The organism is Dickeya lacustris (genome assembly GCF_029635795.1).
Lineage (GTDB): Bacteria > Pseudomonadota > Gammaproteobacteria > Enterobacterales > Enterobacteriaceae > Dickeya > Dickeya lacustris.
The window spans coordinates 459,580-690,265 of record NZ_CP114280.1 but is presented as its reverse complement, the minus strand read 5'-3'; the positions used below and the strand labels follow the sequence as shown (position 1 = coordinate 690,265).

189 protein-coding genes, 2 tRNA genes, 15 pseudogenes, 2 riboswitches and 1 other annotated feature (1 of these 209 cut by a window edge) are annotated in these 230,686 nt (G+C 54.3%); of the genes and pseudogenes, 121 read left to right on the top strand and 85 right to left on the bottom strand.

What is annotated here, in order from left to right:
• The 3 genes from icd to htpX all read left to right on the top strand — a co-directional run.
• Positions 1 to 585: the 3' end of an NADP-dependent isocitrate dehydrogenase gene (icd, locus tag O1Q98_RS03110; RefSeq protein WP_125259267.1), read on the top strand. The gene continues 669 nt to the left of window position 1, outside the view; the window shows 585 of its 1,254 coding nt (coding positions 670-1,254); the start codon falls outside the window, past its left edge; its stop codon occupies positions 583 to 585.
• A gap of 777 nt (positions 586 to 1,362) precedes the next feature.
• The gene (locus O1Q98_RS03105; RefSeq protein WP_125259268.1) at positions 1,363 to 3,516 is read left to right on the top strand and encodes a sensor domain-containing phosphodiesterase; all 2,154 of its coding nucleotides are present in this window, start codon (positions 1,363 to 1,365) and stop codon (positions 3,514 to 3,516) included.
• 433 nt (positions 3,517 to 3,949) lie between these two features.
• Positions 3,950 to 4,834 carry a protease HtpX gene (gene htpX, locus O1Q98_RS03100; protein ID WP_125259275.1) on the top strand — a complete coding sequence of 295 codons (885 nt, stop codon included), beginning with the start codon at positions 3,950 to 3,952 and terminating at the stop codon, positions 4,832 to 4,834.
• Positions 4,835 to 4,891: 57 nt separating this feature from the next.
• On the opposite strand, the gene O1Q98_RS03095 is transcribed toward htpX, so the two are convergent.
• The gene (locus tag O1Q98_RS03095) at positions 4,892 to 6,067 is read right to left on the bottom strand and encodes an IS4 family transposase (RefSeq protein WP_278142860.1); all 1,176 of its coding nucleotides are present in this window, start codon (positions 6,065 to 6,067) and stop codon (positions 4,892 to 4,894) included.
• Between the two features lie 352 nt (positions 6,068 to 6,419).
• On the opposite strand from O1Q98_RS03095, the gene ogl reads away from it, so the two are divergent.
• The 11 genes from ogl to ihfA all read left to right on the top strand — a co-directional run bounded on the left by ogl (position 6,420) and on the right by ihfA (position 16,476).
• Positions 6,420 to 7,586: an oligogalacturonate lyase gene (gene ogl / locus O1Q98_RS03090; protein WP_125259277.1), complete on the top strand. Its 1,167-nt coding sequence runs from the start codon at positions 6,420 to 6,422 to the stop codon at positions 7,584 to 7,586.
• 210 nt (positions 7,587 to 7,796) lie between these two features.
• Complete coding sequence (gene kdgR, locus O1Q98_RS03085; protein WP_125259278.1) at positions 7,797 to 8,588, top strand: DNA-binding transcriptional regulator KdgR; 792 nt, start codon at positions 7,797 to 7,799, stop codon at positions 8,586 to 8,588.
• Between the two features lie 172 nt (positions 8,589 to 8,760).
• Positions 8,761 to 9,030: a YebO family protein gene (locus O1Q98_RS03080; protein ID WP_416232415.1), complete on the top strand. Its 270-nt coding sequence runs from the start codon at positions 8,761 to 8,763 to the stop codon at positions 9,028 to 9,030.
• A gap of 216 nt (positions 9,031 to 9,246) precedes the next feature.
• Positions 9,247 to 11,175: a threonine--tRNA ligase gene (gene thrS / locus O1Q98_RS03075; protein WP_125259280.1), complete on the top strand. Its 1,929-nt coding sequence runs from the start codon at positions 9,247 to 9,249 to the stop codon at positions 11,173 to 11,175.
• A 3-nt stretch (positions 11,176 to 11,178) separates the two neighbouring features.
• Positions 11,179 to 11,721, top strand: coding sequence for a translation initiation factor IF-3 (gene infC / locus O1Q98_RS03070; RefSeq protein ID WP_071604303.1), 543 nt, complete (start codon positions 11,179 to 11,181; stop codon positions 11,719 to 11,721).
• Between the two features lie 94 nt (positions 11,722 to 11,815).
• Positions 11,816 to 12,013, top strand: coding sequence for a 50S ribosomal protein L35 (gene rpmI / locus O1Q98_RS03065; RefSeq protein WP_013318081.1), 198 nt, complete (start codon positions 11,816 to 11,818; stop codon positions 12,011 to 12,013).
• Positions 12,014 to 12,056: 43 nt separating this feature from the next.
• Entirely contained in the window at positions 12,057 to 12,413 is a 357-nt protein-coding gene (gene rplT / locus O1Q98_RS03060) for a 50S ribosomal protein L20 (protein WP_012769671.1), read from the top strand.
• Between the two features lie 156 nt (positions 12,414 to 12,569).
• Positions 12,570 to 12,693: a sequence feature (Phe leader region), on the top strand.
• Positions 12,576 to 12,620 carry a pheST operon leader peptide PheM gene (pheM, locus tag O1Q98_RS03055; RefSeq protein WP_152562850.1) on the top strand — a complete coding sequence of 15 codons (45 nt, stop codon included), beginning with the start codon at positions 12,576 to 12,578 and terminating at the stop codon, positions 12,618 to 12,620. (Overlaps the previous feature by 45 nt.)
• Positions 12,694 to 12,786: 93 nt before the next feature.
• Complete coding sequence (gene pheS / locus O1Q98_RS03050) at positions 12,787 to 13,770, top strand: phenylalanine--tRNA ligase subunit alpha (RefSeq protein ID WP_125259281.1); 984 nt, start codon at positions 12,787 to 12,789, stop codon at positions 13,768 to 13,770.
• 15 nt (positions 13,771 to 13,785) lie between these two features.
• The gene (gene pheT / locus O1Q98_RS03045; protein WP_125259282.1) at positions 13,786 to 16,173 is read left to right on the top strand and encodes a phenylalanine--tRNA ligase subunit beta; all 2,388 of its coding nucleotides are present in this window, start codon (positions 13,786 to 13,788) and stop codon (positions 16,171 to 16,173) included.
• 3 nt (positions 16,174 to 16,176) lie between these two features.
• Positions 16,177 to 16,476, top strand: coding sequence for an integration host factor subunit alpha (gene ihfA / locus O1Q98_RS03040; RefSeq protein WP_035341598.1), 300 nt, complete (start codon positions 16,177 to 16,179; stop codon positions 16,474 to 16,476).
• A gap of 192 nt (positions 16,477 to 16,668) precedes the next feature.
• Here ihfA and O1Q98_RS03035 read toward each other — a convergent pair whose 3' ends face one another.
• From O1Q98_RS03035 to kduI, 14 genes are all read right to left on the bottom strand, one after another.
• On the bottom strand, positions 16,669 to 17,031 hold the full coding sequence (locus O1Q98_RS03035) for a nitrous oxide-stimulated promoter family protein (protein WP_125259283.1): 363 nt from the start codon (positions 17,029 to 17,031) through the stop codon (positions 16,669 to 16,671).
• A gap of 74 nt (positions 17,032 to 17,105) precedes the next feature.
• On the bottom strand, positions 17,106 to 17,990 hold the full coding sequence (yddG, locus tag O1Q98_RS03030; RefSeq protein ID WP_125259284.1) for an aromatic amino acid DMT transporter YddG: 885 nt from the start codon (positions 17,988 to 17,990) through the stop codon (positions 17,106 to 17,108).
• 143 nt (positions 17,991 to 18,133) lie between these two features.
• On the bottom strand, positions 18,134 to 18,958 hold the full coding sequence (nadE, locus tag O1Q98_RS03025; protein ID WP_125259285.1) for an ammonia-dependent NAD(+) synthetase: 825 nt from the start codon (positions 18,956 to 18,958) through the stop codon (positions 18,134 to 18,136).
• A 228-nt stretch (positions 18,959 to 19,186) separates the two neighbouring features.
• The gene (locus tag O1Q98_RS03020) at positions 19,187 to 20,578 is read right to left on the bottom strand and encodes an L-cystine transporter (protein WP_125259286.1); all 1,392 of its coding nucleotides are present in this window, start codon (positions 20,576 to 20,578) and stop codon (positions 19,187 to 19,189) included.
• 131 nt (positions 20,579 to 20,709) lie between these two features.
• On the bottom strand, positions 20,710 to 21,288 hold the full coding sequence (locus O1Q98_RS03015) for a metal-dependent hydrolase (RefSeq protein ID WP_125259287.1): 579 nt from the start codon (positions 21,286 to 21,288) through the stop codon (positions 20,710 to 20,712).
• A gap of 80 nt (positions 21,289 to 21,368) precedes the next feature.
• Positions 21,369 to 22,319: a pectin acetylesterase PaeX gene (gene paeX / locus O1Q98_RS03010; RefSeq protein ID WP_416232414.1), complete on the bottom strand. Its 951-nt coding sequence runs from the start codon at positions 22,317 to 22,319 to the stop codon at positions 21,369 to 21,371.
• 515 nt (positions 22,320 to 22,834) lie between these two features.
• Entirely contained in the window at positions 22,835 to 23,569 is a 735-nt protein-coding gene (locus tag O1Q98_RS03005; RefSeq protein WP_125259289.1) for an oligogalacturonate-specific porin KdgM family protein, read from the bottom strand.
• Positions 23,570 to 23,822: 253 nt separating this feature from the next.
• Positions 23,823 to 25,115, bottom strand: coding sequence for an ABC transporter substrate-binding protein (locus tag O1Q98_RS03000; RefSeq protein ID WP_125259290.1), 1,293 nt, complete (start codon positions 25,113 to 25,115; stop codon positions 23,823 to 23,825).
• A gap of 13 nt (positions 25,116 to 25,128) precedes the next feature.
• Positions 25,129 to 26,256: an ABC transporter ATP-binding protein gene (locus O1Q98_RS02995; RefSeq protein ID WP_125259291.1), complete on the bottom strand. Its 1,128-nt coding sequence runs from the start codon at positions 26,254 to 26,256 to the stop codon at positions 25,129 to 25,131.
• A gap of 13 nt (positions 26,257 to 26,269) precedes the next feature.
• Complete coding sequence (locus tag O1Q98_RS02990; protein WP_125259292.1) at positions 26,270 to 27,172, bottom strand: carbohydrate ABC transporter permease; 903 nt, start codon at positions 27,170 to 27,172, stop codon at positions 26,270 to 26,272.
• Positions 27,165 to 28,055 (bottom strand): carbohydrate ABC transporter permease, encoded by an 891-nt coding sequence (locus O1Q98_RS02985; protein ID WP_125259293.1) that lies wholly within the window; start codon positions 28,053 to 28,055, stop codon positions 27,165 to 27,167. The genes O1Q98_RS02990 and O1Q98_RS02985 overlap by 8 nt, the downstream gene beginning before the upstream one ends.
• Positions 28,056 to 28,101: 46 nt before the next feature.
• Positions 28,102 to 29,733 carry a pectate disaccharide-lyase PelW gene (gene pelW / locus O1Q98_RS02980; RefSeq protein WP_125259294.1) on the bottom strand — a complete coding sequence of 544 codons (1,632 nt, stop codon included), beginning with the start codon at positions 29,731 to 29,733 and terminating at the stop codon, positions 28,102 to 28,104.
• 273 nt (positions 29,734 to 30,006) lie between these two features.
• Positions 30,007 to 30,768, bottom strand: coding sequence for a 2-dehydro-3-deoxy-D-gluconate 5-dehydrogenase KduD (kduD, locus tag O1Q98_RS02975; RefSeq protein WP_125259295.1), 762 nt, complete (start codon positions 30,766 to 30,768; stop codon positions 30,007 to 30,009).
• A gap of 191 nt (positions 30,769 to 30,959) precedes the next feature.
• A complete protein-coding gene (kduI, locus tag O1Q98_RS02970) occupies positions 30,960 to 31,796 on the bottom strand; it encodes a 5-dehydro-4-deoxy-D-glucuronate isomerase (RefSeq protein ID WP_125259296.1) in 837 nt (278 codons plus the stop codon).
• 320 nt (positions 31,797 to 32,116) lie between these two features.
• On the opposite strand from kduI, the gene O1Q98_RS02965 reads away from it, so the two are divergent.
• Positions 32,117 to 32,449, top strand: coding sequence for a cupin domain-containing protein (locus O1Q98_RS02965; protein ID WP_035341626.1), 333 nt, complete (start codon positions 32,117 to 32,119; stop codon positions 32,447 to 32,449).
• Positions 32,450 to 32,663: 214 nt separating this feature from the next.
• The gene (locus O1Q98_RS02960) at positions 32,664 to 33,212 is read left to right on the top strand and encodes a YniB family protein (RefSeq protein WP_125259297.1); all 549 of its coding nucleotides are present in this window, start codon (positions 32,664 to 32,666) and stop codon (positions 33,210 to 33,212) included.
• 38 nt (positions 33,213 to 33,250) lie between these two features.
• On the opposite strand, the gene O1Q98_RS02955 is transcribed toward O1Q98_RS02960, so the two are convergent.
• Positions 33,251 to 34,108 (bottom strand): fructosamine kinase family protein, encoded by an 858-nt coding sequence (locus O1Q98_RS02955; protein WP_125259298.1) that lies wholly within the window; start codon positions 34,106 to 34,108, stop codon positions 33,251 to 33,253.
• A 1,013-nt stretch (positions 34,109 to 35,121) separates the two neighbouring features.
• Here O1Q98_RS02955 and O1Q98_RS02950 point away from each other — a divergent pair.
• The 3 genes from O1Q98_RS02950 (at position 35,122) to rlmA (ending at position 36,400) form a co-directional block, all read left to right on the top strand.
• Positions 35,122 to 35,238 carry a DUF2627 domain-containing protein gene (locus O1Q98_RS02950; RefSeq protein WP_071604074.1) on the top strand — a complete coding sequence of 39 codons (117 nt, stop codon included), beginning with the start codon at positions 35,122 to 35,124 and terminating at the stop codon, positions 35,236 to 35,238.
• 39 nt (positions 35,239 to 35,277) lie between these two features.
• Positions 35,278 to 35,487 carry a transcription antiterminator/RNA stability regulator CspE gene (cspE, locus tag O1Q98_RS02945; protein ID WP_012769694.1) on the top strand — a complete coding sequence of 70 codons (210 nt, stop codon included), beginning with the start codon at positions 35,278 to 35,280 and terminating at the stop codon, positions 35,485 to 35,487.
• Between the two features lie 79 nt (positions 35,488 to 35,566).
• Entirely contained in the window at positions 35,567 to 36,400 is an 834-nt protein-coding gene (gene rlmA / locus O1Q98_RS02940) for a 23S rRNA (guanine(745)-N(1))-methyltransferase (RefSeq protein WP_125259299.1), read from the top strand.
• Positions 36,401 to 36,428: 28 nt separating this feature from the next.
• On the opposite strand, the gene mntP is transcribed toward rlmA, so the two are convergent.
• The 4 genes from mntP to manX form a co-directional block, all read right to left on the bottom strand.
• Positions 36,429 to 37,001 (bottom strand): manganese efflux pump MntP, encoded by a 573-nt coding sequence (mntP, locus tag O1Q98_RS02935; RefSeq protein WP_125259300.1) that lies wholly within the window; start codon positions 36,999 to 37,001, stop codon positions 36,429 to 36,431.
• Positions 37,002 to 37,008: 7 nt separating this feature from the next.
• Positions 37,009 to 37,192, bottom strand: a riboswitch (yybP-ykoY riboswitch).
• Positions 37,193 to 37,517: 325 nt separating this feature from the next.
• A complete protein-coding gene (locus O1Q98_RS02930; RefSeq protein WP_125259301.1) occupies positions 37,518 to 38,372 on the bottom strand; it encodes a PTS mannose transporter subunit IID in 855 nt (284 codons plus the stop codon).
• A gap of 14 nt (positions 38,373 to 38,386) precedes the next feature.
• The gene (locus tag O1Q98_RS02925) at positions 38,387 to 39,181 is read right to left on the bottom strand and encodes a PTS mannose/fructose/sorbose transporter subunit IIC (RefSeq protein ID WP_125259302.1); all 795 of its coding nucleotides are present in this window, start codon (positions 39,179 to 39,181) and stop codon (positions 38,387 to 38,389) included.
• An 87-nt stretch (positions 39,182 to 39,268) separates the two neighbouring features.
• Complete coding sequence (manX, locus tag O1Q98_RS02920; protein WP_125259303.1) at positions 39,269 to 40,285, bottom strand: PTS mannose transporter subunit IIAB; 1,017 nt, start codon at positions 40,283 to 40,285, stop codon at positions 39,269 to 39,271.
• Positions 40,286 to 40,899: 614 nt separating this feature from the next.
• Between manX and O1Q98_RS02915 the strand changes: the two genes are divergently transcribed.
• Entirely contained in the window at positions 40,900 to 42,459 is a 1,560-nt protein-coding gene (locus O1Q98_RS02915) for a TerC family protein (RefSeq protein WP_125259304.1), read from the top strand.
• Between the two features lie 172 nt (positions 42,460 to 42,631).
• Here the strand turns inward: O1Q98_RS02915 and O1Q98_RS02910 are convergent, their stop codons facing one another.
• The 3 genes from O1Q98_RS02910 to pabB form a co-directional block, all read right to left on the bottom strand.
• Entirely contained in the window at positions 42,632 to 43,993 is a 1,362-nt protein-coding gene (locus O1Q98_RS02910) for an L-serine ammonia-lyase (RefSeq protein WP_125259305.1), read from the bottom strand.
• Between the two features lie 293 nt (positions 43,994 to 44,286).
• Positions 44,287 to 44,922, bottom strand: a complete 636-nt coding sequence (locus O1Q98_RS02905) for a CoA pyrophosphatase (RefSeq protein ID WP_125259306.1) — start codon at positions 44,920 to 44,922, stop codon at positions 44,287 to 44,289.
• A gap of 14 nt (positions 44,923 to 44,936) precedes the next feature.
• A complete protein-coding gene (gene pabB, locus O1Q98_RS02900) occupies positions 44,937 to 46,313 on the bottom strand; it encodes an aminodeoxychorismate synthase component 1 (protein WP_125259351.1) in 1,377 nt (458 codons plus the stop codon).
• A 137-nt stretch (positions 46,314 to 46,450) separates the two neighbouring features.
• Here pabB and O1Q98_RS02895 point away from each other — a divergent pair, with 137 nt between their 5' ends.
• Entirely contained in the window at positions 46,451 to 46,645 is a 195-nt protein-coding gene (locus O1Q98_RS02895) for a YoaH family protein (RefSeq protein WP_125259307.1), read from the top strand.
• A 126-nt stretch (positions 46,646 to 46,771) separates the two neighbouring features.
• Here the strand turns inward: O1Q98_RS02895 and O1Q98_RS02890 are convergent, their stop codons facing one another.
• On the bottom strand, positions 46,772 to 47,119 hold the full coding sequence (locus O1Q98_RS02890; protein ID WP_125259308.1) for a RidA family protein: 348 nt from the start codon (positions 47,117 to 47,119) through the stop codon (positions 46,772 to 46,774).
• 191 nt (positions 47,120 to 47,310) lie between these two features.
• Between O1Q98_RS02890 and yoaA the strand changes: the two genes are divergently transcribed.
• The 5 genes from yoaA to rnd all read left to right on the top strand — a co-directional run bounded on the left by yoaA (position 47,311) and on the right by rnd (position 54,068).
• Positions 47,311 to 49,230, top strand: a complete 1,920-nt coding sequence (gene yoaA / locus O1Q98_RS02885) for a DNA repair helicase YoaA (protein ID WP_125259309.1) — start codon at positions 47,311 to 47,313, stop codon at positions 49,228 to 49,230.
• 61 nt (positions 49,231 to 49,291) lie between these two features.
• Positions 49,292 to 49,993, top strand: a complete 702-nt coding sequence (gene tsaB / locus O1Q98_RS02880) for a tRNA (adenosine(37)-N6)-threonylcarbamoyltransferase complex dimerization subunit type 1 TsaB (protein WP_125259310.1) — start codon at positions 49,292 to 49,294, stop codon at positions 49,991 to 49,993.
• Positions 49,994 to 50,198: 205 nt separating this feature from the next.
• On the top strand, positions 50,199 to 50,804 hold the full coding sequence (locus O1Q98_RS02875) for a Slp family lipoprotein (protein WP_125259352.1): 606 nt from the start codon (positions 50,199 to 50,201) through the stop codon (positions 50,802 to 50,804).
• A gap of 234 nt (positions 50,805 to 51,038) precedes the next feature.
• Positions 51,039 to 52,733: a long-chain-fatty-acid--CoA ligase FadD gene (gene fadD / locus O1Q98_RS02870; protein ID WP_125259311.1), complete on the top strand. Its 1,695-nt coding sequence runs from the start codon at positions 51,039 to 51,041 to the stop codon at positions 52,731 to 52,733.
• Positions 52,734 to 52,931: 198 nt separating this feature from the next.
• Complete coding sequence (gene rnd / locus O1Q98_RS02865) at positions 52,932 to 54,068, top strand: ribonuclease D (protein ID WP_125259312.1); 1,137 nt, start codon at positions 52,932 to 52,934, stop codon at positions 54,066 to 54,068.
• Positions 54,069 to 54,215: 147 nt separating this feature from the next.
• Here rnd and minE read toward each other — a convergent pair whose 3' ends face one another.
• The 3 genes from minE to minC are packed head-to-tail and all read right to left on the bottom strand — an operon-like array spanning position 54,216 to position 56,026.
• Positions 54,216 to 54,506: a cell division topological specificity factor MinE gene (minE, locus tag O1Q98_RS02860; RefSeq protein ID WP_125259313.1), complete on the bottom strand. Its 291-nt coding sequence runs from the start codon at positions 54,504 to 54,506 to the stop codon at positions 54,216 to 54,218.
• Positions 54,507 to 54,509: 3 nt separating this feature from the next.
• Positions 54,510 to 55,322, bottom strand: a complete 813-nt coding sequence (gene minD, locus O1Q98_RS02855; RefSeq protein WP_125259314.1) for a septum site-determining protein MinD — start codon at positions 55,320 to 55,322, stop codon at positions 54,510 to 54,512.
• A gap of 20 nt (positions 55,323 to 55,342) precedes the next feature.
• A complete protein-coding gene (gene minC, locus O1Q98_RS02850) occupies positions 55,343 to 56,026 on the bottom strand; it encodes a septum site-determining protein MinC (protein WP_125259315.1) in 684 nt (227 codons plus the stop codon).
• A gap of 136 nt (positions 56,027 to 56,162) precedes the next feature.
• Here minC and O1Q98_RS02845 point away from each other — a divergent pair, with 136 nt between their 5' ends.
• From O1Q98_RS02845 to O1Q98_RS02835, 3 genes are all read left to right on the top strand, one after another.
• Complete coding sequence (locus tag O1Q98_RS02845) at positions 56,163 to 56,435, top strand: YcgL domain-containing protein (protein ID WP_125259316.1); 273 nt, start codon at positions 56,163 to 56,165, stop codon at positions 56,433 to 56,435.
• Between the two features lie 368 nt (positions 56,436 to 56,803).
• Entirely contained in the window at positions 56,804 to 57,460 is a 657-nt protein-coding gene (locus tag O1Q98_RS02840; RefSeq protein WP_125259317.1) for a fumarylacetoacetate hydrolase family protein, read from the top strand.
• Between the two features lie 119 nt (positions 57,461 to 57,579).
• On the top strand, positions 57,580 to 58,026 hold the full coding sequence (locus tag O1Q98_RS02835; protein ID WP_125259318.1) for a YcgN family cysteine cluster protein: 447 nt from the start codon (positions 57,580 to 57,582) through the stop codon (positions 58,024 to 58,026).
• Positions 58,027 to 58,182: 156 nt separating this feature from the next.
• On the opposite strand, the gene O1Q98_RS02830 is transcribed toward O1Q98_RS02835, so the two are convergent.
• Complete coding sequence (locus O1Q98_RS02830) at positions 58,183 to 58,971, bottom strand: DeoR/GlpR family DNA-binding transcription regulator (RefSeq protein WP_125259319.1); 789 nt, start codon at positions 58,969 to 58,971, stop codon at positions 58,183 to 58,185.
• 113 nt (positions 58,972 to 59,084) lie between these two features.
• On the opposite strand from O1Q98_RS02830, the gene hisN reads away from it, so the two are divergent.
• The gene (gene hisN / locus O1Q98_RS02825; RefSeq protein WP_125259320.1) at positions 59,085 to 59,876 is read left to right on the top strand and encodes a histidinol-phosphatase; all 792 of its coding nucleotides are present in this window, start codon (positions 59,085 to 59,087) and stop codon (positions 59,874 to 59,876) included.
• A gap of 95 nt (positions 59,877 to 59,971) precedes the next feature.
• Positions 59,972 to 61,150, top strand: a complete 1,179-nt coding sequence (locus O1Q98_RS02820) for an MFS transporter (protein WP_125259321.1) — start codon at positions 59,972 to 59,974, stop codon at positions 61,148 to 61,150.
• A gap of 52 nt (positions 61,151 to 61,202) precedes the next feature.
• Here O1Q98_RS02820 and O1Q98_RS02815 read toward each other — a convergent pair whose 3' ends face one another.
• The 15 genes and pseudogenes from O1Q98_RS02815 to sctW all read right to left on the bottom strand — a co-directional run bounded on the left by O1Q98_RS02815 (position 61,203) and on the right by sctW (position 78,764).
• Positions 61,203 to 61,361, bottom strand: a complete 159-nt coding sequence (locus O1Q98_RS02815; protein ID WP_240632748.1) for a hypothetical protein — start codon at positions 61,359 to 61,361, stop codon at positions 61,203 to 61,205.
• Positions 61,362 to 61,495: 134 nt separating this feature from the next.
• On the bottom strand, positions 61,496 to 63,436 hold the full coding sequence (locus O1Q98_RS02810; protein WP_125259322.1) for a methyl-accepting chemotaxis protein: 1,941 nt from the start codon (positions 63,434 to 63,436) through the stop codon (positions 61,496 to 61,498).
• Positions 63,437 to 64,139: 703 nt separating this feature from the next.
• Positions 64,140 to 66,116, bottom strand: coding sequence for a methyl-accepting chemotaxis protein (locus O1Q98_RS02805; protein WP_125259323.1), 1,977 nt, complete (start codon positions 66,114 to 66,116; stop codon positions 64,140 to 64,142).
• Between the two features lie 490 nt (positions 66,117 to 66,606).
• Positions 66,607 to 67,839 (bottom strand): peptide antibiotic transporter SbmA, encoded by a 1,233-nt coding sequence (sbmA, locus tag O1Q98_RS02800; RefSeq protein WP_125259324.1) that lies wholly within the window; start codon positions 67,837 to 67,839, stop codon positions 66,607 to 66,609.
• A gap of 238 nt (positions 67,840 to 68,077) precedes the next feature.
• Positions 68,078 to 69,163 carry a type III secretion system export apparatus subunit SctU gene (gene sctU, locus O1Q98_RS02795; RefSeq protein WP_125259325.1) on the bottom strand — a complete coding sequence of 362 codons (1,086 nt, stop codon included), beginning with the start codon at positions 69,161 to 69,163 and terminating at the stop codon, positions 68,078 to 68,080.
• Positions 69,164 to 69,187: 24 nt separating this feature from the next.
• Positions 69,188 to 69,997: a type III secretion system export apparatus subunit SctT gene (gene sctT / locus O1Q98_RS02790; protein ID WP_125259326.1), complete on the bottom strand. Its 810-nt coding sequence runs from the start codon at positions 69,995 to 69,997 to the stop codon at positions 69,188 to 69,190.
• 6 nt (positions 69,998 to 70,003) lie between these two features.
• A complete protein-coding gene (gene sctS, locus O1Q98_RS02785) occupies positions 70,004 to 70,264 on the bottom strand; it encodes a type III secretion system export apparatus subunit SctS (protein WP_125259327.1) in 261 nt (86 codons plus the stop codon).
• 7 nt (positions 70,265 to 70,271) lie between these two features.
• Positions 70,272 to 70,925 carry a type III secretion system export apparatus subunit SctR gene (gene sctR / locus O1Q98_RS02780; RefSeq protein ID WP_125259328.1) on the bottom strand — a complete coding sequence of 218 codons (654 nt, stop codon included), beginning with the start codon at positions 70,923 to 70,925 and terminating at the stop codon, positions 70,272 to 70,274.
• Entirely contained in the window at positions 70,922 to 72,049 is a 1,128-nt protein-coding gene (gene sctQ / locus O1Q98_RS02775; RefSeq protein WP_240632749.1) for a type III secretion system cytoplasmic ring protein SctQ, read from the bottom strand. The genes sctR and sctQ overlap by 4 nt, the downstream gene beginning before the upstream one ends.
• Positions 72,046 to 72,564 carry a type III secretion system HrpP C-terminal domain-containing protein gene (locus O1Q98_RS02770; RefSeq protein WP_125259329.1) on the bottom strand — a complete coding sequence of 173 codons (519 nt, stop codon included), beginning with the start codon at positions 72,562 to 72,564 and terminating at the stop codon, positions 72,046 to 72,048. Before O1Q98_RS02770 ends, sctQ begins: the two co-directional genes overlap by 4 nt.
• Positions 72,561 to 73,040: a type III secretion protein gene (locus O1Q98_RS02765; protein WP_125259330.1), complete on the bottom strand. Its 480-nt coding sequence runs from the start codon at positions 73,038 to 73,040 to the stop codon at positions 72,561 to 72,563. Before O1Q98_RS02765 ends, O1Q98_RS02770 begins: the two co-directional genes overlap by 4 nt.
• Positions 73,027 to 74,407: pseudogene (gene sctN, locus O1Q98_RS02760) on the bottom strand (type III secretion system ATPase SctN). Before sctN ends, O1Q98_RS02765 begins: the two are co-directional and overlap by 14 nt.
• Complete coding sequence (locus O1Q98_RS02755; protein ID WP_125259331.1) at positions 74,407 to 75,351, bottom strand: FHA domain-containing protein; 945 nt, start codon at positions 75,349 to 75,351, stop codon at positions 74,407 to 74,409. Before O1Q98_RS02755 ends, sctN begins: the two are co-directional and overlap by 1 nt.
• A 149-nt stretch (positions 75,352 to 75,500) precedes the next feature.
• Positions 75,501 to 77,594, bottom strand: a complete 2,094-nt coding sequence (gene sctV, locus O1Q98_RS02750; protein ID WP_125259332.1) for a type III secretion system export apparatus subunit SctV — start codon at positions 77,592 to 77,594, stop codon at positions 75,501 to 75,503.
• A 3-nt stretch (positions 77,595 to 77,597) separates the two neighbouring features.
• Positions 77,598 to 78,764, bottom strand: a complete 1,167-nt coding sequence (gene sctW / locus O1Q98_RS02745; protein WP_125259333.1) for a type III secretion system gatekeeper subunit SctW — start codon at positions 78,762 to 78,764, stop codon at positions 77,598 to 77,600.
• A gap of 340 nt (positions 78,765 to 79,104) precedes the next feature.
• On the opposite strand from sctW, the gene O1Q98_RS02740 reads away from it, so the two are divergent.
• The 22 genes and pseudogenes from O1Q98_RS02740 to O1Q98_RS02625 all read left to right on the top strand — a co-directional run bounded on the left by O1Q98_RS02740 (position 79,105) and on the right by O1Q98_RS02625 (position 113,134).
• On the top strand, positions 79,105 to 79,659 hold the full coding sequence (locus O1Q98_RS02740) for an RNA polymerase sigma factor (RefSeq protein WP_125259334.1): 555 nt from the start codon (positions 79,105 to 79,107) through the stop codon (positions 79,657 to 79,659).
• 290 nt (positions 79,660 to 79,949) lie between these two features.
• The gene (locus O1Q98_RS02735; protein ID WP_125259335.1) at positions 79,950 to 81,410 is read left to right on the top strand and encodes a PAS domain-containing sensor histidine kinase; all 1,461 of its coding nucleotides are present in this window, start codon (positions 79,950 to 79,952) and stop codon (positions 81,408 to 81,410) included.
• Between the two features lie 33 nt (positions 81,411 to 81,443).
• On the top strand, positions 81,444 to 82,085 hold the full coding sequence (locus O1Q98_RS02730) for a response regulator (RefSeq protein WP_125259336.1): 642 nt from the start codon (positions 81,444 to 81,446) through the stop codon (positions 82,083 to 82,085).
• A gap of 382 nt (positions 82,086 to 82,467) precedes the next feature.
• The gene (locus O1Q98_RS02725; protein WP_125259337.1) at positions 82,468 to 83,508 is read left to right on the top strand and encodes a sigma 54-interacting transcriptional regulator; all 1,041 of its coding nucleotides are present in this window, start codon (positions 82,468 to 82,470) and stop codon (positions 83,506 to 83,508) included.
• A 184-nt stretch (positions 83,509 to 83,692) separates the two neighbouring features.
• The gene (locus O1Q98_RS02720; RefSeq protein WP_205744253.1) at positions 83,693 to 83,899 is read left to right on the top strand and encodes a type III secretion system major pilin HrpA; all 207 of its coding nucleotides are present in this window, start codon (positions 83,693 to 83,695) and stop codon (positions 83,897 to 83,899) included.
• 82 nt (positions 83,900 to 83,981) lie between these two features.
• A complete protein-coding gene (locus tag O1Q98_RS02715; protein ID WP_125259339.1) occupies positions 83,982 to 84,383 on the top strand; it encodes an EscI/YscI/HrpB family type III secretion system inner rod protein in 402 nt (133 codons plus the stop codon).
• Positions 84,384 to 84,526: 143 nt separating this feature from the next.
• The gene (sctJ, locus tag O1Q98_RS02710; protein WP_125259340.1) at positions 84,527 to 85,309 is read left to right on the top strand and encodes a type III secretion system inner membrane ring lipoprotein SctJ; all 783 of its coding nucleotides are present in this window, start codon (positions 84,527 to 84,529) and stop codon (positions 85,307 to 85,309) included.
• A 3-nt stretch (positions 85,310 to 85,312) separates the two neighbouring features.
• Positions 85,313 to 86,074: a serine kinase gene (locus O1Q98_RS02705; protein ID WP_205744250.1), complete on the top strand. Its 762-nt coding sequence runs from the start codon at positions 85,313 to 85,315 to the stop codon at positions 86,072 to 86,074.
• A gap of 238 nt (positions 86,075 to 86,312) precedes the next feature.
• Positions 86,313 to 86,918 (top strand): type III secretion system stator protein SctL, encoded by a 606-nt coding sequence (gene sctL, locus O1Q98_RS02700; protein WP_125259341.1) that lies wholly within the window; start codon positions 86,313 to 86,315, stop codon positions 86,916 to 86,918.
• 35 nt (positions 86,919 to 86,953) lie between these two features.
• Entirely contained in the window at positions 86,954 to 87,079 is a 126-nt protein-coding gene (locus O1Q98_RS02695) for a hypothetical protein (protein ID WP_269975672.1), read from the top strand.
• 261 nt (positions 87,080 to 87,340) lie between these two features.
• Positions 87,341 to 88,390, top strand: a complete 1,050-nt coding sequence (locus O1Q98_RS02690; RefSeq protein WP_125259342.1) for a phospholipase — start codon at positions 87,341 to 87,343, stop codon at positions 88,388 to 88,390.
• Positions 88,391 to 88,647: 257 nt separating this feature from the next.
• Positions 88,648 to 88,875, top strand: coding sequence for a type III secretion protein HrpF (locus O1Q98_RS02685; RefSeq protein ID WP_125259343.1), 228 nt, complete (start codon positions 88,648 to 88,650; stop codon positions 88,873 to 88,875).
• A complete protein-coding gene (locus tag O1Q98_RS02680) occupies positions 88,862 to 89,293 on the top strand; it encodes a type III secretion system chaperone (protein ID WP_125259344.1) in 432 nt (143 codons plus the stop codon). The genes O1Q98_RS02685 and O1Q98_RS02680 overlap by 14 nt, the downstream gene beginning before the upstream one ends.
• Positions 89,286 to 91,349, top strand: a complete 2,064-nt coding sequence (sctC, locus tag O1Q98_RS02675) for a type III secretion system outer membrane ring subunit SctC (RefSeq protein ID WP_125259345.1) — start codon at positions 89,286 to 89,288, stop codon at positions 91,347 to 91,349. The genes O1Q98_RS02680 and sctC overlap by 8 nt, the downstream gene beginning before the upstream one ends.
• Before the next feature lie 90 nt (positions 91,350 to 91,439).
• Positions 91,440 to 91,631, top strand: coding sequence for an HrpT family type III secretion system protein (hrpT, locus tag O1Q98_RS02670; RefSeq protein ID WP_125259346.1), 192 nt, complete (start codon positions 91,440 to 91,442; stop codon positions 91,629 to 91,631).
• Entirely contained in the window at positions 91,628 to 92,026 is a 399-nt protein-coding gene (locus tag O1Q98_RS02665) for a hypothetical protein (protein ID WP_125259347.1), read from the top strand. Before hrpT ends, O1Q98_RS02665 begins: the two co-directional genes overlap by 4 nt.
• A 236-nt stretch (positions 92,027 to 92,262) precedes the next feature.
• Positions 92,263 to 93,267, top strand: coding sequence for a harpin HrpN (hrpN, locus tag O1Q98_RS02660; protein WP_125259348.1), 1,005 nt, complete (start codon positions 92,263 to 92,265; stop codon positions 93,265 to 93,267).
• A gap of 344 nt (positions 93,268 to 93,611) precedes the next feature.
• Positions 93,612 to 95,261 (top strand): ShlB/FhaC/HecB family hemolysin secretion/activation protein, encoded by a 1,650-nt coding sequence (locus tag O1Q98_RS02655; RefSeq protein WP_125259355.1) that lies wholly within the window; start codon positions 93,612 to 93,614, stop codon positions 95,259 to 95,261.
• Between the two features lie 86 nt (positions 95,262 to 95,347).
• Positions 95,348 to 98,659, top strand: a complete 3,312-nt coding sequence (locus O1Q98_RS02645) for a two-partner secretion domain-containing protein (RefSeq protein WP_341275982.1) — start codon at positions 95,348 to 95,350, stop codon at positions 98,657 to 98,659.
• Positions 98,660 to 98,784: 125 nt separating this feature from the next.
• On the top strand, positions 98,785 to 105,351 hold the full coding sequence (locus tag O1Q98_RS02640) for a beta strand repeat-containing protein (RefSeq protein WP_278142796.1): 6,567 nt from the start codon (positions 98,785 to 98,787) through the stop codon (positions 105,349 to 105,351).
• Positions 105,290 to 112,052: pseudogene (locus O1Q98_RS19840) on the top strand (hemagglutinin repeat-containing protein); the annotation flags it as partial. The gene O1Q98_RS02640 and the pseudogene O1Q98_RS19840, both read left to right, overlap by 62 nt.
• Before the next feature lie 728 nt (positions 112,053 to 112,780).
• Positions 112,781 to 113,134: an immunity 8 family protein gene (locus tag O1Q98_RS02625; RefSeq protein WP_125259357.1), complete on the top strand. Its 354-nt coding sequence runs from the start codon at positions 112,781 to 112,783 to the stop codon at positions 113,132 to 113,134.
• Between the two features lie 242 nt (positions 113,135 to 113,376).
• Here O1Q98_RS02625 and O1Q98_RS02620 read toward each other — a convergent pair whose 3' ends face one another.
• Together O1Q98_RS02620 and O1Q98_RS02615 are read right to left on the bottom strand one after the other, a co-directional pair.
• A complete protein-coding gene (locus tag O1Q98_RS02620) occupies positions 113,377 to 113,664 on the bottom strand; it encodes a SymE family type I addiction module toxin (protein WP_125259358.1) in 288 nt (95 codons plus the stop codon).
• Between the two features lie 101 nt (positions 113,665 to 113,765).
• Positions 113,766 to 114,152, bottom strand: coding sequence for a helix-turn-helix transcriptional regulator (locus tag O1Q98_RS02615; RefSeq protein WP_125259359.1), 387 nt, complete (start codon positions 114,150 to 114,152; stop codon positions 113,766 to 113,768).
• A gap of 102 nt (positions 114,153 to 114,254) precedes the next feature.
• Here O1Q98_RS02615 and O1Q98_RS02610 point away from each other — a divergent pair, with 102 nt between their 5' ends.
• From O1Q98_RS02610 to O1Q98_RS02590, 5 genes and pseudogenes are all read left to right on the top strand, one after another.
• Positions 114,255 to 117,293 carry a CHC2 zinc finger domain-containing protein gene (locus O1Q98_RS02610; RefSeq protein ID WP_278142793.1) on the top strand — a complete coding sequence of 1,013 codons (3,039 nt, stop codon included), beginning with the start codon at positions 114,255 to 114,257 and terminating at the stop codon, positions 117,291 to 117,293.
• Positions 117,280 to 118,390 (top strand): annotated as a pseudogene (xerC, locus tag O1Q98_RS02605) (site-specific tyrosine recombinase XerC). Before O1Q98_RS02610 ends, xerC (O1Q98_RS02605) begins: the two are co-directional and overlap by 14 nt.
• Positions 118,391 to 119,335: 945 nt before the next feature.
• Positions 119,336 to 119,692, top strand: a complete 357-nt coding sequence (locus O1Q98_RS02600; protein ID WP_278142792.1) for a DUF6862 domain-containing protein — start codon at positions 119,336 to 119,338, stop codon at positions 119,690 to 119,692.
• Positions 119,693 to 119,735: 43 nt separating this feature from the next.
• Entirely contained in the window at positions 119,736 to 120,011 is a 276-nt protein-coding gene (locus O1Q98_RS02595) for a hypothetical protein (RefSeq protein ID WP_278142790.1), read from the top strand.
• 363 nt (positions 120,012 to 120,374) lie between these two features.
• Positions 120,375 to 120,809: an Imm8 family immunity protein gene (locus O1Q98_RS02590; protein ID WP_278142788.1), complete on the top strand. Its 435-nt coding sequence runs from the start codon at positions 120,375 to 120,377 to the stop codon at positions 120,807 to 120,809.
• Positions 120,810 to 120,845: 36 nt separating this feature from the next.
• Here the strand turns inward: O1Q98_RS02590 and O1Q98_RS02585 are convergent, their stop codons facing one another.
• Together O1Q98_RS02585 and O1Q98_RS02580 are read right to left on the bottom strand one after the other, a co-directional pair.
• Positions 120,846 to 121,133 (bottom strand): SymE family type I addiction module toxin, encoded by a 288-nt coding sequence (locus tag O1Q98_RS02585; protein ID WP_278142786.1) that lies wholly within the window; start codon positions 121,131 to 121,133, stop codon positions 120,846 to 120,848.
• Positions 121,134 to 121,234: 101 nt separating this feature from the next.
• A complete protein-coding gene (locus tag O1Q98_RS02580; RefSeq protein WP_278142784.1) occupies positions 121,235 to 121,621 on the bottom strand; it encodes a helix-turn-helix transcriptional regulator in 387 nt (128 codons plus the stop codon).
• Between the two features lie 109 nt (positions 121,622 to 121,730).
• On the opposite strand from O1Q98_RS02580, the pseudogene O1Q98_RS02575 reads away from it, so the two are divergent.
• From O1Q98_RS02575 to cdiI, 4 genes and pseudogenes are all read left to right on the top strand, one after another.
• A pseudogene (locus O1Q98_RS02575) lies at positions 121,731 to 124,762 on the top strand (CHC2 zinc finger domain-containing protein).
• Positions 124,749 to 125,858, top strand: coding sequence for a site-specific tyrosine recombinase XerC (xerC, locus tag O1Q98_RS02570; protein WP_278142782.1), 1,110 nt, complete (start codon positions 124,749 to 124,751; stop codon positions 125,856 to 125,858). The pseudogene O1Q98_RS02575 and the gene xerC (O1Q98_RS02570) overlap by 14 nt, the downstream one beginning before the upstream one ends.
• Before the next feature lie 944 nt (positions 125,859 to 126,802).
• On the top strand, positions 126,803 to 127,795 hold the full coding sequence (locus tag O1Q98_RS02565) for a CdiA family toxin C-terminal domain-containing protein (protein WP_269975692.1): 993 nt from the start codon (positions 126,803 to 126,805) through the stop codon (positions 127,793 to 127,795).
• Between the two features lie 18 nt (positions 127,796 to 127,813).
• Positions 127,814 to 128,179, top strand: a complete 366-nt coding sequence (gene cdiI, locus O1Q98_RS02560; protein ID WP_125259659.1) for a ribonuclease toxin immunity protein CdiI — start codon at positions 127,814 to 127,816, stop codon at positions 128,177 to 128,179.
• 42 nt (positions 128,180 to 128,221) lie between these two features.
• On the opposite strand, the gene O1Q98_RS02555 is transcribed toward cdiI, so the two are convergent.
• Together O1Q98_RS02555 and O1Q98_RS02550 are read right to left on the bottom strand one after the other, a co-directional pair.
• On the bottom strand, positions 128,222 to 128,446 hold the full coding sequence (locus tag O1Q98_RS02555) for a SymE family type I addiction module toxin (protein ID WP_040001166.1): 225 nt from the start codon (positions 128,444 to 128,446) through the stop codon (positions 128,222 to 128,224).
• A 57-nt stretch (positions 128,447 to 128,503) separates the two neighbouring features.
• Complete coding sequence (locus tag O1Q98_RS02550) at positions 128,504 to 128,842, bottom strand: helix-turn-helix domain-containing protein (protein ID WP_050569864.1); 339 nt, start codon at positions 128,840 to 128,842, stop codon at positions 128,504 to 128,506.
• A 133-nt stretch (positions 128,843 to 128,975) separates the two neighbouring features.
• Between O1Q98_RS02550 and O1Q98_RS02545 the strand changes: the two are divergent.
• From O1Q98_RS02545 to O1Q98_RS02530, 4 genes and pseudogenes are all read left to right on the top strand, one after another.
• Positions 128,976 to 132,219, top strand: a pseudogene (locus O1Q98_RS02545) (CHC2 zinc finger domain-containing protein).
• Positions 132,206 to 133,314, top strand: a pseudogene (xerC, locus tag O1Q98_RS02540) (site-specific tyrosine recombinase XerC). The pseudogenes O1Q98_RS02545 and xerC (O1Q98_RS02540) overlap by 14 nt, the downstream one beginning before the upstream one ends.
• 916 nt (positions 133,315 to 134,230) lie before the next feature.
• Positions 134,231 to 134,740, top strand: a pseudogene (locus O1Q98_RS19755) (VENN motif pre-toxin domain-containing protein); the annotation flags it as partial.
• A gap of 404 nt (positions 134,741 to 135,144) precedes the next feature.
• On the top strand, positions 135,145 to 135,441 hold the full coding sequence (locus tag O1Q98_RS02530) for a barstar family protein (protein WP_226053315.1): 297 nt from the start codon (positions 135,145 to 135,147) through the stop codon (positions 135,439 to 135,441).
• A 41-nt stretch (positions 135,442 to 135,482) separates the two neighbouring features.
• On the opposite strand, the gene O1Q98_RS02525 is transcribed toward O1Q98_RS02530, so the two are convergent.
• On the bottom strand, positions 135,483 to 135,707 hold the full coding sequence (locus tag O1Q98_RS02525; protein WP_024106086.1) for a SymE family type I addiction module toxin: 225 nt from the start codon (positions 135,705 to 135,707) through the stop codon (positions 135,483 to 135,485).
• Positions 135,708 to 135,764: 57 nt separating this feature from the next.
• The gene (locus O1Q98_RS02520; protein ID WP_050569864.1) at positions 135,765 to 136,103 is read right to left on the bottom strand and encodes a helix-turn-helix domain-containing protein; all 339 of its coding nucleotides are present in this window, start codon (positions 136,101 to 136,103) and stop codon (positions 135,765 to 135,767) included.
• A 132-nt stretch (positions 136,104 to 136,235) separates the two neighbouring features.
• Between O1Q98_RS02520 and O1Q98_RS02515 the strand changes: the two genes are divergently transcribed.
• From O1Q98_RS02515 to O1Q98_RS02505, 3 genes and pseudogenes are all read left to right on the top strand, one after another.
• The gene (locus O1Q98_RS02515; protein WP_125261325.1) at positions 136,236 to 139,451 is read left to right on the top strand and encodes a CHC2 zinc finger domain-containing protein; all 3,216 of its coding nucleotides are present in this window, start codon (positions 136,236 to 136,238) and stop codon (positions 139,449 to 139,451) included.
• Positions 139,451 to 140,559: pseudogene (gene xerC, locus O1Q98_RS02510) on the top strand (site-specific tyrosine recombinase XerC). Before O1Q98_RS02515 ends, xerC (O1Q98_RS02510) begins: the two are co-directional and overlap by 1 nt.
• A gap of 927 nt (positions 140,560 to 141,486) precedes the next feature.
• Entirely contained in the window at positions 141,487 to 142,185 is a 699-nt protein-coding gene (locus O1Q98_RS02505; protein WP_240632853.1) for a DUF6862 domain-containing protein, read from the top strand.
• A 9-nt stretch (positions 142,186 to 142,194) separates the two neighbouring features.
• Here the strand turns inward: O1Q98_RS02505 and O1Q98_RS02500 are convergent.
• Positions 142,195 to 143,314, bottom strand: a protein-coding gene (locus tag O1Q98_RS02500; RefSeq protein WP_278142765.1) for an IS3 family transposase whose coding sequence is annotated in 2 segments (ribosomal slippage) — positions 142,195 to 143,056 and positions 143,055 to 143,314 — 1,122 coding nt in all. Because the reading frame shifts where the segments join, the coding sequence is not laid out codon by codon here.
• 409 nt (positions 143,315 to 143,723) lie between these two features.
• Between O1Q98_RS02500 and O1Q98_RS02495 the strand changes: the two genes are divergently transcribed.
• Positions 143,724 to 144,221 carry a hypothetical protein gene (locus O1Q98_RS02495; protein ID WP_125261330.1) on the top strand — a complete coding sequence of 166 codons (498 nt, stop codon included), beginning with the start codon at positions 143,724 to 143,726 and terminating at the stop codon, positions 144,219 to 144,221.
• Positions 144,222 to 144,262: 41 nt separating this feature from the next.
• On the opposite strand, the pseudogene O1Q98_RS02490 reads toward O1Q98_RS02495, so the two are convergent.
• Positions 144,263 to 144,388 (bottom strand): annotated as a pseudogene (locus tag O1Q98_RS02490) (SymE family type I addiction module toxin); the annotation flags it as partial.
• Positions 144,389 to 144,512: 124 nt separating this feature from the next.
• Between O1Q98_RS02490 and O1Q98_RS02485 the strand changes: the two are divergent.
• Both O1Q98_RS02485 and O1Q98_RS02480 read left to right on the top strand, forming a co-directional pair.
• A complete protein-coding gene (locus O1Q98_RS02485; RefSeq protein ID WP_278142763.1) occupies positions 144,513 to 146,429 on the top strand; it encodes a VENN motif pre-toxin domain-containing protein in 1,917 nt (638 codons plus the stop codon).
• Positions 146,430 to 146,434: 5 nt separating this feature from the next.
• Positions 146,435 to 146,815, top strand: coding sequence for a CDI toxin immunity protein (locus tag O1Q98_RS02480; RefSeq protein WP_125259654.1), 381 nt, complete (start codon positions 146,435 to 146,437; stop codon positions 146,813 to 146,815).
• Between the two features lie 135 nt (positions 146,816 to 146,950).
• On the opposite strand, the gene dapF is transcribed toward O1Q98_RS02480, so the two are convergent.
• Positions 146,951 to 147,808, bottom strand: a complete 858-nt coding sequence (dapF, locus tag O1Q98_RS02475; RefSeq protein WP_125259657.1) for a diaminopimelate epimerase — start codon at positions 147,806 to 147,808, stop codon at positions 146,951 to 146,953.
• A 552-nt stretch (positions 147,809 to 148,360) separates the two neighbouring features.
• On the opposite strand from dapF, the gene O1Q98_RS02470 reads away from it, so the two are divergent.
• Positions 148,361 to 149,212 (top strand): amidohydrolase family protein, encoded by an 852-nt coding sequence (locus O1Q98_RS02470; protein ID WP_205744262.1) that lies wholly within the window; start codon positions 148,361 to 148,363, stop codon positions 149,210 to 149,212.
• A complete protein-coding gene (locus tag O1Q98_RS02465; protein ID WP_205744261.1) occupies positions 149,206 to 149,391 on the top strand; it encodes an amidohydrolase family protein in 186 nt (61 codons plus the stop codon). Before O1Q98_RS02470 ends, O1Q98_RS02465 begins: the two co-directional genes overlap by 7 nt.
• A 557-nt stretch (positions 149,392 to 149,948) precedes the next feature.
• On the opposite strand, the gene O1Q98_RS02460 is transcribed toward O1Q98_RS02465, so the two are convergent.
• Positions 149,949 to 150,038, bottom strand: a tRNA-Ser gene (locus O1Q98_RS02460).
• A 274-nt stretch (positions 150,039 to 150,312) separates the two neighbouring features.
• On the opposite strand from O1Q98_RS02460, the gene O1Q98_RS02455 reads away from it, so the two are divergent.
• The gene (locus O1Q98_RS02455) at positions 150,313 to 151,050 is read left to right on the top strand and encodes a phosphatase (protein ID WP_125259653.1); all 738 of its coding nucleotides are present in this window, start codon (positions 150,313 to 150,315) and stop codon (positions 151,048 to 151,050) included.
• A gap of 69 nt (positions 151,051 to 151,119) precedes the next feature.
• Positions 151,120 to 151,692 (top strand): TorD/DmsD family molecular chaperone, encoded by a 573-nt coding sequence (locus O1Q98_RS02450; RefSeq protein ID WP_125259652.1) that lies wholly within the window; start codon positions 151,120 to 151,122, stop codon positions 151,690 to 151,692.
• A 52-nt stretch (positions 151,693 to 151,744) separates the two neighbouring features.
• Here O1Q98_RS02450 and O1Q98_RS02445 read toward each other — a convergent pair whose 3' ends face one another.
• From O1Q98_RS02445 to mdtH, 3 genes are all read right to left on the bottom strand, one after another.
• Positions 151,745 to 152,308 carry a lipoprotein gene (locus tag O1Q98_RS02445; RefSeq protein WP_125259651.1) on the bottom strand — a complete coding sequence of 188 codons (564 nt, stop codon included), beginning with the start codon at positions 152,306 to 152,308 and terminating at the stop codon, positions 151,745 to 151,747.
• 121 nt (positions 152,309 to 152,429) lie between these two features.
• Positions 152,430 to 153,077 carry a glutaredoxin 2 gene (gene grxB / locus O1Q98_RS02440; protein WP_125259650.1) on the bottom strand — a complete coding sequence of 216 codons (648 nt, stop codon included), beginning with the start codon at positions 153,075 to 153,077 and terminating at the stop codon, positions 152,430 to 152,432.
• 164 nt (positions 153,078 to 153,241) lie between these two features.
• Positions 153,242 to 154,450 carry a multidrug efflux MFS transporter MdtH gene (gene mdtH / locus O1Q98_RS02435; RefSeq protein ID WP_125259649.1) on the bottom strand — a complete coding sequence of 403 codons (1,209 nt, stop codon included), beginning with the start codon at positions 154,448 to 154,450 and terminating at the stop codon, positions 153,242 to 153,244.
• A 313-nt stretch (positions 154,451 to 154,763) separates the two neighbouring features.
• Here mdtH and rimJ point away from each other — a divergent pair, with 313 nt between their 5' ends.
• The 4 genes from rimJ to murJ all read left to right on the top strand — a co-directional run bounded on the left by rimJ (position 154,764) and on the right by murJ (position 158,801).
• Complete coding sequence (rimJ, locus tag O1Q98_RS02430; RefSeq protein ID WP_125259648.1) at positions 154,764 to 155,348, top strand: ribosomal protein S5-alanine N-acetyltransferase; 585 nt, start codon at positions 154,764 to 154,766, stop codon at positions 155,346 to 155,348.
• Positions 155,349 to 155,367: 19 nt separating this feature from the next.
• Positions 155,368 to 156,045, top strand: a complete 678-nt coding sequence (locus O1Q98_RS02425; protein WP_125259647.1) for a YceH family protein — start codon at positions 155,368 to 155,370, stop codon at positions 156,043 to 156,045.
• A gap of 17 nt (positions 156,046 to 156,062) precedes the next feature.
• The gene (locus tag O1Q98_RS02420; protein WP_125259646.1) at positions 156,063 to 156,983 is read left to right on the top strand and encodes a Gfo/Idh/MocA family protein; all 921 of its coding nucleotides are present in this window, start codon (positions 156,063 to 156,065) and stop codon (positions 156,981 to 156,983) included.
• Between the two features lie 282 nt (positions 156,984 to 157,265).
• A complete protein-coding gene (gene murJ, locus O1Q98_RS02415; RefSeq protein WP_125259645.1) occupies positions 157,266 to 158,801 on the top strand; it encodes a murein biosynthesis integral membrane protein MurJ in 1,536 nt (511 codons plus the stop codon).
• A gap of 159 nt (positions 158,802 to 158,960) precedes the next feature.
• Here the strand turns inward: murJ and argS are convergent, their stop codons facing one another.
• Positions 158,961 to 160,691, bottom strand: a complete 1,731-nt coding sequence (gene argS, locus O1Q98_RS02410) for an arginine--tRNA ligase (RefSeq protein ID WP_125259644.1) — start codon at positions 160,689 to 160,691, stop codon at positions 158,961 to 158,963.
• Between the two features lie 541 nt (positions 160,692 to 161,232).
• Here argS and O1Q98_RS02405 point away from each other — a divergent pair.
• From O1Q98_RS02405 to O1Q98_RS02395, 3 genes are all read left to right on the top strand, one after another.
• Positions 161,233 to 161,805: a VOC family protein gene (locus O1Q98_RS02405; protein ID WP_125259643.1), complete on the top strand. Its 573-nt coding sequence runs from the start codon at positions 161,233 to 161,235 to the stop codon at positions 161,803 to 161,805.
• Positions 161,806 to 162,105: 300 nt separating this feature from the next.
• Positions 162,106 to 162,891, top strand: a complete 786-nt coding sequence (gene cutC, locus O1Q98_RS02400; RefSeq protein WP_125259642.1) for a copper homeostasis protein CutC — start codon at positions 162,106 to 162,108, stop codon at positions 162,889 to 162,891.
• 240 nt (positions 162,892 to 163,131) lie between these two features.
• On the top strand, positions 163,132 to 163,389 hold the full coding sequence (locus O1Q98_RS02395; RefSeq protein ID WP_125259641.1) for a hypothetical protein: 258 nt from the start codon (positions 163,132 to 163,134) through the stop codon (positions 163,387 to 163,389).
• Between the two features lie 82 nt (positions 163,390 to 163,471).
• Here O1Q98_RS02395 and cmoB read toward each other — a convergent pair whose 3' ends face one another.
• From cmoB to O1Q98_RS02375, 4 genes are all read right to left on the bottom strand, one after another.
• Entirely contained in the window at positions 163,472 to 164,443 is a 972-nt protein-coding gene (cmoB, locus tag O1Q98_RS02390) for a tRNA 5-methoxyuridine(34)/uridine 5-oxyacetic acid(34) synthase CmoB (RefSeq protein ID WP_125259640.1), read from the bottom strand.
• Positions 164,440 to 165,183, bottom strand: coding sequence for a carboxy-S-adenosyl-L-methionine synthase CmoA (gene cmoA, locus O1Q98_RS02385; RefSeq protein WP_125259639.1), 744 nt, complete (start codon positions 165,181 to 165,183; stop codon positions 164,440 to 164,442). The genes cmoB and cmoA overlap by 4 nt, the downstream gene beginning before the upstream one ends.
• A gap of 122 nt (positions 165,184 to 165,305) precedes the next feature.
• Positions 165,306 to 165,701 (bottom strand): MAPEG family protein, encoded by a 396-nt coding sequence (locus tag O1Q98_RS02380; protein ID WP_125259638.1) that lies wholly within the window; start codon positions 165,699 to 165,701, stop codon positions 165,306 to 165,308.
• Between the two features lie 147 nt (positions 165,702 to 165,848).
• Complete coding sequence (locus tag O1Q98_RS02375) at positions 165,849 to 166,661, bottom strand: DUF72 domain-containing protein (protein ID WP_125259637.1); 813 nt, start codon at positions 166,659 to 166,661, stop codon at positions 165,849 to 165,851.
• A 361-nt stretch (positions 166,662 to 167,022) separates the two neighbouring features.
• Between O1Q98_RS02375 and aspS the strand changes: the two are divergent.
• The 7 genes and pseudogenes from aspS to ruvB all read left to right on the top strand — a co-directional run bounded on the left by aspS (position 167,023) and on the right by ruvB (position 173,794).
• Positions 167,023 to 168,814: pseudogene (gene aspS, locus O1Q98_RS02370) on the top strand (aspartate--tRNA ligase).
• Between the two features lies 1 nt (position 168,815).
• Positions 168,816 to 169,250 (top strand): dihydroneopterin triphosphate diphosphatase, encoded by a 435-nt coding sequence (nudB, locus tag O1Q98_RS02365; protein ID WP_125259635.1) that lies wholly within the window; start codon positions 168,816 to 168,818, stop codon positions 169,248 to 169,250.
• Between the two features lie 90 nt (positions 169,251 to 169,340).
• Positions 169,341 to 170,084, top strand: a complete 744-nt coding sequence (locus tag O1Q98_RS02360) for a YebC/PmpR family DNA-binding transcriptional regulator (RefSeq protein ID WP_125259634.1) — start codon at positions 169,341 to 169,343, stop codon at positions 170,082 to 170,084.
• Positions 170,085 to 170,124: 40 nt separating this feature from the next.
• Positions 170,125 to 170,646, top strand: a complete 522-nt coding sequence (ruvC, locus tag O1Q98_RS02355; protein WP_125259633.1) for a crossover junction endodeoxyribonuclease RuvC — start codon at positions 170,125 to 170,127, stop codon at positions 170,644 to 170,646.
• Positions 170,647 to 170,896: 250 nt separating this feature from the next.
• Positions 170,897 to 171,925 carry a HoxN/HupN/NixA family nickel/cobalt transporter gene (locus tag O1Q98_RS02350; RefSeq protein ID WP_125259632.1) on the top strand — a complete coding sequence of 343 codons (1,029 nt, stop codon included), beginning with the start codon at positions 170,897 to 170,899 and terminating at the stop codon, positions 171,923 to 171,925.
• A gap of 238 nt (positions 171,926 to 172,163) precedes the next feature.
• A pseudogene (ruvA, locus tag O1Q98_RS02345) lies at positions 172,164 to 172,782 on the top strand (Holliday junction branch migration protein RuvA).
• Between the two features lie 7 nt (positions 172,783 to 172,789).
• Positions 172,790 to 173,794, top strand: coding sequence for a Holliday junction branch migration DNA helicase RuvB (gene ruvB / locus O1Q98_RS02340; protein WP_125259630.1), 1,005 nt, complete (start codon positions 172,790 to 172,792; stop codon positions 173,792 to 173,794).
• Positions 173,795 to 173,850: 56 nt separating this feature from the next.
• Here the strand turns inward: ruvB and znuB are convergent.
• Together znuB and znuC are read right to left on the bottom strand one after the other, a co-directional pair.
• Positions 173,851 to 174,637, bottom strand: a pseudogene (gene znuB, locus O1Q98_RS02335) (zinc ABC transporter permease subunit ZnuB).
• Positions 174,634 to 175,392: a zinc ABC transporter ATP-binding protein ZnuC gene (gene znuC, locus O1Q98_RS02330; RefSeq protein WP_125259628.1), complete on the bottom strand. Its 759-nt coding sequence runs from the start codon at positions 175,390 to 175,392 to the stop codon at positions 174,634 to 174,636. Before znuC ends, znuB begins: the two are co-directional and overlap by 4 nt.
• A gap of 75 nt (positions 175,393 to 175,467) precedes the next feature.
• Here znuC and znuA point away from each other — a divergent pair, with 75 nt between their 5' ends.
• The 4 genes from znuA (at position 175,468) to O1Q98_RS02310 (ending at position 179,744) form a co-directional block, all read left to right on the top strand.
• Positions 175,468 to 176,481 carry a zinc ABC transporter substrate-binding protein ZnuA gene (gene znuA / locus O1Q98_RS02325; protein WP_125259627.1) on the top strand — a complete coding sequence of 338 codons (1,014 nt, stop codon included), beginning with the start codon at positions 175,468 to 175,470 and terminating at the stop codon, positions 176,479 to 176,481.
• Between the two features lie 12 nt (positions 176,482 to 176,493).
• The gene (mepM, locus tag O1Q98_RS02320; protein WP_125259626.1) at positions 176,494 to 177,918 is read left to right on the top strand and encodes a murein DD-endopeptidase MepM; all 1,425 of its coding nucleotides are present in this window, start codon (positions 176,494 to 176,496) and stop codon (positions 177,916 to 177,918) included.
• A 161-nt stretch (positions 177,919 to 178,079) separates the two neighbouring features.
• On the top strand, positions 178,080 to 179,060 hold the full coding sequence (gene lpxM / locus O1Q98_RS02315; protein WP_125259625.1) for a lauroyl-Kdo(2)-lipid IV(A) myristoyltransferase: 981 nt from the start codon (positions 178,080 to 178,082) through the stop codon (positions 179,058 to 179,060).
• Between the two features lie 270 nt (positions 179,061 to 179,330).
• Positions 179,331 to 179,744 carry a hypothetical protein gene (locus O1Q98_RS02310; RefSeq protein ID WP_125259624.1) on the top strand — a complete coding sequence of 138 codons (414 nt, stop codon included), beginning with the start codon at positions 179,331 to 179,333 and terminating at the stop codon, positions 179,742 to 179,744.
• A gap of 122 nt (positions 179,745 to 179,866) precedes the next feature.
• Here the strand turns inward: O1Q98_RS02310 and pyk are convergent, their stop codons facing one another.
• The gene (gene pyk / locus O1Q98_RS02305; protein ID WP_125259623.1) at positions 179,867 to 181,309 is read right to left on the bottom strand and encodes a pyruvate kinase; all 1,443 of its coding nucleotides are present in this window, start codon (positions 181,307 to 181,309) and stop codon (positions 179,867 to 179,869) included.
• A 178-nt stretch (positions 181,310 to 181,487) separates the two neighbouring features.
• A complete protein-coding gene (locus O1Q98_RS02300; protein ID WP_125259622.1) occupies positions 181,488 to 182,357 on the bottom strand; it encodes a MurR/RpiR family transcriptional regulator in 870 nt (289 codons plus the stop codon).
• A gap of 365 nt (positions 182,358 to 182,722) precedes the next feature.
• On the opposite strand from O1Q98_RS02300, the gene zwf reads away from it, so the two are divergent.
• On the top strand, positions 182,723 to 184,198 hold the full coding sequence (zwf, locus tag O1Q98_RS02295; protein WP_125259621.1) for a glucose-6-phosphate dehydrogenase: 1,476 nt from the start codon (positions 182,723 to 182,725) through the stop codon (positions 184,196 to 184,198).
• A gap of 154 nt (positions 184,199 to 184,352) precedes the next feature.
• On the top strand, positions 184,353 to 184,994 hold the full coding sequence (locus O1Q98_RS02290) for a bifunctional 4-hydroxy-2-oxoglutarate aldolase/2-dehydro-3-deoxy-phosphogluconate aldolase (RefSeq protein WP_125259620.1): 642 nt from the start codon (positions 184,353 to 184,355) through the stop codon (positions 184,992 to 184,994).
• A gap of 174 nt (positions 184,995 to 185,168) precedes the next feature.
• Here O1Q98_RS02290 and O1Q98_RS02285 read toward each other — a convergent pair whose 3' ends face one another.
• The gene (locus tag O1Q98_RS02285) at positions 185,169 to 185,465 is read right to left on the bottom strand and encodes a TM2 domain-containing protein (protein WP_125259619.1); all 297 of its coding nucleotides are present in this window, start codon (positions 185,463 to 185,465) and stop codon (positions 185,169 to 185,171) included.
• Positions 185,466 to 185,721: 256 nt separating this feature from the next.
• Positions 185,722 to 186,901: pseudogene (purT, locus tag O1Q98_RS02280) on the bottom strand (formate-dependent phosphoribosylglycinamide formyltransferase).
• A 301-nt stretch (positions 186,902 to 187,202) separates the two neighbouring features.
• Here purT and O1Q98_RS02275 point away from each other — a divergent pair.
• Complete coding sequence (locus tag O1Q98_RS02275; protein ID WP_125259617.1) at positions 187,203 to 189,230, top strand: S9 family peptidase; 2,028 nt, start codon at positions 187,203 to 187,205, stop codon at positions 189,228 to 189,230.
• A gap of 408 nt (positions 189,231 to 189,638) precedes the next feature.
• On the opposite strand, the gene O1Q98_RS02270 is transcribed toward O1Q98_RS02275, so the two are convergent.
• Positions 189,639 to 189,872, bottom strand: a complete 234-nt coding sequence (locus O1Q98_RS02270; protein WP_125259616.1) for a DNA polymerase III subunit theta — start codon at positions 189,870 to 189,872, stop codon at positions 189,639 to 189,641.
• A gap of 164 nt (positions 189,873 to 190,036) precedes the next feature.
• On the opposite strand from O1Q98_RS02270, the gene copC reads away from it, so the two are divergent.
• The 5 genes from copC to O1Q98_RS02245 all read left to right on the top strand — a co-directional run bounded on the left by copC (position 190,037) and on the right by O1Q98_RS02245 (position 193,448).
• On the top strand, positions 190,037 to 190,399 hold the full coding sequence (gene copC, locus O1Q98_RS02265) for a copper homeostasis periplasmic binding protein CopC (protein ID WP_125259615.1): 363 nt from the start codon (positions 190,037 to 190,039) through the stop codon (positions 190,397 to 190,399).
• A complete protein-coding gene (gene copD, locus O1Q98_RS02260; RefSeq protein WP_125259614.1) occupies positions 190,400 to 191,281 on the top strand; it encodes a copper homeostasis membrane protein CopD in 882 nt (293 codons plus the stop codon). It abuts the gene before it with no gap.
• 242 nt (positions 191,282 to 191,523) lie between these two features.
• On the top strand, positions 191,524 to 192,033 hold the full coding sequence (gene ftnA, locus O1Q98_RS02255; RefSeq protein ID WP_125259613.1) for a non-heme ferritin: 510 nt from the start codon (positions 191,524 to 191,526) through the stop codon (positions 192,031 to 192,033).
• A gap of 345 nt (positions 192,034 to 192,378) precedes the next feature.
• Entirely contained in the window at positions 192,379 to 192,759 is a 381-nt protein-coding gene (locus tag O1Q98_RS02250) for a DUF7940 domain-containing protein (RefSeq protein ID WP_205744260.1), read from the top strand.
• 5 nt (positions 192,760 to 192,764) lie between these two features.
• Positions 192,765 to 193,448, top strand: a complete 684-nt coding sequence (locus tag O1Q98_RS02245; RefSeq protein ID WP_125259612.1) for a DNA/RNA non-specific endonuclease — start codon at positions 192,765 to 192,767, stop codon at positions 193,446 to 193,448.
• Between the two features lie 41 nt (positions 193,449 to 193,489).
• Here the strand turns inward: O1Q98_RS02245 and O1Q98_RS02240 are convergent, their stop codons facing one another.
• Positions 193,490 to 193,900 carry a hemerythrin domain-containing protein gene (locus O1Q98_RS02240; RefSeq protein WP_125259611.1) on the bottom strand — a complete coding sequence of 137 codons (411 nt, stop codon included), beginning with the start codon at positions 193,898 to 193,900 and terminating at the stop codon, positions 193,490 to 193,492.
• A gap of 446 nt (positions 193,901 to 194,346) precedes the next feature.
• On the opposite strand from O1Q98_RS02240, the gene O1Q98_RS02235 reads away from it, so the two are divergent.
• Both O1Q98_RS02235 and tnpA read left to right on the top strand, forming a co-directional pair.
• Positions 194,347 to 195,435 (top strand): acyltransferase family protein, encoded by a 1,089-nt coding sequence (locus O1Q98_RS02235; protein WP_125259610.1) that lies wholly within the window; start codon positions 194,347 to 194,349, stop codon positions 195,433 to 195,435.
• Positions 195,436 to 195,690: 255 nt separating this feature from the next.
• Positions 195,691 to 196,043: pseudogene (gene tnpA / locus O1Q98_RS02230) on the top strand (IS200/IS605 family transposase); the annotation flags it as partial.
• A gap of 105 nt (positions 196,044 to 196,148) precedes the next feature.
• On the opposite strand, the gene O1Q98_RS02225 reads toward tnpA, so the two are convergent.
• Complete coding sequence (locus O1Q98_RS02225; protein WP_205744259.1) at positions 196,149 to 197,444, bottom strand: YeaH/YhbH family protein; 1,296 nt, start codon at positions 197,442 to 197,444, stop codon at positions 196,149 to 196,151.
• A gap of 19 nt (positions 197,445 to 197,463) precedes the next feature.
• On the bottom strand, positions 197,464 to 199,398 hold the full coding sequence (locus O1Q98_RS02220; protein WP_125259608.1) for a PrkA family serine protein kinase: 1,935 nt from the start codon (positions 199,396 to 199,398) through the stop codon (positions 197,464 to 197,466).
• Between the two features lie 642 nt (positions 199,399 to 200,040).
• On the opposite strand from O1Q98_RS02220, the gene O1Q98_RS02215 reads away from it, so the two are divergent.
• Positions 200,041 to 200,892: an aldo/keto reductase gene (locus O1Q98_RS02215; protein ID WP_125259656.1), complete on the top strand. Its 852-nt coding sequence runs from the start codon at positions 200,041 to 200,043 to the stop codon at positions 200,890 to 200,892.
• A gap of 76 nt (positions 200,893 to 200,968) precedes the next feature.
• Here O1Q98_RS02215 and O1Q98_RS02210 read toward each other — a convergent pair whose 3' ends face one another.
• The 3 genes from O1Q98_RS02210 to O1Q98_RS02200 all read right to left on the bottom strand — a co-directional run bounded on the left by O1Q98_RS02210 (position 200,969) and on the right by O1Q98_RS02200 (position 203,242).
• Positions 200,969 to 201,841 carry a D-hexose-6-phosphate mutarotase gene (locus O1Q98_RS02210; protein ID WP_125259607.1) on the bottom strand — a complete coding sequence of 291 codons (873 nt, stop codon included), beginning with the start codon at positions 201,839 to 201,841 and terminating at the stop codon, positions 200,969 to 200,971.
• A 91-nt stretch (positions 201,842 to 201,932) separates the two neighbouring features.
• Entirely contained in the window at positions 201,933 to 202,928 is a 996-nt protein-coding gene (gene gapA / locus O1Q98_RS02205) for a glyceraldehyde-3-phosphate dehydrogenase (protein WP_164512994.1), read from the bottom strand.
• Positions 202,925 to 203,242 carry a hypothetical protein gene (locus O1Q98_RS02200; RefSeq protein ID WP_125259605.1) on the bottom strand — a complete coding sequence of 106 codons (318 nt, stop codon included), beginning with the start codon at positions 203,240 to 203,242 and terminating at the stop codon, positions 202,925 to 202,927. The genes gapA and O1Q98_RS02200 overlap by 4 nt, the downstream gene beginning before the upstream one ends.
• Before the next feature lie 33 nt (positions 203,243 to 203,275).
• Between O1Q98_RS02200 and msrB the strand changes: the two genes are divergently transcribed.
• Positions 203,276 to 203,692, top strand: a complete 417-nt coding sequence (msrB, locus tag O1Q98_RS02195) for a peptide-methionine (R)-S-oxide reductase MsrB (protein ID WP_125259604.1) — start codon at positions 203,276 to 203,278, stop codon at positions 203,690 to 203,692.
• A gap of 65 nt (positions 203,693 to 203,757) precedes the next feature.
• Positions 203,758 to 204,039 carry a YeaC family protein gene (locus tag O1Q98_RS02190; protein ID WP_125259603.1) on the top strand — a complete coding sequence of 94 codons (282 nt, stop codon included), beginning with the start codon at positions 203,758 to 203,760 and terminating at the stop codon, positions 204,037 to 204,039.
• 106 nt (positions 204,040 to 204,145) lie between these two features.
• Here O1Q98_RS02190 and pncA read toward each other — a convergent pair whose 3' ends face one another.
• The 3 genes from pncA to sppA form a co-directional block, all read right to left on the bottom strand.
• The gene (pncA, locus tag O1Q98_RS02185) at positions 204,146 to 204,808 is read right to left on the bottom strand and encodes a bifunctional nicotinamidase/pyrazinamidase (protein ID WP_125259602.1); all 663 of its coding nucleotides are present in this window, start codon (positions 204,806 to 204,808) and stop codon (positions 204,146 to 204,148) included.
• A gap of 71 nt (positions 204,809 to 204,879) precedes the next feature.
• Positions 204,880 to 205,899 carry an asparaginase gene (ansA, locus tag O1Q98_RS02180; protein WP_125259601.1) on the bottom strand — a complete coding sequence of 340 codons (1,020 nt, stop codon included), beginning with the start codon at positions 205,897 to 205,899 and terminating at the stop codon, positions 204,880 to 204,882.
• A gap of 141 nt (positions 205,900 to 206,040) precedes the next feature.
• Positions 206,041 to 207,891, bottom strand: a complete 1,851-nt coding sequence (gene sppA, locus O1Q98_RS02175) for a signal peptide peptidase SppA (RefSeq protein WP_125259600.1) — start codon at positions 207,889 to 207,891, stop codon at positions 206,041 to 206,043.
• Between the two features lie 241 nt (positions 207,892 to 208,132).
• Between sppA and O1Q98_RS02170 the strand changes: the two genes are divergently transcribed.
• The 3 genes from O1Q98_RS02170 (at position 208,133) to O1Q98_RS02160 (ending at position 211,121) form a co-directional block, all read left to right on the top strand.
• Positions 208,133 to 208,684 carry an NAD(P)H nitroreductase gene (locus tag O1Q98_RS02170; protein WP_125259599.1) on the top strand — a complete coding sequence of 184 codons (552 nt, stop codon included), beginning with the start codon at positions 208,133 to 208,135 and terminating at the stop codon, positions 208,682 to 208,684.
• Positions 208,685 to 208,758: 74 nt separating this feature from the next.
• A complete protein-coding gene (locus O1Q98_RS02165) occupies positions 208,759 to 210,705 on the top strand; it encodes a DNA topoisomerase III (protein WP_125259598.1) in 1,947 nt (648 codons plus the stop codon).
• Positions 210,706 to 210,746: 41 nt separating this feature from the next.
• Positions 210,747 to 211,121 (top strand): DUF1496 domain-containing protein, encoded by a 375-nt coding sequence (locus tag O1Q98_RS02160; protein WP_416232418.1) that lies wholly within the window; start codon positions 210,747 to 210,749, stop codon positions 211,119 to 211,121.
• Positions 211,122 to 211,205: 84 nt separating this feature from the next.
• On the opposite strand, the gene xthA is transcribed toward O1Q98_RS02160, so the two are convergent.
• On the bottom strand, positions 211,206 to 212,012 hold the full coding sequence (xthA, locus tag O1Q98_RS02155) for an exodeoxyribonuclease III (protein ID WP_125259596.1): 807 nt from the start codon (positions 212,010 to 212,012) through the stop codon (positions 211,206 to 211,208).
• Between the two features lie 231 nt (positions 212,013 to 212,243).
• A riboswitch (glycine riboswitch) is annotated at positions 212,244 to 212,338 on the top strand.
• A gap of 21 nt (positions 212,339 to 212,359) precedes the next feature.
• Between xthA and O1Q98_RS02150 the strand changes: the two genes are divergently transcribed.
• Positions 212,360 to 212,980: a trimeric intracellular cation channel family protein gene (locus tag O1Q98_RS02150; RefSeq protein WP_125259595.1), complete on the top strand. Its 621-nt coding sequence runs from the start codon at positions 212,360 to 212,362 to the stop codon at positions 212,978 to 212,980.
• Positions 212,981 to 213,230: 250 nt separating this feature from the next.
• On the opposite strand, the gene O1Q98_RS02145 is transcribed toward O1Q98_RS02150, so the two are convergent.
• The 3 genes and pseudogenes from O1Q98_RS02145 to O1Q98_RS02135 all read right to left on the bottom strand — a co-directional run bounded on the left by O1Q98_RS02145 (position 213,231) and on the right by O1Q98_RS02135 (position 214,876).
• Positions 213,231 to 213,315, bottom strand: a tRNA-Tyr gene (locus O1Q98_RS02145).
• Positions 213,316 to 213,474: 159 nt separating this feature from the next.
• Positions 213,475 to 214,327, bottom strand: a pseudogene (gene purU / locus O1Q98_RS02140) (formyltetrahydrofolate deformylase).
• An 81-nt stretch (positions 214,328 to 214,408) separates the two neighbouring features.
• Positions 214,409 to 214,876: a YchJ family protein gene (locus O1Q98_RS02135; protein WP_125259593.1), complete on the bottom strand. Its 468-nt coding sequence runs from the start codon at positions 214,874 to 214,876 to the stop codon at positions 214,409 to 214,411.
• 161 nt (positions 214,877 to 215,037) lie between these two features.
• On the opposite strand from O1Q98_RS02135, the gene rssA reads away from it, so the two are divergent.
• The 3 genes from rssA (at position 215,038) to galU (ending at position 218,127) form a co-directional block, all read left to right on the top strand.
• Entirely contained in the window at positions 215,038 to 215,940 is a 903-nt protein-coding gene (rssA, locus tag O1Q98_RS02130) for a patatin-like phospholipase RssA (protein ID WP_125259592.1), read from the top strand.
• A 59-nt stretch (positions 215,941 to 215,999) separates the two neighbouring features.
• A complete protein-coding gene (rssB, locus tag O1Q98_RS02125) occupies positions 216,000 to 217,016 on the top strand; it encodes a two-component system response regulator RssB (protein ID WP_125259591.1) in 1,017 nt (338 codons plus the stop codon).
• Between the two features lie 199 nt (positions 217,017 to 217,215).
• Positions 217,216 to 218,127 (top strand): UTP--glucose-1-phosphate uridylyltransferase GalU, encoded by a 912-nt coding sequence (gene galU / locus O1Q98_RS02120; RefSeq protein WP_125259590.1) that lies wholly within the window; start codon positions 217,216 to 217,218, stop codon positions 218,125 to 218,127.
• A gap of 133 nt (positions 218,128 to 218,260) precedes the next feature.
• Here galU and hns read toward each other — a convergent pair whose 3' ends face one another.
• Positions 218,261 to 218,668, bottom strand: coding sequence for a histone-like nucleoid-structuring protein H-NS (gene hns / locus O1Q98_RS02115; protein WP_125259655.1), 408 nt, complete (start codon positions 218,666 to 218,668; stop codon positions 218,261 to 218,263).
• Between the two features lie 381 nt (positions 218,669 to 219,049).
• On the opposite strand from hns, the gene O1Q98_RS02110 reads away from it, so the two are divergent.
• Positions 219,050 to 219,649, top strand: coding sequence for a thymidine kinase (locus O1Q98_RS02110; protein WP_125259589.1), 600 nt, complete (start codon positions 219,050 to 219,052; stop codon positions 219,647 to 219,649).
• Positions 219,650 to 220,180: 531 nt separating this feature from the next.
• On the opposite strand, the gene adhE is transcribed toward O1Q98_RS02110, so the two are convergent.
• Positions 220,181 to 222,874 (bottom strand): bifunctional acetaldehyde-CoA/alcohol dehydrogenase, encoded by a 2,694-nt coding sequence (gene adhE / locus O1Q98_RS02105; protein WP_125259588.1) that lies wholly within the window; start codon positions 222,872 to 222,874, stop codon positions 220,181 to 220,183.
• 619 nt (positions 222,875 to 223,493) lie between these two features.
• On the opposite strand from adhE, the gene O1Q98_RS02100 reads away from it, so the two are divergent.
• From O1Q98_RS02100 to oppF, 6 genes are all read left to right on the top strand, one after another.
• Positions 223,494 to 224,138, top strand: a complete 645-nt coding sequence (locus tag O1Q98_RS02100; protein WP_125259587.1) for a YchE family NAAT transporter — start codon at positions 223,494 to 223,496, stop codon at positions 224,136 to 224,138.
• A gap of 908 nt (positions 224,139 to 225,046) precedes the next feature.
• A complete protein-coding gene (gene oppA / locus O1Q98_RS02095) occupies positions 225,047 to 226,690 on the top strand; it encodes an oligopeptide ABC transporter substrate-binding protein OppA (protein ID WP_125259586.1) in 1,644 nt (547 codons plus the stop codon).
• A 135-nt stretch (positions 226,691 to 226,825) separates the two neighbouring features.
• Entirely contained in the window at positions 226,826 to 227,746 is a 921-nt protein-coding gene (gene oppB, locus O1Q98_RS02090) for an oligopeptide ABC transporter permease OppB (RefSeq protein ID WP_125259585.1), read from the top strand.
• A gap of 12 nt (positions 227,747 to 227,758) precedes the next feature.
• Positions 227,759 to 228,667 (top strand): oligopeptide ABC transporter permease OppC, encoded by a 909-nt coding sequence (gene oppC / locus O1Q98_RS02085; protein WP_125259584.1) that lies wholly within the window; start codon positions 227,759 to 227,761, stop codon positions 228,665 to 228,667.
• A gap of 16 nt (positions 228,668 to 228,683) precedes the next feature.
• Complete coding sequence (oppD, locus tag O1Q98_RS02080; protein WP_125259583.1) at positions 228,684 to 229,673, top strand: ABC transporter ATP-binding protein; 990 nt, start codon at positions 228,684 to 228,686, stop codon at positions 229,671 to 229,673.
• Entirely contained in the window at positions 229,670 to 230,674 is a 1,005-nt protein-coding gene (gene oppF / locus O1Q98_RS02075; RefSeq protein ID WP_125259582.1) for a murein tripeptide/oligopeptide ABC transporter ATP binding protein OppF, read from the top strand. The genes oppD and oppF overlap by 4 nt, the downstream gene beginning before the upstream one ends.
• Positions 230,675 to 230,686 lie beyond the last annotated feature (12 nt).

Sequence of the window (230,686 nt, the reverse complement as noted above, 5' to 3'; positions counted from 1 at the left end):
GATTCTGTCACGCTGGTGCATAAAGGCAACATCATGAAGTTCACCGAAGGCGCATTTAAAGATTGGGGATACCAGTTGGCGCGCGAAGAATTTGGTGGCGAGCTGATTGATGGCGGGCCGTGGGTGAAAATCAAGAACCCGAAAACCGGTAAAGAGATCGTTGTGAAGGATGTGATTGCTGACGCCTTCTTACAGCAGATTTTACTGCGCCCGGCTGAATACGATGTTATCGCTTGTATGAACCTGAACGGCGACTACATTTCTGATGCGCTGGCAGCACAAGTTGGTGGTATCGGCATTGCTCCGGGAGCCAATATCGGTGATGAGTGTGCATTGTTCGAAGCCACGCATGGTACAGCGCCGAAATATGCAGGCCAGGATAAAGTGAACCCCGGTTCGGTTATCCTTTCTGCCGAAATGATGCTGCGCCACCTGCAATGGTTCGAAGCCGCTGATTTGATTGTCAAAGGTATGGAAGGTGCGATTAAAAACAAAACCGTAACTTATGACTTCGAACGTCTGATGGACGGTGCAACGCTGCGTAAATGTAGTGAGTTTGCCCAGGACATCATCAGCAACATGTAACAATCGTTCCCCCTCAAACCTCATGGCACCGCTTCACGCCGTGAGGTTTACTGCCTCTTCTTCGCTGCTTTGCCCCAGATAACCAATACCTGCCAGCCTTGTGGTTTTACTTTTTTATACTATTTTTACTCTTCGCATCGCTAATATATTGTTTAAGCTCGAATGTTGAGTGTTGCAACACGGAACAATAACGTTGAGCTCTGGCACACATTTACTGTGCTGATAAATTCAGCGTTTGTTTTGCCTTGATTAACGATCGATATAATACAAATAAGTTAACTGTTATTTGGTTTTAAACAGTTTTTCTGCATTAAAAGAAAGTTTTTTAACTGTTATTAAAAAATCTTACTGAACTATTGGTTATAAAATAGCGAGCATAAGAACAATTTTATAGTAATAGGTTATCAACTTTGCCTTGATGATTGGGAATAACGATCTATTAAGATAATTAACCACTTATCAGTGATGGTATTTCTGATAAAAATTAGGGAAACGTGGAAAATCTTGGTTTCGGGTCTTCCTCCTCGCTCGCATTTTGCTATTCTGTTGATGCTACCCGATAATTTGCATGATAAAAGATGTGGTCCCTGATGTGGGGAAGAGACTGAGCAAAGAGGGATAGTAGCCCGTTATCGTTTTAAATTTAATCGAAAGAGATCGATGGATTTTATTCGTCGATGATTTTTTTTGCGTGAAAAGTTACGGTAAGTGTGTCACGACAACCGGCTACAATTTTTTCTGACAGAAAAAACAATGGATAATGTGAGGGGAATCCCCATGAGTCAAGCCCCAGCCAATAAAGATGAGAAAAGCCGACTGGCCGCATTGAGCGAGTATGGCATCAGCAAACCCCTGTCTGATCCCGGCTTCGACAGTCTGATCAATCTGGCGGCTAACGTTTTTAACGTTCCTATTGTGCTGATCTCTCTGGTTGAAGCAGAACGGCAGTTGTTTGCAGCCAGTTTAGGTTTGTCAATCTGTGAAACGTCACGGGATGAATCGTTCTGCTCGCATGCCATTCTTAAAAAACGCATCATGGTCATCCCCGATGCGCGTAAAGATCTGCGCTTTAAAGACAACCCACTTGTCACCGGTGAGCCCAATATCCGTTTTTACGCTGGCATCCCGCTGCGCACGCCGAGCGGTTTTCCGATAGGTGCGCTTTGCATTATCGATAATAAGCCGCGAGCATCACTGAGTGCGCGAGACGCGCACAATTTGCAGGATTTTGCGGCGCTGGTTATGGATAAGCTGGAAATGCGTCGTCTGGAATTAGCGCGTCGTGCGAGTCAATCGCGCTTTGAGAGTATCGCTGAGTCCTCGCCTGATGCCATTTTATGTGTCAATGACAAAGGGACTATTACCTTTTGGAATGAGTCCGCAGAGAAAATGCTCGAATATACCCGCGAACAGATTCTGGGGGAGCATATCAGTATTATTGTACCCGATATGTTTGTGGTGCAGCTGCATCATCTGGCAACCGATAAAACGGCAATGTTCAAAGGGAGTTCTATCGAACTGGAAACCAGAACGATGCTTGGCACGCTCATTTCCACTGAGTTGACGGTATCGATGTGGCAGGATAATAACCAGACCCGTTATGGGATTATTCTTCGTGATATCACCGAAAGGCAACGCTACGAAGAGCGGTTATTCTTACAAGCGCATCGAGATCCGCTAACGGGTCTTGCTAATCGAACTTTGCTGACGTCCACTCTGGAGCAATTCCTGAAAAATGGCGAACCTACGGCCATCATGGCAATTGATTTGGATGGCTTTAAGGATATTAACGACAGTCTTGGCCATTCCAGCGGCGATGAGATTTTGGCAAGCGTAGCAAAGCGTTTACAGGACAATGTTGGCGTTGGCGATATGGTTGCCCGAATGGGGGGCGATGAGTTTGCCATACTGTTACCCAGACAAGACAATGAAGAACAGGTGGCGAGGCTTGCGGAAAAAATCATTCATGATATTTCGCAAGCCGTGCTGGTTGATGGCAAGCAAATTAATACCAGCGCCAGCATCGGTTTAGTGATGTATCCGGCACATGGGTTAACGGTGCAGGATTTACTGACCAGTGCCGATTTGGCCTTGTATCAAGCCAAAGCCGATGGCCGTAATTGCTACCGCTTTTTTACCCGTGAACTCAGGGAAGTCTTTCAGGCACGTCATGCATTCCAGCTTGAGTTTATTCGTGCCTATGAGCAAGAAGAGTTTGAGGTGTTTTATCAACCGCAAGTTAGCCTGATTAATAATAAGGTGGTCGGGGCGGAAGCGCTGTTACGCTGGCGTCATCCTTATAAAGGCTTATTGGGACCAGCGGCGTTTATGTTCGCGCTTGAGCGAGGCCCGTGGGCGGAACGGATTGGCGATTGGGTTGTGCGGACGGCTTGTCTACAAGCGGCAAAATGGTGTAAAGCAGGCGCGGGTGATTTTCGCATCAGTATCAATTTGTTTGCTGCTCAATTCCGCTCAGGCATGTTAGCGCAAAAGATTCAGGATGTGCTGTCCCTGACAGGGTTGTCACCCAGCGCGCTTGAGCTTGAAATTACTGAAAATATTATTTTGCGGCATGATGAAAATATGATGAAGCCGCTTAATGAATTGCGGTCAAATGGGATCGGCATAGCATTTGATGACTATGGTACCGGTTATGCTTCACTCAGTATGCTGAAACATTACCCTGTGACCCGGTTAAAAATCGACCAGACCTTTGTGCGAGCCATGTGCGAGTCAGCACCTGATGCGGCGATTGTCCGGGCGATATTGTATTTGGGTAAGAGTTTTGATCTGGATGTGATTGCTGAAGGGGTTGAGACCCAAGAACAGTGTGAAAGATTGCTGAATAAGGGCTGTGAACAGGCTCAAGGCTATCTGTTTGGCCGTCCGATGCCTGCAAGCGAATTTGAGCAGCTATTGGGGCTAAATTAATCCGCCCGCATTGATGTTTTTAGGTGGGTGATAGCTCGCAAAGCGAGTCTCTTCGCCGAGGCCAGTCAGCGTAGAATGTGGCGCAGATGTGATGCGGATATCCAGGAGACTGCGTTGTCTCTGCTTAGTCTCTGACAGAAAACAGTCGTTACATTAATTACAGCCCCTTACATTAAGGGGCAAGCGGTATGCAATAATTTTTCTCCGTCCTGCCTTGAGTTTCTCTTTCTACTATCATTTCTATTGGCATGTGCCGTCTGTGTTTCATGTTAAGGTTCTTTTTATTCGGTCTTTTACAATAAAAAATGTAAAGTTATGTTAATTTGGTAACATAAAGGTTACTAGGGCTTGAAAATAGGCATGCAACCCATACGATGTGATTGTTGCAATGACGTCGATTGCTTTTGCTAAAAAAAGAGGAAATCTTAATCATATGATGCGTATAGCGCTTTTTCTGCTCACCAATCTGGCCGTTATGTTGGTATTCGGGCTGGTGCTCAGTCTGACGGGCGTTCAGCACAACAGCATGATGGGATTAATTATCATGGCTGGTTTGTTCGGTTTTGGTGGTTCGATTGTTTCATTGTTGATGTCGAAGTGGATGGCGTTGCGTTCTGTCGGCGGAGAAGTTATTGAACAACCACGCAATGAAACGGAGCATTGGCTGTTAGAGACTGTGCGTGTGCAATCACAGCAAGTGGGGATTGCTATGCCGCAGGTCGCAATTTATCACGCTCCTGATATCAATGCGTTTGCCACCGGCGCACGTCGCGATAGCTCACTTGTCGCAGTCAGCACCGGATTGCTGCAAAGTATGAGTCGTGATGAAGCCGAGGCGGTTATCGCCCATGAAATCAGTCATATTGCTAATGGCGATATGGTAACGATGACCTTGGTTCAAGGTGTGGTGAATACTTTTGTTATCTTTATCTCCCGCGTGATCGCGCAAGTTGCCACCAGTTTCCTTTCTGGAAACCGCGATGATAGTGAAGAGAGTAGTAACGGTAATCCGCTAGTTTATATGGCAATTTCAATGGTGCTGGAACTGGTGTTCGGTATTCTTGCCAGCATCATTACGATGTGGTTCTCGCGTTACCGTGAGTTTCACGCGGATGCAGGTTCTGCCAAATTGGTTGGCCGTGAAAAAATGATTGCCGCGCTTCAGCGCTTGAAAACCAGCTATGAACCGCAGGAAGCCGGTAGCATGATGGCATTCTGTATCAACGGGAAATCGAAATCACTCAGTGAAATGTTCATGTCACATCCTCCGCTGGATAAGCGTATAGAAGCGCTGCGCACCGGAGAGTATCTCAAGTAATCATACCGTTTAATCTTACAAAGGCCCGTCAGGGCTGAGGGATCCCCAGAAACATCATTAATACACCATTATGATGTTTCGATAGGCCCTCGCCATATCGGCATATACCCTGTCGGGGTTCATCCCCGACAGGAGTCCCGGCGACTGCCGGATGACATTTTCACTCAAAGTCAGATACGACAGCACCCTGCGTGATTTCTCACTGCTCGCCTGAAACCATCTGTTTATTCCTTTACTTTCAAGGTAATAACCAGTCATCCACATAATGATGCTGTAGAGCGTGGCGATCAGGCAAAGCACCGATATCCGCTTTTCTCCCCGGCTTTTGCTTGCCCGTAGTCCCAGACCATAACGTTCACTTTTCTCATCCCTGAAGTTCTGCTCTATTTGCATACGGCGACTGTAAATTTTAACTATCCCGCGTGGCTTATATCCCATTAGGCTGGTAAAAAGCAGCCACGGTTCACGCGCGTTTTTACGGTACATCCTGTCTGTTTTGGGGTAATGCTGGCTGCTTTTCCTGCCCGTCGCCCGCTTATGCACGGTGTAGAAATGTCCCGGACAGTCACGACTGGCGTTGCGTGCCAGACGCCCGAACCCCAGATAGCGCGCCGTTGTTGATGACACAATATCCCGCGCCATCTGCCACTCTTCATCCCCTACGACCTGAAAATAGAGGCTGCCCCTGACTCGCCCGACAAAGTCCCAGCCCAGAGAGCGGATGTGGTGAAACCAGCCGCTGCGAAAGCCTGCATCGGTCACGATAATGACCTGCTTATCTTTGCCGATGGCGGCAGCCATCTGATCGAGAAAGGCATTTTGTACGGCAGAGTTGTGCTGGTAGCGGGAGGAAATGACTTTACTCATCAGAGGGATAGCTCTGCCATCACACAATAAGCTTGCCCTCAAAACACTGAGCTCTGATGAAGGATAGCCACTCCAGTCCACGGCAATGACACAAACTGAAAGGCTGTGTGTGAGGCGGGATACAAGCTGTTGGTAGACGGCGGGAATATCACTGAACATCAGGTCACTGTTGAGGTGCCGGTCAACACGCTTAATCTTGTGCTTAACACGTGCGGGGCCTGGCAGGTATCTGCCGATGCTGGTAAGAGAAAGCGAGGCACCACGCGTCAGGGCCACGGTCATATCGAGCAGGGCGTTTTTACGGTACTGATGAATGGAGTTCAGGGACTGGCTGAAAAATTTATGGCAAACTTGTGAAACAGGCATAGAGGAGTGACCTTACTTTTTGGTGGAACACTAAGTAGATCACAACCTTCTATGCCTGTCTTTATTTATGGGGAACCGTCAGCCCGTCAGGGCCTTTGTTTTTTCTCTCTTTTAACTATGCCCTCTGAGTATGTGCGAAATCAATTTCAGACAAAATAATCTTGCGCCAGAGCAAACAGACAGTGAAAAACGGCGGAATGTTTTATAAAATAAAACCACGATCACGGAAAAATGAAACATTGTTTCTACAATGCCGATATAACAATGGCGTTTCGCCGGGATGAAAAGATGAAAGGTTATCTTTACATCTGGCTGCGTCTGATTTTTCACGATAAGCGCTAAGGATTTACAGATGGCCAAAGGTAAAAAGCTTTCTTTCACGTTCCATTCCTACCAGGATTCCGTTACCGGCACCGAAGTCGTGCGCCTTACTCCTCCTGATGTCATCTGCCACCGTACCTATTTCTATCAGAAATGTTTTTCTAATGATGGTAGTAAGCTATTGTTTGGCGGTGCGTTTGATGGCCCATGGAACTATTACCTGTTAGATTTGAAAACTCAGCAGGCAACGCAGTTAACTGAAGGAACAGGTGACAATACGTTTGGCGGCTTCCTCTCTCCTGATGATGATGCGCTTTACTATGTGAAAAACGTGCGTAACTTAATGCGTGTTGATCTGAATACTCTGGAAGAGACGAACATTTATCAGGTACCTGATGAGTGGGTTGGCTACGGCACATGGGTTGCTAACTCTGATTGCACCAAAATGGTTGGCATCGAAATCAAAAAAGAGGACTGGCAACCGCTGACGGATTGGAAAAAATTCCAAGACTTTTACTTTACCAATCCTTGCTGCCGCCTGATTCGGATTGATCTGAAAACAGGTGAGGCCACGACTATTCTGCAAGAAAAACAGTGGTTGGGGCACCCGATTTATCGTCCTGGTGATGACAACACGGTAGCGTTCTGCCATGAAGGCCCACACGACCTGGTAGATGCGCGTATGTGGTTCATCAACGAAGATGGCACGAACATGCGTAAAGTGAAAGAGCATGCGCCGGGTGAAAGCTGTACTCACGAATTCTGGGTTCCGAATGGTTCCGCTCTGGCTTACGTTTCCTACCTAAAAGGCAGTACCAATCGTTTCATTTGTAGTGTTGACCCTGTCACGCTGGAAAATCGTCAGTTGACGGAAATGCCGCCTTGCTCACATTTGATGAGTAACTATGACGGTTCACTGATGGTCGGTGATGGGTGTAATGCACCGGTCGATGTTAAAGACGATGGTGGATATAAGATTGAAAATGATCCGTTCCTGTATGTCTTTAATATGAAAAGCGGTAAGCACTTCCAGGTCGCCCAACACAATACATCCTGGGCCGTGCTGGAAGGCGATCGTCAGGTGACGCATCCACATCCATCCTTTACACCTGATGATAAACAAATTCTGTTTACATCGGATGTTGATGGTAAACCCGCCTTGTATCTGGCTAAAGTGCCGGATTCCGTTTGGCAGTAACTCGTGTTGTAGCCGTCCCCATAAGGGGCGGCTTTTTTACTTTTATCATCAAATGATTAATTGGTCGGGCAGCGTTACAGGGAGCCGCGCATAGCCAGTTTAGTTGCGTGTAACAATGCCTGATTGCCATATTCAAAGCGTTCCCTTTATACTAAAACAACAGTTCTATTTTTTTTAAAACAAAAAAAACTTCGTAGGGTAACCACAAAAATGGCTATTGCAGATTTAGATAAGCAACCCGATTCCGTGTCATCTGTCTTAAAGGTCTTTGGCATTCTACAGGCATTAGGCGAAGAGCGTGAAATTGGTATTACGGAGCTTTCACAGCGCGTAATGATGTCTAAAAGTACCGTTTATCGTTTCCTTCAAACGATGAAGTCTCTGGGGTATGTGGCTCAGGAAGGCGAGTCAGAGAAGTATTCACTCACGCTGAAACTGTTCGAGCTTGGCGCTAAAGCGCTACAGAATGTTGACCTGATTCGCAGTGCAGACATTCAGATGCGTGAATTGTCAGCATTGACTCGTGAAACTATCCATCTTGGTGCGCTGGATGAGGATAGTATCGTCTATATTCACAAAATTGACTCTATGTATAACCTGCGCATGTATTCGCGCATCGGGCGGCGTAATCCGCTGCATAGTACCGCCATCGGGAAAGTGTTATTAGCGTGGCGCGATCGGGAGGAAGTCAAAGAGATTCTTGCTGAAGTCGATTTTAAGCGTAGTACACCGAAGACGATTGGCGGGACGGAGGAGCTATTACCTCAGCTCGATTTAGTTCGCCAGCAAGGATATGGTGAAGATAACGAAGAGCAGGAAGAGGGACTTCGCTGTATTGCCGTTCCGGTATTCGATCGCTTCGGTGTCGTCATTGCCGGATTGAGCATCTCGTTTCCGACAATCCGCTTCTCGGAAGACAATAAGCATGAGTATGTCGCCACGCTGCATACTGCGGCAAGAAACATATCCGATCAAATGGGATACCATGATTACCCATTTTAACGGGATCCGTTGCTCTGAAAAGCCTGTCTTCATGACGGGCTTTTTTACGAAAAGAGCACAATGCTTGCCGGATACATGCCTTGGTATCGAATTATCCCGTTAGTCAGTGCTAGAATGCGCGCCTCAGTGAAGTTAAGTACGGATTTTGGACATGAGTAGTTTTGCTTCAAACATGCTGGAAGTGGTTTTTGTCGCACTGATTGTGCTGCTGGTCATTCTGGTCTGGTTTTTCATCAATCGGGCCAGTGTGAGAGCGAATGAGCAGATTCGTTTATTGCATGACATTGTCGAACAGCAGAAACAGCAAATTGCTCTGCTGCAAGCTTTGTTGCCTCCAGCAGAAACACAACAACCAGAGGCACAGCCTGTTGCTGAACCCGAGCCTGAGCCTGTCGATACTGAAGTGAATGCATTATTTAAAGATATGATTCCAGAGCGTTGATTGGCATCATGACAAGCATGGTGCTACTCTACGCCGTCAGCTGAAAAAGAGGGTGCTAACCAATTAATGGCTATCTCTCATTTTTGCCTGAGCACAGGGGGAATTGATTTAACAATTGTGGGTTAAATCCTTTTCCACCGACCATTCAAATTAAACAAGATTATCTTTTGCACGTGATCTTTCGTGTGGGTCACCACTGCAAATAAGGGAATTAACATGCCTGTTATTACGCTTCCAGATGGCAGTCAACGTCATTATGACCACGCTGTCTCTCCGCTTGACGTCGCACTTGATATTGGCCCCGGTCTGGCGAAAGCCTGCATTGCTGGTCGAGTGAATGGTGAGTTGGTTGATGCTGTCGATGTTATTGAGACCGATGCGCAACTTTCTATCATTACCGCCAAAGATGACGAGGGAATGGAGATTATTCGTCATTCCTGTGCTCACTTGTTGGGTCACGCTATCAAGCAACTGTGGCCGGATACCAAGATGGCGATTGGCCCGGTAATCGACAACGGTTTCTATTATGACGTAGATCTGGATCAGACCTTAACTCAGGACGATCTGGATGCGTTAGAAAAGCGGATGCATGAGCTGGCCGATAAAGACTACGATGTAATTAAGAAAAAAGTCAGCTGGCAGGAAGCGCGAGACACGTTTGTCGCGCGAGGCGAGAGCTATAAAGTTGCTATTCTGGATGAAAATATCAGCCGCGATGATAAACCCGGGCTATATCATCATGAAGAGTATATTGACATGTGCCGTGGGCCGCATGTGCCGAACATGCGTTTCTGCCACCATTTTAAGCTGCAAAAAACCTCGGGTGCTTACTGGCGTGGCGACAGTAAAAACAAAATGTTGCAGCGTATATATGGCACAGCATGGGCAGATAAAAAGCAGCTTGGTGCATATTTGCAGCGTCTTGAAGAAGCAGCCAAGCGCGATCACCGTAAAATAGGTAAACAACTCGACCTGTACCATATGCAGGAAGAAGCGCCTGGTATGGTGTTCTGGCACAATGATGGTTGGACGATTTTCCGCGAACTGGAAGCCTTTGTGCGTATGAAGCTCAAAGAGTACCAGTATCAGGAAGTTAAAGGGCCATTCATGATGGACCGTGTGCTGTGGGAAAGAACAGGGCACTGGGAAAACTATAAAGAAGCGATGTTCACTACATCGTCTGAAAACCGTGAATACTGCATTAAGCCGATGAACTGCCCAGGTCATGTGCAGATTTTCAACCAAGGGTTGAAATCCTACCGTGATTTGCCGCTGCGTATGGCGGAGTTTGGTAGTTGCCACCGAAATGAGCCGTCTGGCTCACTGCATGGCTTGATGCGTGTGCGTGGCTTTACGCAGGATGACGCCCATATCTTCTGTACCGAAGAGCAGGTTCGCAATGAAGTGAACAGCTGTATTCGCATGGTGTACGACATGTACAGCACCTTCGGTTTTGAGAAAATCGTCGTGAAACTGTCCACACGGCCTGAAAAACGTATCGGCAGTGACGATCTGTGGGATCGGGCAGAAGAAGATTTGGCGGCAGCGTTGACAGAAAACGGTATTCCGTTTGAGTATCAACCGGGGGAAGGGGCATTTTATGGCCCTAAAATCGAGTTTACCCTGCATGATTGTTTGGATCGTGCGTGGCAATGTGGTACGGTGCAGCTCGATTTCTCTCTACCAGGCCGTTTGAGTGCGTCCTATGTAGGCGAGAATAACGAACGCCAGGTTCCGGTTATGATCCATCGCGCTATTTTAGGGTCGATGGAGCGTTTCATTGGTATCCTGACCGAAGAGTTTGCCGGTTTCTTCCCAACATGGCTGGCTCCGGTACAGGCGGTGGTGATGAATATTACTGATGGTCAGTCAGAATATGTCACCGAATTGACAAGAAAATTGCAAGATGCGGGTATTCGTGTCAAAGCGGACTTGAGAAATGAGAAGATAGGCTTTAAAATCCGCGAGCACACTTTACGGCGTGTTCCCTATATGCTTGTTTGTGGTGATAAAGAGGTTGAGGCAGGTAAAGTCGCTGTCCGCACTCGCCGAGGCAAGGATTTGGGAAGCTTAGACGTCAGTGAAGTAATCACGAAGCTGCAAGAAGAGATTCGCAGCCGTAGTCTTCATCAGTTGGAGGAATAAGGTATTAAAGGCGGAAAACGAGTTCAACCGGCGCGTCCTAATCGCATCAACAGAGAAATTCGCGCACAAGAGGTACGTCTGACGGGTGTTGATGGCGAACAGATTGGTATTGTGAGCCTGAATGAAGCGTTAGAAAAAGCTGAGGAAGCAGGTGTTGATTTAGTTGAAATCAGCCCGAACGCCGAGCCGCCGGTTTGCCGAATCATGGATTACGGCAAGTTCCTCTATGAGAAGAGTAAGGCCACCAAAGAACAGAAGAAGAAGCAAAAAGTTATTCAGGTTAAGGAAATCAAATTCCGTCCTGGTACCGATGATGGCGACTATCAGGTCAAACTACGCAACCTGATTCGCTTTCTGGAAGATGGTGATAAAGCCAAGATCACGCTGCGTTTCCGTGGCCGTGAAATGGCGCACCAACAGATTGGTATCGAAATGCTTAACCGCATTCGTGACGATCTGAATGAATTGTCTGTCGTCGAGTCGTTCCCTACCAAGATCGAAGGGCGTCAGATGATTATGGTGCTGGCACCGAAGAAGAAACAGTAAGGCATCCAAGTAATTCTCTCTGCACGGTCTTATACCGTGCAGTGGAATTCGCCTTGTCTGATTCATTGTTTAACAATGCGAAGTGGAAATAATAATGCCAAAGATTAAAACAGTACGTGGCGCCGCTAAACGCTTCAAAAAAACTGCCAGCGGCGGTTTTAAGCGTAAGCATGCTAACCTGCGTCATATTCTGACCAAAAAAGCGACTAAGCGTAAACGTCATCTGCGTCCGAAAGGCATGGTCTCCAAAGGAGATCTGGGCCTGGTAGCAGCATGTCTGCCTTACGCATAAGTAACCTTTTTTTAACTCAGAATAAGACTTTAGGAGAGAGCATATGGCTCGCGTAAAACGTGGTGTGGTTGCTCGTGCACGTCACAAAAAGATCCTGAAACAAGCGAAAGGTTACTACGGTGCCCGTTCGCGCGTTTATCGTGTTGCCTTCCAGGCAGTAATCAAAGCTGGTCAATACGCTTACCGTGACCGTCGTCAGCGTAAGCGTCAGTTCCGCCAGCTGTGGATTGCACGTATCAATGCAGCAGCCCGCCAGAATGGCTTGTCTTACAGCAAATTCATCAATGGCCTGAAAAAAGCCTCCGTTGAAATCGACCGTAAGATTCTGGCTGACATCGCCGTATTCGACAAAGTGGCCTTCAGCGCACTAGTTGAGAAAGCGAAATCAGCTCTGGCGTAAGTCAGATGAAAGAGGGAGCTTGCTCCCTCTTTTCGTCTCAACTGACTGTCGAATATGGATTATGCCCCATAATTGTTGATGAAAAGCTTTTAGAGCGGGCAAGATTGGTATATTGTCAGCACGTTAGCATAATTACTCTGGCAACGATAAGGTAACGCAAGTATGTACGCTGCTATTTTCCGTTTCTTTTTTTACTTTAGCGCCTGAATCTCGGGGCTTTGCGCGTAAGAAAAGAAACGAAAAGTAGCGCCTAAGCCTCCCTCGTGGAGGCTTTTTTATTGGATTAACGCCTGTTTTAGGCGTTTGGCGTGACTGAGAACCGTATCTTTCCAATCATGATTGTCGGCCGCACAGGCAGAAGAAGAGGAATGCAATGCAACATCTCGCAGAACTGGTTGCACAAGCCAGAACAGCCATAGAACAAGCCGGGGACGTTAGCGCGCTGGAAACGGTGCGCGTTGAGTTTCTGGGCAAGAAAGGTCATTTAACCCTACAGATGACCTCGCTGCGTGACCTGCCTGCTGAAGAGCGTCCTGCCGCAGGGGCCGTCATCAATCAGGCAAAGCAGGAAGTACAGGATGCGCTGAATACGCGTAAGCAGGTGCTGGAGAGTGCCGAGTTGAATGCGCGTCTGTCCGCCGAAACCATTGATGTTTCTTTACCAGGAAGAACGATTGAAAATGGTGGTTTGCATCCAATTACCCGCACCATTGATCGCATAGAAACCTTCTTTGGCGAGCTGGGCTTTTCTGTGGCGTCAGGCCCGGAAATCGAAGATGACTACCATAATTTCGATGCACTGAATATTCCAGGCCATCACCCGGCTCGCGCCGATCATGATACGTTTTGGTTCGACGCAACACGTTTGCTGCGTACTCAGACTTCCGGTGTGCAGATTCGCACCATGAAGCAACAGCAACCGCCAATCCGTATTATCGCGCCAGGGCGTGTCTACCGTAATGATTACGATCAGACGCATACTCCAATGTTCCACCAGATGGAAGGGCTGATCGTTGATAAGAATGTCAGCTTCACCAACCTGAAAGGAACGTTGCACGATTTCCTGCGTAATTTCTTTGAGGAAGATTTGCAAGTTCGTTTCCGTCCGTCTTATTTCCCGTTTACTGAGCCTTCGGCAGAAGTGGATGTGATGGGGAAAAACGGTAAATGGCTTGAGGTGTTGGGCTGCGGCATGGTGCATCCAAACGTGTTGCGTAATGTCGGTATCGACCCGGAAGTCTATTCTGGTTTTGCATTCGGTATGGGGATGGAACGTCTGACCATGCTGCGCTACGGCGTGACCGATTTGCGCGCCTTCTTCGAAAACGATTTACGCTTCCTCAAACAGTTTAAATAAGGCAGGAATATCAAGATGAAATTCAGTGAACTCTGGTTACGGGAATGGGTTAACCCAGCTATCAGCAGCGAAGCCTTATCTGAACAAATCACGATGGCTGGTTTGGAAGTGGATGGCGTTGAGCCCGTTGCTGGCGCATTTCACGGCGTTGTGGTGGGCGAAGTGGTGCAGTGCGCTCAACACCCTAATGCAGACAAATTGCGTGTTACCAAGATTGATGTCGGCGGCGAGCGCTTGCTGGACATCGTATGCGGCGCGCCAAACTGCCGTCAGGGCCTGAAAGTCGCGGTAGCGACGGTGGGTGCGGTGCTGCCGGGTGATTTTAAAATCAAGGCGGCGAAACTGCGTGGCGAGCCGTCTGAAGGGATGTTGTGTTCATTTTCTGAACTGGGCATTACCGACGATCACAGCGGCATTATCGAGTTACCGGCGGACGCGCCGCTGGGGACAGATATTCGTGAATACCTGAAACTTGATGATAATACTATTGAAATCAGTGTGACGCCGAATCGTGCCGATTGCTTAGGGATTGCCGGCGTGGCGCGAGATGTGGCGGTATTAAACAGCCTGCCGCTGAATGTGCCGGTAATAGAGCCGGTTATTGCAACCATCGATGAGCGTTTTCCGATTCGCATTGAGGCGCCGCAGGCGTGCCCGCGTTATTTGGGCCGGGTGGTAAAAGGTATTAATGTCAACGCGGCTACACCGCTCTGGATGCGTGAGAAACTGCGTCGTTGTGGTATCCGTTCTATCGATCCGGTTGTGGATGTGACTAACTATGTGTTGCTGGAGCTGGGTCAGCCAATGCATGCGTTTGACCTTGAGCGGTTGGACGGCGGGATTGTGGTACGCATGGCGCAGGAGGGTGAAACGTTGCGCCTGCTCGATGGTAATGACGCGACCCTAAGTGCCGATACGCTGGTGATAGCCGATCACCAAAAAGCGCTGGCAATGGGGGGCATTTTTGGTGGTGAGCACTCGGGTGTGAATGGCGAAACACAGAATGTACTACTGGAATGCGCCTATTTTAATCCATTGTCTATCACTGGGCGTGCGCGTCGTTATGGTCTGCATACCGATGCATCACATCGCTATGAGCGCGGTGTTGACCCGACATTACAGTTCCAGGCGATGGAACGTGCGACGCGCCTGTTGCTGGATATTTGCGGTGGTGAGGCAGGCCCGGTGGTGGATGTCACTCATGATGCGCATTTACCGGTTCGCCCGACAATCGCCCTGCGTCGTAGCAAACTTGATAGTTTGATTGGTCATGTCGTTGCGGATGATAAGGTTAGCGACATTCTGCATCGCCTTGGTTGTCAGGTGGAAAAAACCGCTGAAGGCTGGCAGGCAATAGCGCCAGGCTGGCGTTTTGATATGGCAATTGAGGAAGATTTGGTTGAAGAAGTCGCCCGTATTTACGGTTATGACAATATTCCGAACATTCCGACTCAAGCTCCGCTTAAAATGACACAGCATCGCGAGGCAAGTTTGTCACTTAAGCGTGTGAAAACGTTACTGGTTGACCACGGTTTTCAGGAGGCCATCACATACAGTTTCGTTGATCCGAAAGTACAATCGTTGATTCATCCGGGAGAAGAAGCGCTGATTCTGCCAAGTCCGATATCGGTAGAAATGTCAGCCATGCGCTTGTCGCTTTGGAGTGGGTTATTGTCTGCGGTGGTATACAACCAAAATCGTCAACAAAGTCGCCTGCGTTTGTTCGAAAGCGGCCTGCGTTTCGTGCCAGATTCACAGGCGGATTTAGGCGTTCGGCAGGAGACAATGCTGGCAGGTGTCATTACCGGTACGCGTTATGAAGAGCACTGGGACCTGGCCCGTCAGGCTGTTGACTTCTTTGATTTAAAAGGCGATTTAGAAGCTGTTTTAGCGTTAACCGGGAAGTTGTCTGCGGTAGAGTTTCGTGCCGAGGTTCATCCGGCGTTACACCCGGGGCAGAGTGCCGCAATTTATCTGGCGGGTGAGTGTATTGGTTTCATCGGTGTTATCCACCCTGAACTCGAACGCAAACTCGATTTAAATGGCCGTACGGTGGTGTTTGAAGTTCGGTGGGATGCCCTTGCAGAGCGTGAATTGCCTGAGGCTGAAGAGGTGTCGCGTTTCCCGGCTAACCGCCGTGATATTGCCGTTGTTGTGGCTGAAAATGTTCCTGCCGGAGATGTTTTGGCCGAATGCAAGAAAGTTGGCGCAAATCAGTTAGTTGGCGTAAACTTATTTGACGTGTACCGAGGTAAGGGCGTAGCTGAAGGGTATAAGAGTCTGGCTATCAGTCTGGTATTGCAGGATACCGCTCGTACACTGGCAGAAGAGGAAATTGCCGCTACCGTTGCACAATGCGTAGCAGCACTAAAACAGCGATTCCAAGCATCCTTGAGGGATTAACCTATGGCGCTTACTAAAGCTGAAATGTCTGAATACCTGTTTGAAAAGCTTGGGCTCAGCAAACGGGATGCCAAAGAGCTCGTCGAGTTGTTTTTTGAGGAAGTTCGTCGAGCTTTGGAAAACGGTGAGCAGGTCAAATTGTCGGGGTTTGGCAATTTTGATTTGCGAGACAAGAACCAGCGCCCGGGGCGTAACCCGAAAACCGGTGAAGATATTCCGATTACGGCGCGCCGTGTAGTGACGTTTCGACCAGGGCAGAAGTTGAAAAGTAGGGTAGAAAACGCGTCACCCAAAGTGTCTTGATTTACCAAAAAGGCCGCTAACGCGGCCTTTTTCTTGCCTGTATTAAGCCCCTCTCATCTCACCCTGCATAGCGTTAACACCGCCCTTATCGGTAAGGACACCAGCGATACAGGTTCAGACGCGTGATAAGGCGCGATAAGGTAAGTGCTGTGCTGAACGATAGGCGGTTTATCTGAAAAGGCATGGGGCGTGTTAATCATTACGCCTTGTCACACGCTGTCGCATCGGTCTGGCTGGCACAGGTTTTCTATCGTCTAACAGATGCCGAATTGCCAATATGGGGTGATGGAGTAGCATTCTGGGGCCGGCCCAGCGCATGATGACCTTGATAGCATCGCGTTTTGCCGGCTGGTAACAATGGATGGGGCACTGTTTACACGCCGGCTTTTCTTCGCCGTAGGGACATTTTGAGAGCCGATTAAAGGCGTAGTCACGCAGCGTGGTGTAATAGTTAACCTCATCAGCAGGTGCTGGAAATGCCCGCTCATAGAGAATGAGCATTGCCTGCACCGTGCGCATTTCCCGTTGAATGCGTTTGCCAGCAGAAAGAGTCATGATAGCGCTCCCATTGCAGGGTAAAAGAAATATTTTACACGCATCTTTTGGCTGAAACCTTGCGCTGGCGCGGATTAACGTGTCGTGCGTATTGCCAGCCAGCAGATAAGCGACCCTCCTGTTACCATCATCACTCCCTGCCAGAATGACGGGCCCGGCAGCGTGTGTAGCCATAACGCGGCGATGAGTGTCGTGAGTATCGGGGTGAAATAGGAGGCGGTTGCCAGTAAAGCCAAATTACCTTGCTGGATGCCCAAGTCCCAGGCCGCATAAGCCAGCGCGGTAGAACCGCCGATAAACAGCAATTCCAGTCCGGTTTGTAATGAGAAAACCAGCGGCATCGGTGAGCTAAACAGGTATTGCAACCAAAGAATGAGCGCAATAATGGTGAAGAAAACCGCGATTGCGCTTTTTCCTGCGCCAAAGCGACGGGAGATATTGCAATAGAGCGCCCAGACTAACGCGGCTATGAATGCCATGGCATAGGCTGGTGGGTTAGCGCTAATGTTCTGCCACATTAACGCGGGAGACCAGTCGCCATCGCCTTTGAGTATCCACAGAATACCCAGTACCGAGAGTACCAGGCCAGGCCATAACCCGAGACGGCTTTTTTGCTGATTAATAAACAGTGAAAATAAGATGGTTAGGCAAGGCCACAGGTAATTCACCATACCAAGCTCCATGGCCTGCATTCTGTTTTGTGCCAAACCAATCGATAGCGAGAAACAGATTTCGTAGCTGATGAAGCATACACCGCCGAGTAGCAGGTAAACCTTATCATGTGAGCGTAAGGACAGGCGGTGGCCAAATAGCATCAGGCTCAGGGCGCTGATGGTATAAATCATGGCGGAGCCGCCAAGCGGGCCGAGCGATTCGGTGAGGCTGCGTATAAGGCCGACAGAGGTGCTCCACAGTACAATGGCTAATAGTCCCGCCAGTGTGGCGCGGTGAGCGGTCATGATGTGCCTGCTAAATAACATGAATGTAAAGCAATCAATGTAAAAGAATAAATGTAAAGCAATAAATCTAAAGCAATAAATCTAAAACAATAAGGGAGCGTGTGCGGTAGGACTGGCCTTAAGCCGCACACAGACTGGCATGGTTAGCGCCAGAAATCATCAAAGACAGTAATCGGGGGGCGGCGTTTGTGTTCGGTTTTACGATACCAGCCTTCGATGACGGCGACGTCTAACAAGTCAAGCGACTTGCCTTCCAGATAGTCATCAATTTTTTCGTAGGTAACGCCTAACGCCATTTCATCAGGCAGCGACGGGCGGTTATCTTCCAGGTCGGCGGTCGGGGCTTTGGTGTAAAGATGAGAAGGGCAACCCAACAGCGCCAGCAACGCCTTGCCTTGACGTTTGTTCAGCCGAAAAATGGGATTGATATCCGTACCGCCATCACCGTATTTGGTGAAAAAACCCGTTACCGCTTCGGCGGCATGGTCGGTGCCAACCACCAGACCGGCATTCATACCGGCAATGCTGTACTGGGCTTTCATGCGCTCGCGGGCTTTTTCGTTACCTTTGATGAAATCCGACAATTCGATACCGATATCGCGCAGCGTCGCTTCGCTGGCATCGACGGCTGGCTTGATATTCACCGTTAAAACACGATCAGGCTGGATAAATGCGATGGCGTCCTGGCAGTCCTGCTCATCAGCTTGTACGCCGTATGGCAGCCTGACGGCAATGAATTGATAGTCTGTTTTTCCGGTTTCAGCGCGCAGCTCGTTGATGGCGGTCTGGCACAATTTTCCGGTCAGCGTCGAGTCTTGCCCACCGCTAATGCCCAACACCAGGCTTTTTATGAACGGGTGTGCTTTTAGATAATGCTTTAAAAAATCCACACTCACCCGAATTTCGTGTGCCGGGTCAATGGTGCTTTTCACACCGAGTGCCGCAATAATTTCTCTCTGTAGTGACATGTCGCCCTCTCCTGAAATGGTTGATGTAATAGCATAATTCTTCACATCGCCAGCGACTAAAGTTAATTCCGGCAGGGCAAAAGAACAAGCGAAAGCAGGGGATTTACAGCGAAACGGGGGCTTTTTCGCCAGCCGTGCATTCTATGACCTCTTCCGAGGCGAAATGCGCGGGGGATATTTCCCTGCCACAGCGGGAACTGCGGCAGGGGGATAGCATCATCGCGGCAATTATCGCGCGGTTAATGCGCTCTGATCGTCCTGATTGAAGATGTTCTTGTCCGTTTGCTTCAGCAATTGGCTGGTTATGGTGCCCGCTGTCATCGAGCCACTGACGTTAAGCGCTGTGCGCCCCATATCAATCAGCGGTTCAATGGAGATCAGCAGCGCGACCAGCGTAACCGGCAATCCCATGGCCGGTAGCACGATAAGCGCCGCAAAGGTCGCTCCGCCGCCCACACCGGCAACACCGGCAGAACTGATCGTGACAATACCGGCGAGCGTGGCTATCCACAGTGGGTCCCACGGGTTAATGCCGACTGTCGGTGCCACCATGACAGCCAGCATAGCGGGGTAGAGGCCGGCGCATCCATTCTGCCCGATAGTTGTACCAAACGAGGCAGCGAAGCTGGCTATCGACTCGGGTACGCCAATACGGCGCGTCTGCGCTTCGATATTGAGCGGAATGGTGGCAGCGCTGGAACGGCTGGTAAAAGCAAAACTTAATACCGGCCAGACCTTACGATAAAAACGCAGCGGATTAATGCCGGTAAGGGCCAGTAACACGCCATGGACGCCGAACATGAGTGCCAGTCCAATGTAAGAGGCGACGACAAACCCGCCGAGTTTGAGGATGTCTTGCAGGTTGGAACTTGCCACCATTTTAGTCATCAACGCCATCACGCCATAAGGTGTGAGACGCATCACCAGACGAACCAGTTTCATCACCCAGGATTGTAACGTTTCAATGGCAGTAATGACGCGCAAACCCTTTTCGGCATCGTCTTTTTGGAGCTGTAACGCCGCAACACCAAGAAAAGCGGCGAAAATCACGACGCTAATAATAGACGTCGGGTTTGCGCCGGTCAGGTCGGCAAAGGGATTTTTAGGAATAAATGACAGCAATAATTGCGGAACATTTAAATCGGCAACTTTGCCAATATAGCTGCTCTGGAGAGTAGACAGACGTGCATTCTCCTGCGCGCCTTGTACTAGCCCGGACGCGGTAAGCCCAAACAGATTTGTCACGATAATACCAATCAACGCCGCAATTAAGGTTGTCAGCAGTAAGGTTCCCAGTGACAGCAGGCTGATTTTCCCCAGCGAAGAGGCATTATGTAACCGGGCAACCGAGTTAAGAATGGAGACGAACACCAGGGGCATGACGATCATCTGCAACAGCTGGACATAACCATTACCGACAATGTTGAACCAGGCTATCGATTGTTTGATAACCGGATGATCGCCACCATAAATTAGATGTAAGACCAGACCGAACAGCACACCGACGACAAGCCCAAGCAACACCTTGCGTGAGAGGCTACTGTTCTGGCGACCGCTGTAGCCAAGAGCTATCAGCAGTACAGCAAAAATAATCACGTTGATTATCAGCGGAAAGTTCATCCCACTTCTCCTGTTTTAACAATAACGGCCACCACAGCATGACCGGCGCGTAGGATAGCAGGTCTTTTATGCCGATGTTATAGGGATGGAGAACATCAACCTGTGAAAATGGAATAAAAACCCTGGTTATGTCAGGGTAATAACACGTGCCGCAATTGCCATCCCCATTGCTGCGCACGTTTTATCGGATCGCTATGAGACCAGCTTTCCAGCAGTTGCTGGGGCTGCCATGCCATAAACAGAATCAAACTGATACATAACAAGCGCTCAAGTTGATTTCCTCTGGCGCTATTAAGTAACGGCAACCGGAAACGCCAGCGGCACGGCCATAACAGCGGGACTCCAGCCGGTGTCAGCATGTCTGCCATAATGTGGCTGAGATAGCCGATAACCATGGCGTGAGAGACATCAGCAGGTAATGGCCAGTGAACAGGGAGCTGGGTGCGAATAACATACACACCAGCCAGAATAGCCAGCAGGCTATGGGTAAAACCACGATGGCCACAGAGCCTGGATATTGGCCCCGAAATCCATTTCAGCCGCTGGCCCAGTACCGATCTTGGGTGATCAATGTCCGGTAACAGTGATGTTAGCAGGGCGGCGGGAATGATGTGCCACCAATCTCCCATCGCCAGCGCGGGGGATAATTCAGCCTTTTTAGCGAAGATGGCACTGGCAACGGCAAACAGGAGATGGCCTTCCGCAGTCATGAATTTTCTCAAAATGAACTGTTATTTTATACAGTTTAAAAGATTGCCATGAACTGCGAAAGAGATGACAGTGTAACGTATTATTTTTTATCTGATTGATTAGCTGAGTGTTTGTCTAATTGCAGAGATTTTATCCAGCTATCGACGAGTTGCGGCCAATGGGCTGCGGGTAATCCGGTCGTCCCTCGGATGCCAAAACCGTGTTTTCCCTGTGCAAATAAGTGAATCTCAGCGGGAATGCGGTTGGCTCTTAAGGCCGCGAGCATGGCCAGGCTGTTATCCACGGCAACGGAAGGATCGTCGATTGCATGGGTGAGAAACGTGGGCGGCGTGTCTCTCGTGACCTGCTTTTCTGCCGAATAGCGCTCGATTTGCGCCTCACTAGGCTGGGAGCCTATTAACGCCGTGCGTGAACCTGCGTGTGCGATAGCGCCCTGCATAGAAATGACCGGATACATGAGCACCATAAAATCAGGGCGAGCGTTAACTTTGTCGATATCATCCTGCGCCGGGTATACCGTGCGATTAAAGCCGGTACCCAGGCTGGCGGCGACATGTCCACCGGCAGAAAATCCCATAATTCCGATACGCTGCGGGTCAATATGCCACTGTTCGGCTTGGCTGCGCAGCGTGCGTATTGCGCGTTGCGCATCGGCCAATGGCGCATCGGCCCCTTCCTGGTGGCCATCAGCAGGCATGCGATACGTCATCACAAATAAGGTATAGCCCTGCTGATTGAAGAAGGGGGCGAGATCGCTGCCTTCCTTATCCAGCACCACGCGTTGATAGGAGCCCCCTGGTGTGACCAGCACGGCTGTACCGTTCGGTTTTTCCGGCAGGTAAGCGGTGATTTCCGGGCGGCGTATACCGGTGACGGCGCGATCGGGCAGAGAAGGGTCTTTGCTGCGCTCGGTGGTCACTTGCTGGACTGACGATGTTATGGCCCCGGGCGCTTCGCCCTGTGGCCATATCGGAAAGATGATTTCGGCATGGGCAGCCTGATTAACCGATAATGCGAATAGAGCAGCCAATATCCTTTTTTGATGTATATTTCCACGCATAATATTCCACTCACTGATTTATAATCGAAGTCATCAACTCAGAACGAGATAGACCTAAAATAATTCGTATTCCGCGATGCATGTGCATGTTGTAGCCATCATACTCCTAGGGTGGGGATATTTAAAAAGCACACAATGACTAAATTGAGATGTCGATCAATGTTCAATTTCTCTATTTGTGAAAATTCATTTTTTACTTTCGCTGATCTCTGATGTTACATCTGCAATGTAGCAGCGTGTATGCCAGTGCTGAAAAGATGGGAATAAAAAAAGGGTAAACATTTCATCGAAGAGAATAAAATGTTTACCCAACATTGCGAATCATATCAATCCCGGCAAGGGATATGGACACAGAAATTAAAAAGACGAATTGATGGATTGGTTAATCTCCGTCAGGTATTAACCCAGATGTTCATATTATCATATTGCCGACAACATGTTCACCTATTTTGGCACCTTATTCAGGTGCCACGGACAGTGCAAGATTAGAAGCTGTATTGCACACCTACACGATAGCGGGTTTGACGCTCGTCGGTGTTTTTATCACCGGGGACGTTACCAATTGCCATATATGGCTTCCAGTTTTTATCAATTTTATATGCAAGTTTGACATCGTGTTCAAACTTGTAGTTTTCTTTATCGGACTGGAAGTAATTAGAACCAGCCTTGGTTGAGTGTTTATAATCCAGTTCATACTCGACAGAGTAATCTTTCAAGAAATTATAGGCAATGTTTGCCGTCAGGTTATAACCGCTTTCACTGGTATCTTTGGCTACACCATTAGTGACAGCTTTAATATTGCCACTCATGCGTTTAAAATAAGGGCGATAACGTAATGAAGCAGAGAGATCTTCGGTAATGTTTATTTTTCCACGCAGATATGGGCGATAGTTGTTTGCATTACTATCTGATTCTAAAGATAAACCTGGTTCGATGGAGAACATGTCATTAATTTTATACACGTAGCTGGCAACGACTTCGGTTCCATTACTGACTTGTTCATGAAATGGCTTGTTTGGGTTGTTATCACTGCCGGATTGAGCCCATTTGACTTCAGAAGATAATCCAAAGCCATTGGCAAAACGGTGAGAAATTAATAAACGGTCTTTATGCCCGACTTTAGCGTTATCTGTCATTTCGTGGCGGTAATCAACCGTCACCGCCATAGCATTGACGCTAACCAGAGAGGCAATAGCCAGAGATAATAATTTAATCTTCATTATGCTTTCCCTACATACCTAGATAAATAAAAGAATAAAAACAAATCGATGTGTTCTTATTGAACAAGTTCTATTTTATGGATTATTTAAATTTGTTTTGTGATCTTGATCGGCTGAAATCACAATAAATTCAAAATGATTTCAAATTGTGACGGTGATCGACAGAGTAATTCAATATGTTTCAATTTTAATAAAAAAGCCCCGCTGGGTAGCGGGGCTTAAAATAAACAACAAGCAAAAATTTATATTTTGATTACTCTTTCATCGCACGCTTCAGAATACGATCAGCCTGACGCTGGAAGTATTTTGCCGTTTCTTCAACGGATTTCTGGCCATAATCGATGTACTGAATAGAGTCACCGAACAGGGCAACAATCTGCGGATCATCAAAATAAGGTGATGTTTTGGCTTCATGCGGTAAAGACAGCGCCAGATTCAGGCCGGCAACAGAAGGATCGCTATCTTTAATGACACCGTCTGCACGCAATTGCGCCACCGCTGATTTACTAAGCGGTACGCCACGCTCCAGACCTAGCGCTTCAACGCCTTCCTTACTGTTCAGCAGGTAGTTGATCAACATAGCCGCTTCTTTCGGATGTTTACTGGATTTACCGATAGAAAGCATCTGTGCAGGTTTAAAGAACAAGCCTGCTTCTTTCGCACCTTGCAGCATTGGATAAGAACCTAACTCCAATTTTGCCGGCGGTTGCAAGTTGTCTGAGTATTTGGTGATCGTTGAGTTCCACATGTAAGTGCCGCCCCAGTCACCGGTGATCCAGGGTTTCATTTCATACATGTTGCTCTTGCCGAACGAGGCATAATATTTCGCAGACGGCATGACATGAGCATCAACCAGTTTTTTATAAGTCTGGAAGAATTCGACCCATTGCTCGTCCGTATAAGAGAATTTCTTATTCTTCTCGTCTACGGCCGGAATGTTATATTTCTGCACCATGTAGGAATTCAGCAGAGCCAGTGAATCCTGGTGTTCTAACACCAGCGGATAGAATTGGTCTCCCAATTTTTCCTTAAACACTTTACCGGCGTTCTGTAATTCATCCCAGTTTTTCGGGTAGCTTAAACCGGCTTTTTTCCAGGTCTCAGTGTTGAAATAAAACACACGAGCGGTAACAGAAATCGGAATGCCGTTCAGTTTGCCATCAACAGTCGTGCCTTGCAGTTCTTTGGCGTCAAACTGGCTCAGATCCAACACATCTTTCACTTTGTTGAGATCATAAAAACCGTCGCCTGTTCTGGAGAATATCGGCAACCAGTTCCAGTTTGTCTGCATCACGTCAGGTTCGGTGTTACCGGCAATCTGCGTTGTCAAACGAGAAAGGTGGCCATCCCAGCCGGTGTATTCCGCTTTTACCTTGATGTTTGGATATTTTTTCTGGAACTCTTCAATGGCTTTCAGCGTAACCTGGTGGCGGCCATTACCGCCCCACCATGACATACGCAGATCAACCTGCTCTTCGGCAAAAGCTGAATGAGCCATTACAGCCAGAGATGAAGCAATTAACGCGCGTAGGATTACTTTTTTCATCGGTTTACTCCTGTTAAAGAGAAATATTTTGTTCTGTTTTTGCATCAAAGATATGGCATTTATCCATATCAAACTGGAAATACACTTGGCGGTTAAGTCCATTATTAATAATAGCCCGTGCCTCATCCGAAGGCATACGGCTGGTTAATTCAAAGTTGTTGACTTTGATGTACATAAAGAACTCATGGCCCATGTTCTCAGCACGAACCAGCTCGCCCTGGAAGTGGTCGCCTTCAAACGGTGTTTCCGACACAGTGACATATTCCGGTCTAACGCCAAAACAGATCTCTTTGCCAACGTAATCACGGACTTTGTCCTGTTTGCTTTGGTTGAGGCTCATCGCATATTCGCCAACCTGCAGATGTATTTGCCCATTCTCTTGCAGTAATTTACCTGCTTTGATGTTCATTTCCGGTGCGCCGATAAAGCCTGCGACGAACATATTTTTCGGGAAGTGATAGAGATTATCCGGCGTATCGACCTGCATGATGTGGCCGAGCTTCATCACACAGATACGGTCGCCCATGGTCATGGCTTCAGTCTGGTCATGTGTGACGTAAACGCTGGTTGCCGGATGGCCGCTTTTCTTCAACTGTTTATGCAGATCGGAAATACGGATACGCATTGAGGCACGCAGTTTGGCATCCAGGTTAGACAGCGGTTCGTCGAACAGGAAGACATCCGGTTTTTTCACAATCGCGCGGCCTACTGCCACACGTTGTGCCTGGCCCCCTGACAACTGGCGCGGCAGACGATCCATCAATTCTTCCAGTTCCAGAATCTTAGCCGCTTCGTTAACCTGAGCGTCGATTTTTTCTTTTGGCATCTTGCTGAGTTTCAGGCCAAATGCCAGGTTTTCACGCACGGTCATGTGTGGGTAGAGCGCATAGTTTTGGAACACCATGGCAATACCGCGATCCTTCGGCGCGAGGTTGTTTACAATTTTCTCGCCGATACGGACTTCACCACCACTGATGGTTTCCAGACCTGCCAACATACGCAGGGTGGTGGATTTGGCACAGCCGGACGGGCCGACAATGACCATAAACTCACCATCTTTGATCGTCAGGTTGATACCGTGTACGGCTTTGAAACCGTTGGAGTAGACTTTTTCCAGTTTGTTGAAAATAACTTCAGCCATGATAAATCCTCAATTAACCTTTAATTCCGCTGCTGGTAACGCCCTGAACGAAGTAGCGCTGCGCCATGAAGAAGATGATGATGGACGGCAGAATGGAGATACTCGCCATTGCCAGAATTTCGTTCCACGGTGCGCCTTCTGTTACGTCGATAGACATTTTCAGAGCCAGCGCAATCGGGTATTTATCCACGCTGTAAACATAAATCAGCGGGCCGATAAAGTCGTTCATAGACCACATGAACTGGAACAGAGCGACCGAAATGATGGCCGGTTTCAAGATAGGTACAACGACGTACCACAGCACCTGCCAGGAATTACAGCCGTCAATCTGTGCGGCTTCTTCCATATCACGCGGTACGCCACGCAGGAACTGGATCAACATGAAGACGAAGAATCCCTGCGTTGCAAACGCGACCGGCACATACAAGGGCAGGTAGCTGTTCAGCATGCCCATTTCACGGAACATGATGTACTGAGGAATCAATAACACAGTGCTTGGCAACAGCATGGTGGCGATAAGCGTGGCGAACCAGAAGTTCTTCCACGGAATCTCAAACCGCGCAAAACCATAGGCAACGATAGTCGATGAAATCACCGTTAACAGCACTTTCGGGATCACATACTTGAAGGTGTTAATCATGTAGTGACCGAAGTTGTACTCCGTACCGGTTTTCCAGCCGTTAATAAACCCATCCCAGGTGATATGTGTTGGCCACAGGCTCAACGTCGTAAAAATCTCGTGGTTCGGCTTAAACGATGCTGAGAACATCCAGGCCAGCGGGTAGAGCATCAGGATGCCTACAGCCAGCAGAATGGTGTAACGGATGCCTGCGTTAATTCTTTCACGACGTAACGTGCGGCGAACTTCTGCCGCAGCGATATCCTGCGCAGACAATGGGGAATGAATATCAGCCATTTTTTCCTCCTTTATCGGCGGAATAGAACACCCAGTATTTAGATGACTTGAAGGAGATAGCCGCGAAAATAGACACGACCAGGAACAGCACCCAAGCCAGTGCAGCACCATAACCCATATCGAAATACTTAAACGCCGTATCGTAAATGTAGAGTGAGAACAGATAGGTGTAGTGGGTTGGGCCACCACCGGTAATCACATAGGGCGCGGTAAATTCCTGGAACGCCTGCGTGGTTTGCATGATGAAGTTAAAGAAAATAACCGGCGTAATCAGCGGAACGGTAACTTTCACAAACATCTGCCACTTAGATGCACCATCAATCATCGCAGCTTCGTACTGTGACTGCGGTACGTTTTGCAGCGCGGCCAGGAAAATAACCATCGCCGAGCCAAACTGCCAGACACGCAGCAAGGTAACAGACATCAGCGCCAGCGCGGGTTCACCTAACCAGTTCACCGGGTCTAGTCCGAAGACACCAATGAAGCTATTCAGCAGGCCGTCGATAGCAAACAGCGCACGCCACAGCACGGCAATCGCTACGCTACTACCGAGAATGGATGGCACATAATAAGCAGTACGGAAAAAACCGATGCCGCGTAATTTGAAATTCAGCACGAAGGCAATAAGCAGTGCAAAAATCAATTTTAGCGGAATGGTTAAAAAGACATAAGCAAACGTCACTCCCATGGATTTCCAGAAAAGGTCGTCCTCCATAAACATCCGGTGATAGTTCTCTAAACCGGTGAATGTGGGCGGACTCATTAAATCATACTCAGTAAAACTGAGTACAAACGATGAAAGAAAGGGGAAAGCCGTAAAAACTATCAACCCTATTATATAGGGAGAGATATAAGCGAGCCCCAGCATTCTGTTTTCATTCATAATGCCTACCTACCTACTTTTGTAATGGTGAATCTTTAAAATAAAATCAGCCGATTGATTTTTCCGGGTAAATAAATTCGGTATCGTAAATCACGCGATTTTCCCCATTTATTCGATAGTCTCCATGAATATATCCTCCCTGAGTTAATACGGGGGGCACCTCCGCCCATTTATTTCTACACGCCGCGACCAGCGTCAGTAGAATCACCGGGAATGGATCATCAAGGCGGACATAACGATGATGTTCAGAGCGTACAAATAAACCGTGATGGAAATAACGTTTAAACAGGATTTCCGCCATCTGCCAGGCATATTCTGCCCATTGAGCCGACTGTTTCGCTTCTGCCAGTTCGATAATGGCTAACAGCAGGAAAGGCGATGCAGACTGATTAATCCCTTGTTTTTCAAGCCGGGTTAGCATGGTGGTGATAAGCGTATAAAGTTCATTATCACCACTCAACACCCAGGCGCGTACCAGCGGTAACAGATAGTCGCCTTCTAATGGGAATGGTTTCAGCTCCGTGCCCGCTTTGCCGTAATAACCATCGCGAACAAACCGGTAGCCTGTCATATCTTGGCCATCGTTCCACATTGGGCGCAGGCTGTTACTGTCAGCGTCATAAGCGAACTGATAGTAGTTTTTCAGGCCGCTAATTACCCACGTTAAGATGTCCGCATCCGGTTGGTGGCGTAAAATATCCAGCATAGCCAGCGGGCTGTCTATCAATAACGGGCGCATGTCGCGGAATAACACATTGGCTTCTCGGGCAATCGCGCCAAACTCGGCGCCAAACTGACGTGCTGCGCGGTCGCCAAACCAGGATTGCGTCTGGTTATCATCAGCCGGAACGGGCTGGCGCTGTAACGGTGAGCTGAATTGGTATACCGGCATTCCGGTTTCCGGGTTACGAGCCAGAACATATTGACGATATAGATGCTTACCCCATGCGGCAGCGTTTTCATCGCCGGTATGACGAGCGTAAACGAAAGCCGCGTAAATCAGGTCAGTCCCTGCATTGACGAAAGTCAGCCCTTTGGTCAGCGGTAGTTCCGGCCATTTAGCCGGGTCAACAACGTCATGGCGAGGGTGTAAAAAGACGTTAGGATCGCGCGGCTTGGCATAATCTCCGTGACGGCCTAAATCCAGGCAGTTCCAGTCCTCAACATGTGCATTCCAGAATCCCTGAATGAAATGCGCCGTTTTTTCTGCATCAACCTGATACAAGAAATCGTAATAGGGCAGGTGATGTTTTAATTCGTGAACCAGCGATTTAGATTCCGGCCCTTCGCTAGCCAGCGTATCTAAATTAATAAAACGATGTCCCCCCCAGAAGAAAAGCCCGCTATTATCATCAACGAAGCGGTTGAGAAAATATTCGCTATGCGCTGTGGCATATTGGCGGTATTTTTCTGTTTCTGTGACAGCGCTCATAGACGTCAATAAACGAAACCAATTTTGCTGGCTGGCAAAATTAGATATCGGTGCGTCATGGCCATCAGGAAATTTCCACACTACCGGCGACAGCGTTTTGATTTCAAAACCATCGGCTAATAGCGGTGTCGGGTTGACGACGCTGTGACCATACTGCTGTATCTTTTCAATATGGCTGTTCACGGCGGATAGCCACTGGTCAATTTGCGATTTTCTGCTGGTGTTCAAATCAGTAAAAATACTCATGGAGTACCTTCTTACAGAACTGGACGAAACAGTTCCTTATAAATAGAAACATTGTTTTGATTGATTATATTGCGCAGTTTCCGTATTCGTCATGCGATGATTATCGAAAGTGTGATCAGAGTCGGAACGTTGTTTTGAAAATTTTTTATGGACGTTTGGGAAACGATGTGAGTGATAGAAAGACGAGTAACGTACTGATAGATAAAAGAAAGGCACAATTGATAATTGTGCCTTTGATCACAAAAGTTTTTATAACAATGCTTTTGTAAAAACTTAGCGAGCCAGCCAGCCGCCATCAACAGCAATGGTGTAACCATTGATATAATCAGACGCGCTGGAAGCCAGGAACACGGCCGGCCCCTGCAAATCCTGCGGTAAACCCCAACGGCCTGCCGGGATACGGTCAAGGATCTCTTTGCTACGATCCTGGTCAGCACGTAACTGCTGAGTGTTGTTCGTCGCCATGTAGCCGGGAGCGATGGCGTTAACATTGATATTGTGTTTTGCCCACTCGTTAGCCAGCAGACGGGTAATCCCCATCACTGCGCTCTTAGACGCGGTGTAAGACGGTACGCGGATGCCACCCTGGTAAGAAAGCATGGACGCGATGTTAATGATTTTACCGCCGTGGCCTTGCTTGATGAACTGACGGGCAACCGTCTGAGACATGAAGAAAACGCTCTTGATGTTCAGGTTCATCACGTCGTCCCAGTTCTTTTCGCTGAACTCGATGGCATCTTCACGACGAATAATACCAGCGTTGTTAACCAGGATATCCACTTTACCGAATTCTGCGACGGCTTTTTCTACCAGTGAGGCATGGATGGAGATGTCACTCATGTCAGCGGTCAGGCTGAGGAAGCGACGGCCCAGGGCAGTGACTTTTTCAATGGTTTCTTTCGGCTCGACGATGTTAACACCGACGATATCACAGCCTGCTTCTGCCAGGCCTACCGCCATCCCCTGACCCAGACCGGTGTCGCAACCGGTGATCAGTGCCACTTTGCCCTGTAAATCGAATGTTTCTAAAATCATAGCTTCATCTCTCTGTAAACGACGTGTTTTGTCGTGCGCTTGTTACTGTAGGGAAATACCGGTTTATACCCGTCACATTTCAAGTTGTCGGCGTGTTGGTCACGCTCTGTCATTTCATTCACTGAGTCGAGCCAGCGATTGAGATGGTTGGCATGCCGTCTTCCCGCAACCCGGAATCTATCAGGTAGCTGTTAGCGCAGTTCGCTAACTTTGACGTGATCCATGTCTGAAAAAACCTGGTTCTCGCCAACCATACCCCAGATAAAGGTGTAGCGTTTTGTGCCTACACCGGAATGAATCGACCAGCTCGGTGAAATCACCGCCTGCTCGTTATGCACCACAATATGGCGGGTTTCCTGTGGTTGTCCCATCATGTGAAACACCGCCGTTTCAGCATCCATGTCAAAATAGAAATACACTTCCATGCGGCGCTCATGGGTATGGCACGGCATGGTGTTCCAAAGGTTGCCTGGCGCCAACTTGGTCAACCCCATCGAGAGCTGACACGTAGGCAATACATCTGGAACCAAATATTTGTTGATTGTCCGGCGATTGCTGGTTTCGTCGTCACCCAGCGTTTGAGGCGAAGCTTGAGCGGCGGTGATTTTGCGAGTCGGATATGTGGTGTGCGCGGGAGCACTATTATAGTAGAACTTCGCGGGATGCTGCGGGTCTACGCTGGTAAAGCGGATATCACGCGCGCCTTTACCGATATAGAGTGCTTCTTCATTATCGATATCATAACGCTCGCCATCTACGCTTATCACACCAGCGCCGCCGATGTTGATAGCACCGAGCTCACGGCGTTCAAGAAAGTAGTCAACGCCGAGCTGTCGCCCCACATCCTCACCGAGAGTGAGCTCTCGATGAACAGGCATCACGCCACCCACAATGATTCTGTCAATGTGGCTGTAGGTCATGGTGCTGGTGTCCGCAGCAAAAATCTGCTCGATCAGAAACTCGCGCCGCAGGCCAGCGGTATCAAGCTGGCGGGCGTGGTCACTGTGAATACTCTGACGGACTTGCATGATAGCTCCTCGCTTTCAGATGAACGTCAGGCAGCAGGCCTGACAGGAAAGCGCCGGGCGGAACAGATAACGTTGTGTGGCAGTGACAATGTTGCCTGAACCTTTTTGCCCGGCTCTTTCATGTTATGGCGCGATAATAGTGTGGTTGAGATGTGAATTCAATAAAAATGAAATAATGTTTTATTTATTTCTTGAGAGGCGTCATGGTTTTGCTTATTTTATGTTTCATCTATTGCTGATGTTACTAGAATATCGGCATTTACCCTTTGTGTTACCTTGTTCACAAAAAGGCGGCACGCTGAACTATCTGAGGAGAGAGCATGAGAAGGTACTTTATTGATGACGAGACACCGTGGGAAGAACTGGGCGGTGGTATTAAACGTAAAATCATCACCTGGAGTGATGAGTTGATGATGGTCTGCGTCCATTTCGCCAAAGGGGCGATTGGTACGCCGCACACCCATGACATTCACGATCAAATCGCGTATGTCGCAGCCGGTAGCTTCGAAGTGGTTATTGAAGGCGAAAAACGCATTCTGAAAACCGGCGATGCCTATATGGCGGTGAAAAACGAAATGCATGGCGTTGTTTCGTTGGAAGAGGGCAGTGTCCTGATTGATACGTTCTCACCAAAACGTGCTGATTTCCTGTAAGTGATACACAGTACCGGTTAAATAACCGGTACTTTTCTCCGCTTGTTGTGATTTCGTTCACATGCCGTATCGCTATTGCGCCACCGTGCGCTTCCACCCTCGGCAGTAAAGAAAACGTTGACTCTGTTAAAACCTGAAGTACCCTGCTAACGGGTTTTATGTGTCCGGCCGTTTTTTGCATTATACGGTGGAACGTCACCAACGAGGGGAACTCATGACGTATCAGCAGGCAGGCCTTTTCGCCGTGGTTAAACGGATCACGGGATGGGTCGTCTTTCTTCCAGCTTTATTATCCACGGTGATTTCGCTTGCCAATCTGGTGCATGTTTTTACCGAGAAAAAACAAGGGATTAATGGCGTCATTCAAGATTTCCTGCACTTGGTTGTGGAAGTGTTACGGTTCAACACGCCCTTTCTCGATATCTTTTGGTACAACTCTCCCGTGCCTGATTTTAGCCGGTTGTCCGCTGCCGCGACGGTGATGTTTTGGTTTATCTATTTCCTGATGTTTGTTGGGCTAGCGTTACAGGTTTCTGGCGCACGTTTATCCCGTCAGGTCAGGCATATTCGCGAAGGGCTTGAAGACCAACTTATCCTGGAGAAGATGAAGGGAGAGGAGGGGTATTCGCGTGAAGAGCTGGAGTCTCGGGTCGAGTTACCCCGACATACGATTTTGTTGCAATTTTTCCCACTCTATATTCTGCCGGTTCTGGTGGCCATCGTCGGGTATATGGTGCTGAAAGTATTGGGAATTGTAACCTGAATGGGGCGGTGAAGCCCCGGCAGTTTCAGGTCACGTGATTACAGTAACTGACGTTCTATGGCGTGTTGGGCGGCTACCACATGTTTACCGCCAAATAGATTGGCGCGATTAAGCAGAACGTAAATCTGATACAGTGGCTGGCGTTCAGGGAAATCGCTCTCCAATGGCCAGACGCTTTGATAGCCGTCGTAAATCTGTGCAGGCAGATGAGGATGCAATGGCAACATAGCCAGGTCACACTCTCTGTCGCCCCAGTAGCAGGCCGGATCAAACAGATAGCACCCCTGTGGGGTATTAAGATAATTTTCTGACCATAGATCGCCATGCAATAGAGAGGGCTGTGGTTGATGGCCCGCGAGCCGTTGTTCTACACGGGTGATGAGCTTATCAATGTCGCCGAAATGTAGCCCTTTTTCTGCGGCTAACTGTAATTGCCAGCCAATACGTTGTTCTGCAAAAAAAACCGGCCAATGACGCTGCCAGGTATTAGGCTGGTGGGTAGTTGAAAGATCGTTATCAAAATCAAGGCCAAACTGAGGTTGCTCGCTCCATTGATGCAAATAAGCCAGACGTTGACCTAATTGCCAGGCATCATGTGCTGTCATCGGTTTTGCTGCAAGATATTCCAGTAATAAGAAACTGGCGTCACGATGGCTGCCCACGCCGTATAAAGCAGGCACTTGCACGGTTTTGCTGCGAGCCAGTAATTCTAGCTGCTCTGCCTCTGCCCGGAACTTGTCTAACCATTCGCGGCCATCGCATTTGACAAACACATCGTGTTGCCCATAACGCAAGTACCAGGCGCTATGGACTTCGCCGCCGGGTAATTCCCGACGTTCCAGAATGTCACCGGGGCCAAGATGTTCTTCCAACAGTTGGCTGATAGTCTGCCACATAACTCACCTCCCGTTGATGTTGTCGAACGATCATTAGGTTAGCGATTTGTACAGTAAAAAAACTGAACCTGGCGCACAGCAAACGGTGTTGCCTGATGTTAGACGCAAAAGACTGACCTGACGTGATGCTATCTGACTTTGGGCCATCCTTATCTGTTCCGATGTGCGTGACTGCATTCGTGATAACAACAAAACAATCGAAATAGCAATCTATCTTCCAGACCAGCGCCAGATCCGAGAGATTATTTCGAGCGGCACCGCATTTTTTATTCTCTGTTATTCGTCTTGGCCTGATTAAGATTAATTTATGTTTATTATGGAATGTGATCAACATAACGGCAAAGTGCAAGAGGTGGAAGTAAGGAAAAATATGGCTCACTATCGTTTTTGATAAATTAATCACGCGTTATTGGCGGCTTGATGATCAAGGAAATGGGTATTTTATTCATGCAGTAAAAAAAGAGAAACGAAAGTGAAACAAAGAAGGTGAGATGCAATGTGTTAATCATTTTTTGTAAAAATGATTTCATCAGGACGATAAACGCGGCTGAATTTTAGGCACAAACATTCATCATGGTGCTATTTCAAGATAGTTTCCGTCAGTGATTGATAGTTGCATGGCTTTGTTATAAAAGGATTTTTCTTTCTCTTTTCACGAAAAGAAAAGTCATGTCACAAAATGCGATTTGGTGACTTGAATTATAAGTGAAAATCGGAGAGAGGGTTGTAATATCATTTTGTTATGACAAGGTTCGCGATGATATAGCGTTTAACAAGTATCTTGCTATATAAACTTGCACAATCAACATTGCATGCACATAATCAAAGTACGGGATAGATGTACAACGTGAGTCTTTGATGTATCAATATCTCACAGCTATGCCCGGTGGATATTAATGATACATTAAAGCCTCTAATTTGTGCGACCTGTCCATCACTGGCAAAAAATGGCTTGCCAATGATAAAAGAGTATGTAATAACGCATCTGGGTAAAACGAGGTACAGTTCTGTATATGAATGGCATTTTCAGTAAAGAAGTTTTGAGTACAAACGTTAGCGTTGAATACCACTTCTCTGCCGATCCTTATTTTAGTGCCTCAAACAGTAACGACTCTGGTTTTTCTGTATGACGCCTGTGCGCGGTTTAAACTATTAAAGGAAACTTTGAAATGGCAAAGATTAAAGGTCAGGTTAAGTGGTTCAACGAGTCTAAAGGTTTTGGTTTTATTACTCCGGCTGATGGTAGCAAAGATGTGTTCGTACACTTCTCTGCTATTCAGGGCAACGGCTTTAAAACCCTGGCTGAAGGCCAGAACGTTGAGTTCGAAATTCAGGATGGCCAGAAAGGTCCTTCCGCTGTGAACGTAGTGGCGCTGTAATTTCAGCTCACGCCATAAAACCCGCCAGGTGCGGGTTTTTTGCGTTTTTGTCTGTTGTTTTTATCCCCTCAAGAGTGTTATGCAAAATTCTTCTGCGCTTTATCAGTGCCCTTTATGCCAACATCCTTTACATCATGAAGCTAATCGCTGGTCTTGTGGGCGTCATCATTTCGATTGTGCCCGTGAAGGGTATGTCAATCTGTTGCCCGTGCAATTTAAACGCTCCAAACAACCGGGAGATAATGCTGCGATGATGCAGGCCCGACGGGCGTTTTTAGATGAGGGGCATTATCAGCCGTTGCGCGATAAGGTTGCCATGTTGATGGCCGACAGCGTATCGGGCTCTACTGGCGCGCTGTTGGATATCGGTTGCGGCGAAGGGTATTACACCGCAGCATTGGCGCAAGTGTTAGCCCCACATGGTGGCTCGGTATATGGGTTGGATGTGTCCAAAGCGGCGATTCAACGGGCGGCAAAACGCTATACTCAGGTTGAGTTTTGCGTGGCATCCAGCCAGCGCCTTCCGTTTGCCGATAATGTGCTGGCGGCAGTGTTAAAAATCTATGCCCCTTGTAACCCAGCCGAATTAGCCCGTGTTATTCATTCTGGCGGCGTGTTGGTCACGGTGGCTCCGGGGCCCAATCATTTACTGGCGCTTAAAGCCCAGGTATATCAGGATGTCAGGCCCCACCCCGAGCACGATGAGCAGTTTGCCGGATTCACGCTGGAAACCCAGCATCGTTTGCAATACACCATGTCGTTGAACGGTGCCAGTGCCGCGAATTTGCTACAGATGACGCCTTTTGCCTGGCGTGCGACAGCGGATGTCAAAGACAGGCTGAGTGCTCAGGCTGATTTTCAATGCGAAACCGATTTCCTGATCCGGCTCTATCGACGCAGCCCGGCAAACTAATGCGGGGACGGGCCCCGCACCGGTTATATCAGGCGAGATTGTGCAGGTGTTCGTAGAGGATGTTGCAGCCAATGCCGATAAGCACCAACCCACCGATGATCTCTGCCCGTTTACCGAGGATGGGGCCGACATACCGGCCAATCATCATCCCAAGAGTCACCATCACCATGGTTGCACACCCAATTGCCATGGCGGTATGAACGATATTGACTTGCAGGAAGGCGAGCCCAACGCCAATCGCCATGGCGTCAAGGCTGGTAGCGATAGCCGTGCATACCAGAATGAAAAAACTGTGCCTGGAGATTTTTTCGTCATCAAGGTGATGCTCACCCTTGAGCCCTTCCAAAATCATGCGCCCGCCTAAAATCACAAGTAAGCTGAAAGCGACCCAGTGATCCCAGGCGATAATAAAGCGACTGGCATAAAACCCAAGTGCCCAGCCGATCAGCGGTGTCATGGCTTCTACCAGACCGAAGATAAGGCCGGTACGCAGTGCTTCACGAAAACGGGGATTATGTAAGGCAGCGCCTTTGCCAATTGATGCAGCAAACGCGTCCATAGACATGCCAAAAGCAAGGATAAGTGTTGCAGATAAATTCATGTGTAATAGCCTCGGCTGGGCGGTTCTCCATATCCACGCAACCCACCCCCAACCAGATGGCAGATAGCGTGTCTATGGTCTCGCCTGCTCGTTGGCCGCCCGCACCACGTTCAGTGAAGAACGAGTATGTTGATACGGGCATTCCTGAAGCAAACTATTTCAGGAATCGGCTACTCCCCAATGACGGCGCAAAGATACCATATTACTTTGGCGTGAAACAACATTAAATAATATAAAGTCACTCTCTGAGGTTGATAATCATTATCATTTATTGGTGAGTGAGATGCGGGCAGGAAATATATCACACAGCGTGTGGTTAAAATAACACCAATAAAGTTATGGGATTATATCGCTGTATATTAATTAATGCTGTTAATAGCGAACAACAAGGGCAGTGTTATCAATAATAACAAAACTATATTAGTGCATCATGTCATCGAGCACCTCGGCATAAAGCAACGCTATTGCCTGGCGCGAAACAAGAAATTGCAGGGCCGGAATAACCGGCCCTGAGTATTACAGCCCCAATAATCCGCCCCAATAACCAACGATACCGAGAATAAAGAAACTGATAATTAACCAGAGCGCATTAATTTTACGTCGCAGCAGCCACATGCAGCCGAACGTTAATAACAAAGGCACTACACCTGGCATTAATTGATCCAGAATGGATTGAACCGTGGTTACGGTTGTCTGCCCATTCTGGTCAGTGACCCGAGAGACAACCAGTGGAATATTGACATGCGTCCATTTGTTGACCAGCGCCCCCATGACGAATAACCCCAGAATAGACGCGCCTTCAGTCATTTTTTGCAGCAGCCCGCCCCCCATGTCGCTGACTATATTCGCGCCTTTGCGGTAGCCGTAAGCAATACCGGAATAGCGCACCAGTAAACGCACAACATTGAATAAAACGAAAAACAGCAGCGGCCCTAGTAAGCTGCCATTCATGGCAAGCCCCGCTCCCAAAGCGGCAAATACCGGACGCGCCGTACCCCAAAATATCGGGTCGCCTACACCTGCTAACGGCCCCATGAGGCCCACTTTTAAACCATTAATCGCGCCGTCATCAATGGGGGCGCCATTGGCACGCTGCTCCTCCATTGCCAGTGTGACGCCTAATATGGGCGCGGCGACGAACGGGTGTGTATTAAAAAATTCCAGATGGCGTTTAATCGCTTGTCTGCGTTCAGGCGAATTCTCCGGGTAGAGTCGGCGAATCGCCGGAACCATAGAAAAACAAAATCCCAACGCTTGCATACGTTCAAAATTCCATGAACCCTGAAAGAGATTTGAGCGTAGAAAAACGTTGCGAATATCGCCACGGGTTAATTGTTTTTTTGTCTCTGCACCAGTTGCCGTATCTGACATGATATTTTCTCCTGTTAATCCAGTTCATTATCAAGGTCGTTGTTTGATAACGTCGCGATGTTCTGGGGTTTGTGATATTTCGGGTTAAGCTGGATATAAAGCACAGCCATAACGATGCCAATAACGCCGAGAGCGACCAGATTAAAATTGGTAAAGGCAGCGGTAACAAACCCTAAATAGAAAAAGGGCATAAGGTAGCCGGCACGCATCATATTAATCACCATCGCATAACCGACGACGACAATCATGCCGCCGGCGATATTGAGGCCGGTGGTGACAACGTCGGGAATTGATGACAGCAGCGTATGTACGGCCTGCGTACCTACGGACACGGTAACGATAACGGCGGGAATGGCGATGCGCATGGCTTGTAGCAGCAGCGCGCTAACGTGAATCCAACTGATGGCAGACAGATTACCGCGCTCGGCGGCGCTGTCAGCCGCATGCTGAAAAGCGATGGTCAAAGTGCGTACCATGATCGTCAACACCTGACCTGCGGCTGCCAATGGAATCGCGAGGGCAATACCGGCACCGATGCTTTGCCCGCCCGCAATGACCAGAATCGTCGAGATGATTGATGCCAGCGCCGCATCCGGTGCCATGGCCGCGCCAATGTTCATCCAACCTAGCGCTATCATCTCCAGCGTGCCGCCGATAATGATCCCGGTTTTGATATCGCCAAGCACCAGCCCTATTAGCGTGCAAGCGACAAGTGGACGATGAAACTGAAACTCGTCAAGAATAGAGCCCATACCAGAAATACAGGCCACAATAAATATCATCACGATGTGAAATGTGGTGATCGCCATAATGCTATCTCCTGTGAGAATAATGGATTGCCAACGTGCGTCGCGGTGCCATTCATCAGGCGCAATGTGCTAGCGCATAACGTTGTGCTAGCGCATAACTTTGGTTATCAAATCCATCATGTTGAGTTTGGTGTCGCTTGAAACTTTACGGACTTCCAGCTCAATACCGAGTTTGTGAAGCGTGTTGAATGCTTCAATGTCCTGAGCATCGATAGACACCGCATGGTTAATCTGTGTTTTGCCCTGGCGATAGGCCATACCACCAATGTTAACCGAGCCTATTTTTACGCCCGCCTGCACCAGCCTCAGCACGTCCGTCGGGTTAGTGAACAGCAACATGACGCGCTCGCCGGCGTATTTCGGGTTGTTATAAACCCTAATCGCTTTGGCGATATCCACCACGTGGGCTGATACACCGGGCGGTGCAACCTGCGTGAGCAGTGTTTTGCGAACCCCGTCTGCTGCAACTTCATCGCTGACGACGATAATCCGGCTGACATGTGTCTCTTTTGTCCACCGTGTGGCGACCTGGCCGTGTATCAGGCGATCGTCAATACGAGCAAGGCCAATGAGCATCTGTCCACGGGTTATTACATGGTGCTCTACAGGGGAACGGGAAGGTGCTGGCGAGGTGTGTTCAGGAACGGTAGGGGGGTTTTCAGAGATAGTAGGGGGGTGTTCAGTGAAAGTAGCGGTATTTTCAGGAACCGTGCTTTTCAAGGATTTTACACCGGCTTTGCCCGCTGCAATAGCCGTGGCGACCAGTTCGTCAAAATCGGGGTTATCGTCACGGGCCATTAATGTTTCAGCCAGCATCGGAATGTTAACACCGGCGACCACATCGTAATGCCGCTTGCCCGTGACCAGGCGGCTGGCCGCATTAAAGGGGCTTCCCCCCCAGCTATCAACCAGAAACAGAACTCCTTCATCGGCATCCAGCTCGGCCAGCTTCGCCTGATATTTTTCCATCAGGATCTCGGCATTTTCACCGGGGACAAAATCAATCCAGCCAACGTTACGCTGTTCACCAAGGATCATTTCCGCTGTCTGTAACAGTGGGCCGGCAGTGGTGCCGTGAGCGCATAGCATGATAGCAATACTCACTTGCTCCCTCCTTTTTGCATGAGTCATTGTGGCGTTGAGAATGGAACGGCTCGCTTACGGATAAATTCACCCACTTATCGGTAAGCGAGATGCAGTATCGACAACATCGGCATTTAGCGTATATCACGGTATAAAATCTCACCATTTACGGTATAAGGCAGTGATTAACGCCAGATAACACCAATGTTCGCAGTCTTAGTTTATGGTGCGAAATAAGTGAATGATGTGATGGTGGTCGATAATTGACCTGATGATAATCTGTACTTCGAGCCTGAGAGGGGCAAAAAATCGGCGGGAATAGCGTGTGCGATGGGGCTCGCATGGCGATAAAATCGTGGTGGAAAATGCCATTAACTCTGTTAAAGTTATCTTCCTTTTTATTACAGAGGAGTAACGGGCAAACGCCCTTCCCATGGACTGTCACCGACGATTCATTTCTGTTGCCCCGGCTTTGCCCGGCGGTGTTTACGACGTAACCGGCACCTCATGCCATTCTGTGAACGGTACTGATATTTTCTTATCACGTATTTTATTGTCGCACCTTTCTCTTACACGATTAGCGCACCATGCGATGGCATTGGTGGCGTACGCTCGTTCATTTTTCGGAGTCTGACATGGAATTTTTGCTGGATCCCTCAATCTGGGCAGGCTTATTTACGCTGGTAGTGCTTGAGATTGTTCTGGGTATCGACAACCTGGTCTTTATCGCCATTCTGGCGGACAAACTTCCGCCTCAACAACGAGATAAAGCCCGTGTTATCGGACTGTCGCTGGCATTGCTGATGCGTCTTGGTCTGCTGTCGTTGATCTCCTGGATGGTTACGCTAACACAGCCGCTGTTTCATGTCGGTGAGTTCAGTTTCTCCGGTCGTGATCTTATTTTGCTGGCGGGCGGGATCTTCTTGCTGTTTAAAGCCACGATGGAATTGCATGAGCGGCTGGAAAACCGCCCTCATGATGCCAATGCCAACCGTGCCCATGCCAGTTTTTGGGCCGTCGTCATTCAGATTGTGATTCTGGACGCGGTGTTCTCGCTTGATGCCGTGATCACTGCGGTAGGCATGGTGAATCATCTCGGCGTCATGATGACGGCGGTGGTGATTGCCATGAGCATCATGCTGCTGGCGTCCAAACCGTTAACCCGCTTTGTGAATGCGCATACAACGGTGGTGGTACTGTGTTTGAGTTTCCTGTTGATGATTGGTTTGAGTCTGGTGGCCGAAGGGTTCGGTTTCCACATTCCGAAAGGCTACCTGTACGCCGCGATAGGTTTCTCGATTCTGATCGAAATGTTTAACCAGATTGCCCGTCATAACTTTATGAAACATCAGTCGCGCCGTCCGATGCGAGAGAGAACGGCGGAGGCGATTTTACGCCTGATGGGAGCCCGCGACAAAGCGGCAGATGATGATCAGCAAGAGCAGCCGCAGCAACAGCCGCAAGAGACGTTTGCCGAAGAAGAACGCTACATGATTAGCGGCGTATTGACGCTGGCGTCACGTTCACTGCGCAGTGTGATGACGCCGAGAACGGACATTTCCTGGGTGGACTGCGAGCGTTCAGTGCAGGATATCCGTCTGCAATTGCTGGATACGCCCCATAGCCTGTTTCCCGTGTGTCGCGGCTCGCTTGATGAATTGGTCGGGGTGGTGCGGGCGAAAGACTTGTTGGTCGCGCTGGATGAACATACCGATGTTGAACAGTTTGCTGCGGCTACGCCACCTATCGTGGTGCCGGAAACGCTGGACGTGATTAATCTGTTGCCGGTATTACGTCGCGCGAAAGGCAGCCTGGTCATGGTGACGAATGAATTTGGCGTGGTTCAAGGCCTGGTTACGCCACTGGATGTCCTTGAGGCGATTGCCGGCGAGTTCCCGGACGAAGATGAAACGCTGGATATTACGCAGGAAGGCGATGGTTGGTTAGTGCGCGGTGGCACGGATTTACATTCGTTACAACAGGTTCTCGATGTGAATGACCTGGTTGACCCAAAAGAGGATTACACGTCGTTGGCGGGGCTGCTGCTGGCCCACAGTGATGAGTTCCCGAAAGTGGGCGATCAATTGGTGCTGCATGGGCTGAATTTCCATATCCTTGCCACCTCCGATTATCGTATTGAGTTAGTACGGATAACCTGGGTGCAAGAGGCGTCGGTACGAGCGGCGTTGCCATAATAATGTCGTTGCTCCGGTGGCGATGCCGCCGCCGGAGTGAGTCGGCTCTTGCCGAATAATCAGCACGTTGTCTTGGCATGCGCCAGCCTTTGGGGCGCAAAAAAACGCCTGATAAACGCAGTCGGGCTGCACGTATCAGGCGTTCTGTCGTTAGCTGAGGGGCGTTTTCGCCTTAGTCACACTGCACTTTAATGGCCAGTCCTCCCCGCGATGTTTCCCGGTATTTGGCATTCATGTCTTTACCGGTCTCATACATGGTTTCGATCACTTTATCGAGAGACACCCGTGCTTCCGTGGTGCGGCGAACCGCCATACGCGTGGCGTTGATGGCTTTTACAGCGGCTATCGCATTGCGTTCGATGCAAGGAACCTGAACCTGACCGGCGACCGGGTCACAGGTGAGCCCCAGATTGTGCTCCATGCCGATTTCTGCCGCGACGCACACCTGTTCCGGGCTGGCGCCGAGCAGTTCGGCAAGGCCAGCGGCGGCCATTGAGCAGGCTACGCCGACTTCCCCCTGACAGCCGACTTCAGCACCAGAGATAGACGCATTCATTTTATACAGCGATCCAATCGCGCCGGCGGCCATGAAATAACGCAGGTAAATACCGGGCCCGACCGGTTCGATAAAATGGTCATAGTAGGCCAGCACGGCCGGTACAATCCCACATGCGCCATTGGTTGGCGCGGTGACGACGCGGCCACCGGCGGCATTCTCTTCATTGACCGCCAGAGCAAACATATTTACCCAATCCACGACGTTCATCGGGTCATTGGATAATTTATCTGACGACACCAGCATACGCCGCAGCGCCGCTGCGCGACGCGGAACCCGCAGCGGCCCCGGCAATACCCCCTCGGTATTCATGCCTCTCTCCATACAGGTACGCATGGTGTGCCAGACGGCGGCAAAATAGTCCTCTATCTCGTCGCGGCTATGCAGCGCCAGTTCATTACGCATCATCATGCCTGAAATGGACAGACCGCTCTGTTGACAATGGCCGAGAATCTCCTGTGCCGAACGGTAAGGGTACGGGACTACGCACGTGGCACTTGGCTGTTGACCGAAATGTGGTTCCGCCACAATAAAACCGCCGCCAATCGAGTAATAGGTTTGGCGGTATAGCGGTAAATCGCCGGCAAAGGCGGTCAGCGTCATGCCGTTTTCATGCAATGGCAGGTTCTCGGCACGAAAAATCATGCCGCCTTCACGGGGGAACGCCACCTCGTGGCTGCCCGCCAGCCGCAGGCGCTCGTTCGTCTCCACGTCGCGGATAAAGGCGGGGATGGCATCGATGTCTACGGTATCCGGCTGATTGCCTGCAAGACCAAGAATAATTGCGATATCGGTATGGTGGCCTTTACCCGTCAGCGCCAGCGAGCCATAGACCTCCACCATAAGGCGCTCTGTACGGGCCAGTAGCCCCTGCTGTTGCAGTTCATCGACAAATTGCTTACCGGCTTTCATCGGTCCGACCGTATGAGAGCTGGAGGGGCCAATACCGATTTTAAACATGTCGAATACGCTTATCACGCTGGATACTCCTTTCAGGGATGGCCTGTTGGTGGGTATAACACTGAATATAAGAAACAGATAATGTAAAAAACAGATAATGTAAGAGACGGCAACAGCGCCTGTGTCGCCGGATGTCCCTATCTGCTCCCCGAGGCTGATGAAGAAGCAACTCAGGGGCGACTTACCGGCGTTATTCCAGAATAAACGCGTATTCCAGAATAAAAATCTCTGTCTGCGCTATTGTAGTGAAGAGTGTGCTACGACATTCGCCTTTTCACATGAAATAAAGTTATGTTGTAGCAAAAAATAACTTATGGCAGCGCCGGTGTATTGAGTGGCTCCGCAACCTGTAATGCCAATTGTCGAATGATTGCTGCGGTTAACCCCCACACGAACTGTTGTTGATACCAGGATAGATAAACACGATGGGTGCGCTGATGACGTTTGATATCCAGCGCATGGTAGCGCTGTAGTGTGAATGCTTCGCGTAACGGCATTTCAAACAGCTCCGCCACTTCATCGGCGTTTGGGCGAAAACGCACGGTATCTGGCAGCAGGCCCACCACCGGTGTAACGCGATAACCGCTGGTGCTGTCAAACGCGGGCAGGGTGCCGAGAATATCGACGGACTCAGGAGGAATGTCCACCTCTTCATGGGCTTCACGCAGCGCGGTGGCGATGAGCGAGCCGTCTTGCGGGTCAGCCGCGCCACCGGGAAAGGCAACCTGACCGGCGTGTTTGCGAAGTCGCGCTGAACGCCTTGTGAGCAGCAGGCAAGGGTCGGCACGACGAATAACCGGCACCAGAACCGCCGCCTCGCGAACATGCTGCGTCGTTGGCCCAAACGGTGCCGTTTGCAGCTGAAAGCGGGTAATAAACGCCTCCAGATTATAGCGGTGGGGCGAATAAACCGGGTGATGGGCGAGTAATCGTCTGGCATCGGGCATACTGAGCTACCTGCTTATTGTATTGGCGATACTGTTAATAACGGCAGGATGCGGCCAAGCTTGTCGAATGTTTCCTGATATTCTGCCTGTTCCTTGCTGTCGGCCACAATTCCGCCACCAGCCCAGCACGAAAGAACGCCGTTGGCGGCAATAAGCGTGCGGATAGTAATGTTGGTGTCCATCGTACCGCACAGGCTGATGTAACCGATACTGCCACAGTAGGCGTTACGTCGGTGCGGCTCGAGCTCTTCGATAATCTCCATTGCTCTGACTTTGGGCGCGCCGGTAATTGAACCGCCCGGAAAGCAGGCGCGTAGTAAATCGGTAGCATGCAGATGTGCGGGCAAGCGTGCCTCAATGGTACTGACCAAATGGTGTACTGCCGGGAACGGTTCGACGACAAATAACTCCGGCACACTAACGCTGCCCGGCTCTGCCACCCGGCCAATGTCGTTACGAAGCAGGTCAACAATCATCAGGTTTTCCGCCTGGTCTTTGGCGGAAGCGGCCAGCTTCGCTGCCTGACGGGCATCGTCGTCGGCCTGTGGCAAACGGGGTAGTGTACCTTTGATGGGGCGGGTTTGGATGTGGTGGTCATGCAGCCACAAAAAACGCTCTGGTGACACGCTCAGTATTGCCCCTTGGGGCAAACGCAGAAAGGCGGAGAAGGGGGCGCGATTGCCGCGTGAAAGATGCAAAAAGGCCTGCCACTCATCACCCTGATAGGGGGCCTGAAAACGCTGCGTGAGGTTTATCTGGTAGCAGTCGCCAGCGCGCAAATAGCGCTGAATTTGGCGGAATTTCTCACCATATTGCTCGCGGCTCATATTCGCGTGCCAGTCCCCGGTGAGCGCAAAAGGGTGTGCAGGCGGTGCGGTTTGGGCCATTAACCAGGCCAGGCGAGCGGGCGCGTCACCGTGGGCCACCAGCGTCAGGCGTTGGCGCTGATGATCGGCAATTAACGCCCAGTCATACAGGCCGACCGCCATATCCGGTTGGGTAATATCCCGCTCGGCAAGGGTCGGTAACTGTTCTACCCGGCGGCCTAAATCGTAACCAAATAACCCGAGCGCCCCCCCCTGAAACGGATAGTCAGGGTGTGGTTCAACCCGCAGCTTTAATGCATCAAGCTGTTGTTGTAGCAGTGAAAAAGGATCGCACGATGAGGTGTCGAGTACGCCGCCTTCACCATCGGCAAGCGTAGTGATGTCCCCGACGGTTTGCAGGGTTACGCGCGGCTGCGCCACCAGAATATCAAAACGGTTATGGGGATGGTCGGCAAAGCCTGAGTGCAGCAACATGGCCCAGGGCCGGTGCGACAGCGCGCCAAAAAACTGTAACAGGGCATCGGGCTGATAAGGCAGTGCATGATAGACTGGCGATGTTGGCATAGCGGTACGAGTACGGTTTCTCAACGGTGGTCTACCGGCAGCTGAATGCTGAACCGGCGGCATCAATAATAGCGATGGCAAGCGTACCACAAACCGTGTGGGCGCGCTCCGGTATAACATTCTCAGGAGATTAACGCATGTTTGCAGGTATTCCGGCACTGACACATGAACAGCAGCAGCAGGCCGTGGAGAAAATACAGCAGCTTATGGCTCAGGGCATGAGCAGCGGCGAGGCGATAGCACAAGTGGCGCAAGCGCTGCGTGAAAACCATCAGGGTGCGCAGGTGGTGGCGCGCTTTGAAGACGACGACAGCGAGGGCGACGGTAATTAATCTTCTTCACCTTCTGGAGGCTCCTCACATCGATGCTCTTCGCGTCGATGTTTTTCATGTCAATGCTCTTCACGTTGATATCCCCCGCGCCATAGGCCAGGCGCTATGGCGTGAGGGCGTGCTGCATTAACCAACGGCGGCGATAGCTTTGATTTCTACCTTAAATTTGGCGTTCATCAGTTGAGCTTCAACCGTGCAACGCACGGGAGCGCTGCCCGCGACAACCCAGGCATCCCAGGCTGCGTTCATCTCGGCAAAGTCGGCTTTGTCCGCCAGAAAAATCGTTACATCCAGCAGGCGGCTTTTATCAGAACCGGCTTGATGCAGAATGGCATCCAGCGAGGCCAGCGCGTTTTCTGTTTGCGCGCGGGCATTGTCGTCGAGGTTTTCCGGCACGCTGGTGTAATAGAGCGTGTTGTTGTAGATAACGGCATCAGACCAACGTGCATCAGGATTAATCCGGGTGATAGACATACCATCTCTCTTGTTTGCGGCTAAAAGCACGCAGACTAGCATATTTGCAACCGCAGATGATCGTCGCGTGAACGGGGAAAAATCGATGCGTGGGGTGATGCAAGGTGGAGTCTGTGACGGCAACTTGGCATAATCCGCCACTGGATATTCCACCAGCATCAGGCTCAGAACCGCCGGAGAAGAGAGGCGCTGTGACAGCAGAGTGTTTAAACGATGATTTCGCGAATGAGGGCGCTCTGGCACAGGCGATAGCCGGTTTCCAGCCTCGAGAGCCGCAGCGACAGATGGCAAAAGCCGTGGTCGCGGCTATTCACGCCCGTCGGCCATTGGTGGTGGAAGCCGGTACGGGTACGGGAAAAACGTATGCGTATCTGGCGCCAGCGCTGCGCTCGGGTAAGAAAGTGATCATTTCTACCGGCTCGCGAGCGTTACAAGATCAGCTCTACAGCCGCGATTTGCCGATGGTGGCGCAGGCGCTGGGTTTCGCTGGCAAGCTGGCGCTGTTAAAAGGGCGCGCCAATTATTTGTGTATTGAACGGCTGGAGCAGCAGTCACTGGCAGGCGGCGCATTGGGGCCGGAGTTGCTGCGTGAATTGGTGCGCTTACGAAGCTGGTCGGGGCACACCGACGAGGGCGATATCAGTCAGTGTGGCGAAGTGGCGGAAGACAGCGCCGTCTGGCCGCTGGTGACCAGCACCAATGACAATTGTCTTGGCAGCGATTGCCCGAATTACAAAGAGTGCTTTGTGGTTAAGGCGCGCCGCCGCGCGCTGGATGCGGATGTTGTCGTGGTTAACCACCACCTCTATCTGGCGGATATGGTGGTCAAAGAGAGCGGGTTTGCTGAACTGATCCCCGATAGCGAGGTGGTGATTTTTGACGAAGCCCACCAGATACCGGACATCGCCAGCCAGTATTTTGGCCAGCAGCTTACCAGCCGCCAGTTGCTGGACTTGGCAAAAGATATCGTTATTGCCTATCGCACCGAGATTCGTGACGCCAGTCAGTTGCAGAAAAGCGCCGACCGTTTGAGCCAGAGTACCCAGGATTTTCGTCTGGCGCTGGGCGACCCGGGCTTTCGCGGTAATCTTCGCGAGGTAATAACCGAGAGCGGATTGCAGCGCGCGCTGACGCTCCTGGATGATGCGCTGGAGCTGTGCGTTGACGTGGCCAAACTTTCACTTGGGCGTTCGGCATTGCTGGATGCCGCTTTTGAGCGCGCCAGCGTCTACCGTGCCCGGCTAAAGCGTCTGCGTGAGGTGGAGCAACCGGGTTACAGCTATTGGTACGAGTGCAATGCCCGCCACTTCGTGCTGGCGCTGACGCCACTGTCCGTCGCAGATAAGTTTCGTGAGGTGATGAAAGATAAACCGGCTTGCTGGATTTTCACCTCCGCTACGCTGTCGGTTAATGACAACCTGACCCATTTTACCGAGCGCCTTGGCCTTGAACAGGCCGAGACGTTGCTGTTGCCGAGCCCGTTTGATTACGCTCGTCAGGCCTTGCTGTGCGTGCCGCGTCATTTACCGCAATATCTTCGCCCGGATGCGGCCGGTAAACTGGTGACGCTGCTGCGCCCGCTGATAGAGGCTAACCGGGGGCGCTGTTTTATGTTGTGTACCTCACATCAAATGATGCGCGAGCTGGCCGCCGAGTTCCGTGCGCAATTGACGCTACCGGTGCTGGTGCAAGGGGAGACCGGCAAACCGCAGTTACTGGCTCAATTTTTATCTGCCGGCAATGCCTTGCTGGTGGCTACCGGCAGTTTTTGGGAAGGGGTGGATGTGCGAGGTGACGCGCTTTCATGCGTGATAATCGATAAATTGCCGTTTACCTCGCCAGATGACCCGTTACTCAAGGCGCGCATGGAGGATTGCCGTTTGCGCGGCAATGACCCGTTTGACGATGTGCAATTGCCGGATGCGGTGATTACCTTAAAGCAAGGCGTCGGGCGGTTAATTCGCGATGTAACAGACCGGGGCGTTCTGGTCATTTGTGATGACCGGTTAGTCAGCCGTCCTTATGGCGAAGTGTTTCTTAACAGCCTGCCGCCTGCGCCGCGTACCCGCGATTTGCAACGGGCAATGGATTTTCTCATGCACAAGCCGTGACGCTTACCGGCGCGTGCTGTTATCATGCGCGCCGTTGAAATCTTTCCTGCCTGAGGTTGGCATGTCTACGCGAATTTTAGCGCTTGATACGGCGACAGAAGCCTGTTCGGTTGCGCTGTGGAATGATGGTGAAATCTATTCCCTGTTTGAAATTTGCCCGCGCGAGCATACCCAGCGCGTGCTCCCGATGGTGCAACAGGTTTTGTCTGAGCACGGCATTACGCTCAAACAACTGGATGCGCTGGCATTTGGGCGCGGCCCCGGCAGCTTTACCGGCGTGCGTATCGGTATCGGTATTGCGCAAGGGCTGGCGCTGGGCGCGTCCTTGCCGATGCTTGGCGTCTCCACATTGGCAACGCTGGCTCAGGGCGCTCATCGCCTGACCGGTGCCAGACAGGTGCTGGCCGCGATTGATGCCCGGATGGGCGAAGTGTACTGGGCGCAGTATCAGTATGACACGGCGTCTGGCTGGCAGGGTGAGTCGAGCGAGGCGGTGCTGTCTCCTGCGCAATTACAGGCGCAAGCGAGCGCGTTACACGATGACTGGGCGACAGCCGGTACCGGCTGGCAGACGTACCCGGATTTAATTTCGCATCCGGGGCTGAGATTGCAGCCGACGCAAGCGTTACTGCCGCAGGCGCAGGATATGTTGCCGCTGGCGCTACAGCAGTGGCAGCGCGGTGAGGCGGTGAGCGTCGAGCTGGCGCAACCGCGCTATTTGCGCAACGAAGTGGCGTGGAAAAAGTTGCCTGGCCGCGCATAACGGCTATTAGTCATGAGTACCCATGTCATGCAGCGTGTCATAAACGGCTATGTCATGTTGCGTGTTGAAAAACTTCTGGTGTTGAAAACAGTCTAACCGACGAGGCAGGCAAGCCATCGGCAACATGGCCTGCGGGAAACCGTTGCGATGCAAGGTGAAGGTATCGGACGCCTGCTATCGACGATAATCAGACGGAGGCTGGATGATGATGCTGAATAGGTTCTCACAGAAGAGGTTGGGGCGTAGCCTGAGCGTTGCGGCCTACGCTGCGTTGTTGTTAAGCGTGTTGGGTTTATCGGGGTGCGTGAGCCTGCCTGATGAAATCCGTGGTACGTCGGCCACGCCGCAGATGGATTTGCGCCGGGTGATGACGGAGCCTAAGGTTTTCGTCGGCCAGGAATCACGCTTTGGCGGACGGGTGGTGGAGGTGCGTAATGACGCCAATCGCACCCGGCTGGAAATCGTCAGCCTGCCGCTTGATGATGGCGGCAGGCCCGAGCTGGATGCGCCTTCTCCGGGCCGTTTTATCGCCTATATTAATGGCTTTGTTGACCCCGTTGAGGTCAAAAATCAGCTCATTACCGTGGTAGGGCCGATCACCGGCGCGGAACAGGGTAACATTGGCGACAAGCCATACCGTTATGTGGTGGTCGATGTGCGCGGCTACAAACGCTGGCGTGTGGTTCAGCAGGTGATGCTACCGCCTCGCGCCTATGACCCCATGTGGGATCGGCGTTATCACCATGCCTGGGGGCCGGGATGGGATCAGTGGTATGCGCCCGCCCGCGTCGAGTCGGTGGTGACAGAGTAAGGCGGTTAACCCGTCGGGTGTTATTCACCCGGTGGTAAAGCACAGGCGGCTCCGGTCGCCTTATTTTTTGTGTTGAACTATGGCCTGGTGAGAAACCATTGAGAAATAAGTGATCGTCTTCTCAACCTAGAGATTGTTTATTTTGCCCTGACGGATATGGGTTAAAATATTGTTAAAAATCACTCGAATTTGGGATGCATGATGCCACTTAAAAAATATCTCGGGAGTGACGTTTTGGAAAAAATCTGGTTAGCACGTTATCCGGCCGATGTCCCGGCAGAGATTAACCCGGATCGCTATAGTTCGCTAATCGAGCTGTTTGAGCATGCTGTCGCACGTTATGCCGACAGGCCTGCTTTCATCAACATGGGTGAAGCGATGACGTTTCGCCAGTTGGAGGCGCGTAGTCGCGCCTTTGCCGCGTATTTGCAACACCAACTGAAGCTGAAAAAAGGCGAACGTGTCGCGCTGATGATGCCCAATCTGTTGCAGTATCCGGTAGCGCTGTTTGGCGTACTGAGGGCCGGATTGGTGGTGGTGAATGTCAACCCGTTGTACACCCCGCGTGAACTGGAACATCAGCTAAAAGACTGCGGAGCCTCCGCGATTGTGATTGTCTCCAACTTTGCCCATACGCTGGAAAAAGTGGTGTACAACACGCCGATTAAACATGTCATTCTCACGCGCATGGGCGACCAACTGACGGCTGCCAAAGGCACGTTGGTGAACTTTGTGGTGAAGTACATCAAACGGCTGGTGCCGAAATATTATCTGCCGGATGCCATCTCTTTTCGTCAGGTTATCCAACAGGGTAAGAAAATGCCCTACGTAAAACCGCAGATGAATAATCAGGATTTGGCCTTTTTGCAATATACCGGCGGCACGACCGGCGTGGCTAAGGGCGCGATGCTGACACATCGCAATTTACAGGCGAACCTGATGCAGGCCAAAGCCGCCTATGGGCCGGTGCTCAAGGAGGGGCAGGAGAGGGTCGTGACGGCATTGCCGCTCTACCACATCTTTGCGTTAACGGTAAACTGCCTGCTGTTTATTGAACTGGGTGGCACTAACCTGCTTATCACCAACCCGCGCGATATTCCCGGGATGATTAAGGAGCTGGCCCGTCATCCGTTCAGCGCCATTACCGGTGTCAACACGCTGTTTAATGCGCTATTGAATAATCCGGCCTTTCATCAGCTTGATTTCTCTTCGCTGACATTATCGGTTGGCGGTGGCGCAGCGGTGCAGCAAGCAGTTGCCGAGCGTTGGGAAAAGCTGACCGGTCGCCATTTGCTAGAGGGATATGGGTTAACCGAAAGCGCACCGCTGGTGGCCGGTAATCCCTACGACCTTCAGCGCTACAGCGGCAGTATCGGCTTGCCGGTGCCGTCAACGGATGTCCGCATCGTCAATGATGATGGGCAGGACGTCGCGCCCGGTGAGGCCGGTGAGCTCTGGGTGCGCGGGCCTCAGGTGATGTCTGGTTATTGGCAGCAACCGACGGCGACCTGTGACGTACTCAAAGAGGGGTGGCTGGCAACCGGTGACGTTGTCACGGCAGATGCGCAGGGCTTTTTAAAGATAATTGATAGAAAGAAAGACATGATTCTGGTGTCGGGGTTTAACGTCTACCCCAATGAGATAGAAGAGGTTGTGACGCGCCATCCGAAAGTCTCTGAAGCGGCGGCAATTGGCGTACCCAATGCGCTCACGGGGGAAGCGGTGAAGGTTTTCGTGGTTTGCCGCGATCCGTCATTAACGCAAGATGAGCTTATCAGCCACTGTCGCCGTAGTTTGACGGGCTACAAAGTCCCGCGCCTGTTTGAGTTTCGCGATGAGTTGCCCAAATCGAATGTCGGGAAAATTTTGCGTCGTGAGCTACGGAATGAACAGCGGAATGAGCAACGGGATGAACAGTCAGTGGCTTGAGAGTTGCCTGCCATCGACATGACGAGTATGGTGGCGCATGCCGTGCGCCACTGTGTCGCGCGCTTTGTTGGCGATAAAGTGCGTTTTTTGTAATAAGCATTGCGTGTCATCACGGTCGCCGCCGATGGGGTATGGCCGATTTCCGCACCTATTTTCTGCTCCGGTATCCTATCCGGGCATTACCAAGAGAAGGTTGTTTTGAATTATCAGTTAATTACTACCGATGAAGGATTGTCGGCAGTCTGCGCGCTGGCGCGTGCGGTGCCTGATGTGGCGCTGGATACCGAATTTGTACGTACCCGAACCTACTATCCGCAACTGGGCTTGATCCAGCTATATGATGGTGAAAATCTGTCATTAATCGATCCGTTAGCCATTACCGACTGGACGCCGCTGCGGGCGTTATTGCAAGACCCTCAGGTGACAAAATTCCTGCATGCCGGTAGCGAAGATCTTGAAGTCTGCCTGAAGGCGTTTGGCTGCCTGCCTGCACCGTTTATCGATACCCAAATTCTGGCCGCGTTCCTCGGTAAACCGCTTTCGTACGGTTTTGCTGCGCTGGTGGCGGATTACCGCCAGATAACGCTTGATAAAAGCGAGTCCCGTACCGACTGGCTGGCGCGCCCACTCACGGAGAGGCAGTGTCAATATGCGGCGGCTGATGTGTTTTATCTGTTGCCGGTCGCCAGAACCTTGATGATGGAAATTAGCGCGTCAGGCTGGCAAGACGCCGCGCTTGATGAGTGCGCGCAATTGTGCCAGCGCAGGCAAGATGTGCTGATGCCTCAGTGCGCCTACCGCGAGATCGGTAATGCCTGGCAACTGCGAGGCCGCCATTTGGCCTGTTTGCAAAAATTGGCCGCCTGGCGTCTGAGCAAAGCGCGGGAGCGCGACAGCGCGGTGAACTTCATTGTGCGCGAGGAGCACTTGTGGCAGGTCGCCCGTTATCTGCCTGGTTCGTTGGCAGAGTTGGATGCGCTGGGACTGAGTGGCCCGGAAATTCGCTACCATGGTAAAACGCTGCTGGCGTTAGTCGCGGAAACAGCGACATTGTGTGAATCGGCGTATCCACCGGTGGTGCATAATTTGATTGATCAGCCCGGGTATAAGAGCGTTTTCAAAGCTCTCAAGGCTCAGGTGCAACTCTGCGCACAGCAAAGCGGGCTATCCGCTGAATTGCTGGCCTCCCGTCGGCAAATCAATCGCCTGCTGAACTGGCACTGGAAACTCTCACCCCAGGAGCAGGAGCCTGAATTACTGACCGGATGGCGCGGGCGCTTGTTCGGCGAGGCGATAAGAGCCACGCTTGCCGATTATTCGGCCACTGGCTGTTAACCACTGTAGTGTCAATAACCGTAGTACCAATAACCATGGTACAAATAACAGTAGTGCAAATCACCATGGTGTAAACCGCCCCCTGCCGTTATAGCAGGGGCGGTTTTACTTCATGCACGTGGCGTAAGCGGTGCGCCGCAGGCCGGTTTATTTGGCCTGCGGTGAGGGCGATGCCGGCGTTTCATCCGTTTCCGGCAAGGTAACGTTGAGTTCCAGTACCGAAATATCATCACCTTTCTGCTCAAGCTGAACCGTCACCATTTCTGGGTCAATTTGCACATATTTGCAGATAACATCCAGAATATCGCGTTTTAACTGGGGGAGGTAATGAGGCTCGCTGTCTCCCCGGCGGCGTTCTGCAACAATAATTTGCAGCCGCTCCTTGGCGATATTGGCCGTGGTTTTTTTGCGCGATAGAAAGAAATCGAGTAACGCCATGGTTTACCCCCCAAAAAGTCGTTTCAGGAAGCCTTTTTTCTCTTCCTCGATAAAGCGATAAGGTCTCTCTTCGCCAAGCAGTCTGTCTACCGTATCGGCATAGGCTTTGCCCGCGTCAGCCTCTTTATCCAGAATGACCGGTTCGCCCTGGTTGGAGGCGCGCAATACGGATTGATCTTCTGGGATAACGCCTATCAGGGGAATACGTAATATCTCCAGCACATCCTCCATACTCAGCATGTCTCCGCGACTGACGCGTCCCGGGTTGTAGCGCGTGAGCAGCAAATGCTCCTTAATCGGCTCCAGTCCTTGCTCGGCACGGCGAGATTTCGATGACAGAATGCCTAAGATACGGTCAGAGTCGCGCACGGATGAGACTTCAGGGTTGGTGGTAATAACGGCTTCATCCGCAAAGTAGAGCGCCATCAGCGCACCGGTTTCAATACCTGCCGGGGAGTCACAAATGATGAATTCAAACTCCATGTCCGCCAGCTCATTGAGCACTTTTTCCACCCCTTCACGGGTGAGCGCGTCTTTGTCGCGGGTTTGTGAGGCAGGCAGAATGTAGAGGTTCTCGGTGCGTTTGTCTTTTATCAGCGCCTGATTAAGGGTGGCGTCATTCTGGATAACATTCACGAAATCGTAGACGACCCGGCGCTCACATCCCATGATCAGGTCGAGGTTACGCAGGCCGATATCAAAATCGATAACCACCGTTTTCTTGCCTTGCTGGGCTAAACCGGTAGCAATGGCCGCGCTTGAAGTGGTCTTGCCAACGCCCCCTTTACCTGAAGTAACAACGATAATGCGTGCCATAAATAATTCCTTCCAAGGGCCTAATCTAGAGGTTGTATAGTCAGTACATGGTCAGGCAGGCTGAGTTTCAGGCGAGCCGCCTTTGCAAAATAATTTTCGGGTATCTGGTCACTAAGCCAATAGCGACCAGCTATCGATACCAATTCTGCGGCCAACTGGGTGCAAAAAATCTGGCTGGTGGTATCGCCAGAGACACCTGCGAGTGCGCGGCCGCGCATCATGCCATAAATATGAATATTGCCATCGGCAATCACTTCGGCTCCGGCGCTCACATGGCTGGTGACAATTAAATCGGCCTCACGCGCATAGATTTGTTGCCCGGAGCGCACCGGCGTATTGATGACCCGGGTTTTGACCGGCGCGGCAACCGGTACGGGTGAGGGGGCAACCCGCCGGTCTTTTCCTTCGCGCAATAGCGGAAGGCCGGCCGCAGCGATGGACTGTCGGAGTTGCTCATCCTCACATCCACACACGCCAACGACGTGCAAACCGGTGCGGCTAATCGCCTGCTGGAGCTTTGCCCAATCCGCATCGACAGGCAACGCCGAGACATTCACCACCACTGGCGCATTTTTCAAAAACGCTGGCGCTTGATCTATCTTTTCCTGCAAGGCCTGGTGGATGATGTCGGGCTGCGCATCATGCAGATGGACAACGGATAAGGTAAAGTTGCTGCCTTTTAACTCAATTGGCGTGTGTGGCATCAGTCCTGACTCAGTTTCAGCATCTTTAAATCCCCAGAGTAGCATTTAAGGCATGATATTCCAGAGCGCTTTAAGCATGTTATAGTCACATGAAAATACAGGCAAGACACCATCCCCCTTGTTCAGAGTAAAAAACATGTATTGTGTGATCTATAGAAGTTCTAAACGCGATCAAACGTATCTTTATGTCGAAAAAAAAGACGACTTCTCACGTGTGCCCGGCGCATTGATGGAAAGTTTTGGCCGACCACAACCGGTAATGATATTACCGCTTGATGGCAGCAAGACATTGGCTTCGGCAGATATTAACAAGGTAAAACAATCACTTGTTGAACAGGGTTTTTATCTGCAGTTACCGCCACCGCCAGAAAACTTATTGGAAGAATTTCGCGCGACAGTAAAAAAATAATCTTTTTATCACTTTCAGATAATACCCAGTGCGGCCAGCCCAAATTGGCCGCTGTTTTTTAATACAGTCTTATCAGAAATAACCGCGCCGACCTATTAAGATTATTCATGTTATTCAGATACTGATTTATATACAGGTATTATACCCGCAGGAAGAAATAACCCCTCTGTTCTCGATAAACGTCATTTTCTGGTGATTTTTACTGTGTTGTGATTTTTGTGTCATTGTTTTGTTGATTATGTGATGGGTTTTAGAAACGCTTTGTTTATCAATCATGCTTACTTTTCCGGTAGCAATGTCGGTATGATAAAGCCATTGAGCCCGCAGCAGCGGGGATGATTTGCTAACCATCGCTCAGGAGGCGCGGCATGTATCAACACAGAGATTGGCAAGGGGCATTGCTGGATTTTCCGGCCAATAAAGTGGTGTGTGTGGGGAGTAATTATTCCGAGCATATCCGTGAAATGGGCAGTGCCAAACCGGCTGAACCGGTGCTCTTTATTAAACCGGAAACCGCGTTGTGCGATTTGCGCCAGCCGGTGGCCATCCCCAGAGGGTTAGGCGCTGTCCATCATGAGGTGGAGTTGGCCGTATTAATCGGCACGCCGCTCAAACAGGCAACAGAAGAGCGTGTGGCGCGCGCCATTGCCGGTTATGGTGTGGCGCTGGATTTGACACTGCGTGATTTGCAGGCCGGGTTTAAAAAGGCCGGGCAGCCCTGGGAAAAGGCTAAGGGGTTTGATGGCTCCTGCCCGGTTTCGGGATTTATTCCGGTAGCGGAATTTGGCGATCCACAGCAGGCGACGCTAGGACTGACGGTTAATGGCGAGGTACGTCAGCTTGGCAATAGTCAGGACATGATAACGCCCATTCTGCCGTTGATTGCCTACATGAGCCGCTTTTTCACACTGCGGGCCGGCGATATTATTCTGACCGGCACACCGCAAGGCGTTGGTCCGTTGGCGGTGGGGGATGCGTTAACCATCACCCTTAATAATGCGACATTGAGTACCCACGTTATCTGACGGCAGTGATGCATGCGGTTTCCTGCAAAGCGGGGTCATCGGTCTCTTTGCGTCGCAATAACATGCAGGCAACCGCAGTGATGCGCTGCCTGCTTATATTATGTTCGGAATAAATTTCTATGAATTCAATGCCCTTTTGGCAGACCAAAACCCTTGAGCAAATGTCGGATGACGAGTGGGAAGCGCTGTGCGATGGCTGTGGCCGATGCTGCCTGCATAAGCTTATCGATGAGGATACCGACGAACTCTATTTTACTAATGTCGCCTGCAACCAGCTCAATATTAAAAGCTGTCAATGCCGTCATTATGCTAACCGGTTCGAATATGAGCCGGATTGCATCAAGCTGACGCGGGAGAATCTGTTGTCATTTGACTGGCTGCCGGAAAGCTGTGCCTACCGGCGTCTGCATGAAGGAAAAGGGTTGGCCCCTTGGCATCCGTTACTGGCAGGCTCTAAAGCGGCGATGCACCAGGAGCGGATTTCCGTGCGTTACATTGCCGTGCGCGAAAGCGAGGTGGTGGACTGGCAAGACCATATCCTGAATAAACCAGATTGGGCGCGGTGAAGTTGTTATCCACCGCCCAATGTAAAAATGACATCGCGAGTCTGCATTGATGATAAAATAGAAGAATTCTTTTTAAAATCAAATTATTGTATTTAAAATCCTCTTGTTTAGCTTACTTATCCTGTGCCGTTGCCTGTACGCCAACGGCGGTGTTTTTCACGTGGTCTGGGCTGCGTCGGCAATGCGTATCGGTATTTTTTTGTCGATAAACGGCGCGAGTTTTTCCGGTGAAATCGCGCTTTCCACGACCAGCGTGGTTATCTCCTCGCAGGGGATAACATGGTAGCGGGCGACGGCGGGCAGTTTATCTGCCGTCATCGCCACGACCACATGGCTGCTTTTTCGCGCGGCGATGTGTTTGAATTCAGCATCTTCGTAATCGAACACCGTTAACCCTGCCGCGACATCCAGCGCGCAGCCGCCTAAAAAGCAAACATCAAACGCTATCTTCTCCAGCTGTTTTTGCGGTGTGATGCCGAGCGCACCGCCAATGTGCGGCTGCACCCGTCCGCCGAGCATGATCACCTCAGCATGGGGCGATTTCATCATTTCCACGGCGATGGCCGGAGAATTGGTGACAACGGTGACGGATAATGACGCCGGGATCGCTCTGGCAATCGCCAGATTGGTTGAGCCTGAATCGATAAAGACACACTGGCCGTCCTGAATCAGGGCCGCAGCGCACTGACCTAACGCTTCTTTGCTTTCGTTGTCGGTAGCGGTTCGCGTCATAAAATGACCGCCGTCCGGGGCCAGACTCACGGCTCCGCCATAGACACGCTTGCACGCGCCTTCCCGCGCCAACTCCTGCAAATCACGCCGTATGGTGTGTTCCGATACCTGTAACTCTTGTGACAGCAGGGTGCAAACCACCCGGCCTTCCTTACGTAACCTATCCCGGATCAGGGATTGTCTCTGCTCAGGAAAAGATGCATAATCGAGCATAATAAAGCCTTATATATAGTTTAATCGAGCAAAACGAGCAGACTTAATCATTGACGCGACACGTTGTCAATCTTGGCGCGATGATGTGCCATTTAGTATAAGAGGTGAAGACCATGAATCAGCAACTGCCGGATATCGCATTTTTTCATCGCCTGGCGGCTGCCGCCAGTGAGCAAACGTTGCCGCGCTTTCGATCGCATCAGGATCTGCATATTGGCAGCAAACCCAAAGAGGGTTTTCGTTTCGATCCGGTGACGGATGCCGACCGGGAAGCGGAGCGGGTGATTCGGGCGTTGATTAACGAGCACTACCCGGAACATGCGATTGTGGGTGAAGAGTTTGGCGCAACCGGCAGCGGCGATATGCAGTGGGTGCTTGACCCGGTCGATGGCACCCGGCCATTTCTGTGCGGGTTGCCGGTGTGGGGGACACTGATTGGTCTGCTGTATCAAGGCCGTGCGGTGATGGGCATGATGAGCCAACCCTTCACCGGAGAGTCGTTTTGGGCGGATGGGGCGCAGGCTTACTATCGTGGCCCACGGGGTGAGCAGCGCATCGAAACCCGCAAAGGGGTGTCGCTGGATAAGGCGATTTTGCACACCACATCGCCGGAGCCGATTGGCCGTCACCCACAGGTGCATTTCTCGGAACTGGCGGCCCGCGTTCGGATGACCCGTTACGGCGGCGAGTGTTATGCAATGGCGATGCTGGCGGCCGGGCACATTGATATCTGTCTGGAGTATTCGCTACAACCTTATGATATTGCAGCCTTCATTCCTATCGTAGAACAAGCCGGTGGCGTGGTGACAACGTTACAGGGCGGGCGCGCGGAGGCCGGTAGGCTGATTGTGGCAACCGGCTGTCCTCGCCTGCATGAAGCGGTGCTGCAACGGCTTAATGGATAACGGATAACGGATAACGGATAACGCCGATGTCCTGACAGGCAGCCTGCGCTGCCGTGGTGATTGACCCCTTCTTTTCATATGAGACAGTCTTGTTTATGCAACAGTTAACGGATTCGCAGAACACAACGCATTTCTCCACCGCCGTGGGCGAGGTGCCGGGGCGACGCGAACAACGCGCGACGCGCGTGATGTTTTTTTTAGCCGGGTTTGCTACCGCTGTTTGGGCGGCGCTGGTGCCCTTCGCCAGGCTAAATACCGGTGTTGATGACGCTACGCTTGGCCTGTTGTTGCTGTGTCTGGGTGGTGGTGCGCTGGTGGCGATGCCGCTCACTGGCGTGTTGACCACGCGATGGGGGTGTCGCAAGGTGCTGGCGCTGGCGATACTGCTATTTAGCCTGATACTGCCGTGGCTGGCGGTTATCCCGAATACGGCGTTGCTGGCGCTGGCATTGCTGATGTTTGGCATCGGCGTCGGTACGACCGATTGTGCGATGAACGTACAGGCGATTCTGGTGGAAAAGGCGGCCGGTAAAGCCATGATGTCGGGGTTCCACGGATTTTACAGTATTGGCGGCATCATCGGTGCCGGGGCGATGAGCGGCATGATGTCGCTGGGGTTATCGCCGTTAGCCGCCTGCCTGCTGAGTGTTATCACGGCCATCATGTTGCTGCTGACACACCTGTCTGGCCTGCTGACCTATGCGAATCCGCCGGAGGGCCCGTCATTTGCGATTCCTCGCGGTGCGGTGCTGGTATTAGGCCTGATCTGTTTTGCCGTGTTTTTGGCGGAAGGAGCGGTACTGGACTGGAGCGCGGTGTTCCTGATTGAGCATCGCAGTATGGTGCAGGCGCAAGGCGCGCTCGGTTTTGCGTGTTTTGCCGCCGCCATGACGCTTGGCCGCCTGACCGGAGACCGGGTGGTGACAACGCTGGGATCGCAACCGGTGGTCATGCTGGGCGCTGCGCTGGCTGTGGCGGGGCTAATGCTGGTGGTCTGGCTGCCGTATTGGTTGGCCGCGTTGCTCGGTTATGCGCTGATCGGGCTGGGGTGTTCGAATATCGTGCCTATCATGTTTTCCGCCATTGGCCGCCAGACCAGCATGTCGCAGGCCGCTGCGGTGCCGGCGGTGACGACGCTTGGCTATCTCGGAATACTGGCGGGGCCGGCCAGTATTGGGTTTATTGCCCAGCACAGTAGCCTGTCGAGTGCGTTTTTAGTGGTCGCGGCGTTGTTAGCCTTGGTTGGCCTGAGTGCGAAGACGGTGAAGGTTTAGCCTTTTGTCATGGCACCTTCCGGCCACACGCCGCTGAACCCGCTTAGGTGGCTCAGGCGGTGATAAACGCCTGATACCACGGCCTGATCTGTGCGGTGATGGTGCGATTGGCGGCCTCAAACGCCCGGCCATCGCGCGTTCGCACCGGGGGGATGCCTGCCAGCGTACCGGTGACGAAGGCTGCGCTGGCATGGGCTTGTCTGGCGTACAACGTACAATTCTGGTGTACAACGTACTATTCTGACGTACAGCGTACCATTCTGACGTACAACGCCCCCCAGCAGCCTTGCGTCCGGTTAATGTTATATACCCAGTTAATGTTATACCCAGTTAATGTTGCGCTCGTTAGAAGGATTCCCAGTCATGCTTGCTGTTTGTTTCGCTCGCCAGCATCAGCGGCTTGCGCGCGGCGCTTATCGGGGCCGCGCGGTGGCGTGAGGCGGCGTTGTCCTCGCTATTGCCGAGCCGGAACACCGAAACTGCCTGCGCCAGTGTGACGGACTGCTCTTCAAGAGAGTTGGCGGCGGCAGACGACTCTTCGACCAGCGCGGCGTTTTGCTGGGTGGTGGCATCCATTTCGGCGACGGCGGCGGAAATCTGGTTGATGCCGCGACTCTGTTCATCAGAAGCGGAGGCTATCTCATCCATGATGTCGTGGACGTGCGAAATGGAGCGAATGATGTCATCCATGGTTTGACCGGCGCTTTCGACCAGTCTGGAGCCGGTGTTGACGCGGGAAACCGATTCGCCAATCAAGGTTTCAATCTCTTTGGCGGCTTGCGCGCTGCGCTGGGCGAGACTGCGCACTTCACCGGCGACGACGGCGAAACCGCGCCCCTGCTCACCGGCTCTGGCAGCTTCCACGGCGGCATTCAGTGCCAGAATGTTAGTCTGAAACGCGATACCGTTAATCACCGAGGTGATTTCAGAAATCCGTTTGGAGCTGCCAGCGATATCGCTCATGGTTTTGACCACGTCGGTGACGATGGCACCGCCTTTACTGGCGTTGGTCGAGGCTTCTGCCGCCAGTTGTGAGGCGTGATGGGCATTATCGGCGTTCTGTTTAACGGTGGAGGTCAACTGCTCCATGCTGGCAGCGGTTTCGACCACGGCGGCGGACTGCTGTTCGGTGCGAGAGGAGAGGTCGGTATTACCGGCGGCGATTTCGGAGGCGGCGGAGGCCACGCTGCTGACGCCTTCACGAATCGAGCCAATCATGTCGCGCAGCTTCATGCTCATGTCATTCATGGCATTCATCAGTTTACCGAGTTCATCTTTACGCGAAACGGCAAGGGAGGCGGAGAGGTCGCCATTGGCGATTTTCTCGGCCATGGACAGGCTCTGATGTAACGGGCGGGTAAGCTGTAACGTTATCCGCCAGGCCATCAGGATACCGGCGACGATAATCGCTATACCGATAAACAGCTGGCTGTACTGCGACTGTGTGATGATATTGGACACTTTAACCAATTGCGCCTGGTAGAGCTGGTCAACCGCCTGATTAAGAGTGTTGGCAATGCCCGTCATCCGCTGTGCGGCACTCATTTCGGCCTGATAAGCGGCCGTGTAGAGAGTGACATCGCCATTGTAGGTGACAAACTGCTGCCAGACGCGGTTTAAGCCATCTTGCTGCTCATTTGCAAAACGCGGCAGCAACTGGTTGATGAGCGTGCCGGTGTCGGCCAGCATTTTGCGCAGGCGGGCTTCGGTTTTGTCTGACTGGGTCAGCGTTAACTCATGCGCCAGGCTGCTGATCGTGGTGAAACGCTCGCGCAGCGCTAAATAGTCTACGCGCAGCTCGGCGGATAAAGGCGCACGATCAAACTGTTGATGCAGGTTATCAATGGCGATGTTGATGGTGTCGTTATCGAGCTTTTGCGCTGCGGCATCGCGTTTTTGGCTGGCTGCGACCAGGTTTTCCCGCGCGAGAGCATAGGCTTTGGTGGTTTGGATGACTTTATCCAGTACCACACGGGTGTCGGCATCCCAGGTTAGCGTTTGCGCGGTATCCAGCTCGCGGGCCATTTTATTAAGCAATTCGCCGTTTTTATTGATGGCCGCATAATCATGGGTATATTGAAAACGCACGCGCTCACGGCGGGCTTCTTCCAGATAGCTATTAACATTATTGCTGATAATCGATTTCTTTGAGTAGGCATCAATATTGCGAAAGCCGTTTATCCCTGACAGCATGATGATCGCTGCCATCAGTAATATCAGGCCAAATCCGATAGCGAGCTTTACGCCAACGCGAAAATTATTATAAGCGCCAAGAACAGTATTCATCAGTCCTTCCTTTTCTTTTGATTGTGATGGGTATGACGAGTGAAAAACCGGCTTAAAATGTCCTTGAGTAACCGCCAGTGGCGGACGCATCCAATAACGTGCCTTTCTTATTATTTTATTTATGACCCTATACAGCCACCAATCGATTATTTGTGTCTTCCGTCGATGTTTTTTCATGATGGCAATGATGACGATGTGGCTGTTTTTTGAACGAATTAACCATTCAAAGCTATGATAACTCCATCATAAACATAAATAAAGCTAATGTGGTTTTTCTGTTGATGACGCCGTTAATTGACAGAGGAATAACCGGAATGTGGCGAGGGGGCAGCAGAGTTTGCCCGCTTGTAACGCGAAGAGGTGAAATGTAACAGTGCCGTTTGAAAGGGAGATAATTAAAAGCGTTTTAATAAATTAGAACCTGTTTAGTATTGATATCTTGCATGCGGTTTATTTCCTGTCTTTATGCTATTAACAGGTATTTATGATGAATGATTTTATCGCCGATGTGCTATTCAATAGAGCGATAAAATAACAAATACTTATGGTGTTGGCAGGGGCAGCGATGGCCGAGAAAATGTTATGCCCGCCAATTAAGGCGGGCGGCAATTAATAGAGTTTATGAAAATCTACACCCAAAATAATTTGAGTTGCAGGAGCGCAGCCAACACGCCTGCAACATGAAATATGACGGGTATAAATATTAAAAGGCTTCCCAGTCATCTTTACTGCTGTTTGCGCTGCGGCTTTTTGCCGCTTTAGCCTGAGGTGCGCGGGTCGCCAGCATCAGCGGCTTGCGCGCGGCGCTTATCGGGGCCGCGCGGTGGCGTGAGGCGGCGTTGTCTTCGCTATTGCCGAGCCGGAACACCGAAACCGCCTGCGCCAGCGTGACGGACTGCTCTTCAAGAGAGTTGGCGGCGGCAGACGACTCTTCGACCAGCGCGGCGTTTTGCTGGGTGGTGGCATCCATTTCGGCGACGGCGGCGGAAATCTGGTTGATGCCGCGACTCTGCTCATCAGAAGCGGAGGCTATCTCATCCATGATGTCGTGGACGTGCGAAATGGAGCGAATGATGTCATCCATGGTTTGACCGGCGCTTTCGACCAGTCTGGAGCCGGTGTTGACGCGGGAAACCGATTCGCCAATCAGGGTTTCAATCTCTTTGGCGGCTTGCGCGCTGCGCTGGGCGAGATTGCGCACTTCACCGGCGACGACGGCGAAACCGCGCCCCTGCTCACCGGCTCTGGCGGCTTCCACGGCGGCATTCAGTGCCAGAATGTTAGTCTGAAACGCGATGCCGTTAATCACCGAGGTAATTTCAGAAATACGCTTGGAGCTGCCGGCGATATCGCTCATGGTTTTGACCACGTCGGTGACGATGGCACCGCCTTTACTGGCGTTGGCTGAGGCATCGGCTGCCAGTTGTGAGGCGTGATGGGCGTTATCGGCGTTTTGTTTAACGGTGGAAGTCAACTGCTCCATGCTGGCGGCGGTTTCGACCACGGCGGCGGACTGCTGCTCGGTGCGAGAGGAGAGGTCGGTATTACCGGCGGCGATTTCGGAGGCGGCGGAGGCCACGCTGCTGACGCCTTCACGAATCGAGCCAATCATGTCGCGCAGCTTCATGCTCATGTCATTCATGGCATTCATCAGTTTACCGAGTTCATCTTTACGCGAAACGGCAAGGGAAGCGGAGAGGTCGCCATTGGCGATTTTCTCGGCCATGGACAGGCTCTGATGTAACGGGCGGGTAAGCTGTAACGTTATCCGCCAGGCCATCAGGATGCCGAGAGCGATAATCACCAGACCGGTTATCACCAACTGCCATTGCGAGCCAATCGTGGTGTCTCTGATTTGCGGTAACTGGCGCTGATACAAATCGTTAGACAGACTGTCCATGGTCGCCGCCGCGTTTGACATCGTTTTGGCGGCGGTATTTTCATCCTGTACGGACTTCATGTAACTATCAATATAACCGGTGTAGGCGGAGAAGAATTGTAAGGCCTGGTTTAGCTGTCCTTGCTGCTCAGGCGAAAATTTGCTTAATGACTGACTGAATGCACTTTTCATGTTACCGAGCGCAGTACGAAGGTTGGCTTCGGATTGCGCCGTCGGATTCACCAGCAATTCATGCGCTAAATCACGGGCCTCGGACAGTTGTTCCGAGAGGAGAACAAATTCGCTTCTTAATTCCGGCGTCAGCGTGGTGCCATTTAGCTGAGAACGTAATAGCGTAATAACATCGGCACTGTTATTTCTGTTCAGTTTTAGCGCGATGGTATCGCGTTGTTGGCTGGCTTTGATTAACGCTTCGCGAGCAGGAAGGTAATCCTTATAGCTATTACTTAATTGATCGAGTAATTGCTTTGATTCCGAACGCCACGAGAGCTGATGCGCCTGCTCCAGTGACTGGCCGACCTTGGTCATCAGGTCGCCGACTTTATTAATTGCGGTGTAATCGTGAGTATATTGAAACGTGAGGCGGGCGCGTCTGGCCTCATTCAAATTGTTATTAATGTCATTACTGATAATCGATTTATTGACAAATGCATCAATATTACGAAAGCCATTTACGCCTGATAGCATAATGAAAGTGGACATAAGTAAAATCAGTCCAAAACCGATTGCCAGTTTTATGCCGACATTCAGGTTGTTATAACTATTAAGAATTGTAGTCATTCAGCGATTCCTATAGGGCTAAGTGCGTTGACGAGTCAAAGTCAACAGAGGCTAACCATCTGTTAACGTCCGTGTTATTGCAAAAATAAGAGATGGTTTTTTCAGCGCAGAGAAAAACGTGTGAATGTTATCACATTTTTCAGATGTGGGAATGGGCGGTAAAATAATGAAATAACAAACTATTTACGTTCTTTATTCCAGATTATTTCTTGCTTATTTTTTATTCTCCTTTTTAGCCCTGAATTGTTTTCATGTACTAGTGATATAGCGCATTGCTGTCATTTTTTCTCATTACTTATTCAAAAAATTATTTTTAGATTGTCGTAATAAATCATATTTTTTCATTTTATCTCGGATGAGGAAATCATCGACGCATGACGAGTTGATTCGTCGAAAAAGGGGCAAATACGCGGTCTATTCATGTCGTGATGACGCAGACGCCGCGCTGATTCTGCGTTGCCTGATAAGACAACGCAGAAAGCGCGTTGGATTATTCCTTATGCGCTGTGGTTTCCGTGGTGTCGTGGGCCAGCGGTTGTTCATGAATCGCTGATTCAAAACTGCGTAGACGTTTATAGATAGACAGCATCTCGACAATGATGGTCCAGGAGTTAATCAGGTATTGAAAAGAGCTGCGCACCTGATCAAACACATTGGTGATTTGCGTCATCAGGCCAAGCGTCAGGCTGCCTGCCACGATAGAGGGCAGAAGCATGACAATACCGAACACATTGTCGCTTTGCAGATAGAGCACCCGGGCAATATTGAAATAGGTGTAGTGAAAATAGAGGCGAAAATAGTTTTTGCGCACATGGGTAAACAGCGCCGTTAAGGTTGGCGGGGTGGCGCGGCTGCCATCGTCCTCGCCGTACACCAGCTCTTTACGGTAAGCGGCTTCCACCCGCTGATTGTTAAACCCGAGCCCCGGCAGTTTGATACCGATTAACGCCAGAACGCCGGTGCCTAACAGCGACCAAATCAGCGCGGCAATGACCAGCCCGTAAGGTATCTCGCCAAGCAATGGCAAGGATTTGACATGGGATGAGAGGCTGACCAGTACCGGTAAAAAGGCAATCAACGTCATCAGTGATTTCACTAAATCGACGCCAAGGCTCTCGATGGTTGAGGCAAAACGCATGGTGTCCTCCTGAATACGCTGCGCGGCCCCTTCGATATGGCGTAACTGCTGCCAGTGCCCGGTGTAGTAATCGTTCATGGCGGTACGCCAGCGAAACACATAGTGGCTGACGAAAAACATATTCAGCACGCCGATGGTGACAGCGGTCAGCGCGATACCGAGGAAAATCAGCAACTGCTGATAAAACGCCTCAATAGTCACGGCATTCGGGCTACTGAGCGCTTTTTGAATCAAATCGTAAAATGGCACATACCAGTCGTTCACCGCCACGCCGACTTCCACCGAAAAATAGGTGACAAAAATAATCAGCGCCGTACCGAGAATCGACCAGCGTTGCCACGGGTGCGGGCGCAACCAGGCCCAGAGCGCGCTGAACAGGCCGACACAGAGCACGTAATAGCTGTAAAACCATAAAAAAGCCGGAGAGATGAACCGGATTGCCCCCTGCGGCAGCGTCGGCTCGATGTGAAACAGCGACTCGCCGAGCGGTTTGTAGGTGCTATACCAGAAAATGACCGCAATCAGTGACCACAATAAGGCGGAAGAGAAAAACAGTTTCGGCTGGGGAAAAAACGATTTAAACATGGCTGCATTTTTATCCGTAAAAAGAGAATACGCGTGTAATAGCAAATATTTAACGCAGGTGCAGCCCTATATTGAAACGATTTTTAACGGCGGTGACATTTTCTTTACGTAACCTTCTTTACGTAACCACGGTCGTTGATGTCAGCGTCATTGATTAGGATTAAATCCTATTATTTTTCTTCTTTCATTCATTGTATTTCATCTCATCTCATCTCATCTCATCTCATCTCATCTCATCTCATTTCATCTCATCCAGCTCAATGACCTCTTTGGGCGGCAGGCTGCTATCAAGTTGACGTAACACCCGGTAGACCTGCGCCACCGGTTGCAGCGTTTCGCGTGGAATATAGTGGCCTTCAGGCATGCGGTAGAGCGTGCGGGTCAGCCAGATAAAGCGGATAACCGGTATGCCAACCTCATGAGCCCGCGCGATAAGGGCTTTTGCCTGTTCGTCTTCGCCTTTTAGCAGGATGCGCGGCAGCGGCGTTTTGCCGGGGCGGTAGAACAGCGCCACGGCGTAGTGCGTTGGGTTAACCAGCAGTAAATCGGCCTCGTCTACGCGGGCTTTACGCGGGCTGGCCGGTTCATTGAGAATTTCCTGCGCCAGCGCTTTGCGGTGGCCTTTCATGTGCGGGTCGCCTTCCGAGTTCTTGTATTCGTTGCGAATATCTTCATGGCTCATGCGTTGCTGTTTGAGGAAATAGTATTTCTGCAAGCCAAAATCGAGCACCCCCAGCGCCAGCAGCGCGCCAAGCGTGGTGCGAGAGACGCTTTTAAACACCGTTTCCACACCTTGCCAAAACGCATTCAAATCGCCATACGCCAACTCCACCAACCATTCCAACTGTGGCACCACCACCAGCCAGAACACCACGCCGATAGCGGAGGCCTTGAGCAGATTGGTCAACATATCGGTCAGCTTACGCATACTGAACATTTGCTTTATCTGGTTGACCGGGTTTAAACGGTTAAAGTCAAGCTGGAGCGCATCGACGGCGAACAGCGGGCCGTACTGAATCCAGCCGCCGACGATACGCATCAACAGCGCGAGGCTGATGGTCAGCAGACAAAAGGTGGCCAGCAGTGTCAGCGCAGCGCTGAACACCTCATCGGCGGCATGACCGAAGGGGTCGCTGATGCGGCTCAGGGGCAGTTGCATCAACGCCTGCAACTTGCTCATTCCGCTCTCGCTTAATGCGATGATCATCTCCAGCAGGGCGAAACTTATCAGCAGTTTCGGCACGTCCTGACTCTGCCCGACTTCCCCTTTTTTACGCGCATCCTGCAATTTTTTCGGCGTCGGTTTTTCGGTTTTTTCGCTCACGGGCGTACCCTCACGGTTGGCAACTCAGGGGGATGGGGCGGTCTGGAAAAACAGCGCGAACAGTGGTTTTAGGTCGGCCAGCGCCTTTAGGCGACCTTCGCCAAGAAACTGTAATACCGGCATGTAAAGCACAAAGAAGGCCATACCCGCCAGGCACTTAGCGGGTGTGGATAACACATAAACCTGTAATTGCGGGCTGTAGAGACTGAGAATGGCAATACTGAACTCCAGCAGTAACAGCAGCGCCACTAACGGCCCGGCATAGACAATCATGTGGCGAAAGGTGCCTTTGAGCAGGTCAAGGTAAGTATGAAAACCCAGCTCGGATAACGGCGGCAACCAGGTCAGCGCTGGCCAGAGCTGGTAGCTGTCCCACACCAGTTGGGTCATGCCGGAAAAGCCGATGGTCATCACCAGCATCATCATAAACAGCTCTTTTAGCATGTGACCGAGCGGCGTGGCATCGCTGCCGAGCGCCGGATTAAGCTGGCCGCCGGTCAGCGCGCCGCGCTGGTTATCAAACAGTGCGCCGACGGATTCGAACAACCAAAACGGCATCGCCAGCACCACGCCCAGCAGCAGGCCGATCAACGCTTCTTTAAGCAGCAGCGCGGGCAGCATCGGCCAGGTGAGCGGGGTGGTTAACAACTGTTGCTGAATGGCGCTGGCGGGCACCAGCGCCAGCGCCAATACCACCGCATTGCGCAGCATGCCTTTAAGAATGGAGAACGAAAACAGCGGCACCAGAAACAGGCACGGGTACAGCCGCGCCACCCCCAGGGTCATGGCATAAATAAAATCATACAGTTGCTGGATGCTGGCCAGAGAAAGCATGCTGAGTCACGCCCGGGTCTGTTCAATCATATTAAACGCGAGCATGGTCAACTGGATAAGTTCCACGCCAATCCAGCGCCCGGTCATCGCCAGCGCCAGGCCTACCGCCACCAGTTTCACGGCAAAGGGCAGCGTTTGGTCTTGTAACTGCATCACCGCCTGCAACAGCGAGATGAGCACGCCGACAATCACCGCCACCAGCAGCGGCGGGGCGGAGAGCATCACCACCAGTACCATCGCTTGTCGAAATAAACTCAGGGTTTCCATGGCAACCTCACAGATAACTGTAGAACAGCCCATCGAGCAGGCGTGTCCAGCCGTTGACCAGCACGAACAGCAGCATTTTGAGCGGCAGTGATAACGTGGTGGGTGCGACCATTTGCATCCCCAGCGCCAACAGGACGTTTGAGACAATCAGGTCAATAACGATGAACGGGATATAAATCAAAAAGCCGATTTTGAACCCAGCCTGCAATTCGGAAAGCACGTAGGCAGGCAACACCAGCAACACGTTTTGCGTGGTGACTTTCTCCGCCATCGCCGCAGGCCACATACGCAGGCTGTTCTCATGCAAGTGGGTGAGGATGTCCGGGTCGGTATTGCGTGACATAAATTTCTGTAGCGGCTCAATGCCTTTGCTCACGCTGCTTTCCAGCGCATCCAGATTGCTGAAATTCACCGGGTTATCCTGAAAGCGCTGTTTGATGTCGCTAAACACCGGTGCCATGACAAACAGTGTGGCGGCCAGTGCGATGCCATACAGCGCCATATTCGGCGGCACCTGCTGCACCCCGATGGCATTACGGGTGATAATCAGCACCATTGAGATCTTCAAAAAACAGGTGCAGATAATCATCATCAGCGGGATCAGCGACAGCGAGCCCAGAAACAGGGCAAACATCACCGGATCAAAACCTCCGGCGGTCATGATGCAGGGGCCTGATAAGGGGCGCAGACCACCGAGCTGAGACTGCGTGTTATCTGAAGTGCGAGACGGCCTTCCACCTCGACCAGTTCGCCGTGCGCCAGCGGCTGCTCGCCGTGGTATAAGGCGGCTTCGCCGGGCAGCGCCTGTTGCAGTATGAGCACCGAACCGGGGGCCAATTGCTGCAAATCCTGTAGCGTCAGCGTCAGGTAGCCGCAGCGCACCGTTAACGCCAAAGAGAGCGGCGCTAGCGCGGCGACATATCCGCTGTGAGCGGCGTGGCTTGAACCGTCGGGGGCCTCGTCCGCCATCGCGTATGGCGCGCTGGCTGAAGGGAAATCAGTAAAATCGGATGGGTCATCAAATGGGGTTGTCACAGGGCATTCCTCCAGTGCTGTCACGGTAAACCGGTAAGGGGCCAGCCCATCGAGGGTGAGCTGCCCGCTCAGTCGCCAGCCAGCCAGCGTTATGCTGCCGTTGCCGTGTACCGAGAAGTACGCTTTGAGTGGGCAAATCACATCACCCGGTTCCAGGGACTGAAGGTTTTCGTGTGACAACGTCACCTCTGCCAGCGTCAATGGCAAACGTATCGCCAAATGGCCGGGCAGCGGCGCGTAAGTGTGTTGCCAGCCGGGGGCAGCCAGCCACTGTTGTAGCGTATCGGCACTGGCCCACAGGCGGCAGCCGAGATGCTGGCCGCCACACGAGACGGTTAACCACAGCGTCAGTGCGTTCGCCGGTATCCCGCAGTGGTGCCCGCTTGCCGGGCGAATCTCGCCCAGCCAGTCGCGTAATTGTGGGCTGAGATAGTGGTTATACAGCGCCCAATACCCGTGCGCGTCCTGCGTTTCTGCGGCGGATGACGGCACGATGGCCGGGCAAGTGCCCAGCATCGATAACAGCGGCCCGGCCTGCTCCAGAAAGAGTAACCCGGCCTGGCAAGACCAGGCGCTGATCGTCTCTTCTGCGGGCGGGGGCAGCGGGGGCAGCAAGCGTAAGTGCAATTCTCCCGGTTCGTTATCACGCAGAAAAGCAAAGCGCTGAGGCATGGCCAGTTGACGAGACAGGCAAGCCTGACTGCGGCTGACCCGGCGCGGTGTGAAGGGTTTGCTTTCCTGAGCCATCATTCGTCGTCCTCGCGGCTGTCAAATTGCAGCAAAACCGGGGCGCGCAGGGTGCCCGCCAGCGAACGGCGGCAGTCGTCACGCTGGCCTTTCAGCTGTTCATACGCGCGTTTGCCAAAGCGCAGCGATACCTCCCAGCCTTGGGCCGGTCGGGTCAACATGCGGACATCGACATGACCTAACTGCGGCAATTGCAGGCTAAAAGAGAGCGGTTCGCCGGGGCGCAGCATCGGCATTTCTGTCAGTGAGGACGCCAGCGCAGGCCAGCACGCGGGTAGCGCGGGCTCCGCTTGCTCTGCGGCGGACAACGCCTCGTCAGGCAACAGGGGATGCAGCGCCAGCGGCGGGCCGAACGGCAGCCAACTGCTATCGGGAAACGCGGGCATGTCGTCGGTGTCGTCCAGTAGCGTCCAGAACGGCGCGTCACGGTAATCGGCGAATGCGGATGGCTCATCCGGCGTCAGCAGGGACGGGGTTGATAGCGCGGTATCCTGGGCTGCGGGCAGCGGTGGGGTCATATAGCCTCCTGATAAGTCGTGAACAGATATTCCAGTTTCTCAACGGCTTTTTGGCACACGCGCACGGCGTCGCGCGCGTCGCTGGCCTGTTGCCGCCAGTGCAGGCACTGTTGTTGCCAATCGGTACACAGCAGCACTTGCGCCTGTATCTGGCGAATCTGCTGTTGTTCCTGCTCAAGCTGATTTTTGAGCGACTCCAGCGTTTGTGTCTTACCCAGCGCTTCGTGTAAAAAAAACGCCCGCTGCTGTTGCCAGTCGTTTTTCATTTGCGTCAACCGGGCCTGTTGCTGCGCCAGCGCCGCTTCGGTGTGTTGCAGGCGTTGCTCGGTTTCACGCCAATGGCGTTCAGCGCGGCTTAAACGCTGGCGGCGAATCGGCAACAGCGCATTGACAACCAGCTGTAATTCCAGCACGCGGCTGTCGGGCTGTTCGTCTTCCATGTTCACTACCGGTTGGGTGGAATTAGAGGCTGGCATGCTGACTCACCTCGGCCAGTTGTAATTGAATCTGGTCGAACGATTGCGGCTCGCGCATCGCTTGCTGTAAGAAACGGTTGATGTCGTCATTGGCGCGGACGGCGGCATCGGTAAACGCATCGTGCCCCGGCTGGTATTCACCGAGTCGGATTAACATCTCGACCTGTTTATAGGCGGCCATCAGGCGGCGCACGGCGTTGGCATGCTGGGTGTGGCCGCGCTCAACCACGCTGCTCATGGTGCGGCTCAGGCTCATCAACACATCAATGGCCGGGTAGTGGTTACGTTCGGCCAGCCTGCGCGACAATACGATGTGGCCGTCAATCAACGAGCGCACTTCATCGGCCACCGGGTCGTTCATGGAGTCCTGCTCGATGAGAACGGAGTAGAGCGCGGTAATGGCACCCTGACGGGTTTGCCCGGCGCGCTCCACCAGACGAGGCAGCAACGTATAGACAGAGGGCGGCAGGCCGCCCCGTCCCTGCGGTTCGCCCAGCGCCAGGCCGATTTCGCGCTGGGCGCGGGCAAAACGGGTCAAGGAGTCGATAATCAGCAGCACCTGTTTCCCGGCGGCGCGAAACGCTTCGGCAATCGCCGTGGCGGTAAAGGCGGCGCGGGCGCGCTCCATGCTGCTGCGATCTGAGGTTGAACACACCAGAACGGTGCGCTGGCGCAGTTCATCATCGAGCTCGTGGTCGAGAAATTCGCGCAGCTCACGGCCACGTTCGCCAATAAGACCAAACACAATCGCATCGCACGGCGTGTTGCGCGCCAGCTCCGCCAGCAGTGTGGTTTTACCGCAGCCCGCACCGGCAAACACGCCAACCCGCTGGCCGCAGCCCAGCGTCAATAAACCGTCAATCGCCCGCATGCCGGTCGGTAACGGCAGGGTAATACGCGGGCGTTCGGTGGGCGGCGGCGCATCGCCAATGACCGGTATCGGGTTGTCAGCCAGCGTGCCTGGCTCAACAAATGCGCTCTGCCCGCCCGCCTCAAGCGGGCGGCCAAACCCGTCAAGCACGCTGCCAAACAGCGCATCCGACACCTGTACGCAGTGCGGTTGATAAAGCGGGGTGACAAGCGCGCCCTGGGCGATGCCGTCAAGCGCCCCGAGCGCGGATAGAATAGGTGTTGTCTTGGTTAAACCCGACAATTTCCGCCAATACCTGCGCCTCATCATGGCGTGACACCAGACACAGGTCGCCAATGCGGGCATTGGGCAGGCTGGATTCCAGTAAAATCCCGCTGATGCCGACGATGCGCCCCTGTCGCGTTACCGGCGAGTAAGCGGCCAGCCGCCGCCGCTGTTGTGCAAGCCAGTGCGCTAGTTGCGGATAGCGATCGTCTGAAGTGGCTGAGGTCATCATCACCAGTTCACCTTGATTTGCTGTTTGCCGCGAAACTCTATCTGGCTGTCGTTGATGCTCACCAGGCGCAGGTTGTCCACTTCGTCGCCGACGAAAATGCGCCGCCCGTCCGAGGTGACGACGTTAGCGCGCGGCCCGCTGGTGACTTGCACTATCTGAAACGGCAACGATTCATTTTTTACCGTGGTGCGGTTCTCGACTTGTAGCGCGGTGACATAGCGTTGATGAAACTGCACCAGCATGCGCGCCAGCCGGGTGTGTTGCAGCGCGGGCAATTCCCCGCTCAATACCACCCGGTCATGCTCCTGACGCGCGCTGACCAGCGGCTCCAGCTCGCGCTCGGCCAGCATGGTTTGTAGTGTGCTGCTTAATTGCGCCGGGGTGCCGAGCGGCAGGCGATTGTCCTGCGGCGCGGGCGCGGATGGCATCGCTGCCGTTTCCTGCAACATCCAGCTGCCAAAAATAACAAACAGCAACATGCCCAATAGCAGGTAGCAAAATTTGGCCCACAGCGGCAGGCGCGCCTTAGCACGGCACGGCGCGGGGGATGGCGGCGCAACCAGGCTTGGCGTATCAGGTTCGGCCGGGCGTTCAGGCGCGCTCTGCGGCGGTGTCTCCGTCGGGGAGGCGGCGGTGTCTTCATCCTGCCACGGGGTATCGGCACTGACCACGCACAGCCAGATGCCGCCAGCGGCAAACGGCGTGCCGGGCTGAATCAGCAGCGGCTCGGTCAGCGTATGCCCTTCGCTATTACTGATGACACCATCGAGCGGGGACAGTTGCCAGCCCTGCGCGTGTTTTTCCAGCAGGCCGTGCTGGTCGCGGATGCCGGGGTCATACAGCACCATATCCGCCTCGTCAGCGCAGCCGATGCGCCATGCCGTTCCGCTCAGTGGCAGCGCGGCACCACGGTGTAATCCGGTCAGAACACGTAGCTCAAACATGTTGCTTTATCCTGTGTGTTAACGGTGTATCGGGGGCGTGCAACTTTTTGCATCGCCGTTTTCTGTGTGGTCATTTCTGTGTTTGTTGTTTTTTATCTTTTTGTTTTCTATGTTTTTATATTGCTTTCCATGGCGATGCGCTTCGCGTGTCAGGCGTGAAAGGGGTCATGCAGGTCAATGCGACCGGCGACGTTAATCGCCAGATGCGACTCCAGTTCGGTAAAGGACAGCACCGGCACATGGTGGAACTCATCTTGCAGCAGAATGCGCAGCGGGCTGCGCAGGTCTTGCGCCACCAACATCAGCGCGTGCAGCGACGTCATGGGCGGGAACGCGCGTCGAAGCTGTGTGAGCAGGGCGGCGGCATACTCCTGAGAGAGCGCAAAAAAGACGTCGCTCTGTGTCTGGCGCAGCGCATCGCGCAGCAACTCTTCGGTTTCTGGCGTCAGTAGCCAGACGGTGAGGCTGTCGTCCTGCGTGTACTGGTGGCAAATCTGGGCTTTGAGCGCCAGCCTGACGTAGTCAGTCAGGGCATTGATGTCGCGCTCATGCTGGCCGACGTCTATCAATGCCTCCGCGATGGGGCGCACGGAACGTAATGGCACGCGCTCAGACGCGAGACGCTGTAACACGCTGGCAAAACGAGACAGCGGCATAATGCGCTGTAGCTCCTGCGCCAGCTCCGGTTGCTCGCTTTCAAGCCAGGCAAGAATGGATTTGGTTTCCTGTAGGCCGATGAACTGCGCCCCGCTGCGATGAATGGCGTTTTCCATCCGCGCGAGGATGAGCGCATCGGGCTGCCAGGTTGTCAGTTCCGCTTGCTGCAAGAGCGGGTGCTCCGGCGTCAGCCAGAGCAAATGCTGCTCGTCACGGCTCGACAAACCGGGGATCTGGCCGTCGTCGGCGCTGTCCGGCGGCACCTGACTGCGGGCAACGGCCTGCATCGCAATGCCGAAACTGGCGCGCAATTGCGGGATTTCGTAAACGCAAAAGCGGAATTCATCTTCGGGAACCGTCGGGCTGAATTCGATATCAAATGACGGCAGCGTGAAACCGAAGTGATAGACCAGCCGGTTGCGCAGACGGCGGATATCCTGTACCAGCGCGGCGGCGAGCGTGGTGTTCTGCCAGAGGGTATTGAACTGTAACAGGTAGGCGCGGGTGGGGTTGAAGCGGCGCAGATCCTGATAACCGTTTTGTTCGGCGGGTAAACCGTCGCCATCGAGCAGGGCGTCTTGTAATCCCGTTTGTTTGGCGCGCCACAGTTGAAACAGGCCGCTGCCAAGGGACAGCAGGCTGATTATCAAAAACACCAGCGTAGGCATACCGGGCAGCAGCGCGAAGCCGAACATGCCCACCGAGGAGATTATCCAGGCTTTGGGCTGGCTGGTTAATTGCTCGGCAATTTCCCGGCCAATATTGTTATCCATTTTCTGGCCGTCGGCGGAGACACGGGTGATTATCATCCCGGCGGTCAGCGAAATCAGCAGCGCCGGGATCTGGGCAATCAGGCCGTCGCCGATAGTCAGTACCGAGTAAATGTGCATCGCGTCACCGGCAGCCATGCCGTTTTGCAGCACACCGATGGCGAAGCCGCCTATCATGTTGATAAAGACGATCACCAGGCTTGCGATGGCATCGCCTTTGACGAATTTCATCGCGCCGTCCATCGCGCCGAACAACTGACTCTCTTTGGCGAGATTTTCACGCCGCTGACGGGCTTGCTGGGCATCGATCAACCCGGCGCGCAGGTCACTGTCGATAGACATTTGTTTGCCGGGCATGGCATCAAGGGTAAAGCGCGCGGCGACTTCGGCGACGCGCTCGGAGCCTTTGGTGATAACCAGAAAGTTCACCACCGTCAGGATCAGGAAGATGACCAGCCCCACCGCCAGATTGCCGCCCACCACGAAGTTGCCGAAGGCTTCCACCACATGCCCGGCGTCTTGTTGCAGCAAGATTTGCCGGGTGGTGGAGATCGACAAGGCCAGCCGAAACATGGTGGTCAGCAACAGCACTGCCGGAAAGGTCGAGAACGCCAGAGGTTTGGGCAGGTACATCGCCAGCACAATCAACAGTGACGAGAGGCAAATGTTAAAGGCGATCAGCACGTCAATCAGGTCGGTGGGCAGCGGGATTATCATCATGAACACGATCGCCATAACGATCACCGCGCCCACCACCTCTGAGCGTTGCATCGCGCTCATGGCAAAACGGTTCAGCCAGACTATCAGCACGGCCATAGGTCATCCTCCGTACTGCGAGCGCGCCGTTACCGGCGACGAGGCATCTTGCTGCTTTTCATAACGCGCGAGATCGCCAATCAACCCGCGAATCAGCTGTAACGCGGTCAGGCGGTTTTTGGCATCACGCCATAATGGATGCGGTAAATCGTTGACCAGGGGCAGCAAGCCGTTAAAAAACCACTGCTGGCGCTGCACATCCTGCCCGGCCACTTCACGCCCCAGATTGTGCAGGTCACGGGCATAAGCGCCATTGGCGCTCAGGCCAATCAAGCGGCGGGTCAGCTCCACGGCGCTGAGTGTACACTCAGGCATTTTTGTCGCGAGCCGTGAAAGCAAGGTCTGGCTGGCCGAGAGCGTATGGCTCAGTTGACGAGAGTCATTCAGGCCAGTGAGCATTTTCGTCAGCGCGCTTTTGGCAATCGACGGTGCCAGCGAGGCGATATCGGCGGCCAGCGCCCGCTGTAAGGTACGCAGGCCGGCGGCAAAATGCGGTGCGTCAAAGCGTTCTAGCAGCGCATCGAGCAGCGCGCTGGGGGATTGCTGATGAACAATACGTTGATAGTAGAGCTCACGCAGCGCCTGCTTCTGGTTCGGGTCGGTGCTAAACAGCGAAATGGCTTCGGCGGTGTTCAGGCCCGCGCGCACATCGGGGCCTTTTTCCTGATGTAATTGGTTCAGGCTCTGCGTCGCGGCGTGGGTCAGTTGGGTGTCTTGTTGCTGCTGCGCCTGATGAATCACATGGCGCAACACAATATCGCTGCGTGCGGCATCACCGCCCGCCGCCTGGAGAATCGCCTCCAGCGATGGCGGTGTGGCTTGCCCCAGCATCGCCTGCATGTGGCGGATTTGCTGGTCGAGCGTCGGGTGTTTGGGGTTCTCCAGTAACTGAAACAGTTCAGTGAGTTTTTCAATGCGCTCAATGTTGGCCAACATCCGGCTCTGCGGTTGGTTGATTTGACGCCGGTTGATCGCCTTGCTTTTGCGCTCGATCTGTTCACCGAAACTGGCGGTGACTTCCTCCATGGCATCATTCAGCGCCTTGTCGTGAGAAGAGGAGGGCGCGCTGGTGCTGACCGTCGATGAGGTCGGTTCTTGTTCGTCAATGTCGTTGGCAGTTGTACTGCTGCCGGTATTGAGTAAGGGAGAGACGGTATTGAGAGAGATCATGATCCTGTCCTGCCTGATGCAGCCTCTGCTTTAACGGTGTGCTGTTATGTGGCAAGACCATGAAGCGGGTTCCCATCAAAGAAGACCTCTCGAAAACAAACGATAACCTTCAATAATTTATAACCTTTAACAACTATGATTGCTGAAAATGATTAGCAGGATCTCAATTGCAAAAGATTGCAATCCGGGCCGTTTTTTTACGGCAAAAAGTGGCGTAATATGCGCGCCCCTTAAAAAATAAAACCTATAAAAACATGTAGTTATTTTGTTTTCAGCGGCTGGCACAGCCTTTGCTCTCCTTGATGCGCCAATTGGGGCACCACGATGGAGAGTGAATGAAATGGACACTGTTGCGCTGAAACAAATGGATTCGTATCAGATTCATACCCCTGTCAATACCGTGGACTGGGAGCAGGTTTTCCGCCTGCATGGCAAGCGGCTGCAAAATTTCATCCGTAAACGGGTATCGAACCGTGAGGATGTGGAAGATTTACAGCAGATGACCTATCTGGAAGTGCTGAAAAACCGTGAAAAATTTGCCGGAGCGTCACGCCCGGAAACCTGGGTGTTTGGTATTGCCCTGAATCTGGTGCGCAACCATTTCAAGCAGTCCCGTCATCGCTTTCATGACATCAGCGATGAGGCGCCGGAAGTGGCTGAGGTGTTGTCTACCGATATCGACCCAAGCCGGATAACCGAGTGCGATCACTCGCTCAAGCGCGCCCTGCATGCCAGTAAGCACTTGCCGGAGGAGACGCGAAAAATGTTGATGATGTTGCTGGATGCCGACGTCAGCTATCAGGAGATTGCCGAGCAGCTCAACATCCCTATCGGCACGGTTCGTTCGCGCCTTTCCCGGGCGCGAGGGTATTTGCGTCAGGCCGTCGATGCGTAAGTCTGTCGATAAGTCAGTCTGTCGATGAATAAGCCTGTCGATGCGTAAGTCGTATGTCTGCGTATTGCGTGTCGATACGCAGGCCCGCTTATATTGCCATGCCCAGGAAGGGTGCCTTCGCCGTAGGATGCGCAGGCGCAGCAACCTGTCAGTCAGTTTTTGGCGGCATGCCGCCTTACAGGGTCGCAGGTCATCTGCCTGCGAAGGCGACATCTGCGACTGTTCCTTTCTGCTGCCGACATCCCATGCTCATGCTGTCGGCAGGCTTTAGCACGAGCAAGGAGATGGCAATGTTATATACCGCACCACAACCCCAGCCTGCCGATGATGTCCCGCCGCTGGGCCTGGTGGATTTTGCTTTTAGTCGTATTAAAGATGCCATTTATATTGTTAATGATACTGAACAGTTTTGCTATGCCAATGATGAGGCGTGCCGGGTGTTGGGGTACCGCCGCTGTGAGTTTCGCCGAATGCGTATGCGGGACATCGACCCCGGTTGGGAAAAGGATGAAACCCATCGCCACTGGCGTGATCAACGCGCCTGGACGCGTGGACTTACCTTTGAAACCCGCCATCAAACCCGTCTGGGGGTGATTTTTCCGGTTGAAGTCAGCGTGAATCATTTCAGACACAAAGGACGAAAATACAGTATGTGCGTCGTCAGAGATATTCGTGAGCGTAAGCGTATTGAACAGTTAGCCTATGCGCGCGAGCAGGAGTTTCGCGCGTTGGTCGAAAATACCCCAGACTTGATCGTGCGCTTTGACCCACAGCTCAATTGCCAATACGCCAACCCGGCGACGTTAGCCCATCTGCATTTTACCGCCGAGCAACTGCGCGGGCGACGGTTGACCGATTTGCTGCCCCAGGCACGCTGTGCCCAACGCATCCTGCAATTGGTTCAACAGGTCGTGGCTACGCACAGCAGTATTGAAGGCGAGCTGGAAGAGGACATCGGCATGACGGAGGAGCGCCATCGGGTTATCCACCATATTCGCTGTGTGCCGGAGTTCGATCAAAATGGCCGGTTGACCTCGATTCTCACCGTCGGGCGCGACATTACCGCGATGCGCTACGCGGAAAAAAAGCTCGAGCATTCACATATGCAATTGCGGCTGTTGGCGCGCCAGCGCGAGATTTCGCGTGAAGAGGAGCGCAAACACATTGCCCGCGAAATTCACGATGAGCTGGGCCAGCACCTGACGTCTATGCGCATGAGCCTGTCGCTGATGCGCATGCAGTTTGGCCGCGACAACCCTCATATGATGACGCAATTACAGAATTTAATGTCGTTATCCGATAAAACCATCCAGGTGGTGAGAAACGTCGCGACGCGCTTGCGCCCTAATGTGCTGGATATGGGGCTGACCCCGGCGCTGGAGTGGCTGCGTGATGAATTTATTCGTCAGTATCACTGCGCATGCCTGTTATTGGCGCCTGAGCCGGAAGTGGTGCTCAATGACGAATGTGCGACCGCCGCCTTTCGGGTGGTGCAAGAATCGTTGACCAATATTGCGCGCTATGCCGATGCCACCAGAGTCGTCATCACGCTGGAGAATCACGCGGGTTTGATCGTGCTGAGTGTGCGCGATAACGGCAAAGGATTTGATGCCAGAACCCCTAAACCGCATGCCTTTGGCCTGATGAGCATGAAAGAGCGCGGACGGATGCTGGGCGGCGAAGTGGTGATTGAAAGTCAGCCCGGCGCCGGGACGTTGGTCAGGCTGACATTTCCAAAAGAGAGTGCGTAGGATGGGTTTTCGCTAAAGAGGACAATAAAGCTGATGGACAGACGTATAAAGCTGATGATCGCCGATGATCACGTGATCATGCGTGAAGGATTAAAACAGATCTTTGCGCTGGATGAGGCGCTGGAGGTTGTCGCGGAGGCCGGTACGGGGTCGCAGGTATTAACGCAACTGCGCGAGGTTCACATCGATTTACTGTTGCTGGATATGAGCATGCCGGGTATTTGCGGCGAGGAGCTGATTATCCGCATTGTCGCGCAGTACCCACGCCTGCCGATTCTGGTGCTGAGTATGTACAGTGAACCGCAAATTGCGCGCCGGGTGCTAAAAAGCGGCGCGCTTGGCTATATCACCAAGGATAAAGACCCGGAGGCGCTGCTGTCGGCAATCCGTCGGGTGGCCCAGGGCGCTCGCTATATTGACCACAGCATTGCCGAACAGATTGTCTTTGCCGATTGCCAGTATCGCGGCGAGGGGCGGCATGAACTGCTCACCGCCCGAGAGCACCAGATAATGGTGATGCTGGCGCAAGGGCAGGGCGTCAATGCCATTGCGCAGGCGCTGGCTATCAGCAATAAAACGGTCAGTACCCACAAATCCCGGCTGATGGAGAAAATGCAGTTCACGACCAATGCCGATATTGTGAAGTACGCCCTGAGTCAGCGTTTAATCGCCTGATAATAAGATTGATCAATCGATAAAATAGGTCGCATCATTGTTCGGCGGTATGGCCAGATGATGCACCTGTTTGCCCGCAGTGCAGCGGCGTTGCGCGGGGATTGCCCCCCTTGCGTGTCAGATTATTCCTACTTTTTGCGCCCGAATTCCTACCTTAACTTCAGCCCCCGGCTGATGGTTTGTTGATGCATTGCCGGTAATGCTTACAACGACCATCAATACGTTGTTAACGGCGTGATTAAAAAACGTATTTTTCACGATTTATATCGTCAGGGAATCGTCAGGATGACGAGATGGTCGCCGGATAAAGCCTATCACCGGTGGTGTAACCGGCTTTTCAGGCAGGGTGATAATGGAATAGCTCAAACATACAGGAGTTGTCATGATAATCAGGAATAGCAAACCCGCAGTGCCTTCATCCCCGCAACCGCCGAATCACCAGACGGTGGCGGCCGGGATAACCTCATCCACGTCACCCGGCTCTTATTCACCGGGGGCTTACGCCTACGGTGTCTCAGGCGCGGAAGACATTCACAGTTCGCTGACGGCACTGATTCACACTATCGCACCACTGAATGTCGATATCGTGCTGGAAGGGGAAACCGGCACCGGCAAAGATACGCTGGCGCGGCGCATTCATCAGTTATCCGGTTGTAGCGGGCCCCTGGTGGCGGTGAACTGTGCGGCTGTGCCGGAAACGCTGGCGGAGAGCGAATTATTTGGCGTGGTGTCCGGTGCCTATACCGGTGCCCACCGTTCCCGCGCCGGGTATCTGGAAACGGCCGATAAAGGCATTCTGTTTCTGGATGAAATCGACAGCATGCCCTTGACGTTACAGGCAAAAATGTTGCGAGTGCTGGAAAGTCGCGGCATTGAGCGACTGGGCAGTACGCAGTTCAAACCGGTGGACATGCGCGTCATCGTCGCCACACAAACCCCGCTGCATCAGCTGGTTGATGCCGGACGCTTTCGGCGTGACCTCTATTTTCGGCTAGACACGGTAAAAATTCAGTTGCCGACGCTGCGGGCGCGCACCGAGGTTATTCTGCCGCAGTTTCAGCGTTTTATGCATGATGCCGCCGCTCGTCTTAAACGCCCGATACCGGGTATTCCGGCGCGTATACAAGAGCAACTCTTGATGCACGGCTGGCCGGGCAACCTGCGCGAGTTAAAAGCGGCGGCCGAACGCTGGGTGCTGGGGTTATCACCGGTGCCGATGGGCAGCACACCGCACGCGGCCCCAGAGAGTGAGTCGTGTACCTCGTTAAAAGGGCGCTTGCAGCGCATAGAGCGCTTTCTCATTCAGGAGGCTTTACAGCGTAACGATCACTGTATTGATACCGTCGTGAACGAATTGGGTATCCCCAAACGCACGCTGTATCACCGTATCAAGCTGCTCAATGTGGCGGCTCGGGGCGTGTAATCTTCAGGGCATTACCCTGTTATCACCACCAGGGGAAAAAAAGTGAATCTCTGTCGGAACCACCTCAGGCTATCTCCTACTTAACTTATGAACACGATGACTGTGTTAGTCGCAAGGTTCAGTAGCGAAATTCACTTTATCAAGTCAATCAAGTCATTCAATTAATTATTAACTGGAGATATCTATCATGATGGGACTTTCTAACGCAGCAGCAATGGCTTCAATGCAGACGCTGGACAAAACCATGGCGCAGACTACCGCAATGACCACTGCCGCCCAGTCACAGAAAATGAAAACCGACGCCATCAGTTCAATCACTGACGGCCAGATGGACTCCGCCACTAAAGCCATGAACTCCGGGCAGAAAGCGGCAAAAGCCATCCAGTTCTAATTGCCCACCAAATGTCGATTGCCGGGGGGACGCTCCCCCGGTTTTTTTTATCCTGTCAACATCCATCGAGAGGAACGGACTCATGATGAAAATCAACCGCGTCAGCGAACTTCAGGGAACGATTGGTGATGGTGAAGCGCGCAGTACCACTGTGCCTGCGCAATCGGTGCCTGCACAATCGTTGCCAGCACAATCGGATGTCGCCTGGTTCAGCGCTGCCCTTGACCCTACTGTTGCGGCCCAGTCTGCGCCAGTGGCCGACAACAAAGCCTTGTTGGGCGCGCTGGCGGAAAAATCTGACAATCTGGAAAACATGTTACAGAAGGCAGAGCGTAAGGTTGGCAAAAGCATTAATAGCAATAACCCCAAAGATGTGATGGATGCGACCCGCACCTTATCGTCGTTCTATCTGGAGAGCCTGCTGAATGCCAAGGTGGTGGCCAAGAGTGTCCAGAGCCTGGAAAAGCTCACCAACCTGCAATAGTCATTGACCAGTAATAGTCATTGACCTGCAATAGTCATTAACCAGCAATAACCATCAACCTCAATGGTCATCGCACGGTAATTATCAACACCGGATAATTATCAACACATTGTCATTATCAACACACAACCCATGGCGGCATGATGAATAAATTCGTTCTGCACCGACTCCTCTTGTTATGGCTGGTTTTTTTGCTGGCGGCCTGCGGCGATCGCGTTGAATTGCACCGTGGTTTGACGGAAAACGATGCCAACGAAGTGATTGCCGCCCTTGGCGGTTATCGCATTGCGGCGGAAAAACGCACGGACAAAAACGGTGTAACGATTCTGATTGACGTAAAAGACATTGAACGGGCCGTCAATATTCTTAATGCCGCCGGATTACCCCGTCAGGCCCGAACCAATCTGGGGCAGGTCTTCCAGAAAACCGGGGTTATCTCGACACCGCTGGAAGAACGCGCCCGTTATATTTATGCCTTGTCTCAGGAAGTCGAAGCCACCCTGACGCAAATTGATGGCGTGCTGGTGGCGCGTGTACATGTGGTGTTGCCTGAGCGAATCGCACCCGGGGAGCCGATTCAACCGGCTTCGGCGGCGGTGTTCATTAAGTACCGCCCGGAGCTTGAGCCCGACAGCATTGAACCGCGTATCCGACGTATGGTGGCCAGCAGTATTCCGGGGCTTGCCGGAAAAAATGAGAAAGATTTGGCTATCGTGTTCGTTCCGGCGGAACCGTATAAAGACCATATTCCCAAAGTGTCGCTGGGGCCATTTCAGCTCACACCGCAGGCGATGGGCCAATTGCAGTGGCTGGCGGCATTGCTGGCGCTGACGCTTGCCGGGGTGCTGGGGTGGCGTTTTGGGAAACCGTGGTGGGTGCAGTTTCAGGCGCGGAAAAAAACCGTGCAACCGGATGCCGGAGCCTGATGAATGCACAACGACAGCGAAGTCAATCACACACGGGATAACGGCAGTGCGTTGGATGATGCCGAGGCAAACGCGCGGCTCGTCTGGAGTCGCTGGTGGTGTTATGGCTGTTTGCAGCAGGCTGACAAAAGCTGGTGTGACGGGCGCATAGCAGAGCGTGACATGGCGCTGGCGGCGTTACAGCATGCGGCGCTGTGTCGTCGCCTCAACCTGCCAGCCACGTTGCCACCGGCACCGCAACCGGCCCTGTTGCAACTGGCGCAGTTGAATGCACGGCAGCGTGAGCGCGTTCTGATATTGATAGCCAGCGTTTGCCGCGAGAGCGTTTATCCGCTGCCAGAGGCGCTCACGTTGTGGTGTCGGCGGTTAGCCAAAGCGCTGCGCCCCGGGATGTGGCTGCCTGCCGCGCTGAATGTCACCCCCTTGCCACGGCAGGCTGCGCTGGCAATCCTGTCTTGCCGTTTCCCGGAGATCTGTGGGTCGCGCCTGCAATTGCTCTATCCATGTGAAATGGGATATCCACGCGAAGCGCAACAGCCTGACATGGCTTCATGGCGTGATAGCGTGCCGCTGGGCCGGGTCTCGGCGCTCTGCGATGCCATTATCTGGAAGGCGGCGGACGAAGCGGCGTTTGCCGGTAAGACACCGCACCTTGATACTCAACATCTTGATAGACAAGACCTTGATACTCAACATCTTGATAGACAAGACCTTGATACACAACACCGTGATACTCAACACCTTGATAGACAAGGTGAAGCATAGCGGGGCACCGCTGCGGTGAGACACAACCCGGTTTGGCATACAGTACGACAGTGTTCTGTTCTGTATCGAATAGTTTAGTTGGTAAATTATTTTCGAAAAACTTATTATGCGGCTTGAACTCAGTACGTCGAATTCAGTACGTCGAGATGAGTACGTTGAACGGAGTGCGCAGCCACGGCATGGCGGGGTGGTGCCTGTGTCGCGCGCTCTGATGTCATCAACATCAGGGAGTGGAGTTATGTTGACGAAGAGGCGGTTAACGTTAGTTGCAGGTACGGATATCGATGACTCGCCGGTGATTTCCGCCGGGCAGTTACAGCAGCATCAGCAGGGACTGGCGGTAATCGACGTGGCCCATCAGCAAGCCAATGCCTTGCTTGAGCAGGCCCGGCAGCAGGCGCAGGAGGCGATTGCGCATGCGACCAGTCAGGCAGAACAGCAGTTCTGGCATCAGGCAAATGATATCTTGCAGGGCTGGCAGCAAGAGCGCGAGCAAATGGAGACGTGGATGGTGTCGCAGTGCGGTCAACTGCTCAATGAGGCGATGCTGCAACTGCTAACCACGCTACCGGACGCCGAGCGTTACCCGGCGCTGTTGCGACAATTATTACGGACTCAGGGCGGTGGTGGACATGGGCGGCTCTATTGCCACCCGGAGAAACAATCGGACGTATCGGCCTGGCTTTCTGAGCACAACCACCTGGGGTGGGTGCTCAGTGGCGATGAGTCATTAGCGCACGATACGCTGAAACTGATGACGCCGCAGGGGGTGATGACCCTAAGCTGGCAGCAAGCCGTGGCCAGTTTACTGCCGCTTCCCCAGCCTGAAAATGCCGAACCCTGATGGCAATCAGGTGTATCCGCCGCCAGACAACATCCATGACGTTAATTTCGCAGGCTAATTCGGTAAGGTTATTGCACAGCGCCACAGCAATTGCTGACGGGGGGTTGGATAACCCGACGGCGCTGACGCGTTATCGCAATGATTGCGGCTTGACGGCGTAATACATCGGCAACGGACGGCTTTTGACACACCGGTATCGGCATATCATGCTGTTATCATCATGGTTTTTACCGTCATGGTTTTTACCACTATGGTTTGTACCACCATGGCTTGATGGGCTATACCGTTCACGCATTGCCGCCTGAAATGGCGTAATTTCTTCCAGGCCAGCCCGCCGACGCGTTCGCTACCTTATACCGGTTCATTGCCCTGACGAACACCTTTCGTATTGTCACTGTATTGTTACTATAACGAGGTTAATCATGGAAAAAGTGCTTATCTGGTTCTGCGGAACTGGCACCACCCAACAGGACTTTCTGGCCAATGTTGACATCAGCGGGTTTAGTGCCGTTGTGGCGATTGACGGCATCGGCACGGCAGCGATGCTGACCAAAACCCAGGCGCTGGCAAAGCGCGAGACCTGGACCGGCAGCTTTGCCGATCTCAGCGAAAAACTGGGTGTGCTCTACGATCAGGTCAACGGCTATGATGATCGTGCCGATGTGGTGACGCTCAACAGCCTGTTCCCGCTGGTCGATTACCTGCAAACGCTCAAGGAGTACCAACTGGTGGTGGGTGGCCATAGCCGGGGTGCAGCCGTCGGCTTGACCGAGTTTCTGGCTGAACTCTATCAGCTGGCGACGTTGAACCAGGCGCCGGGCGTCTGGGCCAAGGCGAAAACCCTGCGTCTGGTGGTGGTAGACCCGGTGCAAGGGCAGCAGGATTCTGATAAAGACACCAATGCCTTTAACGCTATCCTGAAAAACAAAACGCTGGCGCAGATTTTGGCCGAGCTGGAAAGCAAGTGGTTCGGTGGGCGTGAAGTGTTTGAGACTTTCGTCTACAGCGCCCGCTATGATGCGCGCTCAAGCTTTGCGTTTGACTACCGCTGGTATCACTTCATCACTGAACAGATGGGCAAAGTCGCAGGGCCAGCCAAACGCGCCAAACTGGTGATGGCAGGGTTCCGTCACTCAGCGCCGGTCAGCAAAGAGGATGAAATCTCGGCGTTGTATCAGGGAAAAGGGGTCGCGCCGATTGCGTTCTTGCAGCAACTGGTGTCGTTTGACCCTAACTGGGAGGCATCTGCCCGGCAGTTGAGTCAACTGGAAAACAGTTATCTTGATTTACTTGCCGCAGGCAACAAAAGTGACCTTATCAACCAGCTTGATAAACAAACCAGTCTGTTGTCCTACGGCATCACGGGTTTGATTGGCGGCAAATCGCTGCAAAAAACGCTGGCCTCGGATAATCCGCAGAAACCAGAATACCGCCGTTTCTACCGCTACCAATATGGCCGCACGCCGTTTTAATCGCGTGATATAACCCCACAGGCTGCGCGCGTCTGCCGCAGCCTGTTTATGATGACCGCTATGCGTTTTTTCCCCGTCTTCTCGCTATTTCCTGTTGCTGCTATTCCCGCTGCGGCTCGTTTCCCGTTATGGGTTCGTCTCCCGTCATGATGCTGACGGTGTGAGGCGCTTTTTTTGCCTTTAAGGGAACTGCCGTATCCCGCCTGCCACATAACAACAGGTCATTTGGCCGGTTAACGTCACGGGAGTTCGCGATTATGTCTTCACCTTCACCGATTCAACGTCGGCTGGACAGCGCGTTTGTTGATGCGCAGTCCCGGCTTGACGACATTGCCCTGAGCGTGTCGCAAGGGGATGTCAGCCTGTCAGATAGCTATGCCTTCTATGAAGCCAGCATGGATTACTCGAACGCTAACTGGGCGGCAGGCCAGATGCTGAGTGTCAAACACGGGCTGGCGAAGGCCATCATCAATGACTTCAACTGAGTTGGTCACGCTGATTGAGCGTTGGCTGAACAGTGCAACGGGCCAGATGCGGCTTGAGATTGATGGCGGCGAGGTGCTGTTGGCCCGTCGTCATAACGGCATCGGCGCGGCCGCGATGATTGCTCTGCCGTACCGCGTCGATGAGCGCACGCTACAAACGGCGTTGCGTTACTCCTGCGCGGCAGTGTTGCGTCTTGGCACAGAGGCGGCCTCGCTCAGTTTGTCGGTTGACGGGAAATTATGGTTATTGACGCGGCATGAACCGGACGATGCGGTACTGCTGTGCCGAACATTGGAAGCGCTGGTTAATCAGCGGGATGCGTGGCAAGGATTGCTGGCGCCGGTGACGCGGTCAGCATCGTTGTCGCCGCTGAATCTGAAAACACTGGCTTTTTTGCAAGGAGATCAGCATGCGTAATGCGCTGTATGCATTTTTATTGACTCTTTACCGCTTGTTCTGCTGGTGCGTGCTGTTGCTGGGCATGATACCGATGGCGCATGCGCTAACGCCACCGGACTGGAGTAAAGGCGCTTACGCCTATTCCGCTGAACAAACGCCGCTGTCGGTGATTTTGCAGGATTTCGCCAACAGTCATGGCGTGGATCTGGTGCTTGGCAACATCGATGATGTCAATATCGACGCCAAAATTCGTGCGGATAACGCGGTGGCGTTTCTTGACCGTCTGGCGCTGGAACACCGCTTTCAGTGGTTTGTGTATAACAACGTGCTGTATGTCAGCCCGCAGGACGCACAAACCTCCGTGCGTATTGAAGTCTCGCAAGATGCCGCCCCGGACATGAAACAGGCGCTGACCGGCATTGGGCTGCTGGATTCACGCTTCGGCTGGGGCGAGCTGCCCGAAGAGGGGGTGGTGTTAGTCACCGGCCCGGCGGAATACGTCAACCTGATCCGCAATTTTAGTCAACAGCGAGAAACCAAAGACGACCGCCGCAAAGTGATGATCTTCCCGCTGCGTTATGCCTCCGTTTCCGATCGCACCATCCAATATCGCGATCAGCGGCTGGTTATCCCCGGCGTAGCGACCATCTTAAATGAGTTGATGGATGGAAACCGCAGCAACCCCGTTGGCGCAAGCAGCGGCGGCAGTGGCGATAACAGCATGGCGGCGGCAGGCAGCACCGGTACGGAGGCGAATCAGGCCATCGAAATGAATGCGCGCGGCATGTTAGCCAGACTGGCTACCCGTAACAGTGGCGGGGGCGCGAGCGCCGGGCGCAGCAAGAAAGATCAGCTCAACGGTAAAGTGTCGGCGGATGTGCGCAACAATGCCCTGCTGGTACGTGATGATGAAAAACGCCGCGATGAATACCAGCAATTGATCGACAAAATCGATGTGCCGCAAAACCTGGTGAATATCGATGCCATTATTCTGGATGTGGATCGCACCGCGCTCTCAAGACTGGAGGCGAACTGGCAAGGGAAACTGGGCGCTGTGACCGGCGGTGCCAATATGATGTCTGGCTCCAGTACGTTATTTGTCAGCGATTTCAAACGCTTTTTTGCAGATATCCAGGCGCTGGAAGGGGAAGGCACGGCATCGATTGTCGCCAATCCGTCAGTCCTGACGCTGGAGAACCAACCTGCCGTGATTGATTTCAGCCGCACGGCATTTATTACCGCCACAGGCGAGCGCGTTGCCAATGTGCAGCCCGTTACCGCTGGCACCAGCCTTCAGGTGACGCCACGCGTGGTCGGGCGTGGCAGCCTGAGCAGTATCCAACTGGTCATCGATATAGAAGACGGCCAGGTCGAAACCAACACTGAAGGCACGGCGTCCGGCGTGAAGCGCGGCACCGTCAGCACGCAGGCATTGATTGGCGAAAACCGCGCGCTGGTGCTGGGTGGCTTTCACGTTGAAGAGAGCGGCGATCGCGATAAACGTGTCCCGCTGCTGGGCGACATCCCGTGGATCGGTAAACTGTTTACCTCACGCCAGCATGAAGTTTCCCGACGCGAGCGGCTCTTTATCCTCACGCCGCACCTGATTGGCGATCAGAACGATCCGACGCGCTTTGTCTCAGCCGATAACCGCCGCCAACTCAATGATGCCATGGGGCGCGTTGCCGAGCGTAACAGTAAAACCAACCTGTTTGGCATGGTCGAAAGCGCGCTGCGCGATCTGGCCAGCGGCCAAACGCCAGCCGGATTTACCATCGATAGCAGCGGTGCGCGCTTATCCGAAATCTGCCGCACTGCCCCGTCGCTGAGTTATCAACCGGGCCGCCATCAGTGGTACAGCAATCTCTCTATCAGCCTGGCCGTTGGCGTAGTGAAAAATACCGGGCATCAACCGCAACGCTTTGATGAGGCCAGTTGCGCCAGTAACCGCACGCTGGCGGTCGCCGCCTGGCCGAAAACCACGCTGGCGCCCGGTGAATCCACCGAAGTGTATCTGGCGCTCTTACCGGCGAAAAACGCGCCGCCTGTGCGCGCTTCGCTACTGAATCCGTAATGCTCGATAAACCCGGCGAACCTTCATGGCGCATCAACGTATGCGCCGGTATCCGGGTGTGACTTTCAGCTTATTCTGGGAGAAAAACCTATGCGGTATCCATGCCTGGCGCTGCTATGCGCCACCTTGCTCCTCAGCGCCTGTAGCACGCGCGCGCCCTCATCGTCGGTTTGCAGTAGCGCCAGTTGTCGCCCTGAACCACAACCACGGCAACTGGTGATTTGGTGGCAAGCCGACCTGCGCCCCGGCATAGCTGATTTTACACAAGTGGCCGTGCCATGAATGACGCCATCCCGTCATATGGCAGCGCTGCCAGTTGGCTGGCGGCTGTTACCCGGCATCAGCCTGGGCGTTGGTTTGCCCAACCGGGAATCGAGCTGATACACCAGCATAGCGGCACCGGGTGGGTGGTGATGGCGGAGATTCAACCCTCGCGGCAGACACCCGGCCTGTTACGCGCCGTATTGAGCCGCCGCCATCAGTACGCCGAACAGTATGAGGGCAGCCATCTCTGCCTGAATGGTCATAACGTATTGATTATCTGGTGGCCGTTGCCTGATGAACCCGAGGCATCCCCACGGATTATCGAGTCGTTGTCGGCGCTTGCCGGGGTCTCGCTGACGGCGGCGGATGCGCCCGCACCCCAAACCACCGTGGCCGATGCCAGACACTGTTGATGCGACAGCTGATAGCACACGGCCAAACCGCTGACGGGTAACGGTGCGATTTACGCTAATAAACGCAATTTACGGTAATAAACACGATTTACGTTAATAAACACAATATCTGGAACCGTTTTGCCGCTGTTATCACTCATTTATCAAGTATCCAGCTGGATGCCTGCATCAGACATGGCGCAGGCATCCGTTGCAGATATTTACGCCAATACCTGACACAAAAAGGAAATAACATCATGCAAATTACTATCAAAGCGCACATCGGCGCCGATCTGGGCGTTGCGGGATTGGGGCTGGGCAATCAGGGGCTGAAAGGGCTGGGTAGTGCCGCTTCTTCTCTGGGCTCAAGTCTGGATAAGCTCAGTGGTACGCTCGATAAACTGACGTCTACACTGACATCGCTGATGTTTGGCGGTGGCATGGGGGGGGCGCAGTCTGGGAAAAATGCGCTGGCTTCATCATTGAGTCCACTGGGCAATGCCGCAGGCGGCAGTAACCTGTTATCAGCGCCGAAATCCGGTACGGATGCGCTGTCAACCCTGTTTGATAAAGCGCTTGATGACCTGCTCGGCCACGACACCGTGACAAAATTAACGAATCAATCCAACCAGTTGGCAAACAGCCTGCTGAATGCCAGCCAGATGACCCAGGGCAACATGAATGCGTTTGGCGGCGGCCTGAATAATGCGCTGTCGTCGATTTTGGGCAACGGCCTGAGCCAGGCCATGGGCGGATTTTCTCCGTTGTCGCTGGGGGCGGGTGGCCTTCAGGGGCTGAATGGCGCAGGCGCATTTAACCAACTGGGTAACGCTATTGGCATGGGCGTGGGGCAGAACTCGGCGCTGCATGCATTAAGCAACGTCAGCACCCATGTTGATGGCAATAACCGCCACTTTGTGGACAAAGAAGACCGTGCGCTGGCAAAAGAAGTCGGCCAGCTTATGGATCAATACCCCGAAGTATTTGGCAAACCGCAATACCAAAAAGATGGCTGGAGCTCACCGAAAACGGATGATAAATCCTGGGCGAATGCGTTAAGTAAGCCTGATGATGACGGCATGACCGGTGCCAGCATGGATAAATTCCGCCAGGCATTGGGAATGGTGAAAAGCGCCGTCGCCGGTGATACCGGCAACAGCAACCTGAACCTGCGCGGCGCGGGCGGCGCATCCCTGGGAATCGACGCTGCGGTGGCTGGTGATAAAATCGCCAGTCTGGCATTGGGGAAACTGGCTTCCTGATTCGCATCATCATCTGAATCAACCAAGAGACGGCAACCCCCGTCTCTTTTTTTGCCTGTTATTTACCTTTTTGCCCGTTATTTACCCGGTGATGTGCTGATAGCGGCGTGACGCCCGCGCGTTAGGCCTGTTGTTAGGGCGGCTGTTAGGCTTATTGTTAGGCCGGTTTACATCCCGACATAACAAAAAATTATTAGGGGTGTTTTTGTAAATATTTGTATTGTTTTTGAAAATATACCGCATTACTATCCTGCCACTTTTTTCCGCAGGGCCGGTTTATCAGGGACACAACAATGGCAGTCAGCATCAGGATGATGGTCAGGGCGACAGCCCTGCTGTGGGGCATGGCCCTCTATTTCGGCCCGGTCGCGTTCGGTCCGGTCGCGCAGGCCGCCCCACTGACGCCGGCCGAGCGTCACGAGAGTGAGCAGCAGCAGTCGGCGCTTATCGAGCAGGCGCGCGGCCAGCGCGCGGCGCTGCAACGGCTCACGGCGGTCTCAGCCGCGCCGCTGCCTGCCCCGGACGCGGCGGACGCCGGCCCCTGTTTTCCCCTTCATCGCATTCATTTTCATCACAGCACCCTGCTGGACGCTGGCGACCGGGTGCGGCTCGGTGCGCCCTATGTCGGGCAGTGCGTCCGGCTGGCGCAGATAAACCAGCTGGTGCATGACGTCAGCAACTGGTACATCGAGCGGGGCTATGTCACCAGCCGGGCTTTTTTACGCGAGCAGGATTTGTCGGGCGGCGAGCTGCAACTGGAGATCCTGGAAGGGCGGGTGGAGGCCATCACGGTCAACCAGTCGGCGGCGGGCCTGACGCGGGCGGCGTTTGCGGGCCTGGAGGGGCAGGTGCTGAACCTGCGCGACATCGAGCAGGGCATGGAGCAGATGAACCGGCTGCCGTCACAGCAGGTGACGGTGGAGATAGCGCCGGGCCGCGAGGCGGGGTACTCGCGGGTGAACCTGACGCGGGCGGCGCGCGGGCCGGTGAGCGGCAGCGTGACGCTGGACAACAGCGGCCAGCGCAGTACCGGGGTGTGGCAACTGTCGGGGAGTCTGGTGGTGGATAACGTGCTGGGGGTGGCAGACCAGTGGTTTATCAACCCGGGGCACAGCAGCGGCTTCGCCACCAGCCACGATGCGCGCAGCCTGCAGGCGGGGATGTCGGTGCCGTGGGGGTACTGGACGCTGGGGTACAGTTATTCGCAGAGTCACTACCGCAACATTTTTATCAACCGGGGCTACCCGTGGACGTCCACGGGGGCGAGCGACACGCACCGGCTGTCGCTGTCGCGGGTGGTGTACCGGGATGCGCGCATGAAGACGGCGCTGTCGGCGACGTTCAGCCAGCGCAGCGGCCTGCACCGGCTGAACGGCACGTCGCTGCCGTCGAGCCAGCGGTTCAGCAGCGTGTCGCTGGGGCTGGGGCACAGTCAGAAGCTGTGGGGCGGTCTGGCGACGGTGAACCCGGCTTACAGTCGCGGGGTGCGGTGGCTGGGGGCCAGCACGGACAGTGACGCGCAGGCGCAGACGCCGCGCGCGGAGTTCAACAAGTGGACGCTGTCGGCGAGCTACTACCATCCGCTGGGCGAGCGCCTGAGCTACCTGGGCAGCCTGTACGGGCAGTATGCGGCGTCACGGCTGTACGGCGGCGAGCAGCTGACGCTGGGGGGCGAGTCGTCGGTGCGGGGCTTTCAGGAGCAGTACACGGCGGGCAACCGGGGGCTGTACTGGCGCAATGAGATGACCTGGCAGGCGGGTCAACTGCCGGGGCTGGGGGCGATAGGGGTGCTGGCGGCGCTGGACGGCGGTCAGCTTTACAACCACCGTCAGGACACGGAGACGGCGGCGTCGCTGTGGGGCGGGGCGGTGGGGCTGACGGCCTCGGGCGGCGCGCTCAGTCATCAGGTGACGGTGGGCTGGCCGCTGGCATACCCGGCGTGGCTGGCACCGGACCGGGTGGTGGTGAGTTACCGGGTGGGCGTGGCGTTCTAGCGGGCGCACCGGCGCACGGGAACAGCCTGACGCCGTGAACAGACAGACGCAGTGAACAGAGTGAACAGACGGGTACGGGTGAGGCGATGAATCAGGGGTCAGGGACGAAGACGGTGGCGGTGTGGCAGCGGGCGCTGGTGTGGGGGCTGGTCTGGCTGACGGGGATGCAGCCGGTACTGAGCGCGCGGGCGGCCGGGGTGACGGTGGCCACGGGGCCGACGACGGTGGACGTGGCGGGCAACGGGGTGCCGGTGGTGAACATTGCCGCACCGGATGCCACGGGGCTGTCGCACAACCGCTACCAGTCATTCAGCGTGGACGGACGCGGGCTCATCCTGAACAACGGCACGGCGGCGCTGACGGCGACACAGCTGGGCGGGCTTATCCAGAACAACCCGAATCTGGTGGCGGGAGGCCGCCCGGCGGGGGCGATACTCAACGAGGTGGTGTCGCCGACCCGCAGCGAGCTGTCGGGCTATCTGGAGGTGGCGGGGCCGGCGGCGTCGGTTGTGGTGGCGAACCCGTATGGCATCACCTGTAACGGCTGCGGGTTTATCAACACGCCGCGCATCACGCTGACGACGGGGGTGCCGCAGGTGAACGCGGCGGGCGGCCTGTCGGGGCTGGATGTGCGCGGCGGCGACATTCTGGTGACGGGGGCGGGGCTGGATGCGAGCCGGAGCGACTATTTTGCGCTGATAGCGCACACGGCCAGCCTGCAGGCGGGGCTGAATGCCGGTGGCGAGGCCCAGGTGGTGCTGGGGACGAACCGGGTCGGGGCGGACGGCGAGGTGAGCGCGCAGGCGTCACCGGCGGGCGGGCCGTCGCTGGCGCTGGACACCGGGGCGCTGGGGGGCATGTACGCCAACCGTATCCGGCTGGTCTCGACGGGTCAGGGCGTGGGGGTGAACACGTCGGGGCTGGGGGCGCGGCAGGGTGACATCACGCTGACGGCGGACGGGCATCTTCAGGTCGGGACGGCGGTGGCGCAGGGGGCGCTGACGGCACAGGGCCGGACGCTGACACTGACGGGGCAGCAGCAGGCGGAGGGCGATATCCGGCTGCGGGGCGGGCAGGGCGTGGCGCTGACGACGAGCGGGGTGCGTGCGGGCGGCGGGCTGACGGTGGAGAGCGGCGGCGCGGTGACGGCAACGGCGGCGCAGCTGAGTGCGGGGGTGACGGCGGCGGGTCAGGTGATGCCGGGCTACGGGGTGACGCTGTCGGGGGCCTCGCTGGGGCTGGGGCAGAGCCACCTGAGCGGCGACCGGTTATCGCTGCGGTCGGACGGCGGGGTGAGTCAGGCGTCGGGTGGGGCGTGGCGTGCCGACAGCGGACTGACGGTGAGCGGCGGCGCGCTGAGTCTGGACGGCGAAGCCGGGGCGCAGAGCCTGAGCCTGAGCGGTACGACGCTGGACGGGCGCGGGCGCTGGCAGGCATCGGGGGCGCTGACGGCGCAGGGCTTTACGCAGGCGGGCTGGGACGGCGAGCTGCTGGCAGGCGGGCCACTGACGGTGACGGCGCAGTCGCTGGAGAACCGGGGCACGCTGGCGGGGGGCGAGCTGAGGCTGACGACGCCGGCGCTGACCAACCGGGGGACGGTGAGCGGCCGGCAGGTGACGGTGCAGGCGGGCCGGCTGCAAAATGGCGGCACGCTGGCGGCGGATACGTCACTGACGGTGACGGCGGACGGGGTGGAGAACGGCGGTCAGCTGCTGGCGGGGGGCGCGCTGACGGTGAGCGGCGGGGCGGTCTCGAACCGGGGCACGGTGTCGGGCGGGACGGTGACGGTCAGCGGGTCGTCGCTGGAGAGTCAGGGGACGGTGCAGGGCCGCGAGCAGGTGCAGCTGACGGTGACGGGGGCGCTGAATCAGGGCGCATCGGGCCGCCTGAGCAGCGGCGGGCTGTTGCAGGTATCGGGCGGGTCGCTGTCGGACGCCGGGACGACGCAGGCGCGGCGGATGGCGCTGACGACGGGCGTGTGGCAGCACAGCGGCAGCCTGAGCGTGACGGAAGACGGCCGGCTGGCGGTGACGTCGCTCTTTAACGACGGGGCGGTGTTTGCCGGCGGGCCGCTGTCGCTGACCGGCGACTATCAGGGCGCAGGCCTGCTGACCAGTGACGCGGCGCTGTCGCTCACTGGCAACACACAGATTGGCACGGGGGGGCGCTGGCAGGCAGACAGCCTGACGCTGACGGGCGACACCCTCATCAATGCCGGGCAGGTGAATGCGGCCGGGGCACTGACGCTGACACTGGCGGACGGGCTGACCAACGGCGGCACGCTGGCGGGTGGCGTAACGACGCTGCGGGCCGGGATGCTTGACAACAGCGGGCTGCTCAGTGGCCGTAACGGGCTGACGGTGACGCTGCCGTCGGCTGACACTGCTTCTTCTTTTAATACCTTAAGTAATGCTTCAAATACTGTTTCCCTTGCTCCTGCACCGGGCACACTGCGCAATACCGGGCGGCTGGAAGGGCAGCGGCTGGCGGTCAATGCGGCTTCGCTGTCCGGCAGCGGCACGCTGCTGGGGGTGGATGCGCTGACGCTGGCCATCACCGGGGCGGCGAACAACGGTGCAGGCGGGCAGTGGCTGAGTGGCGGGGCGCTGGGCGTCACCGCCGCCACGCTGGACAACGCCGGTGAGATGCAGGGCGACACGCTGACGCTCTCGGCCGTTGACCTGACTAACCGTGGCCGACTGCTTGGCCTGAACGGGCTGACGCTGGAGGCCACCACCCTGACCACCGGGCGCGACAGCCAGCTGCTGAGTGCGGGCACGGCGTGGCTGCGTGCGGCCAGCCTGACCAGTGACGGGGTGTGGCAGGCCGGTCGCCTGCTTATCCGTGGCGGCGAGATGCACAACGCCGGGCAGCTGGAGAGTGACGGCGCGCTGGACATTACGCTGACCGGGGGCCTCGGCAACAGCGGCGCCCTGCGCGCCAACGGCGCGGCGCAGTGGCAGGCGGCCACCCTTGCCAACAGCGGTGAGGTGTCGGTACGCGGGGCGCTGACGGCGCAGGCGCTGTCGTTCACTAACGACGGCACACTGGCTGCCGGCGGGCCGCTGTCGCTGACCGGCGACTATCAGGGCGCAGGCCGTCTGTACAGTGACGCGGCGCTGTCGCTCACCGGCAACACACAGATTGGCACGGGGGGGCGCTGGCAGGCAGACAGCCTGACGCTGACGGGCGACACCCTCATCAATGCCGGGCAGGTGAATGCGGCCGGGGCACTGACGCTGACACTGGCGGACGGGCTGACCAACGGCGGCACGCTGGCGGGTGGCGTCACGACGCTGCGGGCCGGGATGCTTGACAACAGCGGGCTGCTCAGTGGCCGTAACGGGCTGACGGTGACGCTGCCGTCGGCTGACACTGCTTCTTCTTTAATACCTTAAGTAATGCTTCAAATACTGTTTCCCTTGCTCCTGCACCGGGCACACTGCGCAATACCGGGCGGCTGGAAGGGCAGCGGCTGGCGGTCAATGCGGCTTCGCTGTCCGGCAGCGGCACGCTGCTGGGGGTGGATGCGCTGACGCTGGCCATCACCGGGGCGGCGAACAACGGTGCAGGCGGGCAGTGGCTGAGTGGCGGGGCGCTGGGCGTCACCGCCGCCACGCTGGACAACGCCGGTGAGATGCAGGGCGACACAGTGACGCTCTCGGCCGTTGATCTCACCAACCGTGGCCGACTGCTTGGCCTGAACGGGCTGACGCTGGAGGCCACCACCCTGACTACCGGGCACGACAGTCAGCTGCTGAGTGCGGGCACGGCGTGGCTGCGTGCCGCCAGCCTGACCAGTGACGGGGTGTGGCAGGCGGGTCGTTTGCTGATCCGTGGCGGCGAGATGCACAACGCCGGGCAGCTGGAGAGTGACGGTGCGCTGGATATCACGCTGACGGCGCAAGCGCTGTCGTTCAGCAACGACGGTACGCTGGCCGCCGGCGGGCCACTGTCGCTGACCGGCGACTATCAGGGCACAGGCCGACTTTACAGTGACGCGGCACTGTCGCTCACCGGCAACACACAGATTGGCACGGGCGGGCGCTGGCAGGCACAGGACGTCACGGTGACGGGCGGCAGCCTGACCAGTGCCGGGCAGGTGAATGCGGCCGGGGCGCTGACGCTGACACTGACGGACGGGCTGACCAACGGCGGCACGCTGGCGGGTGGCATTACGACGCTGCAGGCCGGGTGGCTGGACAACAGCGGGCTGATCAGTGGCCGTAACGGGCTGACGGTGATGCTGCCGTCGGGCACGTCTCTTCTTTCTTTGTTGTCATCCTCTCCTTCTGCGGCGGCACCGGGCGCGCTGCGCAACAGCGGGCGGCTGGAGGGTCAGCGGCTGGCGGTCAATGCCGCTTCGCTGTCCGGCAGCGGCATGCTGCTGGGGGTGGATGCGCTGACGCTGGCCATCACCGGGGCGGCGACGAACGGCACGGGCGGTCAGTGGCTGAGTGGCGGGGCGCTGGGCGTCACCGCCGCCTCGCTGGACAACGCGGGCGAGGTGCAGGGCGACACGCTGACGCTCTCGGCCGTTGACCTCACCAGCCGTGGCCGACTGCTTGGCCTGAACGGGCTGACGCTGGAGGCTTCCACGCTGACCAGCGGGCACGACAGCCAGCTGCTGAGTGCGGGCACGGCGCTGCTTCGCGCGGCCAGCCTGACCAGTGACGGGGTGTGGCAGGCGGGTCGCCTGCTTATCCGTGGCGGCGAGATGCACAATGCCGGCCAGCTGGAGAGTGACGGTGCGCTGGACATTACGCTGACCGGGGGCCTCGGCAACAGCGGCGCGCTGCGTGCCAACGGCGCGGCGCAGTGGCAGGCGGCAACCCTGAGCAACAGCGGTGAGGTGTCGGTACGCGGGGCGCTGACGGCGCAGGTGCTGTCGTTCAGCAACGACGGCACACTGGCCGCCGGTGGGCCACTGTCGCTGACCGGCGACTATCAGGGCACAGGCCGTCTGTACAGTGACGGGGTGCTGTCGCTCACCGGCAACACCACTATCGGGGCCGGGGGCCGCTGGCAGGCGGACAGCCTGACGCTGATCGGCGACACCCTCATCAATGCCGGGCAGGTGAATGCGGCGGGGGCGCTGACGCTGACACTGGCGGACGGGCTGACCAACGGCGGCACGCTGGCGGGTGGCATCACGACGCTGCGGGCCGGGATGCTTGACAACAGCGGGCTGCTCAGTGGCCGCAACGGGCTGACGGTGACGCTGCCGTCGGGCACGTCTCTTCTTTCCTTGTTGTCATCCTCTTCTTCTGCGGCGGCACCGGGCACACTGCGCAACAGTGGGCGGCTGGAGGGGCAACGGCTGACAGTCAATGCCGCTTCGCTGTCCGGCAGCGGCACGCTGCTGGGGGTGGATGCGCTGACGCTGGCCATTACCGGGGCGGCAGTTAACGGCACGGGCGGTCAGTGGCTGAGTGGCGGGGCGCTGGGCGTCACTGCCGCCTCGCTGGAGAACGCCGGTGAGGTGCAGGGCGACACGCTGACGCTCTCGGCCGTTGACCTCACCAACCGTGGCCGACTGCTTGGCCTGAACGGGCTGACGCTGGACGCTTCCACCCTGACCAGCGGGCGCGACAGCCAACTGCTGAGTGCGGGCACGGCGCTGCTTCGCGCGGCCAGCCTGACCAGTGACGGGGTGTGGCAGGCGGGTCGCCTGCTTATCCGTGGCGGCGAGATGCACAATGCCGGGCAGCTGGAGAGTGACGGTGCGCTGGATATCACGCTGACCGGGAGCCTCGGCAACAGCGGCGCGCTGCGTGCCAACGGCGCGGCGCAGTGGCAGGCGGCAACCCTGAGCAACAGCGGTGAGGTGTCGGTACGCGGGGCGCTGACGGCGCAGGTGCTGTCGTTCAGCAACGACGGCACACTGGCCGCCGGTGGGCCACTGTCGCTGACCGGCGACTATCAGGGCACAGGCCGTCTGTACAGTGACGGGGTGCTGTCGCTCACCGGCAACACCACTATCGGGGCCGGGGGCCGCTGGCAGGCGGACAGCCTGACGCTGATCGGCGACACCCTCATCAATGCCGGGCAGGTGAATGCGGCGGGGGCGCTGACGCTGACACTGACGGACGGGCTGACCAACAGCGGCACGCTGGCGGGCGGCATCACGGCGCTGCGGGCCGGGTGGCTGGACAACAGCGGGCTGCTCAGTGGCCGCAACGGGCTGACGGTGACGCTGCCGTCGGCTGACACTGCTTCTGTTAATAGTCATGCCGCGCTGTCGGCCAGTCACACGCCCTCTTCGATGGGCGCCGCTGGCGATAACGCGACGGGACTCAACACTGCTACGGCGGTCACGCTGCTCAACAATAATACCGTTTCCCCTGCACCGGGCACGCTGCGCAACAGCGGGCGGCTGGAAGGGCAGCGGCTGGCGGTCAATGCGGCTTCGCTGTCCAGTGGCGGCACGCTGCTGGGGGTGGATGCGCTGACGCTGGCCATCACCGGGGCGGCGAACAACGGCACGGGCGGGCAGTGGCTGAGTGGCGGGGCGCTGGGCGTCACCGCTGCCACGCTGGACAACGCGGGCGAGGTGCAGGGCGACACGCTGACGCTCTCGGCCGTTGACCTCACCAACCGTGGCCGACTGCTTGGCCTGAACGGGCTGACGCTGGAGGCCACCACCCTGACCAGCGGGCGCGACAGCCAACTGCTGAGTGCGGGCACGGCGCTGCTTCGCGCGGCCAGCCTGACCAGTGACGGGGTGTGGCAGGCGGGTCGCCTGCTTATCCGTGGCGGCGAGATGCACAACGCCGGGCAGCTGGAGAGTGACGGTGCGCTGGATATCACGCTGACCGGGAGCCTCGGCAACAGCGGCGCGCTGCGTGCCAACGGCGCGGCGCAGTGGCAGGCGGCAACCCTGAGCAACAGCGGTGAGGTGTCGGTACGCGGGGCGCTGACGGCGCAGGTGCTGTCGTTCAGCAACGACGGCACACTGGCCGCCGGTGGGCCACTGTCGCTGACCGGCGACTATCAGGGCACAGGCCGTCTGTACAGTGACGGGGTGCTGTCGCTCACCGGCAACACCACTATCGGGGCCGGGGGCCGCTGGCAGGCGGACAGCCTGACGCTGATCGGCGACACCCTCATCAATGCCGGGCAGGTGAATGCGGCGGGGGCGCTGACGCTGACACTGACGGACGGGCTGACCAACGGCGGCACGCTGGCGGGCGGCATCACGGCGCTGCGGGCCGGGTGGCTGGACAACAGCGGGCTGCTCAGTGGCCGCAACGGGCTGACGGTGACGCTGCCGTCGGGCACGTCTCTTCTTTCTTTGTTGTCATCCTCTCCTTCTGCGGCGGCACCGGGCGCGCTGCGTAACAGCGGGCGGCTGGAAGGTCAGCGGCTGGCGGTCAATGCCGCTTCGCTGTCCGGCAGCGGCACGCTGCTGGGGGTGGACGCGCTGACGCTGGCCATCACCGGGGCGGCAGTTAACAGCACGGGCGGTCAGTGGCTGAGTGGTGGGGCATTGGGCGTCACCGCCGCCACGCTGGAGAACGCCGGTGAGGTGCAGGGCGACACGCTGACGCTCTCGGCCGTTGACCTGACTAACCGTGGCCGACTGCTTGGCCTGAACGGGCTGACGCTGGAGGCCACCACCCTGACCACCGGGCGCGACAGCCAGCTGCTGAGTGCGGGCACGGCGTGGCTGCGTGCGGCCAGCCTGACCAGTGACGGGGTGTGGCAGGCCGGTCGCCTGCTTATCCGTGGCGGCGAGATGCACAACGCCGGGCAGCTGGAGAGTGACGGCGCGCTGGACATTACGCTGACCGGGGGCCTCGGCAACAGCGGCGCCCTGCGCGCCAACGGCGCGGCGCAGTGGCAGGCGGCCACCCTTGCCAACAGCGGTGAGGTGTCGGTACGCGGGGCGCTGACGGCGCAGGCGCTGTCGTTCACTAACGACGGCACACTGGCTGCCGGCGGGCCGCTGTCGCTGACCGGCGACTATCAGGGCGCAGGCCGTCTGTACAGTGACGCGGCGCTGTCGCTCACCGGCAACACACAGATTGGCACGGGGGGGCGCTGGCAGGCAGACAGCCTGACGCTGACGGGCGACACCCTCATCAATGCCGGGCAGGTGAATGCGGCCGGGGCACTGACGCTGACACTGGCGGACGGGCTGACCAACGGCGGCACGCTGGCGGGTGGCGTCACGACGCTGCGGGCCGGGATGCTTGACAACAGCGGGCTGCTCAGTGGCCGTAACGGGCTGACGGTGACGCTGCCGTCGGCTGACACTGCTTCTTCTTTTAATACCTTAAGTAATGCTTCAAATACTGTTTCCCTTGCTCCTGCACCGGGCACACTGCGCAATACCGGGCGGCTGGAAGGGCAGCGGCTGGCGGTCAATGCGGCTTCGCTGTCCGGCAGCGGCACGCTGCTGGGGGTGGACGCGCTGACGCTGGCCATCACCGGGGCGGCGAACAACGGTGCAGGCGGGCAGTGGCTGAGTGGCGGGGCGCTGGGCGTCACCGCCGCCACGCTGGACAACGCCGGTGAGATGCAGGGCGACACAGTGACGCTCTCGGCCGTTGATCTCACCAACCGTGGCCGACTGCTTGGCCTGAACGGGCTGACGCTGGAGGCCACCACCCTGACTACCGGGCACGACAGTCAGCTGCTGAGTGCGGGCACGGCGTGGCTGCGTGCCGCCAGCCTGACCAGTGACGGGGTGTGGCAGGCGGGTCGTTTACTTATTCATGGCGGCGAGATGCACAACGCCGGCCAGCTTCAGAGCGACGGCGCGCTGGAGGTGACACTCGCCAGTGACGCGACGGGCCGTGGGGCGCTGGTCAACACCGGCACGCTGGTGGCGCGCGGCGACGGCCAGCTTCAGGTCAGCCAGCTGGTGAATGGCGGGGCACTGGCGGCGGGCACGCTGTCGGTCACGGCCGGGCAGGTCAGCAACACCGGGCGGCTGCTGGCCGACGGCGCGATGACCGTGACGGCCGGGCAACTGGAAAACGATGGACGACTGGAGAGCGGCTGGCTGACGCTGACCGGCGAGCGGCTGACCAACCGGGGGAGCCTGCTGGCCGAGCAGGGCGGCGGGCTGTTTCTGAGCGACCGGCTGGAGACCGGGGCGGCGAGTGCGCTGCTCAGTAACGGTGACTGGCAGGTACAGGCCGGCACGGTGGTGCATCAGGGCGGCTGGCAGGGCAGCCACCTGACGCTGTCGGCACAGCAGCTGTTCAACTGGGGCGCGCTGCTCGGGGTCTCGGGGGTGTCGCTGACGCTGGCGCAGGACTACCGGGGCGAGGCGGGCAGCGAGGTGCGCAGCAATGGCCGGGTGGCGCTTGAGACCGGCACGCTGTGGCAGCAGGGCGATATCGGCGGCGGCCAGCTGTGGCTGACGGCCGGGAGCCTGAGCAACGGCGGGCGGCTGGTGGGGCTGTCGCAGCTGGATGTCGCCAGCCGGGGACAGCTGGATAACGCAGGCAGCGTGCTGGGGAACGGCGCGGTGAACGTGAGCGCGGCGGCGCTGGACAATGGCGGCGTGCTGCAGGGCGACACGCTGACGCTGCAGGGCGGCCAGGTGACGAACCGGGGCCGGCTGCAGGGGACGTCGGCGCTGACCCTGAGCGGGCTGTCGCGTTATGACGGCACGGCGGGCAGCCTGCTGCTGAGTGACGGCGCGGCGACGCTGACGGCGGGCGTGGCGGACAACGCCGGGGGCTGGCAGGCGCGGTCGCTGTCGCTGGACGGCGATACGCTCATCAACCGGGGCACGGTCTCGGGGCTGGAGCGCCTGCGTCTCGGGGTGAAGCAGCTGACCAACGCCGGGCAGATACAGGGCGGCGCGCAGACCACGCTGACCGGGGCGGTCTTTGAGAACAGCGGCACGCTGCTGGCGCAGGGCGGGCTGACGGCGGACTACCGGCGAGCGGGTGAGCAACGGCGCGGGCGGGCGGCTGCTCAGTGGCGGGCGCGGCGCGCTGACGACCGGGACGCTGGACAACCGGGGGCTGTGGCAGTCCTCGCAGCTGGAGCTGACGGCCGGGTCGCTGGTGAACGGCGGCACGCTGCTGGGGGTGGACGGCGCGACGCTGACGCTGGCGGGGCGCTATAGCGGGCTGGCGGGCAGCGAGCTGCTGAGTAACGGGGCGCTGGGGCTGACGGCCTCCGGGGTGGACAACGCCGGGCAGGTGCAGGGGCAGACGGTGACGCTGCGCGCGGGCGCGTTGCGCAATCAGGGTGGGCTGACGGGCACGGGCCAGCTGACGGCGACGCTGGACGGGGCGCTGGAGAACCTGTCGGGGGCGCTGATACGCGGCGGCGGGCTGACGCTGGACGCCGGAACGGTGTGGAATGCGGGCCGTCTGGAAGGGCAGCGCGAGCTGGGGGTGGTCAGCCGGGGGATGGTGAACAACCCGGGCGAGCTGGTGAGCGGCGGCACGCTGTCGCTGTCGGGTTCGCAGCTGACCAACACCGGTTGGTTGCAGGGCCCGGCGGTGTCGCTGTCGGTGGGGCAACTGGAGAACAGCGGCGCGCTGCAGGCGGGGCAGTCGCTGACGCTGCACCTGCCGCAGTGGACGAATACCGGACGGGTGCAGGCCGACCGGCTGACGGTGATAACCGACGGGGCGCTGGAGAACCGGGGCACGCTGCTGGGGCTGACGCAGCTGGCGTTGCAGGCGGCGGCCCTCAACAACACCGCCACGGGGCGGCTGTACAGTGCGGGCGGGCTGCAGCTGAGTACCGGTTCGCTGGCGCAGGACGGGCAACTGGTGGCGCTGGGCGACCTGCGGGCGGACATCGGCAGCCCGATGATGTTCACGCGCACGCTGGCGGCGGGCGGGCAGCTGACGCTGAACGTGGCGGGCGACCTGGTGCAGGCGGGCACGTTACAGGGTAATGGCGTGACGGTGACGAGCACCGGCAGGCTGACGCAGCAGGGGCGCATTGTGGCGGGCGGGGGCGAGAGCCGGCTGACGGCGGCGTCGCTGGTGCAGGAGGAGACGGGCACGATACAGGCGGGCGGGCCGCTGAGTCTGGTCTCGGGCAGTGACCTGGTGAACCGGGGCTTTATCGGCACGGCGGGCGACCTGCTGCTGCGGGCGGCGGGGCGGATAGAGAACGGCAGCCTGCTGTATGGCGCGGGCAACGTGCTGCTGCTGTCAGACGCGCTGGTGAACCGGTTGGGTAACATTCTGGCGGGCAACAGCCTGTGGATACAGCGTGACGAGGCGGGGAACGCCAGCGGCAGCGTGCTGAACAGTTCGGGGACGATAGAGACGCAGCGCGGGGATATCACGGTGCGTACCGGCACGCTGACCAACCAGCGCGAGGGGCTGACGGTAACGGAGAGCGGCAGCACGGCGGCAGAGATACCGGACTGGGCGGGCGGTACAAGGGTCGCGATCCCGGTGAGTTGGTTTGGTGAGGGTGAGATAGGTATTTATTATCATCCATCTCGAATTGCTAACGATATAACTGATATATGGGCTGACTATGCACCATATAAAGAATACTTTATAAAAAAGGTCACTATAAGTAAGGAAACTGTTGGCGTGTATTCCCAAGGTGGTGTTGGGAAAATAAACTCTGGAAGAAATATATCTATTAATGCCAGTAAGTTATCGAACATTTCTTCTCTTTTAAGTGCTAATAATGATATTTACATGATTGGCAATGATTTAAATAATTTTAGCTATCAGTCAGGAAGTAGGGAGAGTTATTTAATCTATGAATATAAGCAAAGTGTTACGCCAAACATTGGTATCAAAGAGGATTTTATTCGTTCTCAGCATATCAATTTAGAACCATATATCTATTACTCTCTTTCAAGCAGAGACCCTATAAGTGAATTTGTTCCCGGCCAGTCCTATACCGCCACCATTCAGGCAGGTGGTTCGATTAACGCCAGTTTCTCGCAAAATATCAGCAACACCAGCCTGCAACCGGGCAGCGGCGGGTTTATGCCGTCCCTGTCGGCGCCGTCGCTGGGCGGCGTGGCGGCGCTGAGTACCGAAACGGCCCAGTCTGACCGGGGGCTGTCGGGTGCGGCGGGCGGCATCAGTACGACCGCCGTGGGCGGCACCGGCGGCGTGGCGCTGGCGGGTGGCGGTGCCGGGCTGAACAGCGGTTACAGTAACGTGGCGCGCAGCGGCGGGGTGCCGGGTGGTGGCGGCAGTGCCCTGCCGGGGCAGACAGCGGTCGGCCTGAGCAGCGGGCCGGTGGACAGTACACGCCCGGTAACGGGGGCGACGGTGAGCCTGCCGGGGGCAGTGGCACCCGGCGGCCTGAGCAGCGGGCCGGTGGACGGCACGCGCCCGGTGACGGGGGCGACGGTGAGCCTGCCGGGGGCGGTGGCAACCGGTGGACTGAGCGGCGGGCCGGTGGACGGCACGCGCCCGGTGACAGGGGCGACGGTGAGCCTGCCGGGGGCAGTGGCACCCGGCGGCCTGAGCGGCGGGCCGGTGGACGGCACGCGCCCGGTAACGGGGGCTACGGTGAACCTGCCGGGGGCGGTGGCAACCGGCGGCCTGAGCAGCGGGCCGGTGGACGGCACGCGCCCGGTGACAGGGGCGACGGTGAACCTGCCGGGGGCGGTGACACCCGGCAGCCTGAGCAGCGGGCCGGTAGACGGCACACGCCCGGTAACGGGCGGGACGGTTTCCCCGCTGGCGGGGCTGACGCCCGGCCAGGCGCAGCAGGCCATGACCCAGGCGCTGGCGCCGGTATCCGGCCCGACGCTGACCGACTACCCGCTGCCGGCCTCGCAGAACGGCCTGTTCGTGGCGGACACCGCCAGCGACAGCCGTTACCTGATACGCAGCAACCCGATGCTGACCCGGCTCGGCCAGGTGGATAACGGCCTGTTTGCCGACCTGCAGGGGCTGCTGGGGCAGACGCCGGCCACCACGGTGCCGGTGGAGACGCGTCCGCTGCTGACCGACCGCACGCAGATACTGGGGTCGGACTACCTGCTGGGCAAGCTCAATCTGGATGCGGAGCACGACTACCGCTTTCTCGGCGATGCGGCCTTTGACACGCGCTATATCAGCAATGCGGTACTGAGCCAGACCGGGCAGCGCTATCTGGGCGGGCTGGGCTCGGAGCTGGCGCAGATGCAGTGGCTGATGGACAACGCGGTGGCGGCGAAAACGGCGCTGAACCTGCAACTGGGGGTGAGCCTGAGCCCGGCGCAGGTGGCGGGCCTGAGCCACAGTATCCTGTGGTGGGAGTCGGTCAGCGTGGGCGGGCAGACGGTGCTGGCGCCGAAGCTGTATCTGGCGCAGGCGGATAAAACCAACCTGCAGGGCAGCCGCATCGTGGCGAACAGCGTCAGCCTGAGCGCCGGCGGCGATATCGACAACCGGGGCAGCACGATGCAGGGCGGCCAGCAACTGGCGCTGCACAGCGGCGGCACGGTGAGCAACCGGGAGGGCGGGCTGCTGTCGGCGGACGGCAGCCTGAACGTGGTGGCGTTCGGCAACCTGACCAATATCAGTGCGACGGTGACGGGCGGGCAGGTGTCGCTGGCGAGCGTCACCGGGGACATCCTCAACCGCACCACGCTGAACACCTGGCAGACGGCGGCGAAGGACGGGCGCGGCACCGGGTCGCTGCTGCGTACCGACGTGGGGCAGGCGGGGTTGATTCAGGCGCGCGACGGGCTGACGCTGCAGGCCGGGCGCGACCTGGAGCTGGCGGGCGCACAGCTGGCCTCCGGCGGGGCGATGGCGCTGTCGGCGGGGCGTGACCTCCGGCTGACGGCGCTGACCACCGAGCGCGGGACGGTGAACGTGCAGGGCGGCGACACGCACGAGCGCCGCGAGCAGGGGCTGTTGCAGAGCCAGCTGGCCAGCGGCGGCAGCCTGAGCCTGCAGGCCGGGCAGGATATCCGCGCTACGGCGGCGGCGCTGTCCGCCGGCGGGGCGATGGCGCTGTCGGCAGGGCGTGACCTGAGCCTGCTGTCGGGCAGCGAATCGCAGTTCAGCCAGAATGCGTGGAACCGGCATCTGGACTGGCAGCAGACGCAGACGCAGCAGAGCACGGTGCTGACGGCGGGCACGGGGCTGAGTCTGCAGGCCGGTCAGGACATCCGGGTGCAGGGCTCGTCGCTGCAGGCGGGCGGGGCGCTGACGGCGCTGGCGGGGCGTGACCTGAGCCTGCTGTCGGCAACGGAACGTCAGCACGACTTTTTTGAAGAAACCACGGTGAAGAAGAAGGCGTTCTCGAAGACCGTGACGCACACGGTGCGCGACACCGAGCAGAGCACCGAGAAGGGGACGCTGCTGTCGGCGGGCAGTGTGTCGCTGCTGGCGGGACGGGACATCGGGGTGCAGGGCTCGGCGGTGGCGGCGGACGGCGACCTGACGCTGGCGGCGGGGCGTGACCTCACCACCTCGGCGGGCACCGAGACGTACCGGCAGTGTTGAAGAGGTGAGCCGCAAAAAGAGCGGGATATTCAGCGGCGGCGGCCTCGGGTTCACGATAGGCAGCACGTCGCTGCGCCAGACGCTGGACGCGGCGGGGGTGACGCAGAGCCAGAGCGTGAGCACGCTGGGCAGCACCGGAGGCACGGTGCGCCTGAGTGCGGGGCAGCAGGTGAGCCTGACGGCCACCGACGTGATGGCGGCGCGGGACATTCAGGTGACGGGTGAACGCGTCACCCTGGACCCGGGCCACGACCAGCACAGCCAGACACAGCGCCTCGAGCAGAAGACGGCGGGCCTGACGGTGGCGCTGTCAGGCGTGGTGGGCGCGGCCATCAACGCCGGGGTGCAGGCGGTGCAGGCGGCGCGGACGCAGAGCGACAGCCGGCTGCGGGCGCTGGAAGGGATGAAGGCAGCGCTGTCGGGGTATCAGGCATATCAGGGCACGCAGCTGGATACCAATAATCTGGGGGCCTCGTCGTTTGTTGGCATCAGCGTGTCGCTGGGGTCGCAGCGCGCGGCGAGCAGCCAGACCCACGAGCAGTGGCAGAGTTTTGCCTCGACGCTGAACGCGGGCCATGATATCAGCGTGGTGGCGCGCGAGGGGGATATCACCGCCGTCGGTAGCCAGATGAAGGCGGCCAACAATGTGGCGCTGAACGCGTCGCGGGCGATTAACCTGCTGTCGGCGCGCAACACCGAGTCGATGAGCGGCAGCAACCACAGCAGCGGCGGGAATATCGGTGTCAGCGTCGGCCTGAGCAATGGCGGGGCCGGGTTCAGCGTGTTTGCCAACGGCAATGCGGCCAGCGGCCGTGAGCTCGGCAGCGGCAACAGCTGGTCGGAGACCACGGTGGATGCGGGGCATCAGGTGAGCCTGACCAGCGGCGGCGATACGCGGCTGACCGGGGCACAGGTGAGCGGCGAGCGCATTGTGGCGAACGTGGGCGGCGACCTGCGGCTGGCGAGCCAGCAGGACAGCAACCGCTATGACTCGACGCAGACCAGCGTGTCGGCGGGCGGCAGCCTGACCGTTGGCAGCATGACCGGCAGCGCCTATCTGGGGGCCAGCCGGGACAAGCTGCGCAGCCGTTTTGACAGCGTGCAGCAGCAGACCGGGCTGTTTGCCGGTCAGGGGGGCTACGACATTCATGTCGGCAACCACACCCAGCTGGATGGCGCGGTGATAGGCTCGACGGCCAGCGCGGAGAAGAACCGGCTGGAGACGGGCACGCTGGGCTTTGGCAATATTGACAACCGGGCCGAGTTTTCGGTGTCGCACAGCGGCGGCGGGATAAGCCTGAGCACGGCGCCGGGGCTGATGGATGCGCTGAAAACGGCGGCGATGACCACGCCGTCGGCGCTGATGTCACTGGGGCGGGGCGGCAATGCTGCCAGCACCACGTACGCGGCGGTGAGCGAGGGGGCGCTGATTATCCGCAACCCGGGCGGTCAGCAGCAGGACGTGGCGGGCCTGAGCCGGGATGCGGCGCACGCGGCGAACGGGCTGAGTCCGCTGTTTGACAAGGAGAAGGAGCAGCAGCGCTTGCAGCTGGCGCAGTCGGTGGGGGCGCTGGGCGGGCAGGTGATGGAGGTGGTGCGCACGGCGGGGGATATCCGGGCGACACAGGCGGCAGAAGCCAGTGGCAAGGTGGATCGCCTGCCGGATACCGCCTCCGAGGCCGCGTGGGATAAATACCGGAAAGACCTGGCGGAGACGCCGGCGTACAAGGCGGTGATGGCGTCGTACGGCACGGGCAGCGACGTGCAGCGCGGGCTGCAGGCGGCGACGGCGGCGTTGCAGGCACTGGCGGGTGGCGGCAACCTGCAACAGGCGCTGGCAGGGGCGTCGGCGCCGTATCTGGCGCAACTGGTGAAAAAGGCGACGATGCCAGTGGACGAGAAGAACGCCACGGCCTCGGACATTGCGGCGAATGCGATGGGCCATGCGCTGGTGGGGGCGGTGGTGGCGCAGGTGTCGGGCAAGGATGCAGCGGCAGGGGCTGTGGGCGCGGCGGGCGGCGAACTGGCGGCGCGGCTGCTTATCATGCAGGCGCTGTACCCGGGTCGTGACGGCAACACGCTGACGGAAACGGAGAAACAGTCGGTCAGCGCGCTGGCTTCGGTGGCGGCGGGGCTGGCAGCGGGGATCGTCTCCGGGAATGTGGACGCGGCCGCCAGCGGCGCGCAGGCCGGTCGCAATGCGGTGGAGAATAACTATCTGAGCAGCACGGACAAGAGCCGCCAGACGTATCTCAATCACAAAGAAAACCTGACCGAGCAGGAAAAACAGGAGCGTGATGCGCTGAATCGTAAGGATGCGCAAACCAGTAAGGAACTGGTTGCAGCCTGTATGGATGGCAGTGCTTCAGCCTGTAGTGCCGCCCGCCAGGATGCGCTGGAGAAACAGGCGACCTATCAAAATCTGGGCTATCAGAATCCGAAGGAAACGCAGGACGGTTATCAGCAGATACAGCAGTTACTGGTGAGCACCGGCGAGGAAGCGAAACAGACGCGGGAACTGTTCAACGGTATGGTTGCGGCGTATATGCGCACCGGGATGAGTGAAGAGGCGGCGAAATCGGCGGTGGGCTACCAGATGGGGGCGATGTATATCGCCGGTGGTCTGGCCGGAATCGGAGCGGGTAAAGCGGCGGATGAAGGATTAACGCCGGGAGTGAAACCATCGGCACCGTCAGAAAAACCGGGAGCAGGCAGCACGCAGACAGAAGGTAAACCGTCGAGCGGTGCGGAGAACGTGGCAGCTTATTCGAGTCTAAAAGATGATTTGGTTCAACAGAACCTGAACAATATTGCGAAGCAGGATCCGAGACTGGCAGAAGTTGTTAAAGGTAGCGGTACAACAAACCCGAACTTCTCTGTAGGAATGGGAACTGCGGAGGAGGCGGATAGATTAGGCCAAATATGGGTTGGCGATGGTTCCAGATTGCTTACTGATGGTAAAGGTTGGGTTAGTGCTGATGGCACAAGGGTATATCGCTTCCCTGCATCCAAGCCAAATACACCGCAAGATCTGAATCCAACTGGTGTACAGGCAAATTTCGAAACGCTGAAAGATGGTAAAAGAGTTAGTAATGGTCACATGGGGATTACTCAGTGAAAGGAATACTTAAAAACTTGGGGGTTAACTCAGCGGAGTTTAGCCCTGAAACTTATAAGCCTGAAGAAGGTGATTGTTTTGGCCTGTGGATTAACTTATGTATTGGCCCTGACGATCAGGAAGGTGGACACGATTATCAGCTACTTATCTGTACTCCTGAATGGCTCTGCAAGCACCGATGGTTGCCGGAACTGATGCGGCACACGTTGCTGGTTCGTAAATACGATCTGGATGAGATTAAAAAGACCATCACAGACTATATCGATCAGTGCGAAGGTAACGACTGGATGGAGATCGCACAGAAGCTTTCCCGCGTCTTTGCCTGGGAATATGAAGATTACCAGCCTTGAGCAAGATCCCGGCCCCGCGCCGGGATCGTCATTTTTACCAGTCAGCTTTTGAGTTACGCCTTCATCCCCGTCGCCCTTGAACCTGATCGGCGAGGTTGCCCGAAAAAGCTTCAACCACCCGGACAGGAAATGTTTTGTCATTACCGTCATGCCGACGGAATGACAAAACCATCCGGTCAGGGCCACGCCCGACACCCCCGAGTTAAAACAAAAACCCCGGCGCGGGCCGGGGGTGAGAGTGGTTACTCGGCGAACTTAAGGCCGCCGGGGTAATGCTTGATCCAGTTGGCCGCCGCGTCCGGGTCAAAGGGTTCAATGCTGAGACCTTCCAGACAGTGCCACAGCTCGCGGGTGTTCTGGGTGGTGATGACCATGCAGCCGGGCATGACCCGTATTTTTAACGGCATCCCGTCGGTAAAGCCGGCTTCGGTAAGCCAGGCCCCTTGCAGGGGCACCGCCTGAAAGCGGGCGCGTGCATAGCGTTCGGCTTGGGAAATGCGTTGTATTGCCTTATCATCGCGTACAGCCATAGTAACTACCTCGTTTAGTTGCTTGTGGTTAGCAGGGTTATCGGGTGGCAGCCCGGTAGCTCTGCGCTGGTAAAAATCGACTCTTCTGTAGCAAATCCCTTCTACGACGTCAGTAACTGCGTCATCTTCGAGCGTTTAAGCAGGCTGTCCATCAGGACGATCAGCGCCTGCTGATCTTCATCCGATAACGAATCCATCTGTGTGACCAGTGCCTGTAAACGCGGGTTGTGGATCTGCGGCGGCGTCATGGGCTCCAGCCCGACCAGTGAATCAAGGCTGGTCTGCAACACCTGTGCAATCCTGACCACGGCGTCAAGCTGGGGAACGGATGCACCGCGTTCCCAGCGGTTATAAACGCGGCGGTCAACTTCCAGCAGCTCGGCCAGTCTGGCCTGCGTCATCTTACGGGCCTCTCTGGCCTCCTTCAGTCGGGCAGCAAACTGTTGCATATCTTCCTCACAGAACCAGCGTGACAGTGATATCTGCATTGTAAGCCTCCCTTTTTAGCTGCTTGACTTATTGACCACATTATAGTCCCCTATATATGCTACTACAATGTCTATTGACAGGTTTTTTTACAGGAGGGTGTGATGGGACGAATGACACCGGCAGAGCTGGAGCAACTGAAACGCGGGGTGTCGCTGCGGGCCGTGGCGCAGTCTCAGGGCCATCAACTGAAAAAGCAGGGGGCGGACAGTGTTGTGTGCCGGTGTCCGTTCCATCAGGAGAACACGCCGTCCTGTGTCATCACGCCGTCGAAGAACCTGTACCACTGCTTCGGCTGCGGGGCGTCGGGGTCGGTGCTGGACTGGCTGCAACACACCGAGCGGCTGACGTATCCGCAAACCCTGCTGCGGTTGCGGGAGCTGGCCGGTAATCCGTCTTTTTTAGCCGCCGCCCCTGTTCCCGCCTCGCCAGCGGTGGCCCGTACCAAACTCGCCGACCTGGATGATGACGGTCAGGCGCTGCTGAATCAGGTTATCCAGTTCTACCACCAGAGCCTGCTGGCGAGCGCGGAGGCGCAGCAGTGGCTGGTCAGTCGCGGTCTGGCTCATCCTGAACTGGTGAGCCACTTCCGGCTGGGGTTCGCCGGTCATCACGGTATCGGCGGCAGCGCGGGGCTGCTGCCGTCTTCGTCGAGTCAGGAAGGAAAGCGGCTGCGTGAGAAACTGGCCGGGCTGGGGGTGCTACGCGCGGCCACGAAGCAGGACCACTTCCGGGGCTGCGTGGTGATGCCGGTTATCGGCTGGTCGGAGTCGGCGAGCGTGGCCCAGCGAGGCCGGGTGATGCAGTTGTACGGTCGTCGGGTGCAGCCGGACCACAAAATCCTCAAAGGCTCGCCGAAGCACCTGTATCTGCCGTCGCCACTGGCCGGGGTGTGGAACGAGGAAGCGCTGAAGGCGTCGTCAGACCTTATCCTGTGCGAGTCGCTGATCGACGCGATGACGTTCTGGTGTGCGGGCTATCGCAACGTGACCACGGCGTACGGGGCCAACGGCTTTACCGCTGACCATCTGGCGGCGTTGCAGTATCACGGCGTGAAGCGGGTGCAGATAGCCTATGACCGGGACGAGGCAGGCGACCGGGGCGCGGCGTCGGTGGCGGCGGACCTGCTGGAGTGCGGTATCGAAGCATGGCGGGTGCGGTTCCCGCCGGGGCTGGATGCGAATGCCTATGCACTGAACAGCGGCAACCCGGAAAGCGCGTTAGGGCTGGCACTGGAGCAGTCGGCATGGATGGGCCAGGGCAGCGGGCCGGGGGTGGTGTTCTCCCGTGACATGCCGGTGAGTGGCGAGCGTGAACCTTCTTCCTTAGCCGCCCCGGCGGGCGTACCGGCACCGACGGTGGCGGGCGAGTTAACCCCATCCGGCGACCTGCTGCTGACCCACGGCCCGCGAGTCTGGCGGGTGCGCGGCTGGCAGAAAAACACCGTACAGGAGGTGATGAAGGTGAACGTGCAGGTGCGGGACGAGTCAACCGGCGCGCTGCATGTGGACTCGCTGGACCTGTACAGTTCGCGGCAGCGTCAGGGGTATGTGAGCGCGGCGGCGGCGGAGCTGGGCTGTGACGCGTCGGTCATCAAGCGCGAGTGCGGCCGGGTGCTGCTGATGCTGGAGCAGCAACAGGAGTGTCAGCGGCAGGCGTCGGAGCAGGCCGACGCGACCGCTGCGGTCACGGTGAGTGCGGAAGACGAGGCGGCGGCACTGGAACTGCTGAAATCCCCCCATCTGGCTGAACGTATCATCAATGACCTCGCGGCCTGCGGGGTGGTGGGGGAAAGTACCAATCTGCTGACCGGGTATCTGGCGGCGACGTCGCGCAAGCTGGATAAACCGCTGGCCGTGCTGATACAGAGCAGTTCGGCGGCGGGGAAATCTTCGCTGATGGACGCGGTGCTGGGGATGATGCCGGAAGAAGAGCGTATCCAGTACAGTGCGATGACCGGGCAGAGCCTGTATTACCTTGGTGAAACCTCGTTACAGCACAAGATACTGGCGATAGCCGAAGAAGAAGGGGTCAGGCAGGCGGCGTATGCGCTCAAGCTGTTGCAGTCGGACGGGGAGCTGAAAATCGCCAGTACCGGCAAGAACGAGCAGAGCGGCGAGCTGGTGACGCGGGAATACAAGGTGCAGGGGCCGGTGATGCTGATGCTGACCACCACGGCCAGCGACGTGGATGAAGAGCTGCTGAACCGTTGCCTTGTTCTCACCGTGAACGAATCCAGAGAGCAGACGCAGGCCATCCACGCGATGCAACGCCACGGTCAGACGCTGGCCGGGCTGCTTCAGTCATCAGAAAAACAGTACCTGACCCGGCTACACCAGAACGCACAGCGGCTGCTGCGCCCGCTGAAGGTGGTGAATCCGTATGCCGACCGGCTGACGTTCCTGAGTGATAAAACCCGCACCCGGCGCGACCATATGAAGTACCTGACGTTAATCCAGGCCATCGCGCTGTTGCATCAATACCTGCGCGAGGTGAAGCGGGTAACGCACCGGGCGCAGGTTATCGAATACATCGAGGTCGAGCGGTCGGATATCGCGCTGGCCAATCAGCTGGCCCACGAGGTGCTGGGCCGGACGCTGGATGAAATGCCGCCACAGACGAGGAAACTGTTGCTGCTGATACAGGCGATGGTGGGCGAACAGGCGCAGCGTCAGGGCTGCCAGCCCGGTGAGGTGCGGTTCACGCGGCGGGATATCCGGGCATGGACCAACTGGAGCGACAGCCAGCTCAAGAACCACTGTCTGCGGCTGGCTGAAATGGAATACCTGCTGCTGCACGGCGGCAGCCGGGGGCACCTGTTGCAGTATGAGCTGCTGTGGGATGGCAACACCGGCGATGACCCGCACCTGTGCGGGCTGCTGGAGGTGGACGAGCCTGAAGGCAGTGAGCGCAAGTCTGGCCCGGAGGCGGAAAAGTCCGGCTTAAGTCTGCCTCAAGTCCGGGGCAAGTCTGACGTGGAAAAACCGGCGTCAGGCCAGACAAGGCAAGGGTTGACGGCGGATGTGGTCGGGGCCGGGTCAGACGCAGTAAGAAAGGGAACACAAATATCGCCTGTCGTGCCGCTGCCTGCGGTCGGCGATACGCCGGTTGAGAGCGCGGGGGTGACGCATGGCCAACCGTAAACCGCGTGCCGATGCGCTGCTGACGGTGGATGAGGTGTACCGAAAACCCATCGGCCCGGCCAGCGACCCGAAAAGCCTGTACGCGCTGCTGCTGAGGTTCGTGGCATGGCGTCGGGAGCGGAACTGGTCGGAGACGACGCTGAAGACGCAAACCCATCATCAGTACCGGTTCATCCTGTGGGCGGCGGAGCGCGGGCTGCACTATGGCCGGGACATCACCTTACCGATACTGGAGCACTACCAGCGCCATCTGTACCAGTACCGCAAGCCGAACGGGGAGCCACTGAGCACCCGGACGCAGCGCAGCCAGCTGGGGCCACTGGTGGTGTGGTTCGGCTGGATGACGCGGCATCATCTGCTGCTGGCCGACCCGGCGTCGGGTCTGGTGTTGCCGCGACTGGAAAAGCGGCTGCCGCGCCATATCCTGAGCGTGGCGGACGTGGAGCAGGTACTGGCGTTGCCGGACCTGACCACGTTGCAGGGCATCCGCGACCGGGCGCTGATGGAGCTGCTGTGGTCAACCGGGATACGGCGGGGTGAAGTGGCGATGCTGGAGGTGTACAGCGTGGACGCGAGCCGCCATATCGTGACCATCGTGCAGGGCAAGGGGGAAGAAAGACCGGGTTATCCCGGTCGGGCAGCGGGCGCTGCGCTGGCTGACGTATTACGTGCAGGCGGTGAGGCCGCAACTGCTGGTGAACCCGCACTGCCCGGCACTGTTCGTGGCCCTGGATGGTGTCGAGGGACTGACGCCGAACGGCATCACCAATCTGGTGAGTCACTACATCAGGGCATCGGGGATAGCGAAATGGGGAAGCTGCCACCTGTTCCGGCACGCGATGGCCACGCAAATGCTGGAGACCGGGGCGGACCTGCGGTGGATACAGGCGATGCTGGGCCATGCGAGCGTGGTGAGCACGCAAATCTACACGCAGGTGAGCATCCGGGCGTTGCATTATTATAATAACACGACGCATCCGGCGGAGCAGTCGGACAGTGATGAAACCGGGCTGCTGGCCGACCTGATAGCGGCGGAGCAGCCGGACACCCCGGAGCCGGACGACACGCCCGTGTGGCCGGACAGCCCCAAAAGTTAGCGCTCTCCGGTTGAGTGCGGCGGGAGCGGGTTCGGCAGACAGCCCGGCGGGCTGACTGCCGTCAGGCGGCATCGCGGGCGGGGGTAAACGTCCGCCCGGCCCGCGTTGTGCGGCGGTGCTCCGTGTCACCCCGGCGGCTGGCCGGTCAGCCGTTCAACATAATGCGGGGGATTATACGAAGCTCGCCGGGTAACGACAGCGCCCGTTCCCGCTGCGAGGTGCGGCTCGTATCGTATAATCCGCATTATGTCTTGCGCCCCCGCCATCGGCATCGCGGGTGAGGCGCGGCGCGCAAGGCGCTGCCTTCCGCTGTCGGCGGTGGTGTGCGTTCTTCGGCTTCCTGGCCGCCTTGTGTTGCCGGAGACACCGGCGTCAGCATCGAGTCCAGATGTCATCAGGTCTCCCCCCTCGCGTTATCCTCAACATCCACCCCAAAGAAGAAGTCGGCCCGTCGGGCCTCCGCTGAAGGGCTTCATGCCCGCCCGCTGCATCTGTCCGTCACGGCTCGCAGTCGCAGGCTCCTTGCTCGTTCCCGTGCCGGCCAGCCTTCGCCCCCGCCCCGGTGTGGCGTGGTCATGCAGGTGCCTCTTCACCTTAACCGTCGGAGCCACAGAGCGCCGCAGGGCGTCGCTTGCGGACTCTGTGCCGTCCGCACCGGCAGACCCCGCGCCGGTGCCACAGGCAAGCTGTGGCCCCGTCACGGGTTGCGATGAAACCCCAAACCGAACCCCCAACACCGGATGGCAGCGGCTGCCGCCGCTGCTATGATGCGTGGGGTTGCAGGCGAAAGCCCCGGCAGGGCGGTAGCGTGTCGGGGGCCAAAACCGCGTATCGGGGCGTCGGTGTCCGGGTATCAAAACGCCTCAGGGAAAACCGGCTGTAACCGGCTGACTGCACAGGGAAAAAGTGGGTTCGGCGGCTGACTTCGCAACGGATGACGTTGTTGTGGAGAATAACTATCTGAGCAGCACGGACAAGAGCCGCCAGACGTATCTCAATCACAAAGAAAACCTGACCGAGCAGGAAAAACAGGAGCGTGATGCGCTGAATCGTAAGGATGCGCAAACCAGTAAGGAACTGGTTGCAGCCTGTATGGATGGCAGTGCTTCAGCCTGTAGCGCCGCCCGCCAGGATGCGCTGGAGAAACAGGCGACCTATCAAAATCTGGGCTATCAGAATCCGAAGGAAACGCAGGACGGTTATCAGCAGATACAGCAGTTACTGGTGAGCACCGGCGAGGAAGCGAAACAGACGCGGAACTGTTCAACGGTATGGTTGCGGCGTATATGCGCACCGGGATGAGTGAAGAGGCGGCGAAATCGGCGGTGGGCTACCAGATGGGGCGATGTATATCGCCGGTGGTCTGGCCGGAATCGGAGCGGGTAAAGCGGCGGATGAAGGATTAACGCCGGGAGTGAAACCATCGGCACCGTCAGAAAAACCGGGAGCAGGCAGCACGCAGACAGAAGGTAAACCGTCGAGCGGTGCGGAGAACGTGGCAGCTTCTTCGAGTCTAAAAGATGATTTGGTTCAACAGAACCTGAACAATATTGCGAAGCAGGATCCGAGACTGGCAGAAGTTGTTAAGGTAGCGGTACAACAAACCCGAACTTCTCTGTAGGAATGGGAACTGCGGAGGAGGCGGATAGATTAGGCCAAATATGGGTTGGCGATGGTTCCAGATTGCTTACTGATGGTAAAGGTTGGGTTAGTGCTGAAACCTGGCACAAGGGTATATCGCTTCCCTGCATCCAAGCCAAATACACCGCAAGATTTGAATCCAACTGGTGTACAGGCAAATTTCGAAACGCTGAAAGATGGTAAAAGAGTTAGTAATGGTCACATGGGGATTACTCAGTGAAAGGAATACTTAAAAACTTGGGGTTAACTCAGCGGAGTTTAGCCCTGAAACTTATAAGCCTGAAGAAGGTGATTGTTTTGGCCTGTGGATTAACTTATGTATTGGCCCTGACCGCTCAGGAAGGTGGACAGCGATTATCAGCTACTTATCTGTACTCCTGAATGGCTCTGCAAGCACCGATGGTTGCCGGAACTGATGCGGCACACGTTGCTGGTTCGTAAATACGATATGGATGAGATTAAAAAGACCATCACAGACTATAACGATCAGAGCGAAGGTAACGACTGGATGGAGATCTCACAGAAGATTTTTCCCGCGTCTTTGCCTGGGAATATGAAGATTACCAGCCTTGAGCAAGATCCCGGCCCTGCCGGATTAGTCATTTTTACCAGTCAGCTTTTGAGTTACGCCTTCATCCCCGTCGCCCTTGAACCTGATCGGCGAGGTTGCCCGAAAAAGCTTCAACCACCCGGACAGGAAATGTTTTGTCATTACCGTCATGCCGACGGAATGACAAAACCATCCGGTCAGGGCCACGCCCCGACACCCCCGAGTTAAAACAAAAACCCCGGCGCGGGCCGGGGGTGAGAGTGGTTACTCGGCGAACTTAAGGCCGCCGGGGTAATGCTTGATCCAGTTGGCCGCCGCGTCCGGGTCAAAGGGTTCAATGCTGAGACCTTCCAGACAGTGCCACAGCTCGCGGGTGTTCTGGGTGGTGATGACCATGCGGCCGGGCATGACCCGTATTTTTAACGGCATCCCGTCGGTAAAGCCGGCTTCGGTAAGCCAGGCCCCTTGCAGGGGCACCGCCTGAAAGCGGGCGCGTGCATAGCGTTCGGCTTGGGAAATGCGTTGTATTGCCTTATCATCGCGTACAGCCATAGTAACTACCTCGTTTAGTTGCTTGTGGTTAGCAGGGTTATCGGGTGGCAGCCCGGTAGCTCTGCGCTGGTAAAAATCGACTCTTCTGTAGCAAATCCCTTCTACGACGTCAGTAACTGCGTCATCTTCGAGCGTTTAAGCAGGCTGTCCATCAGGACGATCAGCGCCTGCTTCTCTTCATCCGATAACGAATCCATCTGTGTGACCAGTGCCTGTAAACGCGGGTTGTGGATTTGCGGCGGCGTCATGGGCTCCAGCCCGACCAGTGAATCAAGGCTGGTCTGCAACACCTGTGCAATCCTGACCACGGCGTCAAGCTGGGGAACGGATGCACCGCGTTCCCAGCGGTTATAAACGCGGCGGTCAACTTCCAGCAGCTCGGCCAGTCTGGCCTGCGTCATCTTACGGGCCTCTCTGGCCTCCTTCAGTCGGGCAGCAAACTGTTGCATATCTTCCTCACAGAACCAGCGTGACAGTGATATCTGCATTGTAAGCCTCCCTTTTTAGCTGCTTGACTTATTGACCACATTATAGTCCCTATATTAAAACACTACAATGTCTATTGACAGGTTTTTTACAGGAGGGTGTGATGGGACGATGACACCGGCAGAGCCTGGAGCAACTGAAACGCGGGGTGTCGCTGCGGGCCGTCGCGCAGTCTCAGGGCCATCAACTGAAAAAGCAGGGGGCGGACAGTGTTGTGTGCCGGCTGTCCGTTCCATCAGGAGAACACGCCGTCCTGTGTCATCACGCCGTCGAAGAACCTGTACCACTGCTTCGGCTGCGGGGCGTCGGGGTCGGTGCTGGACTGGCTGCAACACACCGAGCGGCTGACGTATCCGCAAACCCTGCTGCGGTTGCGGGAGCTGGCCGGTAATCCGTCTTTTTTAGCCGCCGCCCCTGTTCCCGCCTCGCCAGCGGTGGCCCGTACCAAACTCGCCGACCTGGATGATGACGGTCAGGCGCTGCTGAATCAGGTTATCCAGTTCTACCACCAGAGCCTGCTGGCGAGCGCGGAGGCGCAGCAGTGGCTGGTCAGTCGCGGTCTGGCTCATCCTGAACTGGTGAGCCACTTCCGGCTGGGGTTCGCCGGTCATCACGGTATCGGCGGCAGCGCGGGGCTGCTGCCGTCTTCGTCGAGTCAGGAAGGAAAGCGGCTGCGTGAGAAACTGGCCGGGCTGGGGGTGCTACGCGCGGCCACGAAGCAGGACCACTTCCGGGGCTGCGTGGTGATGCCGGTTATCGGCTGGTCGGAGTCGGCGAGCGTGGCCCAGCGAGGCCGGGTGATGCAGTTGTACGGTCGTCGGGTGCAGCCGGACCACAAAATCCTCAAAGGCTCGCCGAAGCACCTGTATCTGCCGTCGCCACTGGCCGGGGTGTGGAACGAGGAAGCGCTGAAGGCGTCGTCAGACCTTATCCTGTGCGAGTCGCTGATCGACGCGATGACGTTCTGGTGTGCGGGCTATCGCAACGTGACCACGGCGTACGGGGCCAACGGCTTTACCGCTGACCATCTGGCGGCGTTGCAGTATCACGGCGTGAAGCGGGTGCAGATAGCCTATGACCGGGACGAGGCAGGCGACCGGGGCGCGGCGTCGGTGGCGGCGGACCTGCTGGAGTGCGGTATCGAAGCATGGCGGGTGCGGTTCCCGCCGGGCTGGATGCGAATGCCTATGCACTGAACAGCGGCAACCCGGAAAGCGCGTTAGGGCTGGCACTGGAGCAGTCGGCATGGATGGGCCAGGGCAGCGGGCCGGGGGTGGTGTTCTCCCGTGACATGCCGGTGAGTGGCGAGCGTGAACCTTCTTCCTTAGCCGCCCCGGCGGGCGTACCGGCACCGACGGTGGCGGGCGAGTTAACCCCATCCGGCGACCTGCTGCTGACCCACGGCCCGCGAGTCTGGCGGGTGCGCGGCTGGCAGAAAAACACCGTACAGGAGGTGATGAAGGTGAACGTGCAGGTGCGGGACGAGTCAACCGGCGCGCTGCATGTGGACTCGCTGGACCTGTACAGTTCGCGGCAGCGTCAGGGGGTATGTGAGCGCGGCGGCGGCGGAGCTGGGCTGTGACGCGTCGGTCATCAAGCGCGAGTGCGGCCGGGTGCTGCTGATGCTGGAGCAGCAACAGGAGTGTCAGCGGCAGGCGTCGGAGCAGGCCGACGCGACCGCTGCGGTCACGGTGAGTGCGGAAGACGAGGCGGCGGCACTGGAACTGCTGAAATCCCCCCATCTGGCTGAACGTATCATCAATGACCTCGCGGCCTGCGGGGTGGTGGGGGAAAGTACCAATCTGCTGACCGGGTATCTGGCGGCGACGTCGCGCAAGCTGGATAAACCGCTGGCCGTGCTGATACAGAGCAGTTCGGCGGCGGGGAAATCTTCGCTGATGGACGCGGTGCTGGGGATGATGCCGGAAGAAGAGCGTATCCAGTACAGTGCGATGACCGGGCAGAGCCTGTATTACCTTGGTGAACCCTCGTTACAGCACAAGATACTGGCGATAGCCGAAGAAGAAGGGGTCAGGCAGGCGGCGTATGCGCTCAAGCTGTTGCAGTCGGACGGGGAGCTGAAAATCGCCAGTACCGGCAAGAACGAGCAGAGCGGCGAGCTGGTGACGCGGGAATACAAGGTGCAGGGGCCGGTGATGCTGATGCTGACCACCACGGCCAGCGACGTGGATGAAGAGCTGCTGAACCGTTGCCTTGTTCTCACCGTGAACGAATCCAGAGAGCAGACGCAGGCCATCCACGCGATGCAACGCCACGGTCAGACGCTGGCCGGGCTGCTTCAGTCATCAGAAAAACAGTACCTGACCCGGCTACACCAGAACGCACAGCGGCTGCTGCGCCCGCTGAAGGTGGTGAATCCGTATGCCGACCGGCTGACGTTCCTGAGTGATAAAACCCGCACCCGGCGCGACCATATGAAGTACCTGACGTTAATCCAGGCCATCGCGCTGTTGCATCAATACCTGCGTGAGGTGAAGCGGGTAACGCACCGGGGGCAGGTTATCGAGTATATCGAGGTGGAGAAAAGCGATATCGCGCTGGCCAATCAGCTGGCCCACGAGGTGCTGGGCCGGACGCTGGATGAAATGCCGCCACAGACGAGGAAACTGTTGCTGCTGATACAGGCGATGGTGGGCGAACAGGCGCAGCGTCAGGGCTGCCAGCCCGGTGAGGTGCGGTTCACGCGGCGGGATATCCGGGCATGGACCAACTGGAGCGACAGCCAGCTCAAGAACCACTGTCTGCGGCTGGCTGAAATGGAATACCTGCTGCTGCACGGCGGCAGCCGGGGGCACCTGTTGCAGTATGAGCTGCTGTGGGATGGCAACACCGGCGATGACCCGCACCTGTGCGGGCTGCTGGAGGTGGACGAGCCTGAAGGCAGTGAGCGCAAGTCTGGCCCGGAGGCGGAAAAGTCCGGCTTAAGTCTGCCTCAAGTCCGGGGCAAGTCTGACGTGGAAAAACCGGCGTCAGGCCAGACAAGGCAAGGGTTGACGGCGGATGTGGTCGGGGCCGGGTCAGACGCAGTAAGAAAGGGAACACAAATATCGCCTGTCGTGCCGCTGCCTGCGGTCGGCGATACGCCGGTTGAGAGCGCGGGGGTGACGCATGGCCAACCGTAAACCGCGTGCCGATGCGCTGCTGACGGTGGATGAGGTGTACCGAAAACCCATCGGCCCGGCCAGCGACCCGAAAAGCCTGTACGCGCTGCTGCTGAGGTTCGTGGCATGGCGTCGGGAGCGGAACTGGTCGGAGACGACGCTGAAGACGCAAACCCATCATCAGTACCGGTTCATCCTGTGGGCGGCGGAGCGCGGGCTGCACTATGGCCGGGACATCACCTTACCGATACTGGAGCACTACCAGCGCCATCTGTACCAGTACCGCAAGCCGAACGGGGAGCCACTGAGCACCCGGACGCAGCGCAGCCAGCTGGGGCCACTGGTGGTGTGGTTCGGCTGGATGACGCGGCATCATCTGCTGCTGGCCGACCCGGCGTCGGGTCTGGTGTTGCCGCGACTGGAAAAGCGGCTGCCGCGCCATATCCTGAGCGTGGCGGACGTGGAGCAGGTACTGGCGTTGCCGGACCTGACCACGTTGCAGGGCATCCGCGACCGGGCGCTGATGGAGCTGCTGTGGTCAACCGGGATACGGCGGGGTGAAGTGGCGATGCTGGAGGTGTACAGCGTGGACGCGAGCCGCCATATCGTGACCATCGTGCAGGGCAAGGGGAAGAAAGACCGGGTTATCCCGGTCGGGCAGCGGGCGCTGCGCTGGCTGACGTATTACGTGCAGGCGGTGAGGCCGCAACTGCTGGTGAACCCGCACTGCCCGGCACTGTTCGTGGCCCTGGATGGTGTCGAGGGACTGACGCCGAACGGCATCACCAATCTGGTGAGTCACTACATCAGGGCATCGGGGATAGCGAAATGGGGAAGCTGCCACCTGTTCCGGCACGCGATGGCCACGCAAATGCTGGAGAACGGGGCGGACCTGCGGTGGATACAGGCGATGCTGGGCCATGCGAGCGTGGAGAGCACGCAAATCTACACGCAGGTGAGCATCCGGGCGTTGCAGGCGGTTCATGCCTCGACGCATCCGGCGGAGCAGTCGGACAGTGATGAAACCGGGCTGCTGGCCGACCTGATAGCGGCGGAGCAGCCGGACACCCCGGAGCCGGACGACACGCCCGTGTGGCCGGACAGCCCCAAAAGTTAGCGCTCTCCGGTCGAGTGCGGCGGAGCGGGTTCGGCAGACAGCCCGGCGGGCTGACTGCCGTCAGGCGGCATCGCGGGCGGGGGTAAACGTCCGCCCGGCCCGCGTTGTGCGGCGGTGCTCCGTGTCACCCCGGCGGCTGGCCGGTCAGCCGTTCAACATAATGCGGGGGATTATACGAAGCTCGCCGGGTAACGACAGCGCCCGTTCCCGCTGCGAGGTGCGGCTCGTATCGTATAATCCGCATTATGTCTTGCGCCCCCGCCATCGGCATCGCGGGTGAGGCGCGGCGCGCAAGGCGCTGCCTTCCGCTGTCGGCGGTGGTGTGCGTTCTTCGGCTTCCTGGCCGCCTTGTGTTGCCGGAGACACCGGCGTCAGCATCGAGTCCAGATGTCATCAGGTCTCCCCCCTCGCGTTATCCTCAACATCCACCCCAAAGAAGAAGTCGGCCCGTCGGGCCTCCGCTGAAGGGCTTCATGCCCGCCCGCTGCATCTGTCCGTCACGGCTCGCAGTCGCAGGCTCCTTGCTCGTTCCCGTGCCGGCCAGCCTTCGCCCCCGCCCCGGTGTGGCGTGGTCATGCAGGTGCCTCTTCACCTTAACCGTCGGAGCCACAGAGCGCCGCAGGGCGTCGCTTGCGGACTCTGTGCCGTCCGCACCGGCAGACCCCCGCGCCGGTGCCACAGGCAAGCTGTGGCCCCGTCACGGGTTGCGATGAAACCCCAAACCGAACCCCCAACACCGGATGGCAGCGGCTGCCGCCGCTGCTATGATGCGTGGGTTGCAGGCGAAAGCCCCGGCAGGGCGGTAGCGTGTCGGGGGCCAAAACCGCGTATCGGGGCGTCGGTGTCCGGGTATCAAAACGCCTCAGGGAAAACCGGCTGTAACCGGCTGACTGCACAGGGAAAAAGTGGGTTCGGCGGCTGACTTCGCAACGGATGACGTTGTTGTGGAGAATAACTATCTGAGTGCAACGGAAGCCGCAAAGAAAGCGGTGCTGGAGCGCAGGGAAAAAGACGGGACACTGACAGCGGACGAAGCCAAAGAGCTGGCTGATACCCGCAAACTGGACAAAGACCGTGACCAGGCCATCCACGATATCTGTACGCAGGGCAACAAGTCAGGCGGGGCGTGCTCGGCACTGGTGGCTCAGGCGCAGCAGGCGTTAAACAGTTATGGTGAAAGTGCGGCGAGCTATCGTCTGATTTACAAAGACCTGTACCCGCAGGACGCAGCCAATGTGAGCGCCATCCTGAAAGGGCTGGATGAAGGCAGCATCACCCGCGATGCGGCCATCACCGCCATCGCCAAAGCCACCGGAAAAGGCTGGGATGAGGTGGCATCGCAGTATGATACGGCGATGCAGTTACATGGGATTGTCAGTGCTCTGGCCGGGATGAAAGGAATAGGTTCCGTTGCTGGTGAGACTGCTGTTGTCCGGCTGGCTTCTGGTGAAAAAGTCACTGTGACGACCAAAGGGGACGTAGCAACAGTTACTTATCCTGATGGGATTAGCTTCAGAATTGATCAGCCAAAACATCTGTCAACAGTAGACGGATTCACACAGAAAAATGGAATTTCAGGGGGTCATAATGCTAATGCTTTTTATGATGCAGCTAAGGAATACAATGTAAAAATCGTTAGTGAAACACCAAGTGGAGTGAATGGCATCACCGAAGTGAAGTATCTGATACCTACTAAAGATCGGGCTGGGAACCTTACCGGAGATTACAAAGCAACACCTGAAACAAAGACTATTTATGATCCTAAAATATTCTCCGATCAGAAAATATTAGAACTTGGGCAACAGGCAGCAGCCAATGGCTATAAGGAAGCAATGAGTAGCCCGAATGGAACTGCCAATGTTACCGCTGGCGGTATTAGCTTCAGGATATATGTTGATAAGTCCACAGGGACAGTAAGGAACTTCCATCCGAATTAATTTACTGGGTAAGTTGATATGAATAAAAATTTATTTGAAATGTCAGACGTACATTCAGGGCTAAATGAGGTCATAGTAGGCTATTTTAATATAATGTCTTCTGATAAAGATTTTTTTGAAGTCATTGAATATATTATAAAAAAAATAGGATTTAGTACTGATGGGGCGTATTGTAATTTTCCTGACATGAATAGTTACGATGAGAGTGAGCATTTTGATGGTGTGGAGTTTGCCGTTGGCTATCCTCCCTCTGAAGCAGATACGGTCATTGTTAGCGAAGAAACGTGTTTTAAATATGTTCGTCTGGCTTGTGAAAAATATCTGCAAAAGCATCCTGAAGATGAAGCAAGGATAAAAGCTCTGCTGGAAAAAATGCCACTCTGATACCGATCCCGGCCTTCGCGCCGGGATCGTCATTTTTACCAGTCAGATCCTAATCTCCGCTTCAATCACCAGCCGCCCGCGCTCAACGGTGACGATAACCGGCTGGCCGGTGTTAAAGCCGAGATCTTCCAGCCAGCGGCCCTTCAGCGTGAGTTGCGGCGGCGGGTTGCCCTTCATGCCGTTGGGGGCGTAGCCGACGGTGTAATGCCGTTGGGGTTCTTTTACTTCAGTTGCGCGGGGTTCTGCCTTAGAATCGCGTCCAGCCATAGTAACTACCTCGTTTAGTTGCCAGTGGTGAGCGGTTGGAGCAGGTAGCCGCCTGTTCTAACCGCGCTCAGTAATCTGTTTAGCCTGGTACTTCAGTATCATCCCATCCAGTAACGCCTTGATAATCCGGCGCTCTTCTTCGGGCATCCCGCTGACGGCCTCAAACTGCAACGCCAAATCATCAGACGGGCCACGCTCGTGGTCATCAAACACCAGCCCATCCAGCGAGACACGCAGCACCTTAGCCAGCCGAATCAGGGCGTCTAAGGTGGGTTGCGCCGACCCCGCCTCATAACGGCGTATCTGGTTGACATGAATGGAGGCGCTGTCGGCTAACGCCTGTTGAGTCAGGTCGGCGGCCTTGCGCAGTTGTATCAGACGAGCAGGAAAGTTCATCGGTAAGAACCACAAAGTTGACGTAGCCATACTGTAACCTGTCCCTCTAATACTGTTTGACATATACACAGTATAAGGTATCTAATTAAAACATTAAACGGTTATTGACGGGTTTTTGACAGGAGCAGCGGAAATGGGACGACTGACACCGGCAGAGCTGGAGCAACTGAAACGCGGGGTGTCGCTGCGGGCCGTGGCGCAGTCTCAGGGGCATCGGCTTAAAAAGCAGGGTGCGGACAGTGTTGTGTGCCGGTGCCCGTTCCATCAGGAAAACACGCCGTCCTGCGTCATCACACCGTCAAAAAACCTGTACCACTGCTTCGGCTGCGGGGCGTCGGGGTCGGTGCTGGACTGGCTGCAACACACCGAGCGGCTGACCTACCCGCAAACCCTGTTGCGGCTGCGGGAGCTGGCCGGGACCGCCCCTTCTTTAGCCGCCGTTCCTGTCCCCGCCTCGCCAGCGGTGGCCCGTACCAGACTCGCCGACCTGGATGATGACGGCCAGGCGCTGCTGAATCAGGTTATCCACTTCTACCACCAGAGCCTGCTCGACAGCCCGGAGGCGCAGCAGTGGCTGGTCAGTCGCGGGCTGGATCATCCTGAACTGGTGAGTCACTTCCGGCTGGGGTTCGCCGGTCACCACGGCATCGGCGGCAGCGCGGGGCTGTTGCCGTCCTCGTCGAGCCACGAGGGAAAACGGCTGCGCGAGAAACTGGCCGGGCTGGGGGTGCTGCGGGCGACCACGAAGCAGGACCACTTCCGGGGTTGCGTGGTGATGCCGGTTATCGGCTGGGCAGAGTCGGCAAATGTGGCGCAGCGTGGCCGGGTGATGCAGTTGTACGGGCGGCGGGTGCAGCCGGACCACAAAATCCTCAAAGGCTCGCCGAAGCACCTGTATCTGCCGTCGCCGCTGGCCGGGGTGTGGAACGAGGCAGCGCTGAAGGCGTCGTCGGACCTTATCCTGTGCGAGTCGCTGATCGATGCGATGACGTTCTGGTGTGCCGGGTTCCGCAACGTCACCACGGCCTACGGGGCCAACGGCTTCACTGCTGACCATCTGGCCGCGTTGCAGTACCACGGCGTGAAACGGGTACAGATAGCCTATGACCGTGACGCAGCAGGCGACCGGGGCGCGGAGAGTGTGGCGGCGGAGCTGCTGGAGTGCGGTATCGAGGCGTGGCGGGTGCGGTTCCCGCCGGGGCTGGATGCGAATGCGTATGCGCTGAACAGTGGCAGCCCGGAATCGGCATTAGGGCTGGCACTGGAGCAGGCGGCATGGATGGGCAAAGGCAGCGGGCCGGGGGTGGTGTTCTCCCGTGATATGCCGGTGAGTGGCGAGCGTGAGCCTTCTTCCTTAGCCGCCCCGGCGGGCGTACCGGCGCAGACGGTGGCGGGGGAGTTAACCCCGTCCGGCGACCTGCTGCTGACCCACGGCCCGCGGGTGTGGCGGGTGCGGGGCTGGCAGAAAAACACCGTGGCCGAGGTGATGAAGGTCAACGTGCAGGTGCGGGACGAGAGCACGGGCGCGTTCCATGTAGACAGTCTGGATATGTACAGTTCACGTCATCGTCAGGGGTATATCAGCGCGGCGGCGGCAGAGCTTGAGTGCGAGTCTTCAGTCATCAAGCGCGAGTGCGGGCGGGTGCTGCTCTGGCTTGAGCAGCAACAGGCGCGTCAGCGGCAGGCGGCAGAGCAGGCCGAACGCGCTCCGGCGGTCACAGTCAGCGCACAAGACGAAGCGGACGCACTGGCGTTACTCAAGTCCCCGGACCTTGCCGCCCGTATCGTGGATGACCTGGCCGCCTGCGGGGTGGTGGGGGAACGTACCAATCTGCTGACCGGGTATCTGGCGGCGACGTCGCGCAAGCTGGATAAACCGCTGGCCGTGCTGATACAGAGCAGCTCGGCGGCGGGGAAATCCTCGCTGATGGACGCGGTGCTGGGGATGATGCCGGAAGAAGAGCGTATCCAGTACAGCGCGATGACCGGGCAGAGCCTGTATTACCTCGGCGAGACTTCGTTACAGCACAAGATACTGGCCATCGCGGAAGAAGAAGGGGTCAGGCAGGCAGCGTATGCGCTCAAGCTGTTGCAGTCGGACGGGGAGCTGAAAATCGCCAGTACCGGCAAGAACGAGCAGAGCGGCGAACTGGTGACGCGGGAATACAAGGTACAGGGACCGGTGATGCTGATGCTGACCACCACGGCCAGCGACGTGGATGAAGAGCTGCTGAACCGCTGTCTGGTGTTGACGGTGAACGAGTCACGGGAGCAGACGCAGGCGATACACGCGATGCAGCGCCACGGGCAGACGCTGGCCGGGCTGCTGCAATCCTCAGAAAAGCAGTACCTGACGACGCTGCACCAGAACGCGCAGCGGCTGCTGCGCCCGCTGAAGGTGGTGAATCCGTATGCTGACCGGCTGACGTTCCTGTCGGACAAGACCCGCACCCGGCGCGACCATATGAAGTACCTGACGCTGATACAGGCCATCGCGCTGTTGCACCAGTACCAGCGGGCGGTGAAGCGGGTCGAGCACCGGGGGCAGGTTATCGAGTATATCGAGGTGGAAAAAGGCGATATCGCGCTGGCCAATCAGCTGGCCCACGAGGTGCTGGGCCGGACGCTGGATGAAATGCCGCCGCAGACGCGCAAGCTGCTGGTGTGGCTGAAGGGCTGGGTGCAGGCGCGTGCGCAGGGTCAGGCGGTGAAGGTGGACGAGATACGGTTCACGCGGCGGGAGGTGCGCTCCTCGCTGGGCTGGGGTGACACGCAACTGAAAATCCACCTTGGCAGGCTGCTGGAAATGGAATACCTGCTGCTGGTTCCGGCGCGGTCTGACGTATGAATACGGGCTGCTGTGGGACGGTGACGACAACGGCGGGGCGCACCTGTGCGGGCTGCTGGAGGTGGAAGACGCGACCCCGGAGACAGAAGGCAATGCTGACCGGTCGGGTCTGGATACCGTTCAGTCGGCCCCCGGTCGGGGTGTGGTCGGCAGCCGGTCGGGGCATGAAAAACCGGCGTCATGCCAGACAGGGAAAGGGCTGACAGCGGAACCGGTCGGAGCTGAGTCAGACGCAGTAATCAGGGGGAACCCAGCATCGCCATCTGCGCCGCTGCCTGCGAGTAAAAACGGCGAGGCTGAGGGCAATGCCGACCGGTCGGGGCTGGACGCCGCTCAGTCGGCCCCCGGTCGGGGTGTGGTCGGCAGCCGGTCGGGGCGTGAAAAACCTGCGTCGGGCCAGACGGCACAAGGGCTGACGGCGGAAGCGGTCGGGGCTGAGTCAGAGACAGTAAGAAAGGGAACACAAACATCGCCATCCGCACCGCTGCCTGTGGCCGGGAAAACGGAGGTGACACATGGCCAACCGTAAACCCCGCGCCGATGCGCTGCTGACGGTGGATGACGTGTACCGAAAACCCATCGGCCCGGCCAGCGACCCGAAGAGCCTGTACGCGCTGCTGCTGCGGTTCGTGGCGTGGCGTCGGGAGCGGAACTGGTCGGAGACGACGCTGAAGACGCAAACCCATCATCAGTACCGGTTCATCCTGTGGGCGGCGGAGCGCGGGCTGCACTATGGCCGTGACATCACCTTACCGATACTGGAGCACTACCAGCGCCATCTGTACCAGTACCGCAAGCCGAACGGGGAGCCACTGAGCACCCGGACGCAGCGCAGCCAACTGGGGCCCCTGGTGGTGTGGTTCGGCTGGATGACGCGGCATCATCTGCTGCTGGCCGACCCGGCGTCGGGTCTGGTGTTGCCGCGACTGGAAAAGCGGCTGCCGCGCCATATCCTGAGCGTGGCGGACGTGGAGCAGGTACTGGCGTTGCCGGACCTGACCACGTTGCAGGGCATCCGCGACCGGGCGCTGATGGAGCTGCTGTGGTCAACCGGGATACGGCGGGGTGAAGTGGCGATGCTGGAGGTGTACAGCGTGGACGCGAGCCGCCATATCGTGACCATCGTGCAGGGCAAGGGGAAGAAAGACCGGGTTATCCCGGTCGGGCAGCGGGCGCTGCGCTGGCTGACGTATTACGTGCAGGCGGTGAGGCCGCAACTGCTGGTGAACCCGCACTGCCCGGCACTGTTCGTGGCCCTGGATGGTGTCGAGGGACTGACGCCGAACGGCATCACCAATCTGGTGAGTCACTACATCAGGGCATCGGGGATAGCGAAATGGGGAAGCTGCCACCTGTTCCGGCACGCGATGGCCACGCAAATGCTGGAGAACGGGGCGGACCTGCGGTGATACAGGCGATGCTGGGCCATGCGAGCGTGGAGAGCACGCAAATCTACACGCAGGTGAGCATCCGGGCGTTGCAGGCGGTTCATGCCTCGACGCATCCGGCGGAGCAGTCGGACAGTGATGAAACCGGGCTGCTGGCCGACCTGATGGCGGCGGAGCAGCCGGACACCCCGGAGCCGGACGACACGCCCGTGTGGCCGGACAGCCCCAAAAGTTAGCGCTCTCCGGTTGAGTGCGGCGGGAGCGGGTTCGGCAGACAGCCCGGCGGGCTGACTGCCGTCAGGCGGCATCGCGGGCGGGGGTAAACGTCCGCCCGGCCCGCGTTGTGCGGCGGTGCTCCGTGTCACCCGGCGGCTGGCCGGTCAGCCGTTGGACATAATGCGGGGATTATACGAAGCTCGCCGGGCAAGCCCACGGCTCCTTCACGCCGCGTGGAGCGGCTCGTATCGTATAATCCGCATTATGTCTTGCGCCCGCCATTGGCATCGCGGATGAGGCGCGGCGCGCAAGGCGGCGCCTTCCGCTGTCGGCTCCGGTGTTCCTTCGTCAGCACTCGGTCAACCCCCAAACCCAACCCCCAGAAGAAGTCGGCCCGTCGGCCTCCGCTGAAAGGCATTACCTCGCCCCCCGACCCAGACCCCGCTTCACTGGCTGCGCCCGGCTCGCAGTCGCAGGCTCCTTGCTCGTTCCCGTGCTCGCCATCTCCGCCCCGTGCGGCCCCGCCGGGGCCTCCCGATGGTCACCTGGCGGGTTGTCCGGCGTGGTCATGCAGGTGCCTCTTCTCCTTAACCGTCGGAGTCACAGAGCGCCGCAGGGCGTCGCTTGCGGACTCTGTGCCGTCCGCACCGGCAGAACCCGCGCCGGCGCCACAGGCAAGCTGTGGCCCGTCACGGGTTGCGATGGAACCCCAAACTGAACCCCCAACACCGGATGGCAGCGGCTGCCGCCGCTGCTATGATGCGTGGGTTGCAGGCGAAAGCCCCGGCAGGGCGGTAGCGTGTCGGGGGCCAAAACCGCGTATCGGGGCTTCGGAGTTCGGGTATCGAAACGCTTCAGGGAAAACCGGCTGTAACCGGCTGACTGCACAGGGAAAAAGTGGGTTCGTCGGCTGACTTCGCAACGGATGACGTTGTTGTGGAGAATAACTATCTGAGCAACCAGCAGAAGGCTCAGAAGAAGAAGGAGCTTGAAGAGTGCCAGACCCAAGCTTGCAAAGTGCAGGCTGAGGCGAAGTGGACGGCGATAGATTTAGGGCAGGATGGGAGCTTTGCGGCCGGGATGGTTGCCGGGGTTCCGGCAGGGCTGTATGACACGATCGACGGTATTGTGAAAACGGCAAGCAGCCCAATGGAGACATATGAGGCGCTGAAATCGCTGTTCAACAGCGGTGATGTGCTGGGTAATGTGTCGGATGCGGTGAAACAGTCGTATATAGACCGCATCAACAACATGGAAGCGGAATACCAGAAGGCCGGAGCCAGTGGCTCGTTCAATGCCGGTGTTGAAGGCGGAAAACTGGTTACGGATATAGCGGGTCTGCTTGCCGGTGGTACGGGTGTAGTAAAAGTGACCGCAGGTGTAACGGAGAAGATCGTTGCCAAAGTTGCGGGTAAAGCAGTGGGTAAAGCTGAATCGGCGGCGGCTGGGTTTATAGGTAATGAAGCCCATAACGCAGCAAGCTATGCTGGATTAAAATTGGACTTACAGACTACTCAAGCAGCAAATGATGTTGTGGATAGCTTGCGGACTACCGGAACATTACCATCGAATTATGTAGATAAGGCCCAAGCTGTTGCTAATGGCTGGAAACCTGGGAAAGCATTGAATAATACAAACCCCGGTGGGCAATTAGGCGGTGATATCTTCGAAAATTCAAATAACCTGTTACCGCCTTCACCAGGAAGAGTATGGCGCGAGGCTGATATAGGATTGAATAATACGATGTCGAGAAGCAATCAGCCGGGAACAAGGTTGTTATATTCGAGTGATGGGTTGTTGTATATCACTACTGATCACTATGAAACAGCAACATCAATAGGTAAATGGAAGTGAGTGAACGCGAAATTATTTTAGATGGTTTAAACATATATACCGAATCTGATGTTCATGGTGTTCTATCGGAGAAATTAGATTTTGGTCCCTATTATGGAAGAAATCTTAATGCGCTCTGGGATCGATTAAGCAATGACGTCGAGCGGCCAGTAACGCTGGTATGGACGAACTCAGATACAACCCGACAGCGCTTAGGAGATACGTTTAATCGAATAGTGGAAGTGTTAGAGAGGGTAAGAAAGCAGGATATCGAATTAAACTTCGATGATAAGTTCGATTATATCTTGAAATGATACCGATCCCGGCCATGTGCCGGGATCGTCGTTTTTACCGGTTAGATCCTAAGCTCCGCCTCAATTACCAGTCGCCCGCGCTCCACGGTGACGATAACCGGCTGTCCGGTGTTAAAGCCGAGATCTTCCAGCCAGCGGCCCTTCAGCGTGAGTTGCGGCGGCGGGTTGCCCTTCATGCCATTGGGGGCGTAACCGACGGTGTAATGCCGTTGGGGTTCTTTTACTTCAGTTGCGCGGGGTTCTGACTTAGAATCGCGTCCAGCCATAGTAACTACCTCGTTTAGTTGCCAGTGGTGAGCGGTTGGAGCAGGTAGCCGCCTGTTCTAACCGCGCTCAGTAATCTGTTTAGCCTGGTACTTCAGTATCATCCCATCCAGTAACGCCTTGATAATCCGGCGCTCTTCTTCTGGCATCCCGCTGACGGCCTCAAACTGCAACGCCAAATCATCAGACGGGCCACGCTCGTGGTCATCAAACACCAGCCCATCCAGCGAGACACGCAGCACCTTAGCCAGCCGAATCAGGGCGTCTAAGGTGGGTTGCGCCGACCCCGCCTCATAGCGGCGTATCTGGTTGACATGAATGGAGGCGCTGTCGGCTAACGCCTGTTGAGTCAGGTCGGCGGCCTTGCGCAGTTGTATCAGACGAGCAGGAAAGTTCATCGGTAAGAACCACAAAGTTGACGTAGCCATACTGTAACCTGTCCCTCTAATACTGTTTGACACATACACAGTATAAGGTATCTAATTAAAACATTAAACGGTTATTGACGGGTTTTTACAGGAGCGGCGGAAATGGGACGAATGACACCGGCAGAGCTGGAGCAACTGAAACGCGGGGTGTCGCTGCGGGCCGTGGCGCAGTCTCAGGGGCATAAGCTGAAAAAGCAGGGGGCGGACAGTGTTGTGTGCCGGTGTCCGTTCCATCAGGAGAACACGCCGTCCTGTGTCATCACGCCGTCAAAGAACCTGTACCACTGCTTCGGCTGCGGGGCGTCGGGGTCGGTGCTGGACTGGCTGCAACACACCGAGCGGCTGACCTACCCGCAAACCCTGCTGCGGCTGCGGGAGCTGGCCGGTTCGGCGTCTTTTTTAGCCGCCGTCCCTGTCCCCGCCTCGCCAGCGGTGGCCCGTACCAGACTCGCCGACCTGGATGATGACGGCCAGGCGCTGCTGAATCAGGTTATCCACTTCTACCACCAGAGCCTGCTCGACAGCCCGGAGGCGCAGCAGTGGCTGGCCGGTCGCGGGCTGGCTCATCCCGAGCTGGTGAGTCACTTCCGGCTGGGGTTCGCCGGTCATCACGGTATCGGCGGCAGTGCAGGCGTGTTGCCGTCCTCGTCGAGTCAGGAGGGAAAACGGCTGCGCGAGAAGCTGGCCGGGCTGGGGGTGCTGCGGGCTGCCACCAGACAGGACCACTTCCGGGGCTGCGTGGTGATGCCGGTTATCGGCTGGTCGGAATCGGCGAATGTGGCGCAGCGTGGGCGGGTGATGCAGTTGTACGGGCGTCGGGTGCAGCCGGACCACAAAATCCTCAAAGGCTCGCCGAAGCACCTGTATCTGCCGTCACCGCTGGCCGGGGTGTGGAACGAGGAAGCCCTGAAGGCGTCGTCCGAGGTCATCCTGTGCGAATCGCTTATCGACGCGATGACGTTCTGGTGTGCCGGGTTCCGCAATGTGACCACGGCCTACGGGGCCAGCGGCTTTACCGCCGACCATCTGGCGGCGTTGCAGTACCACGGCGTGAAGCGGGTGCAGATAGCCTATGACCGGGACGAAGCGGGCGACCGGGGCGCGGAGAGCGTGGCGGCGGACCTGCTGGAAGCGGGTATCGAGGCGTGGCGGGTGCGGTTCCCGCCGGGGCTGGATGCGAATGCGTATGCGCTGAAGAGTGGCAACCCGGAATCGGCGTTAGGGCTGGCACTGGAGCAGGCGGCATGGATGGGCCAGGGCAGCGGGCCGGGGGTGGTGTTCTCCCGTGACATGCCATCCGGCGGGGACGATACCGCTTCTTCCTTAGCCGCCCCGGCGGGCGTACCGGCCCCGACGGTGGCAGGCGAGTTAACCCCGTCCGGCGAGCTGCTGCTGACCCACGGCCCGCGCGTGTGGCGGGTGCGGGGCTGGCAGAAAAACACCGTGGCCGAGGTGATGAAGGTCAACGTGCAGGTGCGGGACGAGAGCACGGGCGCGCTGCATGTGGACAGTCTGGACCTGTACAGCGCCCGGCAGCGTCAGGGTTATGTGGCGGCGGCAGCGGCGGAGCTTGAGTGCGAGTCTTCAGTCATCAAACGCGAATGCGGGCGGGTGCTGCTCTGGCTTGAGCAGCAACAGGCGCGTCAGCGGCAGGCGGCAGAGCAGGCCGAACGCGCTCCGGCGGTCACAGTCAGCGCACAAGACGAAGCGGACGCACTGGCGTTACTCAAGTCCCCGGACCTTGCCGCCCGTATCGTGGATGACCTGGCCGCCTGCGGGGTGGTGGGGGAACGTACCAATCTGCTGACCGGGTATCTGGCGGCGACGTCGCGCAAGCTGGATAAACCGCTGGCCGTGCTTATCCAGTCATCAAGCGCTGCCGGGAAAAGCAGCCTGATGGAGGCGGTGCTGGGGATGATGCCGGAAGAAGAGCGTATCCAGTACAGCGCGATGACCGGGCAGAGCCTCTACTATCTGGGTGAAACCTCGTTACAGCACAAGATACTGGCTATCGCGGAAGAAGAAGGGGTGCGGCAGGCGGCGTATGCGCTGAAGTTGTTGCAGTCGGACGGGGAACTGAAAATCGCCAGTACCGGCAAGAACGAGCAGAGCGGCGAACTGGTGACGCGGGAATACAAGGTGCAGGGGCCGGTGATGCTGATGCTGACCACCACGGCCAGCGATGTGGACGAAGAGCTGCTGAACCGCTGTCTGGTTCTCACCGTGAACGAGTCCAGAGAACAGACGCAGGCGATACACGCGATGCAACGCCACGGTCAGACGCTGGCCGGGCTGCTGGCCACGAGTGAGAAAGGCTACCTGACGACACTACACCAGAACGCACAGCGGCTGCTGCGGCCACTGAAGGTGGTGAATCCGTATGCTGACCGGCTGACGTTCCTGAGTGATAAAACCCGTACCCGGCGCGACCACATGAAGTACCTGACCTTAATCCAGGCTATAGCGTTGCTGCACCAGTACCAGCGTGAAGTGAAGCGGGTCGAGCACCGGGGGCAGGTTATCGAGTATATCGAGGTGGAAAAAAGCGATATCGCGCTGGCCAATCAGCTGGCCCACGAGGTGCTGGGCCGGACGCTGGATGAAATGCCGCCGCAGACGCGCAAGCTGCTGGTGTGGCTGAAGGGCTGGGTGCAGGCGCGTGCGCAGGGTCAGGCGGTGAAGGCGGACGAGATACGGTTCACGCGGCGGGAGGTGCGGGCAGCGCTGGGCTGGGGTGATACACAACTAAAAATCCACCTTGGCAGGCTGCTGGAAATGGAATACCTGCTGCTGTTCCGTCGCGGTCTGACGTATGAATACGGGCTGCTGTGGGACGGTGACGACAACGGCGGGGCGCACCTGTGCGGGCTGCTGGAGGTGGACGACGCGGCCCCGGAGACAGAAGGCAATGCCGACCGGTCGGGGCTGGACGCCGTTCAGTCGGCCCCCGGTCGGGGTGTGGTCGGTAGCTGGTCGGGGCGTGAAAAAGCGGTGTCAGGCCAGACAGGACAAGGGCTGACAGCGGAACCGGTCGGAGCTGAGTCAGACGCGGTAATCAAGGGGAAACCCACATTGCCATCTGCGCCGCTGCCTGCGAGTAAAAACGGCGTGGCTGAGGGCAATGCCGACCGGTCGGGGCTGGAGGTCACTCAGTCGGCCCCCGGTCGGGGTGTGGTCGGCAGCTGGTCGGAGCGTGAAAAACCGGCATCAGGCCAGACGGCACAGGGGCTGGATGCCGAACCGGTCGGGGTTGAGTCAGACGCAGTAATCAGGGGGAACGCATCACGTACCGCCGCCCCCGTCGAGGGAGGTGAATAATGGCCAACCGTAAACCCCGTGCCGATGCGCTGCTGACGGTGGATGACGTGTACCGAAAACCCATCGGCCCGGCCAGCGACCCGAAGAGCCTGTACGCGCTGCTGCTGCGGTTCGTGGCGTGGCGTCGGGAGCGGAACTGGTCGGAGACGACGCTGAAGACGCAAACCCATCATCAGTACCGGTTCATCCTGTGGGCGGCGGAGCGCGGGCTGCACTATGGCCGGGACATCACCTTACCGATACTGGAGCACTACCAGCGCCATCTGTACCAGTACCGCAAGCCGAACGGGGAGCCACTGAGCACCCGGACGCAGCGCAGCCAACTGGGGCCACTGGTGGTGTGGTTCGGCTGGATGACGCGGCATCATCTGCTGCTGGCCGACCCGGCGTCGGGTCTGGTGTTGCCGCGACTGGAAAAGCGGCTGCCGCGCCATATCCTGAGCGTGGCGGACGTGGAGCAGGTACTGGCGTTGCCGGACCTGACCACGTTGCAGGGCATCCGCGACCGGGCGCTGATGGAGCTGCTGTGGTCAACCGGGATACGGCGGGGTGAAGTGGCGATGCTGGAGGTGTACAGCGTGGACGCGAGCCGCCATATCGTGACCATCGTGCAGGGCAAGGGGAAGAAAGACCGGGTTATCCCGGTCGGGCAGCGGGCGCTGCGCTGGCTGACGTATTACGTGCAGGCGGTGAGGCCGCAACTGCTGGTGAACCCGCACTGCCCGGCACTGTTCGTGGCCCTGGATGGTGTCGAGGGACTGACGCCGAACGGCATCACCAATCTGGCGAGTCACTACATCAGGGCATCGGGGATAGCGAAATGGGAAGCTGCCACCTGTTCCGGCACGCGATGGCCACGCAAATGCTGGAGAACGGGGCGGACCTGCGGTGGATACAGGCGATGCTGGGCCATGCGAGCGTGGAGAGCACGCAAATCTACACGCAGGTGAGCATCCGGGCGTTGCAGGCGGTTCATGCCTCGACGCATCCGGCGGAGCAGTCGGACAGTGATGAAACCGGGCTGCTGGCCGACCTGATAGCGGCGGAGCAGCCGGACACCCCGGAGCCGGACGACACGCCCGTGTGGCCGGACAGCCCCAAAAGTTAGCGCTCTCCGGTTGAGTGCGGCGGGAGCGGGTTCGGCAGACAGCCCGGCGGGCTGACTGCCGTCAGGCGGCATCGCGGGCGGGGGTAAACGTCCGCCCGGCCCGCGTTGTGCGGCGGTGCTCCGTGTCACCCCGGCGGCTGGCCGGTCAGCCGTTCAACATAATGCGGGGGATTATACGAAGCTCGCCGGGCAAGCCCACGGCTCCTTCACGCCGCGTGGAGCGGCTCGTATCGTATAATCCGCATTATGTCTTGCGCCCCCGCCATTGGCATCGCGGATGAGGCGCGGCGCGCAAGGCGGCGCCTTCCGCTGTCGGCTCCGGTGTTCCTTCGTCAGCACTCAGGTCAACCCCCAAACCCAACCCCCAAGAAGAAGTCGGCCCGTCGGGCCTCCGCTGAAAGGCATTACCTCGCCCCCGCCCCAACCCCGCTTCACTGGCTGCGCCCGGCTCGCAGTCGCAGGCTCCTTGCTCGTTCCCGTGCTCGCCATCTCCGCCCCGTGCGGCCCCCGCCGGGGGCCTCCCCGATGGTCGCCTGGCGGGTTGCTGTCCGGCGTGGTCATGCAGGTGCCTCTTCTCCTTAACCGTCGGAGTCACAGAGCGCCGCAGGGCGTCGCTTGCGGACTCTGTGCCGTCCGCACCGGCAGAACCCGCGCCGGCGCCACAGGCAAGCTGTGGCCCGTCACGGGTTGCGATGGAACCCCAAACTGAACCCCCAACACCGGATGGCAGCGGCTGCCGCCGCTGCTATGATGCGTGGGTTGCAGGCGAAAGCCCCGGCAGGGCGGTAGCGTGTCGGGGGCCAAAACCGCGTATCGGGGCTTCGGAGTTCGGGTATCGAAACGCTTCAGGGAAAACCGGCTGTAACCGGCTGACTGCACAGGGAAAAAGTGGGTTCGTCGGCTGACTTCGCAACGGATGACGTTGTTGTGGAGAATAACTTCCTGAGTGTCTCTGAGAAATCAGAGCTTGAGGTAGCGAAGCAGAAACTCCGCGACAGCAAAGACCCGGCAGAGCGTGAACAGGCGGAGAAAGACGTTGCCCGGTTAACGGAGCTGGATATCTCAAGGGACGGTGCTGTGCTTGTGGCCTGCGGTAATGGTGCTGCTGGAAGTGCGGCCTGTGCAGCGGCCAGACTGGAGGCGTATCAGGCCAAAGCGGAGTACGAAAACACCGGCAACTATAACTCCAGGGCCAGCCAGCAGTACGGCGATGCTTACAGCCAGATAGTGAACCTGCTGAATATCACCAGTGTTGATGCACAGAATCAGCAGCAGGTGAAGGATGCGATGGTAAACTATGCTATGCAGATGCTGGGAGTGGATAAAGCCACGGCAGAGCAGTATGTCTCGACTTACGATGGTATGAAGATTGTGGCGGCTTCGATAGCACCAGTAATAGGTTCTGCTGCTGCCAGTAAGATAGAAGCTCTGGCTGGTAAACAGCAGTTGTCTAATAATTTTGAGGTTAGTTCACTTCCAGATGCTAATGGGAAAAACCATATTACTGCTGTAAAAGGTGATGCGAAAATACCTGTCGATAAGATAGAGCTTTATATGCGTGGTAAGGCTTCAGGTGATCTTGAAGTGTTGCAGAAGGAATATAATATGACCTGCCCCCGGGATTAAATACAAAACTCAGTTAGTAATGTCGGCTCCTTCACTCTCAGAATTACCCTTTCTCCAGCTCGCTGCAAATTCAGACGGCGTCTGATAATTCAGCGTGGAGTGCGGGCGACATTCGTTATAATCCTGACGCCATTCGCTGATGGTTTTCCTGGCATGACTGACGTCGCTGAACCCGTGTTCATTCAGGCATTCATCGCGAAAGCGTCCGTTAAAACTCTCAATAAATCCGTTCTGTGTCGGCTTGCCGGGCTGGATAAGTCGCAACTCCACTCCATGCTCAAAGGCCCACTGTTCGAGCGCGCGGCAGGTAAACTCCGGGCCCTGATCGGTTCTTATCGTAGCCGGATAGCCGCGAAACAGCGCAATGCTGTCCAGAATACGCGTGACCTGCACGCCTGAAATCCCGAAGGCAACAGTGACCGTCAGGCATTCCTTTGTGAAGTCATCGACGCAGGTAAGGCACTTGATCCTGCGACCGGTAGCCAGCGCATCCATGACGAAATCCATCGACCAGGTCATGTTGGGCGCCGCCGGGCGGAGCAGCGGCAGACGTTCTGTTGCAAGCCCTTTACGACGACGTCTGCGTTTAACGACCAGCCCGTTCAGATGATAAAGGCGGTACACGCGCTTGTGATTAACCAGAAGCCCTTCACGGCGCAGTAACTGCCATATGCGGCGGTAGCCAAAACGCCTGCGCTCCAGTGCCAGTTCAGTAATGCGCCCTGATAAATTGGCATCAGCCGCCGGACGCTGAGCGTCATAGCGGCAGGTCGACAGGGACAAACCTGTGAGTCTGCAGGCACGACGTTGCGACAGACCGGTCGCATCACACATCAACACCACGACTTCGCGCTTCTGGTCGTCGTCAGTACTTTCGCCCAAGAGCCACCTGAAGCGCCTCCTTATCCAGCATGGCCTCGGCGAGCAGCTTCTTGAGTCTGGCGTTCTCTTCCTCAAGTGACTTCAGGCGCTTAACCTCAGGCACCTCCATGCCGCCATACTTCTTACGCCAGGTATAAAACGTGGCGTCGGAAATGGCGTGCTTACGGCAGAGCTCCCGGGCTGAAACGCCGACTTCAGCCTCGCGGAGGATACTGATGATCTGTTCATCGGAAAAACGCTTCTTCATGGGGATGTCCTCATGTGGCTTATGAAGACATTACTAACATCGCGGTGTATTAATCAATCGGGAGCAGGTCAAATACGCTTAAGGATTCACAAGTTGCTAATCAAAGCTTATTTGCTAAAGATCCAAGTAACGCAGTTAGACTAAAGCAACTATCGGATCAAATACATAATATCGAAAGATCGCGTGATATGGATCGTGTTCTCAATAATGCAGGTATATCTAATACACCGACTAATAACAGCATGATAATGGATAAGCTATTGGACTCAGCAACAAGTGTTACACCTGCGAACAGACAAACGTCGGTTGTAGTGTCCGGTGACAGTGGTTCTGTCAGGGTTTATGCGACCTGGACTATTTTACCTGATGGCTCAAAACGGTTATCAACTGTACAGGCAGGAGCATTCAAATGATGATGAGTGCAAACAAACTAGAACTCAAAGAGTTATTTGATGGACTAAACAGTTACCTAGCATATGGTTATGTTAATGAGCTTTCGCCAGAAGATCCTGCGAAAGATGCATTTGATTATCTCAATGCTCTTTATTTAGCTAATCAACATGAAGGACTCATTTTTTGCAAGTTAATCTTGGAGTCGGAAATATTATATAATGACTTCCTGAGATCAACTTGTTTATCGTATTTACTATTGTCAGAGAGTGGCTGGCAATATTCTTTTTCATTTTTACTTGAAAATAGTAAAGCTTTATCAGTTCCGTTACTGAAAGAGGCTCTATTCTATTTTTACTGCGCAAAGAATGAGACAGATCCTTATCCTGTACCAGATGGTTTATTCGAAAAGTTAATGGCAAGATATGAAGAATTGAAAGATGATCCCGATGCGAAATTTTATCATCTTCATGAGACGTACAACGATTTTTTAAAAGCTTACTCGTCGAATAATTAGAACAATCCCGGCCTCTGCGCCGGGATCTTTGTTTTTACCGGTTAGATCCTAATCTCCGCCTCAATCACCAGCCGCCCGCGCTCGACGGTGACGATAACCGGTTGCCCGGTGTTAAAACCGAGGTCTTCCAGCCAGCGGCCCTTGAGGGTGAGTTGCGGCGGCGAGTTGCCTGAAAATACGTCAGTCCCCGGACAGGAAATGTTTTGTCATTACCGTCATGCCGATGGTATGACAAACCACCCGGGATAATGCCTGATCCAGTTGGTGGCGGCAGTCGGGTCAACGGGTTCGATGCCGAAACGCCTGCACCCAACGTTGACGGGAATAAACCGTGCAGTGCCCGCTGTGGTCGCCGGGGAACATAACTGGTGGCGAGGCCGTAAGCCAGCGGCAGCGTCGGGCGGTAGCATGGCATTTTACCGCGAGCAGCAGACCGGGCTGTTTGCCGGTCAGGGGGGTTACGACATTCATGTCGGCAACCACACCCAGCTGGATGGCGCGGTGATAGGCTCGACGGCCAGCGCGGAGAACAACCGGCTGGAGACGGGCACGCTGGGCTTTGGCAATATTGACAACCGGGCCGAGTTTTCGGTGTCGCACAGCGGCGGCGGGATAAGCCTGAGCACGGCGCCGGGGCTGATGGATGCGCTGAAAACGGCGGCGATGACCACGCCGTCGGCGCTGATGTCACTGGGGCGGGGCGGCAATGCTGCCAGCACCACGTACGCGGCGGTGAGCGAGGGGGCGCTGATTATCCGTAATCAGGCCGGGCAGCAGCAGGACGTGGTGGGCCTGAGCCGGGATGCGGCGCACGCGGCGAACGGACTGAGTCCGCTGTTTGACAAGGAGCAGCAGCGCTTGCAGCTGGCGCAGTCGGTGGGGGCGCTGGGCGGGCAGGTGATGGAGGTGGTGCGCACCGAAGGGGAAATTCGTGCGACGTGGGCGGCAGAAGCCAGTGGCAAGGTGGATCGCCTGCCGGATACCGCCTCCGAGGCCGCGTGGGATAAATACCGGAAAGACCTGGCGGAGACGCCGGCGTACAAGGCGGTGATGGCGTCGTACGGCACGGGCAGCGACGTGCAGCGCGGGCTGCAGGCGGCGACGGCGGCGTTGCCGGCGGACGAGAAGAACGCCACCGCGTCGGATATTGCAGCGAATGCGATGGGCCATGCGCTGGTGGGGGCGGTGGTGGCGCAGGTGTCGGGCAAGGATGCAGCGGCAGGGGCCGTGGGCGCGGCGGGCGGCGAACTGGCGGCGCGGCTGCTTATCATGCAGGCGCTGTACCCGGGTCGTGACAGCAACACGCTGACGGAAACGGAAAAACAGTCGGTCAGCGCGCTGGCTTCGGTGGCGGCGGGGCTGGCAGCGGGGATCGTCTCCGGGAATGTGGACGCAGCCGCCAGCGGCGCGCAGGCCGGTCGCAATGCGGTGGAGAATAACTTCATGGCACCGCCACCGGCGGCTCCTGTGGCTGTCGGCGGTGAAGCGGCGGCGGTCGCCGGTGCGGTCGGTCAGGGTGTTCGTCAGGGAAGCGGCAAAGGTGACGACGAGGAGATGGGGGGAAGCTGTGAAGGCACCCGCGAACAGTGCGCGGTGCGTGACGGTACCCGTGGGCCGGGACATACGGAGTTACCGATAGCAGATAAAGATCCGACCGGTGGCAAGCTGGAAAACCCGGCCCCGACAGAGAACACGGCCACTACGCTGACGACGCCGGATCAGTCGGATAAGAACGGAGCCAGCCATACCGGAAATACCGATGGCGCACCGTCTACTGCCGGAAACACTACCACGACGCCGATCCCTGATGGGCCAAGTCAGGATGACTTGGCGTATTTGGCATCAAAAGGAAAATCAGGGAGTGGTAGCTCTCAGTCTGGGAATACGATTGAACAAACTCTTAAACCAGAGAAAAACTGGGAAAGTGCTCGAAATAAGGCATTGGATGTCGTAGGCAATTTAGGAGCCGACTCTAAACCTGTTATTGGACGATTGGAGATAAGTGCTGGTAATGGAAAGGTTATTGGTCGGCAATCTAATGATGGCAAGGTAGGCTGGCGTGTCGATTATGATCCTGAAAAAGGTACTCATATCAATACATGGGATTACTCTCAAGGTAAAGGCCCAGGAAAGGCAATAAAGCAGGTCATACCATTTGAGGGTAATGAAAAATCTTTTGAAACGATATTAAAACAACTAAACAGGTAAAGCCGATGACTTTATTTGATGAGTGTAAAGAAGCGCTTAGTGCTGATTTTAGTGTGATTGATGGGAAAGCATTAAAAGATGTCATGGATATTTTAAATCAATATCCATTTTCAAGAGGGGGACTTGTTTGGTCAGAAATGAAATTTTCAGATTATGGAAATATTGATGATCTGTTGATTAAGAGCCCCATGAAAACCGATGATGTATTCGTTTTTGCAGATGATGCTAGTATTCCTGTATTTAAGACGAAATTAAAATTGATTGCTGAAAATATTTATGATGTGACAGCCTTGTCGCCAAAATTATTCATTTTTAATGATGAAATAATATTACAACCCTTGTTCCCAACTGAAATGATCCGCTTGGGTATAAAAGCTAAGTTATAGAAAAGATCCCGGCCCTGCGCCAGGATCGTCATTTTTACCGGTCAGATCCTAAGCTCAACCTCAATCACCCGCCGCCCGCGCTCGACGGTGACGATAACCGGCTGGCCGAGGGTGGTGTTGGTTACTCGGCAAACGTCAGGCCGAGTCGCGGGTGGGGGGCATGAGGTCAAAAAAGCAGTCGTTATCCAGTGTAATATCCGCTACCTTCTGTACCGGCCCACGCATCTGAACTTGAAATTGGCTATCTATTGCGATGGCAAGCTGTCCTCCCGGCATATGTACCGTTACGCGAGGTTCAATGTAGCCCAATTTGTACATGGCGCTGGCAGCGGCACAACTGCTACTGCCTGATGCGAGAGTGTATCCTGCGCCGCGCTCCCAAATACCGATAGTAATCGCCTGGCGGTTGAGTACCTCAACAAATTGAACATTGGTGCGGCGAGGGAATATCGCCAGTGTTTCGATTTGTCTGCCAACGTGCTGTACCAGCTCGAGGTCGAGGTGTTTTACGCGGATAACACAGTGAGGGTTGCCCATAGATACCAGGGTGGCGTGGAAGCGGTGTTCTCCAAGCGTTAATGGCAGGGACAATGCTTCATCACCCTCGACGAGGGCTGGCAGTGCAGCAGGTGAAAAATTGGCTCGCCCCATGTCTACCGTTATCTGATGAGCGCCTTTCTCGACCAGACAAAACACCATTCCTCCTGCCGTCTGTATCGGAAATCGGGTATGCATTACCCGGCCACAATCAAACAGGTAACGCGCGTAAATCCTCAACCCATTACCACTCTTTTCCGCTTCGCAACCGTCAGGGTTAATAATTTTAAGTGCAGGTATGCCATCAGTTTGCATATCGATAAGCAAACCATCAGAACCAATACCATAATGACGGTGACATATTCGCTGAATATGAGCGGGCGTTAGTTTTTCAAAGACGGATTGATGACAGACCAGATAATCATTACCTAACCCATGATAGCGATGAAATATCAGTTTATTTTGCTTTAATAGCAAAGTGTAGTGAACGATAAAACATACGGTTTTTCTGTGGTAAAGCCAGCGTAATAAAACAGGAAGAAAAAACTCTTCATAACCATGGAGGAATATTAAAAATGCTGATGCATAAATAGGATGGCTTTTGATGCTGTTATGGGGAATAGGTGAATTTGCCAGAATTAATAAAAAATATTGAGGCGGAGTGAGCGCATAAAACCTCTTTGCATGAGGCGGGATATATTGCAGAGGCGTGTCTCTGCATTGATGTGGAAGAAAAGGGAATTGTAGTCAAGGCGGTGCATCGCGTTTAATTATCAACTCTAGGTTATGAATTACTCAACCTTAACCCCAGTTTTTATCTGAGTGTGGCCCCAATACAATCCAATCCTACACACTGGTAGCTGCATTCACCAATGAGGAGGAGGAAGAGGTGCAATCCACCGACGTGGTGCCTTTCCTGCTGGCATCCACGCGCAATGAACGGGGTGCTCATCATCAGCTCCAGCCTTGTTAGCGCAAATGCTGACTAACGGAATAAAGGAGAACGGCATGAAACTGATCTGCGTTGAAGAGCATGTGCTTGATCCCGGCATTGGCCTGGCCACTCAGGAACTTGCACTCACGGCTGCCCCATACCTGAAGGATTGGGGATATCGGGTGATTGATGGACAACATGTTGCGGATCGCAGCCGACCCCATGTTATCGCCCCCTCTGAGTCGGCTCAAAAGGGGCTCAACGTGGACGCATCGCGCATTGCCGATATGGATGAGGCAGGCATTGATATGCAGATACTGTCTTACGGTGGGTTCCCTCAACTGCTACCAGCGGCCCAAGCTATCCCTCTGAATCGTGCCGCCAACGATAAGCTGGCGCTCGCTGTGCAGGCCCACCCCACACGGTTTGCCGCATTTGCGACGTTGCCCTGGCAAGAGCCGCAGGCCGCAGCACGAGAGTTAGAGCGGGCCGTAAAACAGTTGGGCTTTAAGGGCGTGCTCATCAACGGTCTCCCCGGGCATACATTCCTGGATGATGAGCGTTACGCTCCCGTGCTCGCCACGCTCAATGAATTGAATGTTCCTTTGTATGTTCATCCTGGCTTGCCTGATTTGGCTGTTCAGCAGCGCTATTACGAGGGTTTTGAACGGGAAGTGACCGCGCGTTTATCGATGTTTGCGTGGGGGTGGCACAATGAAGCGGGTATACAGGTTGTGCGCATGCTGCTTGCTGGCGTATTTGACCGTTATCCCAATCTGCAGGTGATTAGCGGCCACTGGGGGAAATGGTGCCTTTCTTCTTGCAACGCTTGGAAGACGCTATCCCGCAGGAGGCATCGGGTCTGCATCGCCCGATTGTGCAGACCTACCGCGAGCATGTGTACGTCTCGCCCAGCGGCATGCTGACCCTACCGCATTTTCAGTTTATCCACACGCTGATGGGGGCGGAACGGATTCTGTACTCTATCGACTACCCATATCAGAGTCTGGATGGGGTGCGGGCTTTCATCGATAGCCTCCCCATCAGTGAGGCCGATAAAGCGCTGATCGCTCACGGTAATGCCGAGCGGCTATTGGGTCTGTGAGTTAACCCGGATGAAACGGGGCTCTGAATACGGGCCGCAGGGCTTCTGGTGTATGCAGGCATTTCTTCGCGCGTCGTGACGTCAATAGCGAATCGGCCAGGCCAGCGCGTTCTCTGTCTTCAGCGCATTCTGGTTTGAGTTCGGCCCAGCTATCGTTGGCTCTTTTGGGTTGATGGGGCTCACCGGTATTCTCGCTGCCAGTATCAGCGGTCGTTTAATCGAAAACCTCGGCTCTTCTGCCAGTCTGCTACTGGGTCTGGCCTGTGGTGTTGTGGCTTTCAGTCTTTGTTTGATCTCTCATGCGATTACTGGGCTAGTCATCGGGATTGTACTGCTCGACTTCGGCCTCTCGATTGCCAATGTCTCGAATCAATCGAAGATTCTCGGACTGAATATACAGGCCAGAAGCCGCATAAACACTATCTAAAGCGCCGGTTTCAATGAGAAATATGGAAGCTGAGATACAAAAAAAGTCCGCCTGAGCGAACTTTTCATGCATGACTTTATGCAGAACAAAACCAAAAGATATATTCAATTATTTGATTCTGTTGAGAATATGGCGGTGAGGGAGGGATTCGAACCCTCGATACGTTTTCACGTATACACACTTTCCAGGCGTGCTCCTTCAGCCACTCGGACACCTCACCGAACGTCACCAGCGGGGGCGACGGGGCGCTACTCTAGGGAAAATCTGTTTCAGCGTCAATATGCTTTTTCCATAAAAATGCCCGTTTAGCTAAACTTAACGCAATTTGCTGATTTACTAACCATTTGTTGTGTTTTTCGCGTCAAGAAGGGCGGTGCTGTGTATCCATAAAGGTGTTGTCCTTATGTTAATTTCTGGTGACGGCGCGGCTTCGATGGCTGTGTCAGGCGGGGATAAATGCTATGCTGACTCATTAATGCGAGTCAGGAGAAATCATGTATCCCGTTGATTTACACATGCACACGGTAGCCAGCACGCATGCCTATAGCACCTTGCATGATTATGTGGCGCAAGCGAAAGCCCGCCAGATTAAATTGATTGCAATTACCGATCATGGCCCGGATATGGCTGATGCCCCGCACTACTGGCATTTCATCAATATGCGGGTTTGGCCTCGGGTGGTGGAGGGCGTCGGTATTTTGCGTGGTATTGAGGCTAATATCAAAAATCTGGCTGGCGATATTGATTGCACGGGCCCGATGTTGGATGGGTTGGATCTCGTGATTGCCGGTTTCCATGAGCCCGTTTTTGCCCCCAAAGACAGAGACAGCCATACCGAAGCGATGATTGCGGCGATGGCGCAGGGGGCTGTACATATTATTAGCCATCCGGGTAATCCCAAATTTCCTATCGATATTCAGGCTGTGGCACAGGCAGCGGCTAAATACCATGTTGCGCTGGAATTGAATAATTCTTCTTTTGCTCATTCTCGTAAAGGCAGTGAGGCGAATTGCCGGGCGGTAGCGCAGGCGGTGCGTGAGGCGGGCGGCTATTTGGCGTTAGGCTCCGACTCGCATGTTGCCTGGTCGCTAGGGGAGTTTCCTCATTGCGAGCGTATTTTGCAGGATGTTGATTTTCCGCAGGATCGCGTGTTGAATGTCAGCCCGCGCCGGGTGCTGGATTTTTTGGTTCAGCGTGGTAAACCCGCGATTGCGGAGTTGGCGAATTGGTGACAGCCTTTGGCCTGTCGTCGCTATGTGCTCATCGAGAGACAGAGACTTTCCTGTTAACAGGTAACTAAAATGAATGAATTTTCCGTGGTGTGCCGCATTCTTGGCACCCTGTTTAATCGCCCACCACACGACCCCTTGCTGGCACCGCTGCTGAATCTGATTAGCCAGGGCAAGCTGGCGCAGCAGTGGCCGCTGGCACAGGATGAATTGATGGCGCGTTGGCAACATAGTGTGGATGTGCCCGCGATGCAGGCCGATTATGACGCTCTGTTTGGTTCTGATGCGTCAGTACCGGCGCGGCGAGCCGACTGGCTGGACGAGGCGCCGGAAACCGAGGTGCGCGCATTTTTACAACAGCGCGGTATGCCATTAGGCGAGGGGGCAGCCGATCGGTTCGGTTCGTTGCTGTTGGCGGCATCCTGGCTTGAAGATCAGGCTAGCGAAGATGAAACGGCGGCGCAGTCTGCCTTGTTTGATGAGTATGTCTTAACCTGGAGCGATCGTTTCCTCGGCAAACTGGAAAGCCATGCTACCACCGCTTTTTACCGCACCCTGGCGATAATTAGCCGTGAAGCGCTGGAGGCGATGCGTGATGAACTGGCTGAGGCCGATGGGCATGACGATAGCGCTGATGCGATATAAGTGATAAACCGAGGGCGGCGAGGGAGGCTGCCCAACGGCGTAGGCAGGCATGTTAATCCGTTAACAGAATGATTAACTGACCGGGTTTGACGTCGATGCCTTTTGCCAGCTTTTTGGCCAGCGCTTCTTTATTGCTGTGTTCCGGGTTAAGCACATAAGCGGGTTTTTGGTCAAAATAGCTTGTCAGCGACTGATTAAGGTATGGCATGAGTGTTTGTAACACGGTTTGCAGCGACGGTGGCTGGACGCTGTAGTCCACCAGCGTCATCTCTTTGAGGTAGATAGCGCCGCGCGTTTTATCGAAAACCGGTTGTGCTTTTAGGGTGAGCCTGAGCGTTGCCTGCTGTGCGCCCAACAACGAATGAATCTCGACATTTGCCTCGCCACTGAGGGTGATTTTGCCAGGCTCGCTGCGGCCAATCTGACTTGAGATGTGGGTGAGCGTGATGCTCGCCTCCGCCACGCCCTGAACGCCCAGCGCTTTCTGATAATCATTATGCTGTTGCAGATACTGATTAATGTCTTGTTCACTCAGGTTGTATTGTGTGAAGCGGCTACATCCCCCGAGTAGCATGATGCCGAAAAATACCAGTGCCGCCATCACGGGCGCTTTCATTGTTTTAACCTCTTGTTTTCATTTCGCCCTCAGTGTGAGGGCGTCGGCAGGGTGCGACATTTCAGGAATATCGCCAATCGGAAAAGACTCAAACGCCGCCTTCCGCTGGCAGCGCGGCGGGTTATTGCGCCTGTTCCAGCAGCAGATTGACCTGACTTTGCCGGGAAAGGGTATCGCAATAGGCGGCAATCGACGCCGGTACGGTAACGTCAGCGACAATGGTCAGTGAACGCAGCAAGGCGAACAGATGGATATCATCCAGCGACAGTGCGCCGTTGCACGCATCAGCGGAGACGATCAGCGGGGCCAGCGTCTGCAAATCGGCTTCAAGTCGGCGTATTAGCTCGGCGCTTTGCGCTAAAAGATCGTCGAAGCGGCCAAATTGCCCCTCTTTTTTGTTGATGAAGTATTGACGGCCAGCGTCGGTGGCGAACTCGTCAAAATCAGCGCGAGCAAAACGCGGCAACAATAAACGTGGCGCGTATTCATAAACGCGGCGAATCCAGGCATCAATCGCCGGGTTGGTCATGCCGGTCAGGAGGGGTTTGCCATCCAGCGCATCGATGTAATGCACAATATCCAGGCTTTCTGGCATGTAGCTGCCATCTTCTTTTTGCAAGATAGGCACCATTTTTTGCCCAACCATGGCAATTGGCGTGGCTTCATCCTCATTAGAGAGCACCTGCAATGCCACCGGAAGGTGTTTCAGGCCGAAAATCATGCGGGCTTTGACACAAAAAGGACAGTGGTCATAAACGAACAGTTTCATTCAATTTCCTTAACGTCAGGCAATAACAGCAGGATGTCATTATATCGGGTGGAATGATTTAACGATAAGCACAATACTCAGGTATACAGCAATGCAGGTATACGACAATGCGGGCATCATGCAACAACGGTATACCGTACCGCCGCGATAAACGGCGGTGAAAATTATCCGTGCTCGCTTAACATCTCAGGCGTTTGGCGGTGCAGGTAAAACTGCCAATACAGCGCCAGTAACGTCAAGATGCCAATGATACTGAGCATCAGCCAAGGCAGCGTGGGTTGACCTAGCGCTTTTCCGGTATCGAACAACCAGCCGCCGCCGCTGTAGCCAAGCGCGCCGCCCAATGCCAACCCCATACGGCTAAAACCCATATAGCTGCCGCGTGCCCGTGCGTCCGAAAGCGACGCGCCCAGCGTTTCGCGCGCCGGTTCCGCGATGATAGACCCCATGTAGAACAAGCCAATCAGCATCAGCAGTGAGGATAAACTGCTCATCATCCCCATGGGCAGCAAGCTGATGGTCATGATAAATAAGCCAAACATCAGCCTTTGCTCCAGGCGGTAGCGTTTTTCACTCCAGCGGGCTATCGGGTACAGCAGCAGTAGCGAGAGTGACGCTTCAATCGCATACATCCACTTGACGGCAGACGGGCTACCGGCCAGTTCGTTGACCATAATCGGCATCATCAGCAAGACCTGAACGCCCAACATGAAATAGCCGGTCAGCGTCAGCACATAGACCACGAAACGGCGATCGCGCATGACGCGCAGCAACCCCTCCCGAATCGGTGTGCGGGTGGTAGAGATGCGATAAGCGGGCAGCAACAGGGCATTGAGTAACGCCGCCAGAACGAAAACGGCGGCACCGGCCCAGCACACCACGGCAAAGTTATATTGCATCAAGGCGCTGCCGATCAGTGCGCCAATCACAGCGCCCGCGTTATCTTGCATCATCAGTAATGAAAAAAAGCGGCTGCGCTCATGCGGGCGCGTCAGTTTGATGACAATTGCGTTGCGCGGCGGCTCAAACAGCGTGCCACCCAGCGCAGAAAGCACACAGGACAGTATCAAAACCAGTGGTGTCGTTGCCAAGGCCATGAACACGAAGCCCAGCGCGCGAAGCAGCATACCTGCAACAATCATCGGTTTTGCACCAAAGCGGTCAGCAATAGCGCCACCAAAAATGCCCAACCCTTGCTGGGTAAATTGGCGCAGGCCCAGCGCAATCCCGACGGTGAGGGCTGCCCAGCCCATTTGATCAACAAAGCGAATGGAAATGAGCGGAAAAACGACAAAAAAACCTAATACCACCAGCATATTGTCCAGCAGCAGAAAATATTTACCCAGGCTGCGGGCCTGTGTCATTAATGACATGTTTCACCACGAGGAATTGAATGAAAGGAATACAACCCGTCTATTCTCGCGCTGAATTGCTCAAGGGGATAGTGCGTTGACATAATAAATTTTTTTATCGTTCAACTGTTATCTGGCAAGCAGATTGTGAAAAAAATCGGTATGGACGTGTTGATTGTGCAATAACTCGGCAGTGACGGTTTTACGCTATGGAATTTATGTGGTTATAGTAAGCGCACTCGTGAATTCGCTACGATAATGGCGGCGAGGCCCGTTACCGTAGCGTCATTAATAAAATTTCTTCATCGAACAATTGTCACCTGAGGGGGAAGCCATGTTTGGCTATCGTTCAACGACACCCAGAGTCTGCCTGACGACAGACCGGATGGTGGTGCGTCTGGCACATGAACGCGATGCCTGGCGTCTGGCTGAGTACTATGCAGAGAACCGTGATTTTTTAAAACCCTGGGAGCCGGTGCGTGATGCCAGTCACTGTTATCCCTCCGGTTGGCAGGCACGGTTAAGTGTGATTACCGACATGCACAAACAGGGGAGCGCGTACTATTTTCTGCTGTTAGATCAGGATGAGAATGAGGTGCGCGGGGTGGCTAATTTCAGCAACGTGCTGCGAGGTTCATTCCATGCCTGTTATCTCGGTTATTCACTGGGTGAGAAATGGCAAGGCCAGGGGCTGATGTATGAGGCGTTACAGTCGGCGCTGCGTTATATGCAGCGTCAACAGCATATGCATCGCATTATGGCCAATTACATGCCGCACAATCACCGTAGCGGGAACCTGTTGGCACGCCTTGGCTTTGAAAAAGAGGGCTATGCCAAAAACTACCTGCTGATCGACGGTAAATGGCAAGATCATGTATTAACCGCGTTAACCAACAACGAATGGACGCCGATGCGCTAATGACCGGGGGAGTTGCGCCATGAAATACCAATTTACACCACCAGAGGCCCGTATTATTGGCTGTTTGCTGGAAAAGCAGGTGACAACGCCGGATCAATATCCGATGTCGCTGAATGGGTTGACCAGTGCCTGCAACCAGAAAACCAATCGCGAACCGGTGATGGAGCTGGGTGAAAATGATGTTCAGCAAACGCTTGATCTGCTGGTGAAGCGGCATTTTCTGCGCACCGTGAGCGGCTTTGGTAATCGGGTCATGAAATACGAACATCGTTTTTGTAATTCCGAATTTGGCGACCTGAAATTCTCGGATGCTGAACTGGCGCTCGTCACGACGCTCTTGTTGCGTGGTGCGCAAACGCCGGGAGAATTACGTACCCGCGCGGGGCGGTTGTATGAGTTTTCCGATGTGGCGGAAGTTGAAAACGTATTACAGCGCTTGCAACAGCGTGAGGATGGGCCTTTTGTGGTGCGCCTGGCGCGCGAGCCGGGCAAGCGTGAGAGCCGGTTTATGCATCTGTTCAGCGGTGATGTGGCGCAAAGCGATGTGGACGGTGGCGATGCGTTGGGTGGAAATCCGCTTTCGTCATCGGGGGAGGATTTGGCGGCGCGTGTTGCCGCGCTTGAGCTTGAGGTCGCCGAATTGCGGGCGCAGCTGGCGGCGTTATCGGCAGCACCCTCAGGGTCGTTTGCCCAATAACGAGTCAGAGGCGTGATATGAAAACCCTGAATGTCGGTGTCGTCGGGCTTGGCGACATCGCCCGCAAGGCGTACCTGCCGGTGTTATCACAGGCTGAACGCTGGCAGTTGGCCGGTGCCTGGTCGCCCAATCAGATCAACGCACAAGCGGTATGCCAGGCATACCGCATTCCCTGTTTCTCCTCTTTAATGTCGCTTGCGGCACAGTGCGATGCGCTGTTTGTTCACAGCAGCACCGCCAGTCACTACGAGGTGGTGAAGACGCTGCTGTTGGCAGGTAAACACGTCTATGTGGATAAACCGCTGGCGCAGACGCTCTCCCAGGCGGAAGAACTGGTGCAACTTGCCGGCAGGCAAGGCCTGCAACTGATGGTGGGCTTCAATCGCCGTTTTGCACCGCTCTATCAGCAGCTCAAAGCCGCTTGCCCACAGCCTGCCAGCGTGAGGATGGATAAACACCGCATTGATCAGGTCGGGCCCCATCCACTGGCTTTCACGTTATTAGATGACTACCTGCATGTCGTCGATACGGCGTTGTGGTTGGCCGGGGTGAACGAGGCGTGCTCGGCGTTATGCTCAGGTGTGCTCCGCTGCAATGCCGAGGGGCAGCTTATCTATGCGGAACATCACTTCAGCAGCGCTTACGGTATGGTAACGACGGCGATGCATCGTCAGGCTGGCAGTGCGCGTGAAAGTGTGCAACTGACTGGCTCTGGCGGTTGTTATCAGGTGGATAATTTGCGTGAATGGCGCGAAGAGCGTGAGGGCTCGGTGGTTATGCGCCCGGAACCAGCCTGGCAGACAATGCTGGCACAGCGAGGATTTGTCGGCGCGGTGCACCATTTTATTGATGCCGTTATCGGGCAACAGCCGCCGTTGACTAGCGGTGAACAGGCATTACAGGCGCAACGCGTGATTGAGGCGCTACAGCAGAAATGACGTTACGTTAAGAAAACGCCGAAAAAAACAGCGCCTGTCGCGGCGCTGTGTGGCTATTCGCATGGCAATCGACTAGGCTGTGCCGCGACAGCCAGGCCAGGGCGGTGTCGCGGTATAAGATGATATCGCGGTATAAGACGAGCGCACGCCGACTTCTCATTCACTGTATTCACTGTGCTGGCGTCACTCTTGCGGGCAGCGGTTGCAGGCTGTCTGCGCCTGAGCGGGCGAGCCTTGCTGTTCCGCCGCGATAACTCTTTCATTCCTGAGTTGAATAACTGAATGAACCTACTGAAATCACTGGCTGCTGTCAGTTCTATGACCTTGCTTTCTCGTGTGCTGGGGTTTATGCGTGATGCGATTGTGGCGCGCGTATTTGGTGCAGGTATGGCAACGGATGCCTTTTTTGTCGCATTTAAACTGCCTAATTTACTGCGCCGTATTTTTGCCGAAGGCGCATTCTCTCAGGCATTTGTTCCCATTCTCGCTGAGTATAAAAACCAGCAAGGTGAAGAGGCAACCCGTACCTTTCTGGCGTATGTTTCAGGGATGCTAACCCTGGTGCTGGCGCTGGTGACATTAAGCGGCATGGTGGCTGCACCCTGGGTCATTATGGTGACGGCACCGGGATTCGCCTCAACGCCGGAGCGCTTTGAACTGACTTCTGCGTTGTTGCGCATTACGTTCCCCTATATTTTGTTGATTTCGCTAACCTCAATGGCCGGGTCGGTACTGAACACCTGGAACCGCTTCTCCGTACCGGCGTTCGCACCGACGTTGCTGAATATCAGCATGATAGGCTTTGCCTTGTTGGGCGCTCGCTGGTTTAACCCGCCGGTGATGGCATTAGGCTGGGCGGTCGTCGTGGGCGGGATACTACAGCTGGGTTATCAACTGCCGCATTTAAAGAAAATCGGCATGCTGGTTTTGCCGCGTATCCGGTTTCGCGACCCCAGTGTCAGCCGGGTGATGAAGTTGATGGCTCCGGCGATCCTCGGCGTATCGGTCAGCCAAATCTCACTGATCATTAATACGATTTTTGCCTCGTTTCTCAGCCAGGGGGCGGTGTCGTGGATGTATTACGCCGACCGTTTGATGGAATTCCCGTCCGGCGTGTTGGGGGTGGCCTTAGGGACGATTCTGTTGCCATCGCTTTCAAAAAGCGTGGCTAGCGGGAATACGCAAGAGTATTCCCGCTTACTGGACTGGGGGCTGCGTTTGTGTTTTTTGTTGGCATTACCGGCAACTGTTGCGCTCGGTTTGCTGGCAAAACCGTTGACCGTCGCGTTGTTCCAGTATGGTAAATTTAGCGCGTTTGATGCGCTGATGACGCAGCGAGCGCTGGTGGCCTACTCTGTCGGGTTGATGGGGTTGATCTTGGTGAAAGTGCTGGTGCCGGGCTTTTATGCTCGTCAGGATATCAAGACGCCGGTGAAAATTGCCATGGTCACGCTGACATTAACGCAACTGATGAACCTGTTATTTATCGGCCCATTACAGCATGCTGGATTGGCATTATCGATAGGTCTGGCTTCTTGTATTAATGCGGCGCTGCTGTTTTGGCAACTGCGCCGTCAACAGCTGTTTGTCCCGCAATCCGGGTGGTCGGGCTTTTTGGTAAAACTCACGGTGGCGGTGCTGGTGATGGTACTCGTGCTGATAGCATTGTGTCAGTGGATGCCGGATTGGGATGTGGGCAATATGACGATGCGATTACTGCGTTTAGCGGTCGTGGTGGTGGCCGGGGCCGGTAGCTATTTTGCTGTGCTGGCGCTATTTGGCTTTCGCGCGAAAGATTTCTCTCGCCGCAGCATATAACCCCGTCGTCAGCGGCGTGTGGTTAGGCGCTATTTGCGGTCTTCTGCATAGTCGGTTGACCGTTTAAACTAAAGATAAAAACGCCAGCCTGATAACCGGCTGGCGTTTTTATGCCAGAAAGCCCGCTATCAAGAGCGATAGCGGGTTTCAGCGACAACACTACATTTTCTCGACGGTTTGAATACCGAGCGTGTCGAGGCCGGTTTTCAGGGTTTTTGCCGTCAACAGCGCAAGCTTCAGGCGGCTTTGCCGTGCATTCTCGCTATCTGCGTTAAGAATAGGGCAGTTTTCGTAGAAGCCTGAGAACAGGCCCGCCAGGTCGTACAGATAAGCGCACATCACATGCGGTGTCCCCTCGCGCCCAACCGTCGTCACCACTTCTTCAAATTGCAGCAAACGGGTTGCCAGAGCCTGTTCGTGTTCACTTGCCAGAATAATCGGCTGCGTCAGGCTGGCTTCATCGACCCCGGCACGTTTGAAAATAGAGGCCACACGGGTGTAGGCATACTGCATATAAGGCGCGGTATTCCCTTCGAAAGCCAGCATGTTGTCCCAGTCGAAAACATAATCGGTGGTGCGGTTTTTCGACAAATCAGCGTATTTGACAGCGCCAATTGAAACCACACTCGCCAACTGTTCCAGTTCGTCGCGCGGCATTTGCGGATTTTTACCGGCGATGAGCGTCAGGGCGCGCTCATAGGCTTCGTCCAGCAGTTCTGAGAGTTTCACGGTGCCGCCCGCACGGGTTTTGAACGGCTTGCCGTCTTTACCCAGCATCATACCGAACATATGGTGCTCCAGGCTCACCGAATCAGGTACGTAGCCTGCTTTACGCACAATACTCCAGGCTTGCATCAGGTGCTGGTGCTGGCGCGAATCGATGTAATAGAGAACCCGGTCGGCCCTCAGCGTCTCATAGCGATATTTGGCGCAGGCGATATCTGTGGTGGTGTAAAGGTAGCCGCCATCCTTTTTCTGGATGATGACGCCCATCGCTTCGCCTTCCTTGTTTTTGAACTCGTCCAGATACACAACGGTTGCCCCTTCGCTTTCTACCGCCATTCCTTTTGCTTTCAGGTCGGCGACGATCGTCGGCAGCATGGCGTTATAGAGGCTTTCGCCCATCACATCATCCGGTGTTAGCGAGACGTTGAGGCGATCGTAACTGTTCTGGTTTTGGCGCATGGTGATGTCTACCAACTGACGCCACAGCGTCCGGCAATACTCGTCGCCGCTTTGCAACTTGACCACATATCCCCGCGCGCGCTCGGCAAAGACGGCATCTTCATCATAATGCTTCTTCGCTTCACGGTAGAAGGCTTCAAGGTCAGACAGTTCCATGTCGCTGGCGTGGCTGTTTTGCATATCTTCGAGCTGGGCAATTAACATGCCAAACTGCGTGCCCCAGTCCCCGACGTGGTTAGCGCGGATAACATGATGACCGAGAAATTCGAGCGTACGTACTGAGGCATCGCCGATAATGGTTGAGCGCAGGTTGCCAACGTGCATCTCTTTCGCCACGTTAGGCGCAGAGTAATCAACGACGATGGTTTGCGGCACAACAGGGCTCACACCGAGTTTCGGCGCGGTTAAGGCCAGTTCTAACTGCTGGGATAGCCACTGTGAATCAAGGAAAATATTGATAAAACCGGGACCGGCAATCTCTGTTTTGGCGGCAATACCATCAAGTTGCAACATTTGCATCACTTGTTCGGCGAGTTGTCGTGGCGGTATCGCCAGTTTTTTCGCCACGGCCATAATGCCATTAGCCTGATAATCACCAAATTGCGCTTTTGCCGACTGGCGAACCATGGGTTCACAATCAGCGGGCGCGCCCGCCGCAACCATTGCCTGATGGACTTTTTCTGAAAGAAGAGCCTGAATATTCACCGGTTTACCCTAAATGACGAATCAAGCCTTTCTTTATACCATAATTGCCCGTTGCCGTCAGCCCAGAGCAGGCGTGTCAACCTGTTCAGCGTGAGGTTGACGGATGTGGTGTGACGGGTGTAGCAATCGTTCTATCTGTGGGGTGATATCGCCGATTTTATTCGCGGTAACACAGGCAAAATATTCACGCAGTACAGCGTACTGTGATGAGCTATTAATATCAGAAGGCGGCGCGCCTGAGTCGTGAATATCTCAAGGTGATATTCAATGCGATATTTCGGATGAATCTTGAAATATTGCGCTCTTGCCACGCGCAAAAATTTTCATTTTTTAATGCTGTGTTTTTATTTTATTTTTTCTTTTATAAACAAAAGCTTTTTTGATATTGAGATTAAGTAGCGCCTGTTGGTTTATTGCTATTATTGCGCGGGAAAACAACGCTTTTTATTGATGAGCGAAAGCCGCCAGCAAAAGGGTAGCGGTTAAACAGGACTGTGCTAAATTAGCGCCAGGATACGTTATACAGGCTGATGAATAAATCATGACCGTTTTATTACCGGCAGTGCTTCCCGACGCGTTAATCAATGATCTTTCCCGTTTTGAGCGTGAGCTTGAGCAATTTTCACAGCTGCTTGAGTTGAGGCTTGACCTGTTTGACGCTGACCATATTTCACTGCGTTGTCATCAGCAGCAAACCGCAGAGCGCTGGCGAGAGGCGCTATTGGCATGCGGTGAGCTGTTGTCTGAAAATACCATTAACGGGCGGCCGATTTGCCTGTTTACATTGCATCACCCCTTGAAGGTAGGGCCCTGGCATATTGATTGCGTAGAATTGCCGTGGCCGGGTGAGCGTTACTATCCGCATGAAGGATGGGAACATGTGGAATTGGTGCTACCGGGCGACCCGGCGACGTTGCACCCACGGGCATTGGCGTGTCTGTCGGATACGGCATTGACAACACCGGGAGTCAAACTGAAATTCAGTCATCCGCAAGGGGAAGGGGAGCGTTTACCCAACCCGACGCTGGCGGTGACGAATGGCCGATTAACCATCAAATTTCATCCCTATCGAATTCAGGAGATTGTCGCCAGTGAGCAGGCACAGGCAGAGTGACCGCGCGCCAAACGTAAACTGTGTGGCGTGTCATATTCCGTGCGCAAATCCTGCGATTGATGTGACATGCCTCTCCCCGCAATACGCAGTGGGGTGCCAGTATTACAAAGTAACCCGCGATAAAACGTTCATCTAACCGGTAACACTTGTCAGGTTGCACCTGGTAAGCCTGTCTGCCGCATCAGGGTGATACCAACGCCAGTTCAGAGCGGTTGTCAGAAACGAATATTGGTGAATATCGGTTAAGGTTGGGAAATTACGGTTTCCCACCGTATCAGCGTCTTGTTTTAGGGAGGGAGTATGTCAACACTGGAGGTCTGCTGTTATGGCCTGGATTGCGCACTGACGGCGCAACAGGCAGGAGCAGATAGAGTCGAGTTGTGCGCCGGGCAACGAGAGGGCGGGTTAACGCCAGGTTATGGCGTGTTACGTCAGGCGCGTGACAGTCTCACTATCGCCGTGCATCCGATGGTGCGTCCACGCGGTGGCGATTTTTGCTACAGTCGGCAAGAGTTTTCTTCTATGTTGTATGATATTGACCAAATTAAGGAAATGGGATTTCCCGGTTTGGTGGTTGGCGTGCTCAATGAAGAAGGGCATATAGATTTAATGCGCATGCGTCAGATTATGGCCCGGTGTGATGGGGTGGCGGTAACGTTCCATCGTGCGTTCGATCTCTGCATTAACCCCCGTCTGGCGCTGGATCAATTGGCTGACCTTGGCGTCGCGCGTATTCTGACATCAGGGCAGCAGCAGAGTGCGGAAAACGGGCTGACGTTGCTCCGGGAGTTGAGTCTCTCCAGTCGCGGGCCCATTATTATGGCGGGGGCCGGGGTGCGTTTGACCAACCTGCATAAATTCCGCGCCTGCGGCATTCAGGAATTGCATACCTCGGCCGGGCAGTGGTTGCCCTCGCCGATGCGCTATCGCAAATTGGGCGTGACGCTCTGCTCTGAAACCGAGATGGATGAATTTCAGCATTATTGTGTTGATGGCGATGTGGTCGCGGCCATGAAAAGTGCGCTGGGTCAGGCTCGCCCGGCGGCAGCCACAGGCCGTCAGCCGGTTTCTCAACGCATGCCGTAACCGTCACCTGCACCGGCGCAGGGGTACACGTCTCTGTCCGGCCCGGTTTTCGGTCATCATGACGGGCGCTTTTTTTTGTCGCAGGCAAGATAAGCGCTAATCCCGTCGTGCTGCGGGTAGCGTAAAAATGAATGTGATCGGCCGCTGATTAATGTGCTGAATAGTGATGTATTTATCGGTTACTCCCTGAAGCGGTGATATGCTGCCTGCATACTCCAATTAGCCAAAAGGAATCCTGTTATGCGCGGAATCGTTGTGCATCATGAACATCGTATTGGTTTCGTCGTTATTCGTGATCCTAATGAAGGGTTTATCGTCGCGAAGTTATTAGGCGTTTATGAAGTAGAAAGAGGGGATGCAATAACGGGAGATTTTAAAACCGTCGGTAATGCTACGTTGCTCAATGAGACCAACAATCAGGAGATCAACGTTGAGATTCAGAATACAGATATGACTGAAGAGGCCGCCATCAACCTGATTGTGAAAAACCGCAACTGATGGTGTAACTGATGGTGTGGTGCTGCGGGGCGCGCGTCCAGATCGGCTGGCCGATGTGGTTGTGCTTACCCCGCAGGCGCGATCAGGGTTTTTGCGCCACCAATACAGCACGGCGCGGCGCCGGGTAGCCTTCAAGCGTTTTTTGCCGATCGTTCGGGTCAAGAAAATCAGCCAATGAGCCGCTGGTCATCCAGTCGGTGCGGCGCTGTTCCTCAAGTGTTGTCACGCACTCATCCACCACGCGAATATCGACAAAACCGCATTTTTCCAGCCAGCGCGACAGTGCGGCGGTTGACGGCAGAAAATAGACGTTGCGCATTTGCGCGTACCGCTCTCCGGGCAATAAGACACAGTGTTCATCACCTTCTACGACCAGCGTCTCCAGTACCAGTTCACCCCCGCACACCAGTTGGTTTTTTAATTGCAAAAGGTGATCGAGCGGGGAGCGGCGGTGGTAGAGCACCCCCATTGAGAAGACGGTATCAAACGCACCGAGCGCCGGTAGCTGTTCTATGCCCAAGGGAAGCAAATGCGCTCGTTGATCGTCGCCCAACAGTTTGCGCACGGATTCGAACTGGCATAAGAAAAGCTGCATAGGATCGATCCCTACGGCCAATTTGGCCCCGGCTCCTACCATCCGCCACAGGTGATATCCGCTACCACAACCGACATCCAGAATCAGACGGTCTTGTAACGGGCTGATGTGGGGATGAACGCGCTCCCATTTCCAGTCGGAACGCCATTCGGTATCGATATGAATGCCATAAAGAGAAAATGGCCCCTTGCGCCAGGGCATGAGATTACGCAATAGCCGCTCAATACCGGCCTGATGGCGTGGTGTCAATGGGCTATTGAGGCTGGCGGTGACGCTATGGGTCAGATCCAGCGTATCCGGCTTGAGTAACGGTAAATGTTCAACCGTATTGAACCAGGTTTTAAATTCACCGTGTAGCGAGGCCTGCTGCCACTCGTGTAACTGAGCGGGTAACGTATTAAGCCAATGGCTAAGAGGGCCTTTGGCGATCAACTGATAAAAATGGCCAAAATCAATCATTGGGCAGACTCCGCTTTCAATGCCAGCAACGAACCAAAATTGAAACACTGAAACCACACTTCGGTATGCTGAAATCCGGCCTGACGTAAGCGTGCTTTATGGGTTTCCACAGAATCCGTGAGCATGACATTTTCCAGCATGCTGCGCTTTTGGCTGATTTCCAGTTCGCTATAACCGTTAGCGCGCTTGAAATCCAGGTGCATGTTAAACAGCAACTCGCCAATGGAGGTATCTTCAAAACTGAATTTTTCAGACAACACCAGTGCTCCGCCGGGACGCAAACCTTGCCAGATGCGGGTCAGCAGCGCCAGGCGCTGTGCGGGCGCAATAAATTGCAACGTGAAGTTGAGCACCACCAGTGAGGCATTCTCGATGTCGATATCCATAATATCGGCTTCTCGCACGTCAACCGGGGTATCGGCACGAAAGGCGTCTAAATGGCGTCGGCAGCGCGCGACCATGGCAGGCGAGTTATCGACCGCGATAATCTGGCAACCCGGGGCGCGGATGTGGCGGCGCATGGATAACGTAGCAGCACCCAGTGAACAACCAAGATCATAAACCCGGGTGTCTGCCTGAACAAAGCGCTCCGCCAGCATGCCTATCATGGAAATAATATTTGAATAGCCAGGAACAGAGCGCTGAATCATGTCGGGGAACACTTCAGCGACGCGTTCATCAAACGTCCAGTCACCCAAATTGGCGATGGGCGCGGAAAAAAGCATATCGCGGTTTGACATAGCAGAGAAATAACATACAGGGAAAGAACAGGCGCGCATTCTAGCAGAAAGATGACCCAAAGATGTATGCCAGAAAAACGCCAACGCCAGCAGACCGCCTGACGTTTTTCCGGGGCGGTAGATCAGTGCAGTGTAAAAACCAACTCCCAGGGCAGGTAGTACAGGTTAAATATCACCATCAACAGCAGTGAAACATACGTTGCCGACATGCCTGAGCGACGCCAGTTTAGCTCACGATGGCGTAAGCCATAATAATGGCACAGCCGCCCCGTCAGGAGCATCATGCCGCACAGATGAATCATGGCATTCATCGCGCCGTTCATTTCCATCAGCACCAGCAAAAGACTGCCGATGGGAATGTATTCCACGGCATTACCGTGTACGCGGATGGCCGTTTGTAACTCGTAAAAACCGCCATCGCCATAGGCAACCCGGTATTGCATGCGTAACTTCACGACATCAACTGACAACTTGATTAACAACAAGGCGCTGAACACCACATAGAGTGCGCTTACCATTTTTTACTCCATTGCCTGACCAGAAGCGGCGGTAGCTATCACCGCCAGCCTGTCGTCAGCGAGCGGCTCGCAAGCCGCCCGCCATGTGTTTGACTTATAGTGTAAGGGAAATTACGTAGATAATGGAGCCAGTTATAGCCATGAGGTTTAAAACAGCGCAGTTTGTTCCGGCCAATCGGGGCCGGGTGGCAGCGTGTTTATTACGGCTTGCAGGTGTGGCCAAATGCGTTGCACCAGCGTCGGCGCACTGGCAGTGCCTGCGGTATGGATAAACAAATAAGGTGAATGCGCTTGCCAGTCCGCCAGTTTATTGACCCAAGGCATGAACCAGCGCACATTGTCTTCTGGGTCTTCATTGCCGATAAAACGCACTAGCGGCGCATCCGCTGTGCGCACCACATGCAGAGGAACCCGAGGTTTTTTACGCTGTGCGTCCCGTATTACATCGCTGGTTGGTTCAGCATGGTGAACCGGGCGACTGTCCATTATCACGCGGTTGAGTCCACGCTGGTGCAGACCTTGATTAAGCCTGAGCTCCTCTTCGCCTTTGGCGAAAAAAAGCGGGTGGCGCACTTCGACGCCGTAACAGAAACCATGTGGCAGTGCGTCGATAAACGACCAGAGCGTGGTCAATTGCTCAGGCCCGAATGCAGCGGGCAATTGCAGCCATAACTGACCAAGGCGTTGGGTTAACGGCTCCAGACAACGGAAAAATTCAGCAACTTGCGACTGGCAATGTTGCAAACCGGCTTGATGGCTGATTGCCGACGGAAATTTAAAACAAAAACGAAAGTGGTCATCGGTCATGTCGCGCCAGCGCAGTACCGACTCTGCTGAAGGTAACGCATAGAACGTGGTATTGCCTTCCACGCAGTTGAAATAGCGCGCGTAGTCTGCCAGATCGCGCAGCCCTAGCCGATGCCAGCCAGGGTGTTGCCACTGCGGTAAACCGATATACATAATCCCTTCATCTTGAGTGTGTTGTCAGATAAGCGTACCGATGCGCGTTGAGAATAGGGCGCTCTGTGTATGCTGCCGCCGCTGTGGCGAATATCGCCGGGATGTAACAAGGCTGTAGCATAATACCTTGCAATTGTGCAACTGGCAGGCAAACGGGTGTGAAAAAGCAAAAAAGAGTGTGCGGGCCAGCGCGCAGACCGCTACCATCGTACTTATCGAAAAGGGGAAATTCCTTTATAATGCCCCCCTTTTTTCATTGGACTGTAATCCAGAAAAACCATGCCGACCAGCTCTTAAGCCTGTGCCGTCACGTGTAAAAAGGCGACGCAGGGCACTGGCGGCGGTGTAAAAGGACATCGTAATGCGTACTGAATATTGCGGGTTGTTGAATGCGTCCCATGTGGGTCGGGAAGTCACGTTGTGCGGTTGGGTTAATCGCCGTCGCGATCTGGGTGGGTTGATTTTTATTGATATGCGCGATCGCGAAGGGCTGGTTCAGGTGTTCTTTGACCCGGACAGACAAGACGCTTTTACGCTGGCGTCTGAATTGCGTAACGAATTCTGCATTCAATTGACCGGCGTAGTGCGTGCTCGCCCAGATAACCAAATCAACAAAGAAATGGCGACCGGTGAAGTGGAAGTGTTGGCCACCTCGCTGACTATCATTAACCGCTCAGAGCCGCTGCCGCTGGATTCCAACCAGAACAACAGTGAAGAAGCGCGGCTGAAATACCGCTATCTTGATTTGCGTCGCCCGGACATGGCCCAGCGCCTGAAAACCCGTGCCCGTATTACCAGTTTTGTGCGTCGTTTTATGGACAGCCACGGCTTTCTGGACATTGAAACCCCGATGCTGACCAAAGCGACGCCAGAAGGCGCGCGTGATTATCTGGTGCCGAGCCGCGTACACAAAGGCAAGTTTTATGCGCTGCCGCAGTCACCGCAGCTGTTTAAGCAGTTGCTGATGATGTCTGGTTTTGATCGCTATTATCAAATCGTTAAGTGTTTTCGTGATGAAGACTTGCGCGCCGATCGCCAGCCTGAGTTCACCCAGATAGACGTTGAAACCTCTTTCATGACTGCACCGCAGGTGCGTGAAGTGATGGAAAAACTGGTGCGTGAGCTGTGGCTTGACGTTAAAGGCGTGGACTTGGGCGATTTCCCTATCATGACCTTTGCTGAGGCGATGCGCCGTTTCGGTTCAGACAAACCTGACCTGCGTAACCCGCTGGAGCTGGTTGACGTCGCTGATGTGCTTAAAGATATCGATTTCAAAGTCTTTTCCGGCCCGGCTAATGATCCGAAAGGCCGTGTTGCGGCGATTCGCGTTCCCGGCGGCGCGCAACTGAGCCGTAAACAGATAGATGAATACGCCAAGTTTATCGAAATCTACGGTGCGAAAGGGCTGGCTTACATCAAGGTTAACGAGAAGGCTAACGGGCTTGAAGGTGTCCAGAGTCCGGTGGCCAAGTTCCTGAACGACGGTATTCTGGCCGCCTTGCTGGATACGTACTGCCGCACAAGATGGCGATATTCTGTTCTTCGGTGCGGATAGCGCCAAAGTGGTGACGGATGCGCTGGGTGCGCTGCGTCTGAAATTGGGTCGTGACCTGAAAATCACCAACGAGAACAGCTGGCAGCCGCTGTGGGTTATCGACTTCCCGATGTTTGAGGAAGACGGTGAAGGCGGATTGGCGGCGATGCATCATCCGTTTACCGCACCGCGTGATATGTCGCCCGCCGAACTTGAGGCAAACCCGACAGCGGCGATTGCGAATGCTTACGACATGGTGCTGAACGGTTACGAAGTTGGCGGTGGTTCCGTGCGTATCCACAACGGTGAGATGCAGCAGACGGTATTCCGTATTCTCGGTATCGATGAACAGCAGCAGCGTGAGAAGTTCGGCTTCTTACTGGATGCCCTGAAATTTGGCACGCCGCCGCACGCCGGCCTGGCATTCGGGCTTGATCGTCTGGTGATGTTGCTGACCGGCACTGACAACATTCGCGATGTGATTGCGTTCCCGAAAACCACTGCGGCTGCCTGCCTGATGACTGAAGCACCGAGTTTTGCCAACCCGTCAGCGCTTGATGAGCTGTCTATCGCGGTGGTCGGGAAAGGTAAAGCCGCTCAGGACGCAGAGAATCAGTAACATGAACTATAAGCGCCCCGTCTCGGTTCTGGTGGTTATCTATGCCCGTCGTACCGGGCGGGTGCTGATGCTTCAGCGACGTGATGATCCTGACTTCTGGCAGTCAGTGACTGGCAGTCTGGAAGCGGATGAAAGCGCGCGATGTGCCGCACAGCGTGAGGTGAAAGAAGAGGTTAACATCGACATCGCCGCTGAGGCGTTGACGCTGGTTGACTGTCATCGCAGTGTGGAATTCGAGCTTTTTGCTCATTTAAGACGTCGCTATGCCCCTGGCGTGACGCATAATCTGGAGCACTGGTTTTGTCTGGCGCTACCTGATGAGCGGCCGGTAGACATCAGTGAGCATCTCGCCTATCAATGGCTGGATGCGCCTGCTGCCGCGCGGTTGACCAAATCCTGGAGCAACCGGCAAGCGATTGAGGAATTTGTTATTTGACCAGCCTGCCCCTGATGGTTGTTATCGAACCACTGATTTTCTCTGTGGTTCGGTCAAGTCAGGGATAACAGGCTTTTTTCGGAGATTTTTATGGCAGGTCATAGTAAGTGGGCCAACACTAAGCACCGTAAAGCGGCACAGGATGCCAAACGCGGTAAAATTTTCACCAAGATCATCCGTGAACTCGTGACGGCTGCCCGTCTGGGCGGCGGCGACCCTGGCTCTAACCCTCGCTTGCGTGCCGCCATTGATAAGGCGCTGTCTAACAACATGACGCGTGACACGCTAAACCGCGCGATTGCTCGCGGTGTGGGCGGCGATGACGATGCCAACATGGAAACCATCATTTATGAAGGTTATGGCCCTGGTGGTACAGCGGTGATGGTGGAGTGTCTGAGTGATAACCGTAACCGCACCGTGTCCGAAGTGCGTCATGCTTTTACCAAGTGTGGCGGTAATCTTGGCACGGATGGCTCGGTCTCTTACCTGTTTACCAAAAAAGGGGTGATCTCTTACGCTCCCGGCCTTGATGAAGACAGTGTGATGGACGCCGCGCTGGAAGCCGGTGCCGATGATGTGGTGAGCTATGACGACGGCGCGATCGACGTGTTTACGCCGTGGGAAAGCTTCGGTCAGGTAAAAGACGCGCTGGATGCAGCCGGTCTGGTGGCGGAATCCGCTGAAGTTTCAATGATTCCGTCTACGAAAGCTGATATGGACGCTGAAACCGCACCGAAGCTGATGCGCTTGATTGACATGCTGGAAGACTGCGATGACGTGCAGGAGGTTTACCATAATGGTGAGATCTCCGACGAGGTGGCAGCATTACTGTAATGGCCTTACTGCCGGTCAGGCCGCAGAGCGGGGGCGATAGATGAGCATCATTCTCGGTATCGACCCCGGCTCTCGTGTTACCGGTTACGGTATTGTGCGTCAGCAGGGCAGGCAAATCAGTTATTTAGGCAGCGGTTGTATCCGTACTGTAGTGGATGATTTGCCCTCCCGGCTGAAGCTGATTTATGCTGGCGTCAGTGAAATTATTACGCAGTTTCAGCCGGACTATTTCGCTATCGAGCAGGTTTTTATGGCGCGCAACGCCGACTCAGCACTGAAGCTGGGGCAGGCTCGCGGGGCGGCCATTGTCGCTGCCGTCAATCAGTCTCTCCCGGTGTTTGAGTATGCGGCACGACAAGTGAAGCAGACGGTGGTGGGCACGGGGGCCGCTGAAAAAAGCCAGGTGCAGCATATGGTGAAAACATTGCTGAAGTTGCCAGCCAGCCCGCAAGCCGATGCCGCCGATGCGCTGGCTATCGCGATTACCCATTGCCACTTTAGCCAGAACTTTTCGCGCATCAGTGACGATAAGCTCACGCTGGCTCGCGGCCGTATCCGTTAAATATTATGTCATGACCCGTGGCCGAAAGCGTGGCGGTGTGCTGCGCTAGCTGTGATGGTCTTCGATGCCCCGCTTGCCATCTGCCAGATAAGTAGGCCGCAGGCTGCTTATCTGGCCCATTCAGCGTAACACGTCGCCCCTCTCTTTTTTGATCTGCGATAATACGGCGCAGTATGAAGAATTTATAAAATATCATACCCGCAATATTTACCCGACGGCGATGCTCCGCCGGTTTGATAGAGGTATGAATATGCTGTCTTCTCTTGTCAGAGATAACCCGCGCGCCATCGTGGTGTTGGGGGGGCTGGTGGTCATGAATATAGTGGTCTGGGCAGTGGCCTGGCTGATGTTTCATGACAATGCCGCACTAATGGCAACGAGCTTATTGGCCTGGTGCTATGGGTTGCGCCACGCCGTTGATGCCGATCACATCGCTGCAATTGATAATGTTACGCGCAAAATGATGCAACAAGGTAAACGCCCACTGGGTGTTGGCGGCTGGTTTTCTCTTGGGCACTCTACCATTGTTATTCTGGCCTCATTAGGGTTGGCGGCGACAGCAGCGGCATTACAGGATGACATGCTGTGGTTCCATGAAGTCGGTAGCGTGATTGGGACGACGGTCTCTGCCAGTTTTTTATTGCTGATGGCGCTGGTGAATTTAGTCATTCTGCGCGGTATCTGGCGAACATTCAGGCAGTTTAAACAAGGGAATGGTGGCCGTCTGGCGGAGGTTGACGCACTACCGGCTACAGGGCTGATGGGGAGGCTGTTTCGCTCCACGTTTCGTCTGGTGGATAAAAGCTGGCATATGTATCTGGTGGGCCTGCTGTTTGGTCTGGGTTTTGACACGGCGACCGAGATTGGCGTTCTTGGGATATCTGCGGCGGGCGCCACTCAGGGAATGTCTATCTGGTCTATCATGATGTTCCCGGCGCTGTTTACCTGTGCCATGGCGCTTATCGATACGTTAGACAACGTCCTGATGGTTGGAGCCTACGGCTGGGCATTCAGCAAACCGCAACGCAAGCTCTACTACAATATGACGATTACAGCGACCTCTGTGGTGGTCGCCATGTTTATCGGGGGGATGGAGGCACTGGGATTGCTGGCGGATAAACTCGATTTGCACACCGGGCTTTGGCAAATCGTCGAAGGGTTTAATGCGCAGTTGGGAAATGCCGGATTTTATGTTGTGGCGTTATTTATCGCTTGCTGGGTTATCTCACTGTGCAATTACCGCTGGAAGAATTACGACGCATTAACCCTCTCTAGCTAGCTGACATACGCTATGCGGTTATCGTTATCGCACTCGTCTTGCTTCCCCCTCTGCTGGCTGGCCGGTTGGCAGAGGGAACCGCCACCCTCCGCACATTTATTGCAGATATTGCAGACTATTGCCGACGGATAAGCGTGGTGCATACATCTGGATATGCATCCAGCTTTTCTGTATCCGTCCATGGTTTTGTGTTATAAGCTATGGCGGTTCAGTTCAGGCAAAATAAGGAAAACATCACGTGATTGGTCGTCTTAGAGGCAGTGTTCTGGAAAAGCAGCCGCCGCTGGTATTGATAGAGGCGGGTGGTGTGGGATATGAAGTGCATATGCCAATGACCTGCTTTTATGAGCTGCCTGAGCTGGGGCAGGAAACCGTGGTTTTTACCCATTTTGTGGTGCGCGAAGATGCGCAACTGCTGTTTGGTTTTAATAACAAGCAGGAGCGTTCGCTGTTTCGTGAGCTTATCAAGGTTAATGGCGTTGGCCCCAAACTGGCGCTGGCTATTTTATCCGGCATGTCAGCGCAACAATTTGTCAGCGCGGTAGAGCGTCAGGAGATTGGTGCATTGGTCAAATTGCCGGGCGTCGGTAAAAAAACCGCAGAGCGCCTGGTGGTGGAGATGAAAGACCGCTTTAAGGGGCTGAATGGCGATTTATTCAACGCGACGAGTGACATATCCCTGCCAGCTGTGCCGGGTTCATCAGCGCCAGAAATAGACCCGCAGGCTGAGGCCGAAGCTGCATTTGGTGGCGCTGGGCTATAAGCCGCAGGAGGCCAGCCGGATGATTGGCAAAATAGCCCGCCCGGGTGCGGATTGCGAAACGTTGATCAGAGAAGCGCTGCGCGCGGCGCTGTGAGGTAGCCATGATAGAAGCCGATCGTCTGATTGCGCCAACGTCTGTTGGTGAAGAAGAGATGCTGGATCGCGCCATTCGCCCTAAGCTGCTGGCGGAATATGTCGGCCAGCCCGTGGTGCGTGAACAGATGGAGATCTTTATCGAGGCTGCCCGTAAGCGTGGCGATGCGCTTGATCATCTATTGATATTTGGCCCACCGGGTCTTGGTAAAACCACGCTGGCGAACATCGTTGCTAATGAACTGGGGGTTAATTTACGCACGACATCCGGGCCCGTACTGGAAAAAGCCGGCGATTTGGCGGCTTTACTCACCAATCTTGAGCCGCATGACGTGCTGTTTATTGATGAAATCCATCGCTTGTCCCCCGTCGTAGAGGAGGTGCTCTATCCCGCGATGGAGGACTACCAACTGGATATCATGATTGGTGAAGGCCCGGCCGCGCGTTCTATCAAACTGGATTTGCCCCCCTTTACATTAATCGGCGCAACGACGCGCGCCGGGTCATTAACGTCGCCATTGCGCGATCGTTTTGGCATTGTGCAACGGCTTGAGTTTTATCAGGTTGCGGATTTACAGCACATTGTCCAGCGTAGCGCCCATTGTCTGGGGTTGGAGATGACGGAAGACGGGGCGCTGGAGGTGGCGAAACGTTCGCGCGGGACGCCGCGTATTGCTAACCGGTTGTTGCGCCGAGTCAGGGATTTCTCTGAGGTGAAATCGGACGGCACTATTACGGGTGTGGTGGCGATGCAAGCGTTGGACATGCTGGCGGTAGACAGCGAAGGCTTTGATTATATGGATCGCAAGTTGCTGCTTGCGGTGATCGATAAATTCATGGGCGGCCCCGTCGGGCTCGATAATCTTGCCGCTGCAATTGGCGAAGAGCGTGAGACTATCGAAGATGTGCTGGAGCCTTATCTTATCCAGCAGGGCTTTTTGCAGCGAACGCCGCGTGGGCGTATCGCTACTCAGCACGCCTACCGGCATTTTGGCCTGACGCGAGAGGCGTAGGCATTATCGCCCGGTCTTTTGGGCGAATGGGCGAGGGTAAATTGCCCAAAACCGGGTCATGCGGCGGGTTTTTTCAGTAAGCTGATAAGAAACAACAGCGACGCGCACAGTACCACCGACGGGCCTGCCGGGGTATTGGCGCTTGCGGAAAAAGCCAATCCGCCGGTAATGGCAAGAATGCCGACAGCTACGGCTCGGACTGCCATATGCTCAGGTGTTTTGGCAAATCGGCGGGCGGTGGCGGCGGGAATAATCAGCAGTGAGGTGATAATCAGCGCCCCGACAAATTTCATGGATAACCCGATAGTCAGCGCTGTGACCAGCATCAGTAGCAATTTGGTTCTGGCGACGGATACGCCATCAACATGCGCTAATTTCGGGGCTGATGGTCATTGAGAGCAAGGCGCGCCATTGCCAGCACAGCACCAGAATCACGACCATGACGCCTGGGCCGATAATCCATAAATCGTCCGACGTGACCGCTAATAAATCACCGAACAGGTAGGCCATCAAATCCACCCGCACATTATTCATCAGGCTAACGACCACTAAACCGAGTGACAGTGCGCTGTGCGCCATAATGCCGAGTAAGGTATCAATCGCCAGGCCCGGTCGCCGCTCTAGCCAGACTAACCCACCGGCTAGCAGCAGAGTGACGAGGATGACGGCATAAAAGAGATTGATATCTAACAATAACCCCAATGCAACACCCAATAGTGAAGCATGTGCAAGGGTATCGCCAAAATAGGACATGCGCCGCCATACTACAAACGATCCTAACGGGCCTGCGGCCATTGCCAAAAAAACACCGGCCAACCAGCCGGGGAATAACAGTTCGATCATGACGAATGGCTATCCTGTCGCTTTAAAATAATCTTTCCATTTAAATCATGGCGATGATTGTGGTGGTGGCGGTAAATTGCCAGTTGATCGGCACCGCGCGGGCCAAACATAGCCAGGAATTCAGGGTGCATCGACACCACTTCAGGGGCACCAGAGCAGCAAATATGCTGGTTCAGGCATAATACTTCATCCGTTTTAGCCATCACCAGATGCAGGTCGTGTGAAACCATTAGTACCGCGCATTGATACTCTTGCCGTAATTGATTAATGAGCTCGTAGAGCGCGACCTGGCCATTGACATCAACCCCTTGCGTGGGTTCATCAAGAACCAGAAGTTGTGGTTTGGTCAGAATGGCGCGCGCCAGCAAAACGCGCTGAGTTTCCCCACCGGAGAGTTTTTGCATTGGTTGGTCAAGAAGATGCCCGGCCTGTACTCGTTTTAGCGCTGGCATAATATCGTGCTTGCTGACGCCTGGGCGCAGTCGCATGAAACGGCTGACGGTCAAGGGCAGGGTCGGGTCTAAATGCAGTTTTTGCGGCACATAACCAATTCGTATCCCCGGCACTCGGGTAATTGTGCCACTATCCGGGGATTGCAGGCCCAACACCACGCGAACCAGCGTGGATTTTCCTGCGCCATTCGGTCCTAACAGCGTCAGGATGCGGCCAGCCTGAAGGGTGAGCGAAATATCATTAAGAACCGGTTTGTGACTAAATTGAACACAGACCTTTTCCAGCGAAACTAGCGTTGACATAGAATTCTGTTTGCAGAGAGTTTGCGGCGTTATAATATAACAAGTTTACATAAATAAATCGATGGATAAATGATGATGTTGCGTATTACTGATAATAAATGGTTGCGTGCCATGCTGGTACTGTCATCGCTGACGGCTTCTTCTCTGGCTTCGGCTTCAATTGTGACCTCTATTCGCCCTCTGGCATTTATTACTGCCGCTATCGCAGACGGTGTGACCGCGACAGATGTGGTACTCCCTGATGGTGCTTCGCCACATGACTATGCGCTGCGCCCTTCGGATGTGCAGAAACTTAAATCTGCCGAGCTGGTCGTGTGGGTCGGGCCGGAAATGGAAGCGTTTTTGCCTAAAACACTGCAATCGGTACCGGTAAACCGACAGCTTGCCCTGAGTGTTCAGCCTGCTATCAAAACGGCATTGTTACGCGAATCACATCCTGAACACCATGAAGAGGAAAACCACGCCCACCATGATGCGGATCATGACAGCCAGATACCTGATGGGCATGATCACGATAATGCATCAAAAAATCATCAGGATAGTGATGATGATGGGCATCATCATGGTGAGTTTAACATGCATATCTGGTTGTCACCGGAGATGGCTCAGGCCTCTGCCGTAGCGATTCATGCGAAGTTATTGGAACTTATGCCGCAGAATAAAGACAAACTGGATGCAAATCTGCGTAAATTCACTGAGAAACTTGCGCAGGTAGATGAAAATATTGTTAATATGCTGACGCCTGTGCGGGGCAAGGGGTATTTTGTTTTTCACGATGCCTACGGCTATTTTGAACAACACTACGGGTTGACGCCGTTAGGACATTTCACCATAAACCCGGCGATTGCGCCCGGTGCACAGCGTTTGAACCAGATACGAACACAAATGGTTGAGCACAAAGCAGTATGCGTTTTTGCTGAACCACAATTCAGGCCAGCGGTCATTAATGCTGTCGCCAAGGGAACCGATGTACGCATTGGCGTGCTTGACCCATTGGGAAGTGACATTGCTGTGGATAAAGACAGCTATATGCGTTTTCTGTCACAGCTGTCCGGGCAATATCTGAGCTGCCTGAAGGAAAAATCATGAGGATAGAAACAAGTGCAGCAGATAGTTCGAACTATCGCTCTGGCGTATAACAGTTTACCCCGGCCTCACCGCGTGATGCTGGGATCGCTGACCGTTGTTACATTGGCCGCCGCCGTCTGGCGGCCAATGACCTACCCACCGGTTAATGACGCACCTGTTATCGTAAAAAGCGCAGAAAGCGAAAAAACGCCCCCTCAAAATCAGAGTCAGGTTTTAAATCCTCCTGCCAGTGAACCATTGGACACAACACCGCCGCCGGTGGTAAGCGAACAGGTGCGCACTGAGCCGGTGTCAACACCCGCTCTAGCCATGACAGACACCAACAGTGAACCGCTCGATCAACCATCAACCACTGAAGGGATTCCTAAAGATGATTTGGACGATAAAGATGCGGACGGGGTGCACGAATATGTAGTGTCAACGGGGGATACCCTGAGCAGTATTCTAACGCAGTATGGTATTGATGTGTCAGAGATTGCCGCACTTGCCGAGCGCAATGCGGCGTTACGTAATTTAAAGGTTGGTCAGCAACTGACCTGGACTCTGGACGGTGACGGCGCACTACAGAGCTTAAGCTGGCAGGTGTCGCGCCGGGAAACCCGAACCTATACTCGCGTAGGTGATACGTTCCGCGAAGAAATTGAGAATGTGGAAGGTGACTGGCAAAACAAGGTATTGGTAGGGCGGCTCGATGGCAGCTTTGCCAGTAGTGCTCAGGCCGCAGGGCTGACGAGCAGCGAGACGCGCGAGGTTATCCGTGCATTACAGTGGCAGCTTGATTTTCGTAAGTTGCGTAAAGATGACAGTTTTGCTGTGTTGATTTCCCGTGAAATACTGGATGGACACAGTGAACAGAGTGAGCTGCAAGGCGTGCGTCTGCGCACCGGTGGTAAGAATTACTATGCGTTTCGGGCGGAAGATGGCAAATTTTACGATCGCGAAGGCTCTGGCCTGATGCGAGGCTTCTTGCGCTTCCCCACGATGAAGCAGTTTAAAGTGTCATCCAATTTTAATCCGCGTCGCCTTAATCCTGTTACCGGGCGTATCGCGCCGCATCGTGGCGTGGATTTTGCTATGCCGGTCGGCACGCCGGTGTTGGCAGTTGGTGATGGCGAAGTCGTCGTGGCTGAACGTGATAGCGAAGCCGGCAACTTTGTCGCTGTTCGTCATGGACGCCAGTACACTACGCGCTATATGCATATGACTCGCTTGCTGGTAAAACCCGGTCAGAAAATTAAACGCGGCGATCGCATTGGGCTGTCGGGAAATACCGGACGCTCCACTGGCCCGCATTTGCATTATGAGCTTTGGGTAAACCAGCAGGCTGTTAACCCGCTGACGGCTAAATTGCCGCGTTCGGAAGGGTTGATGGGCAAAGAGCGTCGCGATTATCTGGCGCATGTGCGTGAAGTATTGCCGCAGCTACAGCTTGATTGAGTGCAATATTGAACCAGACCCCCTGAGACAGCCGGTAGCCCGCGCCGCCGGCTGTTTTTTTATCTGTGCTATCTTAATTCAACCTTTGTGGCTGTTGTGCGCGTTGCAAAACAGCGGCGGCTAGCTATTATTGACCCGATTTTGTAATGAAGAGTTGTTGCATGGAACAAGATAAGAAAGACAAAAAAGCCCGCTCTGAGTTTATCCCGCAGTTTTCACTGACATTTTTACACCCTCGTTATTGGGGTATCTGGTTAGTGGTTTTACTGGCGGCGGCGATTGCGTGTATTCCCGTACGCTTGCGTGACCCTGTGTTGGGGTGGCTGGGTAAACATGTAGGGCGTGTTTCTCATGGTGCGAGGCGGCGAGCGCGTATTAACTTGCTGTTATGTATGCCTCAGTTACCCGAGTCTGAACGAGAGCAGATTATTGATAGTATGTTTGCCACTGCTCCGCAGGCAATGATGATGATGATAGAGCTGGCGTTATGGCCCGCTACCACGTTGTCTTCCCGTGTGCAATGGCATGGGATGGAGATTATTGACGCACTGCGGGAACAGAAACGTAATATTATTTTCATGGTGCCACACGGGTGGGCTGTTGATATTCCTGCCATGCTGATGAGTCGGCAAGGGCAGAAAATGGCCGCGATGATGCATAACCAGAAAAACCCGTTGCAGGATTATTTGTGGAACCTGCTACGTCGCCGTTTTGGTGGTCGTCTGCATGCACGCAATGACGGTATCAAACCGTTCATCAGCTCGGTTCGTGAAGGGTATTGGGGATATTATCTGCCCGATCAGGATCATGGCCCGGAGCACAGTGAATTTGTTGATTTCTTTGCTACCTACAAAGCGACCTTACCGGCTATCGGGCGGTTGATGAAAGTCTGCCGTGCCGAGATAGTGCCGCTCTTTCCTGTTTATGATGGGAAAACATCACGGCTGGATATCTTTATTCGCCCACCGATGAGTGATATTGATAATGCGGATGACAGCACGATTGCGCGTAGGATGAATGAAGAAGTTGAGCAATTGGTGGCACCGAATCCAGAGCAATACACCTGGATACTGAAGTTATTGAAGACCCGGCAAGCTGGAGAGACAGAGCCCTATGTGCGTGATGATCTCTACCCGCGTTAATCATCGCTGTCGTGGCGCTATGTGGTAACTGCTTGATTACACATGGGGTGAATGCTTCGCCTCATGTGTAACGCTCTCTTTTGTTACCCCCCACCGTTAATCTCCTAATCTTCCTCAACCCCATGCCCTGTTTATTGGTATTTGAACGATAACGTAACGTTCGTATCGATATTGTACGCGCCGTACTATCTCTGACGGGTGAAAACCATCTGCACAGAATAGAGAACCAACACTATCTGGCGCTAAGAGATATTTTCTGAGGAGTGAATGATGAATCGATCTGTTTTATATCTTTCGGTAATGACTGCGCATCCTCATTACCCCGAGATTCGTGACAGCCGTATGCGTTTACCTGATGGTCTGGATGTGAATTATCACGATAATCAGGCATCGGTAAGTCAGGCCGCGTTGTCTTATGGGTTTGATACTCGCTTTAGTAACGGCTTGACCAGCACCAGCCGTGCAAATTTGTTGGGGGGATTTGATACTCAGTTTAGTGATGGTGTTTACAGCGTGAGCAAAACGAATTTATCAGGAGGACTGGATACGCGTTATAGCGATGGTTCAGTCAGCATGAGCCGCCGCAATCTGGCGGGCGGATTTGATATCCAATACAACGATGGTCGCTTTCGTACCTGCCAGCTCAATTTATCCGAGGGCATGACATTTTATCCGAGGGCATGATATTTCCAGCGCGTTCATGACCGGAAATCATATCGTGATAAATCAGGCTAATAAAAAACAGCGGAGCCGGATTGCTGCTCCGCTGTAAGTGCTATTTTTAGCGTGGCGCGCTTTGCGAACGGTTATTCAACCCGCAACACGCGAACCGTATTCGTGGTGCCAACCGTGCCCATCACATCGCCCTGAGTGACGATGACCAGGTCGCCTGACATCAGGAAGCCTTTGTCGCGTAGCAGGATAACCGCGTCATTTGCGGCGGCAACACCATCAGAATAGCTGGTGAATTGTACCGGCGTAACACCGCGATACAGCGCCGTAAGGTTCAGCGTGTGTTCATGGCGAGACATGGCAAAAATCGGCAGACCAGAACTGATACGTGACATCATCAGCGCGGTACGGCCAGATTCAGTCATAGCGATAATCGCCGTTACCCCGTTTAGGTGATTGGCGGTATACATCGCTGACATCGCAATCGACTCTTCCACGTTGTCGAATTGCACATCAAGACGGTGCTTGGAGACATTAATACTGGGGATTTTCTCGGCGCCAAGACAAACCTTAGCCATGGCAGCGACGGTTTCTGCCGGGTATTGACCAGCGGCCGTTTCGGCTGAAAGCATCACCGCATCGGTGCCATCCAGCACGGCGTTAGCGACGTCCATGACTTCGGCACGGGTCGGCATTGGATTCGTTATCATCGATTCCATCATTTGCGTCGCAGTAATGACAGAGCGGTTCAGCTGGCGTGCGCGCCGGATCAGTTTTTTCTGGATACCGACTAATTCCGGGTCGCCGATTTCAACGCCCAGATCGCCACGCGCCACCATCACAACATCAGAGGCCAGGATAATATCATCCATGGCTTCGTCGGTGGATACGGCTTCTGCACGTTCGACTTTGGAAACGATTTTGGCATGACTGCCCGCTTCCCGGGCCAGACGGCGGGCATAATGCAGGTCTTCGCCAGTGCGGGGGAATGATACAGCGAGAAAATCCACACCGATTTTGGCGGCGGTGATAATGTCGGCCTTGTCTTTTTCCGTCAGCGCCTCGGCGGATAAACCGCCACCGAGCTTATTAATACCTTTGTTGTTTGAAAGCGGGCCACCGACGGTCACTTCAGTGAACACCTTCATACCGTCTACGGTGAGCACTTTCAGTTGCACTCGGCCATCATCAAGCAACAGAATATCGCCGGGGACGACATCATTCGGTAAGCCCTTATAGTCAATACCGACTTTTTCTTTATCGCCTTCACCTTTGCCAAGATTGGCATCCAGCAGGAACTTATCCCCAATATTCAGGAAGATCTTGCCTTCCTTAAATGTTGAAACGCGAATTTTTGGCCCCTGAAGGTCGCCCAAAATAGCGACATGGCGGCCAAGTTTAGCCGCAATTTCACGCACTTTGTCTGCGCGGAGTTGATGGTCTTCCGGGGAGCCGTGAGAGAAATTCAGGCGCACTACGTTAGCGCCCGCAGCAATAATCTTTTCCAGGTTATTGTCACGGTCTGTAGCGGGCCCGAGCGTGGTGACGATTTTGGTTCTTCTGAGCCGTCTGGACATGTATAACTCCGTTGACTGGTGAAGCTGTTGTAATGTGGTAATGCCGTCAGATGAGAGGCGGGCGCTATTGCTACCCTTGCCGCCCGGTTCTGTGCGGATGCCATGCCTGTAATTATGATTGAGTAACAAGATATCTGCTCGCCAGATATCATCCTTGTTACCCGATGTTATAGCATAATTAATTAAATGGATTGCTGAATCGTTCTTCCTTATCAAATCTCGATTCGCGTAATGCTTCCTTGACCCGCTTCAAGTTATCGCGGAATTTTGCGCCGCGCCGCAGCGTAAAACCGGTGGCCAACACATCTATCAGCGTGAGCTGGGCGATGCGTGAAACCATCGGCATGTAGACATCGGTATCTTCAGGAACGTCCACCCGTAATGTGAGCGAGGCTTCGCGCGCCAGAGGTGAGCCATCGGACGTGATTGCAATAACGGTAGCATCGTTTTCCCGCGCGAGCCTTGCCATTTCAACCAAACTTTTTGTGCGGCCGGTATGCGAAATCAGTACAACGACATCACCGTCGCCGGAGTTCATGCAGCTCATACGCTGCATCACCAGATCATCAAAGTACACGACGGGAATATTGAAGCGAAAAAACTTATTCATCGCATCATGGGCGACAGCGGCTGAGGCGCCAAAGCCAAAGAAAGAAATTTTCCGGGCTTGCGTCAGAAGGTCTACGGCCCGGTTGACCGCCTGAATATCCAAACAGGACTTCACATGTTCCAGGCCTGCCATGGTGGATTCAAAAATTTTGCTGGTATACGACTCGACAGAGTCATCCTCTTCGACATTTCGGTTCACATAGGGTGTACCATTTGCCAGACTTTGCGCCAGGTGCAGCTTGAAATCAGGGAACCCTTTGGTCTCCAGACGACGGCAAAAGCGGTTGACGGTGGGTTCGCTAACCTCGGCCATGTTGGCAAGTGTCGCAATACTGGAGTGGATAGCTGTTTGTGGCGATGCGAGAATCACCTCTGCCACTTTGCGTTCGGATTTACTCAGCAACTCCAGATGAGACTGGATTTTTTCCAGCATATTCATATGACAACGACCATCTATGGTATTTTGGATTTCAACCAAAGGTGAAACCAATGCGGATTTGGTGAAATATACTACGAGCCTGCAATGGTTGGCAGCGGTAGGCACAGCGAGTCACCTGCTTTTTTTGTCAGAATATGAGCTGTGTCTAACTTTCAGAACAGTAACTGACTGTCAAAAACGATGGAAAATTTCTCTTTTAGGCACAGACCAGACCTGTTTTTCCTGTTCACGCCACGGCTTCTGGAGCCTTACACGGCAAGAAATAGTGGATTATGTTGTTTTCTTACGGGTTTACTGGTTTGTGTCAAAAAGAGTACATTATTAATGTAATAAAATTACAGCGTCCTGCAATGAGGAGATTGAAAATGGCGGTAACGTCAACAGCCCAGGCGTGTGACCTGGTTATTTTCGGTGCCAAGGGAGACCTGGCTCGCCGTAAATTGCTGCCTTCACTGTATCAACTGGAAAAAGCAGGCCATATTCATCCGCAGACCCGCATTATTGGGGTAGGGCGTGCGCAGTGGGACAAAGATGCCTATATCAAGGTGGTGCGCGAAGCACTGGACACCTTTCTCAAAGAGCCCCTGGACGAAACATTATGGGAGACGTTGAGCAATCGGCTTGACTTCTGCAATCTGGATGTAGAAGACGCAGAGGGTTTTGTCCGTCTTGGCAAGATGCTTGACCAGGAGAATCGTACTACCATCAATTATTTTGCAATGCCGCCAAGCACATTTGGCGCGATTTGCCGAGGCCTTGGTCAGGCTGGGCTGAATAAAGAGCCGACGCGCGTGGTGATGGAGAAGCCGCTGGGTACGGATTTGGCTTCCTCTCGGGTCATCAACAATCAGGTGGCGGAGTATTTCAACGAATGCCAGGTTTACCGCATAGACCACTACCTTGGTAAAGAGACGGTACTCAACCTGCTGGCGCTGCGTTTTGCCAACTCGTTATTCGCCAATAATTGGGATAACCGGACGATTGACCACGTGCAGATTACCGTGGCCGAGGAAGTCGGTATTGAAGGGCGCTGGGGCTATTTTGATAAAGCCGGCCAAATGCGCGACATGATCCAAAACCATTTGCTGCAAATTCTTACTATGATCGCCATGTCGCCACCGGCGGATCTGAGTACCGATCGTATCCGTGATGAAAAGGTCAAAGTGCTGCGTTCGCTGCGCCGTATCGATCGCTCGAATGTGCATGAAGTGACGGTACGCGGCCAATATACCAGTGGTTTTGTGCAAGGGCAGAAGGTTCCAGGCTATCTGGAAGAAGAGGGTGCCAACAAAACCAGCAATACCGAAACGTTCGTGGCCATTCGCGTTGATATTGACGATTGGCGGTGGTCGGGCGTGCCGTTCTATCTACGAACCGGGAAGCGCTTGCCGTCGAAATGTTCTGAAGTGGTGGTGTACTTTAAGAACCCGGCGCTTAATCTGTTCCATGATTCTTATCAGCAGTTGCCTCAAAATAAATTAATCATTCGGTTGCAGCCTGATGAGGGCGTCGAAATCCAGATCTTGAATAAGATCCCGGGGCTTGATCATAAACATCGGCTGCAAACCACCAAGCTTGACCTGAGCTTTTCAGAAACCTTTAACCAACAGCATTTGGCCGATGCCTATGAGCGCCTGTTATTGGAAACCATGCGCGGCATTCAGGCGCTGTTCGTGCGTCGTGATGAGGTAGAAGAGGCCTGGAAATGGGTTGACTCGATTATGGATGCCTGGGCGATGGACAACGATTCGCCCAAACCCTATCAGGCGGGAACCTGGGGGCCGGTGGCCTCTGTCGCGATGATCACCCGTGATGGTCGTTCCTGGAACGAAGTGGAATAAATGGTTTTGCCCCGTAATGTCTCGGGGCAAAACCGTTAGCGTTTTTTGGCTGACGGTGCGGTCGGACGTCCGTGGGTAACTGCGGACCCCTGTGGCAGGGGCGCACTCAATCATTAATCAATGCCCGTGTGGGCATGACTGGAGATTACCCTTAATGAAAAACTGGAAAACCAGTGCAGAACAAATTTTGACAACGGGCCCGGTTGTTCCTGTTATTGTTATTAACAAACTGGAACATGCCGTACCGATGGCAAAAGCCCTGGTCGCAGGTGGGGTGCGAGTTCTGGAGTTGACACTGCGTACTGAGTGCGCGGTAGAAGCGATTCGCTTGATTGCACAAGAAGTCCCTGAGGCTATCGTCGGTGCGGGTACAGTAACCAATCCTCAGCAACTGGCTGAAGTGACGGCGGCTGGCGCGCAGTTTGCTATTAGCCCTGGTCTGACTGAACCGTTACTGAAAGCGGCGAATGAAGGTTCTATTCCGTTGATTCCTGGCATTAGCACGGTGTCTGAGCTGATGTTGGGCATGGATTACGGCTTGCGCGAATTTAAATTCTTCCCGGCGGAAGCGAATGGCGGGGTGAAAGCGCTGCAAGCGATTGCCGGGCCGTTTGGCAAAATCCGTTTCTGCCCGACCGGTGGCATTACGCCCAACAATTACCGTGACTACCTGGCACTGAAAAGCGTGCTGTGTGTCGGTGGCTCCTGGCTGGTGCCCAATGATGCACTGGAAAGCGGTGATTACGATCGTATTACTGTTCTGGCGCGTGAAGCCGTGGCAGGGGCTAAAGCCTAATCCGCCGATTTATTGTTATATTGATTATTGGCACACCGACAGGCTCGCATTAGCGGGCCTGTTTTTTTATGGCATGACGCTATTTTTTCTGAGCGTGTCTCAAATAAAAAACGGCTTCTTTTGCTTTGAAGCCGTTGAGAGAAACCGAGACAGGGTTAATTGAACCAACCGGTATTAATTGTATTTTCTGGCGAACTCTTCATCACTGTTGCACAGGTAAATGATGAACTCGATAAAAGCAATAATGGATGGAATAAGAGTCCAGAAAAACAGCAGGTAGAGAATACCCTGGCCTGTTTTACCTAAATAGAATTTATGTGCGCCAATCCCACCTAAAAAGAAAGCAAAAAGTGCAGCAGATATGCGGCTTTTTTCACCTTTTACCGACTGAGTTGCGCCACAATGCGGGCAAGCTTTAGCGGTACTGTGAACTTCTTTACCACAACCTCGGCAGAAAACCATCCCAGACATCTAAATCACTCCTAATAGTTGTTAAAGCAGACAAATATTAACTATTTTTTAAGTTTTGCACTACCACTAAGCCTGTAAATAAAACAGATTATGAGTCGTCTTAATGCAATAAAGCATCCGGTTTGGGAAATTCGAACCTGCGGATGTTTGAGCGTGCGATGCGGTGAAAATAACCAGGATAGTCAGTCAGAGATCCTCGCCGGACAACGGATGTCTATCCTGCCCGACGAGGAATAACCGGCGAAGAGGGAAGGTGTTAACCGCTGACCTTCACTGCGGCTGCGACGTTTTTCGCCAGCTCAATCGCTGCCTCGGTGGTGTGCGCGGTGGCTAGCGCCACGCCCATACGTCGGCGACCGCCGATCTCGGGTTTACCGAACAAGCGCAACTGAGTATGTGGCTGTAACGCCTGTTCCAGGCCTTGATAGCGAACGTCATGGCTATTGAGCTCGGGTAAAATCACGGCAGAGGCCGCAGGGCCATATTGGCGGACGTTACCAATGGGTAAGCCGAGAAAGGCTCGAACATGCAATGCAAATTCGGACAGATCTTGAGAGATCAACGTCACCATGCCGGTATCGTGTGGGCGAGGTGAGACTTCACTGAAGATAACGTCATCACCACATACAAACAGCTCCACGCCGAACAGACCAAATCCACCCAAGGCTTTGACGACCTTTCCTGCAATTTCTTTTGCCCGCAACAGTGCCAGCTCACTCATTTGCTGCGGTTGCCAGGATTCGCGGTAATCGCCGTCTTCCTGACGGTGGCCAATAGGGTCACAAAAATGTAAACCGTCGATGGCATGAATGGTCAACAGCGTGATTTCAAAATCAAACTTGACCAGCCCTTCAACAATCACCTTACCACCGCCGGCTCGACCGCCTTCCTGAGCATAGCGCCAGGCTGTTTCAAGTTGTTCCGCAGAGCGAATCAGGCTTTGGCCCTTTCCAGAAGAACTCATCACCGGCTTGATGATACAGGGAAAACCCAGCTCATGAGCGGCGTGCTGAAATTCAGCTTCGTTTGCGGCAAAACGGTAGTGAGAGGTAGGCAGCTCAAGCGTTTCTGCCGCCAACCGACGAATACCCTCACGGTTCATGGTTAAGCGAGTCGCTTCAGCACAGGGCACCACGCGCTGGCCCTGTTGCTCTAGCGCGACCAGCATATCGGTGGCAATCGCTTCAATTTCCGGCACGATATTAATCTGGACGTTCTTGCTCAATCAGGTTTCTCAGTGCCTCGCCATCAAGCATATTAATCACGTGGCTGCGATGAGCAACTTGCATAGCCGGAGCATCGGCATAGCGATCGACTGCGATCACTTCAATTCCCAAACGTTGACACTCAATCGCGACTTCTTTTCCCAATTCGCCAGAGCCGAGCAACATCACACGAGTGGCGCTGGGGCGCAAAGCGGTTCCGATTGTTAACATAACCTGATACCTGATGGTGGTGTAAAAAAGGGTGTCGTAAAAATCATGATGCAAAAAACAGACAAGCCGGAAAGCCTGATAACCGGGGTGCTGATTGTGGCGCAGTATAAACGAAAACGTTTGCGTTTGGCATCACTCTGCGTACCGATACGCAAAAGTGAGTGAAATGACGCGCCGAGTTCGGTATGGACTGGATTCTGCGAAACATTCGTGACAGGCTGCGCTGACTGGCTGCTCACCGGTGTTTACAGGCATCTGTTCGGTGAGTCAGAGACGTTGTTGAACACAAGGAGTCACCTGAATGAAGGCGCCACAAGCAGAAAAACGGCCTCACCTTATGACGATGCACGGCGAAACGCGCATCGATAATTATTACTGGTTACGTGATGATAATCGTCATTCCCCGGAGGTGCTGGATTGGCTGACGCAGGAGAATCGCTACTGTGAACAGGCGATGGCTGCACATGAGGGGCTGCGTCAGACATTGTACGATGAGATGGTGGCGCGCATCCCGGCAGAAGATGTATCCGTGCCTTATGTTAAGCGCGGCTATCGCTATCAGAGCCGTTATGTTCCTGGCTGCGAGTATGCCATTTATCAGCGCCAGCCAGAGCAACAGAGCGACGAGTGGCAAGTCTTGCTGGACGCGAATCAGCGGGCGCATGGAAAAACGTTTTATCATCTTGGCGCATTGGCTGTCAGCCCGGATAACCGCTTCATGAGTGTGGCGGAAGATGCGCTTTCCCGTCGGCAGTATGCGATAACTTTTCGCGATCTGTTTTCCGGTGAATGGCTGCCAGACTGCCTGGATAATGTCTCAGCTGATAGCGAGTGGGCCGCAGACTCCCGAACCTTTTACTATGTGCGCAAACATCCCCAGACATTGCTGGCATATCAAGTGTATCGCCACCGTTTAGGCGATGATCCTGCGCTGGATGAACTGGTTTACGAGGAACAGGATGACGCGTTTTATCTGAGTCTGGATAAAACCACGTCGGAGCGTTACATCTTAATTTACCTCGATAGCACAACCAGCAGCGAAGTATTGCTGCTTGATACGCAAGACCCAGCCGCCAGGCCGCACGTGTTTTTGCCCCGTCGCACCGATCATGAATACCAAATAGATCATTTCCGCGATGCGTTTTATGTTCGCTCAAATCGAGTGGGGAAAACATTTGGTTTTTATCAGGCGAAGGATGCTGATGAGAGCAATTGGCAAACACTGATAGCCCCTCAGCCTGATAGCGTATTTGAAGGGTTTGCATTGTTTGATGAGTGGTATGCCATTGAAGAGCGTCAACAAGGGCTTACGCAACTGCGTTATGTGCATTGGCTCACCGGCGTCTCTCATCCGATAGTCTTTAACGACCCGGCTTATGTCTCCTGGTTGAGTTACAATCCATCGCCACATTGCACGACACTGCGTTACGGTTATACCTCTATGACAACGCCGACCACGCTGTATGAGTTGGATATGGCAACCGGTGTGCAACGATTGCTAAAACAATCAGAAGTAAAACAGTTCGATGCCAGTCATTATCGCAGCGAACGATTATGGATACAGGCCAGCGATGGTGAGTCTGTTCCGGTTTCTCTGGTTTACCACAAAGCGTGTAAGCTCGCAGAGAGTCCCCTGCTCGTGTATGGCTACGGCGCTTATGGTAGCAGTATCGATCCTGATTTTAGCAGCAGTCGTCTTAGCCTGTTGGATCGTGGTTTTGTCTATGCACTGGTGCATGTTCGTGGGGGCGGCGAGCTTGGGCAACGCTGGCACGACCAGGGGCGTCTGTCTAACAAACTCAACAGTTTTACCGATTTCATCGACGTCACTCAGGTGCTGCTGGCGCGTGGTTATGGCGATCCGGCAAACGTATTTGCGATGGGAGGAAGTGCCGGGGGACTGCTGATGGGGGCGGTGGTGAACATGGCTCCTGCCCTTTTTAAAGGTGTGGTTGCTCAGGTTCCTTTTGTTGATGTGTTAACGACGATGCTTGATGAGTCTATTCCGCTGACAACAGGGGAATACGATGAGTGGGGGGATCCGAATGATGCGGTGGATTATCACGTCATTCGCCGCTATAGCCCTTACGACAATGTGACGGCCCAGGCTTACCCACATATGCTGGTGACAACCGGGTTGCATGATTCTCAGGTGCAATATTGGGAACCGGCAAAATGGGTCGCGAAGCTGCGAGAGCTGAAAACGGACGATAACCTGCTGTTGCTGCATACCGATATGGGGGCCGGGCATGGAGGAAAATCCGGGCGGTTAGCACAATTTGACGACATTGCGCTGGAGTTTACTTTTCTAGTCAGTCTTATCGCGTGAAGGCGTTGTAATGATGGGTCAAGCGGTGTGAGTGCATTGCCACACTGCTTGAGACTATCGCGATCACCGTGTGTCATGAGGCAGAGGGTGATCGCAGGGTGTTAAGACCCGTGATTGCGGCGTTTAATCGTTAGCTTTCAGCCTGAGGTAGTGCTTTCTTGGCTCGTTTTTCTGCCCGTTTTTGCGCCGCTGTTTTTAGCGGTTTTTTTCGGGTGTTCTTTTTGCTATCCATTCCTTTACTCATTTCATTTGCCTCACTTGGTAAAAGGTCGGTTTGCCTGTTTATTAACCTCCCATTCGGGGCGTGATGCAAGTAAAAAATGTGTTTATCACAGCCAGAGTGACAATGGCCGTAACGGTTGCCTTGGCAACGAGCCACCCTCGCCAGACATATTGATAATGATGCTGTTATTTATTGCCGCTGGGGTCATAAGGCAGAGTAGAGAACTGGTGGGAAATCTCGCGATAATAACGTACCCGATCACGAAAATAGCTACGTAAATGCGCGGGTTGCTGCTGTTCAACGTCGTTTGCGATGACGGGCATGTTATAGCGTTCGCGAAAGGCGATGCTGGATGCCGCCAGATCCACATTCACTTTTTCCATTTCTTCGTGAGGCCGTTCAGCCAAATTGTATCCCATAATGGTCTCCTGTTTATTGCGCGACAAAATTAAAACAGAAGTGCGCAAATGGCAAATGCTGTCACCCTATCTTACCTCGACATCGGCAGAGAAGGCTCGTATCCTCGTCGCCAGCTAACGGTTAGCCAATTGAGGATCGATATATGTTGGGCATCAGGCGATTTATGACACGCATTGGATTGAACGGACTGGTTTTACTTGCCGGGGTGATTTGTTCACAGATGGCGTTAGCGCATGCGCATCTGAAAAGCCAGACCCCGGCAGCAGATGCGGCGGTGGAGGCTCCCCTTAGCGCGTTGTCATTAACGTTTTCCGAAAATATTGAGCCTGCGTTTAGTGGCGTCACCCTGGCACTTAATGGCCAGTCGATTCAGACCGGTCATGCCGTGCTGGATAACGAACACAAAAATATCTTGCGGATACCGCTGGATAAAACGCTTGTGAGCGGCAGTTATCAGGTGAATTGGCACGTGCTCTCTGTTGATGGACATAAAACGTCGGGAAGTTACCGGTTTTCTGTCAAATAAATGGCAGCGTTGGCGTTTGGGTATGTTCTATTGCGAGGGCTTTATTTCACCAGTGTGATGTTACTGGCTGGTGTGGGGTGTCTGGCGGGTGGGCTGGCCCCGCTGAGTTACCGCGCAAGGCTGGTTGGCCGGTTGCGAATAGTGACCGGGGTGTGTTGTCTGATTGCTGTTTCCAGCGCGCTGGGCATCTTGTGCTTACAAGTTGGCCTGATGAGTGGCGACGAGGCGAATATTGCCGATATTGCGACATGGCGCGCAATGCTTGGTACGGAATTTGGCCGGGTTTGGCGCTGGCAGCCATTATTGGCGTTGGTGGCCTGTTATGGTGCGTTCCGGCCAAGGGCCAGTCATGCGCGTTGGTTATTGTTGTGTTGTGTCCTGCAACTGCTGGCAACGTCATGGCTGGGCCATGCCGCGATGCAAGAAGGCTGGCCCGCATTTTTTCATGGTATCAATCAGGCATTGCATATATTGGCGGCGGCTTTCTGGTTTGGTGGATTAGCGCCTTTGGCGGTGGTTGTGCGTGATACACATAACCCGGCGTGCCGTGCTTTGGCGATAACAACGCTGATGCGTTTTTCTTATTATGGGCATCTTGCCGTTGCCTTGGTTGTGGTGACGGGGGTTATCAATACCTTGTTAATTCTTGGGTGGCCTATTTCTGCCTCTCTTGTTTATGGCGGCTTGTTGGGGGTGAAGGTGTTGTTAGTGGTGATAATGGTGCTGCTAGCGTTGTTCAATCGCTATTGGGTCGTGCCGCGTTTTCGTGAAGCGCCAGCGCATTCTACCCGCTATTTTTTGTACGTGACATATAGCGAATGGCTGCTAGCGGTAGGGGTGATTGCACTGGTGAGCCTTTTTGCAACCTTATCCCCAATTTAAGTTTTCATTTAATAACGGCTGTTCTCCTAATTCCTCTACAGTAAAATTAACAATGAAAATAATTATCAAATGCACTTATGGTTTTTAGACTTTTAATGAAAAGCATTATCAAAAATAAATGATAATGCTTTGAGTATCTGTGATGTTTTGCTTGTTTTGGTTAATTTTTTGTTTCGATTTTTGGGTGTTAAAGGCATAATGCTGTCCATCATTCACCCGCCAGTAAGAAATAGGGAACCGCCATGTTAAAAAAAGAAATGATTCAAAAGCTGAATGAGCAACTTAATCTGGAGTTTTATTCTGCTAATTTATACCTGCAAATGAGCGCGTGGTGTGGTGACAAAGGCTTTGAAGGGGCATCGGCATTTCTAAAGTCGCATTCGCGTGAAGAGATGGAACACATGCAGCGCCTATTTGATTACCTTGATGATACTGGCAGCTTGCCTGTATTGGGTGCGATAGCCGCTCCGCCGGTTGATTTTGCCTCACTGCAAGATGTTTTCAAACTGACTTATGAGCATGAGCAGCTTATTACATCGAAAATTAATGAACTGGCTCACGCAGCGATAACATTGCAAGACTATTCAACGTTTAATTTCCTGCAATGGTATGTGGCTGAACAACATGAAGAAGAGAAGCTCTTTAAATCGATTCTGGATAAATTGGGTATGGTCAATGCTCAAGAGGGTGGGTTGTTCTTCATTGATCAGGATTTGAAAAAAATGGCGTCAGCTGTCGCGCCATCTGCCTGATAATAGGCTGGCGGCGGATATATTTCCGCCGCATTTCTAATGCCGCATATATTTTCCTGCCACAGTTAATATCGTTACCTTCCCCGCGATGGAATCACCTCAATAAATTTTATTCTATTTCTAATAATAAACTCATGTCTGTATTGATAATAATTCGCACTGGCTCTGTTTTCTCAGTGACGTAATTATTATTGTCTTGATTAAATCCGTATTAATTGTTCTGCCAGCCATAGACGCACTCGGTATATGCAGGCTGATGTGTGATAACACCGGATAATAATGCATTCAAAAATGCAGAACGCGGCTGTTCTGCCTTGGTGTGTTATCAATTTATTCGGAGTCATCATGATGGTGGAATTATTGTGTGTCATTGTTTTTGCGTTGGTAAGTGTGTTGGTCGTCTTACTTTGCCAGCGTTATACCTCACTGGAATTTGTTGCGCATGCGCGGTTGATTTTTAAAACCTGGTCTTTTTGGTTGTGTAATACAGCCGCCTCGCTTGGCGCCATTGCATTAGCATTACCGGATCAGGTATTACAGCTTTGGTCTTCTCTGCCAGCAGAGATTAAGGCCATGCTGCCGCCAAATGTATTGAGTCAAGCCAGTGTGTATTTATTGGTGCTGGGTGTTATCAGCCAGTTTATTCGCCAGCAAAAATTGTCATTATCCTCGGCACCTCATCGTGTGGCCGCAACGCAAAATCAAGATATGACAGATAAGGGTTGATAGCGATGATGCGAGCCCTTCTGTTACTGATAATATTGGCGTGGGGTTCTGTTGCCAGTGCTGCTCCTTCATCTTGCCCTGGAAAGTTTATTTATGATGAACAACCGGACATTGAGTATGACGAGGCACTCTGTTTCGCTGAATTTGCGGTGCTTTACAGCCATCGATATAAAGCACCATTAATTTCAGCTGAACGCCTTACGGTGGAGAAAGTCCGTGCGGCAGAGCAACTGAGGCGGCGAGACACCTTTCATGTTGAATCAACACTGCCGATAGATGTTCGCTCGACGCCAGATGATTATCAACACTCGGGGTATGATCAGGGACACATGACGCCGGCGGGTAATATGCCGGATAGTCACGCGCAGTATGAATCATTCTCGATGGCGAATATCACGCCTCAATTGCCGATATTAAACCGTATTGCCTGGCGACGCATTGAAACGTCTGTGCGTCAGCAGGCTTTGCTGGACGGTGAGGTCTGGGTTGTTACCGGCGCTTTATTTAGTGAGCAACGTATTGGCGGCGGCGTTGCGGTGCCTATGCTGATTTATAAAGCTGTCTATGGAAAATCAGGGCAGCACGTGTTTGTCGGTAATAATCAAACCGGGGAAGTGACGTTGATGTCACTATCTGATTTCACCACTCGTTACCATATCATGCTGATTAATAAGGGTAGCAGGACGTAAGACGCCGATCCCCGGTGTTACCGGGGATCGCATGTTTGATGTTATGCGCTGGCGATGCGGGGATAAAAATCGTGATTCTCACGCTGCATGCGCTCGTACACTCGCCGCAAAACACGGTTGGCATCCTGACGAAACGCATCATCATTGCCACATAAGCTGGCAGCCGTGTTCCAGCGTCGAGAGAAAGTGTTGTATTCCGCCGCAATGTCTTCCATGTCTTGCTGATAGGCTTGTCCCATCATAGCCAGTGCAGGATCGTGATGCTGCTGTAATGCGGGGTAAAGCACGCTGTCTTCTGCCGAAAGGTGCAGTTTAATAATGGCGCTCATCTCGACAATTAAACGCGCGATATCCTGCGCATGCTGGGTCACGCCTGCTTTGCTAAGAAAACGCAACCGGTCAATATGAGAGAGAATGTCAGTGTGCTGATGTTTGAATTTATCCAGATTCATGCTGCGGGTGCTCCATATAATTGTGATGACAATCTTTAAGATGCATTCTATATGCAATTTATTGTGAGTCAATAAATAATCACGCATCATACAGCAACCCACTGGCTGTTTAGCGGTTGATTGTAATAGCGCCGGTTTAAATCAGATATGTTATCAATAAGTCATTAAGACGCCTTTGTGGGACGACGAGTGTGGGTAGTTCTGTATCCCCTAGGATGCATAATGCTATTATCGGTATAACTCAGTCCTGCCGGTGATGTAGGATGTCTGGCGATTGTCAGATCGCATAATGTGTGCCTAGCGCCATTGACGATAACGACTATTTTTTTGAAGTTGTTTAGCAATGACGGAGGGTTATTGCATGGCGGATAGAAATGTTTTAATATTAGATAGTTAACGTTTTGTTTTTATTAAATAAAAAATCGCTTTCTGACTTAAGGGTTTGTATGTACAAAGAGTGGAATAACATCAATTACATTGACATACTTAAAGGCGTTGGGATTTTATCGATAGTCATAGGTCATTCCACAGAAGTGGGGAGCGTTATTTTTAAATATGTATATTCATATCATTTGGCTCTTTTTTTCTTCATTTCTGGTTTTTTGTATAGCGAAGGTAAATATGGTTTTAATCCATTTTTAAACTTGGCGGGAAGATTTAAGAATAACTATCCGAAATATGTTCTTTATGCGGGCATTCTAGGTTCGATTCATAATCTTCTTATAGACTTTCATATATATAACGTGTCACTAGTATACTGGACGTTTTATGATTTTCGAAATTATATTCTAAATAGCGCTGCATTCACTAACTCTGATCTTTTATATGGTGCTACGTGGTTTGTTTTGCCTTTGGTTTTCTCTTCGTCAATATTCGGTGGGATAATCTATTTTGGGAATATTGTTAGGCGGAGGACCCAAAGCAATTTGATGAAAAACATTGCTATTGTAATATTGGGGTTGTTCTGTTGTACATTGGGATATGAGCGAATGATTATAAAATACATATTGCCAATGCGACTAGATGTTGCCTTATTTGTCATTCCTTTGTTTATTATGGCATATTTTTTGAGGGTTTATGTTAAGAACTATGAAAATTATTTAAAATGGTATATTGCTGCTGCCTTTTTTTTCATAAGTATTTTCTTAACGCATGAAATGAAGGAGTATGTTTCCTTAGGGGCGCAACAGATTGTGATTTATAGCTTCTATATATTATCAGTGATTGGTATATATCAATGTATGTACCTGGCGAAATTAATAAAAGAAAGGGGTGCTATAATTGCAAAAATATTTTCTGTTATGGGAAAATATTCATTTGAAATTATGGCTTTCCATTTTTTATGCTTCAAGATTTTTGATGTTATATACAGTAAGGTTATTGGTGTAACGAGTTCTTCTGTGATTGAAATGATGCCCGCTTCGTACAGGGATGTATATTTATGGCCTGTATATATCTTGATTGGTTGTTCTGTTCCTACTGTGTGTGCGTATTTTGTTAAGAATGGCATAAGTAAGATTTTAAAGAAGGCTTAAGTGGTGATTTTAAAAAACGCAGGAATAGTGAGTGAGTTCGGTTACCTTGTTTTATATTGACATAAAAGGTAATTATTGCTTGATTCGGTTGTTAAAAAACTAACAGTCATCTTCATCGGTGGCTGTTGGGTTTATTGTCAGCTTTAAACCACTTCCTCGGGAGGTGGTGATTGTTCCTGTGAGGCTATAGCCTGAAGAAAGCCCATGCCAGAGGCTCTTATCTTACTCACCACAAGTAAGAAGGAAATCACTGACATGAGCAGTTATAGAAGTTCAGCACATGTGTTTTGGCGTTGCAAATATCACTTGGTTTGGACACCAAAATATTGCTATAAGATTTTAACGGGAGCAGTGTGGAAAGCGCTTTATCGTTCAATTTACATACAGTGCAATAGGAAGGATTGCGAGATATTGGAATTGAATGTGCAATCAGATCATGTTCACTTGGTAGTAATGATCCCACCCAAACTCTCGATATCGACGTTAATGGGTGTCCTGAAAGGACGCGGTGCTTTCGCCTCTACAATAAATTTCCGCATATACGAAAAAAGCTTTGGGGCAATCACTTCTGGGCAAGGGGCTACTACAGGTGGACACCATCATTGAATGGACGACTATCGAACGGGGCTTGTAAAAGAAAAACAGCCAGCACGTCATACGTTGCTGGCTGTTTATTGTTTGTAAGGCTGTTTGGGCATTACCCCATCAACCGTTCAATTATTAACCGTTTGCTTGTGAAAGATTTCGCGGAATACCGGGTAGATGTCATCCTGGTCGCGAATGTGCTGCATGGCAAAATTATCGAATTTCTCCTGCAACGCCTCATACTCTCGCCACAGCGTTTGGTGCGAACGGCGAGTAATTTCGATGTAGCTGTAATAGCGTACGAACGGCAGTAATCGTGTGGCTAACCATTCCCGACAGAGTGGGGAGTCATCGGCCCAGTTATCGCCATCCGATGCTTGCGCGGCGTAAATGTTCCACTGTGCTGGGTTGTAACGCGCTTTAACCACTTCCTCCATCAGTTTCAGGGCGCTTGATACAATGGTGCCGCCGGTTTCTTGCGAATAAAAGAACTCTTGTTCATCCACTTCTTTGGCCTGCGTATGGTGGCGGATGTAAACCACCTCGACATTTTTGTATGTTCTGCTGAGAAACAGGTACAACAGAATGTAGAAACGCTTGGCGATATCCTTGGTGGCTTGATCCATTGAGCCGGAGACGTCCATCAGACAGAACATCACCGCCTGGCTTGATGGCTCAGGCCGTCGCTCGTAATTTTTGTAGCGTAAATCGAACGTATCAATAAACGGCACCCGGGCGATACGCTGGCGCAATTCGGCGATTTCCTGGCGTAATTTCTCCTCTTCCAGCAATTGTACCGGTTCGGTATTTTCCAGTAATGCCAATTCCTCCTCACGCTGGTGCAGTTCGCGCCGTTTCCCCGCTGTCATTGCCATGCGGCGGGCCAGCGAGTTCTGTAGTGAGCGCACGACGCTGATATTGGCTGGCACACCGTTAGAGGTAAAGCCAGCCCGGTGGGTTTTATACTCATTTAATTGACGGTGTTCAGTTTTTTTCAGGTTAGGTAGCGCCAGATCCTCAAACAGTAAATCGAGATATTCGTCTTTTGAAATCTGGAAAACAAAGTCATCTTGACCTTCGCCGTCCTGCCCGGCATTACCCTGGCCTGAGCCGCCGCTCCCTCCGCCCCCTTGCGGTCGTTCAATTTTGTCATTTTGTACAAAATGATCGTTACCGGGATGAACCCGGTGGCGCACGCCACCTCGGCCCTGATGGAACATGGGTTCACTGATGTCAGTATTGGGGATAGAGATAGACTCCCCGTTATCAACATCAGTCACTGAACGCTTGTTGATGGCCCCGGCAATCGACTGTTTTATCTGCGATTTGTAACGGCGCAAAAAGCGCTGGCGATTAACCGCGCTTTTATTTTTGCCGTTCAAACGCCTATCAATAAAATAGGCCATGTTTCCCCCAAACGACATGACTTGTCGATGTATGGCATCAGGACGATTTCCTCACGCGCAGGTACCATTCACACAGTAAACGGACTTGCTTGCGGGTGTAGCCTTTTTCCATCATCCGGTCGACAAAATCATCGTGTTTTTTCTGCTCTTCCGTTGATGTCTTGGTGTTAAACGAAATCACCGGCAGTAATTCTTCCGTGTTGGAGAACATCTTCTTCTCAATGACCGTGCGCAGCTTCTCATAGCTTGTCCAGTTCGGGTTGCGGCCATTGTTGTTGGCGCGGGCGCGCAAAACGAAATTGACGATTTCGTTACGGAAATCTTTGGGATTGCTAATGCCTGCCGGTTTCTCGATCTTCTCAAGTTCCGCATTCAGTGATTCGCGATCGAATAACTGCCCGGTATCAGGATCACGGTATTCTTGATCCTGAATCCAGAAATCAGCATAGGTCACATAGCGGTCAAAAATGTTTTGGCCGTATTCAGAATAGGATTCAAGGTAAGCCGTTTGGATCTCTTTACCAATGAACTCAGCATATTTAGGAATTAAATACCCTTTCAGGTGCTCCAGGTATTTCTCCGCGATATCTTGCGGGAACTGCTCCCGTTCGATTTGCTGCTCCAGCACATAAAAGAGGTGAACAGGGTTGGCGGCCACCTCGCTGTGGTCAAAGTTGAATACGCGCGAGAGGATTTTAAAGGCAAAACGGGTGGACAAGCCTTTCATACCCTCATCGACCCCAGCGTAATCACGATACTCCTGATAAGATTTGGCTTTCGGGTCGGTATCTTTCAGGCTTTCTCCGTCATAGACCCGCATTTTCGAGTACATGCTGGAGTTTTCCGGGTCTTTCAGTCGGGACAAGATTGAAAAACGAGCCAATGTTTCCAGTGTGCCGGGGGCGCAGGGCGCACGACTCAACTCACTGTTTTGCAGCAATTTGTCGTAAATCTTGACCTCTTCCGAGACGCGCAGGCAATAAGGCACTTTGACGATGTAAACACGGTCAAGGAAGGCTTCATTGTTTTTGTTGTTACGGAATTGCACCCATTCTGATTCGTTGGAGTGCGCCAGAATGATGCCGTTGAATGGCAGGGCGGCAATCCCTTCAGTACCGTTATAATTCCCCTCCTGCGTGGCCGTCAGCAGAGGGTGCAACACCTTGATCGGTGCTTTGAACATCTCCACAAACTCCATCACGCCTTGGTTGGCGCGGCATAGCGCACCGGAGTAACCGTAGGCATCGGGGTCGTTTTGCGCGAAGTGCTCAAGTTTACGAATGTCTACTTTACCGACCAACGCAGAGATATCCTGATTGTTTTCATCCCCCGGCTCGGTTTTTGCGATAGCCAGTTGCGCCAGAATCGATGGCCAGACTTTAACAACGCGGAATTTAGTGATGTCCCCGCCGAACTCTTGTAAGCGCTTGGCTGCCCAGGGGGACATGATGGTGCCCAAATACCGACGTGGAATGTTGTACTCTTTTTCCAGAATAGCGGCATCTTCCTGCGGATTAAACAGGCTCAAAGGGTGATCGTTGACCGGGCTGCGCTCGCCATTAGCGCTTAACACATAAATCGGCACCCGCTGTATCAGTGCTTTCAGCCGCTCTGCCAGAGAAGATTTACCGCCACCGACCGGGCCTAACAAATAGAGGATCTGTTTCTTCTCTTCAAGACCCTGCGCAGCATGCTTCAGGTAAGAGACTATCTGCTCGATGGCCTCTTCCATGCCATAAAATTCTTCAAAGGCAGGGTAGCGGGCGATTACCCGGTTAGAAAACAAACGAGACAGACGCGGTTCCTGAGCGGTGTCTACCATGACAGGCTCACCGATGGCCATTAACAATCTCTCTGCGGCATTCACATACGCGCTGCGGTCTTGCTGGCAGATGGTAAGGAATTCCTGTAGCGAGAACTCTTCGTCCTTGGCAGCGTCATAGCGCTGACGGAAATGATCAAATATGTTCATAGCGTAGCCCGTCCTTCGTCGATTAACACAGAGTAAGAGAGCGAATGGTATGCATAAGGCCTATGTAATGAGTGGCTCTCCCGGAAGAGGATCTCTTTGACTGAATACAGCAACCCTTATGCCAACTTCGTGGTATCCGGGCTGTGCGGGGCGACCGCACCTTGGCATAGCCAGAAGAAATCCGCATCCTTGTTTAAAGCGTAGTTTGCATCCATAAAATTTCCTCTATTCTTACCTCGTAATTTTAAGATATTTCAATGACTCACTTCGGCAGCGACCGGCAAAACAGCGTGCTAGCGCCGGTCTGACGCGGTGTTACGTTGAACAGACGAAAGCGTTATAACTTATGTTTCTCTTTCTGTAATGTGATGTGGCGCAGAGCAAAACGGCATGGGTTTTTCATTGCATGGAGGGATGGGCATGGGGGAATGGCGATAGTGCGGTGTTGTGATGCAAATGGTGTGACAGAGAGACAGAGAGACAGAGAGACAGAGAAAGGTGCAGATGTGGGGTGATGAGATGAAGGTGTTTGTTGATGCCCCGCCTTTGTCGATATGCCGCATGGAAAGCGTGCAACCTTGGTCTGTTTGCCCATAAACAGTGCGTGCGTTGTTGATTACACTGATGAAGGGAGGAGACATGATGGAAAAACAGGTGATGTTTGCGCACGGCACCGCTGTGCCGGCAATAGGTCAGGGCACTTGGTTTATGGGGGAGAGCACTCACGAGCGGCACAATGAAGTGAGTGCATTACAGGCGGGGATTGATCTTGGCATGACGCTGATAGATACCGCTGAAATGTATGCCGATGGTGGCGCCGAGCGGGTTGTCGGTGAGGCGATTCGTGGCCGTCGGGATAACGTCTATCTGGTGTCAAAAGTGTATCCGCATAATGCAGGTGGCGCACGGGCGATTGCCGCGTGTGAGGCGAGCTTAAAGCGCTTACAGACTGAACGCATTGACTTATACCTGTTACATTGGCGTGGCGGTATTCCGTTACCGGATACCATTGCTGCGATGGAGGCACTCCAGCAGGCAGGGAAAATTGGCCAGTGGGGCGTATCTAATCTGGACGTGGCCGATATGGAGGAACTGTGGGGGTATCGCGGGGCTTCGCAGTGTCAGACTAATCAGGTGTTATACCACCTGGGGTCGAGAGGGATTGAATACGATCTGCTCCCCTGGTGTCAGCAACACAACATGCCGGTAATGGCATATTGCCCACTGGCGCAAGCCGGGCAGTTGCGTCACGACCTGATGCGCCATCGAAACGTCGTGGATATCGCGCAGCAACTGGGCGTGACACCGGCTCAGGTGCTACTGGCGTGGGTGATTCGTCATCCCGGCGTGATAGCCATTCCCAAAGCAAGCACGTTGGCCCATGTCAGGCAGAATGCGGCTGCATTGCAAGTGACGTTGTCACCAGAAGATATCGCCCGTCTGGATAACGCCTATCCTGCACCGCGTAATAAACAACCGTTGGATGTGGTGTAGCGCTGCGATTGGCGGGAAGTGTTTAGGGACAATAGAATGCTGGCCGTTAGCCAGCATTCCTATCTGATTCTGCGTGTTATTTACGCAGACGAATGCGTGTAGATAGCCGAGCCGGGGTCTGGGTGGTTGCAACAAATGGCTGAGTGACCTGTGCGGTTTCAACGCAGACAAATGTTTTATAGCCCTCGTCAGTCATGTCTGTGATGGTGCGTGAAAGTTCGGCACCTGGGTTCCAGGCGACCACATCACTGTTATGGCTGTGATGCACTTCGATAGTGCGTTGCAGCGCCGGGTCTTCGATGGTGCTCAGAGGTGACGGTTGGGTATAAATGCGGTCAGTACGATCGGTAAATGTCAGGTTGCCTTGCTGCGTGCTGACTTTGCCATCGTTGACTTTGTCGATGAACGTCTCACCTAAGCCACTGATCTGGATTTTACTGATATCGCCAATTTCAAAATAGGTGTGTAGCGCGCTGGTGATGCTGTAATCGCCGTGGCACTCAAGCTCCATATGACACTCTTGTGCACTCAGATGAAAACGGGCCAGTACGGTAAACGCGTTTGGCCAGCTGGCGCGGGTTTGCTCGTTATCTCGCAATGTAAAGGTCAGAGTCACTCCCTGAGCCTGCTCGCTATGAGAGGCAAATTCCCACGCCATCAGCCGTCCAAAACCATGATTGGGCTGTGCTGCCGGGCCGAACCAAGGGAAACAGATAGGCACACCACCGCGAATAGCCACGCCGGTTTCAAACGGTGTGTTGTCACTGATCCACAGCACCGGGTGCTCGCCAACCGGCTGCCAACTGAGAAGGTGAGCGCCTTGCAATGCCACGGCGGCGCGAACGTGTGGGTGATCGACAACAATAATCGGCAGTTGATCTAACTGGCGTTGACTCAAATACGGGGTGATCGCGTTATCGATGGGAAGTGAATAAATTTTCTCGTTCATGGTGTGAGGTTTACCTTGAGAATCTTCGTGAGTACAACCAATAAAAAAAGGGCGACCACGTCGCCCTTTCATCTATTAGCTCATCGCCACATTATTTGGAGATGTGGGCGATCAGATCTAGCACCTTGTTAGAGTAGCCAGTTTCGTTGTCATACCAGGAAACCAGTTTCACGAAGGTGTCGCTCAGTGCGATACCGGCTTTGGCATCGAACACAGAAGTCAGTTTTTCGCCGTTGAAATCAGTAGAAACCACGTCATCTTCGGTGTAACCCAGAACGCCTTTCAGTTCGCCTTCAGAAGCGGCTTTGATGGCTTCACAGATTTCTTTGTAGGTTGCCGGTTTTTCCAGACGGGCAGTCAGGTCAACCACAGAGACGTTCGGAGTCGGAACGCGGAACGCCATGCCAGTCAGTTTACCGTTCAGAGCCGGGATAACTTTACCTACTGCTTTAGCGGCACCGGTAGAGGACGGGATGATGTTCTGAGCTGCGCCACGACCGCCGCGCCAGTCTTTGTGAGACGGGCCGTCAACAGTTTTCTGAGTAGCGGTGGTTGCGTGAACCGTTGTCATCAGTGCTTCAACGATACCGAATTTGTCGTTGATAACTTTAGCCAGCGGCGCCAGGCAGTTAGTGGTGCAAGACGCGTTAGAAACGATTTCCTGACCCGCGTAAGAGGCGTGGTTAACACCCATAACGAACATCGGAGTATCGTCTTTGGACGGGCCAGTCAGAACGACTTTCTTGGCACCCGCCTGAATGTGTTTACGAGCGGTTTCGTCGGTCAGGAAGATACCGGTTGCTTCAGCAACAACATCAACACCCACTTCGTTCCACTTCAGGTTAGCCGGATCTTTTTCAGCAGTGACACGGATGGTTTTGCCATTGACAACCAGATGACCGTCTTTCACTTCAACGGTGCCCTTGAAACGACCATGTGTAGAGTCATATTTCAGCATGTATGCCATGTAATCCGCATCCAGCAAATCGTTGATAGCAACGATTTCGATGTCAGAACGTTCCTGTGCAGCGCGGAAAACGATACGGCCAATGCGGCCAAACCCGTTGATACCTACTTTGATAGTCATATATTCCACCAGCTATTGGTTTGTGAATAAAAGGTTGGTTGTAAAATTACAAAAACCTCACTGAGCGTCAAGCGGAATCGTGTCAATGATTGCGGTAAGTCAAAACTCCGAACAACTGTTGCGCGATAAACCACTATCAGCCTCATTAAAGCGCCTGACTCAATGATAGGGGGATGAACCAGCCGGGAAATACCTGCCATCGACGTAATTGTGATGATGATCACAATTAAAAATGCCTTCTCTGCACATGCTGATGTGCCGGGCAAAATAGGCTGTAGCGGTGTTAACTTTTTGTTAGAATTATGCTTCATCATACTGACAAAAAATCCTGTTCTAGTAGGCATCGAATGACCAAGAGCACGCCTTTTAAGCCAAACCTGGAAGAATTAACCGAGTTACAGCGTTACGTGACGCAACAGCGAGGCACAGAAAGCCCCTATACCGGCCGCCTGCTGCATAACCGACGCACTGGCGTTTATCACTGCTTATGCTGCCAGCAACCGCTTTTTTATTCGGATAGCAAGTATGATTCAGGTTGCGGCTGGCCAAGCTTTGATCGCCCGATTTCTGCAGAGGCGGTTCGCTATCTGGACGATCATTCTCATCACATGCATCGAGTGGAGATCCGATGCGGGCATTGCGATGCGCATCTGGGGCATGTGTTTCCTGACGGCCCGCCAGAAACAACCGGTGAGCGTTATTGTGTCAATTCTGCATCGCTGCGGTTTATCGATGAGCAGAGCGGGCAACCGACCGATGGTTAATCGGGCTAATAGAATAAATTGACTTGAAACGTTTCAGCTAAAATTTGACTTCAGGCGGGAAAAATATGGAACTGGATGATGTTATCAACAGCATGACGCCAGAAATTTATCAGCGGCTGATGACGGCCGTTGAACTGGGAAAATGGCCCGATGGCGTCGCGCTGACTGCGCAGCAGAAAGAGAATTCATTACAGATGGTGATGTTATGGCAGGCTCGTCATAATCAAGAGGCAGACCACATGACCATCAACATGCGCGGTGAAATTGAAATGAAGAGCAAGCAAGAGCTTAAGCAGCGTTTCAACAGTGATAACGGCAATATTGCCGTGCTGAAACCGCAAGACTAAAAAGCGAGTTGGTTAGCCGCTGATGTCATGCAGACAAATGATGTCGCGCAGACAAGCCACGCAGACAAATCAGGATGACGTCGTATAGTCCCGGTATCGCGCAGCGTTAAAGAACGTCTGCGCTATCGTGATGCTGTAAGGAGGCAATAAAGTGCGGCAACGTCGTTAGCGTTGCGCCATGTTTGACCATGACGTCAAGCGCTTGCTGGCTATCTTTGGGGCGCAGATTCACTCCGCGACATCCGTCGAGCAGAATTTCGGTGCGGTATTCCAGTTCAAGCGCATCCAGTACCGTGAATTTGACACAGTAATCGGTTGCCAGCCCCATAATGGTCAGATGGGTAATGTTTTTGGCGCAAAGCCAGTCATGCAATGCGGTATGTGTACGGTGGTCGTTGTCGAAAAAAGCGCTATAGCTATCGATATTTTCGTAGGTGCCTTTGTGTACAATCCAGGCTATTCCATCCCGATTCAGGTTCGGGTGAAAATCAGCTCCGGGGCTATGTTGCACACAGTGAACCGGCCACCATACTTGCGGTAATCCTTCCAGCTCGCCCACTTCACCCACGTTTGTACCGGAGTTGATGGCAAAACTGCGATGGCTGGCCGGGTGCCAGTCTTGAATCGCTATCACGGGCACACCGGCACGCTGGCAGGCACGCATGGCCTGATTCGCGACAGCTACCACCTCATCACCGCCGGAGACAGCCAGCGCGCCGCCTGCGCAGAAATCATTCTGAATATCCACCAACAGTAGTGCTCTGTTCATGATCTGCTTGTCCCGATGATGGGTGGGTGATGAGGGCTATGATTGAAATAATAGCAGGCCTGAAGAAATGCTCAGTCCTTATCGCTCAGTTCGCCACGCAAGTTTTGCTGCATTAACTGGCGAATATTTTCAGCACAGAGATCCTCTCTGCTTAACAGATAATGCAGTTTCGTCAGCGCGGCTTCAACGGTCATGTCAAACCCGCTGATGACGCCTGCCTGAGCCAGCGCATTGCCGGTGGCATAGCCATCCATGTTAACTCGCCCGGAAATACACTGAGTGAGATTGACCACGACAATGCCGCGTTCAGAGGCATGTCGTAACTCTTCAAGTAAGCCTGCGCTTTGCGGTGCATTGCCTACGCCATAAGAGCGCAAAATTAACGCTTTTACCGGCTGGCGCAGGAAATTTCTCACTACATCGGCGGAAATGCCCGGGTAAATCGTGACCACGCCGATAGGCTGTGGGGTAATCGGATGCACGATCAGCGTATTCTCTGGCGCGGGGGGCGAGGGCGGCGTCAGGCGTCGAATATGAATGCCTGCTTCAAGCAGCGGTGGATAATTAGGGGAAGCGAACGCATCAAAACCATCGGCATGGGCTTTGGTCGTACGGTTGCCTCGTAGCAGCTTGTTATTAAAAAACAGGCTGACTTCATTGACCGGGTGATTCGCCGCAACGTAGAGCGCGTTAAGCAAATTGGTTTGCCCATCGGAACGCAATTCGGCCAATGGAATTTGTGACCCTGTCACGATAACCGGCTTAGACAGATTTTCTAACATGAAAGAGAGTGCCGACGCGGTGAACGCCATCGTATCGGTGCCATGCAGGATAACAAACCCGTCGTATTGGTCATAATGCTGTTGAATATCGTTCGCAATCGATTGCCAGTCGGATGGCGTCATATCGGATGAGTCAATTAACGGCGTGTATTCATGAATGGTAAAGGCAGGCATTTCCTGGCGATGAAACTCCGGCATTTGCGCCAGTTGCTGTTGCAGGTGGCCTGAAACCGGAATGTAGCCGTGTTCGGAACGCTGCATACCGATGGTGCCGCCGGTGTATGCGACGTAAATAGATTTCTTGTGCATGGATAGTGTGTGTTGTGCTCTGTTGGTTGGGGCAATGCGCCGGTGTGAGTGAAACACCCTCGACATGGTGAAATTAAATTATAAGAAGGTTTACGAACGAAAAACAGCCCGGCGAAAGCCGGGCTGTGTAACAGATGATGATTAGCGAACTTGTGCGCAACTCAGGCACAGCGCGTAGCGGTTTTGCGGATCGTTTAGCGCATCCAGTAGTGATGCTTGGGTCTGTACGGTTTGCGCCAGTTGTACCACGGGAGCGGGCAACATGGCCTGTAATGCGCCGGGCAGCATCGCATAGACGGCACCTTTAACCTGGCTAAACATCACATCAAACAGGTCTTGCTGTTCATTAAACCAGCTCAACTGATAATGCTCGAGCCTGGCAAGTTCGGCCGCTTGCTTCACCGCATCATCAAAATCGCCTAACTGATCTACCAAACCGTTCGTTTTGGCGTCACTACCAATCCAGACATGCCCTTGTGCGATGTCATCCACTTCCTGAGGCGTTTTTTTGCGAGCCTGGGCAACCAGCGAAATGAAGTTTTGATAACCCCGTTCGATGCTCAGTTGCATCATTTGGCTGATTTGTGGTGATAACGCCTTGGTTTGCGATAATTCAGCCAATGGCGATGTTGAGACGCCATCAGTGTGTACGCCAATATTATCCAGCGTATTTTCGAACGTAGTGATCACGCCGAAAATACCGATTGAACCGGTTAAGGTACTGGGGCTGGCGATGACAGTATTCGCGGGCGTTGAAATCCAGTAACCGCCGGATGCCGCCAGACCGCCCATTGACACCACAACCGGTTTTCCTGCCTGTCGTGCTGCCATCAGCTCGGCACGAATACGCTCAGACGCCGTTACGCTACCGCCAGGACTATTCACGCGCAAAATGATCGCTTTGACTTTCGGGTCGAGACGCGCGTCCCGAATCTGTGCAGCCGTGGTGTCTCCGCCGACGTATCCCGGCGTTTCGTTACCGTCAACAATGGTGCCGCTGGCGAAGACGACGGCTATCTCGTTGTCATCCGTCACCGGCGCAGGCGCGGTATAGTGATAGACACTGGTGAAGTTAAAGTGCTTATTTTTGGCATCCCAGCCAAAGGTTTTAATGAAGACCTGCTCAATTGCCGCGCGCGGCGCGACGTCATCAACCAGTTTATTCTCCAGCGCATAGCGGGCGCTGTCACCCTCAAGTTGACGCAGGCGGCTGACGAGGGTGTCTGCTCCGGGAAACAGTTGCTGAGGGGTTATCTGGCGATTGGCGGCAACGGTATCAAGATAGTGCTGCCATAAGGCTGAAAGCCAGCGGTTATCCGCTTCACGTGCCGCAGAAGACATATCATCGCGCAAGAAAGGTTCAACCGCTGATTTATACGTGCCGACGCGAAAGATATGCGTAGAGACATTCAGCTTTTCCAGCAGTGTTTTGTAGTAAAGGTTGCTGGTTGCAATCCCGTGTAGATCAACATTGCCTTGGGGTGTCAGATAAATTTTGTTGGCGAAACTGGCCAGATAATATTGTGACTGGGTAAAGCTATCGCCAAGCGCGAAGATGGGTTTTCCGGTATCGCGGAATTCGCGCAGCGCCTTACCTATATACTGCAACGAGGGTTGGTCAGCGCCGACGAAATCGGACAAATCCATCACCATTCCGGTGATATTGCTGTCGTCCTTAGCCTGACGGATGCTATCGACGATATCGAATAGCGCATTTTCTTGATGCTTGCTGGCGGAAACGCCGAAAAATTCGCGGCCAAACTGGCGCAACTTGTTATTGACGGACGGTTTATCGACGACAACCCCTGTCAGGTCAAGCATCAGCGCCCCTTTGACCGGCTCGGTCGGCGAGGTTTTAAACTGGCTGTAAACACCCACGCCAATCAGGATCAGCAACACCAGAAACAAATTGAGGATAAATTCGCGGATAAAATTCAGCAAACGCCATGTCATCCTGAATAACCCACTGAAAACTCGCCACATTGTGCGCATGTCCACTCCATCAACAGAAAACGGTTTTTAAGCAGTACGTGTTGCGTTTGGGGGCTTTTTTTGCAAACCCGATATCAAGCACAGCGGTATCCTAATGAGCACCGACTCAAATGTCAGCTATTTATCTTGTCAGTTGTCACCCGTTGGCAGGTAACTTGTAACAAATCTTCTACCTGTGCTACCGTGGCGCGCAATCGTCCCGCCTTTATCGGCAACCGGTTTTCATGACAGGAGAGATGTGATGGATGCTCTGGAATTGCTCTTAAATCGTCGTTCTGCCTCGCGTCTGGCTGCGCCAGCTCCGGCTGGTGATGTGCTGGAAAATATTTTACGTGCGGGCTTGCGTGCGCCTGACCACGGCGCGCTACAACCCTGGCGTTTCACCATTATTCAGGATGATGGCCTGGCCCGCTTTAGCGACGTGCTTGTAACGGCGGCACTAGAGGACAAACTGGATGATGCGGGTGTGGAAAAAGCGCGTCAGGCACCGTTTCGGGCACCGATGATCATCACTGTTGTGGCCCACTGTGAAGACAACCCGAAAGTGCCGCATTGGGAGCAGGTCGTATCGGCTGGATGCGCGGTACACGCTATGCAAATGGCGGCATTAGCGCAAGGTTTCAACGGTATCTGGCGTAGCGGCGCATGGACGCATCACCCTGTAGTGCGCGATGCGTTTGGCTGTCGTGCGCAGGATGAAATTGTCGGCTTCCTCTACCTCGGTACACCCCAGCTTAAAGCCTCTGCCGCTGTCACACCGGTTGATAGCGCAAAATTTGTCAGCTATTTCTAATTTCTGTTTTGATGGGTTGCAGGCCGATGCCTTTTCCGGGCAACGGTCTGTGGCTTTTTGCCTTGCGGTGAAATATGCGATTGTTTATTGCGGAAAAGCCCAGTTTGGCGCGCGCTATAGCAGATGTGTTGCCCAAACCGCACCAGCGTCACGATGGATTTATCCGTTGTGGCGATGGGGATGTCGTCACCTGGTGCGTGGGGCATTTACTGGAGCAGGCGCAACCGGATGCCTATGACGCCCGTTATGCTCGCTGGTCGCTGGCTGATTTGCCTATCGTGCCGCAGGAGTGGCGGCTACAGCCACGGGCGGAAGTCAGTAAACAGCTCAATGTTATCAAATCATTGGTAACGAAAGCCGATGAGATTATTCACGCCGGAGACCCCGATCGTGAAGGCCAATTGCTGGTTGATGAGGTGCTCAAATATCTGGCGGTGCCGGAAGGAAAGCGCCAGCAGGCGCGTCGCTGTTTGGTCAATGATCTCAATCCGCAGGCCGTCGCCCGTGCCGTCGCCCGTTTACGCGAAAACCGGGAGTTTATTCCGCTCAGTGTCTCAGCGCTTGCGCGCTCCCGCGCGGATTGGTTATACGGCATTAATATGACCCGAGCCTATACGCTGCTTGGTCAACAGGCGGGTTATCAGGGCGTATTGTCTGTGGGCCGTGTGCAAACCCCGGTGCTAGGGCTGGTGGTTCGTCGGGATGAAGAGATAGACAATTTTGTTGCCCGGGATTATTTCGACGTCAAAGCGCATATTGTTACACCGGCCGGTGAGCAATTTACCGCGCAGTGGCAACCCAGTCAGTCCTGCGAGCCCTATCAGGATGAGGAGGGGCGTTTACTGCATCGGCCACTGGCCGAACATGTCGTGAAGCGCATAGAAGGGCAACCTGCCGCCGTGACCTCGTATAACGATAAACGCGAGTCTGAGGGCGCGCCGCTGCCATATTCACTGTCGGTATTGCAAATTGAAGCGGCCAGACGGTTTGCACTCAGTGCCCAACAGGTGTTGGATATTTGCCAGCGGTTGTATGAAACCCATAAGTTAATCACGTATCCACGCTCTGACTGCCGCTATTTGCCCGCAGAGCATTTTGCCGGTCGAGAGGCGGTATTGAATGCCATCGCCGCGCATCAGCCGAATCTGTTACCGCAGCCGGTGGTTGACCCCTCGCGGCGAAACCGGTGTTGGGACGACAGCAAGGTAGACGCGCATCACGCTATCATCCCGACGGCGCGCAGCTCGCGCACGGCGCTCAGTGAAGCCGAGCAGCAGATCTACGGGCTGATTGCCCGGCAATATCTGATGCAATTCTGTGCCGATGCGGTGTTCCGTAAATGTGTTATCGAGCTGGATATCGCCGGAGGCAAGTTCGTGGCGAAAGCGCGTTTTCTGGCTGAAGCAGGGTGGCGAACGCTGCTTGGGAGCAAAGAGCGCGACGAGGAAAATGAAGGTATGCCGCTGCCGGTGGTGGCCAAAGGCGATGAATTGCTATGTGAGCGAGGCGAGGTGGTTGCCCGGCAAACACAGCCGCCAAGACCCTTTACGGATGCCACGCTGCTGGCGGCGATGACCGGGATTGCGCGTTTTGTACAAGACAAGGCACTGAAAAAAATCCTGCGTGATACTGATGGTTTGGGTACGGAAGCGACCCGTGCAGGTATTATCGAATTATTGTTTAAACGCGCATTTTTGCTGAAAAAAGGGCGCTATATTCATGCAACAGAAACGGGTAAGGCGTTGATTCATGCGCTGCCGCAGGTTGCTGCCCAGCCGGATATGACGGCGCATTGGGAGGCAACGCTGACGCAGATAAGCGAAAAGCGGTGCCGCTATCAGGACTTCATGCAACCGTTGACACAGTCGTTGTATGAACTGATTCAACACGTTCGCGCAGGCGGTAATGTGGCTGCTTTTCGCGGGCTGCCACCGGCAAAACCGGCTCGGTCTGCCACGCGTAAACGCGGTGCCTCTCGTTCAACCCACTCGCGTTCAGCCACCAAGAAGGAGTCACACTGATGAAAGTATGGGGCAGTGTTCTGACAGCAACCGGTTTACTGATGGCGACATGGGTATTCGCCGCATCACAAACTACCGTGATTACGCAGGGCAATCCGGTGGTGTTGCCCGGTAATCATGCTAATGCGGGCGCGGTGAGCGGTAACTCCCAGGCGGGAAATGCCACATCGACGATGGGGGCTACCAATACCGAGGTCGTGGTGCCGGTTCCGCCACAGGTGGTATGGGGCAATGGTGCGGCCACTACAACGCACGAATCGCAGCCACATTGTATGAGCTGCTGTATTTATCAGAACCGGAACTATTCTGAAGGTGCGGTGATTAAAGCCGAAGGGGTCTTGCTGCAATGCCAGCGAGATAAAGCGAATCTGGGCACCAACAATCTGCTCTGGCGAATCTTACGTGAAGGGCAATAATGTGACGCAGGGCTGCGTCACCTCTTCAGCATAATGACCACGGGCAACAGGGTTGCACCGTGGTTTTTTTCAAAACGCGGCTGACTAGAGCGAAAACTCTGCCCACACCGGCGCATGGTCGGAGGGTTTTTCCATCGCGCGAATGGCGTAGTCGATACCCGTCGCCTGGCAGCGGCTGGCTAATGGCGCACTGGCCATAATCAAATCGATACGCAAGCCCCGGTTATCATCGAATCCGGCAGAGCGATAATCGAACCATGAAAAGCGGTCCAGAATGTCGGGGTGGGCTGCACGAAAGGTATCGACTAATCCCCATTGCTCCAGCCGCGCCAGCCACTCGCGCTCTTCCGGCAAAAATGAGCATTTCCCGGTGCGTAACCAACGCTTGCGGTTGTCTTCGCCAATACCAATATCTTTATCCGTCGGGCTGATATTCATATCCCCCATGATCAGTATCGGCTGGTCAGGGCGATGATATTGCTCAAGGTAGTTTTGCAAATCTTGATAGAAACGAACTTTGGCAGGGAATTTAACCGGATGGTCGCGGCTTTCGCCTTGAGGAAAATACCCATTGACCACGGTCAGAGTGCCTAAAGCGGTTGGAATATCCGCCATGATAATACGGCGTTGCGCGTCGTCATCGTCGCCGGGAAAGCCTCGCCGCACGGCCAGCGGCTCCGATTTGGTCAGCAGCGCGACACCATAATGGCCTTTTTGCCCGTGGTAGAAGACGTGATAGCCAAATTTTTTCACGTCCTCAAGCGGAAACATATCATCGTGGACTTTGGTTTCCTGTAACCCCAGAACATCAGGCTGATGTTGTTCGATAATGGCGGCCAGTTGGTGAGGGCGGGCGCGCAGGCCATTAATATTAAAAGAGATAAACTTCATATTCGCTGCCGTTGTTAAAAAAACGTTCCCCGATGGTAGCAGAAAGACGCCGGTAACGTCACGGCAGCGTGCGCGGCTTCATGGCGTGCCATCATTTTCTCTGATGGCTGGTTGATGAGCCCGGTAATAGCCCGTATACTGCGCCGCTTGCAGGAGAGCGGAAGACCGCTGGTTTTCCCGCCGAAGGCGCAAACTCCCATAATCGCTCAGGCTTCCTTACTGCACATTTCTATGACGCCAACTGGAGAGCGGTTGCCAGACAACCCACCGAAGGGGCAAGCGGTATTGCCGCGTAAACTCTCAGGTAAAAGGACAGAGGGAGGGGCACATTTCACAAAGGTACATGTGTGCTGACCTATATCTATTTGATTGCTATTACCGCTGAAGGCATGTCCGGCGCATTGGCGGCTGGCCGCCGTAATATGGACATTTTCGGTGTCTCGATGATCGCGTTTATTACCGCGCTGGGCGGGGGAACTGTACGCGATATTATGCTAGGTAATTACCCTATCGTCTGGACACAACATCCCGTTTATATCTACCTCACTATTGGCGCGGGGTTACTGGCTGTGCTGGCCGCGCGAGTCATGCACCATCTTCATCGGTTGTTTTTGGTACTGGATGCCATGGGGCTGGTGGCCTTTACCATCATTGGCTGCAAAGTGGCGCTGGAACTTGCCTATTCGCCTACGGTGGTGGTCATGGCGGGTATTACGACCGGTATTTTTGGCGGTATATTGCGCGATATATTCTGTAATCGTACGCCGATGGTGTTACGCAAAGAGCTGTATGCCTGCGTGTCACTGCTGGTTGCATTGATTTATCTGGGGCTGCGTGCGCTGGATGTCAACCACGACCTGAATCAGTTAATCGCTTTTTCAGTCGGGCTTTCCGTGCGACTGGCGGCAATCTTCTGGTCATGGCAATTACCGGTATTCAGTTACATGCCTGGGCGCTGGAAGGAGTAATCGCGAAACATCGCCCCAGTCAATCGTTTCTCTCGTTCTCTCATTCTCGCCGCCATGACGCCGAATGCCTTGGCGTCATGGCATGACAGCAGCGATGCCTAGCGGATCGGGTGTCACGGATATCCGTCGTGCGGTAAAAATAACACGGTTACGTCGTGCAGTTAGGTATACATAAGAATTTTCAGCTGGATAGCGGGTTTGATTTTTTTTGGTGGATGTTGTATAGCGTGATTTGCTGAGGCATTAGAAGTGGTGGTGGGGGAAGGATTCGAACCTTCGAAGTCTGTGACGGCAGATTTACAGTCTGCTCCCTTTGGCCGCTCGGGAACCCCACCACTGGCCTGTTACGCTTTCTTGCGAAAGCGGGCGCATCATATCAAATGACACGCCACTGTAAAGACAGAAAAAACAAAAACGCGCTTGTTTGCCGTTTTTTTGCGCCGCTCGCTGCTATTGCAGGCTAAAAGCGGCGAAAACCACATCAATGCAGGCAGTTAGCGTAAAATAATCGTGCGGTTGCCGTAGACAAAAACACGCTGCGCCAGAACATGGTAAAGCGCGCGGCTCAGGACATTTTTTTCCACATCGCGACCGGCGCGCATCATGTCGTCTGCGGTGTAGGTGTGGTCAACATTAATCACGTCCTGCATGATAATCGGGCCTTCATCCAGGTTATCGTTCACGTAGTGCGCCGTTGCCCCGATAATTTTCACCCCACGCTCATACGCCTGATGATAAGGACGTGCGCCAATAAAGGCGGGCAGGAAGGAGTGATGGATGTTGATAACCCGGTTCGGGTAGTGCTGGACGAATGCGGGTGTCAGCACACGCATGTATTTTGCCAGGACAACGTAGTCAGGCTGATATTGATTAATTTGCGCGATCATTTTCAGATCGTGCTCTTCGCGCGTCATACCTTCATGGCTGACAAGATGGAACGGAATATCAAAACGCTCAACCAGCGTTTGCAGGGTATCGTGGTTGCCAATGACGGCGGCAATTTCGACATCGAGCCCGCCATAAGTGCTTTTCATCAGCAAATCGCCCAGGCAATGCGCTTCTTTCGTCACCAGAATGACCACTCGCCGCCGTCCGGCGCTGCTCAGTTCTCGTATCGCACCTTCCGGCAACGCACCATCCAGATCGGCCAGCAGAGTGGTGTCGTTAAAGATACCTTCCAACTCTGTTGCGCATAAAAAAGCGCCCGGTGCGGTGATCAACGTATTCGGAATTTTGAACAATGTTCAATTCGTGCTTGTAGCAAATGTTGGTTATCTTGGCGATAAGCCCTTTAGCGTCAGGGCAGATTGTCCGTAAAATTTTTCGTTGGATAGTCTGGGATTGCATGGGGTTTGGGATCCTGTCCAAAACATAAATCAGATGTTGCCGTAACGCGGCGAAGTGAGCGCCGCGTTCATTGTTAGGGTGCTAGTGTCCGCAGCATTTTTTGTATTTTTTGCCGGAACCACAGGGACAAGCATCATTCCTGCCGGTTTGCAGGTGAACGCCGTCCACATAGTACCAGCGATCGTGATGACGAAGGAAGCGTGAACGCTCTCTCATCAACACAGGCTGTGCCGGTGATGACGCATTGTGATAACTGGCGGCGAATTCTACATAACCTTCATCCGCCGTTTTCCCTGGCGTGACAGCCAGAACATTCAGGCCAAGCCAATGTGTCTCGGTACAGCTTGCGGCTATCTCATCGCGCCAGTTTTCTGCATGGCAATTCGGGTGCCAGGTGCCTATCAGGTAGTCTACATCCTGCAAGACGTAAGCCGTGTAACGTGAACGCATCAGTAGATCCGGGCATGCGGCGTTAATGTCACGACGCAGATAGGGTTGGCAGCACGAAGTGTAAGGCTGGCCGCTACCGCATGGGCAATATTCGGACACAATCTCTCCTGTAAAACGAGCAAATAGGGATAATGGCCCGGAGCGCCATCGATAAAAGGTGCGTTATGTTACCTAATCGCGTTGAGATGTCGCAATAACTGCACGGCCTGAGTGCAAAAGCGTCAGGCGGGCCTAGAATGTAAAGAACAGGGGGTGAGCAAATGCGGAAGATGAGAATCGGTCTGGCATTAGGCTCCGGCGCAGCCAAAGGATGGGCGCATATCGGCGTGCTGAATGCGCTGGCGGAGCGCGGTATTGTGCCTGATATCGTAGCGGGGTGCTCCGTGGGTGCGTTAGTGGGGGCGGCTTACGCGACGCACCGGTTAGAGAGCATGACCCGCTGGGTTAATGGATTTAGCTATTGGGATGTCATCCGACTGATGGATTTTTCCTGGCGTCGGGGAGGGCTACTGCGCGGAGATCGTATTTTTAATCATGTAAAGCATTTGCTACGTACGCAACATATTGAAGAGTGTGCTATCAAGTATGGGGCTGTCGCAACCAATCTGAGTACCGGCCGTGAACTGTGGTTGACGCAAGGTGATTTGCATCTGGCTATTCGTGCTTCATGCAGCATGCCCGGTTTGTTTGCACCCGTTGAATTTGATGGTTATTGGCTGGTTGATGGTGCGGTGGTGAATCCTGTACCGGTGTCGCTGACACGGGCAATGGGAGCAGATATTGTTATTGCGGTAGATTTACAGCACGATGCCAGTTTGCAACATCATGACTTGTTATCCGCCAAACCGTTACCTCCGCCAGAGAGCCTGCTGTCGTCTCATGGCTGGCGGCGACGCATCAGAGAACGTTTGTCTCACCATTTTCAACCAGCCAGCGTCGCACCAACTGCGATGGAGATAATGAGCACCTCCATACAAATATTGGAGAATCGCTTGAAGATGAGTCGTATGGCAGGCGATCCTCCCGATGTATTGATTCAGCCTTATTGCCCGCAAATTGCGACGCTGGATTTTCATCGCGCGCGTGAAGCCATAAGCGCAGGCAGGTTAGCCGTTGAGAAACAACACGATCTCTTGATGGCGCAGATCAATAGAGGTGTATAGCGTGGTTGTTTATTTTGCATACGTCAACACATGACGAAAAGCCGGACAAGGGGTCACTAATGGCGAAGCCACTGGCGGAAAAACATATTTTGATTGTTGAGGATGACGCTGTTTTCCGTTCCGTGCTGACCGGTTATCTGGTGTCGCTGGGGGCAACCATCTGTGAGGCGGATAACGGCAAAGAGGGGCTGGCGAGAATGGCCCAGCGGCCACCGGATTTGATCATCTGCGATCTGAATATGCCGATGATGGGCGGGTTTGAGTTTGTCGAGCGATTACGTTTGCAGGATGCCATCACCCCGGTGCTCGTGGTGTCTGCAACAAATCAACTGGCTGATATTGCGAGAATATTGCGTCTTGGTGTGCAGGATGTGCTGCTTAAACCGATTCATGATTACTCCCGCTTGCGAGAATCTATCATGGCTTGCCTGTATCCAACGATGTTTGCTTCGGTAGCCGATGAAGTTGAGCAACTCATGCAAGATCTGGACGCGTTGAATCGGACTCCTGGCGCCGCGCTGACACTGCTTGCCCAGCTACAGCCTCCGGTTCAACAGACGCTCGCGCAGTGTCGCCTCAATTACCGCCAGCTTACTGCTGCGGATAAGCCCGGCCTGGTGCTAGACAGTGCAGCGCTTTCGGATGATGAACTGGCGTTTTATTGCCTTGATGTGACACAGGCCAGTAATAACCACGGTGTACTGGCTGCCCTGTTGTTACGTTCGCTGTTTAATAGCTTGTTGCAGGAGCATTTAGTGCATCAGCAACAGCGTTTGCCTGAATTGCCGGTGCTGCTTAACCAAGTCAATCAGTTGCTACGGCGGGCCAATCTTCAGGGGCGTTTCCCGCTGCTGGTAGGGTATTATCATCGTGAGCTGAAACGGCTTATTCTGATGTCCGCAGGGCTGAATGCGACGCTCATGACACATGGTCAGCATGTGGAGCTCAACAGTGGTGTACCGCTAGGCACGATGGAAACCGCTTATCTTAATCAACTTAGCGAGCAGTGTGGGGCGTGGGAGTGCCTGGTTTGGGGTCAAGGCGGCCGCTTAAGGCTGATGCTTTCTACAGACTAATCCGATAGCGGGCTGTTTCTCCTATTTCCGGTTGGAGAGCGCTATCGTTATTATTTTTTATTCCCTAGTATGTAGCCGATGGTTCTAAACCTGCTTTTCAGATTGGGCGCGCATCTTGTATTGAACCTGATATACTTTCGCCGTTTTATGCACCGGACAAATAAAGCTCATTATTTGAACGATATATACGAGGTTGTTTATGTCAACTGTTAATAAAAAAGTAAAAAAAGCGGTTATCCCGGTTGCTGGATTGGGAACTCGCATGTTGCCGGCTACTAAAGCTATTCCTAAAGAAATGCTGCCGTTGGTTGATAAGCCGCTCATTCAATATGTGGTGAATGAATGTATTGCTGCGGGTATCAATGAGATTATTTTAGTTACACACTCCTCTAAAAATTCTATTGAAAACCATTTTGATACCAGTTTCGAACTGGAAGCGATGCTGGAAAAACGCGTTCAGCGCCAGTTATTGAAAGAAGTGCAGGCTATTTGTCCTGAGCATGTGACGATTATGCAGGTGCGCCAAGGGCTGGCAAAAGGATTAGGCCATGCGGTGCTGTGTGCGCATCCATTAGTCGGTGATGAACCGGTTGCGGTTATTTTGCCGGACGTCATTATTGATGAATATGAATCAGATCTGAAGAAAGACAATTTAAGCGAGATGTTGCAGCGTTTTTATGGCACGGGCCATAGTCAGATAATGGTTGAGCCGGTTGAAAATGTCAGCAGTTATGGCGTTGTGGATTGCAAAGGCGTTGAATTAAAACCGGGCGACAGTGCGCCAATGGTTGGTGTGGTTGAAAAACCCAAAGCGTCTGAAGCGCCGTCTAATTTGGCTGTCGTTGGTCGTTATGTGTTATCGGCTGAAATCTGGGAACTGCTGAAGAAAACGCAGCCGGGTGCAGGAAATGAAATTCAGTTAACGGATGCGATTGCGATGCTAATGGATACGCAGACCGTTGAAGCATATCACTTGAAAGGCATCAGTCACGATTGTGGTAATAAACTGGGGTATATGGCTGCATTTGTGGAATACGGTCTTCGTCATGACGCATTAGGCGGTGATTTTACTCAGTGGCTGAAACAAGCTGTGGAGCAAGACGCTCATTAATTGATTTCCCTGTGCTTACCATCATTGATGAATAAGCATGGGGAATATTTTTATCTGGTATGTCTCTGACAACTGATAAAGATAAAAAAACACCCCTTCAAGGGGTGTTTTTTTATGTATCACTAAGCGGATATTAGAGCAGGAAATCGTCCAGCGTTTTACCCTGTTCATCAATTGCTTTCTTGATAACGGCAGGGGTGCGGCCTTGGCCGGTCCACGTTTTGACTTCGCCGTTTTCGTCAGTGTATTGATATTTCGCAGGGCGAGCGGCACGTTTCGCTTTACCCACAACTTTGCTTGAGCCAACGGACTGCAGCAGTTCGTTAGGGTCAATACCGTCAGCAATTAACATATCGCGGTATTGCTGTAATTTACGCGTGCGCTCTTCGATTTCCGCCTGTGCCTGGCTTTCTTCTTCGCGGCGTTCATTCACCACGACTTCCAGTTTTTCCAGCATTTCTTCCAGCGTTTCCAGGGTGCATTCTCTTGCCTGGGCGCGCAGAGTACGGATGTTGTTTAGAATCTTAAGTGCTTCGCTCATTGTATTAATCTCAGAATAAATATAATCGGTCACAGTATAGAGATAATAGAGTGCGGTTTTATTTTCTGCAATAGGGAAAATTGTCAGGTTGTTAAAATTTCGCAAATTAAAAGGGCGCAGGCTAACGTCGAACCAATATAAGATTTGAACAAGGCTGCTAATACATTCTCTTAGCACATACCGTCAAACAAATAATCACGCTTGAACGTTACTGCCGTTGTCTGCAAAGGGCGTGGTGATTTTTTATATAGTAACGTCATAAAGTGTTTCATGATATGAAATGTCCACAGCATCTTCAGCGTTTAATCTTCGTCACCTTATCTCGCTATGTTACAATAAATTTAATGATAACGGGTCGGCAAAAGCCGTCGATGAGGCGCTATGGCACAGCTTTACTTTTATTATTCTGCGATGAATGCAGGGAAATCCACCGCATTACTACAGTCTTCATATAACTATCAGGAGCGAGGGATGAAGACGGTAGTATTCACGGCTGAAATAGATAACCGAACCGGGTGTACTGGCGTTGTTAGTTCTCGAATTGGTTTGTCATCACCTGCTTTATTGTTTAATGAACACACTGATTTATTTCTTGAACTGGAGCAAGCGCATCGCAAGCAAACTATTCATTGCGTGTTAATTGATGAAAGTCAGTTTCTGACTCGTGAGCAGGTGAGCGCATTATGTGACGTTGTCGATCAATTAGACATTCCAGTATTGTGCTATGGTCTGCGAACCGATTTCCAGGGGGAATTGTTTAGTGGCAGTCATTATTTATTAGCCTGGGCGGATAAACTGGTTGAGTTGAAAACAGTGTGTCATTGCGGTCGAAAGGCTAATCACGTTTTACGCGTCGATGCGCATGGTAAGCCGATGATTGAAGGTGAGCAGGTCGTTATTGGTGGTAATGAACGTTATGTTTCGGTGTGTCGTAAGCATTATAAACTTGCGCTCGGTTTGACCCGTACAGAATCAGAATAATTTATCTATGACCTGACATGATTTTTGTGTTTGGCAACAGTCAGCAGGGAAACTGCCCCATGATGGTTAATCCGTGGTGATGACTGATGGGCGTTTTATTGGGTGATTTATTTGCTAAAGAGTGGCTGGGCCGATATTCGTTGAATATTTACTATCGCTTATTAGTTATGGTGCGAAGTAAGTGATGGGTGCCTGAACGCAGCGGAAAGGCCCGCGTTATCGCATGCCCAGGAGCACAGCCCAAAACGTGTTGTTAGGCATTTTCCTGCCCCGGCTGTACTGGGGCAGGGTGCGGTGAGAAAACGTGGTTGTCGTAGGTTTTAGAGCGTCTTGCGGTATCTGGAAATGTTGTAAGGATGCAGGGGTGAGATACCGCTATTTTCTCGGATGATGATGGCATGAAACGCATACGCGGAGTCGTTGGCCAGGAAGGTTTTCACATCATCGATGTGAAATCGCGTGCCCTGAGGGAATAAAAAAAGCCCGGTGTGAACCACCGGGCTTTTGGCGTGTTGTCTCAATTAGCGGTTATTAATTAACGGCTTTCTTTTCTTTTTTCTCACTTTTCACCGGCGCGCTGGTTACAGCCGCATCCGTTTTTGCCTCACTGACCGGGTGCTCTACAAATGGGCGGCCATAGAACGAATCCAACAGGATTTGTTTGAGTTCGGCAATCAATGGATAACGTGGGTTAGCACCGGTGCACTGGTCGTCAAAGGCATCTTCAGACAGCTTATCCACACGTGCGAGGAAGTCAGCTTCCTGAACACCGGCTTCGCGGATAGACGCCGGAATGCCCAAATCTTTCTTAATCTCGTCAAGCCACGCCAGCAGTTTTTCAATTTTCTGCGCGGTGCGATCGCCCGGTGCGCCCAGACCCAAATGGTCGGCCACTTCTGCGTAACGACGGCGAGCCTGTGGGCGATCATACTGGCTGAACGCTGTTTGCTTGGTTGGGTTATCATTAGCGTTGTAACGGATAACGTTGCTGATGAGTAACGCATTCGCTAGCCCATGAGGTATATGGAACTCAGAGCCTAATTTATGCGCCATGGAGTGACACACCCCAAGGAAGGCGTTGGCAAAGGCAATACCGGCAATGGTAGCGGCATTGTGAACGCGCTCACGGGCTACCGGGTTTTTAGCGCCTTCACGATAACTGGTCGGCAAATTCTCTTTTAGCAGCTTCAATGCCTGAAGCGCCTGACCATCAGAGTATTCGTTCGCCAGCACGGAAACATAGGCTTCCAGCGCGTGAGTGACCGCATCCAGGCCGCCAAAGGCGCACAAGGACTTGGGCATATTCATGACCAGATTGGCATCGACAATCGCCATATCTGGGGTCAGAGCATAGTCTGCCAGCGGATATTTCTGCCCGGTAGCATCATCGGTAACAACGGCAAATGGCGTGACTTCAGAGCCGGTTCCTGACGTTGTCGTCACCGCGATAAGCTTCGCTTTCACGCCCATTTTCGGGAATTTATGAATACGTTTACGGATATCCATAAAGCGTAACGCCAGTTCTTCGAAGTGGGTATCAGGGTGCTCATACATAACCCACATGATCTTCGCGGCATCCATCGGTGAACCGCCACCCAATGCGATGATGACATCCGGCTTGAAGGCATTCATCTGCTCTGCACCCTTGCGCACAATACTGAGCGTCGGGTCGGCTTCGACTTCAAAGAAGACGTCGGTGTCCAGGCCGTGTTGTTTCAGCACGGAGGTGATCTGGTCAACATAGCCATTGTTAAACAGGAACCGGTCTGTAACGATAAAGGCGCGTTTTGCACCGTCGGTTGCCACTTCATCCAGCGCGATGGGCAGTGAACCACGACGGAAATAGATGGATTTCGGAAGTTTGTGCCACAGCATGTTTTCTGCTCGTTTAGCCACAGTTTTGCGGTTGATCAGATGTTTAGGCCCTACGTTTTCGGAGATAGAGTTGCCTCCCCATGATCCGCAACCCAGTGTCAGTGACGGCGCCAGTTTAAAGTTGTACAAATCGCCGATCCCGCCCTGAGACGCCGGGGTGTTGATAAGGATGCGCGCAGTCTTCATCTTGTCGCCGAAATGGTTGACGCGGTGCGGCTGGTTATCCTGGTCGGTGTACAAACAAGAGGTGTGGCCAATGCCGCCCATGGCAACCAATTTCTCGGCTTTGCTGACCGCATCTTCAAAATCTTTGGCCCGATACATCGCAAGCGTTGGCGAGAGTTTTTCATGAGCGAAAGGCTCTGACTCATCGGCATTAACGACTTCACCAATGAGCACTTTGGTGCTGGCAGGAACATGAATGCCCGCCATCTCTGCAATCTTAATCGCGGGTTGCCCCACAATCGCGGCATTCAACGCGCCATTTTTCAGAATGATGGACTGAACCGCCTGAAGCTCTTTTCCTTTCAGCAGGTAGCCGCCATGTGTGGAGAAACGCTCGCGTACTGCATCATAAATTTCATCAACAACGATAACAGACTGTTCTGATGCACAGATAACGCCGTTATCGAAGGTTTTAGACATCAAAATGGATGCGACCGCGCGTTTAATATCTGCCGTTTCATCTACCACGACCGGTGTGTTGCCCGCACCAACGCCAATAGCCGGTTTCCCAGAACTGTACGCGGCTTTCACCATGCCTGGCCCGCCTGTTGCCAGAATCAGGTTGATGTCAGGGTGGTGCATTAATTGGTTAGAGAGCTCAACAGAAGGCTCATCAATCCAGCCGATAATGTCTTTTGGCGCACCAGCGGCAATCGCGGCCTGCAATACGATATCCGCTGCTTTGTTGGTGGCATTTTTCGCACGCGGGTGGGGGGAGAAAATGATGCCATTACGGGTTTTCAGGCTGATCAGTGCCTTGAAGATAGCGGTTGAGGTTGGGTTGGTGGTCGGCACGATGCCACAGATAATACCAATCGGTTCCGCGATAGTGATGGTGCCGAAGGTATCATCAACGGACAGGACACCGCAGGTCTGCTCATCTTTGTATGCGTTATAGATGTATTCAGAAGCAAAGTGATTTTTGATGACTTTGTCTTCGATGATCCCCATGCCGGACTCGGCCACGGCCATTTTCGCCAATGGAATGCGGGCATCTGCTGCGGCCAGTGCGGCGGCGCGGAAGATGCGATCGACTTGTTCCTGATTAAAATTGGCAAATTCTTGCTGCGCTTTTTTAACGCGCGCGACCAAAGCGTTAAGTTCAGCAACGTTTGTTACGGCCATAATGCTCTCCTGTAATGTTAAGCTTTTTCAGTCAATGGTCAGTCCGGTGAATAGACAGTATAGATAACGGCTGTCCATTTGATGGCAGTGGCATTGTTGGCCTGCCTGCTTAATTTCCATTGACTCAAAAGGCTCGGTTTAATGAAGATCAGACGCTAAAATCGGAAACTTTAGTTTCTCAATGGCCTGATAACCTATTTTTAATAACAAAACCTTGCCAGTTCGCTGTCTTTCCTGATATGTCCGCAGAATACGCCTTTGCTGAGGCTTTTTTTGTGATCAGCCTCTATAAAACTCAATGCTGACTCCATTCAGCATCGCTATTGGTGATGATATCTACCGAGTTTTATTCATTTGTAACAAATAAATCACCAATTAGTGGCGAAGCGCGACGAGAATGTGTCGATAACTGCACTATTGTCGATAGCAGCACGATTAATGTGTCGATAACGCATGTGCTGATAACCGCACGATTGCCGGTCATGGCACTGTCATCGCGGTTCGGCATGCTGTGAAGCGCGATACCGATGTATTGGTAGGGAAAACCCGTGTCACGTTAACAAGGAAAGTATCAGGCATCGGTCGCTGACATCGGTTGACCATAATTTTAGGGGGATATGTGATTCAACCCGTTCTTGATTTGTCCGGTTACATTAAGTTTTTTGTCGGATTATTTGCGCTGATAAACCCGGTCGGTATTTTGCCCATTTTCATTAGCATGACGAATTACCAGGGGAATGAGGGGAGGGCGAAAACCAATCTGACGGCCAATCTATCGGTCGTGATTATTTTGTGGGTCGCCCTGTTTCTTGGCGACAGTATCCTGCGGCTATTTGGTATTTCCATCGACTCCTTTCGTATTGCTGGCGGCATTTTGATTGTGACCATCGCGATGTCGATGATAAGCGGCAAATTGGGTGAGGATAAACAGAATAAGCAGGAAAAAACGGAGACCGCAAATCGCGAGAGTATCGGTGTGGTGCCATTAGCGCTGCCACTGATGGCAGGGCCAGGGGCTATCAGCTCAACCATTGTGTGGAGTTCACGCTATCACGGCTGGCAGAATTTACTGGGATTGTCTGCGGCTATTGCGGTGTTTGCGTTTTGCTGCTGGCTGCTGTTTCGTATTGCGCCAGCCCTGGTTCGATTGCTCGGGCAGACGGGAATCAACGTTGTAACCCGTATCATGGGGTTATTGCTGATGTCGCTTGGGATCGAATTTATTGTCAATGGCATCCGCACGTTGTTCCCTGGCTTGATGTAACGGCGAGGCTGACTACACTTCTTTTTATCCCTGCCTGCTATTCTTCTGATGCTGTTATGCGAGATGGGCATACGCGGCATCAGTGAGAATTATTTATGTTTGTCGTTTGGTATAACTTTTTTTTATTGTTCTATTTATGCCTTAGATAAGCTAATGCGGTGGCAGTGTCTAATTGCCCAGGATTGATAAGCGCCATTAGCGGAGACGCTGTGAATTTATTCACACCACGGGCATTGATGATGACAAAATCATCACTTTGCCTAAGAAGTGTTTTATCGCGTGCTTATTGGGCGTGGTTACGGTTAATTCTTCCATACTCGTATCCTATTGGACAATTCTCTGTCATATGGCGATTTGACCACGAAAGAACCCGTTAGCGATGTTTTTATATCCATCTTTTTATTATGGTTATTTTCTGGTGTTATGGGCGGGAAAAGAAATTTAAGTAACAGGCTATAAAATCTATTGGCGAAGCCGGATTCTTCTGATACGTTCGGCATCACGTTATTTTCTCTCGCTGTTATGGATAAGTTAAATTTATTAGAAGCTTATTCAGATAGTTGCAGAATGAAATAACGTGGCATCAGGGAGGAGAGGAAATGGCTAAAGCTGCCGGGTCCGGGACAGGACAACGGCGGTTTTTGGGTTGCCTGAATGTGTGGGTTTTATCTGCGGTGAGTTTTGAGCTCAGTAGATCTCCTCAGCACATAGGCATGAACCTGCTTGATATGTCGGTTTTTCGAATATAGACAGTAGGTTCCCTGCATAAACCGTTTTGCCGCGATTCATCGACCGACATCGCCAGAACCGTTCCTCTGGTGGCGAGGGTGTCTGTTCGTTTGACGCGTACGAATAAAGTTATGTGCCTGACTGGGTGCGATAACAGTAAAACAGGAGCAAGGTAAATAATGGTAAACAACACAATTAAAAAAAGACTGGCTATCAGTATTCTCGCTGCTATCACAGCGTCAGCCAGTGTTTCCGCCTGGTCTGCAAACGTACCGGCCGGTGTTCAGTTGGCAGAAAAACAAGAGCTGGTTCGCAACAATGGCTCAGAAGTGGCCTCGTTAGACCCGCATAAAATTGAAGGCGTGCCCGAGTCCAATATTTCTCGTGACCTGCTCGAAGGTTTGTTAGTTATCAGCCCGGACGGCCATCCGGCGCCTGGTGTGGCTGAAAGCTGGGATAATAAAGACTTTAAAGTCTGGACATTCCATTTGCGTAAAAATGCCAAATGGTCCAACGGCGATCCGGTCACTGCCAAGGACTTCGTTTACAGTTGGCAGCGTGTGTCTGATCCGAAAACGGCATCCCCTTATGCAAGCTACCTGCAATTCGGCCATATCCTGAATATTGATGATGTTGTCGCCGGTAAAAAAACACCGGATACGCTCGGTGTGAAAGCAATTGATGACAACACCCTCGAAGTGACCCTGAGCGAGCCGGTTCCTTACTTCTATAAACTGTTAGTGCATCCTTCGACGTTCCCGGTAAACAAAAAAGTGGTTGAGCAGTTCGGCGAAAAATGGACGCAGCCGGCGAACTGGGTCGGTAACGGGGCTTATAAGCTGAAAGAGTGGATCGTCAACGAGAAGATTGTTCTTGAGCGCAACCCGAACTATTGGGATAACGCCAATACCGTCATCAATAAAGTCACGTATCTGCCCATCTCTTCTGAAGTAACCGATGTGAACCGCTACCGTAGCGGTGAGATAGACATGACCTATAACAATCTGCCTATCGAACTGTTCCAGAAGCTGAAGAAAGAAATTCCAGGTGAAGTGAAAGCCGATCCGTACCTGTGTACGTATTACTACGAAATTAACGATCAGAAAGCACCATTTACCGATCCTCGCGTTCGTCAGGCGCTGGTTCTCGGCCTGGATCAGGACATTCTGGTTAATAAAGTGAAAGGTCAGGGCGATACGCCAGCATTTGGTTTTACTCCGCCTTATATTGATGGATTGGATGGCAAACTGACACCGCCTGAGTGGGTGAGCTGGTCACGTGAGAAGCGCAATGCTGAGGCGAAAAAATTACTGGCTGAAGCCGGCTTCACCGCAGAGAAACCGCTGACGTTTAACCTGCTGTATAACACCTCCGATCTGCATAAAAAACTGGCGATCGCGGCTTCTTCTATTTGGAAAAACAACATTGGTGTTGAAGCCAAACTGGAGAACCAGGAATGGAAAACCTTCCTGGATAGCCGTCATCAGGGAACGTATGATGTCGCACGTGCGGGCTGGTGTGCTGACTATAACGAACCCAGCACCTTCCTTAACATCATGATTTCTAACAGCAGCAGCAACACGTCTCATTATAAGAGTGCTGACTTTGACAAGCTGATGGCGAAAGCATTGGCGGCCAAAACAGAGGATGAGCGTGCTGCGGCATACAAAGAAGCTGAACAGCTGTTAGAGAAAGATGCAGCGGTGGTTCCGGTTTATTATTATGCGAACACTCGTCTGGTTAAGCCGTATGTCGGCGGCCTGACAGGTAAAGACCCGTTGGATAATATCAACGTTAAAAATCTCTATATTATCAAGCATTAATTAATCAATGGCCGGGCCGCACGACAGTGTGCGGCCCGGTTGTCTGTTTAATAAATGGTCATTATTTTTTTGATAAACCATTGTTTGATAAATAATAGAAGAGAACATCTCAGACCGGTTTGATAGGTAAGGTCAATGTTAAAATTTATTTTTCGTCGTTGCCTGGAAGCAATCCCGACCCTGTTCATCTTGATCACGATTTCGTTTTTCATGATGAGGTTGGCTCCGGGAAGTCCGTTTACGGGAGAACGAACGCTCCCGCCTGAAGTTATGGCGAATATTGAAGCCAAGTATCATCTTAATGATCCGATGATTAAGCAGTATGGCAGCTACATGTTGCAACTGATGCAAGGCGATTTTGGGCCGTCTTTCAAGTACAAAGATTACTCGGTAAATGATTTGGTTGCGCGGGCGTTCCCGGTCTCGGCCAAGTTGGGTGCCGCTGCGTTTTTGCTGGCGATTGTGCTGGGCGTCACATCCGGTGTCGTCGCCGCACTGAATCAGAACAGTAAGTGGGACTATACCGTCATGGGATTTGCGATGACGGGGGTCGTTATCCCAAGCTTTGTGGTCGCGCCGCTATTGGTGCTGGTCTTTGCCATTACGTTGCGCTGGTTGCCCGGTGGTGGCTGGAACGGCGGTGCGCCGCAGTACATCATTTTACCGATGGTGGCATTATCGCTGTCTTATATCGCCAGTATCGCCCGTATTACGCGCGGCTCTATGATAGAAGTCTTGCATTCCAACTTTATTCGTACCGCCCGGGCGAAAGGGTTGCCGCTGCGTCGCATTATTTTGCGCCACGCATTGAAACCGACTCTACTGCCGGTGATTTCTTACATGGGCCCTGCGTTTGTAGGGATTATTACCGGCTCTATGGTGATTGAAACCATCTTTGGTTTGCCCGGTATCGGTCAGCTGTTTGTGAATGGTGCGCTTAACCGCGATTATTCATTAGTGCTGAGTCTGACCATTCTGGTTGGCGCGTTGACCATTGTATTTAATGCGGTCATCGATGTGCTGTATGCGGTCATCGATCCGAAGATCCGTTACTAAGGTAAGACACCCATGTTGTTGAATAAACGTAACCGCGAAGCGGTGGACAGTTTCAGCGAAAAACTCGAGGTGGAAGGGCGCAGCCTATGGCAGGATGCGCGCCGCCGCTTTATGCACAACCGCGCTGCGCTGGCGAGCCTGTTCGTACTGGCATTGATTACGCTGTTCGTGATCCTAGGCCCGATGCTTGCAGCGTTTAATTATGCCGATACCGACTGGAATATGATGTCCAGTGCGCCGGATATGGCCTCAAAACACTACTTTGGTACCGACTCCTCTGGCCGTGACCTGCTGGTGCGCGTGGCGATTGGCGGGCGAATTTCGCTGATGGTTGGCGTGGCCGCCGCCTTGGTCGCTGTGATTGTCGGAACACTGTACGGCGCTGCGTCTGGCTATCTCGGCGGTAAGGCCGATTCGGTGATGATGCGCTTGCTGGAAATCCTCAATTCCTTCCCGTTCATGTTCTTTGTGATTCTACTCGTGACCGTGTTTGGCCAGAATATCCTGCTGATCTTCGTGGCTATCGGCATGGTGTCGTGGCTCGATATGGCACGTATCGTGCGTGGTCAGACGTTGAGCTTAAAACGTAAAGAGTTTATTGAAGCCGCTCTGGTGTGCGGTGTTTCTAGCCGCAATATCGTTCTGCGTCACATCGTGCCTAACGTATTGGGCGTGGTCGTGGTGTATGCCTCGTTGCTGGTGCCGAGCATGATTCTGTTTGAATCCTTCCTGAGCTTTCTTGGTCTGGGGACTCAGGAGCCTCTCAGTAGTTGGGGCGCACTGCTTAATGACGGCGCTAACTCAATGGAAGTTGCGCCGTGGTTACTGCTTTATCCTGCCGGTTTTCTGGTGATTACGCTGTTTTGTTTTAACTTTATCGGCGATGGCTTGCGTGATGCCCTCGACCCGAAAGATCGCTAAGGAGACGCTTCATATCATGATGAATTCGTCACAACACCGTGAAGCGCTGCTCAGTGTGAAAGATTTGCGCGTCACCTTCGGCACACCGGATGGTGATGTCACCGCTGTTAATGACCTGAATTTCTCACTGATGGCGGGTGAAACCCTCGGCATCGTAGGGGAGTCAGGCTCCGGTAAATCTCAGACGGCTTTTGCTCTGATGGGGTTACTGGCGTCAAATGGCCGCATTGGCGGTTCTGCGCGTTTTAATGGCCGCGAGATTCTCAATCTGCCGGAGCGGGAGCTTAACCGCCTGCGTGCAGAAGAGATAGCCATGATTTTTCAGGACCCAATGACATCGCTCAACCCGTACATGCGCGTTGGCGAGCAGTTGATGGAAGTGCTGATGCTGCACAAAAAGCTGGGCAAGAGCGAAGCCTTCGACGAGTCTGTTCGTATGCTGGATGCCGTCAAAATGCCTGAAGCCAGAAAGCGTATGCGTATGTTCCCGCATGAGTTTTCGGGTGGGATGCGTCAGCGAGTGATGATAGCGATGGCGCTGTTATGCCGCCCTAAACTGTTGATCGCCGACGAACCGACCACGGCGCTGGATGTGACGGTGCAAGCCCAGATAATGACGCTGCTCAACGAGCTGAAACGCGAGTTTAACACGTCGATTATCATGATTACCCATGATCTGGGCGTAGTGGCTGGCATCTGCGATAAAGTGCTGGTGATGTATGCCGGGCGCACCATGGAGTACGGCAGCGCCCGTGAGATTTTCTATGAGCCGACGCATCCTTACTCTATTGGCCTGTTAAAAGCAGTTCCTCGTTTGGATGAGGAAAATGAGGCGCTGGCAACGATTGCCGGCAACCCGCCTAACCTGTTGCGCTTACCGAAAGGTTGCCCCTTCCAGCCGCGCTGCCCTTATGCCCAGGATGGCTGTCAGCAGTCGCCTGAGTTGACGCCGTTTGGCGAAGGGCGTTTGCGTGCCTGTTTCCGAAGCGTGGGGGAATTAGTATGAGTGAGCTGGAAAACAAGAAAGTATTGCTGGAAGTGGACGAGCTGAAAGTTCACTTTGATATTCGCGATGACAAGCAGTGGTTCTGGCAACCGGCGAAGAAACTCAAAGCGGTCGATGGCGTCACGTTACGGCTGTATGAAGGTGAAACCTTAGGTGTAGTCGGGGAGTCAGGCTGCGGTAAATCAACGCTTGCCCGTGCCATTATTGGTTTGGTGAAAGCGAGCAGCGGTCGTATTAGCTGGCTTGGCAAAGACCTGCTTGGCATGAGTGATACACAATGGCGTGATGTACGCAGCGATATCCAGATGATTTTCCAGGACCCGCTGGCGTCGCTTAACCCGCGTATGACCATTGGTGAAATCATTGCCGAGCCGTTGAAAACCTATCACCCGCAGATGCCGCGTCAGGAAGTGAAAGATCGCGTTAAAGCGATGATGATGAAAGTCGGTCTGTTGCCAAACCTTATCAACCGCTATCCCCATGAGTTTTCGGGGGGGCAGTGCCAGCGTATTGGTATCGCCCGCGCACTGATTCTTGAGCCGAAGCTGGTTATCTGTGATGAGCCGGTTTCTGCACTGGATGTGTCGATTCAGGCTCAGGTGGTCAACCTGCTACAGCAGTTGCAGCGTGAAATGGGGTTATCGCTGATTTTTATCGCCCACGACCTGTCGGTGGTGAAACATATCTCCGATCGCGTGCTGGTGATGTATTTGGGTCATGCGGTGGAGCTTGGTACCTATGATGAGCTCTACCATAATCCAATGCACCCCTACACGCGCGCCTTGATGTCAGCCGTGCCCATTCCTGACCCGGATAAAGAGCGCAATAAGCAGATCCAACTGCTGGACGGTGATTTACCCTCACCGATAAACCCGCCGGTAGGCTGTGTATTTTGCACCCGCTGCCCGGTCGTTGGGCCGGAATGCGCCAAAACGCGCCCGGTATTGGAAGGCAGTTTCCGTCATGCGGTTTCTTGCCTGAAGGTTGACCCGTTGCCGTAACGTCACACGGAC

What these genes read in the sequence shown, in the direction of transcription:
- rssB (WP_125259591.1), top strand. Translation starts at nt 216,000, where the DNA reads ATGGCGAAGCCACTGGCGGAAAAACATATTTTGATTGTTGAGGATGAC.
- cmoA (WP_125259639.1), bottom strand. Translation starts at nt 165,183, where the DNA reads ATGTCAAACCGCGATATGCTTTTTTCCGCGCCCATCGCCAATTTGGGT.
- O1Q98_RS03015 (WP_125259287.1), bottom strand. Translation starts at nt 21,288, where the DNA reads ATGACTGCGGAAGGCCATCTCCTGTTTGCCGTTGCCAGTGCCATCTTC.
- adhE (WP_125259588.1), bottom strand. Translation starts at nt 222,874, where the DNA reads ATGGCCGTAACAAACGTTGCTGAACTTAACGCTTTGGTCGCGCGCGTT.
- znuC (WP_125259628.1), bottom strand. Translation starts at nt 175,392, where the DNA reads ATGTCAACGCTAGTTTCGCTGGAAAAGGTCTGTGTTCAATTTAGTCAC.
- minD (WP_125259314.1), bottom strand. Translation starts at nt 55,322, where the DNA reads ATGGCACGCATTATCGTTGTTACTTCAGGTAAAGGGGGCGTTGGCAAG.
- nadE (WP_125259285.1), bottom strand. Translation starts at nt 18,958, where the DNA reads ATGTCACTACAGAGAGAAATTATTGCGGCACTCGGTGTGAAAAGCACC.
- O1Q98_RS02170 (WP_125259599.1), top strand. Translation starts at nt 208,133, where the DNA reads ATGGATGCTCTGGAATTGCTCTTAAATCGTCGTTCTGCCTCGCGTCTG.
- hisN (WP_125259320.1), top strand. Translation starts at nt 59,085, where the DNA reads ATGAATCAGCAACTGCCGGATATCGCATTTTTTCATCGCCTGGCGGCT.
- msrB (WP_125259604.1), top strand. Translation starts at nt 203,276, where the DNA reads ATGACCAAGAGCACGCCTTTTAAGCCAAACCTGGAAGAATTAACCGAG.
- sctT (WP_125259326.1), bottom strand. Translation starts at nt 69,997, where the DNA reads ATGCTTTCTCTGGCCAGCATCCAGCAACTGTATGATTTTATTTATGCC.
- xthA (WP_125259596.1), bottom strand. Translation starts at nt 212,012, where the DNA reads ATGAAGTTTATCTCTTTTAATATTAATGGCCTGCGCGCCCGCCCTCAC.
- O1Q98_RS02420 (WP_125259646.1), top strand. Translation starts at nt 156,063, where the DNA reads ATGAAAACCCTGAATGTCGGTGTCGTCGGGCTTGGCGACATCGCCCGC.
- O1Q98_RS02220 (WP_125259608.1), bottom strand. Translation starts at nt 199,398, where the DNA reads ATGAACATATTTGATCATTTCCGTCAGCGCTATGACGCTGCCAAGGAC.
- O1Q98_RS02585 (WP_278142786.1), bottom strand. Translation starts at nt 121,133, where the DNA reads ATGGCTGTACGCGATGATAAGGCAATACAACGCATTTCCCAAGCCGAA.
- rplT (WP_012769671.1), top strand. Translation starts at nt 12,057, where the DNA reads ATGGCTCGCGTAAAACGTGGTGTGGTTGCTCGTGCACGTCACAAAAAG.
- oppB (WP_125259585.1), top strand. Translation starts at nt 226,826, where the DNA reads ATGTTAAAATTTATTTTTCGTCGTTGCCTGGAAGCAATCCCGACCCTG.
- sctW (WP_125259333.1), bottom strand. Translation starts at nt 78,764, where the DNA reads ATGATCTCTCTCAATACCGTCTCTCCCTTACTCAATACCGGCAGCAGT.
- O1Q98_RS02215 (WP_125259656.1), top strand. Translation starts at nt 200,041, where the DNA reads ATGGAAAAACAGGTGATGTTTGCGCACGGCACCGCTGTGCCGGCAATA.
- O1Q98_RS03020 (WP_125259286.1), bottom strand. Translation starts at nt 20,578, where the DNA reads ATGAACTTTCCGCTGATAATCAACGTGATTATTTTTGCTGTACTGCTG.
- O1Q98_RS02725 (WP_125259337.1), top strand. Translation starts at nt 82,468, where the DNA reads ATGATAATCAGGAATAGCAAACCCGCAGTGCCTTCATCCCCGCAACCG.
- sctL (WP_125259341.1), top strand. Translation starts at nt 86,313, where the DNA reads ATGTTGACGAAGAGGCGGTTAACGTTAGTTGCAGGTACGGATATCGAT.
- O1Q98_RS02235 (WP_125259610.1), top strand. Translation starts at nt 194,347, where the DNA reads ATGTACAAAGAGTGGAATAACATCAATTACATTGACATACTTAAAGGC.
- minE (WP_125259313.1), bottom strand. Translation starts at nt 54,506, where the DNA reads ATGGCGTTACTCGATTTCTTTCTATCGCGCAAAAAAACCACGGCCAAT.
- tsaB (WP_125259310.1), top strand. Translation starts at nt 49,292, where the DNA reads ATGTCTACGCGAATTTTAGCGCTTGATACGGCGACAGAAGCCTGTTCG.
- O1Q98_RS02165 (WP_125259598.1), top strand. Translation starts at nt 208,759, where the DNA reads ATGCGATTGTTTATTGCGGAAAAGCCCAGTTTGGCGCGCGCTATAGCA.
- O1Q98_RS02950 (WP_071604074.1), top strand. Translation starts at nt 35,122, where the DNA reads ATGAATGGCATTTTCAGTAAAGAAGTTTTGAGTACAAACGTTAGCGTT.
- O1Q98_RS02915 (WP_125259304.1), top strand. Translation starts at nt 40,900, where the DNA reads ATGGAATTTTTGCTGGATCCCTCAATCTGGGCAGGCTTATTTACGCTG.
- ansA (WP_125259601.1), bottom strand. Translation starts at nt 205,899, where the DNA reads ATGCACAAGAAATCTATTTACGTCGCATACACCGGCGGCACCATCGGT.
- cdiI (WP_125259659.1), top strand. Translation starts at nt 127,814, where the DNA reads ATGAATAAAAATTTATTTGAAATGTCAGACGTACATTCAGGGCTAAAT.
- gapA (WP_164512994.1), bottom strand. Translation starts at nt 202,928, where the DNA reads ATGACTATCAAAGTAGGTATCAACGGGTTTGGCCGCATTGGCCGTATC.
- O1Q98_RS02830 (WP_125259319.1), bottom strand. Translation starts at nt 58,971, where the DNA reads ATGCTCGATTATGCATCTTTTCCTGAGCAGAGACAATCCCTGATCCGG.
- O1Q98_RS02730 (WP_125259336.1), top strand. Translation starts at nt 81,444, where the DNA reads ATGGACAGACGTATAAAGCTGATGATCGCCGATGATCACGTGATCATG.
- cspE (WP_012769694.1), top strand. Translation starts at nt 35,278, where the DNA reads ATGGCAAAGATTAAAGGTCAGGTTAAGTGGTTCAACGAGTCTAAAGGT.
- ruvC (WP_125259633.1), top strand. Translation starts at nt 170,125, where the DNA reads ATGAGCATCATTCTCGGTATCGACCCCGGCTCTCGTGTTACCGGTTAC.
- O1Q98_RS02375 (WP_125259637.1), bottom strand. Translation starts at nt 166,661, where the DNA reads ATGTATATCGGTTTACCGCAGTGGCAACACCCTGGCTGGCATCGGCTA.
- O1Q98_RS02985 (WP_125259293.1), bottom strand. Translation starts at nt 28,055, where the DNA reads ATGAATGAAAACAGAATGCTGGGGCTCGCTTATATCTCTCCCTATATA.
- O1Q98_RS02210 (WP_125259607.1), bottom strand. Translation starts at nt 201,841, where the DNA reads ATGAACGAGAAAATTTATTCACTTCCCATCGATAACGCGATCACCCCG.
- O1Q98_RS02955 (WP_125259298.1), bottom strand. Translation starts at nt 34,108, where the DNA reads ATGTGGCAGACTATCAGCCAACTGTTGGAAGAACATCTTGGCCCCGGT.
- O1Q98_RS02925 (WP_125259302.1), bottom strand. Translation starts at nt 39,181, where the DNA reads ATGGCGATCACCACATTTCACATCGTGATGATATTTATTGTGGCCTGT.
- oppA (WP_125259586.1), top strand. Translation starts at nt 225,047, where the DNA reads ATGGTAAACAACACAATTAAAAAAAGACTGGCTATCAGTATTCTCGCT.
- O1Q98_RS02705 (WP_205744250.1), top strand. Translation starts at nt 85,313, where the DNA reads ATGCACAACGACAGCGAAGTCAATCACACACGGGATAACGGCAGTGCG.
- nudB (WP_125259635.1), top strand. Translation starts at nt 168,816, where the DNA reads ATGAACTATAAGCGCCCCGTCTCGGTTCTGGTGGTTATCTATGCCCGT.
- sbmA (WP_125259324.1), bottom strand. Translation starts at nt 67,839, where the DNA reads ATGTTTAAATCGTTTTTTCCCCAGCCGAAACTGTTTTTCTCTTCCGCC.
- thrS (WP_125259280.1), top strand. Translation starts at nt 9,247, where the DNA reads ATGCCTGTTATTACGCTTCCAGATGGCAGTCAACGTCATTATGACCAC.
- sctC (WP_125259345.1), top strand. Translation starts at nt 89,286, where the DNA reads ATGCGTAATGCGCTGTATGCATTTTTATTGACTCTTTACCGCTTGTTC.
- O1Q98_RS02965 (WP_035341626.1), top strand. Translation starts at nt 32,117, where the DNA reads ATGAGAAGGTACTTTATTGATGACGAGACACCGTGGGAAGAACTGGGC.
- O1Q98_RS02665 (WP_125259347.1), top strand. Translation starts at nt 91,628, where the DNA reads ATGAATGACGCCATCCCGTCATATGGCAGCGCTGCCAGTTGGCTGGCG.
- O1Q98_RS02425 (WP_125259647.1), top strand. Translation starts at nt 155,368, where the DNA reads ATGAAATACCAATTTACACCACCAGAGGCCCGTATTATTGGCTGTTTG.
- O1Q98_RS02360 (WP_125259634.1), top strand. Translation starts at nt 169,341, where the DNA reads ATGGCAGGTCATAGTAAGTGGGCCAACACTAAGCACCGTAAAGCGGCA.
- O1Q98_RS02930 (WP_125259301.1), bottom strand. Translation starts at nt 38,372, where the DNA reads ATGTCAGATACGGCAACTGGTGCAGAGACAAAAAAACAATTAACCCGT.
- kduD (WP_125259295.1), bottom strand. Translation starts at nt 30,768, where the DNA reads ATGATTTTAGAAACATTCGATTTACAGGGCAAAGTGGCACTGATCACC.
- O1Q98_RS03035 (WP_125259283.1), bottom strand. Translation starts at nt 17,031, where the DNA reads ATGACTCTTTCTGCTGGCAAACGCATTCAACGGGAAATGCGCACGGTG.
- O1Q98_RS02580 (WP_278142784.1), bottom strand. Translation starts at nt 121,621, where the DNA reads ATGCAGATATCACTGTCACGCTGGTTCTGTGAGGAAGATATGCAACAG.
- O1Q98_RS02515 (WP_125261325.1), top strand. Translation starts at nt 136,236, where the DNA reads ATGGGACGAATGACACCGGCAGAGCTGGAGCAACTGAAACGCGGGGTG.
- O1Q98_RS02615 (WP_125259359.1), bottom strand. Translation starts at nt 114,152, where the DNA reads ATGCAGATATCACTGTCACGCTGGTTCTGTGAGGAAGATATGCAACAG.
- O1Q98_RS02655 (WP_125259355.1), top strand. Translation starts at nt 93,612, where the DNA reads ATGGCCCTCTATTTCGGCCCGGTCGCGTTCGGTCCGGTCGCGCAGGCC.
- O1Q98_RS02820 (WP_125259321.1), top strand. Translation starts at nt 59,972, where the DNA reads ATGCAACAGTTAACGGATTCGCAGAACACAACGCATTTCTCCACCGCC.
- O1Q98_RS02520 (WP_050569864.1), bottom strand. Translation starts at nt 136,103, where the DNA reads ATGAACTTTCCTGCTCGTCTGATACAACTGCGCAAGGCCGCCGACCTG.
- sctQ (WP_240632749.1), bottom strand. Translation starts at nt 72,049, where the DNA reads ATGATGGCTCAGGAAAGCAAACCCTTCACACCGCGCCGGGTCAGCCGC.
- O1Q98_RS02735 (WP_125259335.1), top strand. Translation starts at nt 79,950, where the DNA reads ATGTTATATACCGCACCACAACCCCAGCCTGCCGATGATGTCCCGCCG.
- mntP (WP_125259300.1), bottom strand. Translation starts at nt 37,001, where the DNA reads ATGAATTTATCTGCAACACTTATCCTTGCTTTTGGCATGTCTATGGAC.
- O1Q98_RS02690 (WP_125259342.1), top strand. Translation starts at nt 87,341, where the DNA reads ATGGAAAAAGTGCTTATCTGGTTCTGCGGAACTGGCACCACCCAACAG.
- yddG (WP_125259284.1), bottom strand. Translation starts at nt 17,990, where the DNA reads ATGACCGCTCACCGCGCCACACTGGCGGGACTATTAGCCATTGTACTG.
- hrpT (WP_125259346.1), top strand. Translation starts at nt 91,440, where the DNA reads ATGCGGTATCCATGCCTGGCGCTGCTATGCGCCACCTTGCTCCTCAGC.
- O1Q98_RS02645 (WP_341275982.1), top strand. Translation starts at nt 95,348, where the DNA reads ATGAATCAGGGGTCAGGGACGAAGACGGTGGCGGTGTGGCAGCGGGCG.
- O1Q98_RS02275 (WP_125259617.1), top strand. Translation starts at nt 187,203, where the DNA reads ATGAAGGCGCCACAAGCAGAAAAACGGCCTCACCTTATGACGATGCAC.
- znuA (WP_125259627.1), top strand. Translation starts at nt 175,468, where the DNA reads ATGTTGCGTATTACTGATAATAAATGGTTGCGTGCCATGCTGGTACTG.
- mdtH (WP_125259649.1), bottom strand. Translation starts at nt 154,450, where the DNA reads ATGTCATTAATGACACAGGCCCGCAGCCTGGGTAAATATTTTCTGCTG.
- hns (WP_125259655.1), bottom strand. Translation starts at nt 218,668, where the DNA reads ATGAGCGAAGCACTTAAGATTCTAAACAACATCCGTACTCTGCGCGCC.
- O1Q98_RS02610 (WP_278142793.1), top strand. Translation starts at nt 114,255, where the DNA reads ATGGGACGAATGACACCGGCAGAGCTGGAGCAACTGAAACGCGGGGTG.
- oppD (WP_125259583.1), top strand. Translation starts at nt 228,684, where the DNA reads ATGATGAATTCGTCACAACACCGTGAAGCGCTGCTCAGTGTGAAAGAT.
- O1Q98_RS02525 (WP_024106086.1), bottom strand. Translation starts at nt 135,707, where the DNA reads ATGGCTGGACGCGATTCTAAGTCAGAACCCCGCGCAACTGAAGTAAAA.
- kduI (WP_125259296.1), bottom strand. Translation starts at nt 31,796, where the DNA reads ATGCAAGTCCGTCAGAGTATTCACAGTGACCACGCCCGCCAGCTTGAT.
- oppF (WP_125259582.1), top strand. Translation starts at nt 229,670, where the DNA reads ATGAGTGAGCTGGAAAACAAGAAAGTATTGCTGGAAGTGGACGAGCTG.
- O1Q98_RS02990 (WP_125259292.1), bottom strand. Translation starts at nt 27,172, where the DNA reads ATGGCTGATATTCATTCCCCATTGTCTGCGCAGGATATCGCTGCGGCA.
- O1Q98_RS02225 (WP_205744259.1), bottom strand. Translation starts at nt 197,444, where the DNA reads ATGTCGTTTGGGGGAAACATGGCCTATTTTATTGATAGGCGTTTGAAC.
- galU (WP_125259590.1), top strand. Translation starts at nt 217,216, where the DNA reads ATGTCAACTGTTAATAAAAAAGTAAAAAAAGCGGTTATCCCGGTTGCT.
- pabB (WP_125259351.1), bottom strand. Translation starts at nt 46,313, where the DNA reads ATGCCAACATCGCCAGTCTATCATGCACTGCCTTATCAGCCCGATGCC.
- O1Q98_RS02485 (WP_278142763.1), top strand. Translation starts at nt 144,513, where the DNA reads ATGCCGAAACGCCTGCACCCAACGTTGACGGGAATAAACCGTGCAGTG.
- rpmI (WP_013318081.1), top strand. Translation starts at nt 11,816, where the DNA reads ATGCCAAAGATTAAAACAGTACGTGGCGCCGCTAAACGCTTCAAAAAA.
- O1Q98_RS02270 (WP_125259616.1), bottom strand. Translation starts at nt 189,872, where the DNA reads ATGGGATACAATTTGGCTGAACGGCCTCACGAAGAAATGGAAAAAGTG.
- O1Q98_RS02300 (WP_125259622.1), bottom strand. Translation starts at nt 182,357, where the DNA reads ATGAATATGCTGGAAAAAATCCAGTCTCATCTGGAGTTGCTGAGTAAA.
- ftnA (WP_125259613.1), top strand. Translation starts at nt 191,524, where the DNA reads ATGTTAAAAAAAGAAATGATTCAAAAGCTGAATGAGCAACTTAATCTG.
- cutC (WP_125259642.1), top strand. Translation starts at nt 162,106, where the DNA reads ATGTCAACACTGGAGGTCTGCTGTTATGGCCTGGATTGCGCACTGACG.
- O1Q98_RS02450 (WP_125259652.1), top strand. Translation starts at nt 151,120, where the DNA reads ATGAATGAATTTTCCGTGGTGTGCCGCATTCTTGGCACCCTGTTTAAT.
- O1Q98_RS02695 (WP_269975672.1), top strand. Translation starts at nt 86,954, where the DNA reads ATGACGTTAATTTCGCAGGCTAATTCGGTAAGGTTATTGCACAGCGCC.
- sctR (WP_125259328.1), bottom strand. Translation starts at nt 70,925, where the DNA reads ATGACCGCCGGAGGTTTTGATCCGGTGATGTTTGCCCTGTTTCTGGGC.
- O1Q98_RS02240 (WP_125259611.1), bottom strand. Translation starts at nt 193,900, where the DNA reads ATGAATCTGGATAAATTCAAACATCAGCACACTGACATTCTCTCTCAT.
- pelW (WP_125259294.1), bottom strand. Translation starts at nt 29,733, where the DNA reads ATGAGTATTTTTACTGATTTGAACACCAGCAGAAAATCGCAAATTGAC.
- sctJ (WP_125259340.1), top strand. Translation starts at nt 84,527, where the DNA reads ATGAATAAATTCGTTCTGCACCGACTCCTCTTGTTATGGCTGGTTTTT.
- O1Q98_RS02995 (WP_125259291.1), bottom strand. Translation starts at nt 26,256, where the DNA reads ATGGCTGAAGTTATTTTCAACAAACTGGAAAAAGTCTACTCCAACGGT.
- sctV (WP_125259332.1), bottom strand. Translation starts at nt 77,594, where the DNA reads ATGGCCGTGCTGATAGTCTGGCTGAACCGTTTTGCCATGAGCGCGATG.
- O1Q98_RS02905 (WP_125259306.1), bottom strand. Translation starts at nt 44,922, where the DNA reads ATGCCCGATGCCAGACGATTACTCGCCCATCACCCGGTTTATTCGCCC.
- O1Q98_RS02595 (WP_278142790.1), top strand. Translation starts at nt 119,736, where the DNA reads ATGTATATCGCCGGTGGTCTGGCCGGAATCGGAGCGGGTAAAGCGGCG.
- O1Q98_RS02840 (WP_125259317.1), top strand. Translation starts at nt 56,804, where the DNA reads ATGTATCAACACAGAGATTGGCAAGGGGCATTGCTGGATTTTCCGGCC.
- rssA (WP_125259592.1), top strand. Translation starts at nt 215,038, where the DNA reads ATGCGGAAGATGAGAATCGGTCTGGCATTAGGCTCCGGCGCAGCCAAA.
- O1Q98_RS03000 (WP_125259290.1), bottom strand. Translation starts at nt 25,115, where the DNA reads ATGAAAAAAGTAATCCTACGCGCGTTAATTGCTTCATCTCTGGCTGTA.
- O1Q98_RS02555 (WP_040001166.1), bottom strand. Translation starts at nt 128,446, where the DNA reads ATGGCTGGACGCGATTCTAAGGCAGAACCCCGCGCAACTGAAGTAAAA.
- O1Q98_RS02875 (WP_125259352.1), top strand. Translation starts at nt 50,199, where the DNA reads ATGATGCTGAATAGGTTCTCACAGAAGAGGTTGGGGCGTAGCCTGAGC.
- cmoB (WP_125259640.1), bottom strand. Translation starts at nt 164,443, where the DNA reads ATGATTGATTTTGGCCATTTTTATCAGTTGATCGCCAAAGGCCCTCTT.
- ogl (WP_125259277.1), top strand. Translation starts at nt 6,420, where the DNA reads ATGGCCAAAGGTAAAAAGCTTTCTTTCACGTTCCATTCCTACCAGGAT.
- lpxM (WP_125259625.1), top strand. Translation starts at nt 178,080, where the DNA reads ATGGAACAAGATAAGAAAGACAAAAAAGCCCGCTCTGAGTTTATCCCG.
- ruvB (WP_125259630.1), top strand. Translation starts at nt 172,790, where the DNA reads ATGATAGAAGCCGATCGTCTGATTGCGCCAACGTCTGTTGGTGAAGAA.
- pheT (WP_125259282.1), top strand. Translation starts at nt 13,786, where the DNA reads ATGAAATTCAGTGAACTCTGGTTACGGGAATGGGTTAACCCAGCTATC.
- O1Q98_RS02200 (WP_125259605.1), bottom strand. Translation starts at nt 203,242, where the DNA reads ATGATGAAGCATAATTCTAACAAAAAGTTAACACCGCTACAGCCTATT.
- hrpN (WP_125259348.1), top strand. Translation starts at nt 92,263, where the DNA reads ATGCAAATTACTATCAAAGCGCACATCGGCGCCGATCTGGGCGTTGCG.
- O1Q98_RS02895 (WP_125259307.1), top strand. Translation starts at nt 46,451, where the DNA reads ATGTTTGCAGGTATTCCGGCACTGACACATGAACAGCAGCAGCAGGCC.
- copC (WP_125259615.1), top strand. Translation starts at nt 190,037, where the DNA reads ATGACACGCATTGGATTGAACGGACTGGTTTTACTTGCCGGGGTGATT.
- O1Q98_RS02190 (WP_125259603.1), top strand. Translation starts at nt 203,758, where the DNA reads ATGGAACTGGATGATGTTATCAACAGCATGACGCCAGAAATTTATCAG.
- oppC (WP_125259584.1), top strand. Translation starts at nt 227,759, where the DNA reads ATGTTGTTGAATAAACGTAACCGCGAAGCGGTGGACAGTTTCAGCGAA.
- O1Q98_RS03095 (WP_278142860.1), bottom strand. Translation starts at nt 6,067, where the DNA reads ATGCCTGTTTCACAAGTTTGCCATAAATTTTTCAGCCAGTCCCTGAAC.
- O1Q98_RS02310 (WP_125259624.1), top strand. Translation starts at nt 179,331, where the DNA reads ATGAATCGATCTGTTTTATATCTTTCGGTAATGACTGCGCATCCTCAT.
- O1Q98_RS02845 (WP_125259316.1), top strand. Translation starts at nt 56,163, where the DNA reads ATGTATTGTGTGATCTATAGAAGTTCTAAACGCGATCAAACGTATCTT.
- kdgR (WP_125259278.1), top strand. Translation starts at nt 7,797, where the DNA reads ATGGCTATTGCAGATTTAGATAAGCAACCCGATTCCGTGTCATCTGTC.
- ihfA (WP_035341598.1), top strand. Translation starts at nt 16,177, where the DNA reads ATGGCGCTTACTAAAGCTGAAATGTCTGAATACCTGTTTGAAAAGCTT.
- O1Q98_RS02285 (WP_125259619.1), bottom strand. Translation starts at nt 185,465, where the DNA reads ATGTCTGGGATGGTTTTCTGCCGAGGTTGTGGTAAAGAAGTTCACAGT.
- O1Q98_RS02290 (WP_125259620.1), top strand. Translation starts at nt 184,353, where the DNA reads ATGAAAAACTGGAAAACCAGTGCAGAACAAATTTTGACAACGGGCCCG.
- murJ (WP_125259645.1), top strand. Translation starts at nt 157,266, where the DNA reads ATGAACCTACTGAAATCACTGGCTGCTGTCAGTTCTATGACCTTGCTT.
- O1Q98_RS02405 (WP_125259643.1), top strand. Translation starts at nt 161,233, where the DNA reads ATGACCGTTTTATTACCGGCAGTGCTTCCCGACGCGTTAATCAATGAT.
- O1Q98_RS02445 (WP_125259651.1), bottom strand. Translation starts at nt 152,308, where the DNA reads ATGAAAGCGCCCGTGATGGCGGCACTGGTATTTTTCGGCATCATGCTA.
- O1Q98_RS03080 (WP_416232415.1), top strand. Translation starts at nt 8,761, where the DNA reads ATGCTGGAAGTGGTTTTTGTCGCACTGATTGTGCTGCTGGTCATTCTG.
- O1Q98_RS02480 (WP_125259654.1), top strand. Translation starts at nt 146,435, where the DNA reads ATGACTTTATTTGATGAGTGTAAAGAAGCGCTTAGTGCTGATTTTAGT.
- O1Q98_RS02465 (WP_205744261.1), top strand. Translation starts at nt 149,206, where the DNA reads ATGCTGACCCTACCGCATTTTCAGTTTATCCACACGCTGATGGGGGCG.
- rlmA (WP_125259299.1), top strand. Translation starts at nt 35,567, where the DNA reads ATGCAAAATTCTTCTGCGCTTTATCAGTGCCCTTTATGCCAACATCCT.
- O1Q98_RS02755 (WP_125259331.1), bottom strand. Translation starts at nt 75,351, where the DNA reads ATGTTTGAGCTACGTGTTCTGACCGGATTACACCGTGGTGCCGCGCTG.
- rimJ (WP_125259648.1), top strand. Translation starts at nt 154,764, where the DNA reads ATGTTTGGCTATCGTTCAACGACACCCAGAGTCTGCCTGACGACAGAC.
- pyk (WP_125259623.1), bottom strand. Translation starts at nt 181,309, where the DNA reads ATGTCCAGACGGCTCAGAAGAACCAAAATCGTCACCACGCTCGGGCCC.
- xerC (WP_278142782.1), top strand. Translation starts at nt 124,749, where the DNA reads ATGGCCAACCGTAAACCGCGTGCCGATGCGCTGCTGACGGTGGATGAG.
- O1Q98_RS02495 (WP_125261330.1), top strand. Translation starts at nt 143,724, where the DNA reads ATGATGATGAGTGCAAACAAACTAGAACTCAAAGAGTTATTTGATGGA.
- O1Q98_RS02620 (WP_125259358.1), bottom strand. Translation starts at nt 113,664, where the DNA reads ATGGCTGTACGCGATGATAAGGCAATACAACGCATTTCCCAAGCCGAA.
- O1Q98_RS02835 (WP_125259318.1), top strand. Translation starts at nt 57,580, where the DNA reads ATGAATTCAATGCCCTTTTGGCAGACCAAAACCCTTGAGCAAATGTCG.
- O1Q98_RS02805 (WP_125259323.1), bottom strand. Translation starts at nt 66,116, where the DNA reads ATGACTACAATTCTTAATAGTTATAACAACCTGAATGTCGGCATAAAA.
- zwf (WP_125259621.1), top strand. Translation starts at nt 182,723, where the DNA reads ATGGCGGTAACGTCAACAGCCCAGGCGTGTGACCTGGTTATTTTCGGT.
- O1Q98_RS02245 (WP_125259612.1), top strand. Translation starts at nt 192,765, where the DNA reads ATGATGCGAGCCCTTCTGTTACTGATAATATTGGCGTGGGGTTCTGTT.
- sctS (WP_125259327.1), bottom strand. Translation starts at nt 70,264, where the DNA reads ATGGAAACCCTGAGTTTATTTCGACAAGCGATGGTACTGGTGGTGATG.
- grxB (WP_125259650.1), bottom strand. Translation starts at nt 153,077, where the DNA reads ATGAAACTGTTCGTTTATGACCACTGTCCTTTTTGTGTCAAAGCCCGC.
- O1Q98_RS02160 (WP_416232418.1), top strand. Translation starts at nt 210,747, where the DNA reads ATGGCGACATGGGTATTCGCCGCATCACAAACTACCGTGATTACGCAG.
- O1Q98_RS02395 (WP_125259641.1), top strand. Translation starts at nt 163,132, where the DNA reads ATGCGCGGAATCGTTGTGCATCATGAACATCGTATTGGTTTCGTCGTT.
- pheS (WP_125259281.1), top strand. Translation starts at nt 12,787, where the DNA reads ATGCAACATCTCGCAGAACTGGTTGCACAAGCCAGAACAGCCATAGAA.
- O1Q98_RS02470 (WP_205744262.1), top strand. Translation starts at nt 148,361, where the DNA reads ATGAAACTGATCTGCGTTGAAGAGCATGTGCTTGATCCCGGCATTGGC.
- O1Q98_RS02770 (WP_125259329.1), bottom strand. Translation starts at nt 72,564, where the DNA reads ATGACCCCACCGCTGCCCGCAGCCCAGGATACCGCGCTATCAACCCCG.
- htpX (WP_125259275.1), top strand. Translation starts at nt 3,950, where the DNA reads ATGATGCGTATAGCGCTTTTTCTGCTCACCAATCTGGCCGTTATGTTG.
- O1Q98_RS03105 (WP_125259268.1), top strand. Translation starts at nt 1,363, where the DNA reads ATGAGTCAAGCCCCAGCCAATAAAGATGAGAAAAGCCGACTGGCCGCA.
- O1Q98_RS02550 (WP_050569864.1), bottom strand. Translation starts at nt 128,842, where the DNA reads ATGAACTTTCCTGCTCGTCTGATACAACTGCGCAAGGCCGCCGACCTG.
- O1Q98_RS02810 (WP_125259322.1), bottom strand. Translation starts at nt 63,436, where the DNA reads ATGAATACTGTTCTTGGCGCTTATAATAATTTTCGCGTTGGCGTAAAG.
- O1Q98_RS03005 (WP_125259289.1), bottom strand. Translation starts at nt 23,569, where the DNA reads ATGAAGATTAAATTATTATCTCTGGCTATTGCCTCTCTGGTTAGCGTC.
- O1Q98_RS02110 (WP_125259589.1), top strand. Translation starts at nt 219,050, where the DNA reads ATGGCACAGCTTTACTTTTATTATTCTGCGATGAATGCAGGGAAATCC.
- O1Q98_RS02380 (WP_125259638.1), bottom strand. Translation starts at nt 165,701, where the DNA reads ATGGTAAGCGCACTCTATGTGGTGTTCAGCGCCTTGTTGTTAATCAAG.
- O1Q98_RS02765 (WP_125259330.1), bottom strand. Translation starts at nt 73,040, where the DNA reads ATGCCAGCCTCTAATTCCACCCAACCGGTAGTGAACATGGAAGACGAA.
- copD (WP_125259614.1), top strand. Translation starts at nt 190,400, where the DNA reads ATGGCAGCGTTGGCGTTTGGGTATGTTCTATTGCGAGGGCTTTATTTC.
- sppA (WP_125259600.1), bottom strand. Translation starts at nt 207,891, where the DNA reads ATGCGCACAATGTGGCGAGTTTTCAGTGGGTTATTCAGGATGACATGG.
- O1Q98_RS02890 (WP_125259308.1), bottom strand. Translation starts at nt 47,119, where the DNA reads ATGTCTATCACCCGGATTAATCCTGATGCACGTTGGTCTGATGCCGTT.
- O1Q98_RS02960 (WP_125259297.1), top strand. Translation starts at nt 32,664, where the DNA reads ATGACGTATCAGCAGGCAGGCCTTTTCGCCGTGGTTAAACGGATCACG.
- O1Q98_RS02350 (WP_125259632.1), top strand. Translation starts at nt 170,897, where the DNA reads ATGCTGTCTTCTCTTGTCAGAGATAACCCGCGCGCCATCGTGGTGTTG.
- pncA (WP_125259602.1), bottom strand. Translation starts at nt 204,808, where the DNA reads ATGAACAGAGCACTACTGTTGGTGGATATTCAGAATGATTTCTGCGCA.
- O1Q98_RS02685 (WP_125259343.1), top strand. Translation starts at nt 88,648, where the DNA reads ATGTCTTCACCTTCACCGATTCAACGTCGGCTGGACAGCGCGTTTGTT.
- O1Q98_RS02455 (WP_125259653.1), top strand. Translation starts at nt 150,313, where the DNA reads ATGTATCCCGTTGATTTACACATGCACACGGTAGCCAGCACGCATGCC.
- O1Q98_RS02680 (WP_125259344.1), top strand. Translation starts at nt 88,862, where the DNA reads ATGACTTCAACTGAGTTGGTCACGCTGATTGAGCGTTGGCTGAACAGT.
- O1Q98_RS02715 (WP_125259339.1), top strand. Translation starts at nt 83,982, where the DNA reads ATGATGAAAATCAACCGCGTCAGCGAACTTCAGGGAACGATTGGTGAT.
- O1Q98_RS02250 (WP_205744260.1), top strand. Translation starts at nt 192,379, where the DNA reads ATGATGGTGGAATTATTGTGTGTCATTGTTTTTGCGTTGGTAAGTGTG.
- O1Q98_RS02740 (WP_125259334.1), top strand. Translation starts at nt 79,105, where the DNA reads ATGGACACTGTTGCGCTGAAACAAATGGATTCGTATCAGATTCATACC.
- minC (WP_125259315.1), bottom strand. Translation starts at nt 56,026, where the DNA reads ATGCCACACACGCCAATTGAGTTAAAAGGCAGCAACTTTACCTTATCC.